The organism is Mesorhizobium sp. LNJC394B00 (assembly GCF_000502555.1).
Taxonomy (GTDB): Bacteria; Pseudomonadota; Alphaproteobacteria; order Rhizobiales; family Rhizobiaceae; genus Mesorhizobium.
Map to the genome: position 1 here is coordinate 110,597 of NZ_AYWH01000004.1, position 204,939 is coordinate 315,535.

Annotated in this window: 189 protein-coding genes, 1 tRNA gene and 8 pseudogenes (1 of these 198 running past the window's edge); 102 read left to right on the top strand and 96 right to left on the bottom strand. The window is 62.3% G+C overall.

The genetic code is table 11. From position 1 onward, the window contains the following. From X751_RS147515 to X751_RS147485, 8 genes and pseudogenes are all read right to left on the bottom strand, one after another. Positions 1–6, bottom strand: the 5' end (the start) of a protein-coding gene (locus X751_RS147515) for a BMP family ABC transporter substrate-binding protein (RefSeq protein ID WP_023668961.1). It extends 1,062 nt beyond the left edge of the window; the window shows 6 of its 1,068 coding nt (coding positions 1–6); it begins with the start codon at positions 4–6; the stop codon falls past the left edge of the window. 50 nt (positions 7–56) lie between these two features. Further along, positions 57–977 (bottom strand): ABC transporter permease, encoded by a 921-nt coding sequence (locus X751_RS147510; RefSeq protein WP_023668962.1) that lies wholly within the window; start codon positions 975–977, stop codon positions 57–59. Next, positions 977–2,101 carry an ABC transporter permease gene (locus tag X751_RS147505; RefSeq protein WP_031247120.1) on the bottom strand — a complete coding sequence of 375 codons (1,125 nt, stop codon included), beginning with the start codon at positions 2,099–2,101 and terminating at the stop codon, positions 977–979. The genes X751_RS147510 and X751_RS147505 overlap by 1 nt, the downstream gene beginning before the upstream one ends. Beyond that, positions 2,098–3,675, bottom strand: coding sequence for an ABC transporter ATP-binding protein (locus X751_RS147500; RefSeq protein ID WP_023745057.1), 1,578 nt, complete (start codon positions 3,673–3,675; stop codon positions 2,098–2,100). The genes X751_RS147505 and X751_RS147500 overlap by 4 nt, the downstream gene beginning before the upstream one ends. A 209-nt stretch (positions 3,676–3,884) precedes the next feature. Continuing rightward, on the bottom strand, positions 3,885–4,862 hold the full coding sequence (locus X751_RS147495) for a quinone oxidoreductase (RefSeq protein ID WP_023745058.1): 978 nt from the start codon (positions 4,860–4,862) through the stop codon (positions 3,885–3,887). A 17-nt stretch (positions 4,863–4,879) separates the two neighbouring features. After that, entirely contained in the window at positions 4,880–5,710 is an 831-nt protein-coding gene (gene pcsA, locus X751_RS147490; protein ID WP_023668966.1) for a phosphatidylcholine synthase, read from the bottom strand. Then, positions 5,707–6,320: pseudogene (locus X751_RS01000000163890) on the bottom strand (DUF1326 domain-containing protein). The gene pcsA and the pseudogene X751_RS01000000163890 overlap by 4 nt, the downstream one beginning before the upstream one ends. A gap of 14 nt (positions 6,321–6,334) precedes the next feature. Then, positions 6,335–7,222 (bottom strand): DUF2182 domain-containing protein, encoded by an 888-nt coding sequence (locus X751_RS147485; protein ID WP_023745059.1) that lies wholly within the window; start codon positions 7,220–7,222, stop codon positions 6,335–6,337. Between the two features lie 95 nt (positions 7,223–7,317). Here X751_RS147485 and X751_RS147480 point away from each other — a divergent pair, with 95 nt between their 5' ends. Beyond that, positions 7,318–8,529 carry a UbiH/UbiF family hydroxylase gene (locus X751_RS147480; protein WP_023745060.1) on the top strand — a complete coding sequence of 404 codons (1,212 nt, stop codon included), beginning with the start codon at positions 7,318–7,320 and terminating at the stop codon, positions 8,527–8,529. Here X751_RS147480 and X751_RS147475 read toward each other — a convergent pair. After that, complete coding sequence (locus tag X751_RS147475) at positions 8,506–9,468, bottom strand: AEC family transporter (RefSeq protein ID WP_023745061.1); 963 nt, start codon at positions 9,466–9,468, stop codon at positions 8,506–8,508. The two genes, X751_RS147480 and X751_RS147475, sit on opposite strands and share 24 nt — an antisense overlap. 224 nt (positions 9,469–9,692) lie before the next feature. Here X751_RS147475 and hspQ point away from each other — a divergent pair, with 224 nt between their 5' ends. Beyond that, positions 9,693–10,016 carry a heat shock protein HspQ gene (gene hspQ / locus X751_RS147470; RefSeq protein WP_023668971.1) on the top strand — a complete coding sequence of 108 codons (324 nt, stop codon included), beginning with the start codon at positions 9,693–9,695 and terminating at the stop codon, positions 10,014–10,016. Positions 10,017–10,098: 82 nt separating this feature from the next. On the opposite strand, the gene X751_RS147465 is transcribed toward hspQ, so the two are convergent. Next, positions 10,099–10,722: an invasion associated locus B family protein gene (locus X751_RS147465; RefSeq protein WP_023668972.1), complete on the bottom strand. Its 624-nt coding sequence runs from the start codon at positions 10,720–10,722 to the stop codon at positions 10,099–10,101. Between the two features lie 260 nt (positions 10,723–10,982). Between X751_RS147465 and X751_RS147460 the strand changes: the two genes are divergently transcribed. Next, complete coding sequence (locus X751_RS147460; RefSeq protein WP_023745062.1) at positions 10,983–12,803, top strand: extracellular solute-binding protein; 1,821 nt, start codon at positions 10,983–10,985, stop codon at positions 12,801–12,803. 49 nt (positions 12,804–12,852) lie between these two features. Continuing rightward, positions 12,853–13,533 (top strand): DsbA family protein, encoded by a 681-nt coding sequence (locus X751_RS147455; protein WP_023745063.1) that lies wholly within the window; start codon positions 12,853–12,855, stop codon positions 13,531–13,533. Between the two features lie 126 nt (positions 13,534–13,659). Here X751_RS147455 and X751_RS147450 read toward each other — a convergent pair whose 3' ends face one another. Then, positions 13,660–14,094 (bottom strand): hypothetical protein, encoded by a 435-nt coding sequence (locus X751_RS147450; protein WP_023745064.1) that lies wholly within the window; start codon positions 14,092–14,094, stop codon positions 13,660–13,662. A 601-nt stretch (positions 14,095–14,695) separates the two neighbouring features. Here X751_RS147450 and X751_RS147445 point away from each other — a divergent pair. Next, a complete protein-coding gene (locus tag X751_RS147445) occupies positions 14,696–16,582 on the top strand; it encodes an ABC transporter ATP-binding protein/permease (RefSeq protein WP_023682514.1) in 1,887 nt (628 codons plus the stop codon). A 290-nt stretch (positions 16,583–16,872) separates the two neighbouring features. Next, complete coding sequence (mgtE, locus tag X751_RS147440; protein ID WP_023738847.1) at positions 16,873–18,240, top strand: magnesium transporter; 1,368 nt, start codon at positions 16,873–16,875, stop codon at positions 18,238–18,240. Positions 18,241–18,314: 74 nt separating this feature from the next. Here the strand turns inward: mgtE and gor are convergent. From gor to rpiA, 3 genes and pseudogenes are all read right to left on the bottom strand, one after another. Further along, positions 18,315–19,702: pseudogene (gene gor / locus X751_RS01000000163895) on the bottom strand (glutathione-disulfide reductase). A gap of 124 nt (positions 19,703–19,826) precedes the next feature. Beyond that, positions 19,827–20,444 carry a DUF2059 domain-containing protein gene (locus tag X751_RS147435; RefSeq protein WP_023745065.1) on the bottom strand — a complete coding sequence of 206 codons (618 nt, stop codon included), beginning with the start codon at positions 20,442–20,444 and terminating at the stop codon, positions 19,827–19,829. Then, complete coding sequence (gene rpiA / locus X751_RS147430) at positions 20,431–21,162, bottom strand: ribose-5-phosphate isomerase RpiA (protein WP_023745066.1); 732 nt, start codon at positions 21,160–21,162, stop codon at positions 20,431–20,433. Before rpiA ends, X751_RS147435 begins: the two co-directional genes overlap by 14 nt. A 155-nt stretch (positions 21,163–21,317) precedes the next feature. Between rpiA and X751_RS147425 the strand changes: the two genes are divergently transcribed. Together X751_RS147425 and X751_RS147420 are read left to right on the top strand one after the other, a co-directional pair. Next, positions 21,318–22,001: a phosphoglycolate phosphatase gene (locus tag X751_RS147425; protein WP_023745067.1), complete on the top strand. Its 684-nt coding sequence runs from the start codon at positions 21,318–21,320 to the stop codon at positions 21,999–22,001. A 128-nt stretch (positions 22,002–22,129) separates the two neighbouring features. Next, positions 22,130–22,204, top strand: a tRNA-Val gene (locus X751_RS147420). Positions 22,205–22,243: 39 nt separating this feature from the next. Here X751_RS147420 and X751_RS0133535 read toward each other — a convergent pair. The 5 genes from X751_RS0133535 to X751_RS1000000164790 form a co-directional block, all read right to left on the bottom strand. Further along, positions 22,244–22,516, bottom strand: coding sequence for a hypothetical protein (locus X751_RS0133535; RefSeq protein WP_023696133.1), 273 nt, complete (start codon positions 22,514–22,516; stop codon positions 22,244–22,246). A gap of 111 nt (positions 22,517–22,627) precedes the next feature. Then, a complete protein-coding gene (locus X751_RS147415; protein ID WP_023745068.1) occupies positions 22,628–25,297 on the bottom strand; it encodes a DNA/RNA non-specific endonuclease in 2,670 nt (889 codons plus the stop codon). Beyond that, positions 25,294–26,424 carry a hypothetical protein gene (locus tag X751_RS147410; RefSeq protein WP_155921533.1) on the bottom strand — a complete coding sequence of 377 codons (1,131 nt, stop codon included), beginning with the start codon at positions 26,422–26,424 and terminating at the stop codon, positions 25,294–25,296. Before X751_RS147410 ends, X751_RS147415 begins: the two co-directional genes overlap by 4 nt. Positions 26,425–26,728: 304 nt before the next feature. Then, a complete protein-coding gene (locus X751_RS147405) occupies positions 26,729–27,712 on the bottom strand; it encodes a trypsin-like peptidase domain-containing protein (protein WP_023745069.1) in 984 nt (327 codons plus the stop codon). A 16-nt stretch (positions 27,713–27,728) separates the two neighbouring features. Next, positions 27,729–30,002: a DNA/RNA non-specific endonuclease gene (locus X751_RS1000000164790; RefSeq protein WP_023745070.1), complete on the bottom strand. Its 2,274-nt coding sequence runs from the start codon at positions 30,000–30,002 to the stop codon at positions 27,729–27,731. Positions 30,003–30,510: 508 nt separating this feature from the next. Here X751_RS1000000164790 and X751_RS147400 point away from each other — a divergent pair. Then, positions 30,511–31,197, top strand: a complete 687-nt coding sequence (locus X751_RS147400) for a Crp/Fnr family transcriptional regulator (protein ID WP_023668987.1) — start codon at positions 30,511–30,513, stop codon at positions 31,195–31,197. A gap of 7 nt (positions 31,198–31,204) precedes the next feature. Here the strand turns inward: X751_RS147400 and X751_RS147395 are convergent, their stop codons facing one another. Both X751_RS147395 and X751_RS147390 read right to left on the bottom strand, forming a co-directional pair. Beyond that, positions 31,205–35,527 (bottom strand): cytochrome P450, encoded by a 4,323-nt coding sequence (locus X751_RS147395; protein ID WP_023745071.1) that lies wholly within the window; start codon positions 35,525–35,527, stop codon positions 31,205–31,207. A 129-nt stretch (positions 35,528–35,656) separates the two neighbouring features. Beyond that, entirely contained in the window at positions 35,657–37,429 is a 1,773-nt protein-coding gene (locus X751_RS147390) for an adenylate/guanylate cyclase domain-containing protein (RefSeq protein ID WP_023690753.1), read from the bottom strand. 357 nt (positions 37,430–37,786) lie between these two features. Between X751_RS147390 and X751_RS147385 the strand changes: the two genes are divergently transcribed. The 3 genes from X751_RS147385 (at position 37,787) to X751_RS147375 (ending at position 39,432) form a co-directional block, all read left to right on the top strand. Continuing rightward, on the top strand, positions 37,787–38,044 hold the full coding sequence (locus tag X751_RS147385; protein ID WP_023690752.1) for a PepSY domain-containing protein: 258 nt from the start codon (positions 37,787–37,789) through the stop codon (positions 38,042–38,044). Positions 38,045–38,128: 84 nt separating this feature from the next. Continuing rightward, positions 38,129–38,869 (top strand): lysozyme inhibitor LprI family protein, encoded by a 741-nt coding sequence (locus X751_RS147380; RefSeq protein ID WP_050589935.1) that lies wholly within the window; start codon positions 38,129–38,131, stop codon positions 38,867–38,869. A gap of 92 nt (positions 38,870–38,961) precedes the next feature. After that, entirely contained in the window at positions 38,962–39,432 is a 471-nt protein-coding gene (locus X751_RS147375) for a hypothetical protein (protein WP_023668992.1), read from the top strand. Positions 39,433–39,529: 97 nt separating this feature from the next. Here X751_RS147375 and X751_RS147370 read toward each other — a convergent pair whose 3' ends face one another. Both X751_RS147370 and X751_RS147365 read right to left on the bottom strand, forming a co-directional pair. Further along, positions 39,530–41,410 (bottom strand): murein L,D-transpeptidase, encoded by a 1,881-nt coding sequence (locus X751_RS147370; protein WP_023745073.1) that lies wholly within the window; start codon positions 41,408–41,410, stop codon positions 39,530–39,532. 212 nt (positions 41,411–41,622) lie between these two features. Further along, positions 41,623–42,369, bottom strand: coding sequence for a 3-oxoacyl-ACP reductase family protein (locus X751_RS147365; protein WP_023745074.1), 747 nt, complete (start codon positions 42,367–42,369; stop codon positions 41,623–41,625). Positions 42,370–42,469: 100 nt separating this feature from the next. On the opposite strand from X751_RS147365, the gene X751_RS147360 reads away from it, so the two are divergent. Both X751_RS147360 and X751_RS147355 read left to right on the top strand, forming a co-directional pair. Continuing rightward, the gene (locus X751_RS147360) at positions 42,470–43,078 is read left to right on the top strand and encodes a TetR/AcrR family transcriptional regulator (protein ID WP_023710494.1); all 609 of its coding nucleotides are present in this window, start codon (positions 42,470–42,472) and stop codon (positions 43,076–43,078) included. Positions 43,079–43,140: 62 nt separating this feature from the next. Beyond that, entirely contained in the window at positions 43,141–43,539 is a 399-nt protein-coding gene (locus tag X751_RS147355; protein WP_023734706.1) for a rhodanese-like domain-containing protein, read from the top strand. Positions 43,540–43,585: 46 nt separating this feature from the next. Here X751_RS147355 and X751_RS147350 read toward each other — a convergent pair whose 3' ends face one another. Then, positions 43,586–44,494, bottom strand: coding sequence for an alpha/beta fold hydrolase (locus X751_RS147350; protein WP_023745075.1), 909 nt, complete (start codon positions 44,492–44,494; stop codon positions 43,586–43,588). Between the two features lie 48 nt (positions 44,495–44,542). Here X751_RS147350 and X751_RS147345 point away from each other — a divergent pair, with 48 nt between their 5' ends. Then, the gene (locus tag X751_RS147345; protein WP_023682500.1) at positions 44,543–44,995 is read left to right on the top strand and encodes a MarR family transcriptional regulator; all 453 of its coding nucleotides are present in this window, start codon (positions 44,543–44,545) and stop codon (positions 44,993–44,995) included. 26 nt (positions 44,996–45,021) lie between these two features. Here X751_RS147345 and X751_RS147340 read toward each other — a convergent pair whose 3' ends face one another. Together X751_RS147340 and X751_RS147335 are read right to left on the bottom strand one after the other, a co-directional pair. Then, a complete protein-coding gene (locus X751_RS147340) occupies positions 45,022–45,633 on the bottom strand; it encodes a pyridoxamine 5'-phosphate oxidase family protein (protein WP_023745076.1) in 612 nt (203 codons plus the stop codon). 65 nt (positions 45,634–45,698) lie between these two features. After that, positions 45,699–46,052 carry a DUF971 domain-containing protein gene (locus X751_RS147335; RefSeq protein ID WP_023668999.1) on the bottom strand — a complete coding sequence of 118 codons (354 nt, stop codon included), beginning with the start codon at positions 46,050–46,052 and terminating at the stop codon, positions 45,699–45,701. A 200-nt stretch (positions 46,053–46,252) separates the two neighbouring features. Between X751_RS147335 and moaA the strand changes: the two genes are divergently transcribed. The 4 genes from moaA to X751_RS1000000165725 all read left to right on the top strand — a co-directional run bounded on the left by moaA (position 46,253) and on the right by X751_RS1000000165725 (position 49,115). Further along, positions 46,253–47,248, top strand: coding sequence for a GTP 3',8-cyclase MoaA (gene moaA / locus X751_RS147330; RefSeq protein WP_031205709.1), 996 nt, complete (start codon positions 46,253–46,255; stop codon positions 47,246–47,248). A gap of 115 nt (positions 47,249–47,363) precedes the next feature. After that, positions 47,364–47,801 carry a hypothetical protein gene (locus X751_RS147325; RefSeq protein WP_245261933.1) on the top strand — a complete coding sequence of 146 codons (438 nt, stop codon included), beginning with the start codon at positions 47,364–47,366 and terminating at the stop codon, positions 47,799–47,801. A 96-nt stretch (positions 47,802–47,897) separates the two neighbouring features. Continuing rightward, entirely contained in the window at positions 47,898–48,254 is a 357-nt protein-coding gene (locus X751_RS147320; protein ID WP_023745078.1) for a hypothetical protein, read from the top strand. Between the two features lie 106 nt (positions 48,255–48,360). Beyond that, positions 48,361–49,115, top strand: a protein-coding gene (locus tag X751_RS1000000165725; protein ID WP_156936388.1) for an IS5 family transposase whose coding sequence is annotated in 2 segments (ribosomal slippage) — positions 48,361–48,691 and positions 48,691–49,115 — 756 coding nt in all. Because the reading frame shifts where the segments join, the coding sequence is not laid out codon by codon here. Positions 49,116–49,156: 41 nt separating this feature from the next. Here X751_RS1000000165725 and X751_RS147305 read toward each other — a convergent pair. Then, a complete protein-coding gene (locus tag X751_RS147305; RefSeq protein WP_023745081.1) occupies positions 49,157–49,441 on the bottom strand; it encodes a hypothetical protein in 285 nt (94 codons plus the stop codon). A gap of 291 nt (positions 49,442–49,732) precedes the next feature. Between X751_RS147305 and X751_RS147300 the strand changes: the two genes are divergently transcribed. The 10 genes from X751_RS147300 (at position 49,733) to X751_RS147255 (ending at position 57,363) form a co-directional block, all read left to right on the top strand. Then, positions 49,733–50,653 (top strand): DMT family transporter, encoded by a 921-nt coding sequence (locus X751_RS147300; protein ID WP_023745082.1) that lies wholly within the window; start codon positions 49,733–49,735, stop codon positions 50,651–50,653. A gap of 7 nt (positions 50,654–50,660) precedes the next feature. Further along, positions 50,661–51,293, top strand: coding sequence for a molybdenum cofactor guanylyltransferase MobA (gene mobA, locus X751_RS147295; RefSeq protein ID WP_023745083.1), 633 nt, complete (start codon positions 50,661–50,663; stop codon positions 51,291–51,293). After that, entirely contained in the window at positions 51,290–51,793 is a 504-nt protein-coding gene (mobB, locus tag X751_RS147290) for a molybdopterin-guanine dinucleotide biosynthesis protein B (protein ID WP_023690740.1), read from the top strand. The genes mobA and mobB overlap by 4 nt, the downstream gene beginning before the upstream one ends. A gap of 317 nt (positions 51,794–52,110) precedes the next feature. Continuing rightward, the gene (locus X751_RS147285) at positions 52,111–52,896 is read left to right on the top strand and encodes an ABC transporter substrate-binding protein (RefSeq protein ID WP_023688509.1); all 786 of its coding nucleotides are present in this window, start codon (positions 52,111–52,113) and stop codon (positions 52,894–52,896) included. A 75-nt stretch (positions 52,897–52,971) separates the two neighbouring features. After that, complete coding sequence (locus tag X751_RS147280; protein ID WP_023745084.1) at positions 52,972–53,688, top strand: ABC transporter permease; 717 nt, start codon at positions 52,972–52,974, stop codon at positions 53,686–53,688. After that, the gene (locus tag X751_RS147275) at positions 53,685–54,515 is read left to right on the top strand and encodes an ABC transporter permease (protein WP_023688511.1); all 831 of its coding nucleotides are present in this window, start codon (positions 53,685–53,687) and stop codon (positions 54,513–54,515) included. The genes X751_RS147280 and X751_RS147275 overlap by 4 nt, the downstream gene beginning before the upstream one ends. A 104-nt stretch (positions 54,516–54,619) precedes the next feature. Next, complete coding sequence (locus tag X751_RS147270) at positions 54,620–55,489, top strand: NAD(P)-dependent oxidoreductase (protein WP_023745085.1); 870 nt, start codon at positions 54,620–54,622, stop codon at positions 55,487–55,489. A 9-nt stretch (positions 55,490–55,498) separates the two neighbouring features. After that, on the top strand, positions 55,499–56,203 hold the full coding sequence (locus tag X751_RS147265; protein ID WP_023745086.1) for a DNA alkylation repair protein: 705 nt from the start codon (positions 55,499–55,501) through the stop codon (positions 56,201–56,203). After that, complete coding sequence (locus X751_RS147260) at positions 56,163–56,747, top strand: GNAT family N-acetyltransferase (RefSeq protein ID WP_023745087.1); 585 nt, start codon at positions 56,163–56,165, stop codon at positions 56,745–56,747. The genes X751_RS147265 and X751_RS147260 overlap by 41 nt, the downstream gene beginning before the upstream one ends. A gap of 46 nt (positions 56,748–56,793) precedes the next feature. Next, positions 56,794–57,363, top strand: coding sequence for a DUF3299 domain-containing protein (locus X751_RS147255; RefSeq protein WP_023745088.1), 570 nt, complete (start codon positions 56,794–56,796; stop codon positions 57,361–57,363). A gap of 48 nt (positions 57,364–57,411) precedes the next feature. On the opposite strand, the gene X751_RS147250 is transcribed toward X751_RS147255, so the two are convergent. The 4 genes from X751_RS147250 to X751_RS147235 form a co-directional block, all read right to left on the bottom strand. After that, on the bottom strand, positions 57,412–57,903 hold the full coding sequence (locus X751_RS147250; protein WP_023669013.1) for an Lrp/AsnC family transcriptional regulator: 492 nt from the start codon (positions 57,901–57,903) through the stop codon (positions 57,412–57,414). A gap of 143 nt (positions 57,904–58,046) precedes the next feature. Next, positions 58,047–58,664, bottom strand: a complete 618-nt coding sequence (locus X751_RS147245) for a uracil-DNA glycosylase family protein (protein ID WP_023688514.1) — start codon at positions 58,662–58,664, stop codon at positions 58,047–58,049. Continuing rightward, positions 58,664–59,275 (bottom strand): glutathione S-transferase, encoded by a 612-nt coding sequence (locus tag X751_RS147240; RefSeq protein ID WP_023708349.1) that lies wholly within the window; start codon positions 59,273–59,275, stop codon positions 58,664–58,666. The genes X751_RS147245 and X751_RS147240 overlap by 1 nt, the downstream gene beginning before the upstream one ends. Positions 59,276–59,313: 38 nt before the next feature. Continuing rightward, positions 59,314–59,937, bottom strand: coding sequence for a thermonuclease family protein (locus tag X751_RS147235; RefSeq protein WP_023745089.1), 624 nt, complete (start codon positions 59,935–59,937; stop codon positions 59,314–59,316). 75 nt (positions 59,938–60,012) lie between these two features. Between X751_RS147235 and X751_RS147230 the strand changes: the two genes are divergently transcribed. Continuing rightward, positions 60,013–61,536, top strand: a complete 1,524-nt coding sequence (locus X751_RS147230) for a HAMP domain-containing sensor histidine kinase (RefSeq protein WP_023745090.1) — start codon at positions 60,013–60,015, stop codon at positions 61,534–61,536. Between the two features lie 9 nt (positions 61,537–61,545). Here the strand turns inward: X751_RS147230 and X751_RS147225 are convergent, their stop codons facing one another. Then, a complete protein-coding gene (locus tag X751_RS147225) occupies positions 61,546–62,544 on the bottom strand; it encodes a nicotinate-nucleotide--dimethylbenzimidazole phosphoribosyltransferase (RefSeq protein ID WP_023710483.1) in 999 nt (332 codons plus the stop codon). 187 nt (positions 62,545–62,731) lie between these two features. Here X751_RS147225 and X751_RS0133545 point away from each other — a divergent pair, with 187 nt between their 5' ends. After that, positions 62,732–62,965 carry a DUF1289 domain-containing protein gene (locus X751_RS0133545; RefSeq protein ID WP_023824914.1) on the top strand — a complete coding sequence of 78 codons (234 nt, stop codon included), beginning with the start codon at positions 62,732–62,734 and terminating at the stop codon, positions 62,963–62,965. 13 nt (positions 62,966–62,978) lie between these two features. Beyond that, on the top strand, positions 62,979–63,683 hold the full coding sequence (locus tag X751_RS147220; RefSeq protein ID WP_023726599.1) for a TIGR02281 family clan AA aspartic protease: 705 nt from the start codon (positions 62,979–62,981) through the stop codon (positions 63,681–63,683). Positions 63,684–63,688: 5 nt separating this feature from the next. Here X751_RS147220 and dusA read toward each other — a convergent pair whose 3' ends face one another. Further along, positions 63,689–64,684 (bottom strand): tRNA dihydrouridine(20/20a) synthase DusA, encoded by a 996-nt coding sequence (gene dusA, locus X751_RS147215; protein ID WP_023745091.1) that lies wholly within the window; start codon positions 64,682–64,684, stop codon positions 63,689–63,691. Positions 64,685–65,294: 610 nt separating this feature from the next. Here dusA and X751_RS1000000164795 point away from each other — a divergent pair. The 6 genes and pseudogenes from X751_RS1000000164795 (at position 65,295) to X751_RS147190 (ending at position 69,300) form a co-directional block, all read left to right on the top strand. Continuing rightward, positions 65,295–65,647: pseudogene (locus tag X751_RS1000000164795) on the top strand (hypothetical protein). Positions 65,648–65,888: 241 nt separating this feature from the next. After that, a complete protein-coding gene (locus tag X751_RS147210) occupies positions 65,889–66,365 on the top strand; it encodes an Hsp20 family protein (RefSeq protein ID WP_023730091.1) in 477 nt (158 codons plus the stop codon). 74 nt (positions 66,366–66,439) lie between these two features. Further along, a complete protein-coding gene (locus X751_RS147205) occupies positions 66,440–66,949 on the top strand; it encodes an Hsp20/alpha crystallin family protein (RefSeq protein WP_023682476.1) in 510 nt (169 codons plus the stop codon). Between the two features lie 172 nt (positions 66,950–67,121). Then, positions 67,122–67,790, top strand: a complete 669-nt coding sequence (locus X751_RS147200; protein ID WP_348524526.1) for an NADH dehydrogenase ubiquinone Fe-S protein 4 — start codon at positions 67,122–67,124, stop codon at positions 67,788–67,790. A 204-nt stretch (positions 67,791–67,994) separates the two neighbouring features. Beyond that, positions 67,995–68,492, top strand: coding sequence for a 2,4'-dihydroxyacetophenone dioxygenase family protein (locus tag X751_RS147195; RefSeq protein ID WP_155923557.1), 498 nt, complete (start codon positions 67,995–67,997; stop codon positions 68,490–68,492). Positions 68,493–68,562: 70 nt separating this feature from the next. Continuing rightward, positions 68,563–69,300, top strand: coding sequence for an SDR family oxidoreductase (locus X751_RS147190; RefSeq protein ID WP_245265786.1), 738 nt, complete (start codon positions 68,563–68,565; stop codon positions 69,298–69,300). Between the two features lie 457 nt (positions 69,301–69,757). Here X751_RS147190 and X751_RS1000000165735 read toward each other — a convergent pair whose 3' ends face one another. Next, positions 69,758–70,330: a hypothetical protein gene (locus tag X751_RS1000000165735; RefSeq protein ID WP_196814988.1), complete on the bottom strand. Its 573-nt coding sequence runs from the start codon at positions 70,328–70,330 to the stop codon at positions 69,758–69,760. Positions 70,331–70,622: 292 nt separating this feature from the next. After that, complete coding sequence (locus X751_RS147175) at positions 70,623–71,717, bottom strand: mandelate racemase/muconate lactonizing enzyme family protein (protein ID WP_023745094.1); 1,095 nt, start codon at positions 71,715–71,717, stop codon at positions 70,623–70,625. A gap of 187 nt (positions 71,718–71,904) precedes the next feature. Here X751_RS147175 and X751_RS147170 point away from each other — a divergent pair, with 187 nt between their 5' ends. The 6 genes and pseudogenes from X751_RS147170 to X751_RS147150 all read left to right on the top strand — a co-directional run bounded on the left by X751_RS147170 (position 71,905) and on the right by X751_RS147150 (position 78,939). Further along, positions 71,905–72,654 (top strand): FCD domain-containing protein, encoded by a 750-nt coding sequence (locus X751_RS147170; RefSeq protein ID WP_023707502.1) that lies wholly within the window; start codon positions 71,905–71,907, stop codon positions 72,652–72,654. After that, positions 72,651–74,270 (top strand): GMC family oxidoreductase, encoded by a 1,620-nt coding sequence (locus tag X751_RS147165; RefSeq protein ID WP_023714229.1) that lies wholly within the window; start codon positions 72,651–72,653, stop codon positions 74,268–74,270. Before X751_RS147170 ends, X751_RS147165 begins: the two co-directional genes overlap by 4 nt. 103 nt (positions 74,271–74,373) lie before the next feature. Further along, positions 74,374–75,354 carry an ABC transporter substrate-binding protein gene (locus tag X751_RS147160; RefSeq protein ID WP_023745095.1) on the top strand — a complete coding sequence of 327 codons (981 nt, stop codon included), beginning with the start codon at positions 74,374–74,376 and terminating at the stop codon, positions 75,352–75,354. A gap of 60 nt (positions 75,355–75,414) precedes the next feature. After that, positions 75,415–76,969: pseudogene (locus X751_RS01000000163905) on the top strand (sugar ABC transporter ATP-binding protein). A gap of 53 nt (positions 76,970–77,022) precedes the next feature. After that, positions 77,023–77,970: an ABC transporter permease gene (locus X751_RS147155; protein ID WP_245262660.1), complete on the top strand. Its 948-nt coding sequence runs from the start codon at positions 77,023–77,025 to the stop codon at positions 77,968–77,970. Positions 77,971–77,973: 3 nt separating this feature from the next. Next, positions 77,974–78,939 (top strand): ABC transporter permease, encoded by a 966-nt coding sequence (locus tag X751_RS147150; RefSeq protein ID WP_023672667.1) that lies wholly within the window; start codon positions 77,974–77,976, stop codon positions 78,937–78,939. Between the two features lie 200 nt (positions 78,940–79,139). On the opposite strand, the gene X751_RS147145 is transcribed toward X751_RS147150, so the two are convergent. Further along, positions 79,140–80,504 (bottom strand): Do family serine endopeptidase, encoded by a 1,365-nt coding sequence (locus tag X751_RS147145; protein WP_245265787.1) that lies wholly within the window; start codon positions 80,502–80,504, stop codon positions 79,140–79,142. A 480-nt stretch (positions 80,505–80,984) separates the two neighbouring features. Between X751_RS147145 and X751_RS147140 the strand changes: the two genes are divergently transcribed. From X751_RS147140 to X751_RS147130, 3 genes are all read left to right on the top strand, one after another. Continuing rightward, positions 80,985–81,596, top strand: a complete 612-nt coding sequence (locus X751_RS147140; RefSeq protein WP_023672669.1) for an ATP-dependent Clp protease proteolytic subunit — start codon at positions 80,985–80,987, stop codon at positions 81,594–81,596. A 69-nt stretch (positions 81,597–81,665) separates the two neighbouring features. After that, the gene (locus X751_RS147135) at positions 81,666–82,094 is read left to right on the top strand and encodes a GFA family protein (protein WP_050588073.1); all 429 of its coding nucleotides are present in this window, start codon (positions 81,666–81,668) and stop codon (positions 82,092–82,094) included. A gap of 47 nt (positions 82,095–82,141) precedes the next feature. Next, a complete protein-coding gene (locus tag X751_RS147130; RefSeq protein ID WP_023672671.1) occupies positions 82,142–83,209 on the top strand; it encodes a M20/M25/M40 family metallo-hydrolase in 1,068 nt (355 codons plus the stop codon). Between the two features lie 129 nt (positions 83,210–83,338). Here X751_RS147130 and X751_RS147125 read toward each other — a convergent pair whose 3' ends face one another. Further along, positions 83,339–84,163, bottom strand: a complete 825-nt coding sequence (locus tag X751_RS147125) for an SIR2 family protein (protein ID WP_023745098.1) — start codon at positions 84,161–84,163, stop codon at positions 83,339–83,341. 914 nt (positions 84,164–85,077) lie between these two features. Between X751_RS147125 and X751_RS1000000165740 the strand changes: the two genes are divergently transcribed. Both X751_RS1000000165740 and X751_RS147120 read left to right on the top strand, forming a co-directional pair. Further along, a complete protein-coding gene (locus X751_RS1000000165740; protein ID WP_023688540.1) occupies positions 85,078–85,248 on the top strand; it encodes a hypothetical protein in 171 nt (56 codons plus the stop codon). 39 nt (positions 85,249–85,287) lie between these two features. Next, positions 85,288–85,785: a hydrolase gene (locus X751_RS147120; RefSeq protein ID WP_023730104.1), complete on the top strand. Its 498-nt coding sequence runs from the start codon at positions 85,288–85,290 to the stop codon at positions 85,783–85,785. 196 nt (positions 85,786–85,981) lie between these two features. Here the strand turns inward: X751_RS147120 and X751_RS147115 are convergent, their stop codons facing one another. From X751_RS147115 to cphA, 3 genes are read right to left on the bottom strand one after another with little or no spacing between them, the layout of a single operon-like run. Then, positions 85,982–86,806 (bottom strand): cyanophycinase, encoded by an 825-nt coding sequence (locus X751_RS147115; protein WP_023688542.1) that lies wholly within the window; start codon positions 86,804–86,806, stop codon positions 85,982–85,984. Continuing rightward, a complete protein-coding gene (locus tag X751_RS147110) occupies positions 86,803–87,702 on the bottom strand; it encodes an isoaspartyl peptidase/L-asparaginase family protein (protein WP_023682456.1) in 900 nt (299 codons plus the stop codon). Before X751_RS147110 ends, X751_RS147115 begins: the two co-directional genes overlap by 4 nt. Beyond that, positions 87,702–90,479, bottom strand: a complete 2,778-nt coding sequence (gene cphA, locus X751_RS147105; RefSeq protein WP_050586853.1) for a cyanophycin synthetase — start codon at positions 90,477–90,479, stop codon at positions 87,702–87,704. The genes X751_RS147110 and cphA overlap by 1 nt, the downstream gene beginning before the upstream one ends. Before the next feature lie 658 nt (positions 90,480–91,137). Here cphA and sdhD point away from each other — a divergent pair. Further along, positions 91,138–91,527 (top strand): succinate dehydrogenase, hydrophobic membrane anchor protein, encoded by a 390-nt coding sequence (gene sdhD / locus X751_RS147100; RefSeq protein ID WP_027050929.1) that lies wholly within the window; start codon positions 91,138–91,140, stop codon positions 91,525–91,527. Positions 91,528–91,630: 103 nt separating this feature from the next. On the opposite strand, the gene ctaD is transcribed toward sdhD, so the two are convergent. Beyond that, positions 91,631–93,289, bottom strand: coding sequence for a cytochrome c oxidase subunit I (ctaD, locus tag X751_RS147095; RefSeq protein ID WP_023734368.1), 1,659 nt, complete (start codon positions 93,287–93,289; stop codon positions 91,631–91,633). A gap of 311 nt (positions 93,290–93,600) precedes the next feature. Between ctaD and X751_RS147090 the strand changes: the two genes are divergently transcribed. From X751_RS147090 to X751_RS1000000167990, 5 genes are all read left to right on the top strand, one after another. Continuing rightward, positions 93,601–94,428, top strand: a complete 828-nt coding sequence (locus X751_RS147090; RefSeq protein ID WP_023734367.1) for a DUF2243 domain-containing protein — start codon at positions 93,601–93,603, stop codon at positions 94,426–94,428. A 30-nt stretch (positions 94,429–94,458) separates the two neighbouring features. Beyond that, positions 94,459–95,835 carry an NAD(P)/FAD-dependent oxidoreductase gene (locus tag X751_RS147085; RefSeq protein WP_023734366.1) on the top strand — a complete coding sequence of 459 codons (1,377 nt, stop codon included), beginning with the start codon at positions 94,459–94,461 and terminating at the stop codon, positions 95,833–95,835. A 243-nt stretch (positions 95,836–96,078) separates the two neighbouring features. After that, positions 96,079–97,593: a protein adenylyltransferase SelO gene (locus X751_RS147080; protein WP_023745099.1), complete on the top strand. Its 1,515-nt coding sequence runs from the start codon at positions 96,079–96,081 to the stop codon at positions 97,591–97,593. A 654-nt stretch (positions 97,594–98,247) separates the two neighbouring features. Next, positions 98,248–98,433 carry a hypothetical protein gene (locus X751_RS147075; RefSeq protein ID WP_023682450.1) on the top strand — a complete coding sequence of 62 codons (186 nt, stop codon included), beginning with the start codon at positions 98,248–98,250 and terminating at the stop codon, positions 98,431–98,433. 2 nt (positions 98,434–98,435) lie between these two features. Continuing rightward, positions 98,436–98,636: a hypothetical protein gene (locus tag X751_RS1000000167990; protein ID WP_081725396.1), complete on the top strand. Its 201-nt coding sequence runs from the start codon at positions 98,436–98,438 to the stop codon at positions 98,634–98,636. A 601-nt stretch (positions 98,637–99,237) separates the two neighbouring features. On the opposite strand, the gene X751_RS1000000167010 is transcribed toward X751_RS1000000167990, so the two are convergent. Both X751_RS1000000167010 and X751_RS147070 read right to left on the bottom strand, forming a co-directional pair. Next, positions 99,238–99,396: a hypothetical protein gene (locus X751_RS1000000167010; RefSeq protein ID WP_023696179.1), complete on the bottom strand. Its 159-nt coding sequence runs from the start codon at positions 99,394–99,396 to the stop codon at positions 99,238–99,240. 185 nt (positions 99,397–99,581) lie between these two features. After that, positions 99,582–99,884 carry a DUF982 domain-containing protein gene (locus X751_RS147070; protein WP_023688551.1) on the bottom strand — a complete coding sequence of 101 codons (303 nt, stop codon included), beginning with the start codon at positions 99,882–99,884 and terminating at the stop codon, positions 99,582–99,584. A 189-nt stretch (positions 99,885–100,073) separates the two neighbouring features. Here X751_RS147070 and X751_RS147065 point away from each other — a divergent pair, with 189 nt between their 5' ends. The 5 genes from X751_RS147065 (at position 100,074) to X751_RS147045 (ending at position 107,711) form a co-directional block, all read left to right on the top strand. Then, on the top strand, positions 100,074–101,135 hold the full coding sequence (locus X751_RS147065) for a glycosyltransferase family 4 protein (protein WP_023745100.1): 1,062 nt from the start codon (positions 100,074–100,076) through the stop codon (positions 101,133–101,135). Positions 101,136–101,178: 43 nt separating this feature from the next. After that, positions 101,179–103,341, top strand: a complete 2,163-nt coding sequence (locus X751_RS147060) for an amylo-alpha-1,6-glucosidase (RefSeq protein WP_023693460.1) — start codon at positions 101,179–101,181, stop codon at positions 103,339–103,341. Between the two features lie 144 nt (positions 103,342–103,485). Then, positions 103,486–105,267, top strand: coding sequence for a trehalose-6-phosphate synthase (locus X751_RS147055; RefSeq protein ID WP_023745101.1), 1,782 nt, complete (start codon positions 103,486–103,488; stop codon positions 105,265–105,267). Beyond that, positions 105,264–106,052 (top strand): trehalose-phosphatase, encoded by a 789-nt coding sequence (gene otsB, locus X751_RS147050; protein WP_031247124.1) that lies wholly within the window; start codon positions 105,264–105,266, stop codon positions 106,050–106,052. Before X751_RS147055 ends, otsB begins: the two co-directional genes overlap by 4 nt. A gap of 201 nt (positions 106,053–106,253) precedes the next feature. After that, entirely contained in the window at positions 106,254–107,711 is a 1,458-nt protein-coding gene (locus X751_RS147045; protein WP_023688556.1) for an NCS1 family nucleobase:cation symporter-1, read from the top strand. Positions 107,712–107,811: 100 nt separating this feature from the next. Here the strand turns inward: X751_RS147045 and X751_RS0133565 are convergent, their stop codons facing one another. The 5 genes from X751_RS0133565 to tpiA form a co-directional block, all read right to left on the bottom strand. Next, on the bottom strand, positions 107,812–108,348 hold the full coding sequence (locus X751_RS0133565; RefSeq protein ID WP_023709418.1) for a DUF1697 domain-containing protein: 537 nt from the start codon (positions 108,346–108,348) through the stop codon (positions 107,812–107,814). 15 nt (positions 108,349–108,363) lie between these two features. Further along, positions 108,364–110,001 carry a CTP synthase gene (locus X751_RS147040; protein ID WP_084558291.1) on the bottom strand — a complete coding sequence of 546 codons (1,638 nt, stop codon included), beginning with the start codon at positions 109,999–110,001 and terminating at the stop codon, positions 108,364–108,366. A 154-nt stretch (positions 110,002–110,155) separates the two neighbouring features. Next, entirely contained in the window at positions 110,156–111,274 is a 1,119-nt protein-coding gene (locus X751_RS147035) for a L,D-transpeptidase (protein WP_023688557.1), read from the bottom strand. Positions 111,275–111,475: 201 nt separating this feature from the next. Further along, positions 111,476–111,976, bottom strand: coding sequence for a preprotein translocase subunit SecG (secG, locus tag X751_RS147030; RefSeq protein WP_023688558.1), 501 nt, complete (start codon positions 111,974–111,976; stop codon positions 111,476–111,478). Between the two features lie 196 nt (positions 111,977–112,172). Then, positions 112,173–112,943 carry a triose-phosphate isomerase gene (tpiA, locus tag X751_RS147025; RefSeq protein WP_023671052.1) on the bottom strand — a complete coding sequence of 257 codons (771 nt, stop codon included), beginning with the start codon at positions 112,941–112,943 and terminating at the stop codon, positions 112,173–112,175. 147 nt (positions 112,944–113,090) lie between these two features. Here tpiA and X751_RS147020 point away from each other — a divergent pair, with 147 nt between their 5' ends. From X751_RS147020 to glp, 5 genes are read left to right on the top strand one after another with little or no spacing between them, the layout of a single operon-like run. Next, complete coding sequence (locus X751_RS147020; protein WP_023712345.1) at positions 113,091–114,986, top strand: peptidyl-prolyl cis-trans isomerase; 1,896 nt, start codon at positions 113,091–113,093, stop codon at positions 114,984–114,986. 31 nt (positions 114,987–115,017) lie between these two features. Then, entirely contained in the window at positions 115,018–116,028 is a 1,011-nt protein-coding gene (gene trpD, locus X751_RS147015; RefSeq protein WP_023712346.1) for an anthranilate phosphoribosyltransferase, read from the top strand. 3 nt (positions 116,029–116,031) lie between these two features. Beyond that, positions 116,032–116,844 (top strand): indole-3-glycerol phosphate synthase TrpC, encoded by an 813-nt coding sequence (gene trpC / locus X751_RS147010; protein WP_023671049.1) that lies wholly within the window; start codon positions 116,032–116,034, stop codon positions 116,842–116,844. 2 nt (positions 116,845–116,846) lie between these two features. Beyond that, positions 116,847–117,329 carry a cyclic pyranopterin monophosphate synthase MoaC gene (moaC, locus tag X751_RS147005; protein ID WP_023671048.1) on the top strand — a complete coding sequence of 161 codons (483 nt, stop codon included), beginning with the start codon at positions 116,847–116,849 and terminating at the stop codon, positions 117,327–117,329. After that, positions 117,330–118,535, top strand: a complete 1,206-nt coding sequence (gene glp, locus X751_RS147000) for a gephyrin-like molybdotransferase Glp (RefSeq protein WP_023671047.1) — start codon at positions 117,330–117,332, stop codon at positions 118,533–118,535. A 45-nt stretch (positions 118,536–118,580) separates the two neighbouring features. Here glp and X751_RS146995 read toward each other — a convergent pair whose 3' ends face one another. Next, entirely contained in the window at positions 118,581–119,411 is an 831-nt protein-coding gene (locus X751_RS146995) for an alpha/beta hydrolase (RefSeq protein WP_023671046.1), read from the bottom strand. Positions 119,412–119,577: 166 nt separating this feature from the next. On the opposite strand from X751_RS146995, the gene X751_RS146990 reads away from it, so the two are divergent. Further along, positions 119,578–121,203: an AMP-binding protein gene (locus X751_RS146990; RefSeq protein ID WP_023745104.1), complete on the top strand. Its 1,626-nt coding sequence runs from the start codon at positions 119,578–119,580 to the stop codon at positions 121,201–121,203. Then, positions 121,200–122,036, top strand: a complete 837-nt coding sequence (gene kynA, locus X751_RS146985; RefSeq protein ID WP_031194025.1) for a tryptophan 2,3-dioxygenase — start codon at positions 121,200–121,202, stop codon at positions 122,034–122,036. The genes X751_RS146990 and kynA overlap by 4 nt, the downstream gene beginning before the upstream one ends. A 105-nt stretch (positions 122,037–122,141) precedes the next feature. On the opposite strand, the gene kynU is transcribed toward kynA, so the two are convergent. Further along, the gene (gene kynU, locus X751_RS146980; RefSeq protein ID WP_023745105.1) at positions 122,142–123,389 is read right to left on the bottom strand and encodes a kynureninase; all 1,248 of its coding nucleotides are present in this window, start codon (positions 123,387–123,389) and stop codon (positions 122,142–122,144) included. Between the two features lie 167 nt (positions 123,390–123,556). On the opposite strand from kynU, the gene X751_RS146975 reads away from it, so the two are divergent. Further along, complete coding sequence (locus X751_RS146975; RefSeq protein WP_023745106.1) at positions 123,557–124,321, top strand: GntR family transcriptional regulator; 765 nt, start codon at positions 123,557–123,559, stop codon at positions 124,319–124,321. A 203-nt stretch (positions 124,322–124,524) separates the two neighbouring features. Then, positions 124,525–125,307: a transcriptional repressor LexA gene (lexA, locus tag X751_RS146970; RefSeq protein ID WP_023724387.1), complete on the top strand. Its 783-nt coding sequence runs from the start codon at positions 124,525–124,527 to the stop codon at positions 125,305–125,307. Here lexA and X751_RS01000000163910 read toward each other — a convergent pair. Next, positions 125,301–127,758: pseudogene (locus tag X751_RS01000000163910) on the bottom strand (ComEC/Rec2 family competence protein). The gene lexA and the pseudogene X751_RS01000000163910 sit on opposite strands and share 7 nt — an antisense overlap. Before the next feature lie 111 nt (positions 127,759–127,869). After that, entirely contained in the window at positions 127,870–128,286 is a 417-nt protein-coding gene (arr, locus tag X751_RS146965; RefSeq protein ID WP_023745107.1) for an NAD(+)--rifampin ADP-ribosyltransferase, read from the bottom strand. A 461-nt stretch (positions 128,287–128,747) separates the two neighbouring features. Here arr and gltX point away from each other — a divergent pair, with 461 nt between their 5' ends. Both gltX and gltA read left to right on the top strand, forming a co-directional pair. Next, entirely contained in the window at positions 128,748–130,172 is a 1,425-nt protein-coding gene (gene gltX, locus X751_RS146960) for a glutamate--tRNA ligase (protein WP_023745108.1), read from the top strand. 181 nt (positions 130,173–130,353) lie between these two features. Further along, a complete protein-coding gene (gene gltA / locus X751_RS146955; protein WP_023671037.1) occupies positions 130,354–131,685 on the top strand; it encodes a citrate synthase in 1,332 nt (443 codons plus the stop codon). 140 nt (positions 131,686–131,825) lie between these two features. Here gltA and X751_RS01000000163915 read toward each other — a convergent pair. The 13 genes and pseudogenes from X751_RS01000000163915 to X751_RS146900 form a co-directional block, all read right to left on the bottom strand. Then, positions 131,826–133,074: pseudogene (locus X751_RS01000000163915) on the bottom strand (lipid-A-disaccharide synthase). Further along, positions 133,064–133,966 (bottom strand): UDP-2,3-diacylglucosamine diphosphatase LpxI, encoded by a 903-nt coding sequence (gene lpxI / locus X751_RS146950; protein WP_023745109.1) that lies wholly within the window; start codon positions 133,964–133,966, stop codon positions 133,064–133,066. Before lpxI ends, X751_RS01000000163915 begins: the two are co-directional and overlap by 11 nt. Further along, positions 133,953–134,786, bottom strand: coding sequence for an acyl-ACP--UDP-N-acetylglucosamine O-acyltransferase (gene lpxA / locus X751_RS146945; protein WP_023745110.1), 834 nt, complete (start codon positions 134,784–134,786; stop codon positions 133,953–133,955). The genes lpxI and lpxA overlap by 14 nt, the downstream gene beginning before the upstream one ends. Positions 134,787–134,801: 15 nt before the next feature. Next, positions 134,802–135,254 (bottom strand): 3-hydroxyacyl-ACP dehydratase FabZ, encoded by a 453-nt coding sequence (fabZ, locus tag X751_RS146940; protein WP_023684696.1) that lies wholly within the window; start codon positions 135,252–135,254, stop codon positions 134,802–134,804. A gap of 1 nt (position 135,255) precedes the next feature. Next, positions 135,256–136,314, bottom strand: coding sequence for a UDP-3-O-(3-hydroxymyristoyl)glucosamine N-acyltransferase (gene lpxD / locus X751_RS146935; RefSeq protein WP_023745111.1), 1,059 nt, complete (start codon positions 136,312–136,314; stop codon positions 135,256–135,258). A gap of 77 nt (positions 136,315–136,391) precedes the next feature. Then, entirely contained in the window at positions 136,392–138,758 is a 2,367-nt protein-coding gene (bamA, locus tag X751_RS146930; protein ID WP_023745112.1) for an outer membrane protein assembly factor BamA, read from the bottom strand. A 217-nt stretch (positions 138,759–138,975) separates the two neighbouring features. Next, the gene (gene rseP, locus X751_RS146925; protein ID WP_023693444.1) at positions 138,976–140,118 is read right to left on the bottom strand and encodes an RIP metalloprotease RseP; all 1,143 of its coding nucleotides are present in this window, start codon (positions 140,116–140,118) and stop codon (positions 138,976–138,978) included. A 103-nt stretch (positions 140,119–140,221) separates the two neighbouring features. Further along, a complete protein-coding gene (locus X751_RS146920) occupies positions 140,222–141,037 on the bottom strand; it encodes a phosphatidate cytidylyltransferase (RefSeq protein ID WP_023696555.1) in 816 nt (271 codons plus the stop codon). Between the two features lie 11 nt (positions 141,038–141,048). Then, positions 141,049–141,847, bottom strand: a pseudogene (gene uppS, locus X751_RS01000000163920) (polyprenyl diphosphate synthase). 31 nt (positions 141,848–141,878) lie between these two features. Beyond that, the gene (frr, locus tag X751_RS146915) at positions 141,879–142,433 is read right to left on the bottom strand and encodes a ribosome recycling factor (RefSeq protein WP_023671027.1); all 555 of its coding nucleotides are present in this window, start codon (positions 142,431–142,433) and stop codon (positions 141,879–141,881) included. A gap of 101 nt (positions 142,434–142,534) precedes the next feature. Then, positions 142,535–143,257: a UMP kinase gene (gene pyrH / locus X751_RS146910; protein WP_023671026.1), complete on the bottom strand. Its 723-nt coding sequence runs from the start codon at positions 143,255–143,257 to the stop codon at positions 142,535–142,537. A 149-nt stretch (positions 143,258–143,406) separates the two neighbouring features. Then, positions 143,407–144,516, bottom strand: a complete 1,110-nt coding sequence (locus X751_RS146905; protein WP_023745113.1) for an aldo/keto reductase — start codon at positions 144,514–144,516, stop codon at positions 143,407–143,409. A gap of 34 nt (positions 144,517–144,550) precedes the next feature. Further along, a complete protein-coding gene (locus tag X751_RS146900; protein WP_023745114.1) occupies positions 144,551–145,078 on the bottom strand; it encodes a nuclear transport factor 2 family protein in 528 nt (175 codons plus the stop codon). 99 nt (positions 145,079–145,177) lie between these two features. Here X751_RS146900 and X751_RS146895 point away from each other — a divergent pair, with 99 nt between their 5' ends. Then, positions 145,178–146,104, top strand: coding sequence for a LysR family transcriptional regulator (locus X751_RS146895; protein ID WP_023671024.1), 927 nt, complete (start codon positions 145,178–145,180; stop codon positions 146,102–146,104). A 33-nt stretch (positions 146,105–146,137) separates the two neighbouring features. On the opposite strand, the gene tsf is transcribed toward X751_RS146895, so the two are convergent. The 5 genes from tsf to X751_RS146870 all read right to left on the bottom strand — a co-directional run bounded on the left by tsf (position 146,138) and on the right by X751_RS146870 (position 149,894). After that, entirely contained in the window at positions 146,138–147,058 is a 921-nt protein-coding gene (tsf, locus tag X751_RS146890; protein WP_023684688.1) for a translation elongation factor Ts, read from the bottom strand. A gap of 108 nt (positions 147,059–147,166) precedes the next feature. Next, entirely contained in the window at positions 147,167–147,955 is a 789-nt protein-coding gene (gene rpsB, locus X751_RS146885; RefSeq protein WP_023671022.1) for a 30S ribosomal protein S2, read from the bottom strand. Positions 147,956–148,132: 177 nt separating this feature from the next. Continuing rightward, entirely contained in the window at positions 148,133–148,744 is a 612-nt protein-coding gene (locus tag X751_RS146880) for a LysE family translocator (protein ID WP_023688582.1), read from the bottom strand. Continuing rightward, the gene (locus X751_RS146875; protein ID WP_023671020.1) at positions 148,741–149,019 is read right to left on the bottom strand and encodes a DUF4031 domain-containing protein; all 279 of its coding nucleotides are present in this window, start codon (positions 149,017–149,019) and stop codon (positions 148,741–148,743) included. The genes X751_RS146880 and X751_RS146875 overlap by 4 nt, the downstream gene beginning before the upstream one ends. 44 nt (positions 149,020–149,063) lie before the next feature. After that, complete coding sequence (locus X751_RS146870; RefSeq protein ID WP_023745115.1) at positions 149,064–149,894, bottom strand: cell envelope integrity EipB family protein; 831 nt, start codon at positions 149,892–149,894, stop codon at positions 149,064–149,066. A 138-nt stretch (positions 149,895–150,032) separates the two neighbouring features. Here X751_RS146870 and X751_RS146865 point away from each other — a divergent pair, with 138 nt between their 5' ends. The 5 genes from X751_RS146865 (at position 150,033) to X751_RS12055 (ending at position 154,251) form a co-directional block, all read left to right on the top strand. Next, positions 150,033–150,497: a RidA family protein gene (locus X751_RS146865; RefSeq protein WP_023693441.1), complete on the top strand. Its 465-nt coding sequence runs from the start codon at positions 150,033–150,035 to the stop codon at positions 150,495–150,497. Positions 150,498–150,511: 14 nt separating this feature from the next. Continuing rightward, on the top strand, positions 150,512–151,240 hold the full coding sequence (locus tag X751_RS146860; RefSeq protein WP_023745116.1) for a glycerophosphodiester phosphodiesterase: 729 nt from the start codon (positions 150,512–150,514) through the stop codon (positions 151,238–151,240). A 55-nt stretch (positions 151,241–151,295) separates the two neighbouring features. Then, a complete protein-coding gene (locus X751_RS146855) occupies positions 151,296–152,510 on the top strand; it encodes a GNAT family N-acetyltransferase (protein ID WP_023745117.1) in 1,215 nt (404 codons plus the stop codon). Positions 152,511–152,606: 96 nt separating this feature from the next. Then, positions 152,607–153,035: an HIT family protein gene (locus tag X751_RS146850; RefSeq protein ID WP_023745118.1), complete on the top strand. Its 429-nt coding sequence runs from the start codon at positions 152,607–152,609 to the stop codon at positions 153,033–153,035. Positions 153,036–153,108: 73 nt separating this feature from the next. After that, entirely contained in the window at positions 153,109–154,251 is a 1,143-nt protein-coding gene (locus X751_RS12055; RefSeq protein ID WP_245265788.1) for a phosphatase PAP2 family protein, read from the top strand. A 99-nt stretch (positions 154,252–154,350) separates the two neighbouring features. Here the strand turns inward: X751_RS12055 and clpA are convergent, their stop codons facing one another. The 4 genes from clpA to X751_RS1000000167015 all read right to left on the bottom strand — a co-directional run bounded on the left by clpA (position 154,351) and on the right by X751_RS1000000167015 (position 158,051). After that, entirely contained in the window at positions 154,351–156,840 is a 2,490-nt protein-coding gene (gene clpA / locus X751_RS146845) for an ATP-dependent Clp protease ATP-binding subunit ClpA (RefSeq protein WP_023684681.1), read from the bottom strand. 6 nt (positions 156,841–156,846) lie between these two features. Then, on the bottom strand, positions 156,847–157,173 hold the full coding sequence (gene clpS, locus X751_RS146840; protein WP_023671012.1) for an ATP-dependent Clp protease adapter ClpS: 327 nt from the start codon (positions 157,171–157,173) through the stop codon (positions 156,847–156,849). Between the two features lie 276 nt (positions 157,174–157,449). Further along, entirely contained in the window at positions 157,450–157,779 is a 330-nt protein-coding gene (locus tag X751_RS146835) for a phasin family protein (RefSeq protein WP_023745119.1), read from the bottom strand. Further along, positions 157,776–158,051 carry a hypothetical protein gene (locus X751_RS1000000167015; protein WP_023726657.1) on the bottom strand — a complete coding sequence of 92 codons (276 nt, stop codon included), beginning with the start codon at positions 158,049–158,051 and terminating at the stop codon, positions 157,776–157,778. The genes X751_RS146835 and X751_RS1000000167015 overlap by 4 nt, the downstream gene beginning before the upstream one ends. Before the next feature lie 11 nt (positions 158,052–158,062). Here X751_RS1000000167015 and X751_RS146830 point away from each other — a divergent pair, with 11 nt between their 5' ends. Then, positions 158,063–159,514 carry a D-alanyl-D-alanine carboxypeptidase gene (locus X751_RS146830; protein ID WP_023745120.1) on the top strand — a complete coding sequence of 484 codons (1,452 nt, stop codon included), beginning with the start codon at positions 158,063–158,065 and terminating at the stop codon, positions 159,512–159,514. Between the two features lie 46 nt (positions 159,515–159,560). Here the strand turns inward: X751_RS146830 and X751_RS146825 are convergent, their stop codons facing one another. From X751_RS146825 to X751_RS146810, 4 genes are all read right to left on the bottom strand, one after another. Beyond that, positions 159,561–160,259 carry a DnaJ domain-containing protein gene (locus tag X751_RS146825; protein WP_023700739.1) on the bottom strand — a complete coding sequence of 233 codons (699 nt, stop codon included), beginning with the start codon at positions 160,257–160,259 and terminating at the stop codon, positions 159,561–159,563. Continuing rightward, positions 160,259–160,990, bottom strand: a complete 732-nt coding sequence (locus X751_RS146820) for a hypothetical protein (protein WP_023745121.1) — start codon at positions 160,988–160,990, stop codon at positions 160,259–160,261. The genes X751_RS146825 and X751_RS146820 overlap by 1 nt, the downstream gene beginning before the upstream one ends. A gap of 103 nt (positions 160,991–161,093) precedes the next feature. Next, the gene (locus X751_RS146815; protein ID WP_023745122.1) at positions 161,094–161,531 is read right to left on the bottom strand and encodes a DUF1489 family protein; all 438 of its coding nucleotides are present in this window, start codon (positions 161,529–161,531) and stop codon (positions 161,094–161,096) included. 78 nt (positions 161,532–161,609) lie between these two features. Further along, a complete protein-coding gene (locus tag X751_RS146810) occupies positions 161,610–163,013 on the bottom strand; it encodes an L-serine ammonia-lyase (protein WP_023696541.1) in 1,404 nt (467 codons plus the stop codon). A 272-nt stretch (positions 163,014–163,285) separates the two neighbouring features. On the opposite strand from X751_RS146810, the gene X751_RS146805 reads away from it, so the two are divergent. After that, complete coding sequence (locus tag X751_RS146805; protein ID WP_023671004.1) at positions 163,286–164,029, top strand: DUF599 domain-containing protein; 744 nt, start codon at positions 163,286–163,288, stop codon at positions 164,027–164,029. On the opposite strand, the gene X751_RS146800 is transcribed toward X751_RS146805, so the two are convergent. The 7 genes from X751_RS146800 to X751_RS146770 form a co-directional block, all read right to left on the bottom strand. Continuing rightward, the gene (locus tag X751_RS146800; RefSeq protein WP_023684677.1) at positions 163,978–164,775 is read right to left on the bottom strand and encodes a YdcF family protein; all 798 of its coding nucleotides are present in this window, start codon (positions 164,773–164,775) and stop codon (positions 163,978–163,980) included. The genes X751_RS146805 and X751_RS146800 overlap by 52 nt on opposite strands. Before the next feature lie 7 nt (positions 164,776–164,782). Beyond that, entirely contained in the window at positions 164,783–165,295 is a 513-nt protein-coding gene (locus tag X751_RS146795; protein WP_023745123.1) for a hypothetical protein, read from the bottom strand. A 1-nt stretch (position 165,296) separates the two neighbouring features. Next, positions 165,297–166,862 (bottom strand): amidase family protein, encoded by a 1,566-nt coding sequence (locus X751_RS146790; protein ID WP_023726660.1) that lies wholly within the window; start codon positions 166,860–166,862, stop codon positions 165,297–165,299. Next, the gene (locus X751_RS146785; protein ID WP_023736575.1) at positions 166,862–167,317 is read right to left on the bottom strand and encodes a GNAT family N-acetyltransferase; all 456 of its coding nucleotides are present in this window, start codon (positions 167,315–167,317) and stop codon (positions 166,862–166,864) included. The genes X751_RS146790 and X751_RS146785 overlap by 1 nt, the downstream gene beginning before the upstream one ends. A 7-nt stretch (positions 167,318–167,324) precedes the next feature. Next, complete coding sequence (gene gatC, locus X751_RS146780) at positions 167,325–167,612, bottom strand: Asp-tRNA(Asn)/Glu-tRNA(Gln) amidotransferase subunit GatC (RefSeq protein ID WP_023670999.1); 288 nt, start codon at positions 167,610–167,612, stop codon at positions 167,325–167,327. 110 nt (positions 167,613–167,722) lie between these two features. Continuing rightward, positions 167,723–168,139 (bottom strand): hypothetical protein, encoded by a 417-nt coding sequence (locus X751_RS146775; protein WP_023670998.1) that lies wholly within the window; start codon positions 168,137–168,139, stop codon positions 167,723–167,725. Positions 168,140–168,183: 44 nt separating this feature from the next. Beyond that, complete coding sequence (locus X751_RS146770) at positions 168,184–168,891, bottom strand: metal-dependent hydrolase (RefSeq protein ID WP_023670997.1); 708 nt, start codon at positions 168,889–168,891, stop codon at positions 168,184–168,186. A 165-nt stretch (positions 168,892–169,056) separates the two neighbouring features. Here X751_RS146770 and ruvX point away from each other — a divergent pair, with 165 nt between their 5' ends. Then, positions 169,057–169,563 (top strand): Holliday junction resolvase RuvX, encoded by a 507-nt coding sequence (ruvX, locus tag X751_RS146765; RefSeq protein ID WP_023688595.1) that lies wholly within the window; start codon positions 169,057–169,059, stop codon positions 169,561–169,563. Here the strand turns inward: ruvX and X751_RS1000000165750 are convergent. The 3 genes from X751_RS1000000165750 to X751_RS146755 all read right to left on the bottom strand — a co-directional run bounded on the left by X751_RS1000000165750 (position 169,481) and on the right by X751_RS146755 (position 172,162). Further along, a complete protein-coding gene (locus X751_RS1000000165750; protein ID WP_023670995.1) occupies positions 169,481–169,822 on the bottom strand; it encodes a DUF6105 family protein in 342 nt (113 codons plus the stop codon). The two genes, ruvX and X751_RS1000000165750, sit on opposite strands and share 83 nt — an antisense overlap. Then, on the bottom strand, positions 169,822–170,409 hold the full coding sequence (locus X751_RS146760; RefSeq protein WP_023726664.1) for a hypothetical protein: 588 nt from the start codon (positions 170,407–170,409) through the stop codon (positions 169,822–169,824). The genes X751_RS1000000165750 and X751_RS146760 overlap by 1 nt, the downstream gene beginning before the upstream one ends. A 124-nt stretch (positions 170,410–170,533) precedes the next feature. Continuing rightward, a complete protein-coding gene (locus tag X751_RS146755) occupies positions 170,534–172,162 on the bottom strand; it encodes a DNA alkylation response protein (RefSeq protein ID WP_023670993.1) in 1,629 nt (542 codons plus the stop codon). Positions 172,163–172,358: 196 nt separating this feature from the next. Here X751_RS146755 and X751_RS146750 point away from each other — a divergent pair, with 196 nt between their 5' ends. The 4 genes from X751_RS146750 to dprA are packed head-to-tail and all read left to right on the top strand — an operon-like array spanning position 172,359 to position 176,390. Then, a complete protein-coding gene (locus X751_RS146750) occupies positions 172,359–173,321 on the top strand; it encodes an aspartate carbamoyltransferase catalytic subunit (RefSeq protein ID WP_023684668.1) in 963 nt (320 codons plus the stop codon). Continuing rightward, a complete protein-coding gene (locus tag X751_RS146745) occupies positions 173,318–174,604 on the top strand; it encodes a dihydroorotase (protein WP_023684667.1) in 1,287 nt (428 codons plus the stop codon). The genes X751_RS146750 and X751_RS146745 overlap by 4 nt, the downstream gene beginning before the upstream one ends. A 56-nt stretch (positions 174,605–174,660) precedes the next feature. Then, the gene (gene plsY / locus X751_RS146740) at positions 174,661–175,266 is read left to right on the top strand and encodes a glycerol-3-phosphate 1-O-acyltransferase PlsY (RefSeq protein WP_023696534.1); all 606 of its coding nucleotides are present in this window, start codon (positions 174,661–174,663) and stop codon (positions 175,264–175,266) included. Continuing rightward, positions 175,263–176,390: a DNA-processing protein DprA gene (dprA, locus tag X751_RS146735; RefSeq protein ID WP_023745124.1), complete on the top strand. Its 1,128-nt coding sequence runs from the start codon at positions 175,263–175,265 to the stop codon at positions 176,388–176,390. Before plsY ends, dprA begins: the two co-directional genes overlap by 4 nt. A gap of 218 nt (positions 176,391–176,608) precedes the next feature. On the opposite strand, the gene X751_RS146730 is transcribed toward dprA, so the two are convergent. After that, a complete protein-coding gene (locus X751_RS146730; RefSeq protein ID WP_023745125.1) occupies positions 176,609–177,751 on the bottom strand; it encodes a hypothetical protein in 1,143 nt (380 codons plus the stop codon). A gap of 258 nt (positions 177,752–178,009) precedes the next feature. On the opposite strand from X751_RS146730, the gene X751_RS146725 reads away from it, so the two are divergent. The 17 genes from X751_RS146725 (at position 178,010) to X751_RS146655 (ending at position 193,201) form a co-directional block, all read left to right on the top strand. Next, entirely contained in the window at positions 178,010–178,894 is an 885-nt protein-coding gene (locus tag X751_RS146725; protein WP_023745126.1) for a dihydrodipicolinate synthase family protein, read from the top strand. Positions 178,895–178,917: 23 nt separating this feature from the next. After that, entirely contained in the window at positions 178,918–179,577 is a 660-nt protein-coding gene (locus X751_RS146720; RefSeq protein WP_023706209.1) for a GntR family transcriptional regulator, read from the top strand. 63 nt (positions 179,578–179,640) lie between these two features. Next, positions 179,641–180,978, top strand: coding sequence for a sugar ABC transporter substrate-binding protein (locus tag X751_RS146715; RefSeq protein ID WP_023745127.1), 1,338 nt, complete (start codon positions 179,641–179,643; stop codon positions 180,976–180,978). Further along, complete coding sequence (locus tag X751_RS146710; protein WP_023745128.1) at positions 180,978–181,916, top strand: sugar ABC transporter permease; 939 nt, start codon at positions 180,978–180,980, stop codon at positions 181,914–181,916. Before X751_RS146715 ends, X751_RS146710 begins: the two co-directional genes overlap by 1 nt. Then, complete coding sequence (locus X751_RS146705; protein ID WP_023745129.1) at positions 181,917–182,738, top strand: carbohydrate ABC transporter permease; 822 nt, start codon at positions 181,917–181,919, stop codon at positions 182,736–182,738. Between the two features lie 39 nt (positions 182,739–182,777). Beyond that, positions 182,778–183,839, top strand: a complete 1,062-nt coding sequence (gene ugpC / locus X751_RS146700; RefSeq protein ID WP_023745130.1) for a sn-glycerol-3-phosphate ABC transporter ATP-binding protein UgpC — start codon at positions 182,778–182,780, stop codon at positions 183,837–183,839. Positions 183,840–184,106: 267 nt separating this feature from the next. Beyond that, positions 184,107–185,384 carry a site-specific integrase gene (locus X751_RS146695; protein ID WP_050592381.1) on the top strand — a complete coding sequence of 426 codons (1,278 nt, stop codon included), beginning with the start codon at positions 184,107–184,109 and terminating at the stop codon, positions 185,382–185,384. Positions 185,385–185,386: 2 nt separating this feature from the next. Then, complete coding sequence (locus X751_RS1000000167020) at positions 185,387–185,563, top strand: hypothetical protein (protein WP_023745132.1); 177 nt, start codon at positions 185,387–185,389, stop codon at positions 185,561–185,563. Further along, complete coding sequence (locus tag X751_RS146690; RefSeq protein ID WP_023745133.1) at positions 185,563–185,823, top strand: hypothetical protein; 261 nt, start codon at positions 185,563–185,565, stop codon at positions 185,821–185,823. Before X751_RS1000000167020 ends, X751_RS146690 begins: the two co-directional genes overlap by 1 nt. 10 nt (positions 185,824–185,833) lie before the next feature. Continuing rightward, positions 185,834–186,412, top strand: a complete 579-nt coding sequence (locus X751_RS146685) for a hypothetical protein (RefSeq protein ID WP_023745134.1) — start codon at positions 185,834–185,836, stop codon at positions 186,410–186,412. 84 nt (positions 186,413–186,496) lie between these two features. Continuing rightward, on the top strand, positions 186,497–186,715 hold the full coding sequence (locus tag X751_RS1000000167025; protein ID WP_156936390.1) for a transcriptional regulator: 219 nt from the start codon (positions 186,497–186,499) through the stop codon (positions 186,713–186,715). A gap of 180 nt (positions 186,716–186,895) precedes the next feature. Then, positions 186,896–189,532, top strand: a complete 2,637-nt coding sequence (locus X751_RS1000000164800; RefSeq protein ID WP_050592382.1) for a PriCT-2 domain-containing protein — start codon at positions 186,896–186,898, stop codon at positions 189,530–189,532. A gap of 248 nt (positions 189,533–189,780) precedes the next feature. Beyond that, complete coding sequence (locus X751_RS146675; RefSeq protein ID WP_023745137.1) at positions 189,781–189,975, top strand: hypothetical protein; 195 nt, start codon at positions 189,781–189,783, stop codon at positions 189,973–189,975. 823 nt (positions 189,976–190,798) lie between these two features. Further along, positions 190,799–191,215 (top strand): hypothetical protein, encoded by a 417-nt coding sequence (locus X751_RS11870; protein ID WP_023745139.1) that lies wholly within the window; start codon positions 190,799–190,801, stop codon positions 191,213–191,215. 9 nt (positions 191,216–191,224) lie between these two features. Next, positions 191,225–191,416, top strand: coding sequence for a hypothetical protein (locus tag X751_RS146665; RefSeq protein ID WP_023745140.1), 192 nt, complete (start codon positions 191,225–191,227; stop codon positions 191,414–191,416). Positions 191,417–191,418: 2 nt separating this feature from the next. After that, entirely contained in the window at positions 191,419–192,750 is a 1,332-nt protein-coding gene (locus tag X751_RS146660) for a hypothetical protein (protein ID WP_156936391.1), read from the top strand. 160 nt (positions 192,751–192,910) lie between these two features. Beyond that, entirely contained in the window at positions 192,911–193,201 is a 291-nt protein-coding gene (locus tag X751_RS146655) for a hypothetical protein (protein WP_023745142.1), read from the top strand. A gap of 177 nt (positions 193,202–193,378) precedes the next feature. Here the strand turns inward: X751_RS146655 and X751_RS146650 are convergent, their stop codons facing one another. The 5 genes from X751_RS146650 to X751_RS146630 form a co-directional block, all read right to left on the bottom strand. Next, positions 193,379–193,765: a hypothetical protein gene (locus tag X751_RS146650; protein ID WP_023745143.1), complete on the bottom strand. Its 387-nt coding sequence runs from the start codon at positions 193,763–193,765 to the stop codon at positions 193,379–193,381. 1,012 nt (positions 193,766–194,777) lie between these two features. Then, positions 194,778–198,041 (bottom strand): DEAD/DEAH box helicase family protein, encoded by a 3,264-nt coding sequence (locus X751_RS146640; RefSeq protein WP_348524583.1) that lies wholly within the window; start codon positions 198,039–198,041, stop codon positions 194,778–194,780. Positions 198,042–198,202: 161 nt separating this feature from the next. Further along, positions 198,203–199,336 carry a restriction endonuclease subunit S gene (locus X751_RS11835; protein WP_084558293.1) on the bottom strand — a complete coding sequence of 378 codons (1,134 nt, stop codon included), beginning with the start codon at positions 199,334–199,336 and terminating at the stop codon, positions 198,203–198,205. After that, positions 199,336–200,910, bottom strand: a complete 1,575-nt coding sequence (locus X751_RS146635; RefSeq protein ID WP_023745147.1) for a class I SAM-dependent DNA methyltransferase — start codon at positions 200,908–200,910, stop codon at positions 199,336–199,338. The genes X751_RS11835 and X751_RS146635 overlap by 1 nt, the downstream gene beginning before the upstream one ends. A 219-nt stretch (positions 200,911–201,129) precedes the next feature. Continuing rightward, the gene (locus X751_RS146630; RefSeq protein ID WP_156936392.1) at positions 201,130–201,390 is read right to left on the bottom strand and encodes a hypothetical protein; all 261 of its coding nucleotides are present in this window, start codon (positions 201,388–201,390) and stop codon (positions 201,130–201,132) included. 360 nt (positions 201,391–201,750) lie between these two features. Here X751_RS146630 and X751_RS146620 point away from each other — a divergent pair, with 360 nt between their 5' ends. Further along, positions 201,751–202,953, top strand: a complete 1,203-nt coding sequence (locus tag X751_RS146620) for an integrase family protein (RefSeq protein WP_023745149.1) — start codon at positions 201,751–201,753, stop codon at positions 202,951–202,953. A 561-nt stretch (positions 202,954–203,514) separates the two neighbouring features. Here X751_RS146620 and X751_RS1000000165755 read toward each other — a convergent pair. Both X751_RS1000000165755 and X751_RS0133610 read right to left on the bottom strand, forming a co-directional pair. After that, the gene (locus X751_RS1000000165755) at positions 203,515–203,886 is read right to left on the bottom strand and encodes a transposase (RefSeq protein ID WP_084558294.1); all 372 of its coding nucleotides are present in this window, start codon (positions 203,884–203,886) and stop codon (positions 203,515–203,517) included. After that, positions 203,873–204,871: pseudogene (locus X751_RS0133610) on the bottom strand (IS256 family transposase); the annotation flags it as partial. The pseudogene X751_RS0133610 and the gene X751_RS1000000165755, both read right to left, overlap by 14 nt. Positions 204,872–204,939: the final 68 nt, after the last annotated feature.

Here is a 204,939-nt window from a genome sequence, read left to right on the forward strand (position 1 = left end):
TTTCATTGTGTTACCTCTCTGAGTTTAGCCTTGGAGCTTCCCGTTTGTTTTTGTTGTCAACGATCCGGAACGAATGGCTGCCCCAAGGAAGCCGGCGTGTTCATCATCGTCAGACGCTTGTTGCGCGAGATTAGAACGAGAACCACGACGGTTGCCAGATAGGGCAGAGAAGAAAGCAGCTGCGAAGGCACCGGAATGCCAAATGCCTGTGCATGAAGTTGGCCGATCCAGACCGCGCCGAAGATGTAGGCGCCGGCCAGCACGCGCCACGGACGCCACGAGGCGAAGACGACCAGCGCCAGCGCGATCCAGCCGCGGCCCGCGCTCATGTTCTCCACCCATTGCGGCGTGTAGACCAGCGACAGGTGGCCGCCGGCAAGGCCGGCGCAGGCGCCGCCGAAGATGACCGCGAGATAGCGGTAGCGGATGACCTTGATGCCGAGCGCATGCGCCGATGTGTGGCTGTCGCCGATCGAGCGCAGAGTGAGGCCGGTGCGGGTCTTGAACAGGAACCACATGACGGCCGCCGTCAGCGCTATCGAGATGTAGAAGATCGGGTCCTGGCCGAACAACAGCCTGCCGACCACGGGAATGTCGGTGAGCACCGGAACGTAGAGGTTTGGCAGCCGCTCGCCGGGCTGGCCGACGAAGCTGGTCCCCATCATGCCGGACAGGCCGAGGCCAAGCAGCGTCAATGACAGGCCGGTCGCCACCTGGTTGGTGGCGAGCGACAGCGTCATCACCGCAAACAGCAGCGAGAACACCGCGCCCATGGCAATTGCCGCCAACAGGCCGATCCAGGGCGATCCCGTGAGATAGCCGGCTCCGAAGCCGCCGACGGCGCCCATGATCATCATGCCTTCGACGCCGAGGTTGAGCACGCCGGAGCGCTCGACCACCAGTTCGCCGATGGCCGCTATTAAAAGCGGCGTCGCCGCCGTGGCGATGGTCAAAAGGATGTTGACGGCGATGTCCATCAGCGGGCTTCCCTCAACTTCGGCGCGGCTTCAAGTTTCGCCGCGCTTTTCGTCAGCGCCATGCCGACCAGGCGAATGCGGTAATGGATGAGCGTGTCGCAACCGAGCACGAAGAACAAAAGCATGCCCTGGAACACACGCGCCACCTTGTCGGAGATGCCGAGCGCGCTTTGCACCGCCTCGCCGCCGAGATAGGTCAGCGCCAGCACCAGGCCGGCGGCGACGATGCCGAGCGGATTGAGCCGGCCGAGGAACGCCACAATGATGGCGGTGAAGCCGTAGCCGGGCGAGATCACCGGCTGTAGCTGGCCGATGGCGCCGGAGACTTCCGAAATGCCGGCAAGCCCAGCCAGCGCGCCTGACAGCAGGAAGGCGAAGAACACCATGCGGTTGAGGCCGAAACCGGCGAAGCGCCCTGCCCTCGGGCTGGAGCCGAGCACGCGGACCTCAAAACCCTTGAGCAGGCGGCTCATCAGCACCCAGATCAGCACGGCTGCAACAAGCGCGAAGACAAAACCCCAATTGGCGCGGCCGGCATCCGGCATCAGTTCCGGCAGGACCGCCGAGTCATTGAACTGGATCGTCTGCGGGAAACCGTGGCCCTGTGGATCGCGCCAGGGGCCGCGCACCAACCAGTCGAGGAAAAGCTGGGCGACATAGACCAGCATCAGGCTGGTCAGGATTTCGTTGGTGCCGAAGCGCGTCTTCAAGAGAGCCGGGATTGCTGCATAGGCGGCACCGCCGACCATACCGAACAACAGCATCAGCGGCAGCACCAGTGGGCCTTCGAACCCGGGAAACAGCACCGGAATGGCCGAGCCGAAAATGCCGCCGAGGATGAACTGTCCCTCAGCGCCGATGTTCCAGATGTTGGCCTTGTAACAGACCGACAGGCCGACCGCGATCAGGATCAACGGCGCGGCCTTGATCGCCAGCTCATGCAGCTGCCAGACCTGGCTGATCGGCTCGATGAAATAGATCTTAAATGCGCTCAGCGGGTTGACGCCGAGCAGCGCGAACAGAACCGCGCCGGCGATGATCGTCAGAGCGAAGGCGATGAAAGGCGACAGCGCCGAAAAGAGCATAGAGCGCTGCGGGCGTTTGACGAGTTCGAGGCGCATCATGCCGTCTCCAGAACATGTTCGGCGTGGCCGGGCTCGGCGCCGCCCATCAACAGGCCGATCTTTTCGAAAGTTGCCTCGGCGATCGGCAGCGGTTTCGACAATTCGCCATTGTGCATGACCGCGATCGCATCCGAAATCTCGAACAGCTCATCGAGGTCCTGGCTGATGACCAGAACTGCCGAGCCGCTGCGCGCCAGTTCGATCAGCGCCTGGCGGATGTGGGCGGCGGCACCGGCGTCGACGCCCCAGGTCGGCTGGTTGACGACCATGACGGCAGGGCTGCGGTCGAGTTCGCGACCGACGATGAATTTCTGCAGATTGCCGCCCGAAAGGGCCGCGGCTTCCGGATCGGGCGCGCTCTTGCGCACATCCATGGCCACGATGATGCGCTGGGCGGCGGCATAGACCGCACCGCTTTTGACCGCGCCGCCGGCTCCGACAAAAACCTTGCCGTCGGTGGCGTGCCGCGACAGAAGCAGATTTTCCGAAAGCTTCATGCGTGGCGCCGCGCCATGGCCGAGGCGTTCTTCCGGCACGAAGGCAGCGCCCATCAGCCGCCGGCCTGTGATCGAGAGCGAGCCGGCATCCTTGCCACGGATGCGCACGGATGCGGCGTCCTGCTGCAGCACCTCGCCGGAGACGGATTCGAAGAACTCGCCCTGGCCGTTGCCGGCGACACCGGCAATGCCGATCACCTCGCCGGCGTGCACAGTGAGGTTTATGTTCTTCAGCGGGATCGAAAACGGCGTTGCCGGCTTGCGGCTGAGGGCGCGGATTTCGAGCAATGGCTGGGCGGTCTCGATGCCTTCGGCCGGCGCACGCACCACGGCCTTCACCTCGTTGCCGACCATCATGCGGGCCAGCGACGAAGCCGTTTCCTCGCGCGGATTGCAATGGCCGACGACCTTGCCGTGACGCAGCACGGTGGCGCGGTCGCAGATGCGTTTGACCTCTTCCAGCCGGTGCGAAATGTAGAGGATGGATTTCCCCTCCGAGCGCAGGCGCTCCAGCGTTTCGAACAGCTTGTCGGCTTCCTGCGGCGTCAGCACCGAGGTCGGCTCGTCGAGGATGATGAGTTGCGGCGTCTGCAACAGGCAGCGGATGATCTCGATGCGCTGGCGTTCGCCGACCGAGAGATCGCCGACCAGCGAGTCCGGATCGAGCGGCAGGCCATAGCTGAAGGAAAGCGCCCTCGCCTTGGCCGCGATCGAGCTGATCGGTGAGCCGTCATCCAGAGACAGAGCGATATTCTCGGCCGCGGTCAGCGCCTCGAACAGCGAAAAGTGCTGAAACACCATGCCGATGCCGAGCTTCTTCGCCATGCCCGGACTGGTGATCCGCACCGCTTCGCCGTTCCAGAATATCTCGCCGGAATTGGGCTCCAGCGAGCCGAACAGCATCTTGACCAGCGTCGACTTGCCGGCGCCGTTTTCGCCAAGCAGCGCGTGGATCTCGCCCTTGGCGATGTTGAGGTCGATATGATCGCACGCCGTCAGCGTGCCGAATATCTTGGTCAGGCCACGAACCTCAAGCAGGTTCGCTCCATCATGATCTGCACTCACAGTGCCTCCCATCCGGTTCCCGGACATGTTCTGTGTTCCCGCCAGCATGGTATGCGCTGGCCGCTCTCGTGCGAAAGCAGCACCCACCTTGAAAGAGCTTCAAGAATTTCAGCGGAAACTCAAGGGGTAAAGACCGACCTGCTTCGTACAACAGACCGATCGCCCGGTTTTTCGTGCAAACAGTGCCTGGCGTCGCGGCAAAACGCTGAAAGCAAGGCAGATCAGGGGATCAGTATGGTCGTGCCCGTGGTCTTGCGCCCTTCGAGATCGGCTTGCGCCTTGCCGGCGTCCTTCAGAGCATAACGCTGGTTGATCTTGATCTCGACCGCACCGCTCAACACCACGTCGAACAATGCCGCGGCGGAGACTTCGAGGTCTTCACGCTTGGCGTTGTAGACGAACAAAGTCGGCCTGGTAGCGAACAGCGAGCCCTTCTGCGCCAGCAGCGACATCGAAAATGGCGGGATCGGTCCAGAGGACTGACCGAAAGAGACGAACATGCCGAGCGGCTTCAGACAGTCGAGCGAGGCCGGGAATGTGTCGTTGCCGACCGAATCGTAGACGACGTCACATTTCTTGCCGTCGGTTATGGCGGCGACGCCGGCGACGAAATCCTGCTCCTTGTAGTTGATGACATGGCCGAAGCCATGCGCCTTGGCGAGCTCGATCTTATCGGTTGAGCTTGCCGTGCCGATCACGGTGGCGCCGAGATGTTTTGCCCATTGTCCCAGGATCAGCCCGACGCCGCCGGCGGCGGCATGGAACAGGATGGTGTCGCCTGCCTTCACCTTGAAGGTCCGGCGCAACAGATACTCCGCCGTCATGCCTTTAAGCATCATGCCGGCGGCCTGTTCGTCGCTGATGCGGTCCGGCACCTTGACGACGCGGTCGGCGGCGACGACGCGCTGTTCGGCATAGGCGCCGACGTTGACGGCATAGGCGATGCGGTCGCCCGGCTTCAGCCAGTCGATGCCTGCACCGACCTCGAGAACCACACCTGCCGCCTCGCCGCCGGGGATCAGCGGGAAGCCGCCGGGCGGCGGATAGAGGCCGATGCGGTGATAGACATCGATGAAATTGAGGCCGATCGCGGTGTGCCTGACCAGGATCTGCCCGGCGCCGGGTTGTCCCGGATCGGCGTCTTCATAGGTCAGGACTTCCGGACCGCCATGGGCGTGGATACGGACTGCTTTGGACATTGTGGGCTTTCCTGCGGTCAGGCTTTCTTAGTGTCCGGCTTGGCGCCGAGTTTGGGGAAGAACTGCATGATACCGCCGATGCAGGCGAGGTAAAGTCCGGTGATGGTGATGCCGACCTTGGTAAAGACGCTGACCTGTTCGCCCAAAACGCCGATCTGGTCGTAGAAGGCGGCAAGGGCCGCCTGCGCCAGCGCCAGCGCACCGAAAGCACACCAGAGCAGCGTCATGCCAAGATTGATTGGCCGCAGCCGCACCACCCGCACGGGGTGAATGAAGTTGATCGGCACGAAGGTGAGGATGCCGGCCGCCACGACGACGCCGAAGGACACCCACTGTCCCGGCTCGATGACGAACAGCGTGAACACGACCATGTTCCAGACGACCGGAAAGCCTTTGAAGAAGTTCTCCTTCGTCTTCATTCCGGTGTCGGCATAATAGATGGCGCTGGACACCACGATGATGGCCGCCGACAGGAACGACAGCCCTTCGCCCATGAAGCCGCGCTGGTAGAGTGCGAAGGCCGGGATCAGCACGTAGGTGACATAGTCGATGATGTTGTCGAGGAGTTCGCCCGACCAGGTCGGCAGGATCTCCTTGACCTCGAGCTTGCGGGCGATCGGCCCGTCTATGCCGTCGACGAACAGCGCCAGCCCCAGCCACCAGAACATCGCCGTCCAGCGTTGCTCGCTTGCCGCCACCAGCGACAGGAAGGCCAGGAACGAGCCAGACGCGGTCAACAGATGCACCGAGAATGCCCGCGCCTGCGGCCAGGTGACCTTTTTCTTCGGCCTCGGAATCCGGTCGGTGATCTTTTTGGCGGCGTTTCTGGCCGTTGTGTTCTTGCTCACGGGCCCCGCCAATCCAGTTTGCAGATTTCGGCCGAGCGGCCGGCAAAGTTCCAGTTGCGGCCGAAAGCCCGCATCTTGCTCTTGTCGGACCTGGCCACGATGATCTCCGGCGCGATCCAGTATTCCGAGTTGCCGATCACGGTATCCTTCTCGCGATCCTTGCCGGGAATCGGTGTGACCGCCCCGTCGATGATCTTCGGTATCTGGAAAATACGGGTCTTGTCACGCGTCTCGTAGGTGATCGGCACCTGCTCGACGCCGAGGAACTTGCCGACAAGGATGGACAACAGCGTGGTGGTTCCGCCGGCCTTCCGGTGAAGATCCTGGTCAGCGCTTTCACCGCATAGACGGAGGCGCGCTTGTCGATGAACAGGCCTGCGGTCCAGTTGCCGCGGCTCATATAACCGGGGATTTCCATGACCAGTCCGAGATTGAGGCCGGACAGGTCGACCTCGCCGAAATGGCCTGCGTCGATGCGGAAACCCGCCCAGGTCTGACAATAACCCTCCGTCGGCGGATGGCTGCCAAGCGACAGCACGCAAGGACAAAAAACCGTGCAATTGCAGGAGAGTACGAGCTCTCCTTTCATTGCCCAGCCTTGCTCTGCCATGGAATTATCCCCCGTCATGCCGAGACTACTAGCAGGGCGACTACCCAGACAAGCAGTATCGCACCGGCCACTCGGGTTGGAAGGCTGCCGGTGGTCTGTTTTTCGATCAAGGTGAACAGGCCGATCAGCGCCATCCAGAACACGTTCATCGCGCCGACGGCAAACATCACCAGCATCAGCGCCCAGCAGCAGCCGAGGCACCACAGGCCCTGCTTCAGCCCTAGCCGGAAGATGCCACCCGGCTCCGCGCTCCAGTTGGAAAACAGTGTCGAGAACGGGTTCCGGCATTTTGTCAGGCAGGCCTGCTTGAGGCTGCTGAACTGGTAGAGGCCGGCAACCAGCAGCGCGGCCGCCGCGGCAAGGCCGCTCACCGGATCGAGCAATCGAGCGGAGGACGCAAATGCGTGGACGAGCAACGTCAGCACCGCGAAGCCGATAGAGGCGACAAGCCATGTCGAGAGGTAGCCGGCAACCAGGACCAGCGGATGGGCCACCGGCTCGCCCTTGATGCGGGCGGTGTGGGCGATTTCACAATAGGTACGGATCATCGGCGCCGCCGACGGCAGCATCGTCGCCACGGCCATCAAAAACCACATCACGATCAGCGCCAGAACCGGTGCACCGCCGGCATCAAGTGGTGCGGGCGTCAGGCACATGCCGAAGAAGCGGTCGAGGACATCCGGCAGCGGCAGTTGCGGCAGATATCGCAGGACCACATCGCCTGGTACGCCGGGGAGCCGGCCTTCGGCGCCGCGGATCGCCATGGCGCCGAGAATGAACCAGGCGAGCAGAATGCCGCCGGCGATGGCGATGTTGACCGTCAGGCGGGGGCTGCGGGCCAGGCTTGCCGTGGCGCGGCCGGCGCGGTCGAGATGGCTGAAATCGTCCTGCTGGCCGGTCATGACAACCGAATGAGCCTAATCGCCGCGTTGATCAAGCCGCATGGTCTGACCTATATCCATGGGTAGACACCTGCATCGCAAACTGGAAGTCCAATTTGGATCATCGCGAGACAGCACGGATACTGGTAGCCGGCAGCGGCCCTGCCGGACTGATCGCGGCGCTCGGTTTCGCCGAGGCGGGCTTTCCGGTAACCCTGGTCGGACCCGAAGCAGGCGGGCCCGATGGCCGGACCACGGCGCTGATGAACCCTGCTCTCAAGGTTCTCGATCGGCTGGGCGTGCTGGCCGAACTTGCGCCGAAGGCCGCGCCGCTGAAGGTCATGCGCATCGTCGATGCGACCAGCCGGCTGATCCGCAGCCCGGTGGTGACTTTTCGCGCCATAGAGATCGGCGAGGAGCAGTTCGGGCTCAACCTGCCCAATAGTGCGCTGAACCCGACGCTGGCCAAGTCCGTCGCGGCGCATCCCGGCATCGAATGGCTGACGTCGATGGTCGAGAGTTGGCGTCTGGACGCCGATCAGGCGCATGCCGTCTTGACTGATGGTCGCGAAGTCTCGGCCGCGCTTGCGGTCGCTGCCGATGGGCGCCTGTCGCCGGCGCGCGAGGCGGCAGGCATAGTGGCCTCGGTGCGATCCTACCGCCAAGCGGCGCTGGTGCTGAATTTCGGCCATCGCAGCGAACACGGCTTCACCTCGACCGAGTTCCACACAGAGACCGGGCCGTTCACCCAGGTGCCGTTGCCCTGCAACCGCTCCAGCCTCGTCTGGGTGGTGAAACCGGAGACGGCGAAGGACCTCGCCGCACTTGATGACGCGACGCTTTCCGAGCGTGTCGAGCAGCAGATGCAGTCGATGCTGGGCCGGGTGTCGGTCGAGCCCGGCCGACAAATTTACCCGCTTTCTGCGGCATCACCGGGGCGCTTCGCGCAAAACCGGGTGGCGCTGGTCGGCGAGGCTGCACATGTATTCCCGCCGATCGGAGCCCAAGGTCTCAACCTCGGCATCAGGGACATCGAGGATCTGATTGGAATCGCTGGTGAAAATCGCGGCGACCCCGGCGCCGCGAAGGCCCTGGCCGCCTATGATTCCAGGCGCCGTCCCGACATTCTGGCGCGTTCCGGCGCGGTCAATCTGCTCAACATGTCGCTGCTTTCGGACATGTTGCCGGCGCAGATGGCACGCAGCGCCGGCCTCAATGTGCTTGGCAGTTTCGCGCCGCTGCGCGCCTTTTTCATGCGCGAAGGCTTGAGGCCGGGCAGCGGCTTTGCGGCGCTTACCGGCGGTTCAGGGAAACAGGTCCGGCGGTAAGATGCCGTGGCGGATCATGTAGAGCAGCCCGGTCACTGTCAGCACCGAGAGACAGGTGGTGATCATGACGCTGGCCGAGGCGCGTTGCACCCAGACGCCATATTGCTGGGCGATGACGAAGACGTTGGTTGCGGTCGGTAATGCCGCCAAAAGCACGGCTGAAAAAACCCAGATTTCGGAAAAGTTCCCGATCCAGCTCAGCACGACGTAGCAGAGCAATGGATGCAGGATCAGCTTCAGCGCCGCGATCGACGCCAGTTCATGCGGCACGCGGTTGAGCGGCCGGAGCGCAAGCGTCACGCCCATGGCAAACAGGGCACAAGGGGCGGCCGCCCGAGACAGATATTCGAGCAGGCGATCGACCGGCTGCGGTGGGTGAAAGCGGAGATAGGCGGCGCCGACGCCAAGCGCGGTCGCGATGATGAACGGGTGCAGGACGATTTTCCTGACTACGCCGAGGATGAGCCGCCACGGCGATGTCTTGTCGTCGCCCGACAGCGCCATCATCATGGGCGCGATGGCGAAATGCATGATATTTTCGAAGCAGAAGATCAGCGCGACGGGAACCGCCGCCTGTTCGCCGAAGGCGAGCAGCGCCAGTCCCGGCCCCATATAGCCGATATTGCCATAGGCCGCGGCCAGCGCCTTGATCGTCGATTGGGCGATCTCGCCGCGAGACGCCGTCACCGACCATACGAACATGATCGAGAAGGTCGTGTAGGTGGAAAACACCGAGCCGAAGATGAAGCGCCATTCCGTCAACTGCTCGAACGGCGTCCGGGCAAGCAGTTGGAAGAACAGGGCTGGAAGCGCGACATAGACGATGAAGGTGTTCATCCAACCAAGCGCCTCCAGCGGCTGCCAGGTGATGCGTGCGACCAGAAAGCCGATGAAAATCAGCCCGAAAAACGGAAGAACAAGACCGACGACGTCAGACATTTTTGCCTTCGCCCGAAACCCCTGAGCCCGGCTAACCCGTAGCTTCTCCGGGCGTCAAGCGCTTCGGCATTGAATTGATACACGGCCTGCGTCAATAGAACCTGAAACCAGCCCTAAAGTCGGGCTCGATTTTTGATCGCAGCGCGTGTAAATTCAAAGCCTTAGAGGGTCTGCCGCGCATTCCGAGGGACGCCGGGCGCTTTTAAGGCTTAGTGGTGAGTACGATGAAAACAGCCAAATTCTCGATCGGACAAGTGGTTCGCCACCGGCTGTTTCCATTCCGCGGCATCATTTTCGATGTCGATCCGCAATTTGCCAACACCGATGAATGGTACGAGGCGATCCCGGCCGACGTGCGGCCGCGCAAGGACCAGCCGTTCTACCATCTGCTCGCTGAAAACTCGGAAACCGAATACATTGCCTATGTCTCCGAGCAGAACCTGCTCGAGGACCAGTCAGGTGAGCCGGTCCGGCATCCACAGATCGGCGAGATGTTCGACAAGCGGCCGGATGGACGCTACGAGCCGAAACGCCAGTCGAGACACTGACATCACCTTGCATCGACGTGACGACAACAAAAAAGCGGGGCATGACCCCGCTTTTTTGTCGCTCCGGTATCTGTCCCGGCGATTAGTTGGCGGCTTTGGCCTTGGCCTGCTCGTCCTTGAGCTTCTTGGCGAAGTCCTGGTTGTTCTTGACGACGAAATCCTGAAGTTTTTTCTGCCGATCCTCGATGTCCGACTGCTGCAGCGGCGCGCCGTCAAAGGCGCCGCTGAAGCCGGTCAAGGCAACCTTGATTGGATTTGGCTGGCTCTGGAAGTTGATCGAGGTCAGCGTGATCGCCTGTCCCTTCTTGAAGGACGCGACGAGCGCGTCGGTCAGCGGCACTTCGGCAACGCAACGGTCGGCGAAGCAAATGACATAATCCAGCTTCGTCGCCTTGCCGGCGTCTATCTGCAGGGCGATGCCGGGGGGCACCAGGCGACCTGGGGGAACCGTGACCTGGAAGACCTTGCGGTTTACCTTGCCCTTCAACTCGATCAGGCTGACGCCGGTGACGAACTGGCCGTTGCCGGCAGTGATGATGTTCTGGACATTGCAGATGTCGACATCTTCCTGCTTGGTGCAGGCCTTGAACCAACCCTGCGGAATCTGTTGCTGTGCCGAAGCGGTGGGAAGTCCGGCGCCCAGAAAGCCGACCACGCCCGCGGCCAGGACCGAAAGGCGGTATGCGTTGCTGTTCAGGCTCGTCATGTCGTGCATTTCCTCTCAAATGATCCCGGGACCGGCTTCTTCGCGCCGTGTGGTCCTGCTACCTGTTGCCGAATTGAGGCAACAGAATGACTTCGGAGCGCGTGTTACACTGCATGAGCAGCCGAATCCAGCCCGCCGCCTGCAATTCTTGGCCTCGCAATTTGGGTCGTGCGATTTGGATTGATGTATCTGGCCGGAGCGCCGCGGCGCCATGTTAGGGTGCACTCCGAATCATCAAGCCGCCCAGTAAGGAGACGGTCATGGGCCGCATTCTTGTTTGGCTGATCGCCGCAATCTCGTTCTTCGCCTTTGCACCCGGCGTGGCGATGTCGGAACCGAAACATGCCATCGCCATGCAGGGCGAGCCGGCGCTGCCAGCCGACTACCAGCAGTTCGACTACGTCAATCCCGATGCGCCCAAGGGCGGCAACGTCACTTACTGCGTCGTCGGCAGCTTCGACAATCTGAACCCGTTCATCCTGAAGAGCCTGCGCACCACGGCGCGCGGCATGCAGGACCTCATTTTCGGCAATCTCGTCTTCGAGCCGTTGATGATGCGCAACTACGACGAGGCCTTCACCCTCTATGGCCTGCTCGCAGACAGCGCCGATATGGACCTGGAGCGCAAATCGATCGAATTCCACCTTAATCCAAATGCGAAGTGGTCGGACGGTGAGCCGGTGACGCCGGATGACGTGCTGTTCACCTACGATGTCTTCACCGACAAGGGCCGCCCGCCCTACAGGGATCGCATGAGCCTGATCGCCAAGCTCGAAAAGACCGGCGATCACAGCGTGCGCTTCACCTTCAACGACAAGGCCAATCGCGAGACCCCCTTGATCATCGCGCTGACGCCGATCATCCCAAAGCACGCCTTCAACAAGGATACCTTCGACAAGACGACGTTGAAGCCGGTGATCGGCAGCGGTCCCTACATCATCGACAAGGTGCAGCCGGGACAGCGCATCGTGTTCAAGCGCAACCCGAATTACTGGGGCAAGGACATCCCTTCCAAGCGCGGCTTCGACAATTACGACCAGATCACCATCGAGTACTTCCTCAACGCCAATGCCAAGACGGAAGCGTTCAAGAAAGGCATCTGCGCCATTTACGATGAGGGCGATCCGGTCAAGCGCGAGCGCGATATCGATTTTCCCGCCTTTCATCGCGGCGAGGTGATCGCCGAGACCTTCGACACCGGCATACCGCCCGTGGTGACCGGGTTCCTGTTCAACACGCGACTGGAGAAGTTTTCCAATCCGGAGGTGCGGCGCGCCCTCGGCATGCTCTACGACTTCGAATGGGCCAACAAGAACCTGTTCGGCGGCAAGTACACGCGCACGATGAGCTACTGGCAGAATTCCGAACTTTCCGCGCTCGGCCATCCCGCCAGCGACAGGGAAAAGGCGCTGCTGGCGCCCTACCCCGGCCGCGTGCCGGCCGATGTCATGGACGGCAGCTGGCGACCGCCGGTGAATGACGGCACCGGCCAGGACCGCAAGGTGCTGAAGGTGGCGTTCGACCTGCTGAAGAGTCAGGGCTACGCCGTTTGGGATGGGGTCCTGCTGGACCCAAAGGGAACTCCCTTCGGTTTCGAGATCCTGACGGCCTCGCAGGACGAGGAACGCTTTGCCGCCATCTATCAGCGCTCGCTGGAAAAGATCGGCATCGCGGTGACCATCCGCAGCCTCGAAGCCGACCAGATCCAGTCGCGCAAGCAGCGTTTCGACTTTGAGGTTCTTGTCGGGTCGAGCGGGTTCAGCAACTCGCTGTCGCCCGGTATGGAGCAGAACCTTCGCTGGGGTTCTTCAGAGGCCAAAAGAGAAGGTTCATTCAATCTAGCCGGCGTCGCCGATCCAGCGGTCGACGCGGCGATCGACGCGATGCTTAGAGCACGGGCCAAGGAAGACTATGTCGCCGCCGTGCGCGTGCTCGACCGATTGCTGATCTCCGGCAACTACATGGTGCCGATGCAGTACAACGCGCAGCAATGGCTCGCCTACTGGAATTATCTGGACCATCCCAAAAAGACTCCCATATTCGGTTATCAATGGCCGACATGGTGGCGCAAGCCGAACTGAGCGTAGCCGAGATCATGCTCGGTAAAACGCTCGGCTCCAGGAGATCAAGATGAGCGATGACAATTCCATTACGGTCGACGTGGTTTCCGACGTCGTCTGCCCCTGGTGCTTCGTCGGCCAGAAGCGGCTGGATAAAGCGATCGCCGCTGCTGGCGACGTCCAGGTTCATGTGCGCTGGCGGCCGTTCCAGCTCGACCCGACCATCCCATCCGAGGGCAAGGACCGGCGCGAATACATGCTGGCCAAATTCGGCAGCGACGAGCGCATCCGTCAGATGCATGCCCGCATAGAGCCGCTCGGCGAAGCCGAAGGCATCGATTTCGCTTTCGACGCCATCAAGGTGGCCGCCAACACGCTGGACGCGCATCGTGTCATCCGCTGGGCCGGTGCCGCCGGTGAAGCCGTGCAGAACCGGCTCGTGCGCCGGCTGTTCCAGCTGTATTTCGAGGAAGGCGGCAATATTGGCGACCACGCCGTGCTGGTCGATGCCGCCCGCGAGGCAGGCATGGACGCTGCCGTGGTCGAAACGCTGTTGCCGACCGATGCCGACGTCGAGGAGGTGCGCACAGAAATCGCCACGGCATCGCGGATGGGGATCACTGGCGTGCCGTGCTTCCTGCTGGAAGGCAAATACGCCGTCATGGGCGCGCAGGACGCCGACACGCTGGCTGATGCCATCCGCCAGGTCGCGGCCGCCAAGGCCAAGGGCGAACTTGAAAAGGCCGGCTAGAGCCTGTTCCATCCCGATGGAAATCGGGATGGGGCTCTATCTCCTTGTTTGAGCATGATCTCTGGACAAAACGGTTTCCCGTTTGTCCGAGAAAACCGGCAACCACTTTTCGGGATCATGCTCGGGTTATTTCACCGTCACCTTGGCTTTGCTGAGGAAGAATCCGTGGCCGTTGCTGCCCGTGCAGGTCAGTCCCTTGGTTGACGACTGGCAGGTAAACGGCCCTTTGCTCCAGCTGCTTCCGTAAGCCAGCTTCGCCACATCGCCGCAGCAGCCCTGCTCGCCCGGATTCTTGATCAATGTCGCCGGGCCGTTCGGCCCAAGGATCACGGTGACGTAGCTGGGCTCGACGCGCGAACAGCTCAGTTCCGGACCGCCATCCTGTGGCTCGTAGGTGCTGGTGCCACCCTTGGGCGTGTAGATGCAGCCGATGTTGCCGGACGGGGCATTGAACTCGATCTGCCTTTCGGCGCTTGCCGCAATGGTCTGGCTGCCGGCATGCGCCAGAGGCAGCCAGGCAAGGAACGACAGGATTGCGGGAGCGGCGGCGCGTGCAAGCATGGGAGCTTCCTTGTTCAAGAACCGGATATGCATGGGTGCCGACAGTGCCCGGCAAGGTTCATTCCAGCGCGCACGATTGTCAAACGGCGTTAAGCTGCAGCTAAAAAGCGCGTGCGGACTCATGAACAGTCGCTGTGCAGGGCGATCTTGCGTGCCCGACATGATGGCCTGTGAGATGATTCGCGCAGCCTTGGAGCGATCACCGATGGCTGTTTTTCGACCGATCCGGTTAGCGCGCACCAGGAAAACCGGCTGACGGGCAAGGCTTTTTGGTCACAAAGCCGTGTATGAGCCTTCCCTCAGGGAATATTTCCGCACATCTGAGCGTTCTCGCAAAGCATTGAAACGAAGGGGATATTTGGCCTAGAAACGGCGGCATCCCAGCACCGACTGTTGCCTCATGGCAACGGCGGGTGGGCTGCCTCACATTCGCCGGGATAAAATTCATAGGAAATGATCAATTGGTGTTACTATCCGTAACAAAACTAAAAAAGGTTTGGGCGGGATTGTGATTCGGGTCGACAGACCGCGACGTTCAATATCGGCACTTTGGAACCGCGACGCCCCCGCCGGGCCGCCGCCCCTGACGCCAGTATCGTCGATGCGGACCTTCTGGGGACTGATGCGGGCCTACTGGTTCTCGGACCGGTGGAGAGAGGCCTGGGCTCTCACCGTCGTCCTCGCACTCATCATAGCCCTGTCGAGCAAGGCCGACGTCTGGTTTACCGTGTTGGCGGGCGAACTGGCAGCCTCAATCGCTTTTTTTCACGACGCCGCGAATACCACGCCCCTTGAATCGGTGCTTACCAATGCCGGCCTGCTTGTGCTGCTGGTCGTGTTCAAGGACATGGGAATCATAGGCGCCTGCAAATTTGTATCGGCGACATTGCATCGCAAATGGCGCGCCTGGTTGAACGCGCGTTTCAATGCGGCGCTGCTCGATACCAACCATACTCACTACCACGCTCAGAATGGCTCGCCAGATGCGCCAGCGCCCGACAACATCGATCAGCGCGTGCAGGAATCCATCAAAGACATGGCGGGTGGCGCCATCGGGCTTGCCCAAGGTGTCTTCGGCGTCTTCACCTCACTTTATTTTGTCGGCGGCGCTTTGCTGGCGAATTCCGTGGAGGTAAAAGGCCTGGATGCCCTCGGCAGCTATGGCAGCGCCGTCCTCGCTCTGCTGGCGGTTGCCATCTATGTGCCCGTCAATACCTGGATCGCGATCAAACTCGGCGGAATGCTGGAGTGGCTCAATGTCAGGATGCAGAAGGCCGAAGGCACCTATCGCAGCGAGCTGATCACCTTGTTGCGCCGCAGTTTCCATGTGTCGGCGTCGCAAGGCGAAGACGTGCAAAAGACGATACATGGACGGCTCTATCTGGATATCGATACCACCTGGTCGAAGCTCAACATCGTCAACACCCTCTATGCGGGATTCGAATCGGTCTATAATTTCGTCGGGGCCAAAGTTGTCGCCTACGGACCTGGTCTGGTGCCGTTCATCCACAACGGCGTCGACCTCAAGGGCTACATAACCGGTTCCGAGCAGGTCAACGCGCTGATCAGCAAATGTTCCTGGTTCATCCATGTCATGCCGAGTCTCGCCACCTTGCGGGCCAACAGCCAGCGCGTCATCGAGTTGGCGCACGCCATTGAAAACGTCCAACAGCCGCAGGAATTCTACAGCCAAACCGGCCGTTCCGATTTCCACTATGCCAGCCAGAACCCGGTCTTCGGCCTGACCATCCAGAAGCTTGAACTGGCGCATCAGGGTGAAGACGCCACGCCGTTCCTGAGCGCAGCCAATCTGCGCTTTCGGCGCGGCGAGTGGGCATTCCTCAAGGGCGAATCCGGCTGCGGCAAGACTTCGCTGATCAAGGCGATCAACGGCTTGTGGCCTTATGGCCGCGGCACCATCGTCTTCCCTGACGGTGTGAGGAGCTTCTATGCCGCCCAGGAGGTCAAGCTGCAGCAGGTGTCGCTGAAGCAGCTGGTGTGCCTGCCCGGCTCCGAGGACGACTATGGCGATGCGCAGGTCGCGGCAGCCCTGCACAAGGCCGGCCTTGGCGATTTCATCGAACACATGGCCGATGAAAGCCGCGAGGGAAAGATCTGGGACCAGCTGCTGTCCGGCGGCCAGAAGCAGAAGCTGGTTGTGGCCCGCATCGTGCTGCAGCAACCGGGACTGCTGTTCCTCGACGAAGCGACCGGCGCGCTCGATCCCGATGGCAAGATCGCCTTCCATCAGGCGATCAAGGACAATTGCCCCGATGTCACGGTGATCAGCATCATGCACGAGGCGGTGGCGCCACGCTCGGCCTCGGGCGAGGAATTCTACCACAGCGTGGTCGCGATCGCCGACGGCGTCGCCACCAAGAGGCCGCTTGTTCCGAACCTTCCGCGCGAGCTCACCACCATCCTTACGCAGCCGCGGCCGGTCGAGGACAAATGGATGCGTTTTTCACGCCGGCTGAAGCAGAAATAGCAGCCACGCCGAAGCGCGTTCTGCCACTGGCGGCGGGGCACTCGCTCCCTCCCCCTTCAATAATCATCACAGTCTCGCGATTGGGCCGGCTCCCGGCTGTTTTCCGCCACCCCCGCGATTGACTCGCCAAGATGCGCTCCTATGTTGCGCCCGCTCGCTGAATTCCAACTCGAACCCGCGAGCAGAAAGGTCACCGCGCCATGCCTGGCGACAGTAGTCGAACGCAACCGCCGTCCGCCTCGATGTGACCTCTAACGGCTCACGTCCCGCCGGACGGCAAGGAGTGAGCCATGAACGAATTTACCCCCGTCGTCGCGGGCGACGATGCCGTCGCTATCGCGCGTATCCTTGCCAATGATCACGTCGCCGATGTCGTCGAGGCCCTGAACCGGGAATCTCGCGATACCGCGATAGAACTGCTTTGCGAAATGCCGTTCGAGCGGCTGGTCGAGATCTTCGACCAGCCTGAACTCGACGGCGCCTCCGATCTGGCCGAGGCGCTGCCGCGCGCCAAGGCGTGCAAGCTCCTGACCGCCATGTCGGTCGACCGCGCCGCCGATATCCTGCGCGAACTGGACGAACCGGCGCGCTCCGAGCTGCTCGGCGGGTTGGTCCCGCCGCTGCGGGCAACGCTGCTTTCCATTCTCGGCTATCCCGAAGGCAGCGCCGCCTCGATCATGACGACCGAATTCGTCAGCGTGCCGTCGGACTGGACCGTCGGGCGCACGCTCGACTACATCCGCAAGGTGGAGCGGACGCGGGAGACCGTCTACGCCATCTACATCGTCGATCCAGACACGCATGTGCTGGTGCGCTCGACCGGCCTGCGCCGGCTGATCACCGGCGAGCCGGACGATCCGATCCTGTCGGTGGCGCCGGATCGCGCCCCGGTGACGGTGACGCCGCTGACCGATCGCGAGACACTGGCGCAGACGATCTCCAAATATGACCTGCTCGCGGTTCCCGTCGTCGACCACGGCAAGATCCTCGGCATCGTCACCATCGACGACATCATCGACACCATGATCGAGGAGACGACCGAGGACGCGCATCGTTTCGGCGGCATGGAGGCGCTCGACGAGCCCTACATGAAGATGAGCTTTCTCGCGATGATCAAGAAGCGCGGCGGCTGGCTGTGCGCGCTGTTCATCTCGGAGATGCTGACCGCCAACGCCATGCAAAGCTATGAAGGCGAACTGGAGAAGGCGATCGTGCTCACTCTGTTCATTCCGCTGATCATGAGCTCGGGCGGCAATTCCGGTTCGCAGGCGACCTCGCTCGTCATTCGCGCGCTGGCGCTGCGCGAGATCGGCCTTCGCGACTGGTGGCGGGTGGCGTTGCGCGAATTGCCAACCGGCCTGGTACTCGGCGCCATGCTTGGCGTGGTCGGCATCTGCCGCATCGCGCTCTGGCAGTATATGGGCTTCTACGATTATGGGCCGCATTGGCCGCTGATCGCGGCGACCGTGGGGGCAGCCCTTGTCGGTATCGTCACCTTCGGCTCGCTGTCGGGGTCGATGCTGCCGTTCGCGCTGAAACGGATCGGCTTCGATCCGGCGAGCGCCTCGGCGCCGTTCGTCGCCACGCTGGTCGATGTCACCGGCCTGGTGATCTATTTTTCGGTGGCGCTGGTCATCCTGCGCGGCACTTTGTTGTAATAAGCTTCAGGCCTCCCATCGCGGTGGCAACAGCGGCTGCCATGGGGGGTTCTTCAAGATCGAGCGCGCGGGCGTCAATCGACCCGCACGCCGTTCTTCACGCGGTAGGTGGGCTTGTACATGGTGACCAGTTCCTCCGCTGCCGTCGGGTGGACGGCCATGGTGCGGTCGAAATCATCCTTGGTGACGCCGGCCTTCAGCGGAATGCCGAGCAACTGCGCCATCTCGCCGGCGTCCGGCCCGAGGATGTGCGCGCCGAGCACTTTTCGCGTGGCGCCATCGACCACCAGCTTCGTCAGCATCTTTTCGTCGCGGCCCGACAGCGTGTGCCGCATCGGCCGGAATGTGGCGCGGTAGATTTCGATATCGGAGTAGCGCTTGACGGCATCGTCCTCGGACAGCCCGACGGTGCCGATCTCCGGCTGTGAGAAGACGGCGGTCGGAATGGTGTCGTGGTCGGGCGCGGTCGGATTGCCCGTGAATGCGGTCTCGATGAAGCACATGGCTTCGTGGATCGCCACAGGCGTCAACTGCACGCGGTTGGTGACGTCGCCGATCGCCCAGATGTTGTCGATGTTGGTGCGGGAATACTGGTCGACAACGATGGCGCCGGTTATGCCGAGCTCGATACCGACGCCTTCCAGNTATTCTCGGTGTTTGGGAGGCGGCCGATGGCGAGCATGACCTGGTCGATCGTCAGCACCTTGCCGCCGGTGACCAACGCATCCAGCCTGCCGTCCGGCCGTTTGCGGACCCATTCCGACACGGCGTGGCAGAGGATCTTGATCCCCTTCTTTTCCATGGTTTCGTGCAGCATGTGCCGCAGGTCCATGTCGAAGCGCGACAGTATCTCCTTGCCGCGATAGACCAGCGTGGTGTCGACGCCCAAGCCATGGAAGATATTGGCGAATTCGACGGCGATGTAGCCGCCGCCCTCGATCATGATCGCCTTCGGCAGTTGCTTGAGGTCGAAAACCTCATTGGAAAAGATGCAATGCTCGTGACCGGGCAGCGCCGGGTGCGGCGCCGGCCGGCCGCCGGTGGCGATCAGGATCTGGTCGGCGGTGACGGTGCGGTCATCGCCCAGGAGATGCACGACATGCGGGTCGACCAGCATGGCGCGCGAGTGGAACGTCTCGCCGCCGGCGCCTTTCACGTTCTTTTCGTAGATCGCTTCCAGACGGGCAATCTCGCGGTCCTTGTTGGCGACCAGCGTCGGCCAGTCGAAGCTCGCCTCGGGCACCGTCCAGCCATAGCCGGCGGCGTCGGCAAAATGCTCGGGAAATTGCGAGGCATAGACGTAGAGTTTTTTCGGCACGCAGCCACGGATGACGCAGGTGCCGCCATAGCGGTATTCCTCGGCGATGCCGACACGCTTGCCGAGCGCTGCCGCCACGCGCGCCGCCCTCACCCCGCCGGAGCCGCCGCCGATGACGAAGAGATCGTAGTCGTAGCCGGCCATGCTGCTGTTCCTTGCCCCAAGAAATGTTTGAGACAGGTAGGCTGCATGAAGCCAAAAGAAAAGCCCGGTTTCCACCGGGCTTTCTGGTCCAGCGGCAAGGATGCCGGTGGCGAAATCAGACGTCTTAGTTCTTCGGCGCTTCCGGCTGGTCACCGTCTGCGGGCGCATCGCCGTCGGCAGGTGCAGCGCCATCGGCGGGGGCAGTTGCGTTCTCCGGCGCAGGCGCGGCCGGAGCAGCGGCCTTCGCGGCGGCTGCCAGCGTTTCGCCGACCTGCTGGGCGAGATCGCGCGCCAGGCCGTTCTGCCAGATGTCGGCGGCCTTGACCAGTTCGCGCGTTACGTTGGGGCCGTTGTCGAGCAGCTTCTTGCCGGCATCGGAGTTGTAGAAGGCGGCGATGTCGGTGAGATCCTTCTCGGAGAACACCTTGGCATAGGCGAGCGCTGCTTCCTTCTCCAGATCGGCACGGCGCGAGGCCAGCGCCAGTGCCTTCTCGCTGACGGTCTTGCCGATCAGCTCCTGCATATCAGGGTTCTTCTGGATGAGCTGCTGCTCGAGCGAGGCCGCTGCTTGCGGCAGGATGTTGTCGAACGAGTCGGTCGCGTGGATTGCCGTGACCGCCGCCCGTGCCGCCTTCAGATGCGATTCCGTGATCTCCTGCGAGAACGCCGGGGAAGAGAAGGCGAAAACGGCCGAAGCCGCCAGAACGGCGCAAAGATTGCGAACCCGGTTATGCAACATCATGATCGGTAGAACTCCCTGGTTTTCGGGCGGCATGGACGGTTTGGATGCCGTCGCCGCCGGCGATGATGGCCGCTGACGCCAGCCCGATGAAAAGACCATGCTCGACCACACCAGGAATGGCATGGAGAGCATTCGAAAGCGCTCTTGTATCCGGAATGCGGCCAAAAGATGCATCGAGGATAAAATGGCCGCCGTCTGTAACAAAAGGCTGGCCCCCCGTCATCCTCAATGTAACCGGGCCGGAAAGGCCGAGACTTTTGGCCGCTGCCGCGACCGCGATTTCGGTGGCGCGCAGGCCAAATTGGTTGACTTCGATCGGCAACGGAAACCGGCCAAGGGTGTCGACCATCTTCGAGCGATCGGCAATGACGATCATGCGCTGAGATGCCGCCGCGACGATCTTCTCGCGCAGCAGCGCGCCGCCGCCGCCCTTGATCAGCGTCAGCGCCGCGTCGATCTCGTCGGCGCCGTCGACGGTGAGGTCGAGCTCGGGCGTTTCCTCAAGCGTCGACAGCGGCACGCCGAGTTCGCGGCAAAGGGCTGCGGTGCGCTCCGACGTCGGCACGCCGATGACGTGCAAGCCCGCGGCGATCTTTTCGGCCAGCAGCCGCACGAATTCGTCGGCCGTCGTCCCGGTGCCGATGCCGATGCGCATGCCGTCGCTGACATGGGCAAGGGCAGCCCGCGCGGCCTCGACTTTCAACTGCCTCGCATCCATGCTCGCCCCGGGGGTTTGGCTTGGTTCTGATTTTTCTGGATGCGCGCTCCTAGCACTTTTGCCCGCAGGGTCAAAGACTTTGGCTCGCACCGGCTTGCCTGAAAGAAGCGCAGCCGCTATCGCCTGCCTGCAATGCATCAGCCACAGGACAGGCCATGACCCAACCGATCATCGTGTTCGACCTCGACGGGACGCTGATCGACACGGCGCCGGATCTGCTCGACAGCCTCAATCACAGCCTTGCCGCCAGCGAGCTTGCCGCTGTCGACGAGGCCGGCTTCCGGCGTTTTGTCGGCCAGGGCGGACGGGTGATGATCGAGCGCGCGCATACCGCGCAGCAGAAATCGCTGGCGGTGGAGGAGCACGACCGGCTGCTCAAGCTGTTCCTCGACCACTACACGCTCAACATCCCCGGCAAGTCGCGCCCCTACCCCGGCGTCGTCGAGGCGATCGCCCGCTTCGAGAAGGCCGGCTATTTGCTTGCCATCTGCACCAACAAATATGAGGCGAATTCGAAAGCGCTGATTGGGGCGCTCGGCCTGACAAAGCATTTCGCCGCGATCGCCGGCCAGGACACGTTCGCCTTCCGCAAGCCCGACCCGCGCCATCTCACCGAAACCATCCGGCTCGCCGGCGGCGAGCCGCACCAGGCGCTGATGGTCGGTGATTCGCAGACCGACATCGACACGGCCAAGGCCGCCGGCATTCCGGTGGTCGCCGTCGATTTCGGCTACACCGACCGCCATGTCAGAGAATTCGAGCCGTCGGCGGTGATTTCGCATTTCGACGCGCTGACGCTCGACCTGGCGGAACGGCTGATTGCTGCGGCGGCCGGCTGAGCGAAACGGGCGATTGCGCGGCAGCGTCCGCCCTCGGCTATTTCAGGCGTAGAAGGCAGGCGCATCGCCTTGACTTCAACGGCATGCCTCTCTTATATCGCGGCTCGCTTGGCCTTCGGGCAACGAGCGGGCGATTAGCTCAGCGGGAGAGCACACCCTTCACACGGGTGGGGTCGCAGGTTCAATCCCTGCATCGCCCACCATCTTTCTTTCCCTGAACAGCGCACTCCAAGCCAGCACTCCTAGCAGCTGCAACTCGCCCCTTCCCCACCAAAATTCTTCTGCGCGAAGTTCAAGGCGCTTGAGTAGCTCGTGTAGCTCTGGAACTGGCAGACATCGGAGCCGTTGCGCACCTTCATCTGCTCGAGATCCCAGAACGAAACCTCGATGTGATCGTTGGCGCAATAGACCGTGTATTTTTCAGGCTCCAGCGCGTTGGCTTTCTGCAGCGGCATGGAGACGGCTGGAATGCAAAGCGCGGAAAGTGCAAGCATGACGGCGTGACGCGTGCGCATGTAAAAACCTCTGGAGTGAGAACAGCCCGTATTTGTCGCGACGATAGTGAGCGGCGCATCGCGGCTTTTTTACGCGCCCTTGTCTTCGCCCCGCTCGGGCCTTCAGTGTTTCTATATGCTGGTCCATATCTCCAATGTGTTGGCCTTGATGATCGGCACCGCACGGGCTGTCACCAGTCGGCCAGCGGCAACCGTGAGGTCGGCGGCCAGCAGTTCGGCGGCGCCACGGTCGGCGTCGTTGTAGGGGTTGTAGCGAACTTCGTTCTTGCCGGCGGCAGCGGCGACACGTTCTTCGCCAGGGTTTGGAATGCCCCAGCCCAAGGCCCGCATTTTTGCGGAAAGCGCCCCGGCCTCCTCGCGCGCCATGCCGGCGAACTGGACGTAAACCGTCTGTGGGCTCTGCTGGATACGCAGCCGGTCCTTCAGCGTGTTGAGTGCGTTGCGATCCTGCTCACCGATAACAGTCTGGCCGTCGGCTGCCGAAAGGGCGAGATCGGCAACCGCCCGGCGCGCGCCGGCAAACACAGCCAGCCAGTCCGGGCGTTCCCACAATTCAGGCGGTACCCCAAGCAGGGTCTCAAGCACGTTGCGGCGCCCCGCCGGTGTCAGCCCGCTTATGCTTTGCAGGCCGGCCATCTCGACGAGAGCCGCGACGATCTTCTGCCGTTCGACCACCGGAAGGTCTGCGTCTTCGAGGACGGCAATCAGGTCACCGCGCAGTGCATCATTTGCGCCGTCGAGCAGCTTGACGCGAGCCGCCAGTTCGTCGGCCGCGGTTCCATTGGGGCCGCGGTTCTTCAGTGAATCCGTCCATTCGATGAGAGGGTCGAAATTGAGGCTCGTGAGCCTTTCAAGCTCGGCAACCGGGAGCCGATACTGCTCGACGTTGAACGCCCCCGTAGCGTCGGCTGGAATGAAGAACGCATCGACCTCAAATTCCGGCTCCCTCACCTCTCCCTTCACGGCCGCCGACACCGAGGACACCGCGAGCTTCCAATAGGCATAAGGGACCGGCACGCCGTCGACCGGCTGGTCCGCGGGCCGGAAGACAGGACCACTGAAGATGGTCACCCGATTGGCGAGCGGATTGTGCTGCGAGCGAACCCAGTTTTCGAGCGGCACCCATCGGCTGCCGTAGAAAGTACGCGGCTGCGGCATCGTGTTTGGCAGGAAAGAGGCATACTGCGCCAGCTTGAGCGCCGCCGTTGCCGGATCGCCGGCGAACTCCGGACCCCAGGCGATGTCGCTGGCACTTGCAAATCGCGCCGCCAGCCAGGGCCGGTCCGCGCGAAAGTACCAGTTGGGACGAGGCTGGTAGTCGACCGACAATCGGCTGTCGGGTTTCAGTCTGCTGGCGGTGAATTGCAGCGGCAACCTCTGCGACCGATCCAGGTTGACGGCCGAATAGATGGCCATGCGATGAGTTCGGCCCATGACCAGCGAGTAGTTGATGTAATCAAGCGGCGGCGCCACGGCGTCGTTGGCCAGGTCGTCGGTTATCCTGGGCAAGCCGATCGTGGCCCCTATGAAATCGACCTTGTATCCCGAAAGAACGTTAGGCTGTTTGTCTATGTCTTTGCCAAGCAGCGGTTCAAGCGCGGCGCGCAGCGGCGCCGGCAATTGGTCGAGCGCGACCTCGCCGCTTTTGACCTGCCCGGCCAGCTCGACCAGCACCCCCTGTCGCAAATCGGGCGCCAACTTGTCCAGGGACACGCTGCCGAGTTTGAGCTGTTCGACCACAAGCAAGATCGCGGATCGCAAAGTGGCCTGCGTGGCTTGCTGCTCGGCCAGCGTCTTGGCGGCGTCTTCCGCCTTCTTCTCGGCAACGGCAAGTGCAGCCTCGGCTCGCTGGCGTGCGTCTTCCGTCTTTTCAAGGGCGGTGGAAAGCTTTCCATTGAGCTTTGCGACCTCACTCGCCGTCGTCTCGGCATCCTTGCGCGCGTCAACAGCGTCATTTCTCTGGACGTAGGCGAAATAGGTGGTTGCCCCAAGGATCGCGGCCAGGATGGCAAACAGCGCGATCAATATATTCTTGCTGCGATCGCGCTGCTTCTGGCTGTCGGTCTCCGCCTTGGCGCTCGCCTCGACGAACTCGGCGATGTCTGGCCCCTGCGGAAGCTCCGCCGCCTCCTTCAGCGCTTCGCCGCGCAGGAGATAGCCGGGATAGCCGGTGTTCTTCCATTGCCGCGCCTGGGCGGCCACGCGAATGCGAAAGCGCTCGGTCAGTTCGTCCGAACTCAGTTCGTCGTCGGATGCGAAGCCGTCGCCGGATACGGCACCGTCTTTGGTCGTCACGACTACAGGTTCAGGGACAGCGATGGCGATCGCCCCGGAATCGGTGATTTCACGCGATGCGGATTCGTCGTCGGCCGCAACGGCAACTGGCTCGGCTGTTTCGAGCCCACCACCGCCGGCGAAAGACGCGAGCCGCGCCGGGCTGACGTCGGCTGAGGTGATGCCCGGCCGCGTGACCAGTTCGGCGGACCAATAATCGAGTATGCGCTGCGCCGCGCGCCGGTCGGATTCCCGCGCGATGGTGCTGCCGGCGCGCCGTGCCTTGGCCAGGAAGTCGCGGATGGCCTGCGCATCGGGGGCCGTGTTGTCGATGCTGGCTTCCGTCGTCTCGGCGCCGGCCTTGTCGCTGCGGCTCATCGATGGGTCGACGGCTTCATTGCTGCTGGCGATGCGCATCAGCTCGAGATGTGCGATCCGGATGTCGCTCAGCGAAATAAAATCGGCCGGAGTTTCGGTCTCCGTGCCTGTCGCAAGTTCATCGCTCATGGCCCCAGGTCCTCAATGATCTTGTGCAAAGGCGTGCTGACGCGGACGATCGAGGCGCATTCCGTTTTCAGCGCCAGATCGACCTGGACGAAGCGTTGCTGGGCCTCGTCCCGATAGGCTTCGAAGGCAAGGATGAAGGCGGTATCGACGGTCTCGCGCGATAGCTGGTCGTTGACGTCGGTGGAGTAGTCGACGAGCGTCGCCCGCCACGCTCCAGTGGGGTCGAGGTCGGCAAGAACCTTGACCTTCACTTCCAGGTTTCGCCACAGCGGCGAAAACTGGAACGGCAGCGACTTGTCCGCCGCAGCGCCCCCTTCTATCGGCTCGATCATGTCGGTAAGGCTGGCCAGCTTGTTGTCGATGTCCTGCCATAGCTTGTGCTCGACGACGCGCGCATAGATGGTCGAGGACAGCACCATGATCGCGTCATGCGCGGCCTTGATCAAGGGCACGGACGGCTCTTCTGCAGGAAGTTTGCCGGCTATCGTATCTAGACCGGTGGCCAAAAGTCCGAAGGGCAGGTTCTTTGCCGTGACGAAAATCTGCTGGTTGAGCCGCGACGGCACGACGCGCAGCACGGTGCGCACGTCAAACAGCGCGTCGTAGGCGTCCGGAGACTTGTTATCGATGGCAGCCTGCAACTTGATCGCAGCCGCCTTGAGGTCGTCGAGCCAGGCCTGCTCGATATCGTGAAGCGCCGGCCCCGCCGGCAGCTCCATGACCGACTCTCCGATAGAGACACAGAAGAGCTTCAATATTTTGAGGAAATTGCGCATGACGCGGACCTGCTCCAGGTCGGCCCCCATGTCGCGGGCGGCGACCAGCAGGTTCTGGAAGCTGCCGATGCCGTATTGAAAACTCTGCAGATGGTCATGCAGGTCCTTGTAGGTCTTGAGGACATCGATCTGGCTGGTGACATTGGTGAGGCCGTTGTCGGCGGCAAGCGTGGCCTGAATGTCCTTGGACTGCTGGTTGACGGCGTTGAAGCCTGCGAGCGCGGTGTTGACCCGATCGTCGGTCGTCATGCCGGGCAACTCGGCCGTCGGTTTCTGGCCCGCGGCGAGTTCGTCCAGATAGGCCTTGAACCGGGCCGCGCACTGCGGATTTTGCGCCACGACGGCAGTCATAAGCGCCTGCGACAGTTTATTGGTCAACGCATAGTCAAGGATGTTGAACCAGACTGTAAGCGCCGCCCCCTGGAGGTTGATGGCGCCAGCGACGATTCCAGCGTCCTTGGTTACCTGCAACCAATCGGGAGGCAATGGGTAGAGATCAGCCAGTTGAAGCCTGAGGTCGAAATAGGCGCTGATCTCTGAACTCCCTGGTGTTTGGTGTCTGGCGTTATAAACCGTCACATCCGAAAAATTTTACATGCCGTAGTCCCAAATCGCCGCGCATCGAGCTGCGCCATCGGTCTGCATAGCTCACCATCTACACGGGCTTGGCCGCGAGGTCCTGGATGATGGTGTCGATCGCGATGCCTTCGTTGCGATAATATGTGCTTTTGGTAGGCGCGTTGGGCTCGGTGAGCCAGCCTCCGCTGTGATGCAGCGCAATCAGGTTCCAGTCGGTGTCGAAGACCGGCGAGCCCGAGGAACCCGGCAGCGTGTCGGTCAGATACTGGACGCGGCCGCCGCCGACGAAGGCCACGACATTGGCGACGAATGAAATCTGCTTTTGCGCGCCGCCGGGATGCTGGATGATGTTGACATGGTCGCCGGCCTTGACGGCCATGGGCTTCAATTCCAACTCGCCCCATTTGGAGGCATCGCCCTTGATGCGGACAGCTGACCAATCATTGTCCTTGGAGGTACGAAGCGGCACGGCGGTGTCGATGTCGAACTGGTCGAGCGGCGCGTCGAGCCCGGCAACGGTGCGCTGATAGTTGAACTGGACCACCGTGCCCGCCAATGAAGCGTCGTCAGGCAAGACATGGTTGTTGGTGATCAGTATCCCGCCGGTGGTCATGAAGCCGGTGCCGGAGCTGCCATCCGCACGCTTGATGCGCACCACCGATCTTGCCCTGACAAGGCCGAGTTCGAGATAGCTGATCGGCACCAGCGTGCTCTTGTCACCAAGGATTTTTTCGAGCTGGGCCGGCGCCGTCGCGCCGCTCCAATTGGCGGTCGCGGGGCCTTCGACCGGCGGCGGCGGGGCGTGCTGCTTTGCCTGCAGCAGTGCCTGGTCGCCGGGATTCTCATCGAGCGCAAAGGCGACGAGGTCGTCGGCCCTGGTCTCCTGCTTTGCGCGCTGGACAATCGCAAACCAGTTGTTGATCGCCTTGTTGTCAAAGGCGATCTGGGCCGTCGAAAGACCGACACCTTTGGCAACACGCACGCCGTCGCCGATCATCGGGTAGAGGTTAGCGAGGATGCGGTTGAGACTGTTCAGTTCGGATTGCGTCCATTCGGTCATGGGATTCCCTCCGACCCTAAGCCTTCTTCTTCCGCTTGCGCGACCCCGCCCGCATCGCAATTTCGGTGCCGCGCACCGTTTCGTACTGGTCGGCGTCGATCAGCGACTGATCGAAGCTGACGCCGGTCATTTCGGAGATTTCGGTCAGCGGGTACATGGCGCCGATGAACTCGTCGGAGACGGCAAACTCCAGCTGCGTGTCCGACAGATCCTGTTCGAGCACGAAGCCATAACTGGCGATGCCGTCACTGACGCGGGCGACTACCACCTTCCAGAAGCGGCGCGGCACCGGCGCGCGGAGACTGGTGCCTTTGGGACCCTTGCCGGCAAAGGTCCGGTCGTCTTCGGCGAGGACCGGGCCGGCGAAGACGCAAAGCCGCTCGCTGGCCGCCTCCGACAGGACGTGATTCTCAAGATCGCCCCAGTTCTTCTCGCCGCTGTCGGAGCGGTTGTAGCCTTCGACCTGGGGCGAGCAGTTGGTGACATGGAAGGAGCAGACATTGCCCCTGAGCAGCAGCTCGAAGGTGCTGCCCCAGGCCACGTCATCGCGCCTGACGATATGGCCCTTGTCGAAGGCGCCCTGATCCTGGGTGTAGAAGACATCGGGGATCTGATACTTGTCGTCGAGCCGCAGATCCGGGAACCAGCGCTCGCTGAACAGGCCGCCACGCGAATAGTTGCGGCCCTTTTCCGGCTCGCGCAGATTGCTCTCCTCGGTGACGTTGGAGGCGGTGAACAGCGCCAGCCGCCGCTTGGCGTGCATCTTGAGTGAAAAATTCTGGTAGTCCAGCCGCGTGCCCCCGTCCCTAAGTGGCGCCAGCACGGAGAGGTCGGTGGCCTCAGGCATGGGCACAATGACCGGTGCGAGTTTAGTGCCGCCAGAGAGAAATTTCTCGTCGTAGCCCTTATAGCCGGCATAGTCCGCGACCGTTTTGGGAACGAATGCGCCGCCTGGAGGGGTCGGCTTGGCCGCTTCCAGTTCGACCGATTCCGTGACCGCTTCATGGCCAGGCGTTGCGCCGAGCGAGACGGTGATGCGCAACGGCACTTCGAAGGTGACGCTGCCGCCCGGCGAAACGACGACGCCTCCGGATGGAGGCGTCTGGGTGGCGACGCCCGGGATCTGCTGGGCGCCGCCGACTTCAACCAGGTTTACGCCCTCGGCCGGCGACCCACTGTCCGCCTTGTTCCACCATGCGCCCCAATCGTTGGGGCCGCCGCTGGCGGCGCCGGCGAAATTGAGGCCGAGGTCGACGACACGCTGGTCCTTGGCGAGCGCGCCGGTGGGCACGGCGTAGTTGCGCTCGAGATAGCGGCCGGCAAAATGCAGCGCCACGACCTCGCCGGTGGCGAGGTTGATCATGGCGGTGCCGGAGTTGCCGCCAGTGGTCGAGCAATCATGTGTCGCCGCGCTGACGATCTTACCGAAACTCTCCGTATCGAAGCCGCCCTGCAGCATGCCCGGTTGCAGGCGCTTGACCTGGAAACGATTGCGCATGAGCTCGTTCTGGACATCGACCGCGTTGCGATTGTCGAACGCGGGATAGCCGATGGCGACGACTTCCTGGCGCAGCATATCGCGCGCGTCGGCGACCGCGAGCGACAGCGGCGTGATGTTGTCGGGCAGGCCTTCGACTTCGAGGATCGCCATGTCCCAATAGGGATGGATCATCCGGACATTGCGGATCTTGAAGACGTTTCCCGCCGCCGAATCGCGCTTGAAGTCGATGCCGGCGGCGCGGCCGTTGATGAATTGCACATTGCGGTCGCCAAGGCCGTCCGCAAATATCTGCGCCACATGACGGTTGGTCATCAGCAGGTTGCGGCCGACGACGAAGCCCGTGCCGCCGTAAGGGATATTGGTGTTCCACAACAGTTCGATACGCCCGATCGCCGGCAGGGCGGCTTCGATGCGCTGCTTCAATGCGGCCTCGCTGGTAAGCTTCGTCCACAGCGAATGGCCAGGTGTCGGAGCGCCGTCGAAAGTCAGCGTCGTAAAGGTGCCATCCTTGATGTCATAGACCGGCCGCAACTCCGGGATGATTATGGCTTCCAGATCGGAAAGCTGCTCGGGCGCGACTTCGGCGCCCCGCGCGAGGCTCTCCATGCCAGCGCGCGCCGATTCAAACGCCGCCTCCGTCTTGCCGGCTTCCGCAGGCGCAAGGGATTCCAGTCCGCCGCCTGCCATCGTCTCCATGTTGCCGAGGACCGATTCAGTCCCCTCGCCCCCGGTGACGAGATCGAGATANTCGAGATATCGACGGATTCGCTGCTCTCTGCTGACCGGCATAGTAGCCCTCTAACGTTCTGTCGAAGTAAAGAACTGTATTGCCCCATTTTAGACTGGTGCAATTCTGACTGGCAGGCAAGGAAACAAATCAACTCGCGTCGAAGATGACCGCAGCGCAACGTCGGCATGTCTCTTTGCGGCAGTCGCTCGCGCGATGTATGACGCTCGCATTATTTCAGCGATTCCGTATGTGATCTCCGTCACAGACGCTCACGCTGTTTGCCCCCACCTATCGCAACGGGTGGAAGGGCCATTGCGGCCGCTCGGTTTTACAGAAATTTTATCACCTATCCATTTTTATCAGTTGGCGCCTGCACGCGCGGCTCCTCCCGCCGCGCGTGCAGGCGGCTTTCCGCCCGGCACGAGCCAGGCACTGGGCGCGACCACTGCGCCACGCCTTTACAAGGCGTAATCGCAAGGGATGAACGCCGGCCTTTGACGCGGTGCACTCTTGCCTTAGACTTCGGCCCTTAAACTTCGCCGATTGCGGCAATTGGGAATTTGGAACATGGCTTTTGGCGGCCCTAACGACAGAAACGATCTGCCGCGCCTGGCACGCATCGATCCAAAGCTGTTCGATATCCTGTTCAGCGGCTGCAAGGTCGAGCGCTACGCCGCCGGCCAGCATCTGTTCGTCCAGGAAGATGCCGCCGACCGGATCTACGGGGTGATGAGCGGCACGGTGGAAATCTCGATCTATTCGCCTGGCGGGCAGAAGCTGGTGGCCAATATCGAGCTGTCGCGCAGCCTCGTCGGCGAGATCGGCGCGCTTGACGGGCGGCCACGCACCGCCACCGCCATCTGCCTGACCGCTTGCGAGCTGGTTTCGCTCAGCAGGACACAACTCTTTGATCGCATTGAGAGAAATCCACCGCTGGCACGCGCGATGATCGAACTTCTGTGCGCCCGGCTGCGCTGGGTCAGCGGCGAACTCGGCGACCAGGCCTTCTTCGGCATCGAGGCGAGGCTCGCCAAACGCCTGGTCTTCCTGGCCAAGGTGATGGCCGACAGCGCCGGCTGGATCCCGATCTCGCAATCGGAACTCGGAGAGTTCCTCGGCGCCACGCGCGAGTCCGTCAACAAGACGCTCAACGACTGGCGCAACCGCTCGTTCATTGCCATCAAACGCGGCGGCCTGCGCATCACCGACACCGGGGCACTGCGCCACATCGCCGAGTCGCAGGACGACGACTGACGCCGAATCAGAGCCGCGAAATCAGGTAGCGCAGCGCCGAGCGGCTGGGCATGAAGAAATATCCACCCCCCTTGGTGGTGACGAATTGCGGCATGTCACGGAGCGTCGTGACCTTTTCCCATGACGGAATGGTGAACCTGCCATCGCCGCCGCGCGAACCAATCGTCGGGTCCTTTTCAGCGACGAGGCCCTGGAACGTGGCCGACGAAACCCAGGTCTGCTGAATGAATTCGTACTGGCGCTCTATGTCGGCGTTGAGGCACATGAACAGCAGCCCCTTTTCGACCTTGCCATTCTTGCCGTCCTGCTTCTGATAGGTGCGGCCGACCCGCAGGATACGATGGCGCTTGCCGATATTGATCTGCGTATCGCGGTCCTCACCCAGCGAGTCGCGTGGGTTGGAACGGCGAATGTGGGCACCAAGCGGGCAGCGATGGCCTTGCGGATCCTCGGCGCCAGCGGCGAAGTTGTTGTCGATGACGCGTCCCGGATGATCGGGGTTGCGCACCAGCGAGCTACCGTTCTGCCAGCGGCCGAGCATCTTGGCGGCAATCCAGTCTTGCGTGATGGCTTGGTTGCCGAGTTGGCTCGCGACCAAGGCTGCAGCCTTTTTGCAGTAGTTGTTGAAGACGTCGACGTGCTGCTCGAACTGGCGAATAACCAGGAATGAACCGTTGCGCCCGAAATCGCGCGGCGGTGGCGGCAGGCCCGGAATCAGCCGGCTACGGCGCACCTGCGAAAGGATTCCAGTCCGATCGCGTGATGCGCTTACCGAGGGCGAGGCTGGATAGAACCCATGCTCATCACGATAGCCGAACAGGAACTCGCCGGGCGCGACCAGATGCATGGGCGCGGCGCCCCTGCTGGCGCGGGTCGTGCCCCGGACAATCGGCTGCGAAATCCCGTCCGCGAAACCGAAATGCTCGTAGGCTGGCCCACGTTCCGACCGATCGTCACGCTTTGCCCCGTCGGACGATTTCGTCTTCGTGTCGGTCGGACCCCGGTTTACGGCGAGCGGCAGTTCGGCAACGACCTTCATGCCTGCACCGGTCGTCTTTCGTCTCACGGTGGCAATCTCGGTCTTCAACCGTCCCGGGTCTTCAGCATAGCAGACGATGACCAGGTCCACAGGGTTCTCCAGCGACCCCCACTCCCATTCGTCCGGGCCGTCGCGGCCTCGGTCGTCCAGTATGCGCCCACGCTCGGGGTTGCCCATGCCATGGCGAAAGGCGATCGGAAATGTTTCCAGTGGATCGCCCTCCACACCCTCGTCGAGCCCAAACTGCCGCAGGCCACCGGGACCAAAGGCGACTATCATAGCGCGCCCGGCGGGCCTGCCTTCGCCGAAACTCGTCTGCTCGACAACGAAATCGAGCCAGGCTCTGCGCTTGGGCGCCGGCAACTTGTCCGGCACCCGGATCGCAAGCATATGCGAATAAGCGAGCGGGCCGAGCGGGCCGAAGAAGATGGACTGGATCTCGCCGGTTTCCAGCTGCTGTTCGAGAGGCGCCGGAAAGGCAGAGCTGATATTGGCCAGCAGCGAAGTGGTCTTTTGAACGGTGGTTGTTTCGCTCGCCGGGCGCCGTAGCGAACCGAACAAGCTCAGCCAGTCGCGCGCCTCGTTGCCGACGGCGGAAGCAATGCCGCGCCTGACCCGGGAATTGATCCGGATGCGCTCTGTGTTGATTTGGGGATAGGCGGAGTACCAGAACAGGGTCGGCACCTGCTGGCGCCGCGCCCAGCGCTTGAAACGATCGCCGTCGCGCGCGCCGTCCAGGAACAGCCATCGTGTGCGTGGATAGCCCACGGTGTTGCTCCACACGCCGGTCAGGCCAGCGGACGCCTTGGCGATGAAGTCCTCAAGATAGCTTTCCCAGCTGCCGCCGTAGTTGGAGAAGAACATCAATCGGTTGGAGCCGGGCAGCAGTATCCAGCGGGCGAAATGGATGGTGTTGATGGTGTTGAGGAAGCCTGGCTTGAATACCTTCTGGGCAGCTATCGAGATCAGGTAGAAAGAAAACCTGAGCGCCAGCCGCCGCAGAATGCCGGCCTTCATCGTCGAAATCGCAGTCAGATGGTTTTGTGCCGCGTGGCCCTCCTTGACGAGTATCGCGTTCAATTCAGATATGCCGATCGATGTGCTTTCCGGCCGATCCCTGTCCTCGCGGCGTCGCAGCGCCAGCAAGCACGAAAACGCCAGCAGCGCCGCTGCCACCAACACTCCAAGTCCCGACAACAGAAGTGAGGTGATTGCTACCGCTATGGCGGTGAAGGAGATTTCCTGGGAACTGATGTCGATAGATCTGCCGAACACCACACTGTAGGTCATGTACCAGCAAGCAGCCCAGATGATCGCCACCGTGACGAAGACCGGTGGTACCAGCAACGTCGTCATCAGGGCACGGCCCCAATGACCCGGCGGCTTTTCGAGCAGGCTTTCGGCCGGCTCGAACGCCCAGGCAAACGTCCCTAATGACTGGACACGCTGGCGAACTTCAGCGAGCACGGCAGGAGCGTTGCCGGCCCCTTTGCGTGGCCGCTCGACGATGTCGCGCACGGCTTCGAAAAGCTGCTGCTCGGCCTTGATACGCTGGACCGAGTGCCCCGGCGTGCCCGAAAACACCAGTCCGGCATTGCTGCCGAAGGACGGCGATATGTCGACATTGTGCTTGCGCAGGAAATCGTTCAATGCGCCGCCATCGCGCAGATCGCAGACATCCTTGAAGATCGGCCGCAGCCGGTGCCCGATGGCGTGCGTGACCGCATCGATGACATCGTCGATGCTGCCGTCACCGGAAATCTCGAGAACCAGAGCTCCTTTTTCCTGACCGGAATCAGCGCCGATCTCGCCGGTGCCGACCACGGTCAGGCTGGTGAAGTGGACGGTGCCGGCAATGTCGAGCGCGGTGCGGATCTCTTCGACGGCCGGGTTGCCGAGGCTGGCAACCTTGTCGCGGACAGCATCCAGCGACGCGGACCGGGTGACCGGGCAGACCACCGTCACCATAGACTGCGTTACGGTGCGGCAGAGTTCTGCCCGTTCGAAATCGACCTTGAGGGTTTCGGGATAGGCGCCGATGCGGGTCATGCGCCCGGCCTTGCCGGGCATGCGGCGCACGCCCTGCTTCTGGAACAGGGCGCGCAGGCTTTCGCCGATCTGGATCCTGGCGATCTCGGCGCCGATGCACTGATGAATGCCGTGGCCGAACACCATGTAGTCGCGATGCGGGCGCGATGTGTCGAACTGGTCCGGGTTCTGCACGGCGTCGGCATCGAACATCGCCGACAGCGTCGCCGGCATCACCACCGTGCCGGCCTTCACCAGGCGCTCGCGGCGCGTACCCTTGCCGATGATCGCGTCGCAGGCCGTGTAGCGCCAGGGGCCGACCCAGATCGGCTTGAAGCGCATGGCTTCAAGGACGGCCCTGTCGAGCTTGGCGGTATCGTTTTCGGCCAATGCGGCATCGATAGCCTGCCTTGCGTCGGGCCGCGACAGGATCACGTCGAGGCAATTGCCGGCGGCCAGCACATTGGTCGGGACGAAGCCGGCGATCATGCCCAGCATGATCGAATTGAGGTCGTCCCGCGACAGGCGGCCCTGATCCATCTGGACAACCAGCCTCGCCAGCGGTTGCTCGGCCTTCAAGCCCCGGTCCCTAGCCGACTGGATGGAGCGATCGATGACTTTGAGAAGACGGTCGCCCGCCACCACTGCGAGTTCGCGCATGACGGGGCTCGCCGTCGGGTCCGAAAAGAACAGCGCACTCAGCGCGATCGCCCAGTCGGCGAATTCGGATTCATCGTCGATCTCGACGCCGAAATAATCTCGACAGATATGCACCGGGACGATCTTCATCAACCTGGAGATCGCATCGAAGCCGGGGCTGGCGCGCGTCATGATCTCTTGCGAATGACGCGCCGCGATCGGCCTGACGGCGGCTTCGACCTCGGCCGGCGGGAATGCACTCAGCACCGACGATTTCATGCGCCGGTAGTCGGCGCCGTCCTGCATGCCGAGGATGAAGTTGGATCCCCGGGCAAGCTCGGTCATTTCCGGGCCGTATGGGGTCTGGAATTCGTCGCCGCGCTCCAATATGTCGCGGACATCGGCGTTCTTGGTGACCACGAGAACACCGAAGAGCTTGCCGGTCGGCCGGAAACGCCGCAACAAGGAAAGCGCCCAGCGGGGGTCTTCGGCCAGAGACCCGACGATGCGCGCAATCAGCCCTGTCTTCCGGATCCGGCCGAGATCGAAGGGCGGCATTTCCGACAGCGGGCGCTGGTTTTTCTGGGCCGCGCGAATAGCGTCGAAATACTTCAGTTTGGTCATGCGCGTTCAAGCCCCCCGGCTATCCACGTTATTGCGATGCCGGCCGTTCAAGGCCTAGGTTTGCATCGGTTGCACGTATGTGAATCTTTTCACAGTTGGTCCATGTTCCAGCCAGCACTGACGCCATGTTCATTTGGCCAGTTGGAAATTGGCGACGAGGAACTCGTTCGCGGCCTTGTCGGTGAACGGTATCCAGCGCACACGCTGTTCTGAAAAATCGGGATGCCGGGTTGTGAAAATGGTCATCTCGCGCCGCGCCTGTTCCGGCCGGCCGCTTCGCATCAGCGCGCCGATCTTCAGGAACCTGGAATAGAAATAGCCGGGAGACAGGTTGAGCGAGCGGTCAGCGGCAGCGATCGCCGCCGGCCAGTTCTCGACCAAACAATAGGCCGCCGTCAGTTCCCCCAGATTGTGGAAGCGGTAGAGGTCGAACGGGCTCAATCGCTCGGTATCGAGAAAGAACGGTATCGCGGTCGCGGCATTGCCGAGCAGCAGCTGGGCGCTGCCCATGGCCGAGCGCGCGAAGGCAAAGCTCGGATTGATGTGGATCGCTTCCTCGAGATGGTCGACGGCCGACCGCGGTTCGCCGCGCATGATGTCGACGGCGCCGAGATGGGCGTGCGGGCGCGCATCCAGGCTGTCCACCAGCAACGCCTTGCGGGCAAACTGCTCGACCTTGTTCAAATCGTCGCTGTCGCCGAAACGCAGCCATGCCCGCCAGAAATACCACCACGCCAGTTCGTTGAGCACGGCGCTCGAGTTGGCGTCCTCGCGGTAGGCCTTCTGGAAGAACTCGAGTGCGGTTTCGGTGTCGCCGCGGGTGCGCCGGTTCATGTGCCAGCGGCCCCGTCGCACCAGTTGCCAGGTCTCCAGGCTTTCCCAGGGAACCTGGAAGGTGCGTGCCTGTTCCGCCCGGTCGACCTCCTTGTCGAGGATCGAAACGATCTCAGCGCCGATCTGGTCGCGCAGGTTGAAGATGTCGACCAGATCGCGATCGAAGCGCTGCGACCACACCAGCCGCCCGTTGGACGCGTCGGCCAGCGAGGTGTTGAGGCGGATCTGGCCACCATTGCGCATCAGCGTGCCGCTGACGATGTAGCGCGCGCCGAGCGCGTTGCCGATCACCCGCGTGCCCAGCGTGTCGTCGCGGAACTGGAAGCTGGAGCCCTTGGCGATGACCGAGAGCCATCTGGTGTTGGAAAGACCATAGATGATGTCCTCGGCGATGCCGTCGGCCATGTAGCCGATGTCATGCTCGCCGCCATCGGCGTGGAAGGGCAGGACGGCGATCGCCGGCGGCCCCTTGGACGACAGCTTCTGCTGCGCATTGGCCTGGGGAATGGCGGCGAACGACGCCGCCGGCGAGGATCCGTTGCCACTGCGGCCGGCGATCAGAACGCGCACCGGCAAGGCGATGTTCTTCAGCATGAATTCGCCGAGATCGGTGAATTCGGCCGCCGTCTTGTCCTTCACATGGTGCCAGGTCGTCTCCGAAACGGCGAGACCGTCGCCCGGCGCGAATTCCTGGATTCTCGCGGCGATGTTGACGTCGTCGCCGTAGAGGCGTCCACCACGCACGATGACGTCGCCGGTGTTGATGCCGGCCCGAAACGGCATGCGCATGTCGTCGGCAACCTCGGCGTTGAGGGCGACGATGCGGCCCTGGAAATCAAAGGCCGCGCGCAACGCCTCGATCGGATTGCCGAACTCGGCCATGATGCTGTCGCCGGCGTCGCCGAACGTGCGGCCGCCAAATGTGCCACAGCTGTCGGCGATGATGTCGCGCCGTTCCTCGAATGCCGCGACAGCAGACTCGTCGTCGATGCCCATCAGCCGGGAGAACCCGACGGCATCGATAGAAATGATTGTCGCCAGCTGACGGGTGTAGTTCCGTACAGCCATGTTCGAGCCCCCGCTCCCTTTCTGGTTCTGGTCCAGCACAGGCGACGACCCGTTCCTGAAACACTTCGCCGCGCGCTGAGAGATGAAGATTCCGGCGGGGTTGGCGCGCCATGCCACCCCGCCAGGACCAGAAGTCTAGCAGGGTCTTGGGCAAAGCTCTACCACCATCGGGTTGTCCAGCGCGGGCCGTGGCAGCACTCATGGTTGGCCGGCGGTTGGCGCAAATATTGGCGTGCCGTCGCTCTGAGCGCGGCGATCCAGGGCTTCACGGAAGCTGCGCGATGTCAGCTCTCGGAACAAACTGTGCTGCCTGCGAGTTTCCGGTGCGGTTCATGCCAACGTGAAATGAGGGTAATCATGCGAAATCTTGTTCTGGCGACCGGTGTCGTCGTTCTTCTAGCCGGCTCGACGGCCTTTGCCGCGGATGACAGCCCACTGCCGCCGACGAATGCCCAGAAACTGTCGGCAATCATCGCCAAGGTCGAGCAGCGCGACGGCTTTCGCTATGTGAAGGAGGTCGACTGGGACAAGGAAGGGTACACCGTCACCTATTACACCGCCGACAAGGCGAAAGTCGAAATCACCTTCGATCCCGTGACCGCCGAACCGAAATAGCGCCGATACCGACACCGCTTCGGCAATTCCGTCCGCTGCGTTTTTTGCCTAGAATGGTGGCAGTTGTCGGACAACGGGGCGACCATGCTTTCTTCCAATCGAATTGCCAACTCGTTTGCGCTTGTCGTCGCACTTGCTGGCGGGGCGGTCTGCCTTGGTCCAGCGCGTGCCGACGGGCCGTCCTTCGACTGCCGCAAAGCCAGCCTGCCGGTGGAAAAGGCGATCTGTGCCGACCCGCAACTGTCGGCAATTGATGCCTTGGTCGCCAAGGCATTTACGGGTTTCGAGCCAGCCTTTGGCCGCGACAAGCGCAAGATCGCCCGTGCGCTCATCACTGACAGGAACGCCTGCGGGCAGGATGCCGCCTGCATCGTCAGCGCCCAGAACAATGCGCTGCAGACCTACGGCAATGCGCCGTCCTGGGTGCAGGATTACAACATCGCCCTGATCGGCAAGAAGGCGCTCGACACCGCGGCCCGCCATCCGGGCAGCCCCGACCAGCCCCTGCCCTCGTCGATCGGCCAATGCGCCTTGACCCACATCACCGCGCTGACGACGCGGCTCGGCGACGACCCGCTGGAAACCGCCGGCCCTGAAGCCGGCAGCCTGGCGCGGTTCAGCAATGGCGGCGCCGGGGTTTCCTACGAGCGGGAGCCTGGCCTTGCCAGTTCGAAAGCCGGCGATCCTGTCGTCATGTGCCTGATATCGATCCCGAGGGATTGTCCGCAGGGCGACGAGCGCGGGCGGGTCTATTACGGCGTCGACCTCACGATAAAAGGCACATGGGTTTTGCCGGATTCACAACATCTATGCGGCGGCGCCTGAAGATTTGCCGCAAAGCACTGCTGGATGCACTCTTGCGCCGATCCGCCTTTGATGGCTGAGTGCGCGTAACAGTTGCAGGGCACGGGGGGTGCATGGCCATGGTTAAGCATGTTTTGAAGCGCATCCTGATGATGCTTGCCGGCTATTTCGTTTCGGTGCTGATCGGATTGTTCGCGGTGGTGGCGATATATTGCGCACTCGCCGTATTGCCCAACGCGCCGGACTATTTCGGCGCCATGCAATTTTCGCCCATTGTCGTGCTGCTGTGGCCGCCGCTCGGCATGGTCGTCTATTTCCTGACGATCGTGCTGACCGGCCTGCAGACGCTGATCTTCGCGCTGCTCGCCGAATTCTTTGCCCTGCGCAATTTCCTGGTGCACATGCTGTTTGGCGCCGCTGCCGCTGCAGCCGGCTTCTTCCTGGTCTGGCCGGCCGCGGAAGAGGATGCCGGACGCTGGGCCGATATCGGCATCATCGCCGCCGCCGGCCTCGTAGCCGGCCTGGTCTATTGGCTGATCGCGGGCCGCGACGCCGGCTTCCGGCGTCCGCTCATCCAGCGCTGATCGCAGGAAACGGGCGACCGTCTATCGGCCAAAAATCTAATAAAACCAGAGAGACAAAGTGAGTTCCTCGTTTCGTTGAACGAGGAACTCCGCTGGTTCAGCTCGTCGGCGAACGCACCGCTTCGGTCGCGTCCAGCGCCTGCATCAGCCGCGTGTCGCGGTCGTAGACGTCGTTGAAATATTCGACTTTGCCGGACAGGTCCGGCCAGGCAGTGAAGTAGGAGACATAGACTGGAATCGTGCGTGTCACGTCTTCGCTGGCATGGCCGTGCTTGAGCTTTTCGGCGATGTCGTCGACCGAGACGCCGAGCACCGCCGCCGCCATCCCACGTGGATCCTGAAGGCGAATACAGCCATGGCTGAGCGCCCGCATATCGCGCTGGAAGAAGGATTTTTGCGGCGTGTCGTGCATGTAGATGGCGTGCTTGTTGGGGAACAGGATCTTCAGTTCGCCCAGCGCATTGGCTTCGCTCGGCTGCTGGCGCACGCTGTAGGGAATGTTGGCGCCGTAGGCGCCCCAATTGACCGAGGAAGAGGGAACCCGCCTGCCGCGCGAATCGGTCACCTCGTAGCCGGCACGGTCGAGATAGCCCGGATCGCTACGCAGCCTTGGCAGCATCTCGTTGACGATGATCGACTGCGGCACGCCCCAATAGGGATGGAAATCGACCTGCTTGATCTCCTTGAAGAAGAAGGCGGTCTGGTTGGTGGTCCGGCCTATGACGACGCGGGTCTTCAGCTTCTCCTCGCCATTGTCGATATAGCTGGCGGTGAAGGCGGGCTGGTTGATGAAGACCCGCGGGCTACCAAGATCGGACGGCAGCCAGCGCAACTCTTCCAGCGCAACCTGCACCTTCTGCAGCCTGTCTGCCTTGGATGCGCCGGCGAGCGAGGCGACGGTGCGCGGGCCGATGACCCCATCGCCCTTCATGCCGGCCTTCACCTGCACGGCCTTGATGATCGGAACCAGTTCGGGAACATAGACATCGCTGGTGCCGAGACGAGACAGGATCTCGCCATAGGCGCCGCCCATCTCGTCGTCGAGATTGCGCGCGATCAGCGTCAGCAGCTTCGGCAGTTCGGCGCTGGTCTCGCCGGGCTTCAGCAACAGCTTGGGATCGACGACTATTTCGTTTTCGGCGCTCGCCTGCAGCGATTCAAGTTCGACGCGCAGCGCCTGATATTCCGCGTTCTGCGGGTGCCGCGATTCGAGGTAGGTGCGCACTTCCTGGGTGTGGGCCAGCGTCTTGAGCGCGCCTTCCATGTCGACCGGCTTCGGCGGAAATTCATAGTAGCCGGTGATGCGATTGGGATCGACGCGCCCGCTCTGGGCGTCACGGGCATAGCGCAGTACGCGCGCCGACAGCGCCATCTCGAAGCGCACGAGTTCCTTCAGATGGGCGTCGGCATCGACTGCCGATGCGTTGGCTGCCGGCACCTCGAGCGTGTAGTCGGCCGACGTGAGACCATAGCTTGCGGCTTCGCCGAGCACCCGCACCGCATCCTGGGCGCGGGCATTGGGATTGCCCTCGTTCACCCAGATGAAATCAGGATTGGCAGAGTAATAGGCAATCAGTGCCTTGGCGATATCGGGCTCGGCATAGAGTTCATAGTCACTAAGGCCTGCAACGGCTTCGCGGAAGGCAGTGCTGGTCGCCGACGGCACAAAGGCGGCGTCTTCAGCTGTTGCCACCTGGGGAGGTGCTGCCACCAACGCGGCAAAGTCGACGCGCACCAGCCGGTCGGCCTTGTAGGTGTAGTAGGACGGGCTGCTGATCCTGGTGCCGCCGCCGCCCGATACGGCGGGCTTCGGCTTGCGCTTTGGCGGCGGCGGGAATTCGCCTTGCGGCCTGTGCTTGACGCCACCGCCGAACAGCATGTCGAACAGGCCCTGCGCGCTTGCCTGCGGCACACCGAAGGCCAGTGCTGCCGCCACTGCAAGCGGCATCACGGTGGCTTTATTTCCGAGGAATTTCATTAATCACCCGCTCCGGCTGCAAGCCGGCTCCCGTTCCGCGCCGCTCGACGATCTTGCCAACCGCATGGCGGATGTAAGGCGCTACTATACCGATTCATACCGATTTCGTTAAGCTTCCATAAATTTCCGCAGGCCTGTTGCAGAACGGTTTCACAACATCGTGACGTCTGGAGCGGCGTTGCCGCTCCAGACCGGTCAAAGCGGCTGCTGCTTCAGGCGTTGGCGCCACCGTCGATGGTGAGCGCGGCGCCGGTGACGAAGTGCCCTTCTGGACCGGCGAGCCAGGCAACCATGCCGGCGATCTCGTCAGCCTTGCCGAAGCGGGGCGTCGCCATCTTCCGCCGCTGGTGTTCGGCATGCGGGCCTTCGGCCGGGTTCATGTCGGTGTCGGTCGAACCGGGATGAACGACGTTGGCGGTGATGCCGCGCGGACCGAGGTCTCGCGCCAGCGCCTTGGTCAGGCCGACCAGCGCAGCCTTGCTGGTCGAATAGGCGCTGAGGCTGGTGTCGGTGACGCGCTCGGCCAGATTGCTGCCGATCGAAATGATGCGGCCGCCCTCGCCCATGTGAGCCGCTGCCGCCTTCGAGGCCACGAACGGCGCTCTCAGATTGACCTCAATGGTCTCGTCAAAGTCGGCCAGCGACATCTGTTCGATCGGCGCCGCGCGCCAGATGCCGGCGCTGTTGACCAGGATGTCGAGCCGGCCGAAGGCATTCACCGCCTCGGTGACCGAGCCTTCGATGGCGGCGGCGTCGCGATTGTCGGCTTGGATGGCGATCGCGCGACCACCTGCCGCTATAATCTCGGCGACGACAGCTTGGGCCGGCGCCGAGCTGTTGACGTAGGTGATGGCAACGTCGGCGCCATCGGCCGCAAGCCGTTTTGCTATCGCAGCACCTATGCCGCGGCTGCCGCCGGTGACCAGTGCTGCCTTGCCGTTCAATCCGTTCGCTGACATGTCATTTCTCCGTTATGTAACGATCGATACATAAACATCTGGCAACCTTGCCTGGCGACGTCAAGTGAATTATGTATCGATCAACACAGAAAAGATCGTCATGCCGGAAAGAGGCCGTCCCCGCACCTTCGATCGAACCGCCGCCTTGCGGCAGGCGATGGAGCTGTTCTGGGCCAAAGGCTATGAGGGCACCTCGATCGCCGACCTGACCGCGGCGATGGGGATCAGCTCGCCCAGCCTCTATGCCGCCTTCGGCAGCAAGGAGGCGCTGTTTCTGGAAGCGACCGAGTATTACACCCGCAACGAAGGCACCGAGATCTGGAGCGCGCTGGACGAAGCGCCGACGGCATGCCAGGCGATCGAGAATTTCCTGCGCCAGACGGCAAAAGCGTACTCTCAGGACGACCGCCCGCAGGGCTGTCTCATCGCGCTGGGCGCACTGCACCAGGATTCAAGCAGCGGCGCGATCTGCGATGATTTGCGCCGCCGCCGCGCCGAAAACCACACCCTCTTGCTGAGACGGCTGGAACGCGGTGTGGCGGAAGGCGAATTGCCGGCGGGCTTCGACAGCAACGCGGCGGCGACCTTCTATGCGACGGTCCAGCACGGCATGTCGATCCAGGCCCGCGACGGCGCCTCGTGCGAAGCGCTGATGGCCACAGTGGCCGGAGCGATGGCGGCGTGGCAGGGGCTGGTCGGAACAGCGTGACAAAGCGCGGAGCTTGTGCTGGAAATCCAGTCGGCGGCGAAATGCGCCGGGAGGGATCATCCGTGAAAAAAGGGTATCGCGAGTTGCTCGACGAGGCCAATGCCGAGATCGAGGTGGTCTCGCCCGAGGAAGCGGCCGGGCTGCTCGACGACGAGGACACCATCTTCGTCGACCTGCGCGATCCACGCGAGATCGAGCGGGACGGCCAGATCCCCGGCGCCAAACATGTCACTCGCGGCATGCTGGAATTCTGGATCGATCCCGAAAGCCCCTACCACAAGCCGTTCTTCGCCTCGGGCAAGAGCTTTGTCTTCTTTTGCGCGGGCGGCTGGCGCTCGGCGCTGGCCACCAAGACGGCGCAGGATATGGGGCTGTCGCCGGTCAAGCACATCCTTGGCGGCTATACCGCCTGGAAGGCGGCCGGATTGCCCGTCCAGCCGGGCGGCAAGAAGAAGGGCTAGCTCACCGCTCCGGCGTTGTCGGTGTCGCACAATACACCCATTGGAATCAATGCAGTATCGGCTCGCGCTCGTTTTTGACAAAGGTCACAGCGCGTTCGATGACACCTTTGTCGGCGAGAATGCGACGGTGGCCGAGCCCATCGGCCCAGTGCAGCCGCACATGGCTGCCGGCGCCGGCGTAGCGCCTGGCATGGTCGGCCGGAACTTCGCGGTCGTCCGGCGCGTGGATGACCAGAGTCGGCACCGGCGCTTCGGCCAGCTGGCGATCGCCGGTGAATTCGTGCAGCGGCCGGCCCGACAACTTTTTCACCTGATCGGCCATGGAAACCTGCGAACGCGGGCCGACGTTGAGCATGCGGCTGAAGTCGGCTAAGATCGCCGGCAGGGAACTTGGCGCGGCCACCAGCACCAGCCGCTCGGCCGCCACTGGGTGGATACCCTTGATCGAACCGGCAATGGCATTGGCGGCGACGGCGCCACCGAAGGAATGGCCGACGATCGCCTTGAACGGACCGAACCATTCGCCGGCGACCCTGACCGCCTCGACCGCATTGACCATATTGAGATGACGGCCCAGCGACTGGCCATGGCCCGGCAGGTCGAGCGAGGCGACCCGGTAGCTCGCATCGCGAAAGCCTTCGATCAGCGCCCGCATATATTCCGTGCGCGAACGCCAGCCATGGACCACCAGCACCGTGCCGGCGGACGCCCTGCCCGGCTCGGGCCGGAATTCGTGCACCATGACGCAGCCGGCCTTGGTCGTCAGCCGATGATGGCGCGCCTCGGCCATGAAGCCGGCGGCGCGGTCGACCGCACGCCGCTCGCCGTCGCTGAGCGCCTTCACGCTCGGCGTGCGGCAGAACAGTTCGAAGGCGGCGCGCCCGCTCAGGCGGGGCGCCACATGCTCGGCGGCGCGGAACACGCCCCGGATGACCTTCAGTCCAAATGATGCCATAGTGGCGATCCATCCATTCCGTTCAAGCATGAACATAATAGTTCAAACATGAACATTAAACAAGAGCTGCCCTGGGACAACCCGCGCTTTCGCAACTGGGTCGCGGTGGCGCGCGCCTGCCATGTGCTGGAGCGTACGCTGGCGGTAAAGCTGGCGCCGCTGGATCTCAAGCCGGCGCAGCTCGACGTGCTGATGAACCTCTATCGCCATCCCGGCATGTCGCAGCACGATCTCGCCCGCAAACTGCTGGTCGGCCGCTCCAACATCACCATGCTGTTGCCGCAGCTCGAGGCGCGCGGCCTGCTGCGCCGCGAAGGCGATGAGAAGGACAAGCGCGTGCTGCGGCTGACGCTTACCGAGGCCGGCACGGAGCTCCTGATGAAAGCGCTGAAGGTGCATATGGCGCTGATCGAAAAGGCGATGAGCCAGTCGACAGCGGAACAGTGCGACATGATCGGCGAACAGATGCGCAAGATCTATGACGTGCTGAAGGATACCTGAGCCGTTCGATCCACGCGCCTCCCACCTCACCACATCGTCTTCTTCGCCCGCTCCGGCCATTCCTTGTCGTAAGTACCGGCATCGATATTCTTGCGGCTGGTGACTTCCAGGATTGTTCCGGGTGTCGGCAGCGATTCCGGGTCGACGTGCTTTGCCGGGTTCCACAGCTCCGAGCGAACGATGGCGCGGGCACACTGGAAATAGACCGAATCGACATCGACCACGGTGACCGAGCGCGCCGGCTTGCCTTCGACGGCTAAGGAGGCGCAAAGCGCGGCGTCGGTGGTGATGCGGGCGCGGCCGTTGACGCGCAGCGTCGTGCCCGAACCCGGCACAAGAAACAGCAGCCCGACGCGAGGATCGCGGATGATGTTCTTAAGCGAATCGGCGCGGTTGTTGCCGCGTCGGTCCGGCATCATCAGCGTTCTCGGGTCATGCATGCGCACAAAGCCGGCGAGATCGCCGCGCGGCGAACAGTCCAGCCCTTCCGGCCCGCTCGTCGCCAGAGCGACAAAAGGCGAGGCTTCGATGAAGGCGGCATATTCGGGAATGACGTGGTCGAGTTCCTTGACCGTTGACGCTTCGCCGGGCAAGCCGTAGAGCGCTTCAAGTTGTTCAACCGATGTGATCTCAGACATTTCCCGTCTCCGAACCGTTGCCAGCGTTTACCCCCAGTCAATGACGTTTTGCCGACAGTGCCGAACTAGCGGTCGCGGCTCAGTCCCTTCTCCTGGAGCTCGGCGAGATAGGCATTCCAGCGCGCGTCCTTTTCGTGGCCAAGCGTGTGCAGGTAATTCCAGGTGAAGATGCCGGTGTCGTGAAAATCGTCGAAGGTGATGCGCACGGCGTAGTTGCCGACCGGCTCGATCTTCAGGATAGCAACGTTACGCTTGCCGGGAACCGTCACCCGCTGGTCCGGCGAATGGCCCTGCACCTCGGCCGAGGGTGAAGCGACGCGCAGCAGTTCGGCCGGCAGCTCGAACGGCCGATGATCGGGAAAGGTGACGGACAGCAGTTTTCTGTCCTTCGAGACCCTGAGTTCCTTCGGCGCCGTCATTGTTCTGCATCCCGCATCGATCCGCCCTTCCCTACGCTGCTTCGCGCGAGCGGAAAAGGCCATTTGGACCCGGCCGACATCGGATGTCGGCCGGGGAATGTCACCAAAGATCGAGAGCGGCTATCTTGAATGGCGGGTTGGATCGTATCACATAGCCGTATATAACGGCACCACTCGCAGCATTGGAAACGCTTGAACGCATGGACATGATCGATCCCTTCGGTCGCACGATCAGCTACTTGCGCGTGTCGGTCACCGACCGCTGCGATTTCCGCTGCACCTATTGCATGGCCGAGGACATGGCGTTCCTGCCCAAGAAGGACCTGCTGTCGCTCGAGGAACTCGACCGGCTCTGCACCGTCTTCATCGAAAAGGGCGTGCGCAAACTGCGCCTCACCGGCGGCGAGCCGCTGGTGCGCAAGAACATCATGCATCTGGTGCGGCAGCTGTCGCGGCACTTGAAGAGCGGCGCGCTGGAAGAGTTGACGCTGACTACCAATGGCTCGCAGCTGTCGCGCTTTGCCGCCGAGCTTGCCGATTGCGGTGTCGAGCGCATCAATGTCTCGCTCGACACGCTCGATGCCGACAAGTTCCACGCCATCACCCGCTGGGGCCATCTAGACAAGGTCATGCAAGGCATCGATGCCGCGCAGGCGGCGGGGCTGAAGGTGAAGCTCAACGCCGTTGCGCTGAAGGACTTCAACGACGTCGAGCTGCCGGAGATGATGCGCTGGGCGCATGGCCGCGGCATGGACTTGACCGTCATCGAGACCATGCCGATGGGCGAGATCGACGCCGACCGGACCGACCAGTATCTGCCGCTATCGCTGCTGCGCGCTTCGCTCGAGCGCCAGTTCACGCTGAGCGACATCCCCTACAAGACCGGCGGTCCGGCCCGCTACGTCCATGTCGCAGAGACCGGCGGCAGGCTGGGCTTCATCACGCCGATGACGCATAATTTCTGCGAAAGCTGCAACCGCGTGCGGCTGACCTGCACCGGCACGCTCTATATGTGCCTGGGCCAGGAGGATGCCGCCGACCTGCGCGCCCCGCTGCGTGCGTCCGAAGGCAACGAACTGGTCGCTGCTGCCATCGACGAAGCGATCGGCCGCAAGCCGAAAGGCCATGATTTCATCATCGACCGCCGCACCAGCCGCCCGTCGGTGTCGAGACATATGAGCGTCACCGGCGGCTGATTTTCTCCGCGATTGGTGCAGAATGCTTCCGTTGGAAGCGAGGGGGATTTCTATGCAGCGTGTTTGCCAAACCGGGCTGTCAGCGCTGGTCGTGGCCCTATCATTGGCGACCACAGTGGCGCTCGCAAAGCCGTTCACCTACATCAATGCGCGCTATGGCACGGTGTGCACGTTCCCGAGCCAGATTTTCAGCAAACCGATGCCTGAGTCCCTCAATGGCGACGGTCGAAAATGGCTTAGCCCCGATGGTGCGAGCTTGTCCTGTTACGGCGGATACAAGCTGACGGAAGATACGCCCGACAGTCTGGTTGAAAAGGAAAAAGCCGACCCTGACTCTGGGGAAAAGGTCACTTACAGCAAAACCGGTAAGAACTGGGCAGTGGTCTCAAGCACCAAAGGCGACAAGATCTTCTATACCCGAATCGTCTTCGAAAAAGAGGATGCAATCCATACAGTCTGGATCGAATATCCCGCCTCGCTCAAGGCCAAGTACGACCCACTGGTCGGCGCTATCGGCGACAGCCTGCATGGGGCTGAGCAACACTGGGAATAAATCGCTCTCGACGCTGCAAACCCGATTTACCGCCATCGCGTTCCGCCCTAAATTTCGGCCTATAGCGGCTCGTCGCTCGGTTTGGGGGAATACGACATGCGCACATTCTTACTTTCTCTTGCAATGCTTGGGTTTGCCGCCGCGCCGGCAGCAGCACAGTCCATCGGTGGCAGCTACACCGTTGCGGGCACCAATTTCGACGGCTCGAAATATGGCGGCGAAGCCACCATCACGCTGACCAGCGAGACCACCTGCACCATGCATTGGGAGACGGGCGGATCATCGTCGGACGGCATCTGCATGCGCAACGACGATGCCTTCTCCGCCGGCTATGTCATGGGCAAGGAAATCGGTCTCGTCGTCTACAAGGTAGAGGATGACGGCTCGCTGCACGGCCTGTGGACCATCGCCGGCAAGAACGGCAGCGGCACCGAGGTGCTGACCCCGAAATGAGCCTGCTGGTCATCCGGCCAGCCCTCTTAGGGTCAAAACCTAATCAGCCTGTTGAGTTAGTTTAGCAAATCAGGTTCCTTGTCTCGAAATTGCGATGGAGGCGAGGATGAAGCAGATGTTCTGGTTGAATGACGACGCCTGGGCGGCAATCGAGCCGCAGCTGCCGAAGAACCTGCCTGGCGCGCGCAGGGTCGATGATCGGCGCGTCATCAGTGGCATCCTGCATGTGCTGAAAACTGGCTGCCGCTGGAAGGATTGCCCGGCCGAATACGGCCCTCCCACGACGATCTACAACCGCTTCAACCGGTGGTCCCGCCGACAGCTCTGGACCAGAATCCTTGATGCGCTGGTGGCTAAGGGTGTCCTTGCCCTGTCGGCATCTATCGACTCCACCTATATAAAGGCGCATCGCTCCGCTCACGGTGGTAAAGGGGGGCGAAAGCACAGGCCATCGGGCCATCGCGCGGCGGCCAAACCACCAAGATTCATGCGGTGACAGACCTGCTGGGACGGCCCGCCGTCCTGCGGCTCACCGCGGGCAATGTCGCAGACATCACGATGGCCAAGCCGCTGCTGGATGCCGCCGGACCCGTGCGATGCCTGATCGCCGACAAAGGCTACGATGCCAACGCCTTGCGCAAGCACCTGAAGTCTGAAGGGGCGCAGGCAGTAATCCCGGGACGATCAAACCGCAAGGCGACGATCAGCTACGATGAGACCCGATACAAGGGCCGATGGCGTATCGAAGCTGCCTTCTGCAGGCTCAAGGATTTCCGCCGCATCGCAACCCGCTACGACAAGCTCGCAAGGAATTTTCTCTCCGCCGTCGCACTCGCAACGCTCATCGCATTCTGGGTCTGACCGATCACGCTCTTCTCGTCGTACAAGCAGAGTTCGAAGCGTCAACCGTTGGAAGTTTCAGAGCCAGTCTCAAAACCATTGTCGGACAAAAACCGCTCAATATTACCCAGTCGTTCGATAACATCGAGCAAAACGCTCACACTCTCCAGGCTCGCGACACCTTCGGATCGGCGAATTTCACTGATGACCTCGGAGAGACGGTTGCGCACGCTTTTGCCACCCGCCCAGAGCCCCAACTCCATTTCGATCAAGTCGATCAGACCAATCAGGTCGCTTACCGGGTCAGCGGCGCCAACTGGCACTCTCTGAACTATTTTCTTGAACATTGATCCTCACGAGACCGCCCGATACGCAGAGAATGTGCCTTCTCGGAACTGAAGGCAAGATCAGCCCTATAGGTTGATTGAGTCTGAACCCTAGCGATTTTGTGGGCCACGGGTGAAAATCCGTGGCCTATTTCTTTGACGTTGCTGTCTTGCCGCCGGCTGCTACAGGCTTGGGCGGTTCACCGTTTCGCCGAAACGTCGAACCGCTTTATTCTTTGTTTTCACGCAATTCCGGACGGAAAACCGTTTCACACTTTTCCTGGAATTGCTCTTGCAAAACCGGTAACGCCCTTGCCTCTTTCCCCAAACATTCGCGGCGCGCTGTGCATGATGGTGGCCATGATCGGCTTCACCCTCAACGACGCCATCACCAAGTTCTCGTCGGAATCGATGAACATGGCGCAGGTCATGCTGGTGCGCGGCGCCTTTGCGTCGCTGCTCGTCGGCCTGCTCGCCTGGCAGCAAGGCGCGCTCGCACGGCCGGGCTCGATGCTGCAGCCGCTGGTGGCGCTTCGCGTGGTCGCCGAGGCCGGCGCCACCGTCGCCTTCCTTGTCGCATTGGCGAATCTGCCGATCGCCAATGTCTCGGCGGTGCTGCAGGCGCTGCCGCTGGCGGTGACGATGGGGGCGGCACTCGTATTCAGCGAAGCGGTCGGCTGGCGGCGCTGGCTGGCGATCGCGGTCGGCTTTGGCGGCGTGCTGATCATCGTGCGGCCAGGCTTCGAAGGCTTCAGCATCTATTCGCTGTACGCACTCGTCAGCGTCGCCTGTTGCGCAGTACGTGACCTCGCCACCAAGCGCATCCCGAGGGCTATCCCGACCTTGCTGGTGTCGACGGCAACGGCAATCGCCATGACCATCGTTGGCGCCGTGCTGCTGTCGCCGATGGGTGGCTGGACGCCGATGTCCGGCAAAGGCACGGCACTGTTGGCATTGGCGGCGGTGCTGGTGCTGATCGGCTACCAGTTCATCATCATGGCAATGCGGGCTGGCGACATCTCCTTCATTGCGCCATTCCGCTACACCGCCCTCTTTTGGTCGATGCTGCTTGGCCTCATCATCTTCGGCGATGTTCCCGACCTGCCGATGATCTTCGGCTCCGCCATCATCATCGGCTCCGGCCTCTACGCGCTCTATCGCGAGCGGGTCGCGGGCCGGCAAAAACCCGCAGCCGAAAGCGCTGGACCCGACATGGCGCCGGACGGCATATAGTTTGGCCATGAGCCAAGACATTGCAGGAATTATCCTCGCCGGAGGCCTGTCACGGCGCATGGGCGGCGGCGACAAGACTTTGCTGGGGCTTGGCGGGCGTCCGCTTCTCGACCATGTCGTTGCCCGCCTGGCGCCGCAGGTCGGATCGCTGGCGGTCAGCGCCAATGGTGACCCGGCGCGCTTCGCCGCGGCCGGTCTTCCGGTTCTCGCCGATACGGTCGAAGGCTATGCCGGACCGCTTGCCGGAATCCTCACCGGCCTCGAATGGGCGGCAGCGAATACCGCTTTCAAGGCATTGGCGACGGCCGCCGGCGACACGCCGTTCCTGCCGGTGGACCTGGTCGAGAGGCTGGCTGCGGCTGTTGACGAGCGACCAGGCTCCATCGCTGTTGCCAGTTCCGCCGGCCGGCAGCATCCGACCTTCGCGCTGTGGCCGCTCGGGCTGCGTGAGGCCTTGCGTCATTTCCTGATCGACGAGGACAACAGGCGCGTCTCCGCCTTCATCGAGCGGCACGACTGTGTCGAAGTGGAATTTCCGTTGCTGACCCACGGCAGTGACGAGATCGACCCGTTCTTCAACATCAACACACCGCACGACCTTGCGGTGGCCGAGCGTCTGTTGCAGAGCATCGGCCCATGAACATCTTCGGCATCACCGGCTGGAAGAATTCCGGCAAGACCACACTGACCGAGAAGCTGGTCACAGAGCTCGTCCGGCGCGGCTGGACAGTGTCGACGGTCAAACACGCCCATCATGAGTTCGACATCGACAAGCCTGGCGCCGACAGCTTTCGTCACCGCCAGGCGGGCGCCACCGAAGTCGCGGTGGTGTCGGGCAAACGCTGGGCGCTGATGCATGAATTGCGCGGTGAGGACGAGCCGACGCTGGAGACGGTCCTGTCGCGGTTGGCCCCGTGCGACATCGTGCTGGTCGAAGGCTACAAGCGCGAGGCGCACAAAAAGATCGAGACCCGGCGGCGGGAGGCCAAGGACCGCTCGCCGCTGTCGGCGAACGACGGACATATCGTGGCGATTGCCGCCGACTTCGCGGTTACCGGCGAAAGCCTGCCTGTGTTCGATCTCGACGACACGGGAGGGATAGCCGACTTCATCGAGCGCATGACCGGCCTCAAACCTTGAGGTCCCTGCCCTCGCCCGGTTCAGCCGCCCTCTTCAGCCGTTGCATTGTCTAAGCGCGTCGCGCCTGAACGGCCATGCGACGCGCTTCAGGTTGTTTTATTTATGCATGTCGTCGTCCCAAAACCGCTGCGCACTTTTGGGCGACATGCATTAACCCGGCGTCGGCATTGGCTGGACCCGCAAATCCCGCAAGCAACGGTTTTACAGTTGCTTTTCTCCCGAAAACAGTGGGAGTATCGCGCCAGCGGGCGGTCAAAAGCACCGCCCCACAGAGCCGTTCCGGAACGACGGCCGGGAGCCATAAAGAGAGGACTATCATGCGTATTGCACTGCGTATCGCGCTCGCCGCATCGGCTGCGCTGCTGACGCTCGGCGTCGCCCAGGCTCAGGAAACGACCCTGAGAATCGGCACCGAAGGCGCCTACCCCCCATTCAACAACCTGACCTCCGACGGCCAGCTCGTCGGCTTCGACATCGACATCGCCAAGGCGCTCTGCGACGAGATGAAGGTCAAGTGCACCTTCGTCGCCCAGGATTGGGACGGCATCATTCCCGCCCTGCAGGCCGGCAAGTTCGACGCCATCGTCGCCTCGATGTCGATCACGCCGGAGCGCGCCGAGAAGGTCGACTTCACCCACAAATACTACAACACGCCGTCGGCGATCGCGGTACCCAAGGATTCGACCCTCAAGGGCGTGACCAAGGAAGACCTGGCCGGCAAGACCATCGGCGTCGCAACCACCACGACGCATTTCAATTATGCCTCGAAAACCTATACGGACAGCACGGTCAAGGGCTATCCGAGCAGCCCCGAAGAGCAGGCCGATCTCGCCAATGGCCGTCTCGACGCGATCGAGGACGATATCGTCGTGTTGCAACAGTTCCTGGATTCGCCTGATGGCGCCTGCTGCAAGATTCTCGGCCAGCCTTCGCCGCAGCCGGTCGATATCTTTGGACCGGGCGCCGGCATCGCCGTGCGCAAGGGCGAGACGGATCTGGTCAACAAGTTGAACAGCGCCATCGACGCAATCCGCGCTAACGGAAAGTACAAGGAAATCAACGACAAGTACTTCAAGTTCGACGTCTTCGGCGCCGAGTCCTGAACGTCTGAAACAAGGCGGCAGGGGAAGTTTCCTGCTGCCGCCTTGGCCTGACAGAAGTGGAGACAAGACCCGTCAATGCCAAGCCAGAACATATGGATACTTCTCACTTGGGGACCCGATGGCTGGATTGACGATATTGCCTATGGCGCACTGGTCACCATTGCGCTCGCGCTGGCGACACTGCCGATCGGCCTGACGATCGGTTTTTTCGTCGCCTGGGCGAAACAATCCGAAGAGCCGTCGCTTCGCGTGGCTGCCAACATCTACACCACGGTGTTTCGCGGACTGCCGGAACTGGTGACGCTTTTCCTGTTCTTCTTCGGCATGCCGATCCTCTTGCAGTATGTCATCCGTCTGTTCAGGCCGGAAGCGACGGTCTATGTCGACAGCTTCTTCGCCGGCATGATCGTGCTGTCGCTGATCTTTTCGTCGTATTCCAGCGAAGTCTTCCTGTCGGCCTTTCGCGCCATTCCGAAGGGCCAGTATGAGGGCGGCTATGCGATCGGGCTGTCGAAATGGCAGACGATGCGCAAGGTGATCCTGCCGCAGCTGCTGCGCATCGCCTTCCCCGGCCTTGAGAATTGCTGGCTGAGCCTGCTCAAGGACACGGCCCTGGTGTCGGTCGTCAACCTGGCTGAAACCTTGCGCAACGCCGGCGTGGCGGCCCGTGTCACCAAACATTCCTTCCTGTTCTACAGCGTCGCGGCGATGGTGTTCCTTATCCTTGCCATCCTGTCGTCGATCGCCACCGGCTTCATCCTGCGTTCGCTCGGGAGGAGGGAGGCACGATGAGCGTCGTGACGCGCGCCGCCGTCGACATCGAGAAGCCACCACCACGGGCGCGAGGCTGGCCGCGGGCCCGTATCGTCGGCTACGCGCTGGTCGGCTTCTGGATCCTGTTCGGCATCGGCATCGCCGTCTATCTGGTTTACGCTTGGAATGGCGAATTCTTCGCCAGATACGCGCCGGCCTATCTGCAGGGCTTGGGAACCACGCTTGCGCTGGTGGCTATCTCGATGGTGCTCGGTGCGCTGTTTTCGCTGCCCGTCACCTATGCCCGCATGTCGAAGAACCGCTATTTGTCCGTCCTGGCTTATTGCTATGTTTATTTCTTCCGCGGCACGCCGCTGCTGGTCCAGGTCTATCTCGTCTATTACGGCCTGGGCTCATTCCGGGTGCAGCTCGAATCCGTCGGGCTGTGGTGGTTCTTCCGCGACGCCTTCAATTGCGGTGTGTTCGCCTTCGCGCTCAACACCGCCGCCTACCAGGCCGAAATCCTGCGCGGCGCCATCGAGAGTGTTCCGCGGGGCCAATGGGAGGGCGCTGCTTCGCTCGGCCTGCACAAGCTGCAGACGCTGCGCAAGGTCATCCTGCCGCAAGCGTTTATCGTGGCGCTCCGACCCTACGGCAACGAGCTCGTCTTGATGATCAAGGCCTCTGCCATCGTTGCCATCATCACCGTCTATGATTTGATGGGCAACGCGAAGCTCGCCTACGCCAAGTCCTTCGACTTCCAGGCCTATGTCTGGGTCGCCATCGTCTATCTGGTGATGGTCGAGATCCTGCGCCACGGCGTCGAATGGATCGAGCGACGGATCACCATTCATCTGATCCGCTGAGCGGTCGGCTGTACCAGTCGATCGGCTCATGCGCGTCTTGACGAATTGTGTGCAGTGCCTAGAGCTTGCGCTGACAATTTCGCTTTCATCTGAAGGGCAAACCCATGGCATCTGTGGCATTTCTCGGTCTTGGCGTGATGGGCTATCCCATGGCCGGGCACCTCAGGAACAAAGGTGGCCATGAGGTCACCGTCTATAACCGCACCGCAGCGAAAGCCGAGCGATGGGTTGCCCAGCATGGCGGCAAGCTTGCTTTGACGCCGGCAGAGGCCGCAGAGGGCCAGGATTTCGTCTTCTCCTGCGTCGGCAATGACGACGATCTGCGCTCGGTGACGACCGGGGCCGATGGCGCCTTCGCCGCGATAAAAAAAGGCTCCGTTTTCATCGACAACACCACCGCCTCGGCCGAAGTCGCGCGCGAACTGGCCGACGCCGCTGAAAAGGCCGGCTTTTCCTTCCTCGACGCGCCGGTTTCCGGCGGGCAGGCGGGCGCCGAGAACGGCGTGCTGACGGTGATGGTCGGCGGCGAGCAGGCTGCCTTCGACAAGGCCAGGCCGGTCATCGACGCCTTTGCCCGGATGGTCGGGCTGATGGGTCCGTCGGGCGCCGGCCAGCTCACGAAAATGATCAATCAGATCACCATTGCCGGGCTGGTTCAGGGACTGGCCGAAGGCATCCATTTCGGCAAGAAGGCCGGGCTCGACATCGAGAAGGTCATCGAGGTGATTTCCAAGGGCGCTGCCGGGTCCTGGCAGATGGAGAACCGCCACAAGACGATGAATGCCGGTAAATATGATTTCGGCTTTGCCGTCGACTGGATGCGCAAGGATCTCGGCATCTGCCTCGATGAAGCCGACCGCAATGGCGCGAGACTGCCGGTGACCGCCCTTGTCGACCAGTTCTACAAGGATGTGCAGGCGATGGGCGGCAAGCGCTGGGACACCTCGTCCTTGCTGGCACGCCTGGAAAAATAGGCGTTCGCAATGGCCGAGCTTTCGCCCCAATCGAGCGCCGATGAGATCGTCGCCCATTTGCGCTCGATCGGCTCGGAGGACAATCGCCGCGGTATGCTGCGCTACGGCATCAAGATCGAGCGCGCGCTCGGCATCTCGCATGGCATGCAGCGGCAGATCGCCAAAAAGATCAAGCGCAACCACGAGCGTGCTTTCGAGCTTTGGCAGACCGGCATCATGGAGGCGCAGTTCATCGCTTCCGTCACGGCCGACCCGAAGCGCTTCTCAGCCGCGGATGCACGACTATGGGCCGCGTCCTTCGATTCCTGGGATATCGTCGACGGCGTCTCCGATCTCTTCGTCGACACGGACGCCTGGAAGGAGCTGATCGAAGAGTTCGCGGCGGACGAGCGCGAGTTTGTTCGACGCACGGCCTTTGCAATGATGGCGTGGTCCGTCGTGCACCGGAAGCAGGAGCCGGTGGCGACTTTCCTCGGCTTCCTGCCGATCATCGAAGCGCATGCCACCGACAGCCGCAATTTCGTGAAGAAGGCGGTAAACTGGGCGCTTCGTTCGATCGGAAAGCGATCGTTGGAGATGCACGGCGCTGCCCTTGCCGTCGCCGAACGACTGGCCCAGTCGGCCGACAAGACGGCGCGCTGGATTGGCAAGGACGCCGTACGGGAACTCACCAATGCCAAGATCATCGAGCGGATCGCCGCCAGAAAAGGCTGACCTAGCCAACGTCCGGTTCACCGAGGTGACGCGGCAGACGCGCGCCGATTTCGAAGGCCTCTTCGAAGCGCAAGGCGGTCCGAAGTATTGCTGGTGCATGGCCTGGCGGCCCCTGCCCGGCCGCCGCGAGCATGTCCAGCACGCCGAGTTGAAACGGGCCATGATGGCGCTTGTCGAGGCCGGTACGCCGGTCGGAATCTTGGCCCAGATTGACGGCAAGACCGTCGGCTGGTGCTCGGTCGCGCCGCGCCAGACATATCGGAAGCTGACGTCGCAACAGGACGATGACGAGACCGGCATCTGGTCGATCGTCTGCTTCTATGTGCCAAGGGCGCTGCGCGGCGGCGGGCTGGCGGCAGCGCTGCTTGACGCTGCCATAGATCACGCCTTTGCCAAGGGCGCCGGCGTGATCGAGGCCTACCCGGTCGACGAGGCATCGCCGAGCTACCGTTTCATGGGGTTTCGCGACATGTTCATCGCTCGCGGGTTCCATGAGGTCGGCATGGCCGGCTGTCGCAGACATGTGATGCGGCTCGAGCGTTGACGCGATCGGCCGCGGCGTCTTTACTCCTGCACAAAGGAAGCGGCCGATGAGCAGTCCTCTCAAATCGACCTTAGCGCTTGCAGCCGCGTTGTTGGTGTTCACCGCTACCAACGCCTCAGGCCAAACCGCGCACATCTTCTGGAAAGATCTGCGTCCTGCGACGCAGGCGGTGGCCGAAGATGCCGGCCTGCCGATGATTGCGGCAAAACTGCCCGATCGTGGCGAGACATTGTCGCTCAACCTGCAGGACAAGACGGTACAATTAGCCGGCTATGCATTGCCGGTCGACCGTGATGGCGATCTCGTCTACCAGTTCCTGCTGGTGCCGTGGACAGGCGCTTGCAGCCACATGCCGACGCCGCCGCCCAACCAGATCGTGCTGGTGACGCCGGCCCGTCCCTACAAGATGTCGCAGGCCTATGAGTCGGTTGCCGTGACCGGCGCCTTGCGGCCCGGCTTGGAGAAGAGCCAGTTGTTCATTCTCGACGGCGTCAGCATCATCCAGTCCGGCTACACCCTACGCAAAGCCGATGTGGTGGCAGTCGACACGGTGCCGGACACGATCACGCTGCCGGTCAACTCGCCCTGGAGTTTCCTCAACAAAAATAAAAACTAAGCGCCGCCTGCTTGTGCAGCGTCAACGCCCAGTCATGGACAACCGCGCTCAGGCCGCGTTGGCGCCGGATTCCTTGTCCAGCAGCATGTAGTCGAGCGGCATTTCGGTGGTGTACTTGATCTGCTCCATGGCGAAGGACGACGACACGTCGCGGATCTCGATCTTGGCGATCAGCCGCTTGTAGAAGGCGTCATAGGCGGCGATGTCGGGCACCACGACGCGCAGGAGATAGTCGACGTCGCCGCTCATGCGGTAGAATTCGACCACTTCGGGAAATTCCTGGATGACTTCCGAGAAACGCCGCAGCCATTCATGGCTGTGCGAATTGGTGCGGATCGACACGAAGACGGTGACGCGCACATTGACCTTTTCGTGGTCGAGGATGGCGACGCGCCGCTTGATGACGCCCTCTTCCTCCAGCTTCTGGATGCGGCGCCAGCACGGCGTCGTCGACAGGCCGACTTTCTTGGCGACATCGGCAACCGCGAGCGTCGCGTCCTCCTGCAGGAGGCGGAGAATTTTTCTGTCGAGGCGATCCATTAAGGTGCTCCTGGTGCAGGCCGCGTTCCCTCGGGCGCGACGCGCTTTGGGAATAGATTGGCTATACTCCCTCTTATTTCGACCTTTCACAAGAAAGAAATTCTGCCGGATGGCACAAAAGCGAGTGATATCTTGCTTAAAGTCTAATCTATGCGATAGCGGATTTCCGATCTCAGAAACGGCAGCAAATCCATTTCAAACCATGGATTCTGCTTCAGCCATCCTGAGTTGCGCCACGACGGGTGTGGCAGCGGCAGCACTTTCAGGCTGGCCGGCGCATCCCAGATGGTGCGCCAGTCCTTCACGGTTTCGGTCAGCGACGGCCGGCGCGTGGCGCCCATATGCCAGGATTGCGCGTAGGAGCCGATTGTCAAAACGAGGTCGATCTGCGGCATCAGCGCCATCAGCGGCGCGCGCCAGGCCAGCGCGCATTCTCGGCGCGGCGGCAGGTCGCCGCCCTTTGCGTCCTGGCCGGGGAAGCAGAACCCCATCGGCACGATGGCGAATTTATCCGTGTCGTAGAATTCCTCGCTGGTTACGCCCAGCCAGCTTCGCAGCCGGTCGCCGGACGGGTCGGTGAACGGCATGCCGGACGAATGCACCTTTGTGCCTGGCGCCTGGCCGGCGAGCAGGATGCGGGCGCTGGATGATGGCAGCAGCACCGGGCGCGGCTCGTGCGGCAGTGGCCTGCCGACCGGAGTGTCGACGCAGATGCGGCAGGCGCGGACCTTTGCCGTCAAGCGTTCGAGTTCCGCCTCCATCAGGCGGAAGCGCTCGGACGGCTGGAGACGGCGCTGTACCAGCGCAGCACGTTTGTGCACTCGTCCGGCACTTTGATGCGCGCTGGTTTCATGAAATCCATGGCGATCATGCCGGTGATATCGGCGATCGAATAGGCGTCACCGGCGGCGAATTCGCGGTTTGCCAGTTCGGGGTCGAGCAGTTTCAGGAATTCGACCGCTTTCGCCTTGTTGGCCTCGCCCCATTCGGGGATCTGCGGAATTTCCCATTCCTTCATCGCCGGATGGATGTGGCGAAAAGCCTGGGCGACGCAGCTGAGCAGATTGAACTCCATGCGCCTTTGCCACATCTCGACCTTGGCCTTGCCGAGCGCGCCTTGCCCGAACAGCGCCGGTTCGGGATGCAGTTCCTCGAAATAGCGGCAGATGGCGACGGATTCGGTGAGGATGGTGCCGTCGTCGAGCTCCAGCACCGGCAGCCGCTGCAGCGGGTTGCGCGACCTGACCGGCTCCTGCTTGTGCCCCATCGCACCCATATCGACCGGCACCAGTGGCACTGCGATGCCCTTCTCGGCCAGGAAAACCCGCACGCGCCGCGGATTGGGGGCGCGGCCGCCATCGAACAGTTTCATGCTTTCCTCCCGATATGGTCCTTCAACTATAGTGCTCGTCACCAGACGCGAAACATCTCTCGCAAGGCGTCACCGACCGAAGCCAGCGTGCCGTGCTTTCTTTCGAGCGGGCCGCCGTGGTGGCTTTCGCGCCAGTCTTGCGGCTCATCGAACGTGCCGGCCCAGATGCCAACCTTGCCGGCGCGGGCAATGGCCTGCTCGGTGTCGAAATCGCCATAGGCAATTGCCCAGCCGGCCTCAACCTGGGCCCGGTTGAGATCCTTTCCACCGGCCTTGCAATCGCCGAGCAGGCGGCCGTAGCGCTCGCGCTGCCAGCCGCTGCAGGTCACCGGATTTCCTGATATCAGCCGCACCAGCGCCTGGCGCGCCAGCCTGCCGCAGGCGTAGTCTGCGCCATCCCTACGGCAGATCTGCTGGTATTCCGGAGCGTCGATGCCGCGCATGCGGATACGTTCGGTGCCAAGAGTGAGTGAATCGCCATCGTTGACGATCGCCACCCCTTCCGCCTTGCGCGTCTCGAAACGGTCAAGGCGTGCGGCGAGCAGGATCAGCAGGCCGAGCAGAATGACCGTCAGCGCGTAATCCAGCAGCTTGCGCCACAGGCTTCGCGGCGGCGGCGGATAGTATCGCCGGCGCGGCCTTGGCGACCACGAACGGCTCATATGGCAAACAGTCTCTTAATCATTCGAACGTAGCTTAACGAATTGAGATCGCTGCGCGCATAAATCGAAGTTTCCATGCCTCTGCTACGCTCGAACACAGCGGATAAATTCATTGTGGACCGCCGGAAACCGCACCGCAACAGCGATGTGGCGCGCGCGGTGCGCAAGACGCGCGACCGTCTTTCGCAGCAGGTCGGCAATCTCGACTTCGACCGCGAGCTGCTGAAGCTGCATGCCGGGACCATGGTGCGCGGCGCAGCCGTCATCCCACTGCTGGTGTTGGCGGTCGCGGCGGCCGGGCTGCTGGCCGGTGTGGACAAACAGATCAGCGTCTGGGCGCTGTTCACCCTGATCTGCTATTCGATCGTCGCCTTCATGGCGCGGCGCGTCGGCCGCACCGAAGCTGCCGAGCTCAACCCTGTTCGCACCCGCAGGGAATTCCTGATCGGCCATTCGCTGTGCGGCCTCGGCTGGGCGTGGTTCGCCTGGCTCGGCTGCGCCACCTGCCAGATCGACCAGTTCCAGGTGGCCAAGGCGGTGGTGCTGCTGCTGGTCATGGCGGCGACCGCTATCATGGCGTCGTCCTTGCGCGGCTCGCTGATTGCCACCTTCGTCGTTCCGGTGGCGGTCTATGCCTATGCCGAAACGAAATTTTGGGTGCCGGTCGGGACGATCATGGTCGCCCTGCTGGTCGCGGCATTGCCGTTCTTTGCCTATATCGCGCGCCATCTCAACCGCTCGTCGCTGATACTTCTGTCCTTCCGCTCCGAAAAGGATGCGCTGCTCGCCGAGGTGGAGACCGCGAAATCGATGTCGGACGAAGCTCGTCGGCGGGCCGAAGACGCCAATCTGGCGAAGTCGCGCTTCCTTGCTTCTATGAGCCATGAGCTCAGGACGCCCCTCAACGCCATTCTCGGTTTTTCCGAGGTGATGGCCAATGAGGTGCTCGGGCCGATGAGCAACCCGACCTATCGCGACTACGCCCGCGACGTGCACGATTCCGGCCAGCATCTGCTCGACCTGATCAACGAAATCCTCGATCTGTCGCGCATCGAGGCCGGCCGCTATCAGCTCAACGAAGAGCCGGTGATGCTGCTCAACATCGCCGAAGATTGCTGCCACATGATGGAATTGAAGGCGCGCAACAAGGACATCCGCATCGTCCAGGATTTCGAAAGTGCCCTGCCGCGGCTGTTCGCCGACGAGCGCGCGGTGCGGCAGATAACGCTCAACCTCCTGTCCAACGCCATCAAATTCACCGCCACCGGCGGCGAAGTTCGCGTGCGCGTCGGCTGGACGGCGGGCGGCGGCCAGTACATTTCGGTCAAGGATAACGGGCCGGGCATACCGGAAGACGAAATCCCGATCGTGCTGTCCGCCTTCGGCCAGGGCTCGATCGCCATCAAGAGCGCCGAACAGGGCACCGGGCTCGGACTGCCGATCGTGCAGGGCCTGCTTGCCATGCATGGCGGCGAATTCGAACTTCAGTCGAAATTGCGCGAAGGCACCGAGGCAATCGCCATTTTCCCGCTCGCCCGAGTGATGGAGGAACTGCCGGCGCTGCCAACCAAGACCGTGGCGGCGGCCCGCCGACGTTGACAGCTTGTTCTAGGCTTTGACCGCCGCCGCCATGCCCGAACTGGTAAGCGCCGCCGCCTTGACCAGACCGGCGGCAAGGGCGGCCCCTACCCCTTCGCCGTGGCTGATGCCGAGATCGAACAGCGGCCTGAGGCCGAGCCGCTCGGCGGCAAGCCTTTGGCCGGGTTCGGGCGACTGGCTGGCCAGCAGGCAATGGTCGAGCGCACCCGGGTTGGCGGCATGCAGCACGGCAGCGGCAGCGGTCGCGGCGAAGCCGTCGAGCAGCACCGGGATTTTTTGCATCCGGGCGGCGAGGATGGCGCCGGCAATGGCCGCAAATTCGCGGCCACCGACCCGGCGCAGTGCTTCCAACGGGTCCTTCAGAGCCGCACCATGGAAGGCGACGGCTTTATCGACTACATCAGCCTTGCGCGCCTGCATGGCCGCGTCCGCGCCCGAGGCGGGGCCGACCCAGTCGGCGCCGCTGCCACCGAACAGGACGGCGCACAAGGCCGCCGCAACGGTGGAGTTGCCGACGCCGAGATCGCCAAGGCAAATCAGATCGGCGCCACCGGCGATGGCTTCCATGCCGAAGGCCATGGTGGCGGCGCAGCCGCGTTCGTCGAGGGCGGCGTCCTCGGTGATGTCGGCGGTCGCAATGTGCAGCGCCAGATCGAACACCTTGAGGCCAAGATTGTTGGCGACGCAAATCTGGTTGATTGCCGCACCGCCGGCGGCGCACAGCTCAACGGCGTTTGCGGTCGCAGCGACAGGGCGCGGCGAGATGCCGTGGCGGGTCACGCCATGGTTGCCGGCGAAGATCGCCACCAGGGGCCGGTTCACCGCCGGCGGGGCGCGCCCGCTCCAGGCAGCAAGCCAGGCGGCGATGTCCTCGATGCGGCCAAGCGAGGCTTTCGGCTTGTCGGCCTTGGAAAATAGGGTGCGCACCCTGTTTTCCGCGACTGTATCGGCAGGCGGCAGGCTCGCCAGCAGATTGCGAAAGTCGTCGAAGGGCAGCGCGCTGGTCATGTCGGTCCTGATCATTCCCTGTGGTTGATCAGCGGCATAACCGCCTTGCCCGGCCGGCACAACTCCCCTCGACATTGGCGCGAAAGCGGTTGCCCGCGCCGCATTCCGAAGGGCTTGCATTGGCTTTGCCGTTGCACCATGTGGAGATGGAGCGAGGGATTCCGGACGGAACCTTCAAGAGAAAGTCATGACGGCCATCGAATCCCCGTGCATCCTGGTCTGTTCGATCGACATGAAAACCGGCTTCTGCTTCGGCTGTGGCCGCACGCGCGATGAAATCGGCGCCTGGATGGGGATGACGCCGGAGGTACGCCGCAGCGTCATGGCCGAGTTGCCGGCCCGATTGGAAACGGTCGAGCGCCGGCCGCGCCGGGAAACACGCCGCAGCCGCATGGCGCGCGAGCGCGACGTCCTCTCTTGAAACGGCAGGTCCAATGAACCGACTGTTCTGGATCGTGATGGCGGCAATCGGCCTCGGGCTGGTGCTGCTGATGATCAACAACGACGCCGGCAGCACGTTCGGCATCGAGAATTACGATTTCAGCCGTCTGGTCTGGCTGGGGGCGATCGGCTTGCTGGTCAGCGCCGGCCTTGTCCGGTCCGGCAGGCCGCTCGGCGTCATGGCCCGCAATCTCGGCACGTGGGCCCTGATCGTGCTGGCGCTCGTCGCCGGCTACCAGTACCGCTACGAGTTGCAGGATTTCGCCAGCCGGGTGACGGCGGGCCTCGTTCCCGGCAGCCCGCTGGCGCTCGGCGTCGAGGACGGCCATGCCACCGTGACCCTGGACAAGGCCGACAGCGGCCATTTCGAGGCCCGCATCACGATCAACGGCGCGCCGATCCGCACCGTCGTCGATACCGGCGCGACCAGTACAGTGCTCACCGCCGAAGACGCGCAGGCGGCCGGCTTCAATCCGGCCGCGCTGAGCTTCACCGTCCCGGTCTCGACCGCCAATGGCATGGCGCGCGCCGCTTCGGTGCGCACCGACGAACTGGCGATCGGCGGCATCGTGCGCAAGAACATGCAGGTGATGGTCGCCGCGCCCGGCGCGCTCAGCCAGAGCCTGCTCGGCATGAACTTCATCGGTTCCCTGTCGGGTTTCGACGTGCGCGGCGACCGGATGATTCTGCGCGACTGAACTGCTTAAGCGGCCTTTTCAACACGGTCGAAATTGACGGCAGCGAACGCTGCCTTCAGCACATCCGGTCCGGCGCCGGGTTTCGTCGCGTCGGTGGACAGTATCTGCCGGAAGCGGCGCGCGCCCGGCAGGCCGTGGAACAGCCCGACCATGTGGCGGGTGACGTGGCCGAGCCGCCCGCCCTGCTCGATATGCCGCGCGGCGTAGTCGGCCATCGTGTCGATCAGCGCGGCAAAATCGTAGGCGCCGGCCTTGTCGCCGTAGAATGCCGCGTCGACGCCGGCCAGGATGCCTGGCGTGTGGTAGGCGGCGCGGCCAAGCATGGCGCCATCGACATGATCGAGGTGGCGAGCCGCCTCTTCGAGCGATTGAACGCCTCCATTGATGCCAATGAATTTGTTCGATTTTCTAGCCTTGAGGCGATAGACCCTGTCATAGTCGAGCGGCGGGATGTCGCGATTTTCCTTCGGGCTCAGACCCTCCAGCCAAGCCTTGCGCGCATGCACCCACAGCGCGTCGGCGCCGGCCGCGAAAACGCCGTCGGCCAGCGCGTCGAGCGCGGGCTCCGGATCCTGCTCGTCGACGCCGATGCGGCATTTGACCGTCACCGGGATTTTCACCGCCGCCTTCATCGCCGCCACACAATCGGCGACGAGGTCAGGCACTTTCATCAGGCAGGCGCCGAACGTGCCGGACTGGACGCGGTCGGACGGACAGCCGACATTGAGATTGATCTCGTCGTAACCGAAGCCCTCGCCGATGCGCGCCGCCTCGGCCAGCTTTTGCGGATCGGAGCCGCCGAGCTGCAGTGCCACCGGATGTTCGGTCTCGTCAAAACCAAGCAGCCGCTCGCGCGCACCATGGATGACAGCGTCCGCCACCACCATTTCGGTGTAGAGCAGCGCACGCTGCGTCAACTGGCGGTGGAAGAACCGGCAATGCCGGTCGGTCCAGTCCATCATGGGTGCAATAGCCAGTCTATGATCTTGATTTTTCAGCATTTTTTCTTTAACATCAAATCGTTAGAGCAGCCCGAGTGCACGCGAATTTACGCCAGAATACGACCCTTTTCGCCACGTTTCGATCTCTCAGTGCACACGGAGCGCACACGAGAAAATGGCCACCTACACAAAACTCTCGTCCGGTTCATGGCGTGTCCAAGTCCGTCGCAAGGGTCGCTACGTTAGCGAGACCTTTCTGCGCCGAGACGACGCCAGGCGCTGGGCAACCTAAACCGAGCGCCAAGTCGATCGCGGTGAGACGCCGACCAAGTCCGTATAGCGCGCCTGAAAACTTTCGGCGAACCCATCGACCTTCATATCGACGACATGTGCGATGTAGGCAAGTCCCCTCGCCGCTCCAAGGCCGCAGCCCTCGATATGCTCCAAACATCTGGGGAAGTGCAGCATCGCCACCCTCGATCGCGAACGGCTCGTTCGCTTCGGTCGTGATCGAGCCGCCCAGGGTGCCGGACGATGAGTCTCGGTATCGACATCACCTAGGGAAAGTCGTTGAGCGTCGTTCCTGGATGATCTGCCTGGTCGTGATCGCGACAGCCGCTGGCGAGAGCCGCCAAACTCGCATGAGATTGTCTGAAGCGGAGGACCATCCATGGAAGGACCCATTTCGACCTATTTTGCATCGATTGAACCCGTGGCCCCCGACGTTTTCTGGACCGCTTGCTGCATCCGGCGCGGCATTTCAAACATCCCCACGACGTTTTGGCCGACGTTGCCCTGGACGCTCAGGAGAAGCGCGCCATTCTTTCGTCATGGGCATCGGATGCCTGCGCCGTAGAATCCGTGCCAGCGCTTCGCATGCTGCCGGGAGCGGGTGAACCGGTCAGCTTCGACACGATCATGGATGCGTTGCAACAGTTGGATCAATCGGATGAGCGTGCCGGTCCTGACTGCAGTGACAGCGCGGCAGTGGCCGCGTTCGTACCATTCGTCGATCGGATTTAAGGGCGACGTAGTTGTCTTGCACCATGGACCCGTCGGCGAGTGACCCCGCCGGCGGGATGGGTGTGGCATCGGTGCGTTCCCCCAGATTGCCGATGAAAATTTTCCTATTCTTGCTCTTGAAGGTGCAAGTCGCGATTCTAAATTGATGGTCGCCGGCAGCCTAATGGGGCCGGCAATACCAGGAGGCGGCAAGGCTCTTGGCGCCTTCTGTTGTCCATGTTGCTCAAAGGAGAATGTGGCTATGAAGACAAACCTCGATTTTACCCCTCTATACCGGTCCAGCATCGGCTTCGACCGCATGGTCGACATGCTTGAAAGTGCGAGCCGTGTGGCCTCGTTCGACAACTGGCCGCCCTACGATATCGCCAAGGTTGATGATGATCAGTATCGCATCACGATGGCGGTCGCCGGTTTCCCGCAGGACCAGCTGACCGTCACCCACCAGCCCAACATGCTGGTTGTGAGCGGGTCGCAATCCGGCGATGAGAACGGCCGGTATCTGTACCGCGGCATCAACGGGCGCGCTTTCGAGCGTCGGTTCGAACTGGCCGATCATGTCAAAGTCGAGGGCGCCAGCCTTGAGAACGGGCTGCTGAGCATCGATCTCAAGCGCGAGGTTCCCGAGGAGATGAAACCGCGCAAGATCGAAATCTCCAGCGGGGCTCCCATGCCGAAGATCGAGGCGCCCAAGGTCGAGACCGACAAGCTGGCCGCCTGAGCAATCCACCATGAAGGCTTTCGCTTGAGCCGGGCGTCCCGCCCGACTCAGAGACCTACAAAAGGAGAAAGACAATGAGCGTACGTGACTTGATCCCATGGGGCCGGGGCAACGGAAACTCGGCGCCCAGTCTCTTCCCCGACGGAGATCGAGACCCCTTCGTCTCCCTCCACCGGGAGGTAAACCGGCTGTTCGATGACGCCTTCCGCAGCTTTGGCGCCAGACTGCCGGCCTTCGGTCCCTCTTTCGCCGCCAGTTGGCCGAGTGTCGAAATCTCCGACACGGACAAGGAAGTCCGCGTCACGGCGGAAATACCTGGCCTGGACGAGAGCGACATAGAAGTCCTGCTGGAAAATGGGGCGCTCAAGCTTAAAGGCGAGAAGCGTTCCGAGACCGAGGACAAGGACCGGCAGTTCTCCGAGCGCTTCTACGGTCGCTTCGAGCGCCTCATTCCGCTCGGCTACGAGGTCGAAGAAGACAAGGTCAACGCCACCTTCAAGAACGGGGTGCTGACCGTGACGTTGCCCAAGACCGAGCGGGCGCAGGCGAAGGCCAAGCGGATCGCAATCAACGGGAAGAACTGACGGATGCAGTATGGGTGGCGGCCCTTACGGCCGCTGCCCGTGCGACCCTTCATAACGGGAGGGACAGGCAATGGAGACAGTTCAAAGCAGCGACAACATCAGGAACCCAACCAAGACGTCCGTCCGGCCGGACAATGACAATCGGCCTCGTCTAGACGGGCCGGCTTTGTCAATGGGACGGTCAGTGTTTCCGGAGGGCGCAGTGGCGCGGATCTACCAGCCCTGCCGCTCGGCCATGACCTCGGCAAAGCCCCACAGGGACTGGCGATTGGTCTTCGAACGCCGCACAGCCCCGTTCATCGAGCCGCTGATGGGCTATACCGGTGGCCGGGACACCCTGACCCAGGTTGAACTGAACTTTCCGACGCTGGAAGCGGCGATCCGTTATGCCGAGCGTCAAGGCCTCAATTACGTGGTGCAGGCGGCACCTCCTGCTTCCCCGGCCAAGATCAGGAGACAACATGTATCGGAGGAAAAACAGGCCTTTTCCGACCTGGTTTGGCAGCGGCTGCAGTTGGCTTGGCTCCAGGCAAGTCACGGCTATGGCGCCGGTGCACAGACAGCGCACATACAGACGGCGCTTTCGGAGCCCGAGACATTCTACGCCTCTCCGATGGAGGTCGTGGACGACCCGGTGCTCGCACCCGACGAGAAACGCGCCGTGCTCAAGAACTGGGCCTGGAACGAGTATCTGATCGACCTGGCCACAGCCGAAGGCATGCCGGAAAATGCACGCCCGTCGCGATTGGACGAGGTCGAACTCGCCTTGCTGGCCTTGGAAGTCCGAAACCGGGGCTTCCAGACCAGGACCAGCCCGGTGCACTCCCGGATAGCCGCATGATAAGGCAAGAAGGAACCCACGGATCGTCTTCGACGCCCAACGGACCATCCTGAACCTCTTCCCGCTTGCGGTCGCGGCAGCGGGCGGGCGAGCGCCGACAACTTTCCCAATGCGTGGGCGCCCGATTGCGCCTCGGCAGAACTCGGCCGAGTTGTTAGGATCGCGCTGATATGGACGCTCCAATGAATGGCGACAGAGGTTCCTATGTATCAATCCTTCAACGGCTCCGCCCATCCCCTGGCACCGAAAGAGATCGCGATCGCTGCCGTCCCCGAAGACGAGCGGGTCTGGGTCCCACAGGCGGAGGGCGTGTGGTTCCGACCACTTATGCTCAACACAATGCAGGGGCAGTGGTGCAATCTGCTCCGCGTACGCCGGGCCGGGATATTAAGCCGTCATCTGCATCCGGCCCCCGTGCATGGATATGTGATCAAGGGGCGTTGGCACTATCTTGAACACGACTGGGTGGCAGAGACCGGATCTTACGTTTTCGAGCCGCCCGGTGAAATCCACACGCTCACGGTTCCAAGCGACGTGCCCGAGATGATCACCTTCTTCAACATTTCCGGCTGCATGGTTTACCTGGACAAGGATAACAAGCAGATTGGTTTCGAGGACGTTTTCACCAAGATCGACATGTGCAGAAATCATTATGCGAGCGTGGGTCTCGGTAAGGATTTCGTCGATCAGTTCGTGCGGTAGACATCCGCCCGTTTGTCTTCCGCGCCGATGAGTTCGCGCTCCGCCACAGAGGCGAAACGAGGAGATCTTGGTGACCGATTCCATATGGGCCATGCCCTTCTTCGCGGGCAAGACCGTCGTCATTACCGGAGGCACGACAGGCATCGGAAACGGCATCGCCATGGCGTTCGCCGGGGCCGGGGCAATCGTCCACGCGACGGGGGCCACGGCCGCCGAGGTAGCGGCCGCTCGTGCATACGGCACCCCCGTCTCGTATTCAGTACTCGACGTCCGGGACATGACTGCGGTCGAAGGATATTCCAGTCAGTTCACATCCGTTGCAGCGCTCGTAAATTGCGCAGGGGTAAACCTGCGCGCCGCCGAATTCACTGTCCAGGGTTTCGAAACGGTGGTCGATATCAATCTCACCGGCTCCATGCGGAGTGCGAGCGCGTTCCGAGGGGCACTCTCGAACGGGGGCGCCATCGTCAACATCGCCTCGATGTTCGCGTTTTTCGGCGCGGCTCATGCGCCGGCTTACGCCGCATCCAAGGGCGCGGTCGTGCAACTTACCAAGTCACTTGCGATCGCCTATGCCGGGGATGGCATTCGCGTAAACGCATTGGCGCCTGGCTGGATCGAGACCGCCATGACCGCCGCGCCACGGGCCGATCCAGCTCGCAACGCGGAATTGATGAAACGCACTCCGATGGGTCGCTGGGGTACGCCGGGCGACCTGACTGGCCCCGCCTTGTTCTTGTGTTCGCCGCTCGCGGGGTTCATCACTGGGGCAATTCTGCCGGTTGACGGTGGCTATCTCATTGCGTGAGGCGTTGGCTATGCTGCGCGACCGATCTCCAAGCCTGTGTCGTCGAGATCAAGATCGAACGCGACCAATCGACCATGCCTGACCGCAATTGCCGCCACCAACTCCGCAAGCTCGCCATCCGTATGCTCGCAAAAAGCTGCCTGTTTCCTGACAATCGTGACCGCATCCCGGGTCGATACGACAGAGAACGGCCTCCGGGATCTCACGAATGATTCCGCAACCTCCGCGACGGATGAAGCTCGGTCAAAATTATCTTGCATAGTTGCACCTCTGTACGACGCTAGCCCAAGCTCGGCCCGCGCAAATTGTTCCCATTGGCCTAATGCAGCCTGGTTGGCATCCGGCTTGGGCTCCTTTGTGAGCGAAGGCCGGGAGCAACGCGACATGGCCGTCGCCGTCTGCCTTAGACAGTCGGCTGGACGCATTCGTCTCCGAATGCGGACACGGGGCCGGACGCCTAAAAACGAGGAGGATCAGATGTGTCCAAGCCGCTCGCCAAAGTTTCCGATCCTGGGACCACCGCAGTTCGGCGCAACAAGTCGCCGGGAGATCTGCTTGCTCGCGTTGATTGCGGTCGACTGACTCCTGGCTCATTCGCCGCCTCGCCGGCTGGCTCCGGTCGGCCGGCCTCGTCCGTCTTCGTCATCGCTGGCCGGCGGACGATCCAATCCACCAAACCGGCTTCGGTCTCCTCGCAGGCCACGAATTCGCGCACCAGACTTCGCGCCAGCTCGCGCCATTGACACTCGGGCACGTTCATCTCCGCGATCAGATCTCGGCATGCAGCGCGTATGATGTCGGCATCGAAGGCTGACACGGCGACAGGACCACGGTCTGCATTCTTTGCTCGAGCAGTGTCGTCGCCCTGACGTTCGCGAAAGCGCCTCAGCACCTCGCGCGATGCGGCGATCGCTTGTCGGGTTTGACTCATAGCCTCGTAAAATCCAACTTCGCGGACCAGTGAGCGGTGCCGCGATAGAATGAAGTCCTCCATAACCGCATGCGCAGTGTCCGTACGCGTTGCAACCATCGCCGCCTCCCTGCAGGCGCACCCAATGCTTGCAGCTTCTGCCGGTGTTCGGGCGGCCGCCTGCATTTGTCGTGTCGCTGCTATGATCGCGTGAGTTAAAGCCGGTGAAGCGTCGCTGCAATTACAAATGTAAGTGTGGCATCCGATAAGCGGTATGCCCGCTGGCTGCGGCGGCGGCGAATTCGTTCTTCAGACGGTCGAAGTCTTCCTGTCGAAGGGCTCTCCGCGTTGCCGGAACGAGGAATCAGGATCCGGACAAAATGCATGCGGCCGTGCCGCCGTTCAGGGGGCGCTATTGGCGAAAATCCGCCAATTTGCGCCAGTCGAAGACAACGCCCACTCCAGGCTCGTCGGGTGCTATCGCCAAACCATCCTGAAGCCTAAGCGGCTCGGTGGTGTAAAGGTCAATATCGAAACTATGCGCCTCCACCCAGCCGGCATTTGTCTGACCTGCAACGAGACTGACATGAAGTTCCTGCATCCCGTGACTGCAGACCGGAATGCCAGCCTTGCGTGAGAGCGCTGCCACGCGCAGCCAGCCTGTGACCCCGCCGCAGTTGGAGGCGTCGGGTTGGATGTAGCTGAGATTCGACCAAGCGAAGGCATGCTCGAACTCCTCGATGACATGCAGGTTTTCTCCCATTGCCAGGGGCATTCCGGTCGCCTTGGCAATGCTGGCGTAACCCTCATAGTCGTCGGGTATGATGGGCTCCTCGAACCACAGCAGATCGTAGGCGGCGAATGCTCTCGCTGCCTCGATCGCTCGCGGGACGTCGAGCGCGTAGTTAGCGTCAACCATAAAGGTGACATGAGGTCCTATGCGCTCGCGAACTGCCTTCACCCGGGCCACATCCTCGGCCAGGTCGTCCTTGCCGACCTTGATCTTCACCCCGGTGAAGCCGCCATTGAGGTAGGAATCGATGCTGGCCAAAAGCTGATCGAGGGTAAAGTTTAGGTCGATGCCGCCGCGATAGGCCTTGGCGCTCTTCCCGGCCCCGCCCGCCATCTGCCAAAGCGGCAGGCCGCTACGCCGGCCCTTGAGGTCCCACAACGCGATGTCGATCGCCGAAATCGCGAAAGAAGCGATGCCGCCGCGCCCGACATAGTGGATGTGCCAGAGCATGCCGTCGTAAATCGTGTCGATCTGCGTCGTGTCGCGAGCCTTGAGGAACGGCGCGAGGTCGTGATCGATCATTGCCTTGATCGCATAGCCGCCCCTGCCGCCGGTGTAGGTGTAGCCTGTGCCCTCGGTGCCGTCGGCAAGCCTCAGCGTGACGGTGACCAGCTCGAAATGCGTGTGCGCGCCGTGCTTGGCATCGGTCATCACCTCACGCAGTGGGACCCGGAACAGCCGGGTCTCGACTTCCTTGATTTCGGTGCGGCTCATGCTGCGCTCCATTCAGGTTTTTTCATCGGACCATAATTGCACCGGCAGCGCTGACTGGCAACAATGTGGCTGATCTTTCAGCGGTTCTGAAGCCAGTCTGTCATTTTTGGTCCTACAAAAGCACCAATCCGCTTGTGCTTTGGTCCGATTTACCTTCTAATAACAGAACCATCTGGGAGGAAAAGGCTTGCTGGATACGGAAGAGCGTCCTGAGATGCCCGCGGCTATTCTCGCCGCCCGCGCGGCCGACGCGATGGTGGCCGGCATAGAGGCCGACATCACGTCCGGAAGGCTTGGCGACGGCAGCTACCTGCCGGCCGAGCGCGAACTGATGATCGAGTATGGTGTGGGCCGGGGCGTTGTGCGTGAGGCGATTGCGCGCCTGGCCAGCCGCGGCCTAGTGGAAGCGCGTCCGCGGTTCCGGCCCGTGGCGCGCCGGCCTGGCCTGGATGCCGCGCTCGGCGCCCTCGACGGCATTGTAGGACATCTGCTGAGCGACCAGGCGGGCGTGAAGAACCTCTACGACATGCGCGTCTTCCTCGAGGCGTCGCTGGCGCGCAACGCCGCCATCCATGCCCGCAAGGATGACGTCACAGCCCTGAGGGCGGCGCTGGCGATGAACGAGGCGGCCATCCCGGATTCTGAGAAATTCTATGCGACGGACGTGGCGTTCCACGCAGCGCTCTATGACATCGCGCGCAACCCGGTGCTGCCTGTCGTGCACAAGGCATTTACCGCATGGCTGTCGCCGCATTGGATGCGCATGCCACGGTCGCCCGAGCGCAACCGCGTGAATTTCCTCAGCCATCGTGAAATCTGCACGGCCATCCTTGAGCGAGATCCTGACGGCGCCGAGCGGGCGCTGCTCAACCACCTCTCGGCGGCCTGGGAGTATGTCCGCGGAACATTCGAAAGCCGTGAGGCGCCGGAAGCATGACGCAGTCCTACGACCATATCGTGGTGGGCGGCGGAGCAGCCGGCTGCGTCGCGGCGGCAAGGCTTGTCAAAGCGGGACGGCGAACCCTGCTGCTGGAGGCCGGCCATTCCCATCATCACCCCTTGCTCGACATGCCGCCCGGCATCTTCAAGATGATCAACGGCTCGAAATTCATGCGCTATCACCGCACCGAGCCGCAGGCCCATCTCGACGGGCGCGTCCATGAAATCTCGCAAGGCAACGTGCTGGGCGGCGGCACCTCGGTCAACGCCCAGGTCTACATGCGAGGCCGCTCGGCCGATTATGAGGAGTGGGACGAGCTGCTGCGCGGCAACAATGCCGGCGTACGCTGGAACTGGCAGGCGGTGCTGCCGCATTTCACCGGCATGGAGGGAAACAACCGCCTCGGCGGCGAACTGCATGGAAGCGAAGGTCCGCTGCTGGTCTCGGATCCAGGCCACATCGATGATGTTTCCCGTTGGTTCGTCCAGGCCGTCCAAGGCCTTGGATTGCCGTACAACCATGACTTCAACGGACCGTCGCAGCGCGGGGTCGGCTTCTACCAGTTCATGAACCGGCGGGGAAAGCGAAGCAGCGCCGCCTATGCCTTCATCGAGCCGCTGACGAATGATCCCAAGCTGACGCTGAAACTCAATTGCACAGTCAGCCGGCTGCTGATCGAAAACGGTCGGGTCACCGGCGTCGTCTATTCGGATGCGTCGGGCGCCGAGCATACCGTCCATGCAGATGCCGACGTGATCGTCTCGTCCGGTGCCCTCGTCTCGCCGAAACTGCTCATGCTGTCCGGCATCGGCCCCGCCGAGGCGCTTGCCGGGCACGGTATTTCCTGCGTCGCCGACCTGCCCGGGGTCGGCGAAAACCTGATCGACCATCCGGAGGTGCCGATCATCGCCACCGCAAACGGCCCATACGGCTATTTCAGGCAGGGCCAAGGCTGGAGGATGATCAGGAACGGCCTGCATTTCAAGCTCTTCGGCACCGGCACGATCCTGTCAGCGGGGGTGGAGGCCGGAGCCTTCGTCAATCCGGCCGATCCCGAGGGCGAACCGACGATCCAGGCCTTCTGCGTGCCGCACGTCTATCTGGACCGCGATATCCTGACCTTGGTCGAGAACACCTATGGGCTTACCGTGACGACAGTGGTGGTGAAGCCAAAGTCGCGCGGTTTCGTAAGGCTGCGTTCGGCGGATCCGAAGGACATGCCGATCGTTTCGCCGAACCTCCTTAAACATCCCGACGACATGAGGGAAATGATCTGCGGCCAGCGTTATTTCCTGCAGGCTTTTCAGACCAAGCCGCTCGCCGATCGGGTCAAGGCCATTGCCGTGCCAAGCCAGGATGATCTCAGCGACGAAGCCATGACAAAGCATTGCAAGCGCTTTGTGAAGACCAACTACCATCCGGCCGGGACATGCCGGATGGGCTCGGACAGCGACCGGATGGCGGTGCTGGACGCGGCGCTGCGCGTGCGCGGAATAGACAATCTGCGGGTTGCCGACATGTCGGCCTGCCCCAACATCAATGCCGGCAATACGGCGGCGCCCGCCATGATGCTGGGCGACCGCTGCGCCGACTTTATTTTGGAGGCGGCATAGCGCCTGATCCAGCTTCCCGACGGCGTCATCGCCGAAGCCGTCTGGGCCGATATCGTGAGGAAATTACACAGTCGCTGAAAGCGACGATAAAGGAGGAAAGAGCATGATCATTACCCGTCGAAAACTACTGGTTGGCTCCGCCGTCGGCGCGGTCGCGCTGACACTCGGCTCACGCGCCTTCGCGGCGCTCCCGCCGCTCGCCAAGAAGGACAAGTACAAGGTCGGTTTCGCCCAGACGGAAAGCAACAATCCGTGGCGTCTTGCCGAGACCAAGAGCATGCAGGACGAAGCCGCCAAGCTTGGCCATCAGCTGGTCTACACGGATGCCGCCGGTTCGTCGGCCAAGCAGGCCTCCGACGTGAACTCGATGATCGCGCAGGGCGTCGACGCAATCTTCCTGCCGCCCCGCGAAGACAAGCCCCTGGTGCCGGTCATCCTTGCCGCGCGCGATGCCGGCATACCGGTGTTTCTGGTCGACCGCGACGTTGATCACACCATGGCAAAGCCGGGCGAGGATTATGTCTGCTTCATCGGTTCGGATTTCATCGAGGAGGCGACCCGCGTCGGCGAATGGCTGGTCAAGAACGCCAATGGCAAGTCGAAAATCATCGAGCTGGAAGGCACGACCGGAGCCTCGGCCGCTACCGACCGCAAGAAAGGCTTCGACGATTTCATCGCCAAGCACTCGCAGTTCACCATCCTGGCGTCGCAGTCCGGCGACTTCGCCCGCGACAAGGGCCGGCAGGTCGCCGAGACGCTGCTTCAGGCGCACCCTGATGCGGATATCATCTACGCGCATAATGATGAGATGGCGCTGGGCGCCATCGCCGCTTTGGAAGCAGCCGGCAAGACCCCGGGCAAGGATGTGCTGATCTTGTCGATCGACGGCGAGAAGGAAGGCGTCCAGGCGATCATTGACGGCAAGATCGGCGCTATCTGCGCTTGCAGCCCGCTGTTCGGGCCGAAGGCCTTCGCTACGATGGCCGACTATGCGGCCGGCAAGAAGATCCCGCCGTTCATCAAGAACGAGGATGCCTTCTTCGACGCCACGAACGCGAAGAAAGACTTCGATATTGCGTTCTGATATCCACTTTCTTTCCAGTTGCCCTACCCGCTTCGGCGGGTAGGGTTTGGGAGTTTGACGATGACCGCTCAGCCGGACCAAGCCGCGCTGCTCCTGGACATGCGTGACATCCAGAAGCGTTTTGCCGGCATCCCTGCCCTGGCCGATGCCTCGCTCCAGGTTCTTCCGGGCGAGATCCACGCACTCATCGGCCAGAACGGTGCGGGCAAATCGACACTTATCAAGGTGCTCACCGGCTATTACCGCCGGGATGCGGGGCAGGTGCTGTTCGAACGGAAGCCGTTCGAAGTTGGGTCTCCGCATCAGGCGCAGGTCAGCGGCATCAGCACCATCTACCAGGAGATCAATCTCGTACCGCTGCGCTCGGTGACCGAGAACATCTGCCTTGGACGCGAGAAGCGCCGCCGCGGCCTGCTCGACTGGAGCGCGATGCATGCGGAAGCCGAGCGCCTGCTCAGCCGCTTCTCGATCGGCATCGACGTGCGCCGNCGTGCGCCGCCCGCTCAGCGATTTCAACACCGCCACGCAGCAGATGGTGGCGATCGCCCGCGCCATCGGCTTTTCCGCCCGCCTCGTGATCATGGATGAGCCGACCTCCTCGCTGGACGAGCGTGAAGTCTCGGTCTTGTTCAGCGTTATCCGTCAGCTCAAGGCCGACGGCGTCTCCGTTCTGTTCGTCAGCCACAAGCTCGACGAGTTGTACGAGGTCTGCGACCGGGTCACGATCATGCGTGACGGCCGCACGGTGCGAAGCGCGGCGATGAGCGACATCGGCAAGCTGGAGCTGGTCGCGGCCATGCTCGGCCGCGACGTCGCAGCCGTCGAAAGCCACGCGACCGCGTTCGGCGAACGCGATCGGTCGAGGATCGGGGATGTGCTGTTTACCGCGCAAAGGCTGGCAGCCGGCCAGTTGGTCCGTGACGTGAGCTTCGACCTGCGCCGCGGCGAGATCGCCGGCTTTGCCGGCTTGCTCGGCGCCGGCCGCACCGAAACAGCCCGCCTCGTATTCGGCGCCGACCGCCGGAGCGCAGGCGAGATGACGATGGAGGGCGCGTCCTACCATCCCGCACGTGCCGCCGATGCCATCGCCGCAGGGATGGGCTTCTGCACTGAGGACCGCAAGGCCGAGGGCATCGTGCCGGAAATGACCGTCGCGGAGAACATAACACTGGCACTGCTGCCGAAAATCAGCCGCAATGGCATCCTGAACGAGGCCCGGCAGAAGGAGATCGTCGAGCGCTTCATTCGTGAACTCGACATCAAATGCTCGGGGCCTAACCAGAAGGTCCGCGAGTTGTCGGGCGGCAACCAGCAAAAGGTGCTGCTTGCCCGCTGGCTGGCAATGAACCCGAAGCTGCTCATTCTCGATGAGCCGACCCGCGGCATCGATGTCGGGGCCAAGGCCGAGATCCAGCGCCTCATCCGCAAGCTTGCCGATGACGGGCTCGGCGTGCTGATGATCTCCTCGGAACTCGAGGAAGTGATGGAAGGAGCCGACCGCATATTCGTGCTGCGCGAAGGAGTGAGGGTGGCCGAACTGGAAGGCCAGGCAGCCGACGAGGAGGACGTGCTCGCGGCGATGGCGCATGGCGGCGCGGCGAAGGAGGCAGCGTGAGCGATCTGGCCACACCATCCGCAGCCAACGACGCTGGAAACCGCCGCTTTGATGTGTTCGGTTTCCTGGCGCGCTACGGCACGGTGATCGCGCTTGTGCTGCTGGTGGTCTTCAACCTTGCCTATACGCGCAATTTCGCGACGCTGCAGACACTCAACGTCAACCTAACCCAGGTCTGCACAATTGTGATCGTCGCGGTGGGGATGACCCTGGTGATCGCCACCGGCGGCATCGACCTGTCGGTTGGTTCGCTGATGGCGATCTCCGGCGCATTGGCGCCGATGATCTTCATGGGCACGATCTTCCCGGTCGGAAACATCTATCTGGCGGTAGCCGTCGCGATGATTGCCTCGATCCTCGTCGCCGGCCTGTTCGGGCTGTTCAACGGCTGGTTGGTCTCGCGTTTCCGCATCCAACCGATCGTCGCAACGCTCGTGCTGTTCATCGCCGGGCGCGGGATCGCGCAGGTCATGACCAACGGCAATCTGCAGACCTTCCGCGTGCCGCAATTCCAGTGGATCGGACTTGCCCGCCCGCTCGGCATTCCCGCGCAGGTCATCATCATGGCCGTGCTGGTTGCGGCGGCCGCTTGGGCCCTTCACCGCACGGTGTTCGGGCGAAGCATCCTGGCGGTCGGCGGCAATGAAAAGGCCTCTGAACTCGCCGGCATCGCCGTATCGAGGATCAAGCTCGCTGTCTATGCGATCAGCGGCCTGTGCGCGGGGCTAGCCGGGCTCGTCGTCATTGCGATCAACTCCTCCAGCGACGCCAATCTCGTGGGGCTGGGCATGGAACTCGACGCCATCGCGGCGGTCGCGGTGGGCGGCACGCTGTTGAGTGGCGGAAAGGCCACAATCATCGGCACCCTGCTGGGCGCACTGACCATCCAGTTGGTGCGCTACACGCTGCTCGCCAATGGCGTGCCCGACGCCGCTGCGCTCGTCGTCAAGGCCGGCATCATCGCATTCGCCGTCTGGCTGCAGCAGCAACACCGGGTGTAATCCATGAACAGCGCCAGACTGGTTCGCATCATCGGCACTTACGGTGTCGTCATCGCGCTTGCAGCCCTCGTCCTGTTCGGATTCCTGCGCTACGACCGCTTCCTCGGCCTCTTCAACGTGATGAGCGTTCTGCGCTACAACTCGATGTTCGCGCTCGTCGCGCTCGGCATGTGCTTCGTGATCATGACCGGCGGCATAGACCTGTCCGTCGGCTCCGTCGCCGCCTTGGGCAGCGTCGCGTCGGCCCTGGCGAGCCCGCACGGCATCGTGGCAGGCCTTGCAGCGGGCGTTGGCGCCGGCCTGGCAGCCGGGCTGATCAACGCGCTCCTGGTTACGCGCGGAAACCTGATGCCATTCATCGCCACGCTTGCCACCATGCTGGCCGCAAGCGGCTCGGCGCTGCTTCTGGCCGGCAACCAGACCGTTTCGGTGTCTTATGATTCGGGCTTCACCGCCATCGGCCAAGGGAATTTCTGGATTTTCCCGATTCCGGCAGTCATCGCCCTGGTTGCCTATGCCGTCGGCTCAGTGGTCCTGAACTACACCAGCACGGGACGGACGGTGCTGGCCATCGGCGGTGGCGAGGATGCCTCGCGGCTGATGGGGCTGCGCACTGACCGCGTCAAATTTCTCGTCTATGTCGCAAGCGGGTGCCTGGCCGGGCTCGCCGGCGTCGTCCTCGCTTCTCAGTTCGGCGCAGGCCAGCCGATCGAGGGCGTCGGCTGGGAGCTGTTTGCCATCGCAGCCGTGGTCGTGGGCGGGACGCTGCTGACCGGCGGCTCGGGCTCGGTGTTGACCACGCTGGCCGGCGTGCTGTTGCTCGGGATCCTTTTCAACGTCCTGAACTTCGAAAACGGCATGGGTTGGATTTCGCTGTCAGCGTACTGGCAGTCGGTGATCCGCGGGCTGTTTTTGCTCGTCGTCGTCCTTCTCCAGGCACGGCTTACGGCAAGGCGCGAAACTGCCTGAGGATGGCGAGCACACTCGAGCACGACGAGCTCAAAAGAGCTCTGACGCTGCAGAATAAGTGCGCGTTGCGCGCCCGGCCAATGAGCGCATCCCGCAGACTTTCTGCGGCGATGCTTCCCCGGTGCACCTGGGGTCCGACACCCTTGGAGCGGGATCCGCAAGCGGATCCTGGTGCAGTCACATGGCCGTCCTGGAGACGGTCATTTCCCGGCGACCGCCACGAACACGGACTGCCCCTGCCTTTCCAGCCGAAACAGGATGGGCTTGCTCTGCCGGCGAGAGTTCGCCCACTCCTCGACGATATCCGAAGGCTCCGTCACGCGCCGATCGTTGGCCGATATGATGACATCGCCGGGCTGCAATCCGCTCCGGGCGGCAAGGCCATCGGGAGCCACTTCCACGACGAAGACGCCGGTTGTTCCTGATTTGATGCCTAGCTGCTGACGCGCCTGATCCGGAATCGGGCTGAGGGATAGGCCGAGGCCTTCGGCCGCCGACTTCTTGTCGGGAACAGCGCCGGTCTTCACCTCCGCATCCTTGCGCTCACCGATGACAAGCGCGATCTCCTGGTCCTTGCCGCCGTTACTCCGTGTCAGAGTGGCCTTGCTGCCAGGCTTCTGACTAGCCGTCGCAAGCGTGAGGTCATGGACACCCTCAATGCCCTTGCCGTTGAATCGGGTGATCACGTCACCCGGCTTCAAGCCGGCTTTCTCCGCCGGGCTGCCGGGCTCGACCGAAGCAACCAGCGCGCCCTTGTCATCCTTCATCCCGAGGGCCTCAGCCAGCGACGGCGTGATGTCCTGCAGGCGGACCCCGATGAAGCCGCGCTCGATCCGGCCGGTTCGGATCAACTGGTCGGCGATGCTCTGGGCGGTGCGCGATGGCACCGCAAACCCGATTCCGATGCTGCCGCCCGACGGCGAGACAATGGCGGTGTTGACGCCGATCACCTCGCCACGTGCGTTGAACAGCGGACCGCCCGAGTTGCCTCGATTGATCGACGCGTCCGTCTGGAGAAAATCGTCGTACGGCCCGGCTTGAATGTCTCGCGAGCGGGCCGAAAGGACGCCGACAGTGACTGTCCCCCCGAGCCCGAAGGGACTGCCGATCGCGATTGTCCATGCGCCCGGCTGCATTGCATCCGAGTCGCCCCATTTGGTCGTGGTCATGTTGGGCCGCGGGTCGACCTTCAGCACCGCTATATCGGTGGCGGGGTCACGGCCGACCAATTGCGCCGGCGCCGTTTCCTTGTCGGAAAATACGACATGGATCTCTGTCGCATCGGCAACGACATGGTTGTTGGTGACGATGTAGCCGTCGGCACTGATCACAAATCCGGAGCCAAGCGCCTCCCTCACCTGCGGCTGAACGGGTCCGAGGCCCTGGCCATCGAACGGACTTGTAAAGTCGCCCGCCGTCGTCTGGTCCTGGACAACCTCCCGGGTCGTGATCGCGACCACGGCCGGCAATTTCTGCTGGATGATCGCTGTGAAGTCGGTCGGGGTATCCTGGGCCAGGACAGGCGCCACGCCACTGGCCGAGAGCATCAGCGCAATCGCGATCAAGCGCGTTGCAAATCGTCTTTGCATATCGTGAGACATTGCTGGACCTCCTGCCGGACAGCCCCGGCCGCTCGGCCGCGCCGCGCGGAGCCGGTGCTCCGGACGCTAGAACTGCCAACAAAGCTGTTTGTTTCAGCCCCCCGGAAAAATGGCACGGCCAGGAAAAATAGCCCGACCGCGAGGGTCCGGAAGGCAGCAGCCGGGAATCATTGAGGCCGTCGAGTTGAACCGTCCACAGGACTGGTCCCGGACGTGGCAGAAATCAGCAAAGCGACTTCGTCAGCTCCGGCAAATGCCCGATATGCCCATGGAGCCAACCTAGCGGCTGAGGTGCCTCTACCGGGCCTGGTGCGAAAAGGATCTGCAATGAAAGAGGGAGCTCCACAGCCGCTGAGAGACGCGGCTGTGATCACCACCGCTCGAACTCCCTCAAGGGAACAAAAGGGTACCAACTAAGTTCGGCCCCATAATGAGGATGCCTATATGGACCTGTTGCCCCAGTCAGCCGAACACACCGTCTCCCCGCCGCCCGCTCCAGACCTTCACCGGCTTTTGTTCGATCCAAACTTGCGTATACACGGCTTGATTGATGACACTGTCGTCACCAAAGCCTTGGACGATTTGAAAGCCGTGCGTTCCGGGGAAGACGATCTCTACGTTGAAATCGACACGCCCGGAGGCGACGCCGACGGCGCGCGACGTCTAGCTCTAGAGTTCAAACTTTTTCTGAAACACTCGGGCCGCAACGGCTACATCATTGGCAAGAATACGGTTTACTCTGCCGGGGTAACGGTCCTTGCCGCTTTCCCGAAAGCCTGCAGGTTCCTTTGCCCGCAAGCAGTCCTGCTGATTCATGAAAGAAGGCTTGAGAAAGACTTGGTTCTGAATGGACCAATTCGAAGCTGTCTTCAGATCGTTCGCGAACAACTTGCGCTGTTGGAAACGGCAGAGCGACTCGAGAATGAAGGGTTCGCCGATCTCGTCCAAGGTTCTCGAACATCGCTGGAAGAGCTGCGCGACCATGCCCTGAACAGCTGCTACCTGATGGCAGCAAGAGCTTTGGAGCTAGGCCTTGTTGAAGACATTGCCCATTAACTTGATGCCTCGATGGAAACGGCAGAGCGGAGTCCAACACGTTTCCCCTCACTCATGTCGGCGGCGACCATGAACGACGAGGTTGACAAGATAGAGCGGACCGGCGGCTGTCTTTGCGGGTCTGTGAGGTATGTTGTTGCCGGCGCGCCGTTGCGCGTTGGCTTGTGTCATTGCCAGGATTGCAAGCGAACCAGCGGCAGCACCTACAGTGCCTTTGCCGTGTGGCCACGGTCGGCTTACCAGTGCAAGGGCGAGCTTGCGGCGTTCAACGGCAGAGGTTTTTGTCCGGCATGCGGGTCGCGCGTGGTGAATCTCCGCGACGACGAAGCCGAGATCATGATCGGCACTCTCGACGATGCGCCAAACGACCTTCTCCCGACATACGAGCTTTGGACCCCCCGGCGCGAAGCCTGGCTCCACAACCTGCCTTGGGCTGACCAATTCGCGGGCGATCGCACCGAAGAAGGCCAAAATTGGCGCGAAGCCCGACGAGTATGACCATGCTCGAATGGCCCTCCACCCCTTGAACCGTGAAAGTCAGCTTGATGCGCGATGAATCACTCAAGTTCTTGAAGGAAATTGTGGCGACCCCGTCGCCGAGCGGCTTTGAGCAACCCGTAGCGGAGCTTTTCCGCGAGTATGTTCGTCCGTATGCCCACAGGTTGACGACGGACGTCATGGGCAATGTCACGGCGATCATCAATCCTGAGGCGTCTATGCGCTTCATGTATGCCGGGCACATGGATGAGGTCGGCTTCATCGTCCATTACATCGACGATGACGGCTTTCTTTTCTTCAGCACCATAGGTGGAACGGACGTTGCCACTGAAATCGGCCAGCGTGTCTGGGTGCACGGCAAGGAGCCGATCCTGGGCGTCGTAGGTCGCAAAGCAATCCAGACCTTCAAAGCCTCTGACACGTCTCAAACTCCCTCGCTGATGGAACTATGGATCGATATCGGCGCGAGTTCGCGAGAGGAAGCGTTGAAGGTCGTAGAGGTCGGCAGCGCGGTCACTATCCACGGCGAGTTTGCGGCGCTACAGGGCAACCTTGCTGTCGGACGAGCGTTCGACAACAAGGTTGGCCTCCTCATCGGCGCCGAGGTCCTGCGCTGCCTCTCCGAGGAGGGAGGCGTTCACCCCGGCGTGGGCCTCTATATCCTGGGTACGGTTCAAGAGGAAATTGGGTCCCGAGGCGCGATGACCTCAGCGTTCAACATCGCACCTCGAACCGGCCTCGCAATCGATATGGGCGTGGCGATGGACTATCCGCGCGCTCGCGCCGAGGATCAGGGCAAACTGGACCTTGGGAAAGGGCCGGCAATCACTCAAGGCGCGAACACCAACCCGGTGGTGTTCAATCTGCTGAAGTCGGTGGCCGAGAAAGAGGGCCTACCTTATCAGCTTCAGGCGGTGGGCAGCTCAAGCCCTACCGACGCGCGTGTCATGCAGCAGAACCGAGGCGGCGTCGCAAGTGGAGTGCTCTCCGTGCCTTTGCGTTACATGCATACCCCGTCCGAAGTTGTTTGCCTGGATGATGTGCAAACGACGATTGACCTTGTTTGTGCATATTGCCGGCAATTGACGCCGGAGATCGACTTCACGCCAAGATGATCGCGGCGGGATTGATTGTGGAAGTCCTAGCTCCAACAGTCGCTGATCTGGTGCCTGTCGGCCACCGCCTGGTGCGTCGGTCACCGCGCACCTGAGAAAACCCAACTGCAGTCCACTGGGGAGCGCGCCTCAGGTCACCCCCACCGCTTCCACCAAACGCCTGAGGAAGTCCGTCAGACCGGCTTCAGGATCATCACCTGCGCCAACGAGCACCGAAATACCCCAGCGCCCAAGCACGGCCTCCTCCACAGGGTTGCGGCTGGGCATGAAGATGAACGAAGGGGGACGATCTTTCTCATATCCAGACCGGTGCCAGGTCTGCCAAAGCCGGTGCAACAGCAGCCGGATGTTTGGATCGGAGAGGCTATAGCCAATGAACAGGATCGTGCTGCCGAGAGCATCGGAGCGAAAGCGGACATCAAGGGGAGAATTGAAGGACAGGCGGTCAAGATAGTCGGTTTCGGTGAGGACAAGGGAAGAGTCCTCGTCAAAGTCGCCGTGAAATTTCACGATGTGCGTTACGCCTCGACGGGCCTGCGCAACGTGCCGTGCGTTGGCCACTTTCACGTACTCTAGACCGTGGATTTCAAAAGCGAGTTCCAGGTTCCGGTCATAGTTCGTCGTATAGATGACGGGAAAATCGAGCGTCACGATGAGTCGGTGCAATTCCGATTTCTCAATCCGTTCCTTGGCGACAGACCAGTTTCTGTCCATCCAACTGCGAAGTGGTCCGATACTGCCATGCTTGATCCGATAGTATTCGGCCAAGGTCTGAAAACGATCGCGTCGCGTGGAAAATTCATCGTCGACGCCGAGCTCCTTTGCCATTCGCTCGATGAGTTTCTCCCAAGACGGAAGTCCGACGCTGATCGATACCCCCGCCCCCACAAACAAAATTGCGCTGCGATGACGAATTGCATTGGCGAGCGAATCTATAGGATCATCATCGTTCATGGATAGGTCCTCCGAAGCCACTCGCGTGGGCCGGACCTAAGGTGCGTGCCCCGGTGCGGGGATCGTGGACGCGGCTCCCCAATTCGAGCCAGCGTGCTCCGCCCTCATCGACGAAATCGGGTCGACCACGCACCAGCCAGCCCAGAGGGGGCGGCCCTTGCAGTCCTGCCGAGCCGCTTGCCACCCGAACCGAGGTAGCGGCCGCGAGGACACTGGCTGTGAACTGGAACCGGCGGTGTTGCGGTTTACTGCCCACGTTGATTCAGTTCTGCGCCAGCCATATTGCGCAAAACTCTGTCGAGTTTCGCATTCACCAAGAGGTTGCGCCGCTTCGCGCCGATAAAGATGGCGAGAGAGTAAATCATTGTAAGAACAGAGATCATCGTCATTCCGGCCTAAACATCAGCGGCCGGAGATGTTCCATGCGCCCGGAAATATTCCAGTGCAGGTGTTTTTAAATCGCCGAAGCTACGCGCTCAATGCGCGGTTGGTTTCGTGTCCAGGGCGGACGAATTAGCGCAAGGCGGTATTCATCCTCCCACATCGGCGGCGGACTGAAGCGAAATGCTGGTTGTGTCCCCCAGAATTGCAATGAAACGCCGATGCTTTGCATGCGGCCCGGAACAAATGCTCGCTTGCACAGTTCGAGCCATGCAGCGGTCGACCCCCGCGCTGCAAGATCGGTAGCCCGATCGCCCGCGCCGGCCCCTCCCACGGCGCGGGCTTTCGTTTGAATTCACGCTGTCGGGGTTGGAGTCGCTCCGCCGTTGTCGCGAGCCGGCTGATATACGCGCTGTCCGGGGCTCGCGGGATGCCGGCGACATCGGCATTCGCGCAGTCCGGCAGGTCAGCCGATGCACGGGAACAACGCGGCACTGTGATGGTTTGGTGGCCTCGGAAGGTGGCAGAGAACGATGGGCAAAAAGCCCAAACAGCACGCAAAATCCACGGCGGATCGCGAAAAGGCGATCGAGGCGCTCTACTTCGCGCGCAAGTGCGGCCTTACGAAGGAAGAGGCACTCAAGATGCTCAGGGAAGCCCCGATCGGGATCGATGATGAAGCCGAAGAGCGCTCCGGCATTTAGACGCGATCGCCGGTCGCGCGTCGCAGCCGGCCGCGGCGCATGATCTTCTTCACTTCCGATACGCATTTCAACGATCCGCGCATTCTGCGCCTCGACCGGCGTCCCTTCGCCTCGTTGGTCGAGCATGACCAGGCGCTGGTTGCGTTTTGGAACGAAACGGTTGGCCCGAACGACGAGGTCTGGCACCTCGGCGATTTCGCCAAGGGTCCAGCCGAGACCGTGTCTTCACTGCTGTCGTCTCTTAACGGGTCCAAGCACCTGATAATTGGCAACAATGATGGCGCTGCCACCATTGGCGACCCGGCCTGGGCGAGCGTGCACCACTATATGGAGCTTCTTGTCGAGGGCAGCTTGCTGGTTCTGTGTCACTATCCTTTTCGCACCTGGAACCAGATCGGCAAGAGATCGGTAAACCTGCACGGTCATTCGCACGGTCGTCTGAAGCCGATGACGCGCCAGCATGATGTCGGCGTCGACGCATGGGGGTATCGTCCGGTAACCTTTGCTGCCATTCAGGCCAGTCGCCGGCGGGGTTAGCCCGGCAGAACGCCGGGCGAGCGAAGGTCTCAGCTTTGCGGGATTCGAGCCGACGAGAGGCCGTCTGTAATCCTGCCGGGCCTGCAACAACGCGACAATCCTGGTTGGGCGACTTCAAATAGGAGAACTGCTTCATATATGCGGTTTTCGCGGTACGCGGACCGCGCCACACCACCAGCTTGAGTGCGGCGAAGTCTTAAGGAATCCCCACCGGCCGTCGCAGCGCGAGATCGAACCCGTCGCCTGAGCTCAGCACGTGAACCCTAAGATCATGGATGGAAAGGGCGGCATCAGGCTCACCTTCCGCGATGTTGGAATGGGTCACGCCGGCTGCATCGACCAGATAGACAGCGCCGCTGCCGATGACCTTGAACATCTCGCCCTTCACCACGATCGCGGTGTCTTCATCGATGCCGATGCCGAGGACGCGCGGGTTCTGCGACACCGCCCCGATGAGCCGCCCAATGCGGCCCCGTTCCGCAAAGTGCTGGTCGATGATGACATTCGGCAGCAGGCCCAGTCCCGGCGCCATCCGAATGTGGCCGATCCGAAAGGACGCTGCGTTCGGCCCCTTCACCATCATTGTGTCGCTCATGACCGACGCGCCCGCGGAGGTGCCGGCAATGACGCCTCCGGCTTCATAGATTTCGTGCACCCGCTCGTCGATGGGCGTGTCGCCTATCTGGCTGGTGATGCGGAGCTGGTCGCCGCCGGAGAAGAACACCGCGCTCACGTCTGCAAGCGCACTTATTTTCTTTTCATGAGCTGCCTCGAGGCGGTCGTTGACGTAGAGCTCGATGACATCCTTGATGCCCAGCTCACCGAAGGACCTCTGATACTTCTCGAGATAGCCATCCGGCTCATGAGACGCGATGGTGGCAAGCACCAGGCGGCCGTTCGGAACCAGGCTCGCTACCTCCTTCAAGATGACACGATCGCCATCATGGTCCTCGTGGCCGCCGATGATGACGAGCGTTCCAGCTTTACCGTTCGAGGATCGTTTTTTCTTCTTGTCGGTCATTTGCCCACGTCTTTCTTGCGCAGGAAAACGTGCGGGTGGTTGTCCTCGCTGGTCATGAAAGCGACTGCGAACTCCCTGCTGTTATGCGCCCATCCAGACACGCCGGTCGCGGTAAGCACGATGGCTCCGGCTTCGCCGCCGATCGCCTCGACTTCCTTGAGCGCGGGATTCAGCACCTGCTCCAGGCCGCCTTCAGCCTGTCCCGAGGACAATGCCTGCCGCGCCGAGAGTGACTGCATGACACGGGCCGCGAGAGCCTTTCGCGCAATATGCTCACCGTCTCCCGAGAAGGCGACGGCTCCCAACCGGTTGTCGGCATAGTAGCCGCAACCGGGTTGCGGAGAATCCCCCACACGACCCGGAGCACTGCCGTCCAGTCCGCCGGTCGAAGTGCCCACGGCGATGTCCCCGTACTGATCCAGGGCAACCACACCGATCGTATCCTTCGCCTCCGACTTGCTGGAGGCGTCGCGCTGCTGCGGCGTGATCAAATCCGCCGGATCGCAAAGCTCCAGCTGCTTGTCGGCGGCGAAACGCCGGGCCCCCTCCGACGCCAGCAGGATCGGCTCCTCATGCAGCATTGCCTTCGCGACACTGATTGGATGGCGCACGCCCTTGATCACTGCGACGGCACCCACATTGAAGTCCCTGCCCTCCATCAGGCCAGCGCACATCTCGACCTCGCCGTCCGAATTGAGGGCACTTCCATATCCCGCATTGAACGTCGGGTCCGCCTCGAGGATGCGACCGGCCGCTTCCACGGCATCGACCGCCGTTCCGCCGCCGGCCAGGACGGCCCGACCTGCCTCGAGTGCCTCGATGCATCCGTTGCGATGCGCCTCCTCCTCTTGCGGATCGATCTCCTTGGCGCCGCCGTGCAGGATCAGCGACCACATCAGCCAGCCCTCAGATGGCGAATATGGGTCTGATCGGGCCCTCCCCTCGAAGGCGTCGCGCCTCCGAAGCCGGTTACCTGCCGCCACACGGCTTCAACGTCGTCGACGGTCAGCACGACAAGGTCGTTTTCCCGTGCAAGCCTGAGACACACGTCGACGGCCTCCTTCTCGGGACAGACGGCGTGAATGCGGCCTGGGGCGCAGCCGGCGTTCAAGGCACCTTCCCGCAGCAAGCCGGCGATCGCTCCGGGGGCTCGGCCGCGCAGCTCCTGCTCATCCTCCTTGAAGACGATGACGTCGAATATCCGCGAAGCGATCGCGCCCATCTCGCGTATGTCGCAATCGCGGCGGTCGCCCGGTATGGCGACCAGGCCGATCGTGCGCTGATAGCCGCGCCTCATGTGGGAAACGAGCTTTCCGAGCGCCTTCAGCCCCTCCGGATTGTGCGCATAGTCGACGATGGTGCGGAAACCATGTCCGTCGAAGACGTTGAGGCGACCGGGAGATTGCTCGAACGAGGTGCCAAACTCGGCCAGCGCCGCCCGGATCGTTGCCGCCGGAACGTCGTGGCAATGCGCCATGGCGACGGCTGCCAGGCTGTTGGCAACGTTGAATTCGGCCGAACCCTCGAAGGTCGCGGGAATTTCGTCGACGCTCATCAAGAACATCGATTCCCCATCCTCGTGGATGAAAATGTCCCAGCCGTCGCTGCTGGGCTCCCGCGTCACGGCGCGGCCGCCTTCCGCCAGGTGGCTGCGCAAGAAACCGGGCCACTCGCTCCTGCTCGCCAGCGAGAAGTAGCAGATCCTGCCGCCGGCATCGCGCGACATTGCGGACGTATGGACGTCGTCGGCATTGAGAATGCTCCATCCGCCGCGGCGGACGGACTCGACCACGACCGATTTCACCTCCGCCAGGTCCTCGATTGTGTCGATGCCCCTCAGCCCGAGATGATCGCCGTGGACGTTCAGCACCGCGCCAACATCGCATGCATCGAAGGCAAGCCCTTCGCGCAGGATGCCGCCGCGTGCACATTCCAGCACCGCGACATCGACACCCGGCTCGCGCAGCACGATCCTGGCGCTCTGCGGGCCTGAGCAATCGCCTGTGATGATTCGTTCGCCGTTCAGGTACACGCCGGTGGTCGAGGTGAGCCCGACGGTTGCGCCATTCGCCTGCAGGATGTGCGCCAGCATTCTGGCAGTGGTCGACTTGCCGTTGGTCCCGGTGATCGCGAAGATCGGAATCCGGCCGTCCTTGCCGCCTTTGAAGAGAAGATCGAGCACGGGCCGTGCGACGTTGCGGGCGCGCCCCGACGAGGGTTCGAGATGCATGCGAAAGCCAGGACCGGCATTCACCTCTATGATGCCGCCGCCGGTTTCGCTCACCGGCCGTGAGATGTCGGGACAGACGAAGTCGATCCCGGCAATGTCGAGGCCGACGATCTGTGCCGCCCGCCTGGCGATCAGCGCGTTTTCGGGATGGATTTCTTCCGTTCGGTCGATCGCGGTCCCACCGGTGGAGAGATTGGCGGTGGGCCGCAAGAGCACCATTTGACCCGGCGCTGGAACGCTCGCCAGGGTGAGCTGCGATTTTGACAGGAAATGCTCGACACATTCGTCGATCTCGATGCGGGTCAATACCGAGGAATGGCCCTCTCCCCTTCGTGGGTCGCGGTTCGTCTCCTCGACGAGCTCGGCGACAGAACTCCGGCCATCGCCGACCACATGGGCCGGAACCCTCTCGGCGAGCGCCACCACCTTTCCGCCGATCACCAGGATCCTGTGGTCCGAGCCGACGAAATGCTGCTCGACTATAACGCTACGGCTGTGTTCTCGCGCCTGTTCGAAGCCCCAGCGGACCTCGTCTTCTGTTGCCAGACCGATGTTGACGCCGCTTCCATGATTGCCATCGAGTGGTTTGGTGACCACGGGGTAGCCCAGCCGTGCTGCCGCCGCGACTGCGTCCTGCGCCGATCGCACCAGCTCCCCGCGTGGCACCGGCAGGCCGGCCTGTTGCAGCAGGAATTTGGTCAGGTCCTTGTCCGAGGCGATCTCGGTCGCAATCTCGGAAGTGAGGTCGCTGCAACTGGCGCGGATCCGCTTCTGATGCTTTCCGTGACCAAACAGCACGAGGCTGCTGTCGTCGATCCGCGCGGCGGGTATGCCCCGCCTCTCGGCCTCGCGCACCAAGGAAGCAGTCGTAGGCCCCAAGGCACGCTCGGCGGCCAGACGCTTGAGCTGCTGCAGCCTGGCTGCGAACTCGAATGGCCCCTGCGTTTCCGCAATGTCGCCGAGCCCCTCGACACCATGCAGATTGGCCGGCAGCAGGCTGTCCACCAGTTCGAGCGCGACGCGTCCGGCGAGCAGCCCGACAAGCTCATCCTTGTAGGCGAACATGACGTTATAAGTGCCGGGACTGCCTTTGACCGACCGTGTCTTTCCTCGTGTCACCCGGTGACCGAGCATGCTCTGCAGTTCCAGGGCGACATGCTCGACGACGTGGCCGAGCCAGGTTCCTTCCTGCATGCGGCGGACGAAGCCGCCGGCGGCGCCATAGCTGCAGCCATGGCCCGCAAGGCCGGGCAACAGTCGGACGATTTGTTCGGAAAACCCGGGCAGTTTGTCTGTCGGGAACGCCTCAAGGGCTCCGAGGTCGATCCGAATCTGGACCATTGGCGTCATACTATAGAGGTGCGGCCCGCGAAACACGCGGGCGTCCACGACGCGGATAGGGCGAAAACGCGAGGCGCCCCGATGAATTTCTTTGTCCGACATAGTCCGTTTCTCCTGACTAACTCCGCAACATCCGGAGGATCGGTTAGTTCCCGGCTCTTTCAGCCCAAATATTTTTGCAGGAGAGAGAAACAAAAGTGGCCGTTAACATATGTTGGCCCAAGAACACCCTCTGGTCATCTCGGCCACGTGCGGTCGCTGTTCTGAGGGCTACTTATCTCTCGGGACGAGGCGGGCCAGGCATTCGCTCGTTTTCACAAGCATTCGCCGGGCACATCGCGCCCGTTGAGCTAGTGCCCGGCTTTAGCTCATGGCGACCCATTGTGCGGGTCCAGCACTGAGGCATTAATCTTCAGCACGCCTTCGGCACCCGGGAACATTTCCAGACGCGTCAGGTTTGGAACCATCCTTGCACCGGAACTACAGCCATGCAGAGTCGAAAATCGGTGAAGGCCGCGCTCGTCAAGGAGATCGACGCGGTCCGCCTTCGTATCTCGCTGCTTGAAAGCGAGCTATGCAGAGATGGCAGACCCAGGCAAATTGGATGGCGTTCAGGATACGAACTGAACGCCCACAAAGCCCGCCTTGTTCGACTGGAGACCGTGCTTGCCCACTATCCGTCGGCACCGACGGCCCGGGCATCGAAACAGCAACAGCTTGAGTTGCGCGCAAGGCAACCAAGTAGTTTTGGGGAAACGCCATGGCTGACAGACCCTCAATCAGAACTCCGCTAGCTCGAGTGCGGGGCCTTGGATCGGCGAAACACGGAACCGAAACGTTCATGCTGGAGCGGCTGACATCTGCTGCCCTGTTGATCCTTGTCATTTACATCGTCGCGGTCGTTATAATGCTGGTCGGTGAGCCTCGAGACGCCGTCCTCAGCGTCGTAGGATCGATCTATGTCGCGCCAGCCCTTATTGGCTTCATTCTCGTAAGCTGCGTTCACATGCGGCTTGGAATGCAATCGATCATCGAAGATTACTGCCATGCCACCGTGCTCAAATCGCTTCTTCTGATCGCCAATTGGTTATTCTGCTGGGCAGTCGCGCTCGCAAGCTTGTTCGCTGTGCTGTTAATCAGCTTCAGATAGCGATCCGGTTCTCAGCTGCAGCCAACGTCTGCCACCAGCAGGCTGAAGTTCGCCTCAGCGGCGAACCGGGCTGGCTTGCGCAAAGGAGTTCGACAACCCGGCCTCATCTGATTTGCGGCAGCCTGTCCCATTGATGGAAAGGGGGTGGAGAGGTCAGCTCCCACTCCAATGTGGTAGCTCCTGGCCCCCATGGGTTCATGCCGGCGGCTCTTTGCCGGTAGAAAGCTTCCAAGATGCCGAAGAGGAAAATCACGACACTCGCGGCCGACAGGTACGATCCATACGAGGACACCATGTTCCAGCCGGCGAATGCGTCGGGATAGTCGACATAACGACGCGGCATGCCAGCCAATCCAAGGAAGTGATGGGGGAAGAAGACGAGGTTCACGCCGACGAAGGTCGTCCAGAAATGGACCCCAGCCAGAAGCGGGTTGTAGAGATATCCCGTCATTTTCGGAAACCAGTAATACCAGCCCGCGAAGATGCCGAAGATCGCTCCCAGTGAAAGTATGTAGTGGAAATGCGCGACGACGAAGTATGTGTCGTGCAGTTCACGGTCGAGGCCGGCATTTGCGAGTTGAACGCCCGTCACCCCGCCTACGGTGAACAGGAATATGAAGCCGAGGGCCCAGAGCATCGGCGTCCGCAGGCTGACCGAACCGCCCCACATGGTTGCAATCCAGGAGAACACTTTTATCCCGGTCGGCACTGCGATCACCATCGTGGCGAAGGTGAAGTAGCGCTGCGTGTCGAGGCCTATCCCGCTGGTGTACATATGGTGGGCCCAGACGACGAAGCCGATCACCCCGATCGCCACGATTGCGTAGACCATCCCGAGATACCCGAAGATCGGCTTTCGCGAGAAGGTCGAGATCACCTGGCTGACGATGCCGAACGCCGGCAGGATCATGATGTAGACTTCCGGGTGGCCGAAGAACCAGAAGAGATGCTGGTACAGCAGCGGGTCGCCTCCGCCGTCCGGCGCGAAGAACGTGGTTCCGAAATTGCGGTCGGTCAGGAGCATGGTGATGGCGCCGGCCAGCACCGGCAGAGCCAGCAGCAGCAGGAAGGCGGTGATGAGGATCGACCACACAAACAGGGGCATCTTGTGCAGGGTCATCCCCGGCGCGCGCATGTTGAAGATGGTGGTGATGAAATTGATGGCTCCCAGGATCGAAGAGGCGCCCGCGATGTGCAGAGACAGGATGACCAGATCCACGGCGGGACCGGGATGGCCGGAGGTCGACAGCGGCGGGTACAGGAACCAGCCGGTCCCAGGGCCATAGCCGCCGGGGACGCTGGGCATGAAGATCGACAATAAAAGCAGCATCAATGCCGGCGGCAGCAGCCAGAACGAGATGTTGTTCATGCGCGGGAAGGCCATGTCGGGGGCGCCGATCATGATCGGAACCATCCAGTTGGCGAAGCCGCCGATCAGGGCGGGCATCACAGTGTAGAAGATCATGATCAGCGCGTGGGCCGTGGTGAAGACGTTGTAAAGCTGCTTGCCGGCGTCGATCGCCGCGTCGCCCTGGTAACCGTAGATCATCGACGCCAGTCCGGGGAAAAACTGGATCCCGGGTTGCTGCAGCTCGATTCGCATGCTCACCGACAAGAGCATGCCGATCACCCCCGCGATGAAAGCGAAGACCAGATAGAGTGAGCCGATGTCCTTGTGGTTGGTCGAAAACAGCCATCGGGTGATGCCGGTCGGCTGGTGGCTGTCGAGACCGTCCGGATCTGCCGCCGTATATTCGTTCATGACCTTCTCCGCTTGAGCCGTCCGTCGCCAGCATCGAACCGTGCTGGAACTTGATTGTTCCCTCCACCGAACCGGCGGTAGGAACATTCCACGGAAGTCGCTGTTAGGTTCCGCGCGGCCGACCCTGCGCGGCTGAGGATCGACGTCCATGCTGGCGATAATTGCTGCGACCCTGGTTCTGACGACGGTGGTTGGTGGGCTGATATCCGCCTTCTGGCTCGAGGCGCGTCATGGTCTCCATGACCCCACGCCGCCGGACATGTCGGTGCCCAGGCAACTGAACGCCCCGGCCTGGAGCCGGTGGTCCTGACATGGACGCGATCACCGCGACACTCGACCCGAGGACGCGAGCCGGCTGGCTGCTGCTCGGCTTCGCGCTCGGCGGTTTCTTCGACGGCATCGTCCTGCATCAGATCCTGCAATGGCATCATCTTCTCTCGGGCGTCGCCGATCCGGCGGGTTCCGACCTGCGCTTCCAGATCATGGCCGACGGCCTCTTCCATCTTTTCATGTATGTGCTCGCCGTCGCCGGCACGGTGCTGCTGGTGGCCGCGAGGGCGGCCGGCGCGCGGCCCGGGACCACCACGGAGATCCTGCGGCTCGCCTTCGCCGGGTTCGGCGTCTGGCATGTCGTTGATGCCGTCGTGTTTCACTGGCTGCTGGGTCTGCACCGGATCAAGATGAACAGCGACTTGCCGCTCGCCTGGGATATTGCGTGGCTGGTCATCTTCGGCATCGTGCCGCTTGTGTTGGTGCTGGTGCTGCCCAACCGCGGCGGACCGGCACGCGGTGCTTCGGCAGCGCTTACCAGCATCGTCCTGCTCGCGGGATTGGCAGCCGGCGCCGGCCCGTTCTTCAACGGCGCCGCCAATTCCATCATCGTCTTTCGTGTCGGGATGGAACCGGCGGCGATGATGCGGGCCGTTGAAGTCGCCGACGCCCATCTCAAATGGGTCGACGCCAGCGGCACCATCTGGGCGGTCGACCGCGTCTCATGGCGCGGGTTGGTAGCCCTTCACGCGCGCGGCGCCTTGGTGGTCAGCACGACGCCTGTCATTGCCGGATGCCTTGCCTGGACCGATGCCGCCGGAGTGAGCAGTAGCTCCAGCCAGCAGCGTGGCACTCCTGCCAGGCTATGACTTCCGGACAGGGATAGGGGAGTATCAAGCATGCAATTCGCCACCGAGAGCAGCCACGGCCGGAGCCTGACACCGCGCATCGTCGTGGTCGGCGGAGGCTTTGCCGGTCTGGAGGTTGCCAAGGCGCTCGGCAAGGCGGAAATCGGGGTGACGATCATCGACCGCCACAATCACCACCTGTTCCAGCCCTTGCTCTATCAGGTTGCAACCGCCGCCTTGTCGGCGCCTGACATCGCCGAGCCAATCCGCAAGATCCTGGGCCGCTATCCCTCGGTTCAGGTCCTCTTCGGCGATGTCACCGAGATCGTCACCGAGGCCAGGATACTGGTGCTGGCCGATGGGACCACGGTCCCCTACGACATCCTGGTCTTGGCCACCGGTTCGCAGCCATTCTATTTCGGCCAGGAGAGCTGGGCTCGGGTTTGTCCCGGCTTGAAGACCATCGAGGACGCGCGCACGATCCGGTCACGGCTGCTGCTATCGTTCGAGCACGCGGAACGGACCACCAATCCAGTCGAGCAATCCCGGCTGATGACGATCGCCATTATCGGCGGCGGCCCGACGGGTGTCGAACTGGCGGGCTCGATCGCCGAACTCAGCCGGCACACACTGGCGCGCGACTTCCGCAACATCCGGCCCGAGAAGACAAGGATCATACTGGTAGAAGCCGGCGAGCGTCTGCTTGCCGGATTCGCCCCGGAGCTTTCCAGATATGCACGTATGCGCCTTGAAAGCCTGGGCGTCGAGGTCGCGCTCGGCAACCGGGTCGAGGCGATCGAAGCGCATCAGATCACCGTCGGCGGCCAGGTGATCCCGGTGGCCTTGACGCTCTGGGCCGCTGGGGTGGCGGCTTCTCCGCTGGTCGCCCAGCTCGGTGTCGGGCTCGACCGCGGCGGTCGGGTGAAGGTCGAATCCGACCTGCAGGTCGTCGGCCACCCCGATGTCTTCGCGCTTGGCGACGTCGCACTGGTCCTCGATGGGAACGGCCAGCCATTGCCAGGTCTTGCCCAGGTCGCCAAGCAGCAGGGCGAGCACCTCGGCATGGCACTGGCACGCCGGATAGATACTGGCGACACGCTGCCGGCTTTTGCCTTCAGCAATCGAGGCAACACGGCCATTGTCGGCCGCCACGCTGCCGTGTTCGAATCGGGCAGGCTGAAACTGAAAGGCTGGATCGCCTGGTCTGCCTGGGCGCTCATCCATGTCTACCTGCTCGTCGGTTTTCAGCACCGCGTTCAGGTCTCGATCCAGTGGCTCTGGCGCTACCTGACCTATGAGCGTGGCGCCCGGCTTATCGCCGAGGAACGAGTCGAACCGGGTTCAACATCGTCGCCGGGAGCGGTCCCGAGAGAGCCGCTGCCACCCAAGGCAGACCCTGCCCCGGCATTGCCCGCCCGCACTGACTAGATTGCCGGGTGCTCAGTTCGGAGACAGTGGCGATGCGGGCGTCAGCTCTGGATTCCGCCACGGCCCGTCGTCCCACGGCAGCCCGAACCTCGATAGTTGAGGCGGGTGGTTCCCAGCTTGTATCCGGTGCCGGCCTGATGGATCCGGATGGCACCAACGACGTTGCGTCCCTATATGAACAAATGAACACAGGCTCCTCGAAACGGGATCTGTTGAACCCCTCCTCTTCAGAGACAGCTCGTCATGACGTCACCTGCGACTGCTGAACAACCCCCGGTCATTCAGACGGGGCTTCCCGCCCTGAGCAACAGCTATGCGCAATTGCCGGAGCGCTTCTTCGCGCAAACAGATCCGAAGCCGGTGTCCGAACCGCGGCTGATCCGGTTCAACCGGCACCTCGCGGAGGAACTCGGGCTCGATGCCGACCAGCTTACCAGCCCGGATGGAGTGGCGATGCTTGCCGGCAACAGATTTCCGGAAGGGTTGCAAGCAATCGCCCTGGCCTATGCGGGCCACCAGTTCGGAAACTTCGTGCCTCAGCTTGGCGACGGGCGCGCCCTGCTGCTTGGCGAAGTGGTGGACGTCAACGGCGTTCGCCGTGACATCCAGCTGAAAGGATCGGGACCAACGCGGTTCTCGCGCAACGGCGACGGCCGCGCCGCACTCGGCCCTGTCCTGCGCGAATATGTCGTCAGCGAAGCGATGGGGGCGCTCGGCATTCCGACGACGCGAAGCCTTGCGGCGGTGCTCACCGGCGACCCGGTCTATCGCGAGGTCCGGCTGCCCGGCGCCGTCCTGACACGGGTGGCGGCAAGCCATATCAGGATCGGCACGTTCCAATATTTCGCCGCGCGCCACGACACCGAGGCGCTCAAGATACTGGCCGACTATGCCATTCAGCGTCACTTCCCACAGCTGGCGGGGGAAGCACGGCCGTACCGGGCTTTGCTGGAGGCCGTTGTCGCCGCACAGGCGGACCTGGTGGCGCGCTGGATGCTGGTCGGCTTCATCCATGGCGTCATGAACACCGACAACATGTCGATCTCGGGCGAGACGATCGACTATGGCCCATGCGCCTTCATGGACGCTTACGACCCCAGCGCGGTGTTCAGTTCGATAGACCGCGCCGGTCGCTATGCCTATGCCAACCAGCCTCGTGTCGCCACATGGAACCTTGCGCGCTTTGCCGAGACCCTGCTGCCGCTCATGAGCACGGACGAGAATGAAGCAGTGTCTGAAGCGGAAGAGGTGCTGAGGTCGTTCCAGGCCTCCTATGAGGCTGTGTTGCAGCGCGGCTTCCGCAGAAAACTCGGACTGCTGACCGAAGCGGAAGGCGACTTGCAGCTCGCTGCCGACTTTCTGGATGTGCTGGCTCGCGGCGAAGCGGATTTTACGCTCGGCTTCCGGCGCCTGGGCGATGACCTCGACGCTGCGGACGGCCAAGGCACGGCGCGGCAGTTGTTTAAGGATCCAGGCTCATTCGATGCCTGGTCGGCGCGGTGGCGCCAGCGCATTGCAAGCGAAGCAGCCGACACGGCCACGCGCCGGGCAGCCATGCAATCCGTCAATCCCAAATTCATCCCCCGCAATCATCGCATCGAGGCGATGATCCAGGCGGCGTTGGGCGGCGACTTCACACCGTTCGAGGAGATTCTGGCGGTCGTCAGCCGTCCCTTCGATGAGCAGCCGGGAATGGAACGCTTTGCTGAGCCGCCACGCCCGGATGAGCGCGTCCTGCAGACATTCTGCGGTACATGAGACATTCGTGATGGTCGCTTAACATGTGCAAATGCGGAAGACCCATTTGCAAGCTATCGTCACGGGCACTCTCGTAGGGGCTGAGCTATGACGATCATAGAATTGGCATTCGAATTGCTGGCACGGAAGCTCGTAGACCGTACCGGAATATCAGACGAAGATGCTCGAGACCTTGTCGCAGCCATGGGAGCTGACTGGTCATCGCTCGTGCGAGCAGCGAGGGCGATCAAAGAGACTTAGGTCTTTTGACGTCGTTTTAGCTGCCACCAGCTGCGGGCAGATCGGACCAGAGGCTGCTGCCGCGATCCAGGCGCGACACCGCGCTCGTCACCGATCATGTCAGCAACGTGGTCAAGCACTGTATTTCGGTCGCTCCAATCGACCGGATACAACACGCTGCTCTCCTGAAAGCCACTGTGGCCCGCTACGCAAGTCGCCGGAAGCTCGCAATAAACTAGCTTAGGATTTATATTGCAGGCCCGCACCACTGGCGGGCGACGCGGCCCGCCCAGAGATTGCCTGTCCTCGACCAGCAACGCGGGCCGCTGTTGGGAGTCACCGTCGGCACCGAAAAGCACAGGTGCTGATGAAGCAGACGGAACTTCCCCCCACGATCACGGTTTGGAGTCACGAGACCAACCCAAGGAGATGCAGATGTCGAGCAAAATGCCGCCCGTGCCGCCTGAGAACCAGAGCCAGAAGGGTCGAGGAGAAGGGCGACAGATTAGCCACGATGATGCCCAGCACGGCACTCACGGAGCGCCGGATCCGGAGCGCCAAGGGCAGCAAGCCAACACCAAGGTCAACACCACTCATCAGGGCCGTCAGCAGGATCGGTGATCATGTCCACATCGAAGAAACACCCGAACACGATCCGGCAGGGCGGGCCAGGCGCATCGCACGAGAACGCCAGAAAACCCCTGCAGGTCAACAAACCCCCGGCGGATGAAGACCGTCGATCCAAAAGCCGAGTTTCAGGGGGTGGTGGTGAAAAGGACAGTCATCATTCGCACAATCCAGCCAAGAAGGGTAGCAACAGTTGAACCCACGGCTTTGTGAATGATTGTGCTAAAGCGCGCCGCGTGTGCATGTCGTTGTCTCACAACCGAGCCATTTTTTGAGTGACATGCATTAGCCGGACCAGGGTAAGGATCGGCGAGTCCAGACGCCCGGAAAAACCGGAGGCCGTGGGCCCGCACCACTGGCGGAGCGATGCGGGCCCGGCCAAGGGTTACGGCCCTCGACCAGCAGCGAGGGGCTCGCTGCCGCATCCAGAACAAGCCCCGTAATTTCAGGTTCCGCTAATATACAAAAAAGCCGGCCACCTTTCGGCAGCCGGCCAGTTCCAACAGAACAAGGGAACGTGCACTGATGGGGCAGTGCAACGCCCGAAGTGTTTCAAGGCGACGATGTTCCACCGGAAATCCACAGATTCGCCGTTTCGATCTACATTGGCCGGATTGAAATATCTTTGACGATCTCTCCCAAGTTCTCGCGGAGCCCGGTCCGACGTGTGGCGCCCTGTCTGCGCCTTGGCTCTCTATGCGGCCAGCAAGCTCATCTTTGAAGAATGCCCGCCGCGGCTGCCGCGCGCGTCAAACACCGGCGTGCAATTGGTCGAGCGCGCGGCAGACCGGGGACGCGTCAAGTCGAGCGTCGGTCGACGTAGGTGTAGACGCCGGCCCCAATGGCGACCGCGCCGACCGTGATCACGATCGATGGCGCGCCCATCAAACTGGCAAAGACCGCCCAGATGAGGGCGATGACGATAGCGCCGAGTGTTCCCAGGATCAGTTTCGGCATTGTCTACCCCTCCGCGTTCGGACCGCCCGTCGATGGTCGTCACCCACCGGTCATGCGAAACGCCGCATGAAAGCACAGTGTGGCCCATGAGGTGAAGGGCCGCGCCGGAATACTCCGGTGCGAAAAAGATGATGCCCGCGCCGCCAAAGCCCGGGTGTTCAATAGCCAAATGGCTGGACCGGCGCCTAGCGCCTCAGCGCGTGGACTTCCGCCATGCTTTCGCCGCCCATCGGCAGGGCCATGTCATCATCGAGCAGCCGGGTGATGCGGGCAAAGCCCGTAAACGCCTTCCTGGCTGCTTCGGCCGACATTCTGCCCGACAGGGCCGCGGAGCAGCAATTCACGGCGCACTGATACACAGGCCCACGCCGTCCCAATGGCCATTTCTGCAAAAAGACCATCGCTTCGGCAACGCTATCGACTTCCTCGACGGGGTGTCCCTGCCCGCGCGCAATGCGCACGGGCGTAAAGAAATGCAAGCGGTCCATTTTGTTCTCTCCCTGGTCGGCCGCAGCGCGAACCAACCCTACTAAATTCGCGGATGGCGCGTTTGTTCCGCTTATTGCAAAAAAATCTGAGCTGGTGGGCTTGGGTTGCCGACGCCCGCTTTTGTCCGGAACGTTAGGCCGGCTGATGCATTTCGCTCTCGTGATTGCCTTGAGGGACACGTTCAAACCATGCGCATAGCCCATGTCGCCCCTTTGCACGAATCGGTGCCACCCCTTCTCTATGGCGGCACCGAGCGCATCGTTTCCTATCTGACCGAAGGGCTGGTCGAACTCGGCCATGAGGTGACGCTGTTCGCCAGCGGCGACAGCCGGACGTCGGCCAGACTGATACCAGGTCGCGAACGCGCGCTACGCCTCGATCCGCGCCCGCTGAAATCGGACACGGCGGCGCATCTTGCGATGCTTGCCGATGTGAGGAACCGAGCCCACGACTTTGATATCATTCATTTTCATCTCAGCCATTTCCTGCATTTCTCGTTCTTCGAGACCATGCCGGACAAGACGGTGACGACGCCTCATGGCCGGCTCGATTATGTCGATCTGGCGCCAGCCTATGAGCGTTTTCCGCGCTTTCCGCTGATCTCGATCTCGCATAGCCAGAAGACCGGGCTTGCGAATGCCAATTGGCTGGCCACCATCCATCACGGGCTGCCGACGGGTCTCTATCAGCCGACCTTCGAGACGGCGGCGGGCGAACCATACATTGCCTTTCTCGGCCGGCTTTCGCGCGACAAGCGGCCGGACCGGGCCATCGACATCGCCTTGCGCTCGGGCATGAAGCTCAAGCTGGCGGCCAAGATCGGCGACGATGATCGCGCCTATTTCCATGAGACGATCGAGCCGTTGATCGATGGCGACCGCATCGACTATGTCGGCGAGATCGCCGAGAGTGAGAAGACTGAATTCCTCGGCAATGCCGCTGGTCTGCTGTTTCCGATAGACTGGCCCGAGCCGTTCGGCCTTGCCGCGATCGAGGCGATGGCGTGCGGTACGCCAACCATCGGCTGGAACTGCGGTGCGTTGCCGGAAGTCATCGACCATGGCGTTACCGGATTTGTCGTCGATTCTCTCGATGGCGCGGTCGCCGCGGTGCCGGCCTTGCTGCAACTCGACCGGCGAAAGGTGCGCGCCGTCTTCGAAAGTCGGTTCTCCGCCAACAGGATGGCGCGCGACTATCTCACTGCCTATGCGCGTCTCATCGGCGCCCCGGCTGAATCGAAAGCGTCGTGAACGACGGCGGACGTTCCGAGCCCGAAACAGAGATTTGTGACTGATGACCGAACTTGACGAGCGCAAGCTCGACCCTGCCGTGGCCCTTGCCTCCCTGGACGAAACCGCGCCGCGCGAGCCGCACCGGCTGTTTGCCCTGAAGCAAGGCGACTGTTTTGCCGTGGCCGATGCCTACGGCGATATCAGGGGTGCGGGCGACGGTTTCTTCCGTGACGACACCCGGGTGCTGTCGGAGTTCAGGCTCACCGTCGGCGGCCGGCAGACATCGCTGCTCGGCGCCTCGCTCAGCCAGGACAATGTGCTGTTCACCAGCAATATGACCAATTTGCCGATGCAAAGCGTCGGTGGCCGCGACATCCCCCAGGGCGCCATCCATATCGAGCGCGTCAGGCTGTTGTGGCAGGACCGGCTGTTCGAGCGCATCACCCTTTCCAACTACAGCCAGGAGCATTCGGCAATCCGCGTCTCGCTGCATTTTGCCGCCGATTTCCGCGACATGTTCGAGGTGCGCGGTTCGACCCGGCCGAAGCGCGGAATGGCGCATGCAGCGGAGATCGAGCCTGCCTCGGTGCTGCTGCGCTATGACGGACTGGACGGGCTGGCGCGGGTGTCTGCGATCACGTTCTCGCAGCCGCCGGACCAGCTGAGCGCCGAGCGCGCGGATTTCCTCATCGCAGTGACCAAGCGCAGCAGCAAGATGCTTTACGTCGAGGTCGGCGCGGAACTGACCGAAACGCCCGACCGCGACCGCTTCCGGGCGGCCGCGGCGCGCGCCCGTTTCGGCATGCGGGCCAAGCGCCGCCATGGAGCGACGGTGCACAGTTCGGGCCGCGTCTTCAACGATTGGGTCGAACGCGCTCGCGCCGATGTCGCCTTGCTGACCACCGAGCTGTCGACCGGCCCTTACCCCTATGCCGGCATCCCCTGGTTTTCGACGGCCTTCGGCCGTGACGGCGTCATCTCGGCGCTGCAGATGCTATGGCTCAACCCCGGCCTGGCGCGCGGCGTGCTTGCCTTCCTCGCCCAGCACCAGGCGACCGAGACATCGCCTTTCAGCGACTCGCAGCCCGGCAAGATCATGCACGAGACGCGCAAGGGCGAGATGGTGGCGCTGCAGGAGCTACCCTTCGGCCGCTACTATGGCGGCGTCGATACCACGCCGCTCTACATCCACCTCGCTTGCGCCTATGCCGAGCGCACCGGCGACATGGACTTCATCGCCAGCCTGTGGCCATCTCTCTGCGCCGCCGCCAAGTGGACGGAAGAGGCGAGCCGCGCAACCGGCTTCGTCACCTATCAGCGCGCCGCCGAATCCGGCCTTGCGAACCAAGGCTGGAAGGACAGCTTCGACTCCGTCTTCCACGCCGACGGGCGCATTCCCAAGGGGCCGATCGCGCTGGTCGAAGTGCAGGGTTATGTCTTCGCAGCCTTCAGGGGCCTTGCCGCTCTCGCCCGCCGCCGGGGCGAGTTCGCGCAGGCCGAGCACTGGGAAAATCGCGCCGAAGAGATGCGGATCGCCGTCGAGCGTGATTTCTGGCTGGACGATCTCGGCTTCTATGCGCTGGCGATCGACGGCGCCGGAGAGCCGTGCAAGGTGCGCACGTCGAATGCCGGACACCTGCTCTATGTCGGCCTGCCCGAACCGGCGCGGGCTAAGATGGTCGCCGACCAGTTGCTTTCGGCTTCCTTCCACTCCGGCTGGGGGGTGCGAACGCTTTCCGACGATGCTGTGCTGTTCAACCCGATGTCGTACCACAATGGTTCCATCTGGCCGCATGACACGGCGATGTGCGGCGCTGGCCTGGCGCGGTTCGGCGAGCGTGACAGCGTGGTGCGGCTGATGAGCGGCACGTTCGAATCCGCCGTGCATTTCAACATGCGGCTGCCGGAACTGTTCTGCGGCTTCACCCGCTCGCCGGGTGAAGCACCGATCGCCTACCCCGTCGCCTGCCTGCCGCAAGCCTGGTCGGCAGGCTCGGCCTTCATGCTGATGCAGGCGTGCCTCGGTCTGGAAATCGACGGCTGGAACGGCGAAATCCACGTCACTCGACCCCGTTTGCCGATCGGCATCGATACGCTGACGCTCAGGCATCTGGGTGTCGGCGAAAAGAGGGTCGATCTTACCTTCCAGCGTGTCGGCGACCGCGTCGTCGCCTTTCTCGCCGACCGCCATGAAGGGCTGGTTCCGCTGATCGTGCGGACATGATCTGAACGGCCTTCAACGGGAACCGAACCCAGGGTTTGTGCGTTGCGAAAAACACAGGTTCTCACGGGCGATCGTCGGCTGCGAACACTCAAATCGAACCATGAAGAAAAAGGCCCTGACGGCCAAAATTGAGTTGGAATTGGAATGACTGATTATGGCATGGCCCTGCTCTGGGTCTTGATCCTTGCAAGCCTTGGCCTTTCGATTCTAGCCGTTATGTTATCGATCTCCAGGCAACGTCGTAGCCATAGCTTGACGGTTGCACCGACTGCCGGCGAGGACGTCGCATCGGAAGCGACGCGCAAGGTCTTGCGGGAGTTCGAGAAGAACGGACAATCTCCCGACGCGGCGCTGGTGAACTGGTCGCCCGACACCTTGCGCAAGATACTTGCCGACGACCTGCCGGACGCGCAGGTCATCGTCGTCTCGAACCGAGAACCCTATATCCACAACATCAAGGACAACGGCGTCGAGCTTCTGGTGCCGGCCAGCGGCCTGGTGTCGGCGCTTGAGCCTATCACCCGCGCCTGCAGCGGCACCTGGATCGCCTATGGCGGCGGAACTGCGGATCGTCTGACGGTCGACAGCAACGATCGGGTTCAGGTGCCGCCGGACAATCCGTCCTATACGCTGCGCCGCGTGTGGCTGAGCGACGACGAATATCAGGGCTATTATCTCGGCTTTGCCAATGAAGGGCTTTGGCCGCTCTGCCATATCGCCTTCACACGGCCGGTCTTCCGTGCCTCGGACTGGGAGGCCTATGAGGCCGTCAACCGCAAATTCGCCGATATGGTGGTTGCCGAGGCGCGCAATGAGCGGCCGATCGTGCTGGTTCAGGATTACCATTTCGCGCTCCTGCCGCGCATGATCCGCGAGCGCCTGCCGGAGGCGATCATCATCACCTTCTGGCACATCCCGTGGCCGAACTCCGAAGTGTTCAGCATCTGCCCATGGCGCGAACGCGTTCTTGATGGACTGCTCGGGAGCTCGATCATCGGCTTTCACACCCAGTTTCATGCCAATAATTTCACTGAAAGCGTAGACAGGTTCCTGGAAAGCCGGATCGAGCGCGCCGACGCCGCGATCTCGTATGGCGGGCGGACGACACTGGTGCACGCCTATCCCATCTCCATCGAATGGCCGGCCGAACTCCTGGCCAAACTGCCACCGGTCGAGGAAAGCCGCGCCCGCCTGCGTGAGCGGTTCGGCCTGTCGGCGGACGTCAAGCTGTGCGTCGGCGTCGAGCGCCTGGACTACACCAAGGGCATCCTCGACCGCTTCCATGCGCTGGACGAATTGTTTACGCGCCACCCCGAGTGGATCGGCAAGGTAGTGTTCCTGCAGATTGCTGCCCCAAGCCGCGGCACGCTGCCGGCGTACCAGCAATTGCACGATGAATGCCTGCGTTATGCCAACGAGCTCAACCAGCGCTACGGTCATGACGGCTACAAGCCCGTGGTCATGGTGGCTGAGCACCATTCGCAGCAACAGGTCTATGAGATCTATCGCGCCGCCGACATCTGCATGGTCACCAGCCTGCATGACGGCATGAACCTCGTAGCCAAGGAATTCGTCGCCGCGCGTGACGACGAACAGGGCGTGCTGTTGCTCAGCACGTTTGCCGGCGCGTCGCGCGAACTGCTGGAAGCACTGATCGTCAATCCTTACGACGCGGCGATGATGAGCCAGGTGCTGCTGCAGGCGCTGACCATGTCACCGGACGAACAACGCGAGCGCATGCGCCCGATGCGCGAAATAGTGCGCGACAACAATGTCTTTCGCTGGGCCGGCAGCATGCTGCTCGATGCGGCGCGCCTGCGCAAACGCGGCGACCTCGAAAGAGCGACAAGTGTCGCCGAGCGGCCCGCAAACACCGGCAGCAACATCGTCTCACTGTTCGACCGCATGCGGAAGGTGGCGTCATGAATAGCCTGTCGAAAGCACCGGGCCTGCCAACCGCACCCGACCTGCCGGAAGGACAATGGGCGCTTTTCCTCGATATCGACGGCACGTTGCTGGAGCACGCGGCGCACCCCGACGCCGTGTCCGTAAGCGACGAACTGCGCAACCTCCTCGGCGTCGTCGATGAACGGCTGGACGGCGCTGTCGCCTTTATCACCGGCCGCTCGGTCGAAGGCGCCGACCGCCTGTTTCATCCGTTGAAGCTGCGTGTTGCCGGTCTCTATGGGCTGGAACACCGGCTGACGCCGGACGGCCCGGTCGTTGCCGCCGATGCTCCCGCCGATATCGCTGCCCTTGCCGACGCCATCGAGGCCGAACTGGATGACGGCCTTGTTCATATCGAGCGCAAGGGTCCGATCCTCGCCATCCATACGCGTGCGGCGCCGCATCTGCTGGCCAGGGCAACGCATCTTGCCGAACAGGCATTGACCGAGCTTCCCAAGGGCTATCGGGTTATCCCGGGCAACGCCGGCGTCGAACTCATGCCGCTCGAAGCGGCCAAGGGCGCTGCCGTGCGGCGTTTCATGGCAATCCCGCCCTTTGCCGGACGGCGGCCGGTCTTTCTCGGCGACGACACCGCCGACGAAAACGGTTTCGAGGCGATCAACGAGGCCGGCGGCATCTCGATCCGGGTCAAGCCGCGTGGGCCGACCGTGGCCCAATACAGGCTCGATGATGTCACCTGCGCGATAGCTTGGCTTGCCGCCAATTTCGATGCATCACCGGCTCTCAACCGCAAAGCGTCCTGATCGCTGCCGCCTGCGGATCGAATCAAGATACGCCGCGTTTGCGCCGACCTTCGCCAAAAGCCGATCGATAAGCGCTGTTCTCATTGAATATCTTTAAGGCCAAAGCCGGCAAATGGATTGCTTGCCGGTTCCCCTGCGTCAGGCATAACCTGCGCAGTCGACGCGTGAGGGCGCGTGCGGCATCAAGGGGAGGACATCGCAGTGACCATACAAGGCGCATCACCTGATCTATACAATGAGGATCTGGCTCCGGCCAAAGTCCGAAACTGGGGGCCGTTCTCGATCTTCAACGTCTGGACGTCGGACGTCCACAGCCTCTGGGGCTATTATCTCGCCGCAAGCCTGTTCCTGTTTTGCGGCGGCTTCGTCAATTTCATCATCGCCATCGGCATCGGTTCGCTGATCATCTACGCGCTGATGAACATGGTCGGCTATGCCGGCGTGAAGACCGGCGTGCCCTACCCCGTGCTGGCGCGCGCCTCCTTCGGCATCTGGGGCGCCAACATTCCGGCCCTGGTGCGCGCCATCGTCGCCTGCTTCTGGTACGGCGCGCAGACGGCGGCGGCATCGGGCGCGATCGTGGCGTTGCTGATCCGCTCGCAATGGTTCGCCGATTTCAACGCCAACACGCATTTCCTCGGCCACACGGGTCTGGAAGTGATCTGTTTTGTGGTCATCTGGGCACTGCAATTGCTGATCATCCAGAACGGCATGGAAACGGTGCGCCGCTTCCAGGATTGGGCCGGACCGGCGGTGTGGGTGATGATGTTGATCCTGGCGATCTATCTCTGTGTAAAATCCGGGAGATTTGCCTTCACCAGCGACATCCCGATGGATGTGCTGCTCGACAAGACAAAGGATGCCGGCGTACCCGGAACCCCTGGCTCCTGGACGTCGCTGTTTGCGGTGGCGGCGATCTGGGTCACCTATTTCTCAGCGCTCTATCTCAATTTCTGCGATTTCGCCCGCTATGCCCCAGACAAGGCATCGCTGCGCAAGGGCAACATCTGGGGCCTGCCGATCAATCTCATCCTGTTCTCGCTGGTCGCCGGCGTGACCACCATCGCTGCCTTCGACGTGTATGGCGAAGTGCTTCTGCATCCCGACCAGATCTCGGCGAAATTCGACAGCTGGTTCCTGGCAGCGCTTGCAGCCCTGACTTTTGCCGTGGCGACGCTCGGCATCAATGTGGTGGCAAACTTCGTCTCGCCGGCCTTCGACTTCTCCAATGTCTTTCCCCGGCAGATCGACTTCAAGAAGGGCGGCTATATCGCGGCTGTTATCGCGCTGGTGCTCTATCCCTTCGCGCCGTGGGAAGGCAGTGCCGCATCTTTCGTCAACGTCATCGGCGCGACGATGGGGCCGATCTTCGGGGTGATGATGGTCGACTACTATCTGATCCGGAAGGGCGAGGTCGACGTCGAGGCACTGTACCGCGAAGATGGCGAGTTCCGCTTCCAGGGCGGCTGGCACGTCAACGCCTTCATAGCCGCCGGCATCGGCGCCATCTTCTCCTCGGTCCTGCCGAACTTCACCAATTTGCTGCCGGCATGGTGGGGCGTTTATGGCTGGTTTTTCGGCGTCGGCATTGCAGGGGTCATCTACTACGTCCTTCGCACCGCCGCCCTTGGCGCAGGGGCCAGGACGGCGAAGGCGTGAAATTGAGGGATAGGGAGTAGTCAGTACAGTAGTCAGTAGTCAGTAGTCAGTAGGGAATAATACCCCTACTCCCTACTCCCTACTCCCTACTCCCTACTCCCTACTCCACCATCTCAGCCAACCTCCGCACCGTGTTCCAGTTGCGTGCGGTGCCGATGCCCATGCGCTTGTGGTTCATGGCAGCGAGCAGCCGCGAGCTTGGCCGCTGGCGCGAAAAGACGACCCAGATGTCGCCGTCGACCGAAGCCACCCTCTCGTCCTCGGCGGCATAGGCCTGGAGCGCGGCCACACCATCCGCTGGCGCTGGCTCGCGCATCACCCGCACGGCCACCTGATCGCCTGCCTCGGCAGAGTCGGCCGGGAATGGGTTGCCGGCGGCAAGTTTCAGCCAATCCTCGGCAGTGCGCACGATGATGACGACATTGCGGCCGAAGGTTTTTTCGAAGGCCGTTTCCAACTGCTGTTCCAGCTTGGCGATACCAGTCGCCCGTGTCTCGAAGACCAGATTGCCGGTCGCCACCAGGGTGCGCGGGTTCTTCAGCCCAAGCTGTTCAGCCATCGCCTTGAGGTCGGCCATGACGACCCGGCGGCCTTCGCCGAGGATAATGCTGTAGAGCAGCGCAACATAGGTTTGCATGGCAACGCGGCCTGCTTATACCAGCCGCGACTGGTCCACCGCGGCCGAGATGAAGCTGGCGAACAGGGGATGCGGCTCCAGCGGCCGGCTCTTCAGCTCCGGGTGATACTGGACGCCGATAAACCAGGGATGGTCGGGATATTCGACGGTTTCCGGCAGCACACCGTCGGGCGACATGCCGGCAAACACCAGGCCGCAATCTTCTAGCCGCTCCTTGTAGTCGATATTGACCTCGTAGCGGTGGCGATGGCGCTCGGAAATCTGGGTGTCGCCATAGATGTCGGCGATCTTCGAACCCTTGGCGAGTTCAGCCTGATAGGCGCCAAGCCGCATGGTGCCGCCGAGATCGCCCGTTTCGCGGCGCTTCTCCAGCATGGTGCCTTTCAGCCATTCGGTCATCAGGCCGACGACCGGCTCGTCGGTCGGACCGAATTCGGTCGACGAGGCGTGTTCGACGCCGGCCAGCGAGCGCGCTGCCTCGATGCAGGCCATCTGCATGCCGAAGCAGATGCCGAAATACGGCACCTTGCGCTCGCGGGCGAATTTCGCCGCCAGGATCTTGCCTTCCGAGCCGCGCTCGCCGAAGCCGCCGGGCACCAGGATGCCATGCACCTTTTCCAGCCACGGCGTCGGGTCTTCCTTCTCGAAAATCTCGCTCTCGATCCAGTCGAGCTTGACCTTGACGCGGTTGGCCATGCCGCCATGCGACAAAGCCTCGATCAGCGATTTGTAGGCATCCTTGAGGCCGGTGTATTTGCCGACAATGGCGATCGTTACCTCGCCTTCCGGATTGTGGATGCGGTTGGACACGGCCTGCCAGGGCTCCATGCGCGGCTTCGGCGCCGGATCGATACCGAAGGCGGCCAGCACTTCCGAATCGAGCCCTTCCTTGTGGTAAGCCATCGGCACGTCATAGATGTGGGGCACGTCGAGCGCCTGGATGACGGCGCTCTCGCGCACATTGCAGAACAGCGACAGTTTTCTGCGCTCTTCCTTGGGGATGGCGCGGTCGGCGCGGACCAGCAGGATATCGGGCGCGATGCCGATGCCGCGCAGTTCCTTGACCGAATGCTGGGTCGGCTTGGTCTTCAACTCGCCGGCCGTGGGGATGTAAGGCATCAAGGTCAGGTGGACATAGACGGCGTTGTTGCGCGGCAGATCGTTGCCGAGCTGGCGGATAGCCTCGAGAAACGGCATCGCCTCGATATCGCCAACCGTACCGCCGATCTCGCACAGCACGAAATCATAGTCGTCATTGCCGTCGAGCACGAAATTCTTGATCTCATCGGTGACATGCGGAATGACCTGCACGGTGGCGCCGAGATAGTCGCCGCGCCGTTCGCGCTCGATGATGTTCTTGTAGATGCGGCCGGTGGTGATGTTGTCTTGCTGGTTGGCCGAGCGGCCGGTGAAGCGCTCGTAATGGCCAAGATCGAGATCGGTCTCGGCGCCGTCATCGGTGACGAAAACCTCGCCATGCTGGTAAGGCGACATCGTTCCGGGATCGACATTGAGATAGGGATCGAGCTTTTTGATGCGTGCGCGATAGCCTCGCGCCTGCAAGAGAGCCCCAAGGGCCGCTGCAGCGATGCCTTTTCCAAGTGAGGAAACCACGCCGCCTGTGATGAATACATATCGCGCCATGGGAGTCATCGCTTAACGCGGCCGAATTGATTCCGCCAGAGAAAAAACCGCCGCTGAGGCTTTTTCCAGAGAAGGCGCGATAGTCCCGCGGTTCGAGACTGGTGTTTTGGTCAAAACAAAAGGGCCGGCAAAAGCCGGCCCTTTCGGCAGGTTTGTGAAAGCGTCAGATGATGACGACCTTGGTGCCGACCCTGACGCGGCTGTAGAGGTCCATGACGTGCTCGTTGATCATGCGGAAGCAGCCATTGGAAGCGCTGGTTCCGATCGACTGCGGCGCGATGGTGCCGTGGATGCGCAGATGCGTGTCCTTCTTGCCGTCGTAGAGATAGATGGCGCGGGCGCCGAGCGGGTTCTGGCCGCCGCCGGGCATGCCGTCCTTGTACTGGCCGTAATGCTTGGGTTCGCGCTTCTGCATGTCGAGCGTCGGGATCCAGCGCGGCCATTCCTGCTTGTCGCCAACGGCAACCTTGCCCTTGAACTGCAGGCCTTCGCGGCCGACCGCGATCGCATAGCGGCGGGCGGTGAAAGCCGATTCGACGAGGTAGAGGCGGCGCGCGCTGGTATCGATGACGATCGTACCCGGCTCATAGCCGCTGAATTCGACGTCCTGCGGCACGAATTCCGGCTTCACCTTGAACTGCTTCTTGGCTTGCCGCTTGGCGAGAGCCTGGTCGAGCGCGCGCGTTTCGGGGAGATAGGCAATCGACGAGGCAGAGGACGTGCCGCCGAACAGGCCGGCGAACAGTCCGCCACTCGTCGGCTTCTGGCCCGGGGCCTCGCTGCGCAATTCGCCATTGTTGCCGGTCAGCGCGATATTCATCGCTTCGGCCGGAAGCGGTTCGGCCGATTCGATCGGCTCGACCGGCGCGATCGGGTCAACCGGAGCGATGATCTTGGTGATCTTCTTGCCTGGCTTGGCGTCAGCGATCACCACCGGCTTGCCCTTGCTGGCCAGGAACGCCTGGCGCTGGGCGTCGGCCCTGGCTTTCGCCGCATCGCGCATCGCCACCTTGCGGGCCTCGAGCGCCTTGACGCGGGCGAGATCCCTGTCGGCGGCGATCTTGTCTTCGAGCTTGCTGATCTGAGCCAGATCATCCGGGCTCGGGTTTTTCTTCTTCTTGAGAAGCTTCAGCTGCGTCGCATCGCTCTTGGCGGCGACGTTGATGACAGCGGTTTTGCCAACCGCCTGCGGTGAGGTCATTGCCGGAGTGCCGGCGAAGGCCGCGGAGCTCATGCCGAATACGGCACAAAACCCCATGAAAATGAAGCTGCGAAGCTGCATGGCGAAGATCCGATCGTTCAATGCTTGTTGCCCACGGCGTCGCCCGGCGCCCCCCAAGGGCGCAGAAAGTGCCGCCGGCAATCTATAATCGAAGTGGCGTACGGGCCTCAAGCACGGGGTGCCGTCGAATCTTCGTGATCGTGTGCCATTTGCCGCGACTGTGTTGAAACAACAACAGATCGCGGCATCTGACCGTACCGACTACTGGTTCGGAACCTGCGGCGTGACCGGCAAGGTAACGCCATTGGTAGCCGGCGGCGCAGCCGAATCGGTTGCAGGTGGCGTCGCCGGAGATGGAGCCGTCGCCGGGGCTGTGGTGGCGGGAGCCGTCGCGGGCGGCGTCGTGGCGGCGCCGTTGGCCGCGGGCGCGGCCGGTGCGGTGTTGCCCGAAGGCGGCGTCGGCGCCGTCGTGCCGGGCAACTGATTGAGCACGCCGTTGCCGCTGTCGGCCGGCACGCGGTCGAGAATGTCGATCGGTTTTTCGCCATAGCGGGCAACGATCGAGAGTGTCAGCGACGTCACGAAGAAGGCCGCGGCCAGGATCGCCGTCGCCCGCGTCAGCGCATTGGCGGCGCCACGCGCGGTCATGAAACCGGAACCGCCGCCAATGCCGAGACCACCGCCTTCGGAGCGTTGCAGCAGCACCACGCCGACAAGGGCGAGCACGACCATGAGGTGGATGACGATCAGTACGGTTTCCATATTTTATCCTGGCAAGCCCTGCCGCTCCCTGGCGATCAGGGCCGGTGATTTGGAGGCGGCTCCATACAATGCTTTAACGGCATTTCCAAGCCCGTGGCCGGAATATGGGAAGCAATGCGCCCTTTGCAACGATTTCCGCCGAACTGCTGCGTTCATAAGTCGATGACGGAACTGGTCGGCAACGAAATTCCGGGGCCTACGCGATATTCTGGTATGCCTCGGCGATGGCGAGAAAGTCGGACGCCTTCAAGCTGGCGCCGCCAACCAGCGCGCCGTCGACGTTTTTGACGCCCAGCAGTTCGACCGCGTTGGACGCCTTGACCGAGCCGCCATAGAGGATGCGCATCTTGCCGGCCACGGCTGCGCCGAGCGCTTCCGCCAGTTTTTGGCGGATATGCGCGTGCGCCTCCGCCACGTCTTCGGCGGTCGGCGTCAGGCCGGTGCCGATAGCCCATACCGGCTCGTAGGCGATAACGGTGTTGGCGGGCGTTGCGCTCGGTGGCACCGAGCCGGCGACCTGCCGCGATAATACGTCGAGTGCTGTGCCCGCTTCGCGCTCGGCCTTGGTCTCGCCGATGCAGATGATGGCGACGAGCCCTGCCCGCCACGCCGCCGAGGCCTTGGCGAGGACGATGGCATCGTCCTCGCTGCGCTGTTCGCGGCACTCGGAATGGCCGACAATGACGTGGCTGGCGCCCGCATCCTTCAGCATCTCGGCTGAGACGCAGCCGGTGAAGGCGCCGCTTTCCTTGATGTGGCAGTCCTCGCCACCGGCCCGCACCGGCGTGCGCGACAGGATTTCGACGGCGCGCGACAGCAAGGTCGCCGGCACGCAGACCAATGCTTCGGTCTCTGCGTCGAGCCCGCTCATGAAGCCGTTGCCGATCATCCTGAGCTCGTTCAGCGAAGCGCTGGTGCCGTTCATTTTCCAGTTGCCGGCAACGAGCGGTCGAATTCCTGGCGTCATGGGGATCTGGTTCTCCGGGCGACATTGGGGTCTCGCCCTCCCTATCAAAATCAGGCCACAAAGCAATCGACAGTGAGCCGGAAGGGCGCTATTGCGCTTGTTTCAGACTCGGGCGCACGCAAAACTGCGCAAAAATCGGAAGTAACAATGCTTGGTATATTGAGAAGCGCGGCAGGGACCTGGGTCGCGAAAGCCCTGCTGTCGCTGCTGGTGTTGAGTTTCCTTGCCTGGGGCGTCACCACGCGGATGACGGGCGGCTTCCTGGCTGGCCATCATGCGGTGATCACCGCCGGCAGCACCACCGTGTCGATCACCGAGTACCGCCTCGCCTATGATCGCCAGATCGCCATGCTGCAGCAGCAGATCGGCCAGCGCATCAGCCGCGACCAGGCCAAGGCCTATGGCATCGACAACCAGGTGCTGGCTCAGTTGGTGTCCGGCGCCGTCCTTGACGAACAGGCGCGCAAGCTCGGGCTTGGCTTCTCCAAGGACAGGTTGGCCGAACTGACGCGGCAGGAACCCGCCTTCCAGGGCCCGAATGGCCAGTTCGACCGCCGGCTGTTCGAATCCCGGCTGCGCGAACTGGGAATGCGGCCGGAGGATTATCTGAAGAACCGGGCTCAGGTGGCGGTGCGCCAGCAGATCGTCGAAGCGGTTTCGGACGGCCTCAAGGCTCCGGACACCTTCTTCAAGGCAGTTGCGCTCTATCGGGGCGAAGACCGCACCATCGACTATCTGATCTTGCCAAAGGCGTTGGTCGAACCGATCGAGGCCCCCTCCGACAGCGTGCTTCAGGCTTATTTCGAGTCCAACAAGAAAACCTACGCGGCGCCAGAATACCGCAAATTCTCCTATGTCCGGCTCGAGCCCGAAGACATCATGGATGTCAGCGCCGTGACCGACCAGCAGGTCAGCGACGACTACAACAAGAACAAGGGCCGCTACACCACGCCGGAAATGCGCACCATCGAACAGCTGGTGTTTCCTTCCGCGGACGCCGCCAAGGCGGCATCCGATTCGCTGAAGACGGGCGCCACTTTCGACAAGATCGTCACCGCGCAGGGCAAGACCCCGGCCGACACGCTGCTCGGCACGCTCTCCAAGGACAAGATCACCGACAAGGCGGTCGCCGATGCCGCATTCGCGCTAGCCGTCAACGAAGTCAGCCCGGTCGTCCAGGGCGCGTTCGGTCCGGTGCTTTTGCGCGTCACCGAGATCAAACCGGAAACGGTGAAGCCGCTGGCGGAAGTGTCAGACCAGATCCGCAAGGATCTGGCGCTTGGCGAAGCAAGCCGCATCCTGCTCGACGTGCACGACAATTACGAAGACACCCGCGCCGCCGGCAGCACGCTGGCCGAAGCCGCCGCCAAACTGAAGCTCAAGGACGTCACCGTCGAGGCCATCGACCGCACCGGCCTCAGGCCGGACGGGACCATCATCAAGGACCTGCCGGCATCGCCGGACCTCATCAAGGCGGTGTTCGAGGCCGAGCCCAACACCGAGAATCAAGCCCTGACCACGCCTAACAACGGCTTCGTGTTCTATGAACTGACATCGATCACGCCGGCTCGCGACCGCACGCTGGACGAAGTCCGCCAGCGCGTGGTGGCGGACTGGACGACAGAGGAAACGACCAAGCGGCTGACCGCGAAAGCAGACGAACTCGACAAGCGCCTCAAGGCTGGCACCACACTCGACGTCATCGCCGGCGAACTGAAGCTTGAAAAGCAGACCAAGCGCGGCGTGAAGCGCGAGGCCGACGATGTCGATTTCGGCAAGGAGGGTGCTGCTGCGATGTTCGGCGTCGGCGAAGGCGGCACCGGGCTGATCCCCTCGCCCACCGGCGACGGCCAGATCCTGTTCAAGGTCGCCGAAGTGTTCGAGCCGGCCGGAGCCGACGCCAGCTCGGTACCCGACGATGCGCAAAAATCCTTCACGCAAGGCATGTCCGACGATCTGCTCGACCAGCTGGTGGCGCAGTTGCAGACGCAGTACGCCGTCAGCGTCGACCAGGCCGCCGTTGCCCAAGCCCTCGCCCAATGAATGGCCTTAGCCCAATGAACGTCTTGGCCCAATGAGCGCCCTGAAGACCCATATCGCCAAGGTCGCCACGGGAACCGGGCTTACCTTCGAGGAAGCGCGCGAAGCTTTCGACATCATCATGTCTGGCGACGCGACGCCGGGCCAGATCGGCGGCTTCCTGATGGCGTTGCGCGTGCGCGGGGAGACCGTGAGCGAGATTTCCGGCGCCGTCGCCACCATGCGTGCCAAGATGCTGCGCGTCGAAGCTCCTGAGGGCGCCATCGACATTGTCGGCACGGGCGGCGACAATTCGCATTCAGTCAACATCTCGACCGCTTCGGCCTTCGTCATTGCCGGCTGCGGCGTGCCGGTCGCCAAGCACGGCAATCGCGGCCTGTCGTCGCTGACGGGCGCCGCCGATGTGCTGGTCGCGCTCGGCGTCAAGATCGATATCCCGCCAGAGGTGATCGGCCGCTGCATCCAGGAGGCCGGCGTCGGCTTCATGTTCGCGCCGGCGCACCACCCGGCGATGAAGCATGTCGGCCCGACCCGCGTCGAGCTCGGCACGCGCACCATCTTCAACCTGCTCGGACCGCTGTCCAATCCGGCCGGCGTCAGCAGGCAGATGGTCGGCGTGTTCCTGCCGGAATGGATCGTGCCGGTGGCCGAGACATTGAAGGCGTTGGGCACCGAGCATGCCTGGGTGGTCCATGGGGATGGCTATGACGAAATCACCACCACCGGCGAAACGCAGGTGGCGGAATTGGCCGGCGGCGAGATCCGCCATTTCACGCTCACCCCGGAAGCCGTCGGCCTGCAGCGCCACACCAAGGACGAGTTGCGCGGCGGCGACGCCGCCTACAATGCCACGGCGTTGCGCGACATGCTGAGAGGTGCTGCCGGGGCCTATCGCGATACGGTGCTGATGAACGCCGGCGCCGGCATGGTGGTGGCCGGCAAGGCGACGACGCTTGCCGACGGCATGGCCGCGGCCACACAGGCCATTGACAGCGGCCGGGCGCTGGGCGTGCTCGACAGGCTGGTCGAGATTTCGAACGGATGAGCCGTGGCTGACATTCTGCGCAAGATCGAGGCCTACAAGCGGGACGAGATCGCGGCGGCGAAGGCGCGTATACCGTTGGCCGAGATCAAGGCGCGAGCCAAGGATGCCGACGCACCGCGTGGCTTTCTGAGGGCGCTTGAGGCGAAGCGCAGATCGGGCAGCTTCGGCCTGATCGCCGAGATCAAAAAGGCAAGCCCATCCAAAGGCTTGATCCGCGCCGATTTCGACCCGCCCGCACTGGCGCAGGCCTATGAGAAAGGCGGTGCCGCCTGTCTTTCGGTGCTGACCGATGCGCCATCCTTCCAGGGCGCGCCGGAATTTCTCATCAGTGCACGGAAGGCAGTGTCCCTGCCCGCGCTGCGCAAGGATTTCCTGTTCGACCCTTATCAAGTCTACGAGGCTCGCGCATGGGGCGCCGATGCCATCCTGATCATCATGGCCAGCGTCGATGATGCCTTGGCGAGCGAATTGGAAGCGACCGCGTTCGAACTCGGCATGGACGCGCTGATCGAGGTGCATGACGAGGCCGAGACGCAGCGCGCGGTAAAACTCTCGTCGCAGCTGATCGGCATCAACAACCGCAATCTCAGAACATTCGAGACCAGCCTCGAGACCTCGGAACGGCTGGCATCGATGGTGCCGGGCGGCCGATTGCTGGTCAGCGAGAGCGGAATTTTCACCCACGACGATTGCTTCAGGATGCAAAAGACCGGCATCAGCACCTTCCTCGTCGGCGAGAGCCTGATGCGGCAAGAGGATGTCGCTGCGGCAACGCGGCTGCTTTTGACAGGCAAGGCGAAAGCAGAGGCCATCTGAGGATGGCAGCCGCCCTCACCCATCTCGGCGCCAAGGGCGAGGCCAACATGGTCGATGTCGGCGAGAAGGCGGAGACGACGCGCACGGCGGTCGCCGAGGGCTTTGTCTCGATGCGGGCCGAAACCCTGAAGATGATCCTCGACGGCGACGCCAAGAAGGGCGATGTGCTGGGTACCGCGCGCATTGCCGGCATCATGGCGGCCAAGAAGACGCATGAGCTGATTCCGCTCTGCCATCCGCTGCTTTTGACCAAGGTGTCGGTCGACATCGAACCGGACACCACGCTGCCCGGCCTTAGGGTCACCGCGCTCGCCCGCGTCACCGGCAAGACCGGGGTCGAGATGGAGGCGCTGACCGCGGCATCTGTCGCGTGCCTGACCATTTACGACATGGCCAAGGCGGTCGACCGCGCCATGGTGATTTCCGGTATACAGCTGGTGGAAAAGACCGGCGGCAAGTCCGGCGACTACAAGGCGGGTTCGTAAATGGCGCTGGTTCCGGTCGCCGAGGCGCTTCAACGCCTACTCGACGGCGCTGTGGCGTTGCCCGGTGAAAGGGTCGCGCTGGCGGATGCGGCCGGCCGGGTGCTGGCGGAGCCGGTCGTGGCGCTGCGTACCCAGCCGCCTTTCAATGCATCTGCCATGGACGGCTATGCCGCACGGGCGCAGGATGTGGCGTCGGCCCCGGCGCGGCTTTCGGTGATCGGAATGGCGCCCGCAGGGCGAGGCTTTGACGGCACAGTGGGTAAATCCGAGGCCGTGCGCGTCTTCACCGGCGCGCCGCTGCCTGAAGGCGCAGACACGATCGTCATCCAGGAAAATGTTCGCGATCTCGGCGGTGGCCGGATCGAGGTCACCGAACCGACGGCGAAGAACCGCAACATCCGCCGCCTTGGACTGGATTTTGCCCAAGGCGACGTGCTGCTGGAGAAAGGCCGCGTGCTCGATCCGGCTGCATTGTCGCTGGCGGCGTCGGCCAATCATCCCCGGTTGAACGTGGTGCAACGGCCGCTGGTCGCCATCATCGCCACCGGCGACGAATTGCTGCCACCGGGCAGCGAACCTGGCCCCGCCCAGATCATCTCGTCCAACGCCTATGGCGTCGCTGCTGTGGCGCAGTCGGTCGGCGCTCGCGCGCTCGATCTCGGTATAGCGGCCGATCGCAAGGAAGCGATCGCGGCGCTGGTGAAAAAGGCGGTCGATGCGAAAGCCGACGTCATCGTCACGCTCGGCGGCGCCTCGGTCGGCGACCATGATCTCGTTCATGACGTGCTGACCGGCGAAGGCATGAACCTCGACTTCTGGAAGCTCGCCATGCGCCCGGGCAAGCCGCTGATGTTCGGGCGGCTGGGCGATATCAGGTGCATCGGCCTGCCCGGCAATCCGGTGGCGAGCCTGGTCTGCTCGCAATTGTTCCTGAAGCCGCTATTGGCGCAGCTCGGCGGCCGTCCCCACCGGCAGGACATCCGCCAGGCTCAGCTTGGCGCCGCGATGCCGGCCAATGATCTAAGGCAAGACTATGTGCGCGCCGTGGTCCGGGAAGAAGCCGGCGCATTGGTGGCGACACCATTCGGCATCCAGGATTCCTCGATGCTGAGAATGCTGGCCGACGCCAACGGCCTGATCGTGCGCGAGCCCTTCGCTCCGGCGGCAGAAGCAGGCGCTGCTTGCAGCGTTCTGATGTTGCGCTGAAGGTCGCGGATCCAAGCCGTTAATTCCAAGAGATAAGACTGGTTGTTACTCCGCCAGCAATGTCCGCGTCAGCGGATGTGTCGGATCGGCAAGCCCGTCGACGATGCTGAAATGATGCCGGTCCGGCTCGACCACTGTGCTGGTCGTGGCGCCGAGGCCGATCCAGATGTTGGCAAGCAGCGCATTCTGGCGCAGGAACTCCGCCCGCTCGCCGCCGCCGGCCCAGCAGGTGATGCGCGCGCCCTGCATGGGGCGCAGCAGAACCGGGCTTTCGGCCAGTGCTTCCGCTTCATCGATGGCCAGTGTCGCGTTCATCCCAGTCCGCATGATTGGCCGCAGGTCATGGACGCCGGAGATCGAGACGACATTGCGCACGCGGCCCGCCACATCGGCGGCCAGGGGTGTCGTTGTCGTCACCATCCTGGAGGCGAGATGGCCGCCGGCGGAATGCCCGGTCAGGATCACCGGCCCGCCGACCATCGTCGCCGCCTTGCCGATCGCCGCCGCGATTTCCCTAACGATGCCGGAAATGCGTATGTCGGGACAAAGCGTGTAAGTCGGCATTGCCACGGCAAAGCCATTGGCAACCGCGCCGTTGGCCAGATGCGACCATGGCTTGTTGTCGAACGCCTTCCAGTAACCGCCATGGATGAAGACGACGAGCCCTTTGGGCATGACATCGGGAAGGAACAGATCGAGCCTGTTGCGCGGGCTGTCGCCATAGGCGATGTCGAGCTTGGCCCGACCGGACGCCGACATTGTGTCGCGAAAAGCCTGTGCCGGTGTGTCCCACGCGGCCGGCCAGCGATTGCTGCCGGCAATGTTGTCGCCGTTGGCGTAGGCATTGTCCCAATCGGCAACACGATGTTGGAGCATCTGCATCCCTCCCGGATGGCTTCAGTTCAGTCGACAGGAATGGCCGCCGAACAGGGCGGCGTCAATGCTGCGACCTAAAAACATTTTAGGCTTGAAACAAATTTCGACTGGTGCGATCCTGCGCCTTGTTCAGCCATGGGCGCGAGGCAGACAGGGGCAGCCGAAAATGCTTGGGCCATCAGTGCATATCGACACATTCACGCGCGACAACCTGCCGCCGCCGGAGCAATGGCCGGAGTTTTTGCTCGACGGCTTCGACTATCCCGACCACATAAATGCCGGCGTCGAATTGACCGACAGGCTGGTCGAAAAAGGGTTCGGCGACCACACCGCGCTGATCGGCAATGGCCGCCGCCGCACCTACAAGGAACTGTCCGACTGGACCAACAGGCTCGCCCATGCCCTGGTCGAGAATTATGGCGTCAAGCCGGGCAACCGGGTGCTGATCCGCTCGGCCAACAACCCGGCCATGGTCGCCTGTTGGCTGGCCGCCACCAAGGTTGGCGCGGTGGTCGTCAACACCATGCCGATGCTGCGCGCCGGCGAACTCGCCAAGATCGTCGACAAGGCGGAAATCACGGTTGCGCTTTGCGATACAAGGCTGATGGACGAGATGACCGCCTGCGCCAAGGGCAGTGCGTATCTCAAGCAGGTCATTGGCTTCGACGGCACGGCCAACCATGACGCGGAACTCGACCGCGCCGCCCTCGACAAGCCGGTCACCTTCACTGCCGTCAACACCGGCCGCGACGATGTCGCCCTGCTCGGCTTCACCTCCGGCACCACCGGCGTGCCGAAGGCGACGATGCATTTCCACCGCGACCTGCTGATCGTCGCCGACGCCTATGCCCGCGAAATCCTGGAGGTGACGCCCGACGACATCTTCGTCGGCTCCCCGCCCCTTGCCTTTACCTTCGGTCTTGGCGGGCTCGCCATCTTCCCGCTGCGTTTCGGCGCCGCGGCGACGCTGCTGGAACAGGCGACGCCACCCAACATGATCCACATCATCGAGACCTACAAAGCGACCATTTCCTTCACCGCTCCAACCGCCTATCGGGCCATGCTCAAGGCCATGGATCAAGGCGCTGACCTGTCCTCGCTGCGCGTCGCGGTTTCGGCGGGCGAGACGCTGCCGGCGCCTGTCTTCGAGGAATGGACTGAGAAGACCGGCAAGCCGATCCTCGATGGGATCGGCGCCACCGAGATGCTGCATATCTTCATCTCCAACCGCTTCGACGACATGAAGCCGGCCTCCACCGGCAAACCCGTCGGCGGCTATCAGGCACGCATCGTCGATGACGAGATGCGGGAGCTGCCGCGCGGCTCTACTGGCCGGCTGGCGGTGCGCGGCCCGACCGGCTGCCGCTACATGGCCGATGCCAGGCAAAAGGACTATGTCCGCGATGGCTGGAATCTCACCGGCGATACGTTCACGCAGGACGAGGATGGCTTCTTCCACTTCGCCGCGCGTTCCGACGACATGATCGTCAGCGCCGGCTACAACATCGCCGGCCCCGAGGTCGAAGCGGCGCTGCTCTCGCATCCCGACGTCGCCGAATGCGCGGTGACCGGCGCCGAGGACGGTGAACGCGGCCAGATCGTCGAGGCGCATATCGTGCTTGTGCAAGGTGTTTCGCCGGACGCATTGACCGTCAAACGCCTGCAGGACCACGTCAAGGCAACGATCGCGCCCTACAAATATCCGCGTTCGGTGAAGTTCATCGACGCCTTGCCCAAAACCCAGACCGGCAAGATCCAGCGCTTCCGGTTGCGCGCGGAGAAGAGCAATTGAGCCAGCCGCACGATCCGGCGTCCGATGGCGCGCAGATGTCTTTCAAGGAGCGGATGTCCTACAGCGACTATCTGCAGCTGGACAAGGTGCTCGATGCGCAGGCGCCGCTGTCTTCTGCCCATGACGAGATGCTGTTCATCATCCAGCATCAGACATCCGAATTGTGGATGAAACTGGCCCTCCACGAGATCGGCGCCGCGATCCGCTCGATCCGCGCCGACCGCCTCGAACCGAGCTTCAAGATGCTGTCGCGTGTCGCGCGCATCTTCGAGCAGCTCAACAATGCCTGGGACGTGCTGCGCACGATGACGCCCAGCGAATACACCGAGTTTCGCGACGCGCTCGGCCAATCCTCGGGCTTCCAGTCCTGGCAGTACCGCGCCATCGAGTTCATGGCCGGCAACCGCAACCTAGCCATGCTCGGGCCGCACAAGCACCGGCGCGATCTTACGGACAGGCTGGAAGCGATCCTGGCCACGCCGTCGCTGTACGACGAGGCGCTTCTGCTTTTGGCGCGCAATGGCTTCGACATCGGCGCCGATGCCGGGCGCACGGACTGGCGCGAGACGCGCGGTGAGAACGAAGACGTGCTGGCTGCCTGGCAAACCGTCTACCGCGACCCGCAGCGCTACTGGATGCTCTACGAACTGGCCGAGAAGCTGGTCGACTTCGAGGATTACTTCCGCCGCTGGCGCTTCAACCACGTCACAACGGTCGAGCGCATCATCGGCTTGAAGCGCGGCACCGGCGGCACCTCAGGCGCCTCCTATCTGAAGAAGATGCTGGAGGTCGTGCTGTTTCCGGAGCTCTGGACGGTCCGCACCCGGCTCTAGAGCATTTCACCGTTTAACGGAAACGGCGAAATGCTCTAGCTCTTTGATTGACGCAATGTCGGACGGAAAACCGCTTCACACTTTTCCTGAAATTGCTCTAGTTTCTCACGTAACCGCGGTCTTCACCGCGAAGCGGGCGTCCTGCCAGGCGCCGGTGCGCAAAATATCCTCCAGCGCTTCGACCGCCTGCCAGACATCGCCATAACCGACATAGAGCGGCGTGAAGCCGAAACGGATGGTCGACGGCGCCCGAAAATCGCCGATCACGCCGCGCTCGATCAGCGCCCGCATCACCTGATAGCCATGCGGGTGGAGGAACGACACCTGGCTGCCGCGCTGGCTGCCGTCGCGAGGACTTTCCAGTTCAAGCCGGTAGGCGCCGCATCTGGCTTCGACGAGCTGGATAAACAGGTCGGTCAGTGCGATGCTTTTTCTGCGCACCGCCGCCATGTCGACGTCGTTCCAGATATCGAGCGCGCCCTTGAGCGCCCGCATCGACAGCACCGGCTGCGTTCCGCACAGGAAGCGGCGGATGCCGCTGCCGACGGCAAAGCCCTGCTCGAAGGCAAACGGCCGCGCATGCCCCCACCAGCCGCTGAGCGGCTGGCTGATATCACCATGGTGGCGCTCAGCCGCGTAGATGAAGGCCGGCGAGCCCGGGCCGCCATTGAGGTATTTGTAGGTGCAGCCGACGGCGAAATCGGCATTGGCACGGTCAAGTTCGACCGGCAAGGCGCCGGCCGTGTGGCAGAGATCCCAGATGATCAGCGCGCCGGCGTCATGTGCCTTGCGCGTCAGCGCCGTCATGTCGCGCAACTGGCCGGATTTGTAGTTGACGTGGTTGACCAGGATGACGGCAACGCTGTCGTCGATCAGCTCCTCGATTGCCGCCGCGTCGACGCCCTCCAGCCGCAGCCGCGTTCCCGGCCGGGTCGAGGCGACGCCTTCGGCCATGTAGAGGTCGGTCGGGAAACTGTCGCCCTCGGCAACGATGACCGACCGATCCGGCCGCATGCCGAGCGCTGCGTGCAGCAGCTTGTAGACGTTGATCGAGGTTGTGTCGCAGACCACCGTCTGCCCATCAGCCGCGCCGATCAGTCGCCCGAGCTGATCTCCGAGTTCCACCGGCATGTTGAACCAGCCGGCGGTGTTCCAGGCGCGAATGAGGTCGTGCGCCCATTCCTGCGTGGCGGCCTGCTGCAGTTCGCTGAAGACGACCGCTGACGCGGCGCCCAGGGAATTGCCGTCGAGATAAATCACGCCTTGCGGCAAGACAAAGCGTTCGCGCATGGAGCGCAGCGGATCGGCGGCATCCATTGCTTCGATTGTAGCGAGATCGGGTGTCGTGCTCATGATCCGGCGCCCCTCCATGGACAAACGCGCGCGGCGGAGCCTGCCGCCCAAACATGCCGGCGATCTTGAGTGGTCGCCCTTGAACTGTCAAACATTATATATAATTCACCCATTGAAAGGCTTTGATATATAATGATCCGCCGAGCGTTTATGTCTGATGGATCACGATGCTGGGTGACGAGCAGACCTCGAAGACGGAAGCGGCCTATCGCCTGCTCAGGCGCGATATTCTTGCGACCCGGCTGGCGCCTGCCGCGCCGTTGAAGCTGAGCACGCTGCGCAACACCTACGGCATCGGCTGGACGCCGTTGCGCGAGGCGCTGTCGCGGCTGGAGGCGGAACGGCTTGTGACCGCCATCAGCAACCGCGGGTTTGCGGTCGCTCCCGTCTCTCGGGCGGAGCTCGAGGATTTGGCGCGTGCGCGGCTGGTGGTCGAACTGCCCCTGCTGGTGGAATCGATCGAGGAGGGCGACCGTGAGTGGGAAGACGCGGTCGTTGCCGCCCACTATCGTCTCTCACGGTGCGGGTCTGTTCTCGACGATCCATCGGATGATGCGGTCGACGCGTGGTACGAAAAACACGATGCCTTCCATGCGGCGCTGCTCAGTGCCGCGACATCCAGCTGGCTGCTGCGCTTCAATGCGACGATTTCCGACCAATTGCATCGCCATCACCGCTTTCTGGGTCTGGCCCCGACGCTGCGCGCCGCCGCCGGCCGCACGGATGGACACCGGAAGGCCGTGGCGGCCCTGCGCGACGCCGTGGCGATCGAACACCATACCGCCCTGATGGAAGCGGCCCTCGATCGCGACGTCGAACGTGCGAAAACTCTGATGACCGCTCACATCGGCTACACGCTGCAGGTCTATGCCCAGAGCGAACCCGGCGCGGATGCTGCGCAGCCCCGTCCGAAAAGGAAGCGGCGGTCGTAGCCGACGCGCAGGGCACTTTGGCTTCGTTTCACCCGTTGCCGGCAAATGGGCGCAGGCGGCGCCCGCAGCGCCGAACGTTACGCTGAACAAAACGTCAACACATTCATTAAACTTTAAAAGGTTGCGGAACACAACTGGAACAGATAGTGTTTGTTCTGGGTTTGTTTTTTCTGATTCTGATTTCAGAACCCTTGGGGGCCGCGATGCTGACGCGCAAACAACATGAGCTTCTGATGTTCATCCATGAACGCCTGAAGGAGAGCGGAATCCCGCCGTCCTTCGACGAGATGAAGGAAGCGCTCGACCTCGCCTCCAAGTCCGGCATCCACCGCCTGATCACGGCGCTTGAGGAGCGCGGTTTCATTCGCCGGCTGCCGAACCGGGCGCGCGCGCTGGAAGTGCTGCGGCTGCCCGACTCGATCGCACCAGGCCTCAATGCGGCGAGGAAGTTTTCGCCGAGCGTGATTCAGGGCAGTCTTGGTCAAACCGGCCAAGGGCAAGGCGGCCAAGGACAAGGCGCGATGGGCCAAGGCGGTCTCGGCCGCCAGATCAAGCCGGGCTCGCCGTCGCGTTCGATGTCGGCCGGCAATGACGATGCCGTTTCCGCGATTTCAATCCCGGTTATGGGACGCATCGCCGCCGGCGTGCCGATCGACGCCATCCAGCATCAGACCCATTCGATCTCGGTGCCGCCCGATATGATCATGGGCGGCGAACACTACGCGCTCGAGGTCAAGGGCGATTCGATGATCGAGGCCGGCATTTTCGATGGCGACACGGTCATCATCCGCAATGCCGACACAGCCAGCCCCGGCGAGATCGTGGTGGCGTTGGTCGACGATGAGGAAGCGACCCTGAAACGCTTCCGCCGCAAGGGCGCCTCGATCGCCCTGGAAGCCGCCAACCCGGCCTACGAGACCCGCATTTTTGGACCGGACAGGGTGAAGGTGCAGGGCAAGCTTGTCGGATTGATCCGGCGCTACTGAGCCGGCTTGGGTTTGTACTTTTCACGCTGGTTGTAAGGCGGCAGGCCGCGCGCTTCGCGGGAGAAGCGGCGTTGCTCGTGCCAGGGGCGATACGGCTTGTCGACGGCGAAGCGGATGGTTGGCGCTGCAGCTGCCGATTGCGGATCGAAGAAGACGGCGGCGCTGCCGTCGCGGGCCAGCTGTTTCTTCGTCACGACCAGCACCAGCGGGTCGCGGCACGGATTGTAGGCGGTGGCGTCATCGATGACGATCAGGCTCGCGAAGGCACAGGCCGGCCGCGCCGTCTTGCGGTCTTTCGCAAGCGCCACAATGGCTCCGGAAGGGTGCCGGGCGATACAGAGATCGCCGGTGCAATAGAAGGGCGAGCCGGGCGGCAGATCGAGCGGATCGAGATCGAACCGCGTATCTGTTGCCTCGAAAATCTCAGGTGGGATAATGGTTTCGGCCCGCAGCGCCCGTTTCCAATTGTCCGTGGTGAATTCGTTGGAGCGTTCGCGGTTGAGGGCGAGTTCGCCGCCACCGATCGGCATGGCCACCAGATGCGCATCCTCGGATATGAGCACGTCGGGCGTAAGCACCTGCGGCTACCGTCAACAGGCCGGCCAGCGCGAAAGGCACGGCCGCCAACCTGAGCCAGGTGGTGGCCATGGTGGCGATGACGAGGGCGACCGCCACCAACAGCACCGAGCGGATGGAGATCAGCCCGACGGCGTCGACCGGCGAGCGCTCGGAAATCCAGGCCGATATAGCGATCATCGCCATCAGACCCTTGCCCATCACATAGAGGAACGGCCCGTCGGCGCCGAACGGCATCGCCAGTGCGCTGAGCACGGCAAAAGGCATGACGATCAACGAAACAATCGGCATCACGGCCAGATTGGCGATCAGGCTGAGCGGCGACACACGCTGAAAATGCCAGATGGCGAACAGCAAGGTTGCACTGCCGGCGATGATCGAGGTCATGGCGAGGCTGCCCATGGCCAGCGCGAATTTTCGCGACAGGAAGCCGACGAAGGAGCGCTTTGCCGGCGGCGTTCTCACCTTGTCGGCGCGGTAATCGGCCCAGCCGGCATAGGCGCCGACAAGGGCGGCGGTGGCAGCAAACGACATCTGGAAGCTGGGACCGACCACCTCGTGCGGCGACACCAGGATGACGGCAATGGCGGAGATCGCCAGATTGCGCATGGTGAGTGCGGCGCGATCAAACAGCACGGCGACAAGCATGACCGCCAGCATGATGAAGCTGCGCTCGGCGGCAACCACGACGCCTGAAATGACGAGATAGGCGGCGATGGAGACGAGTGCTGCCACTGCTGCATATTTCTTGACTGGGCGGCGCGAAGAGAAATCGGGAAACAGCGCAAAGGCGCCACGCAGCAACACCATGATGGTGCCGGCAACCAGCGCCATGTGCAGGCCGGAGATGGAGATGATGTGGTAGATGCCGGTGCGCCGCATCGCTTCGTTGACCTCGTCCGGGATGCCGGCGCGCACCCCGACAATCAACGCCGCGGCAATCTCGCCTTCGGCGCCGCCGATTTTGCCCCTGATATGGTCGGCAATGTTTTCGCGCGCGTTCTCGATTGCCGAGGAGAGCCGCGCGGTCAGCGGCGGCGGTCCCTGCGTAGCAATGGTTTTCGGATTGCCGAGAAAGAAGCCGCTGCCGCCGAAACCGGTGAAATAGCTGTCGAAGGAGAAATCGTAGCTCTCCGGCCGCACCGGACCGGTCGGCGGCAACAGCCTGGCATAGCCGGTGATCAGGGAGCCGGCGGTCATATCGGCGGGAACGGTCCGCGCCGAGAGCCTGACCCGCTCCGGGGCGTAGCGCAGCTCGGGGTAAGCGGTCGAAACCACATCGAGCGTCAGCCTGATGCGGCCGCTTTCCATCTGTTCGAGACTGACGACGCGGCCGGTCAGCCGTGTCTGAATCTCGGAGCCGAGCATCTGCGTTCCGGCGCGCCAAGTCTCGACTTTGGCGGCGACGACGCCGAGCGCGCACAGCATCGCGGCCATGCAGAACAGATGCGTCCTCGGCCGCGATCGCGTGGCGAGGGCGCAACATGTCGCCAGCACCACAATGGCGATTGGCTGCGCAAAGCCGGGCTCGCCGGCCAGCGAGAAATAAATGATGACGCCGGCCGCCAGGAAAACCGGCACCAGCAGGAAGGCGACGCCCCGGTCGAGCTCCGTGTTGGCGGCCACGGCAAGGCTGCGGCGGAGCGCGGGCCATGACGGACGGCGAAGCCGTCTGCGCAGACGGGCGATAGATCCGGGCGCTGTGACTTGCGCCGGCAACGCGTGACCGGGCAGCGCAGGCGCGACGCCGGGATGCGGCTCAGGCAGCGCGAGGGGCAGCGGCTCGGCATAGGGACTATCGGCAAACAGCGAGCGTTCGCTGACGCTTGCCTCGGCGCCTTCGCCTTCCTTCGTGCCCCGGCCACGTCCAGCCATCGGGTCTGCCCCTTGCGCCCCAGACCCCTATGCTACATGAACGCGCAAAGCGCGAAAGTCCGCGTGATCACGTCCACCGCGCCGGAATCGACCATCACCTGGCAAGGACGCTCAATCCTCAATCATATCCTGGCCCTCCGCTCTCACGCGAGCAAGCCCATCGTGCATTGCCTTCAATTGTTCCGGTGTATGACCCTGCCATTCACCGAGTTCACCCTGGATGAGCAACGGATCACGGGAGCGGTAGGATTTCGTCGGATTACCGGGAAATTTTTTGTCGGTCAGGTTAGGGTCATCCATAAAAAACCCCGTCGGCTTTACGATGTAAATCCTTTGACGACCGTCACCCGTTGCAAGCTCTGCTCCCCAGATGGCGGCTTCCAGTGTCTGGGTGAAATAGATCCATGACAGTGGTTTACCTCTGAAATTGGAAGGGTGGCCGACGCTCAGCAGATCCCCGGGTTTCAAATCCGCCCGGGTACCATGGTAGAACGGATCACCCTCCGTATGGTCGGCGTTTTCGGTCATCGGTAGTCCTTCTTTCAATCATGCCTCCTTCGTGGCGAGACCGACCTGCACACAGTTGCGGTGTTCACGATAATGATTGCAGAAAGGTCAATATGCGTGACCAAGCCAACGCTGTCACGGCGGCGTTGTAGTCGGGCAGTGCCGCATCCGTGAAGAAATGTCCGCTCGTCAGAGGGGGCTACCACCGTCGCAGCGATGTTCCAGGCACTGTGACGGACGCTGCAGCCGAATGAAACCCAGACATTGACGCTGCTGCCAAACGAGGTTGCGCGGAGGGCGCGAACAGATTTTGTGCTACAAGGCTCCAGCGCCAGTTGACGCAACCGATAATTGCCGACGTGCCCCGGCCACGTCCAGCCATCGGGTCTGCCCCTTGCGCCCCAGACCCCCTATGCTACATGAACGCGCAAAGCGCGAAAGTCCGCGCGATCACGCTCGCTTTCCAAGGTTCCGAGAGTTCCATGTCCGACACGGTCGTCACCCGTTTTGCCCCCTCGCCCACCGGCTATCTGCATATCGGCGGCGCGCGCACGGCGCTGTTCAACTGGCTGTACGCCAAGCACACCGGCGGCACGATGGTGCTGCGCATCGAGGACACCGACCGCGAACGCTTCAACGAGGCGGCGACACAGGCCATTCTGGATGGGCTGACCTGGCTCGGCCTTTCCTGGGACGGTGAGGCCATATCGCAGTTCGAGCGCGCGCCGCGCCACCGTGAGGTGGCCGAGGAGCTGGTGCGCCTGGGCAAGGCCTATTACAGCTACGAGACGCCTGCCGAGCTCGAGGCGATGCGCGAGGCCGCACGCGCCAAGGATCTGCCGCCGCGCTACAACGGCCAGTGGCGCGATCGTGCCCCCTCGGAGGCGCCTCCCGGCGTCAAGGGCGCCATCCGCATCAAGGCGCCGACCGAGGGCGAAACCGTGGTGCACGACCGTGTGCAGGGCGAGGTGCGCTTCCCCAACAAGGACCTCGACGATTTCATCATTCTGCGCTCGGACGGCAATCCGACCTACATGCATGCCGTCGTCGTCGACGACCATGACATGGGCGTCACCCACATCATCCGTGGCGACGACCATCTGACCAACGCCGCGCGCCAGACGGTGATCTACAACGCCATGGGCTGGGACGTCCCGTCGATGTCGCATATCCCGCTGATCCACGGCGCCGACGGCGCCAAGCTGTCGAAGCGGCACGGCGCACTGGGTGTCGAGGCTTATCGCGCCATGGGCTATCTGCCCGAGGCACTGCTCAACTATCTGGCAAGGCTCGGCTGGAGCCATGGCGACGACGAGATCATGTCGATCAAGGACATGATTTCGTGGTTCGACATCGGCGATGTCAACAAGGGTGCGGCGCGCTTCGACTTCGCCAAGCTCGAGTCGATCAACGGCGCGCATATGCGCAAGATGGCCGATGCCGAGCTGTTCGACATTTTCGTCGCCACTCTGCCATACCTCGAAGGCGGATCTGCTATCGCCGCCCGTCTCGACGACACCAGGAAGGCGCAGTTGCTGGCCGCCTTGCCGGGCCTGAAAGAGCGCGCCAAGACGCTGGTGGAACTGGCCAATGGCGCGGCCTTCCTGTTCGTCGAGCGGCCGCTGCCGATCGACGAGAAGGCGGCAGCACTGCTCAGTGCCGACGCGCGCGCGATCCTGCGCGGCGCACATGCCGCTTTGCAGACTGTTTCGGGCGATTGGTCGGCTGCCGCGGCTGAAGCCGCGGTGCGCGAGTTCGCAGCGGCCGGCGGCCACAAGCTCGGCGCCGTGGCCCAACCGCTCCGGGCGGCCCTTACCGGCCGTAGCACCTCGCCCGGCGTGTTCGACGTGCTTGCCGTGCTTGGCCGCGAGGAAAGCCTGGCGCGGATTGCGGATCAAATCGATTAGGAGCGAGCTGGCCCAAAAAGATTGGCATTGAAAGGCGGGTTTCGCAGTGCAACATTAGGCCTTGGCCCAATCTGGCACGCACCTCCTAAAATGCGGTGGCGAGTTCGCGCATTCCGGTGATTTCGACGTGTCGTTTGCAGGAATTGCCTTGCCGGCATGAGGAACATGAAGGAGTTTGAGAATGAGCGAAGCTGCGACAAGACTGGAAACCGGCAGCAAGACGACGCACCCGTCGACTGCCACGCTCGAACTGGCCGGCAAGACGCATGAATTCAAGGTGCGAAGCGGCTCGGTCGGGCCCGACGTCATCGACATCGGTGCGCTCTACAACACCACCGGCGCCTTCACCTACGATCCCGGCTTCACCTCGACGGCGAGCTGCGAGTCGGCGATAACCTTCATCGACGGCGATGCCGGCATCCTGCTTCACCGCGGCTACCCCATCGACCAGCTGGCCGAGCATGGCGACTTCCTCGAAGTCTGCTACCTCCTGCTCTACGGCGAACTGCCGACCAAGGCGCAGAAGGACGATTTCGACTACCGGGTAACGCGCCACACCATGGTGCACGAGCAGATGTCGCGCTTCTTCACCGGCTTTCGCCGCGACGCGCATCCGATGGCTGTGATGTGCGGCGTGGTCGGCGCGCTGTCGGCCTTCTATCACGACTCCACCGACATTTCGGACCCGTATCAGCGCATGGTCGCCTCGATGCGGCTGATTGCCAAGATGCCGACGATTGCGGCCATGGCCTACAAATACCATATCGGCCAGCCCTTCATTTACCCGAAGAACGAGCTGAACTTCGCCGCCAACTTCCTGCATATGTGCTTTGCGGTGCCGTGCGAGGAATACAAGATCAATCCGGTGCTGGCGCGCGCCATGGAGCGCATCTTCATCCTGCATGCCGACCACGAGCAGAACGCCTCGACCTCGACCGTGCGGCTTGCAGGCTCGTCGGGCGCCAATCCGTTCGCCTGCATCGCCGCCGGCATCGCTTGCCTGTGGGGCCCGGCGCATGGCGGCGCCAACGAGGCCGCGCTCAACATGCTGGGAGAAATCGGCCATGTCGACCACATCCCGGAATTCATCGCCCGCGCCAAGGACAAGAACGATCCGTTCCGGCTGATGGGCTTCGGCCATCGCGTCTACAAGAACTACGATCCTCGTGCGAAAATCATGCAGAAGACGGCGCATGAGGTGCTCGGCGAACTCGGCATCAAGGACGATCCGCTGCTCGACATCGCCATGGAGCTGGAAAAGATCGCGCTGACCGATTCCTACTTCATCGAAAAGAAGCTCTATCCGAACGTCGATTTCTATTCCGGCATCACGCTGAAGGCGCTGGGCTTCCCCACCACCATGTTCACCGTGCTGTTCGCGGTCGCGCGCACCGTCGGCTGGATCGCGCAGTGGAAGGAAATGATCGAGGACCCGCACCAGAAGATCGGCCGCCCGCGCCAGCTCTATACCGGCGCCCCGGAACGCGACTACGTGCCGATTGCGAAAAGGTGAAAGAGAGTGAATGGTGAATGGTAAGTAGTGAATAGCAAGTAGTAAGTAGCAGGTAGTAAGTAGCAGGTAGTAAGTAGCAGCTTGATTATAGTCGAGAGTGCGTTAATCCTATTCACTATTCACTATTCACTATTCACTCGCTAAGCCCTATTCGCTCTCCCGATGTGGCGAAGAACGACATCGGCGGCGATGTCGCTGGAGGGCCTGTCGGTGGCCATGCGTCTGGCAACCTCGCCAAAGCCGTCCTTTTGCCAGGCGCGGTAGGCGGTGTCTGAGAACAGTGCCTCGAGCTGCCGCGCCAGATAGTGCGGCCGCACATACTGGTTGTAGCTTTCCGGCACGACCGGCCGGTCGGCAATAAGGTTGGGCAAGGCAGCGCTCCACACCGTGATCAGGCTCTGCGCCATCAGCATGATCGGATCGAACTTGTAGCAAGAGATCATCGGGACACCCGACATCGCCAGTTCCAGTGACACCGTTCCAGACGCGATCAGCGCCGCATCGGCCTTGCCGAAGGCCTGCCACTTGCGCTCGGGATCGAGGATGACTTCCGGCTCCTGATCCCAGCGCGCCACCGATGTTTTGACCAGTTCGGCGACATGCGGCACCGTCGGCAGCAACAGCCGCAGCCGGTGGCCACGCGCGCGCAGCGCCGACACCGTCTCGCCGAACGGACCGATAAGCCGGCTCACCTCGCCGCGCCGCGACCCTGGCAGGACGAGCAGCGTCTTGATGTGATCGGCAGAGAGATCGCGCGGCTGGGCTTGCGCCCTGGCCGCGCCCAGCACGCCTGGATCATGCGTGAGGCGATGTCCGACGTAAGTGCCGGGCGGGCCGCCGAGACGGCTGAGCTCCTTTACCTCGAAAGGCAGGATGCACAGTATGTGGTCGACATAGGGCTTCATCGCGGCCGCCCTACCCGGCCGCCACGCCCAGACGCTCGGGCAGACATAATGGACGGTCGGGATTGACGGATCGGCGGCGCGGACCTTTTTGGCGACGCGCAGCGAGAAATCAGGGCTGTCGATGGTGATCAGACAGTCGGGTTTTTCGGCGGCGACAGCACTTGCCGTCTGGCTGATCCGCCGCATCAGGCGCGGCAAGTCACGCAGGATGGCGCTGAGCCCCATCAGCGCGATCTCGGCGCCATCGAACAGCGGCGCCAGTCCGAGCGCCTGCAGATGNGGCGCTGAGCCCCATCAGCGCGATCTCGGCGCCATCGAACAGCGGCGCCAGTCCGAGCGCCTGCAGATGCCGCCCGCCAATGCCGACGAGTTGCACCTCGCGCCCGGTCATGCGCTTCAGCGCCTGCACGATGTCGGCGCCCAGCAGGTCGCCGGATTCTTCGCCGGCGACGATGGCAATCTTCAGCGGCTTCTCAGCTGCCATGGACAGCCCCCGCAGCCGGCAGGCCGAACACGAACAGGCCGAGCGCATTGGCGTGCGCGACAACGGCGGGGCCTTCGAGGATGAGCGAACGGCCGGCTTCGACGGCAATGCCGGCGAGCCCCGCGGCATGCGCCGCCTCGACGGTCTGGGGGCCAATAGATGGCAGATCGGCACGCAATTCCTGGCCAGGCTTGGCGCATTTGACCAGGACACCGCGCGTCTTGCCGGCCAGCCTGCCATGGCCGCGCAACTGCTGCGTCCGCTCGAGCAGTCCGTGGGTGCCCTCGACGCCTTCCAGGGCAACAGTGCGGCCACCGATGGCAATTGCCGCCTGGCCAATGTCGAGCGCGCCGATGGCCTTTGCCGCCGCGTGTGCCGCCTCGATATCGCGCCAGTCGGACTTTCGCGGCACTGCTTTGGTCAGCGGCCCTTCGGCCGCGACGAGCCGGGGCACGACTTCATGCGCACCGACGACCTTGACGCCCCGTGCCTCCAGGCCGCGGGTCAATATCTTCAACAGCCCGTCATCGCCGCGGGCAAGCGCCATGGCGAGCGAGGGTATAAGTGCCAGTAGCCCAAGGTTCGGACGCATGTCGACCAACCGCGGCCTGCGCCTGATCTCGCCGGCAAGCACAAGATGGGTGATCCGCCGGCGCCTCAGCAACGCAACCAGCGAGCCGATGTCTTCCAGCGCAAGGCTTTCACGCTCATAGATTGTGAGGTCGGACTGACGGTCGGCCTGACCTTCGACCAGGATGATGACAGGCCGATGTCCGGCCTCCGCCAGGCCGGCGGCAACTTCGACCGGCAAGCTACCGCCGCCGGCAATGATGCCGACCCTGGCGTCCGGCGCAAGTTCGAGGCCCGTTGAAGTGGCCTCAGCCTTCGTCATCGGCATCGTCGCCGTCGCCACCCTTAAGCGACGGGACGGCAAAATGCCGCTTGCCGCGACTGGTGATGAAATCGATGATTTTCATGGCCGTCGGCGACGACGCAAACTCGGCCTTGGCGAATTCGATGTTCTCGCCGACAGTGCGGGAGCGGTCGAAGATGGTCTTGTAAGCCTTGCGCAGCAGGTAGATTTCTGCGCGCGGCAACCCGGCGCGCTTCAGGCCAATGATGTTGAGTCCACGCAGGCTGGCGCGATTGCCCACCGCAATGGCGTAGGGAATGACATCGCCGACAAAAGCCGAGCAGCCGCCGAGAAAGGCGTTGTCACCAACACGCACGAACTGATGAACGGCGCTGAGGCCGCCGATATAAACGCTGTCACCGACCTCGCAATGGCCGCCCAGGGTCGCGCCATTGGCGAAGGTGGCGTTTTTACCGACGACGCAATCATGGGCAATGTGGGCATAGGCAAGGAAATTGCCGTTGTCGCCGACGGTCGTCTCGCCGCGGCTGGAATCGGTGCCGAGATGCATGGTCACGCCTTCGCGGATCGTGCAGTTCTGGCCGATGACCAAAGTGGTGCGGCGGCCCTTGTGCTTGGTGTTCTGCGGCGGTCCGCCCAGTGTCGCCATTGGATAGACCTTGGTCCCGGCGCCAATGGTTGTCGCGCCCAGCACCGAGACATGGCTGACCAGTTCGACGCGGTCACCGATCACGGCGTCAGCGCCGACATAGCAGAAAGGTCCTATTGCGGCGCCTTCGCCGATCTGCGCGCCGGCCTCGATGACGGCCGAGGGGTGGATTGAAGTCTGTATTTTCATGAGCATTTCGAACCGTCAGCCGGTAACCATCATTGCCGAGATCTCGGCTTCGGCGGCCTTTGTGCCCTCCACCATGGCCTCGCAGGCGAATTTGAGCAGGTTGCCGCGCATCTTGATTTTCTTGACGTGGATTTTCAACTGGTCGCCCGGGACGACCGGTTTGCGGAATTTCGCATTATCGATGGTCAGGAAATAGACCAGCGACGGCTTTTCCGTGTTGAGGTTACGGATGCAGATCGCGCCGGCGGTCTGCGCCATGGCCTCGACGATGAGCACGCCCGGCATCACCGGCTGATCCGGGAAATGGCCCTGGAAATGCGGCTCATTGATGGTCACGTTCTTGATGCCGATGGCAGAATCATTGCCGTCGATTTCGATGATGCGATCGATCATCAGGAAGGGATAGCGATGCGGTAAAAGCTTCATCAACCCCAATATATCGACCGCTTCGAGCGTCGCCGGCACCATCTCAGCTACTTCCCCCTTCGCCCTGCTTGCGCGTCCTGGCGAGCTTCCTCAGCATGGCGATCTCGCGCATGGCTTCCGCCATCGGCTGCGCCGGATAGCCTCCCCAGATCTCGCCCGCCGGCACGTTGCTCATGAACCCGCTTCTTGCAGCAAGCTTGGCCCCTGATCCGATGGTCAAATGATCGGCAAGGCCAACGCCGCCGCCCATGGTGACACCATCACCGACGGTGACGGAGCCGGAAATACCAGAGAGCCCGGCAATAATGCAATTGCGGCCGATGCGAACGTTATGGGCGATCTGCACCAGATTGTCGATCTTGGTGCCCTGACCGATGACCGTATCCGACATGGCGCCGCGATCGACGGTCGTGTTCGAGCCGATTTCGACATCGTCCTGGATGATGACGCGGCCGACCTGCGGCACACGCTCAGGGCCTTTGGCGCCGCCGACAAAGCCGAAGCCGTCCTGGCCTATCCTGGCGCCGCCATGAATGATGACGCGGTTGCCGATCAGCGCATACTGAACACTGACACCCGGCCCAATGTAGCCGTCACGGCCGATCTGGCAGGAGGGACCGATTACGGCGTGGGGGGCAATGACTGTTCCGCTGCCTATGGAAGCACGGGGGCCGATGACCGCTCCGGCTTCGATGATCGCGCCTGCCTCGATACGCGCCGTGGCATCGACATGAGCTTGCGGCGAGACCCCGGTTTCGCTGGTCATCGGCCCCGGCGTAGCCGCTGTCGGGAACAGCAGCCGGCCGATCATGGCGAAGGCCTGCTGCGGGCGCGGATGCACCAGAACCGCGATGCCGGCCGGCGCCTTGCCCGCGAACTCGGCGGGACAAAACACGGCCGCCGCCTTCAGCGACTGCATCAGCGCGAAATTGCGCTTGCCGTCGACGAAGACGAGCGCACCCTCGCCGCCTTCGTTGGCTGGCGCCAACGCATCGATCGATATGTGGGCAAGATCGGAATCGACAAGCGATGCGCCGGTCAGATTCGCGACTTCGCCGGCCGTATACCGGCGTGATGGCGCGAAGAACACCGGATCGGTCATTCCAGAAGCAATATCCAGCTAGGTCGGATCAATTCTCTTCCGGACCCCAACGGCCCGGAAGCATCGTTACCGCAAGATCAGAAGCGGCTCGACATGCCGAAGTTGAATTCCTGCACGTCGTCGGTCTTTTCCTTCTTGACGGGCATCGCGTAGTCAATGCGGATCGGGCCGAAAGGCGATGACCACAACAAGCCGACACCAACCGAGGCGCGCAGTTCCAAGTCGACTGACCCCTGATTGACCAAAGGAGTGTTAATCTTGCTGCCATACAGCGTTGCGGCATCGGCAAACACGGCGCCGCGCACACCAAAGCTTTCCGGAATGACCGGTATCGGGAACTGAGCTTCCGCCGACGCATTGAAATAGGTGGTTCCGCCGAGGTGGTCACCTGTGTTGAGGTCCACAGGGCCAATGCCACCATACTCGAAGCCGCGGATCATGCGGTCGCTGCTCTGGAACTGATCGAAGATTCGCAAGCCGTCATTGCCGTAGCTCGCAATATGACCAGCACCGCCCGAAATCAGGCCGACCAGATCCAGCTGTTCTGACAGCGTCTGGTAGACAGTGCCACGACCGGTAACCTTGACGAACTTGGCATCGCCACCAAGGCCCGCCACTTCCACAGTCGTGGTGGCGTAGATGCCTTCATGCGGGCTCTTCATATCGTCGATGGTGTTGTAGACCAGTCCCAAGCTGACCGAAGACTTGATCCACGGGCTATCCTCAATCCCCTCCAGGATCGCATTGGAGACGTCACATTTTGCCGGGTCATAAACGCCGGCAGTCAAGCAACCGTCGTCGAGCTTGTACTTCTCCTGGGCGATATTGTACGCCAACTGCGTCGAGATGTTGTCGGTGATCGGCAGGCCGAAGCGCACCGTCGCACCCAGCGTCTCGCTGTCATAGTGGTCGTAGTTGCGGGTCTGCTGGAAGATATCGAAGCCGGCGGCGATACGGCGCCCCAGGAAATAGGGTTCGGTGAAGGACAGGCTGTAGTCCCGCGAATTCTTGCCGCCACCCGCCGAAACCTTGATGTACTGGCCGCGACCGAGGAAGTTGCGCTCCGCGACCGAACCTTCGACAGACGGACCGGCAGTGTCGCCACCTGTCGAATAACCTGCGCCAACCGAGAACTCGCCGGTCGATTTCTCGACCACGTCGACCACGAGCACGACCTGGTCTGGCTCAGAACCCGGGACAGTCGAAACGTCGACTTTCTCAAAGTAATCTAGCTTTTCCAGCCGCTTCTTCGCGCGCTGGATGAGTACCTGGTTGAAGGCGTCGCCTTCGCTGACATCGAACTCACGACGAATGACATAGTCGCGTGTGCGGTCGTTGCCGCGGATTTCGATGCGCTCGATATACGCCTTGGTGCCCTGGTCGATCGTATACACGACCGAAATGGTGTGGTTCTCGAAGTTGCGATCGCCGCGCGGCGTCACCTGGGCGAAGGCATAGCCCGAACCCGCGACCTTTTCGGTCAGCGCGATGATGGTGTCCTCGACATTCTTGGCGTTGTAGACGTCGCCCTTGTGGGTCTGAACCACCGATTCCAGCGCCTTCGAGTCGACTTCGGGAATGGTGCTCTCGACGCTGACGTCGCCGAACGTATAGCGGTCGCCTTCCTGGACGGTGATGGTAACGGTGTACTGGTTGGTCGTGTCGTCGAGCTCGCCGACGGCTGAGACCACCTGGAAGTCGGCATAGCCGTGATTGTAATAGAAGCGGCGCAGCGATTCCTGGTCGGCGCGGAGCTTGTCCTCGTCATAGACGTCGTCACGCAGCACGAAGGACAAGAAGCTCGAGCGCTTGGTTGCGATGACGTCGGACAGGCGGCGGCTCGAATAGGCGCTGTTGCCGACGAAATTGACAGCGGCGATCTTGGTGCGGCCGCCTTCGTTGATGTTGAAGACCACGTTCACGCGGTTGTCGCCGAGATCCATGATCTGCGTCGTGACAGCGGCGTCATCCCGGCCAATTCGCCTGTAGGCAGCCTTTACCGCCTCGACATCGGAGTCCAGCGTTGCCTGCGAGAACGTCCCGCGCGGCTTCAACTGCACGGCGACTGCCAGCGCGTTGTCCTTGAGCTTCTTGTTGCCCTGGAACAGAACCTGGTTGACGACCTGGTATTCGGCAACCTTGACTACCAGCGTCGAACCGACCTGATTGATCTGCACGTCCGAGAACAGCCCGGTGCCGAACAGCGCCTTGACCGCATCGTCGATATCGGCGCTGGAAAACGCCTTGCCCGGCTTGATCGTGATGTAGTTGCGGATGGTGTCGGCGTCGACACGCTGGTTGCCGCTGACCTCGACTCTCGAGACAACGGCTGCCTGCGCCGCAGATGTGGCAACGAACTGCACGGCGAGCGCACCTGGTACAACCAGAGCGGCGGACATAGCCACCGCGGACGCGGCGCTCAAAAATTTGGATGCTGCCTTCATCGGGCTTTTGTACCTTTTCTCGAAGTCCCCACGGCGAGAAAACCGGACGTGCGGTAATTTCTCCTACCGTATTAACCGGATTTTCCCTACACGCAAGGCTTCTGGTTAATTTGTAATTACTTAACCCTGATGCGTGGCTTTCGCGTCACGCATACCCCCGTGCATGGTAAACGGCGTCTCAACATTGCCGGTGCTGAAGCCAAATTTCTTCATGATTTCAGCACCCAAACAGATCGTTCCAGAAGACGAAGCCCATAAATCCCAGCACCAGAAAGAGGCCGGCCCGGTATCCCATTTCCATCATCCGCTCCGATACCGGACGCCGGAAAACGGCTTCGAGTGCGTAGAACAGGAGATGGCCGCCGTCGAGGGGGGGAATCGGCAAAAGGTTCAGAATTCCGATCCCGACCGACAGGCCGGCGACGAGTTGCACCAGCCATAGGAAGCCCAGCTTTGCCGCCTGCCCCGACATCTTGGCGATCTTGATCGGGCCGCCCAGCTGGCATTTGTCTTCGCGGCCGACAACGAATCGCTGCAGGAACTGGCCGGTGCGCTGAATGACGTGCCCCGTCTCCTCGACCGCGGCGCCGACTGCTCCGACAGGGCTGTAGGTGATCAGCCTGGGCTGGCCGACATCCTTGTTGTTGACGACGCCGATGACGGCCACCTTGACCTTGTTGCCCAGTGCGTCCAGCTGCTCCATTGGCTCCGGCGTCGCGACGACCGTGACCTCCTTGCCGTCGCGCAACATGGTGAAGGTGATGGCGTCGCCGCCGCGGCCCGAAACTAGGCGCTGGACGTCGGCGAAGGTCTCAACCTTGCTGCCGTCGACGGCGACGAATCGGTCGCCTGGCAAAATGCCGGCCCTTGCGGCTGGACTGCCGGCGGTGACCGCCGCCACCATCGGCTCAAACACAGGGCGGCCATAGAGGGAAAACAGCACGGCAAAGACGGCAATGGTCAAAAGGAAGTTGAACAGCGGTCCGGCCACCACCGTGGCGGCGCGTTTCCAGATGGGTTGCGTGTGGAAGGCGACCTTGCGTTCAGCGTCAGTCAGCGTTTCCAGATCTTCCGAACTCGGCTGGCTCGACGTGGCGCTCATGTCGCCGACGAATTTGACATAACCGCCGAGCGGTATGGCGCAGAGCTTCCAGCGCGTGCCGTGGCTGTCGTTGAAGCCGAGAAGTTCGGGGCCGAAGCCGATCGAAAAGGCCTTCACGCCAATGCCGCACCAGCGGCCGACCAGGTAATGGCCCATTTCGTGAATGAAGACGACCACGGTCAGCACGAACAGAAACGGCACCAGCGTGCCGAGGACAAAGCCTTCCGTGCTGAAAAACGCGTGAAGAATTTCGTTCAAGTCATGCCCTCAAATTCACCCGCGGCGAAAGGTGTCGCCGCGACTGTGACATCAATCCAGGCGAATCCGTGGCGTGCGCCATTTCTTCGCCGTGAAATATCACTCAAGCCGGAAACAGCCCCTGCGCCGGATGATCGGCGCCCGCCGAAATCCAGCCGATCACGTATAGGGCAAAAGCCGCCGCGACAAGCCCGTCCACCCTGTCCATGACACCGCCATGCCCGGGTATCAACGCGCTTGAATCCTTGCGGCCGTGGCGGCGCTTGACCCAGGATTCGAAGAGATCGCCAGCCTGGGCAACAATCGACAGCACCAGCGCAACCAAGGCGAGGACGCCAAGATTGCCGGCCCCGGCGGCGGCAGCCAGAAGCACGCCGGCGGCCACGCCGCCGACAGCGCCGCCAAGCGCGCCGCTCTGCGTCTTGCCGGGGGATATAGATGGCGCGAGCTTGGGCCCACCGACGGAGCGGCCGACGAAATAGGCGAAGATGTCGGTCGCCCAGACCACGGCGAACAGAAACAGGATTGCGACCAGGCCGGGATGGTCGCCGCCGCGCAGCAGCGCCAGCGATAAGCCGGACAAAGCCGCGTAGGCAAGACCGGCTGCATCCCATTGCGCCGCTCCACGCATACGGGCGCCGACAGCAGCGACCACAACCATGGCCAGGACAAGAGACAGAAGCCACGATGCCGGCACGCCTGCAACCAGGGCGACGACGAAAACCAGAAGCAGCGCTTCGGGAATGAAGCCGAGGGTCGCACCGGCCAAGGGGCGCGACATGCGCGCCCATTCATAGAAGATGACCGCCGATATCCCGGCGCAAAGCAGGCGGAACCACAGCCCTCCCAACCAGGTCAGGCCAAGCGCTATTGCGGCCAGCACCAGCGCCGAGACGATGCGAAGCTGAAGATTGTTCATCCCGCCGCCGATCACGAGGCAGCGACATCTTGAGCGGCAAGCCCGCCAAAACGGCGCTCGCGGCCAGCAAAATCGCGCAATGCGTCGGCCAGGTGTTCGCGGCTGAAGTCAGGCCAGTAGCAAGGCAGAAAAACCAGTTCGCTGTAGGCTGCCTGCCACAGAAGGAAGTTCGACAGCCGAAGCTCGCCACTGGTGCGGATGACCAGCTCCGGATCGGGAATGCCTGCGGTGTCGAGGGCGCCGGCAAAAGTGTCTGCCGTGATCGCCTCTGCGTCGATCTCGCCGCGCGCCACTGCGGCTGCGAGCTTGCGTGCCGTGCGCACGATCTCGTCGCGCCCGCCATAGTTGAAGGCGATGACCAAGGTCAGCGATTCATTGCGCGCAGTCAGCGATTCGGCCTCTTCGAGCAGGCCCCTGATGTCCGGCTGCAGCCCCGCCCTGTCACCGATGATCCTGACGCGCACGCCGTTCTGGTGCAGTTCGGCCAGATCGCGGCGGATGAACAGCTTCAAAAGCCCCATCAGGTCGCTGACTTCGGCCTTGGGCCGCGACCAGTTTTCCGACGAAAAGGCGTAGACGGTCAGGAAGGAAATGCCGAGACCGGGCGCGGCGCGCNTTGGGCCGCGACCAGTTTTCCGACGAAAAGGCGTAGACGGTCAGGAAGGAAATGCCGAGACCGGGCGCGGCGCGCACCGTCTTGCGCAGCGCTTCGACGCCGGCGCGATGGCCGGCAAGCCGCGGCATGCCGCGCGCCTTGGCCCAGCGTCCGTTTCCATCCATGATGATCGCGACATGCGCGGGCGTTGCCATTGTCTCGCTTTCGGGCCGGTGTGGGCCGACCCTAGACCTGCATGATTTCAGCTTCCTTATCGGAAAGCAGGTGATCGATGGTGCTGATCGTTTCGTCGGTCAGCTTCTGGACCTGATCGGAGCGCTTGCGCTGATCGTCCTCGCTGATGTCGCCGTCCTTTTCCGCCTTCTTCAAGAAGTCCATGCCGTCGCGACGGACATGGCGCACCGCAACGCGGGCGTTCTCGGCGTAGCCATGCGAAATCTTGACCAGTTCCTTGCGGCGCTGCTCGTTGAGCTCGGGCAGCGGAATTCTGAGATTGGTGCCGTCGACGATCGGATTGAAGCCGAGATTGGATTCTCTGATGGCACGGTCGACCGCGCCGACCATCGACTTGTCCCATACCGAAACCGAGATCATGCGCGGCTCCGGCACCGACACGTTCGCCACCTGGTTGATGGGCATGGTGGTGCCGTAGGCCTGGACCTGGATGGCGTCGAGCAGATTGCTGGAGGCACGGCCGGTGCGCAGCGAAGCCAGATCGTGCTTGAAGGCGGCGATCGCGCCATCCATGCGCCGCTTGAGGTCGTCGAACTCACCACTCATCTTAGTCTCCTCGACCCGTTTGATCCGGGTTCACTGCTTAGGGCCTATATTCGGACCCGCTTTCGAAAACTGATCCCCTTTTTAGGAGAGTATACTCCGGGTCACTCGTCGGCGACGATCGTGCAACGGCCGCCGCCCCGCAGAATATCGCCGAAACCACCTTTTTCGTGGATCGAATAGACGATTATCGGGATGTTGTTTTCGCGCGCAAGTGCAATTGCGGCGGTATCCATGATCGAAAGGCCCTTGTTGATGACTTCGGCATGGCTGATGCGCTCGAAGCGGGTCGCATTCGGATCCTTCTTGGGATCGGCCGAATAGACGCCGTCGACCTGGGTGCCCTTGAACAACGCGTCGGCGCCGATCTCGGCGGCGCGCAAGGCCGCGGCCGAATCGGTGGTGAAGAACGGATTGCCGGTGCCGCCGGCGAAAATGACGACCTTGCCCTGGTTCATATAGGCGGTGGCCTGGCGCTGGGAAAAACTCTCGCAAAGTTCGGGCATGGCGATGGCCGACAGCACGACGGCATCGACGCCGATTTTGTTCAGCGAGGTGCGCAGCGCCAGCGAGTTGATGACGGTGGCCAGCATGCCCATGTGGTCGCCGGTGACGCGGTCGCCGCCCTTGGATGCCACCGCCACGCCGCGAAAGATATTGCCGCCGCCAATGACGACGCCGACCTCGATGCCAAGTGCGCGGGCTTCGGCGATGTCGGCGGCGATTCGGTCGACCACCGAGACATCGATGCCGAAATGCTGCTCGCCCATCAACGCTTCGCCCGACGCTTTCAGCAGGACACGTCGATAGAGGGGCTTTGCCGTCATCTGGACCTCGTCATTGTTGCGTGTGGCAGCCTGGGCAGGCCGCCCTCGCGCGGGCGCCGCCGCTGGCGCGATGCCGAGTTCCGATACACGAAGGGCGCCGCGATGTCACGCGGCGCCCCTCGCCCAATTCCGCCTTCCGTCGCGGCCCGTCAGTTGCTGGTGATGCTGACGGCGTCGCCCTCGACCAGCAGCGGCGGCGCATAACCCAACGGCTTGTCGCCGGTCACGGCGCCGCCGGTAACCCGGGCTTGTATGTCGGAACCGAAATAGGCGTACGGGAATGGCGGCGGTGTCTTGCTGACCGTATCCAGCCGCGCGCGAAGCTCGGCGGGTAAAGTGAAATCCAACGCCGCCAGATTGTCCTGCAATTGCGCCAGCTTGGTGGCGCCAAGAATCACGGTGGCGATGCCCGGTTGCGTTGCCACCCAGTTGAGCGCGACCTGCGCCATGCTGCGTCCGAGTTCGGCGGCAACTTTTTCGAGCTCCGCCACGATCGCCCAGTTGCGCTCGGTGAACTTCTGGAACCCCGGATGAGTGGTGTTGCGAAAGCCGTCGAGCCGGCCGGCATGGCCTTCCTGCGTCGGCCGGTACTTGCCGCTGAGCAGCCCGCTGGCCAGCGGGCTCCACACCATGATTCCTGCGCCATGGCGGGTGCCGAAGGGCACGAACTCATTTTCGATCGAACGCTCCGCCAGCGAATATTCAAGCTGCAGGGCCGACACCGGCTCGTAGCCGCGCCACTCGGCGATCGTCTGCGCGCGGGCAGCATACCAGGCCGGCACATCGGACAGGCCGACATGGCGAATTTTGCCCGCACGCACGAGATCATCCATCGTGCGCATGACCTCCTCGGCCGGCGTCAGCCCGTCCCAGACATGGAGGAGGTAGAGGTCGATATAGTCAGTGCCCAACCGCTTCAGCGAGGCATCCACGGCGCGCAAGATGTTCTTGCGGCCATTGCCACCGGCGTTCGGATTGCCGGGCTCCGCGTTGAAGGTGAATTTCGTGGCGATCACCGCTCTGTCGCGCAAGCCTCGCTCGGCGATGAATTCGCCGAGCCAGGTTTCGGCTGTGCCGCCGGTGTAGAGGTCGGCGGTGTCGAAGAAATTGCCGCCGGCCTCGACATAGGCGTCGGCCATGGCGCGCGCGGTTTCCCTGTCCGCGCCCCAGCCCCATTCGGTGCCAAAGGTCATGGTGCCCAGTGCCAGCCGGCTGACGCGCAGGCCGCTGTTGCCCAGTGTGTAATAGCTCATGGTCATGGTGTTTTTCCTATCCTGATTTCTTGACGCCGGCTCACTGGCCAGGCGTCATCTTGACCCAGGGATTGCCGCGCTCATGCGTGGCGCGGAAAACGAAGCCGTCGACTTTCCAGCCGGTCCCGGAGCGAACCAGATGGTGCTCGTAGGTGCCCCAGACTTCCCACAGCGGGTCGCCATTGCCTTCCATCCGGTTCCAGGCATAGCCGTTCGAAGAGACGGTCGCCGCGTCCGCCTCAAAGATCACCTGGTGATTGGTGCGCAGATGCAGGCTGGTCTTGCTGCCCCTGAGGTTGCCGGCCCAGGTACCGATCAGATTGTCGGAGGGGATGGTGGCGGCAGGCTGTACTGACAGGCTGCTGAAGTCGACGGTGACACGGTCGGCGAAATAGGAGCGGGCAAGCTTCCAGTCCTGCGCATCGACGGCACGGTCGATGGCATCGGCGATGCGGATGACGGCGCGTTCGTCGGCGAGCGCGCGCCAACCGGACGGCTCGGCGCCGCCGGCATCGACCGGCGCTAGGGCAAGGCCTGCGGCGAAGGTAGCGTGTTTCAAGGCATCCATCTCTCTTCTCCTTTGTGCATCGGTGATGGCAATATGGGTCAGCCTGTCGGCATCGAGAAGATTGAAGTGTTCGCAAGGACTATGCGATATCATGCATGAATGGATCGGGATCTGCTCAGTCATTTGCCTGTCATCGTCGCCGTTGCCCGACGCGGCGGCTTTGCGCTAGCTGCGGCAGAACTGGGCATGTCCCCATCCGCCGTCAGCCATGCGGTGCGCCTCGTGGAGGAGCGGATCGGCCAGCCGCTGTTTGCGCGCACCACGCGCAGCGTCTCGCTGACGGAAGCCGGCAAGGCGCTGGTGGACACGGCAGCCCCTGCCCTCCAGGATATCGCCGACCGGATGGACCGCATCCGAGCCATCAAGGGCCGGCCCTCCGGCTTGCTCAGGTTGAACGTTCCCAACATCGCCGTTCCACTTGCCGTCACTCCCGTGGCCGCCGCGATGGCTGAACGCTATCCTGATGTGACCATCGAATTGCTCACCGACCAGGGGCTGGTGGACATTGTCGGCGAGGGTTTTGATGCCGGCATCCGGCTGGGCGAGATGATCGCACAGGACATGGTCACGGTCCGGCTGACGCCGCCATTCAACGCCGTGATCGTCGCCTCCCCCGCCTATGTCGGCCGGCATGGCCGTCCGCGCGGTGTGGCGGATCTTTCGGACCACAATTGCATCGGCTACCGGCTTGTGCGCTCCGGCGCACTCTATCGCTGGGACCTGACTGAGGACGGCAAGGATGTCGTGGCCGAGACGAAGGGTACGGTCATCGTCACCGATTCGCTGGCCGCGATCGACCTTGCGCTTGCCGGCGTCGGGCTGACCTATGTGTTCGAGCCGCTGGTGCGCGCGGAATTGGCCGCCGGCCGCCTCGTTCAGATCCTGCCGCAAACGGCGATCGAGGAGCCCGGCCTCTTCCTCTACTTCCCGCGCAGGGCGTCGATGGCGCCAAAGCTCAGGGCCTTCATCGACACCGCACAAGAAATTGGCCGAGCATCCTTGCGGACACCCGGCCGAGTTGCCTGAGCTGAGAAGCCCTTTTCGGGGCTATTTTTAAAACTACTTCTTCACCGCCGCCGCGACTTCCGCCGCGAAATCGGTCTCTTCCTTTTCGATGCCTTCGCCCAGCGCAAAGCGCAGATAGGCGGAGATCTTGGCCGGAGCGCCGATGTCCTTCTCGGCATCCTTCAGCGCCTGCTCGACAGTGATGTCGGGATTGAGCACGAAGGCCTGCTTGAGGAGCACGACTTCCTCGTAGAACTTGCGCAGGCGGCCTTCGACCATCTTTTCGATGATCGCTTCCGGCTTGCCGGACTGGCGCGCCTGGTCGGCGAAGATCGCCTTCTCGCGCTCGACCGCTGCCGGATCGATCTGCTCGGCGGTCAACGCCAGCGGGTTGGTGGCGGCGACATGCATGGCGACCTGGCGGCCAAAGGCGTTGGCGGCATGCTCATTGCCCGTGGTCTCGATCGCGACCAGAACGCCGAGCTTGCCAAGACCATCGGCAACCGCATTGTGGACGTAGGTTGCGACAGCACCGTGCGGGACGGTGAGCTTGGCCGAACGGCGGAAGCTCATGTTCTCGCCAATGGTGCCAACGGCGTCCTTGATGGTGTCAGTGACCGACTTGTCCGAACCCGGATACTTTGCGGCAGAGACAGCCTCCGTCGTGCCATAAGCAAGCGCGACCTTGGCGACATTGCGAACGATCTCCTGGAACTGCTCGTTGCGGGCCACGAAATCGGTCTCGGAGTTAACCTCGACGATGGCGGCCTCGCGGACGCCGGAGTCGACGCCGATCAGGCCTTCGGCGGCAGTACGGCCAGCCTTCTTGTCGGCCTTGGAAATGCCCTTCTTGCGCAGCCAGTCGACGGCCTCTTCGATGTTGCCGTTGGTCTCCGTCAACGCCGCCTTGCAGTCCATCATGCCCGCGCCGGTCAAGTCGCGGAGTTCTTTGACCTGTGCAGCCGAAATGCTCATTGTCGCCTCTTTGTTTTAAATGCACCGACGCACCACCGGTACTCGATGATGCGTCCGTCTAGCGTGCCAAATATGAGAATGATGAAGGCCGCAACCGGCCTTCGATTGTCAAGCTTCCGGAGCGTCCGCAGCCGGGGCCGGAGCCGGATCAAGCGCCGGTTCGACCGGAGCTTCGACCGAGGCGCCGATGTCGACGCCGAGCGCGCCCTGCTGGCGGGCGATGCCGTCGATGGCAGCCTTGGCGATCAGGTCGCAATAGAGCTGGATGGCGCGCGCCGCGTCGTCATTACCGGGGATCGGGAAGTCGATCTTGTCCGGATCGCAGTTCGAATCGATGATGGCAACGACCGGAATGCCGAGGCGCTTGGCCTCGAGAATGGCGATCGCTTCCTTGTTGGTGTCGATGACGAACATCAGGTCGGGGGTCGAGCCCATGTCCTTGATACCGCCGAGCGCCTTGTCGAGCTTCTCGCGCTCGCGGTCGAGGTTCAGGCGTTCCTTCTTGGTCAGGCCCTGGGCCTCACCGGCCAGCATCTCGTCGAGCTTGCGCAGGCGCTGGATCGAATTCGAGATCGTCTTCCAGTTGGTCAGCATGCCGCCGAGCCAACGCGAGTTGACATAGTATTGGGCCGAACGCTGTGCGGCGTCGGCGACGATGTCGGACGCCTGGCGCTTGGTGCCGACGAACAGCACGCGGCCGCCCTTGGCAACGGTGTCGGAAACCTGCTTCAGAGCCTGGTGCAGCAAAGGCACCGTCTGCGACAGGTCGATGATGTGGATGTTGTTGCGGGCGCCGTAGATGTAAGGCGCCATCTTCGGGTTCCAGCGGTGGGTCTGGTGGCCGAAGTGAATGCCAGCTTCCAAAAGCTGGCGCATGCTGAAATCAGGCAGTGCCATTCTTAGTTCCTTTTCCGGTTAGCCTCCACGGACACAGGCATTTTTGGACTTTGTCCTCGAACGCCACCGGAGGTTTCAGCCGGATTTCTCCCGGGCAGACACCAAAGTCCGTGTGTGGAATGAGCGCGCATATAGAGGGGAAGCGCTGCAAACGCAAGCGGTGAGGTGCTTCATCGCTCAGCGTGCGGCAATCAGCGCTCCGGTGCCGATCATGGCGCTGCCGGCGAACCGGTTAATCAGCCGCATGCGTTCGGGCGTCCTGAACCAGCCGGATGCCCTGCCCGCCAGCGCGGCGTAGATGCCCATGGTGAGAATATTGGCGCCGACGACGACTGCCACCACCAGCAGGCCGTCGGCAAACGTCATGGTGTCGAGGTTGAGGATCAGCGGCATGATCGAGGCGTGGAACAGGATCGCCTTCGGGTTGCCGAGCGCCACGGAGGCGCCAAGCAGGAACGAACGCGACAATCCGGTTTGGGGGATTCCTTGCGCGGCCGATTGCGCGGCCGCGGCCCGCCACATCTTGATGCCGAGGAAAATCAGGTAGGCCGCACCGGCGTATTTCAACAGGAGAAACACCCATTCGAAGGTCTGGGCCAGCGCCACCAGCCCGAGCAGTGCCAGGGTGACCAGCACGGCATCGCCGGCGGCAATGCCCATTCCGGCGACGAACGCACGCAGGAAGCCGCGTGCCACGCCGTTGGTGATCACCGTGAACATCGCCGGTCCCGGCGTGGCGGCGGCAAGTGTGATGGCAAGGCAATAAGCCAGGAATGCCGTTAGCGTCACGATCGGCCCTTTCCGTTGGGTACCCGTACGCGCCTGAAGATCGCAACGATCTCCTCGCGGCTGCATTCGATGGCGCCGAGCCGCACCGCCCGGTCGCGCTCGAAGCCGGTTATGTCATAGTGCGGCGCCGATGTCCTGGGCGGCCCCTGGTAGGACGAACGCTTGACGCCAAGCTCGGCGGCGAAACGATGCAGTTCGTCCGTATCGTCGGCCATCAGGTGGCACCAGCGATGGCCGGCCCATTTCCAGATCGCCGCATCGACATAGACCGCCATCGGGAACTGCCATCAAGCCTGCCGTGGCCAGCGCCGCATTGTTGCTATCTCGAGACCGGGCAAGGCTTGGTCTGATCGAACAGCGACAGGTTGACCAGCTTTCCGGTCATCGAGAACTCGCCATAGTCCATTGTGAGGTCGCGGGTGATGCCGTTCTCGTGCAGCTTGAAGCTGATGCGGTATTCCGGCACCTCTTCGCCCGATTTGTCGGTCTCGTCGAAATAGGCGATGTCGACCGGCCAGTATTTGTCGCCGGCAAGTCTGGCCAGCGCCGGCGCTTCGGGGTCGGCCTTGTCGCCCTCGGCCTTCTTGCCGACGATGACGGTGGTGGTCATCACCTTGTTGGCATCCTCCGAACCGTCGAACAGGCTGGTTTCGTAGAAATTCTCGCCCTTCTCGGCCTTGCCGATCAGTTCGACCAGATGCTGGGTCGGGAACTGGGTGGCGGCGAGTTCGAGGCTGTTCTTCTCGGGCTTGTCGATATCGACCTTGAGGCCCTTGGTCTCTTTTGTGGCGGTGCCTTTGACCTCCTTGTCTAGGTTCTGGTCGACGAAGGATTTGGTCACGAACGAGAAGGTCTTGCCTTCGGCGTCCTCGAACGTGGTCGTCTGCTGGTCGGTCAGCCTGGTGTTGTCGCCGGTGGCGATCTGGGTGACGAAACGGAATTTTACCGTATAGCCCTCGCAGGGCGAGCCGTTGAACTCATAGACCATGCGGCCGGAAATCCCGGTGATGCCCGAGCGGTCCGACGCCTTGTCGAGGGTAAGATCGTAGACGGCGCGATGCGCCTGCAGCGCCGGCACGGCAAAGGCTGGAGCCATCGAGAACAGCACCGGAAAGAGAACGGCGTGGAAGGCAAGGCGCGTTGCGCGCATAAGGGGCTCCGATCGTCGCAGCTGATGGCAGGCAGCAGGTAAAGATGGTCCAGCTTAAAAAAAGTCGTGGCGGAAGCGAGGCAAAAATAGCAATTTCGGCCCGGCCAGCGCGGCGTCTCCAAGCAATAGGGAAATACGATGAGTGAAACAATCGAAAAGCGGCTAAGCGATCTCGGCGTGACGATACCTGCCGCCGCAGCGCCCGCCGCGAACTATGTGCCCTATTGCAGGTCCGGCAATCTTTTGTTCACCGCCGGGCAGTTGCCGCTCAAGGACGGCAAGCTGCAGGCAAGCGGCCTGCTCGGCCGCGACGTCGACACGGCAACCGGCAAGGAAGGCGCAAAGTACTGTGCAATCAACATCTTGGCCCAGGCAAAAGCAGCACTTGGCGATCTCGAAAAAATCCAGCGTTTGGTCAAGATTACCGTGTTTGTTGCATCAGTGCCGGATTTCGTCGAGCAGCATCTGGTCGCCAATGGCGCCTCCGATTTCCTGGTCGCGGCCCTTGGCGAGCGCGGCAAGCATGCCCGCTCCGCCGTCGGCACCGCCTGTCTGCCGCTTAATGCCGCAGTGGAAATCGAAGCCGTCTTCGAGGTCGCATGAGCAGGACCAAGACAATGACCGACCTTTCCTGGCTGACCGCCCGCCCGGTGGCGCATCGCGGCTTTCACGACATGAACAAGACGCGCTGGGAAAACACGCTGTCGGCCTTCGCTGCTGCCGCCGAGCGCGGCTATGCGATCGAATGCGACGTGCATTTGTCGTCCGACCGCGTCCCCGTCATCATTCATGACGGCGATCTCAGGCGGTTGACCGGCCAGGACGGCTTCGTCTGGCAGCGCACGGCAGCGGAACTGGCGGCGCTCAGCATCGGCGGCACCAAGGACCATGTGCCGACACTTCAGGAGGTGCTCGACCTGGTCGACGGCCGCGTGCCTCTGGTGGTCGAATTGAAGGGCGTGCCCGGCTACGACGAGGGCCTGGTGGCGAGCGTCGGCAAGATGCTGGAGCGCTACAAGGGCAAGGCGGCGATCATGTCGTTCGACCACTGGCTGGTCCGCGATTTCCCCAGGGATGCGCCAGGAATTCCGGGCGGGCTCACGGCCTATGGCAAGGACAACCAGTTGATCGAGGCGCATTTCGCCATGCTGGCGCATGACCTCGCCTTCACCTCCTATGCCGCGGGCGATCTGCCGAACCCGTTCGTCAGCTTCGTGCGCGAAAGGCTTAAAATGCCTGTCATCACCTGGACGGTGCATGACCAGCCGGCGGTGGATCTCACCTTCAAATACGCCGACCAGATGACGTTCGAAGGGTTCGAACCCGATCTGGTCAAAGTCGCCTGATGGGAGTGCCTGAAACGTGACTTGTAGCGGCCCCGACAGAGCTTAAATAAGCCTCATGGATCAGGGTGACGAAGGCGATGGGCAAACGGCGAATGCGGAGTTCTCCATCCGCGTCGCCGCCGGCATCAATGCCTTCACATGCGACGAGTGGAACGGCTTTACCGGCACAACCCGCAGCGACACAGAAAACGGCTATAACCCTCTCGTTTCATATGCTTTTCTGAGCGCGCTTGAAGATTCCGGCTGCGCCGTGCGGCGCACCGGCTGGCAAGGTCATCATCTCAGACTGGAAAATGCCCAAGGCAGATTGCTGGGCGCCGTGCCCTGCTATCTCAAATCGCACAGCCAGGGCGAATATGTCTTCGACCACGGCTGGTCCGATGCGTTCGAACGCGCCGGCGGCAACTACTATCCGAAACTGCAATGCGCCGTGCCGTTCTCTCCGGTCACCGGCCCTCGCCTGCTGGTCAGCAAGGGCGAGGACAGCGCCATTGTGAAGGCCGGTCTCGCAGCGGGCCTGAAGGCGGTGACGGAAAAGCTCGGCGTGTCCTCCGCGCATGTCACCTTCGCCAATGAAAGCGACGTTGCAACGCTGGAAGCAGCCGGCTTCCTGCACCGCACCGACCAGCAGTTCCATTTCTTCAACGAAGGCTTTTCGACCTATGACGACTTTCTCGCCACGCTGGCATCGCGCAAGCGCAAGGCGATGAAGAAGGAGCGCCGCGAGGCGCTCGCCAACGGTATCTCGATCGACCGGCTGACCGGCAAGGACCTGACCGAAAAGGCGTGGGACGATTTCTTCGCCTTCTATATGGATACCGGCAGCCGCAAATGGGGCCGGCCCTATCTCAACCGCAAGTTCTTCTCGCTGATCGGCGAGCGCATGTCCCAGGACATCCTGTTGATCATGGCCAAGCGCAATGGCCGCTATGTCGCCGGCGCCATCAACTTCATCGGCTCCGATGCGCTCTACGGCCGCAATTGGGGCTGCATCGAGGACCACCCGTTCCTGCATTTCGAAGTCTGCTACCATCAGGCCATCGACTTCGCCATCGAGCGCAAGCTGAAGGTGATCGAGGCCGGCGCGCAGGGTGAGCACAAACTGGCGCGCGGCTATCGTCCCGTGACCATGCATTCGGCGCACTACATCGCACATCCCGGCCTGCGCAATGCTGTGGCCGATTATCTCCGGCGTGAGCGGCGCGAGGTCGAGCGGATGGGCGAAATTCTGGAAGAGCATACGCCGTTCCGCAAGGATCTTGAGGAATAGCGATCCGCGCCTGCCCTCGCCTGACCATCTTACCTGACCATCTTGCCGGTCCGGGACAGCTTCGCTACACCGGGAGCATACTCCCGGAGCGCCGCCATGACCGAGGCCTACGACCCCAGCAATATCTTCGCAAAGATCCTGCGCGGCGAAATCCCCTCGCACCGCATCTACGAGGATGATGCCGTGGTCGCCTTCATGGATGTGATGCCGCAAGGCCCCGGTCACACGCTGGTGGTGCCCAAAGCACCGTCGCGCAATCTGCTCGATGCCGATCCCGCGACGCTCGGCCGGCTGTTCACCACGGTCCAAACGGTCGCGCTGGCGGTCAAAAAGGCTTTCGGCGCTGACGGGGTCACCATCCTGCAGTTCAACGAACCGGCGTCCGGCCAGACCGTCTACCACCTACATGTCCATGTCATCCCGCGGTTCGAAGGCATCGCGCTCAAGCCGCATACGGGGCAGATGGAGAAGCCCGAAGTGCTGACGGAGAACGCGGCCAGGATCCGAGCAGCGCTGAACGGTTGAGGTGGCGCGCGCCTCAGGGAGATGCGCTCAGCCACAATCCACCACGTCGGTTAGGAAAATATCAAACCACGCTGTGATAACGTGCTCCGTACCGGGATGCGTTTGGGTTTTCAAAATCGTGGAACATTCGGTTGCGACATCAGAGCCGTTGGTAAAAGCAGCTGCCGGGCGGGCCTTTCTGCGCACCTTGGCGGACGCGTACCGGCGACACCGCCTGCTGCACGCGATGGCCATCGCTGCCCTGCTTTTGGCAGCCGCGGTCGGCCTGCGCACCGGAAACATGCCGGATTTCGGCGTGCTGGAAGACTATTCCCAATACCTTCTTTTCGCTTTCTGGATCGGTGGCTGCGCCTTCGCACTCGGCAGCTTTTTTCACCTTGCACTCATCAAGCGGGATCCTGAGCCGCTCGGCACTTTTCTGCGATCGATCGGCGGCGTCTTCGGCGACGCCGAGCGCAACGCCAACAGCCTGAATGGTCTGGCCGCGTGCATTGCGCTCATATCCGCTTTCGGTGTGTTGAAAGGCGCGGTCGCGATCCTTTCGCCATTCGCATGGGATCACGCATTGGCTCAGGCCGACCGGGTGCTGCATTTCGGCCGAGCGCCCCATGAATGGCTATGGTTTATCGTCCAGTCGCCGCTCGCCGTAAGATCGTTCAACCTGGCTTACAATTCCTGGTTCGTCGTCCTTATCGCCTCGGTCTTCATCGCTTGCATCACGCGCAGGGACACGAAGCTGCGTCACCAGTTCCTGATGAGCTTCATGCTCGTGTGGATACTGGCGGGTTTTTTCCTGGCGATGGGCCTGTCTTCGGCAGGGCCGTGCTTTTACGAGCGACTGGGGCTGGGCAGCGACTATCATTCCCTGATGCAAGCACTCGCCGCCGCCGATCGCATCTATCCGATCTGGGCGCTCAGCACGCAGGACATTGTGTGGAGCGGCTATATCGGGGCGACGCCAGGCAGTCTCGGCATATCCGCCTTCCCGTCCATGCATGTAGCGATGGCGGTGCTTTTCGCGCTTTATGCAACACGCCGCTCACGGTTGGCCGGCCTTTTGATGTGGGCATTCGCCGCAATCATCATGGTCGGCTCGGTCGTCCTTGGCTGGCATTATGCCGTGGATGGCTATGCGAGCGTTCTGATTTCGATCGCCATCTGGAAGGCGTGCGGGTACTTCCTGGGCAAGTTTGCACCCGAGGGCGTCGCCGCCTGACCTAACAACATCTGCCCTGAAAAGCAGGGGCGCTGTGTCGGCAAACCGGCCAGCCAATGAAAAAAGGGCCCGTGACCGGGCCCTTCATAGGCGAACCTTTCAGCTCTTGCGCGGCAGTTGCGGCACCAGGCTGCGCTTGCCGCCATCCTTGCCCTTGGGCTCAGGCTCGTCCTTGCCCTTGGGCTGAGGCTTCTGCGCCACCGCCTTCTTGGCGACGGGCTTCTTGGCCACCGCCTTGCGGGCTTTCGGCGTCTCTTCCGGCTCCTGCTTCGGCTGCACCGGGGCTTCGTCGGCCAGCGATTCGAGCTTCAGGCCGGTTTCGCCGGTTTCCTTCTTCTCGACGGTGACGCGCACCGTGCCGCCCTTCTTGAGCTTGCCGAACAGCACCTCGTCGGCCAACGGCTTCTTGATGTGCTCCTGGATGACCCGGCCGAGCGGCCGCGCACCCATGCGCTCATCATAGCCCTTGTCGGCCAGCCAGGCGATCGCGTCGGACGACAGGTCGAAGGTGACGCCCCGCTCGGAGAGCTGGGCCTCGAGCTGCATGACGAACTTCTGCACCACCTGATGGATGACCGGCACCGGCAGCGAGCCGAACGGGATGATCGCATCGAGACGGTTGCGGAACTCCGGCGTGAACAACCGGTTGATGGCCTCGACATCGTCGCCTTCGCGCTTGGTCGATCCGAAACCGATCGCCGCGCGCTGCGCATCGGATGCGCCCGCATTGGTGGTCATGATAAGGATGACATTGCGGAAGTCGATCTGCTTGCCGTTGTGGTCGGTCAGCTTGCCGTGGTCCATGACCTGCAACAGGATGTTGAACAGGTCCGGATGCGCCTTCTCGACTTCATCCAGCAAGAGCACGCAGTGCGGATGCTGGTCGACCCCGTCGGTCAACAAGCCGCCCTGGTCGAAGCCGACATAGCCGGGAGGCGCGCCGATCAACCGCGAGACGGTGTGGCGTTCCATATATTCCGACATGTCGAAGCGGATCAGCTCGACGCCGAGCGAGGCAGCCAACTGCTTGGCGACTTCGGTCTTGCCGACGCCGGTCGGGCCTGAGAACAGGTAGGAGCCGATCGGCTTTTCCGGTTCGCGCAGGCCGGCACGCGCCAGCTTGATCGCCGAGGTCAGCGCGGTGATGGCGGTGTCCTGGCCATAGACGACGCGCTTCAGCTCGATGTCGAGGCCTTGCAGCACCTTCTCGTCGTCTGCCGAAACCGTCTTCGGCGGGATGCGGGCCATCGTGGCGATCGTGGCTTCGATCTCCTTGATGCCGATCGTCTTCTTGCGCTTGGCTTCCGGCACCAGCATCTGCGAGGCGCCCGTCTCGTCGATCACGTCGATCGCCTTGTCCGGCAGCTTGCGGTCGTTGATGTAGCGGGCCGACAGTTCCACCGAAGCCTTGATCGCCTCGTTGGTGAACTTCACCTTGTGGAATTCCTCATAATAGGGTTTGAGGCCCTTCATGATCTCGATGGCGTCCTCGATGGTCGGCTCGTTGACGTCGATCTTCTGGAAGCGCCGCACCAGAGCGCGGTCCTTCTCGAAGAACTGGCGGAACTCCTTGTAAGTGGTCGAGCCGATGCAGCGGATGGCACCCGAAGACAGCGCCGGCTTCAACAGGTTCGACGCATCCATCGCGCCGCCGGACGTCGCACCGGCGCCGATGACGGTGTGGATCTCGTCGATGAACAGCACGGCGCCGGGATAATCCTCTAGCTCCTTGACGACCTGCTTCAGCCGCTCTTCGAAATCGCCACGGTAGCGGGTGCCGGCCAGAAGCGTGCCCATGTCGAGCGCGAAAATGGTGGCGTCCTGCAGCACTTCGGGCACGTCGCCTTCGACGATGCGCTTGGCCAGGCCTTCGGCAATCGCCGTCTTGCCGACGCCGGGATCGCCGACATAGAGCGGGTTGTTCTTGGAGCGGCGGCACAGCACCTGGATGGTGCGGTTGATTTCGCTCTCGCGGCCGATCAGCGGATCGATCTTGCCGGCCTTGGCCTTGTTGTTGAGGTTGACGCAATAAGCCGTCAGCGCATCCTGCTGCTGCTTCTTCTTGCCGCCTTCCTCCTGCGGCTCGGCGCCGTTCTGGCCGCCCTGCTCGTCATCGGCGCCGCGCGGCGAGCGCGTCTCCGATGCGCCGGGGCGCTTGGCGATGCCGTGCGAGATGTAGTTGACCGCGTCGTAGCGGGTCATCTGCTGTTCCTGCAGGAAATAAGCGGCATGGCTCTCGCGCTCGGCAAAGATGGCGACGAGCACGTTGGCGCCGGATACTTCCTCGCGGCCCGACGACTGCACATGGATCACCGCGCGCTGGATGACGCGCTGGAAGCCGGCGGTCGGCTTGGAATCCTCATCGTAGCCGGTGACGAGATTATCGAGCTCGGTGTCGATATAGGTCAGAACGGTGTGCTTCAGCTCGTCGAGATCGACGTTGCAGGCGCGCATGACGGCGGCCGCCTCCGTGTCGTCGATGAGGGCGAGCAGCAGATGTTCTAGGGTTGCATATTCATGGTGCCGCTCATTGGCGAGCGTCAGCGCCTGGTGAAGCGCCTTTTCCAGGCCTTGGGAGAAAGCCGGCATGTTACCTCACTTCTTCTCCATCACGCATTGCAGCGGATGCTGATTCTGTCGGGCGAAATCCATGACCTGAGACACTTTGGTCTCGGCCACCTCGAATGTATAGACCCCGCACTCTCCCACCCCATGATTGTGAACATGAAGCATGATGCGTGTGGCGGCTTCGCGGTCCTTTTGAAAAAAACGCTCCAGGACGTGAACCACGAACTCCATGGGCGTGTAGTCGTCGTTGAGGATGAGGACCCTGTAAAGGCTGGGCTTCTTGGTCTTGGTCTTCGTGCGCGTAATGACGGCTGTGCCGCGACCGGCCTCATTGCCGTCGCCGTCACTTTGCATCCGCACCACGCTTGTCGTGGCAGTCAAACCTGAAGTCACGTAGTCCTGCCTCTTTCGAATCCCCATGCGAGTTCGATATGTAGGTGTTCGATGGACGATTTTAAGCCCTTCTTGTTAGCTGACAATATGGCTAGGTGGGCAAACCGAGGGGATTTTCAAAATCGTGAACTGCCAAAGCCCCGGAATTGAAACCGGCATGAAAAAACCCGGCCGCGCATCCGCGACCGGGTCTGTTTTGCAAGCCCGAAAGGCCGTGCCTGGTATTCTCGAGCGAAATTACTTCGCCTTGGCGACAATCGATTCGAAGGGCTTGTAAGCCTCCTTGGCGAGATCGGCATAGAGATCGCCGAACTTGGTCGCCTCGGCAACGAAGCTCTCATAGCTCTGCTTGGCGAAGTCGGACTGGATCTCGACCGCATTTTCCAGCGACTTGGCGGAGAACAGCTTTTCGACCGCGGCGCTGCCGGCTTCGAAGCTCTTCTTGGTGTATTCGCCAGCTTCAGCGGCGATCGCCTGCGCCCCCTTGGAGAGCGAGGTGAAGCTCTTCAATCCGGTATCGGCAAACTCCTTGCCGTATTTCGAGAAGTCCTCGTAGGTCTGGGTCATTTGACGTTTCCCTTGGCGTTTTGAAGCGCCCTTGCCTGAGCGCGATTGTGCAATGCACGAGAATATATTGTGCGCTGCACAAAAGTCAAGATTTCAGCGGCATCAGGCCGCGCTGCGCCGGCAACAGCTAAAATTCGAATAAAGAAAGGCTCAAGCCCGAGGAAAATGGTGAACGCGCCGGTTACCATAAACGGATTGGTAACGCTGGCCGCGATAGTTTGACGACAAGTGAGGTCGGATCCCTTTGCCGCCTCCAGGGCAATGAGTTTCAAAGGAACTATCAGTGCGTCAGGCGTTGTCGGTCTTCGGTTCAAAATCCGCATCTTCCCTCAAAACGATCATGATCCTCGCTTTGGCGATGTCATTTGTCGTTGCGGATGCCGCGTCCTCGATGGCCGCCAGGTCTTCGGCGATCGTCGTCGACGCCAAGACCGGCAAGGTGCTTTATTCGTCCGATGCCAACGGCCGGCGCTACCCGGCCTCGCTGACCAAGATGATGACGCTCTATCTGACCTTCGAGGCCATGGCGAAGGGCCGGATCAGCAGGAACACGCCCGTGCCGTTCTCGGCCAAAGCGGCGGCCGAACCGCCGACCAAGCTCGGCGTCAAGGCGGGCGGAGCGGTTTCGGTCGAGACCGCCATCCTGTCGATGGTGACCAAGTCGGCCAATGATTCGGCGACCGCGCTCGGCGAACTGCTCGGCGGCAGCGAAAGCAATTTCGCCCGCATGATGACCGCCAAGGCGCGCGCGCTCGGCATGGACGGCACCGTGTTTCGCAATGCCAACGGCCTGCCCGATCCCGGCCAGTTCACAACCGCCCACGACATGGCGATGCTCGGCATAGCGCTCAGGGAACATTATCCGCAGTATTACGGCTATTTCTCGCAGCGCTCCTTCCTTTACGGCCGCCAGCGCATCAATGGCCACAACCGTCTGCTCGGCCGCATCAAGGGCGTCGACGGCATCAAGACCGGCTATACCCGCGCCTCCGGCTTCAACCTCGTCTCGTCGGTTTCGGATGGCAACCGCCGCCTCGTCGCCGTCGTCATGGGCGGCACTTCGGGGCGCAGCCGCGACAACCAGATGGCCGGCCTGATCAACGCCTACATGCCGCGCGCATCGACCCGCGGCGGCGGCGCCCTGGTCGCCAAGGCCGGCGGCGACAATCCGGTCAAGGCGCTGGCCAAGGTCTTCCTGCCCAAGCATGACGCGCCGACGCCGGATGGCAAGCCGATCGTTGAAGACGATGCCGTAGCGTCCAATGACGATCCGACATCCGCTGACGAGCAGTCTGCTGAAGGCCAGTCTGCCGACGAACAGACGGTGGCCGCGGTCGAAGAGCCCGCCCCCGTCGTCAAGACCAGGAAGGTCAAGACCGTCATCGTGACGGCGCCGAAGGTCGAAACTGCGCAGATTGTGGCTGCCTATGCCGAACCCACGCCTGTATCCCCACAGGCGGTCGACCCGGTCAACACGGCCTCGGTGCCGGCTGGTTGGGCGGTGCAGGTAGCGTCGTCGCCCAAGCAGTCCGAAGCCCAGGCTTTCCTCGACAAGACCGCCAAGCAGGCGCCCAAGGTTCTTGGGGCTGCTTCCGGTTTCACCGTCGCCTTCGAAAAGGATGGCGAGACCTATTACCGCGCCCGGTTCGGCGGCTTCCGCTCGAAGGACGCGGCCTGGAATGCCTGCAATGCCCTGAAGAAAAAGAAAATCGCCTGCTACGCCGTCCAACAGTAGGGCGGCGTCGGAACCATCTCCCGGAAATTTACTGCGTCGAAGGAGACTAGTTGTGATTGGAGAGCAAGACGTCCTTGGCTTCGTTGATCCGCGCCGCCAGGAAAGACGTGCCGCCGATGTCGGGGTGCAGGCGCTGCATCAGGCGGCGGTGCGCCTTGCGGACATCCGCCGCGGCGGCCCCCGCTTCAAGACCAAGGATCTTGTAGGCCTCCTCCTTAGTCATGGCGCCCGCACCTGGCGCAACACCCAGCCCTTCGCCACCGTTCGCCTCAGCGTCTTTGCGCCAGACGGGAAAACGGCCGTCAAGATACGTCTCTAGGAGCTGGCGGCTCTCCGGGTCGCCGGGGAGTTCGCGGTAAAGCTGCTGCAGCTCGGCCAGGCCCATCGCGCCCAGCATCTTGCCTTCATGGCGGCCGGCCAGAACCAGGCCTTCAAGCCCGCCCGTATCGTGATCAAGCTCCATTTCCAGTGCGGCGGTCCGCACCGTCGAGCGCTTGCCGGGCGCCGGCCCGACCGACGGCCGCTTCATTCGCATCGAACCGTACCAGGCAAGGGCCGCGGCCAAGATGAGGCCGGCAATGCCTTCGCGCCCGACCACCAGCACGGCAAGGCCAACCAGCGCCAGAAGCACCGGCCCGAGCGTGCGCATGCCGCTTGCCAGTTTTTGCGCATCGGCACGGACAAAGATCGTCGCCGCGCCGAGCAGCACCAGAAACAGTGCAACAAGTGCAATGATAGCGCCCATCAATTCCCGCCGCCCCTGAGATGCTCGATCAGCAGCCGATCTCCCGGCCTGTCCCTTGCCTCGAGCGCCTTCAATCCACCCGTCGCATAGACGGCAACCGCCGAAAGCAGCCCGGCCAAGGTCGCGGCAGCCCGCCGATCAAATCGGAACCAAGCCCCTTTGGACAGCCGCGCAATCTCCTTGAACGCCTTTTCTGCGCCGGGATCATGGCCTTCCTGGAAGACGAAGACGGGAACGCCGTGCAGACCGAGGCCCCCGGCCTTCTGCGCCAGGTCGTCGATATCCTCTTCCATGGCGTCGCCGATATAGACCAGAGCATTGACCTTGGCCGCCGCCGTTTCCTTCAGCGCATGCGCCAGCACCTTGCCGATCTGGGTGTGGCCGGCACGGCAGTCGATCCGCGTCATCAGCTGCTTCAGGGCATCAGTATCGGCGACAAAAGCCGACGAGCGGCACTCGCCCAACCCGCGAAAATAGGCCAGTTGGACGCTGAGAGTTCCGGCCTTGCCGACGGCGTCGAACATTTCGCCCTGCAGCTTGGTGGCGAGATCCCAGGTCGGCTGGCGGCTCATCGTGGCGTCGAGCGCAAGGATCAGCCGCCCGGAGCCGGTCGCGGACGCGGCAAGCGTCCGGGCCTGACGGATGAAGGCGTCGATCTCGCCGGCATTGGATTGAGGCTTGACCGGCGCAGGACTGGCCCTTGCGGGCACGCGCTGCTTCTTGTCGCTCATAAGAAGCAAGATGTGGCGTTGTCGGGCCCCTTGCAAGTCCAGCCTTGGACAAGATGAAGGGCCAGCGCTCGACGATCTGGGAGAAGCGGCCGCGCCCTTGGCTCTACAGCAAGCCCAGATCGGCGAGCTCGCGCTTCAGTTTCGGCGGCATCTCGACCATTCCGGCCTTGCCCTTGCCGATATCGGCGGGCGCATCCGAAGGTCTGAGATAACGCCAGCCCTGGAAGGCGCGGCGCGGCTGCCAGTCGGTGCGCACGACGTCGAGGTCGAGCATCAGGCGGCAACGGCCGATGCCTTCGTCGTCGGTGAAGGGCCTGATATCAGTGATCAGCTGGCGGCATTGCACGCTGCCCTTGATCACCCAATAAAGCGAACCCCCATCGGTCACCTCGGCGCCGCGCGCCGGCACCATGCGGGTGGTGTGCCAGTGCTCGGCGGGTTCGCCGGCGCGGCGGCGCTCATCGACGCGAAAGGTGATCCATTCTTCGAGGTCCTCGACGCTGTCGCAACCGACGCACAGTTTTAGGAGATTGAGTGCCATCGCTTAAGGTTTAGTCCGGCGCGCGATTGCGTCAACGGCCCTGCCCGACTTCTCCACAGTGCCAGTGGCGTTGCACGGTCAGCATTCCACGACATTGACGGCGAGCCCACCAAGGCTGGTTTCCTTGTACTTCTCGTTCATGTCGAGGCCCGTCTGGCGCATTGTTTCGATCGCGGCGTCGAGCGGCACGAAATGGACGCCGTCGCCTTTGATCGCCAGAGAGGCGGCGGTGACCGCCTTGACGGCGCCGAGCGCATTGCGCTCGATGCAAGGCACCTGGACCAGGCCGCCGACCGGATCGCAGGTCATGCCGAGATGATGTTCGAGCGCGATTTCGGCGGCGTTCTCGACCTGCTCGGGCGTGCCGCCCATGACGGCGCAGAGACCGGCGGCAGCCATCGCCGAGGCCGAACCGACCTCGCCCTGGCAGCCGACCTCGGCGCCGGAGATCGAGGCATTGGTCTTGATGATGCCGCCGACGGCGGCGGCCGTGAGCAGGAAGTCGCGGATGCTCGGCTGGTCGGCCTCGGGGTGGAAATGCAGCCAGTAACGCAGCACCGCCGGCAATGTGCCGGCCGCGCCATTGGTCGGCGCGGTGACGACGCGTCCACCGGCGGCGTTCTCTTCGTTCACCGCCATGGCGTAGATCGACAGCCAGTCATTGGCCAGCAAAGGGTTGGGCTTGTTCTGCTGCCATTGCTCCTGCAGCTTGTCGTGCAGCATGCGGGCACGACGGCGCACTTTCAGCCCGCCCGGCATGATGCCATCCTGCGACAGGCCGCGGTCGATGCAGCCCTTCATGGCGCCCCAGATCGCATCAAGGCCACTGTCGAGCTCCTCGCGCGACATATGCGTCTCTTCATTGATGCGCTTCATGTCGGCGATAGACAGGCCGCTTTTGCCTGCCATCTTCAGCATCTCGACGGCATTCTTGAAGGGATAGGGCACCTTCTTGCCTTCTGTGGTCACCGAGCCCTTCACCTTCATCCGCTGCAGCTCTTCCTCGGACACCACGAAGCCGCCGCCGATGGAATAGTAGATGCGCTTGAGCAGCAGCCGGTCGCCGGCATCGTAAGCGTAGAAGGCCATGCCGTTGGCGTGGCCGGTGAGCGGCGTCTTGCGGTCGAGCACCAGATCCGTCGCCGGGTCGAAGCGATAGGAGGGATGGCCGCGGGGCGATATCTGCTTCTCGGCTGCGACGCGCGTGGCGATGCCCTCGGCCTGATCGGGATCGACCGTCTGCGGTGTCAGGCCGGCAAGGCCGAGGACAACGGCGCGATCCGAGCCATGGCCGATACCGGTATAGGCGAGCGAGCCGTGCAGGCTGGCGCCAATGCGATCGACCTTGACGCCGGCCGGGCGCGGCCAGTCATCGCCGGCGATCTCGTCGAGAAACCGCTGCGCCGCCGTCATCGGTCCCATCGTGTGCGAACTCGACGGTCCGATGCCGATCTTGAACAAGTCGAAAACCGAAAGAAACACGCTGCGCCGTCTCCGGGAATGGGATCAAGACCTACATATAGGACTTTCCATGATGTTTGTGCTGTTTTGCGGATTGCGGCGCTGCACCTGCCGACCTTGTTTGCTCCGGCAGCGACATCCCCGGCTGAAAGCGCGTCGCGCTGAAACGGGTTCATGCGACGCGCTTTAAGTTCTTGTTTTAATGCATGTGGTTGTCCCAGAACCGCAGCTCACTTCTGGGCGACATGCTTTGGAGCATCGAACTGACCGCTTTGCCTGTGGTAAAAGGGGGCATGGGCGATTCCTTCCATCTGTCGACGGCTGATCTGGCGGCGCTGGCTTTTTTCCTGCTTGCATGGTTGCTGCATACGCTGGCGTCCGACGGCAGACTGGTCAGCCGGGTGTCGTTGACGATGGCCATGAACGTGCAGCGCGAGGCCTGGATGCGCACCATGGCCGAGCGCGAAATCCGCATCGTCGACACCGCCATCATGAGCGGCCTGCAGCAAGGCACCGCCTTTTTCGCCTCCAGTTCGCTGATTGCGCTCGGTGGCTGTTTCGCGCTGCTTGGCGCCTCGGATCAGGTCCTTGCCGTGCTGAACGACCTGCCGTTGAACGCGACCTCATCGCGCTCCGCCTTTCAGATCAAGGTCTTTGGCCTGGTCCTGATCCTGGCCTTCGCCTTCTTCAAGTTCGGCTGGGCCTACCGTCTCTTCAACTACTGCACGATCCTGATCGGCGCGGTGCCGATCCCCTATGGCGAGGCGTCACGCAACCCGGTCAGCGAAACGGCGGTGTGGCGCGCGGCGCGCATGAACATGCTGGCCGGCAAGCATTTCAATTCAGGCCTGCGCGCGGTGTTCTTCTCGATCGGCTATCTCGGCTGGTTCGTCGACCCGATCGTGTTCGTGCTGTCGACGCTGCTGCTACTGGCAGTGCTGGTGCGGCGTCAGTTCTTTTCCGCCGCAAGGCAAGCCGTGATCGGTCAGCCGCCCGGGCCGGGGAAAAGCTGGTCGATCCGGCCCGACAGCCAATAGGCGGCGAGCCCGATCCACTCGCGGATCGCCATGGTCGTGGTCTGCAGCGAATCGGGTGCGTTGTCGCGAAACAGGCCAAAGCCTTCCTTGCCCGAGGTGCGATAGTCGACCGGCCACGGGACCGTGTGAAAGCCGGCCTTGTCGAACAGCGCCTTGGCGCGCGGCATGTGGAAGGCGGAGGTCACCAGCAGCCAGGTTTCGCCCGATTTCGGCGTTACCAGTTCCTTGGTGAAGACGGCATTCTCATAGGTGTTGCGGGATTTGCTCTCGAGCATCAGGCGATCGGCGTCGACGCCAAGCGCACCGAGCAGCCGCGGCGCGGTGGCCGCATCCCCCTCGCCATCGATGAACAGTTCACCGGTGCCGCCCGAGATAACCACTTTCGCCTCGGGAAAGCGCCGGGCAAGGATCGCCGCCTCGACCATGCGGTCGCCGCCGGAATTCAGCTCATAGCCGCCGCGCGCCAAGTTGATGGCGCCCTCGAAGCCGCCGCCGAGCACGACAATGCCGTCGACCTTCCGCGGCAGCGGCGGCTTTGGGAAGCGCTCTTCGAGCGGATTGAGCATCATGGCGCCAAGCGACGTCCAGGCCGACAGCGCCAGAATCAGGAAGGCGAACACACTGCCCGTCGCCGCCAATCGCCGGCGGCCGATCAGCGCCGCGAGCAAGCCGGCAAGCAGCAGGAAGATCGCCAGGTTGAGTGGTTGGACGAAGAACCAGAAGATCTTGGAGAGATAGAAGAACATTGCCTGCCTATCTCCAGCTCAAATTGTGACGGCCGGTGAAGTGCTCGACCGCACTCGCTACCGCTTCCGCTTCGAGGCGGCTTAACTCCCTGCCGAAAACAAGGACGCCGTTCGCGTTGGTCAAGCTGATGACTTCCGACAGTTCCACTTCGTCCGTGGGATAGGTGTGGTCGAGGATTTCGACCCTAAGATGCCCTTTCAAAGGCAGTGACCACCGATTTCGCAAAGAACCCCTCACCGAGCGCACGGCTGCGGTGTCGGTCAGCCGCAGGGTTTCCCTGCCGAACACCCGCCAGATGAAATCCTTGCCCAGGAAATAGGTGAAGAGGGCAATGACCGCCACGAAGGACAGCAGGCCGAGCGTGCCGCTGGTGAGCGTCAATCCCATGTAGCCGGTGTAGGCGACGATCGCGGCCCCGATCAGGACAAAGACTGTCCTGAAATCCGAGGTGCGTGGCGGGTTCGTGATCAGCAGTTCGTTTCCCGTCTCGACGATGGAAATGCGAGACGGAGGCGGCATGCTACCACCACTTCTCCGGCTGGAAGGTTCCCGCCGCCTGCTCGATGACGGCGGCTGTCTGGAACAGGGTTTCCTCGTCGAAGGGGCGGCCAATCAGCTGCAGGCCGAGCGGCAGGCCCTTGGCATCGAGGCCGGCAGGCACGGCAATGCCCGGCAGTCCGGCCATGTTCACGGTCACCGTGAAAATGTCGTTGAGGTACATTTTGACCGGATCGGCGGCCATGTCCTCGTCAGCGATGCCGAAGGCGGCCGACGGCGTCGCCGGCGTCAGGATGACGTCGACGCCGTCGGCAAAAACCGTCTCGAAGTCGCGCTTGATCAAATTGCGCACCTTCTGCGCCTGCAGATAGTAGGCATCGTAATAGCCTGCCGACAGCACATAGGTGCCGATCATGATGCGACGCTTGACCTCCCGACCGAACCCGGCGGCTCGGGTCTTTTCGTACATGTCGACAATGTCCTGGCCCGGCACGCGCAGGCCGTAGCGGACGCCGTCATAGCGCGCCAGATTGGATGACGCTTCGGCGGGCGCAACGATATAATAAGCCGGCAAAGCGTATTTGGTGTGCGGCAGCGAGATGTCGACGATCTCGGCGCCGGCATCCCTGAGCCAGGCAATGCCCTTCTGCCACAGCGCCTCGATCTCTTCCGGCATGCCGTCGACGCGGTATTCCCGGGGAATGCCGACCTTCATGCCCCTGATCGGTTTGCCGATCGCCGCCTCGTAATCCGGCACCGGCCGGTCGACGGAAGTGGTGTCCTTGGCGTCGACCGAGGCCATGGACTTCAGCATGATCGCGGCATCGCGCACGTCCCGGGCGATCGGGCCGGCCTGATCGAGCGACGAAGCGAAGGCGACGATGCCCCAGCGCGAGCAGCGGCCATAGGTCGGCTTGATGCCGACGGTGCCGGTGAAGGCGGCTGGCTGGCGGATCGAGCCGCCGGTGTCGGTGGCGGTGGCGCCGGCGCACAGGAAAGCCGAGACGGCGGAAGCCGAGCCCCCCGACGAGCCCCCCGGCACCAGTTGGGCATTGTCCAGCGTGCGCGCGGTCTTCGTGCCGCCGGCCGAAACGAAACCGCCATCGCCCTGATGCGTGGTCGGCATCACCACCGTGTCGAGGCGCGAACGCCGCCACGGATTGACGACAGGGCCGTAATAGGAGGTCTCGTTGGACGAGCCCATGGCGAACTCGTCCATGTTAAGCTTGCCCAGCATGACGGCGCCGTCTGCCCACAGATTGGCGGTGACGGTCGATTCGTAGCGCGGCTTGAAGCCGTCCAGCACATGGCTGCAGGCCTGGGTGTGGATACCTTCGGTGCCGAACAGGTCCTTGATGCCGAGCGGGATGCCTTCCAGCGCACCGCCCTCGCCCTTGGCCAGTCTGGCATCCGACGCCTTGGCCATGTCGCGCGCCTTGTCGCCCGTGACGACGATATATGCGTTGAGGACCGGATTGGCGCGCTCGATGGCACCGAGATAGGCCTCGGTGATTTCGACGGCCGAAATCTCCTTGGCGCGCAGCTTGGCGCGCGCCTGCGAAATTGTCAGATGGGTCAGTTCGCTCATCAAAGGCTCTTTTCGTAAAACACCGACCACTCGGAATCGGGATAATCCAGCACCGGCCCGCAGCGCGAGAAGCCGGCGCGTTCGTAGACGGTCCAGGCGGCGGGATGGCGGTCGCCGGTTTCAAGCACCAGGCGCTTCAGCCCTTCGCTGCGCGCCAGCGTTTCGACATGTTCGACGATCTTGGCGCCGATCTTCCTGCCTCGATGCGAAGGCCGCGTGTACATACGCTTGACCTCACCGACGCGGGCATCATGGCGCTTCAGCGCGCCGCAGCCGATGGCTTGCCCGTCGTCGCGGGCGATAAAGACGGTGGTGTCGTCGCCAGCCATCTGCTCGACCGTCAGATGGTAGCAATGCTCCGGCGGCGTCAGTTCGAACAGAGCCGCGTTGAGCTCCTCGACCAAAGCGCGGACATCGTCCTGCAGCGGCGTTTCGACGGCGATCTCGATTGCCATCGGCCAGCTACTCCACGACCTTCGGCACGAGGAAGAAATTCTCGTCAGTGGCCGGCGCGTTGGCGACGATATCGGCAGCCTTGTTGCCGTCGGTGACGATGTCTTGGCGCTTCTTCATCTCCATCGGGGTCACCGATGTCATCGGTTCGACGCCGGAGACATCGACCTCGTTCAGCTGCTCGACAAAGCCCAGAATGGCGTTCAGCTCGCCGGTCATGCGCTCGGCATCCTCCTCGCTCACCGCAATGCGGGCGAGACGCGCGACGCGCTTCACAGTTTGCAGATCAACGGACATGTCTTTAGCCTTTGGGAAAACCAGATGGCGCTATAGCGGCGTGGCGCGTGCCGCGCAACATCGATCGTGCTTGGGGATAGAGCCCGTTCATGCCAGGGCGGCATTTCAGCCTAGGGCAGCGATACACCCTCGCACAGATAATAGCTGCCGCCATTGCCGGCCTGCTCGCCTTCGTCGGCGGTCGGGCGCACCGAGACGATGTCGATTTGGGTCGCGTTCATCTGCGTGATCGACAGTATATCGGGAAAGAGAAAGCCCGGCTCCTGGCAGATGGCAGTGACCGCCCAGCTCGGCGAGCGCGTCGCCTTGGTGACCTGGACGAACTCGCAATTATACTCGACGCTTTGCAGGCCGTCCGCCGACAAGATGACATTGCCGGTGTCGATCAGCGTCTGCAGCGTGTCCTTTTTGGCTTGCGCGCAAAGCTCCTGGGTCTGGAGGTAAACGCCCTTGATGAAGTCCTCGGCGGCGGATGCGGGCGACGCAGCGACCAGCATCGAAACGCAAAGAGTCTCTCTCAAACCCATGGTTTAATTCCCCTTTGCGACAAGGGATCGTTTCAACGATCGCTCTATAGTGTGATCGTTTGGCCGATGGCTGGCAAGGCTACGTCGACACCTGATCCTTCGAGGCCGGCCACGAACTTCTCCGCCGTCGCGTCGATGATCGGGAAGGTGCCGAAGTGGCATGGCACGACGGTGTCGAAGTGGAAGAAGCGCCGGCAGGCCAGGGCCGCCACCGCGCCGCCCATGGTGAAGCGGTCGCCGACCGGCACGAGGCCGATCTTCGGCTCATGCAATTCCTCGATCAGCGCCATATCGGAGAAGATGTCGGTGTCGCCCATATGGTAGAGCGTCTTGTCCTCCGGGAAATGCAGGACCAGCCCGTTGGGATTGCCGAGGTAGACGTTCTGGCCGCCATCGAGCCCAAACGACGAGGAATGCAGTGCCTGCACGAATGTGGTGGTGAAGGCACCGCAATCGACGGTGCCGCCATGATTGCCGGGATTGATCTTCTTGCCGTCGACGCCCTTGCCGACCAGGTACATGCAGATCTCGTAATTGGCGACCAGCTGGGCGCCGCTCTTCTTCAGCACCTCCACCGCGCCGCTGACATGATCACTGTGGCCGTGGGTCAGAAGCACATGGGTGACGCCTTCCGCCGGCCCCTCCCAGCCGCTCGTCCATGATGGGTTGCCGACGAGATAGGGGTCGATCAGGATGTTCGCGCCTGATGTCTCGACGCGGAAGGCGGAATGTCCGTACCAGGTCAATTTCATCGATCGTGTTCCTCGATTTTGGTTGCGCCGGAAGATAGAACGCCGGCAGCAAAATTAAAGTGACATAGTGTGCTCGCGGTTCAAAAGAACGTGTCGCGCTCTTTGTGACGGCAAGTCTGGGTCACGGTTAGACTGGGTCACGGTAAAACTGGTTGGGGAAAGCCGTTGGGCATCATAGCAATCGAGGATCTGCCGGCACGGCTGGAGGGCGGCAGGACGCTGGCCGGGCTCGACCTCGGCGACAAGACGATCGGTGTCGCCGTTTCCGACCGCGGCCTGTCCTTCGCCCATCCGCGCGCGGTCATCCTGCGCAAAAAGTTTTCGCTGGATGCGGCAGCGCTGCTCGCCCAGCTGCAGAAGGACAATGTCGGCGCGTTTGTACTCGGTCTCCCCATCAACATGGACGGTTCGGAAGGTCCCCGCGCCCAGAAGTCGCGCGCCTTCGTGCGCAACATGGCAGGTATAACCGACCTGCCCTTTGTGCTGTGGGACGAGCGGCTGTCGACGGTGGCGGCGGAGCGGACGCTGATCGAGATGGATTTCTCGCGCCGAAAGCGCGCCGGCAAGATCGATTCGGCGGCTGCGGCCTTTATTCTGCAGGGAGTTCTGGACCGGCTCCAGTCGCTTGACCCACGCGATCGGACGGAACCGGATTCCCCGCCTGCCGCCTGACCCAGGCCATGATGTTGCGGCGGCGGCGAAACGCCCACAATGCCATCAGCAGGAAGCCGTCGAAGATGCAGGCCCTTGCCACCATGCCCGGAATGATCGCCGGATCGATGCCCAGCATCTGCCCGTAGAGCTGAAACACGAAATCATGCAGCTGCCGGCTGAGCATGACGTAGCCGAAATTGATGTCGTTGAGCGACAGGAAGAACCAGCCCCAGAACAGAGCGAGTGGCGCGGCCCACAATGCGAACAGCGTGCGCATCAGTGACCGTCCCTGCGGCTGGAGCCGCCTCTGCGACCGCTGGGACCAATGTCCGGACGGCCGGAAATGCGCGATAGCAAGGAGCCGTGCGCGGCACCCTTGGCCATGGCATGGGCGGTGGCGCGGCTCTCTGCCTCCCGAGAAACCATGACAGCGAAGACCGACCTCCGCTCGGCCAGCATGGCGACATAGGAGGCCAGAAGTGCCGCCAATTGCACGGCGACAACCAAAAACAGGCCGTTGATGCCTCGCGCTGCGCCGCCGATCAGGATGAGCGACAACACCGCGGATGCCGAAATGAAGGCGGTCCGCGCCACACTGTCGGCTTCGTCCGGGCTCGCTGCGGCGTTAACCAGGCTCTCGACGAAGACCCAGCAAAACAGCACCGCCACGACCAGCAAGGCGATGGCCAGCGGCGCCACGACGGCAGCATTGTCGAGATCGGCCAGACGAGTGTTTTCCACGACGACGCCGAGCACGCCCAGAGCGCCCGCAACGCCGCGGTTTCCATCGACACAGATGAACGCCAGCAGGGCGAAAACCAGCGCCCAGTGCAAGGCCAGAAAGGACGTCAAAATGTGCCGCATGGCATTCCTGCTTTGGTGACAAAGACAGTGGGGTCTGCGGCCTGCGGCTGCAACGGAAACCATTCGTTAAGGTTAACGGCTGTCCACAGGCAGGCAAATTCGTTCACGGCCTGGCGGAAGGCCCTCAATTCACCGGCGGATAGAGCGTGTCGATGATCATGCGCGCATCGTGGCGCGAATCGAGCATGCCATAGGTGTTGCGCCACTGGCCGGCGAGCCGCGTCTCGACGAAGGCGTCCGCAATCCGCCCTGCCCCCAGCCGGCGCAATTCCGCAGCTGCCGCCGACAGCGCCAGCTGTTCGGTCAGCAGGCGGGCCGACCCCTCATCGGTGCCGGCGACCTGCATGGCCGCCTTGAGCACGCCAATGGTTCCGCGTCCGCCGGCGCCGAGATCGCGGTCGATGCCGGCCAGCACCTCCTCGAACAGGCCGGGCGCGCGGCCGAGCACGCGCAGCACGTCGAGCGCCATGACATTGCCTGAGCCCTCCCAGATCGCATTGACCGGGGCTTCGCGGTAGTAGCGGGCGAGCGGCGCTTCCTCGACATAGCCATTGCCGCCGAGGCACTCCATCGCCTCATAGAGCAGTGGCGGCGCGATCTTGCAGACCCAGTATTTGACCACCGGGGTCATGGCGCGGGCAAAAGCAGCCTCGCCGCGGTCGCCGGCAGCCTCGTCGAAGGAGCGCGCCAGTCGGAACGAGAGTGCCGTGGCGGCGGCGACATCGAGCGCCATGTCCGCCAGCACGCGCTGCATAAGCGGCTGTTCGATCAGCGTCGAGCCGGCCACCTGGCGGTGACGGGCGTGATGCACGGCCTCAGCCAGCCCCGCTCGCATGATTGCCGACGAGGCGACGGCGCAGTCGAGCCGGGTCAGCGTGACCATGTCCATGATCGTCTTTATACCGGCGCCGGGCTCGCCGACCATCTCGCCGATGGCGTTGACGAACTCTACCTCCGATGAGGCGTTGGAGCGGTTGCCGAGCTTGTCCTTCAGCCGCTGAAAGCGGAAGCCGTTGCCGGAACCGTCGCCGAGGATGCGCGGGACGAGAAAACAGGAAAGCCCTTCCGGCGCCTGTCCAAGCACGAGAAAAGCGTCCGACATCGGCGCCGACATGAACCATTTGTGGCCGGTGAGGCGATAAAAGCCGCTGCCGGCGCGTTCGGCCCGTGTGGTGTTGGCGCGCACGTCGGTGCCGCCCTGCTTTTCGGTCATGCCCATGCCGAGCGTCAGCCCGGCCTTGTCGACCGGCGGCTTCTGGCTCTGGTCGTATTTGCGCGTCGTCACGCGCGGCGCCCATTCGCGAAACAGCTTTGGGCTGGCCATCAGGGCGGCCAGCGAAGCGCTGGTCATGGTGATGGGGCAGAGATGCCCGGTCTCGAGTTCGGCGGTCAGGTAGAAACGCGCGGCGCGCACCTGATGGCGACGGCCGATCTCGCTATCGCCGTTTTCCCAGATCGAGGAATGCAGGCCGCCGGCAACCGAGCGGCGCATCAGCGCATGATAGGCCGGATGGAATTCGACGAGGTCGATGCGCCGGCCCTGACGGTCATGCGTGCGGAGCTTCGGCGTCTCGACATTGGCGAGGCGCGCCAGCTCCTGCGCCTCCTGCGTCAGGACGAACCGGCCAAGCCCGTCGAGGTCCTTGCGCACCGGATCGGAAAAACGCTCGGCAAGCTGGATCAGCAACGGATCGCCCCGCCAGGCGTTGCCGCCCGTCAGCGGCGGCGGCTGGTTGGTCACGTCGTCGGTCACGCCCAATCCTTCTGAAAGTAGAAGGGCCTTCTAACGGTAGAAAGGCCTTATCATCACAAGGCTTCGAATCCGAAGCAATCGGCTAGATATAGCCCAAGCCAGGCGGCGCGCGCGACGAAAATACCGGGGAGAAAGGCCGCAATCCCAAGCTGGCGCTTGCGGCAAGGAATTCTCCCCCCTATAGCAGCGCCTTGAGATGACCGACGCTTCGTCCCTGCCGCTTTATCCTCACCGCCATCTTCTGGGCATCCGCGATCTTTCCCCCGGTGATATCGAGCTCCTGCTCGACCGGGCCGATCGCGCCGTCGCCATTTCGCGGCAGTCCGAAAAGAAGACCTCGACGCTGCGCGGCCGCACCCAGATCAACCTCTTCTACGAAGCCTCGACGCGCACGCAGTCGTCGTTCGAACTGGCCGGGAAACGGCTCGGCGCCGACGTCATGAACATGTCGGTGGCGAGCTCTTCGGTGAAGAAGGGCGAGACGCTGATCGACACGGCGATGACGCTGAACGCCATGCGGCCCGACATCCTGATCATCCGCCACCAGTCTGCGGGCGCCGCCGCCCTTTTGGCGCAGAAGGTCGGCTGCTCGGTGGTCAATGCCGGCGACGGCGCGCATGAACACCCGACGCAGGCGCTGCTCGACGCGCTGACCATCCGCCGCGCCAAGGGGCCGCTGTCGAAACTGATCGTAGCGATCTGCGGCGACATCCTGCATTCGCGCGTCGCGCGTTCCAACATCATGCTGTTGAACGCGCTTGGCGCGCAGGTGCGGGTCGTGGCGCCGTCGACGCTGCTGCCCACCGGCATCGAGAAAATGGGCGTCATCGTCTCGCGCTCGATGGCCGAGGGCCTCAAGGGCGCCGACGTGGTGATGATGCTGCGCCTGCAGCGTGAGCGGATGGAAGGCGCCTTCGTGCCTTCGGTACGCGAATATTTCCGCTATTTCGGCCTCGATGCCGAAAAGCTGAAGGCCGCCAAGGACGGCGCGCTGGTGATGCATCCCGGTCCGATGAACCGCGGCGTCGAGATTGCGTCCGAAATCGCCGACGGTCCCCAAAGCGTCATCCAGGAACAGGTCGAGATGGGTGTCGCCGTGCGCATGGCGGTGATGGAAGCGCTGCTCGACCCGCGCCGCAACGAGGGCCGGGTGGCATGAGCACGACGGTCTTTGAGCGCGCCCGCATCGTCGACCCGTCACGCGGCATCGACGAGGTCGGCACCGTGATCGTCGAGGGGAAAAAGATCGTTGCCGCCGGCAAGGCTGCCCTGAACCAGGGCCTGCCGGCGGGAGCCACCGTGGTCGACTGCGCCGGCAAGGCAATCATTCCCGGCCTGATCGACGCGCGCGTCTTCATCGGCGAACCGGGCGGCGAACATCGCGAGACCATCGCTTCGGCCAGCGTTGCGGCGGCGGCCGGCGGCGTTACCTCCGTCGTTATGATGCCCGACACGGACCCGGTGATCGACAATGTCGCGCTGGTCGAATTCGTGCTGCGCACCGCCCGGGACACGGCAAGCGTCAACATCTTTCCGGCGGCGGCGATCACCAAAGGCCTCGCCGGTCGCGAGATGACCGAATTCGGCCTGTTGCGCGAGGCCGGTGCGGTCGCCTTCACCGATGGGCGGCACACAATATCCAGCGCACTGGTGATGCGCCGGGCTCTCACCTATGCCCGCGATTTCGGTGGCGTCATCGCACATGAGACACAGGATGGCGACCTCGCTTCGGCAGGCGTGATGAATGAAGGCCTGTATGCCAGCTGGCTCGGCCTTGCCGGCATTCCGCGCGAGGCCGAGTCCATCCCGCTGGAGCGCGACCTGGCGCTGGCGCGGCTGACGCGCGGCGCCTACCACGCGGCCAAGATCTCGACGGCGACGGCAGCGCAAGCGGTGACGCGGGCGAAAGCCGACCAGGCCAATGTCACGGCGGGCGTGGCGATCCACAATCTGTCGCTGAACGAAAACGATGTCGGGGAATACCGCACCTTCTTCCGGCTGACGCCGCCTTTGCGCGCCGAGGAAGACCGGCTGGCCATGATCGAGGCGGTCAAGGACGGCACCATCGACATCATCGTCTCCTCGCACGACCCTCAGGATGTCGACACCAAGCGCCTTCCCTTCGCCGATGCAGCTGCCGGCGCGATCGGGTTGGAGACGCTGCTTGGAGCAGCGCTTCGGCTCTACCACAATGGCGACGTGCCGCTACTTCGGCTGGTCGAAACACTGTCCACCGCACCAGCAAGGCTGTTCGGCCTGCCGGGCGGCACGCTGAAGCCGGGAGCGCCGGCCGATCTTGCGCTGATCGACCTTGAAGAACCCTGGATCGTGAGTGAAAGCGGCATCCGCTCGCGCTCGAAAAACACCTGCTTCGAAGGTGCGCGGCTGCAAGGCATGGTCTTGCAAACGCTGGTGGCGGGCCGCACAGTGTTTTCGAGCTAGAGCGATCGCGCCACGTCGCAGACCGATATGTTGCTGGGGAAATGCGGGGGCAAACAATGAGTTATAACGTTATCCTGGCATTGCTGTTCGGCTATCTCCTCGGCTCGATTCCCTTCGGCCTCTTGATCACCCGCGCGGCCGGCCTCGGCGATGTGCGCAAAATCGGCTCCGGCAATATCGGCGCCACCAACGTTCTGCGCACCGGCAACAAGGGCCTCGCCGCCGCGACGCTGGTGCTCGACGCGTTGAAGGGTACGGCGGCGGTGATGATCGCGCGCCATTTTGGACACGACTACGGACTGTGGGCCGGCCTTGGACTCTGGGCGGGCCTTGGCGCCTTCCTTGGCCATCTGTTTCCGGTCTGGCTCGGTTTCAAGGGCGGCAAGGGCGTGGCGACCTATCTCGGCGTGCTGATCGCGCTCGGCTGGCATGTGGCGCTGATTTTTATCGTCGTCTGGCTGGCGATGGCTTTTCTGTTTCGCTATTCCTCGCTGGCAGCGCTGACGGCGGCGGTCATCGTGCCGATCGCGCTTTATTTCTGGAGCACACCTGAGACCGCCGGGCTGTTCCTGGTGATGAGCCTGATCGTCATCTTCAAACATCGCGCCAACATTTCGCGCCTTCTTGCCGGCACCGAAGGCAAGATCGGAGCCAAGGGTTGAGCAAGCCCGCCGCCGGGCCGCGCCTCAGCGACTGGCAGCGGCTGAGCTGGCTGCGGCTGATCCGCACACAAAATGTCGGCCCGGCCTCGTTTCGCGAATTGATCAACCGCTTTGGTTCGGCGGAGGCGGCGTTGGAGATGCTGCCCGAGCTGATGATTTCGGGCGGAGCCAAAAGGATCATGCGCATTCCTTCCGTGGAGGAAGCCGAAGCGGAACTCGACGCAGCCAGTGAAAACGGCGCCCGCTTCGTCGGCATCGGCGAGGCCGACTACCCGCCGATGCTGAAAAACATGGACAATCCGCCGCCACTGATTGCCGTGAAGGGCGAGGCAGCCGTCTTTCGCCTGCCGGCGGTGGCCATCGTCGGCGCCCGCAACGCGTCGCTCGCCGGCATCAAGATGGCGCGCATGCTGGCGGCGGATCTTGGCCGCGACGGCTACGTCATCGTTTCCGGCCTGGCGCGCGGCATCGACACGGCAGCACACCAGGGCAGTCTCTCGACTGGTACAGTGGGTGTGCTGGCCGGTGGGCTCGATGTCCCCTACCCGCCCGAAAATATCGGCTTGTGCGAAGACATTGCCGAGCGTGGCGGCGCCGTTATTTCGGAAATGCCGTTCGGCTGGCAGCCGCGGGCGCAGGATTTTCCGCGCCGCAACCGGCTTGTCGCGGGCGCCGCCCTCGGACTGGTGGTCATCGAAGCTGCGCAACGCTCCGGCTCGCTGATCAGCGCGCGCCTGGCCGGCGAGATGGGCCGGCTGGTCTTTGCCGTACCGGGTTCGCCGCTCGATCCGCGCTGCGCCGGCTCCAACGGCCTGCTCAAGGACGGCGCCACCCTGGTCACCGAGGCGGCCGATGTTTCCGGTGCGATCGCACCCTTGGCGGGCACGCGAACGCGAAGCATTGCGCCGCCAGAAAAGGCACCCGATTTTTCGGCAACTCCCCCGCCCGGTGAGGACGAACGCAGCGGCGTGCTCGAAGTGCTAGGCCCAACGCCGGTGGGCGTGGACGAGATCATCCGCCACACCGGCCTCAACGCCGCGCAAGTCTCCATGGTGCTGCTGGAACTCGACCTTGCCGGCCGCATCGAGCGCCATGCCGGCGGCAATGTCTCACTGGTTTCGTGACGTTCCAGCCGATCCCGCCGCACGTCGGCCGCAACTCACGCGTCGAGGGTCACGCCGGCGGCGCCAACGCCGGTACAGATGCCACCGCAGGGTATTTTTCCAGGCGGCTCTCGGAAAAGCACTCCGCCATTCCAGGGCTCTCCGTTGCACTGACGATCACGCTCGCAATGGCATACTCGACAGCTGACGAAAACCGGGCTCGACAGTCTGCGCATCAGTCAGCGGAACAGATACTTCGATACCTCCGGATTGCCTCGGCGCCACATCACATTGTCCAGAAAATAATGATGCACATTGATGAAGATCAGCACGATGAAGAAGAACAGCGATGACCCCAGCACTTGCCTGTCATAGGGAATCAAGGCCGTCAGCGCGGATGGGATCAGCCAGAAGCCGAGATAGCCAAGGGCCGTGCCGCCGACGATAAAGCCGACGAGCCGAAACCTGTAGAGGGGGCCGAGAAAGGACAGGATTTTCGGCTGCGGATCGCTTTCGGCATCGGAACTGTCGCGCTCGACGTTCGTCTGGTAGCGCCAGACCACGGCGAGATACTGCAGCGAGTGGAGCGCGGGCACGATCAGCAGCCAAAGCGGGTTTACGCGCGCAATCAAGATCCAGAGATAGAGCGACGCCACATAGGCCACCAAACCGTTATAGGGCAGGCCGCCGCCGTTCTTCCGCCAACGATTGACCAGCATCAAGAGCGTGGCCGTCGTCGACGCAACGGCCGCCAGCACGCCGATGTCGGTAATCCAGGAAGGGGCCGCGAATGTGTAATAGTCCAGGCCATAATATTTGCCCTGGGTGACCGCCGTATTCGTCTGCAGCCATGCCAGGATCCACACGGCATAGGAGTTGACCAGCAGCACCTTCTTGTCGCGGTCGTTGAAGAATTTGCGCTTCAGCACCGCATCCACCATCAGCATGCCGTAGCCCTGCTTGACGTAGTGCCAACCGACAAAAAAGAACATGGCGTTGGTGGCATAGCCGAGCAGGCGCGTGTTCGCCGCCGCCGCGCCATAGGCGAAGAACCCGGCCATGGCGAGGGGCACGACAATGCCCGCGAAGATGTAGCGAAGCTGCAGGCTCCTGTCGTAGCCGTCGCCCGTCACCTTGCGCCCGAAATTGCGGTAGAAAAGCTGGTAGGAGTGGGCGAAGTGGGGATAGTTCACGAGATAGGCAACGATCACCATCGTTGCGGCCACCGGACCCTCATATTCGAGCGGAACGAGAAACAGCACCGGCAGGATGAGAAACGCGCTGCCGCCCAGCATGAGGAAATCGGCGACCGGGCCGAAGAGGTACTTTTGAGGCGCCGCCGCCTTAGGAGCGACAGCATCCGCCGAAAGCTGAAGTGTCATGTCAGAACCTCCCCTGGGAAAGGCTGAGTTTAGCCATCGACTGGGATGGGGACAAGGTTGGAGCTGCCGCTCCGCGCCCGAACACTGGGCCATCCTGCTGTTTCGCCAATGGTCTCGATCCGCCATGGCTTGAACCCGTGAACCTCTCGATAAAAAAGGTGGGGGGCCTCCGCTGTTAAAAAAAGCGCACCACCCCAATTTACGACTAACATGTTAGTGTGCTAGCACAGCATACATACCTGCTTCGGAGACCTTCCGGTGACATCACGCTTTGGCCTTTCGGCCGCTCTCGCCACGCCTTTCGATGCCCGCGGGCAGATCGCCACCGCCCCCATGATCGCTCAGGCCGAAAGTTGCCTGGCGCAGGGTTGCGGCAGCGTGACGCTTTTCGGCACCACAGGGGAAGGCGCATCGGTGGGCACGACGGAGCGGCGGTCGGTGACCGAGGCCATGCTGGCTGCTGGAATCCTGCCGCATCAACTCGTTGCCGGCGTGCTGGTCGACGCCGCCGAAGACGCCGCCGAACAGGCACAGCATGCCTTGCAGCGAGGCGCCCGAAACATTCTGCTGGCCCCGCCGAGCTACTTCAAGAATGTCGGCGAGGACGGCCTTTTCGGCTGGTTCTCCGCCGTCTTTGCCGCGCTCGGCCCCCTCGCCCGTGACGTGCTGCTCTACAACATCCCTTCGGTTACCATGGTGCAGCTTTCGCTTGGCCTGATCGGCCGGTTGCGCACTGCTTTTCCCGACGTGGTCGCCGGGGTCAAGGATTCCGGTGGAAATTGGAGCTACAGCGAGGCGCTGCTTGCCGCCCATGGCGATCTGGTGATCCTGATCGGCGATGAAAGGCATCTGGCGCGTGCGGTGCGACTGGGTGCTCAAGGCGCAATCTCGGGCATGGCCAATTTCGTCCCGGGCGAAATCCGCGCCATGGCCGAGGACGGGCGCGACGATCCTCGCGTCGAGAGTTTTGTGCTCGAATTGCTCAAATATCCGGTCACCCCGGCGGTAAAGGTGATGGTGGCGCGTAAGACCGGCGACGAGCGCTGGCTGGCGGTCCGTCCGCCGCTGGAGCCGATCGCGTTGCAAGGGCAGCAGCAGCTTGCCTCAGCCTATGACAGCTTGTTTGCCAGGGAACCGGCCTGACCGGCAAAAGGAAGCGCGCCGAAATGGAAGACGGCAACGAACCGACCACCCTCAGGGAGAAGGCCTATGCCAGCTTCACGCGGCATTTGCTGGCGCGCGACTTCAAGCCAGGCCAGTTCGTGTCGCAACGTGAGCTGGTTGCCTTCACCGGACTGCCGCTCGGCGCCATTCGCGAGATCGTGCCGCGTCTCGAGGCGGAAGGACTGCTGACGACCATTCCGCAGCGCGGCATGCAGATCGCCCATATAGATATCAGCCTGATCCGCGAGGCCTTTCAGTTCCGCCTGTTCATGGAGCGTGAAGCGGTGGCGCTGTTTACGGTCAGCGCCTCCGATGCCGAGCTTGCCCGCTTGCGGCGCGAGCATGAGGACATGCATGCCCAGGCGCTTGCGCAGACCCCGACGCCGGAGATGGAGGCCAAGGCGCAGACCATCGACTGGGCCATGCACGACACGTTCATCGATGCGCTGGGCAACGAGATCATCGCCAAGGCCTATCTGGTCAATTCGGTGAAGATCCGCCTGATCCACCAGGAGCGGTTCCGTATCGACGGGCGCGTCGTGCCGGTGATGCGCGAGCACCTGGCGGTGATCGAAGCCATGGAGAGCCGCGATCCAGGGAAGGCGGTCGAGGCGATCAGTCTGCATATCGACAAGGCGCGCCGGCTGGCGCTGCAGATCTGAGGAAACCTGAGCCGCACCGCGGTCCGCGATGCAATCGATAACGACAACAACCGGGAGGAAGAAATGTCGTGCAATCTGTTCAACCCAACCAGGAGGCAACTGCTTCAGGGAACCGCGGCGCTTGCCGCCGCCGGCTTTGCGGGCGTTCGCCCAAGCTTTGCCGCCGGCGTCGACTGGAAGCGCTTTGCGGGAACGACGCTTGACGTCAATCTGGTGAAAAGCCCGCGCAGCGACACGCTGATAAAATACATCGCCGAGTTCGAGGAACTGACCGGGATCAAGGTCAATGCCGAAGCGACGCCGGAACAGCAGCAGCGCCAGAAGACGGTGATCGAACTGAGCTCCGGCAAACCGAGCTTCGACGTCGTGCATCTGAGCTACCACGTGCAGAAGCGCCAGTTCGAAAAGGGCGACTGGCTGGCCGACATATCAGGCTATCTCGCTGACCCGACCCTGACCGATCCTGCGCTGGTGGAAACCGATTTCGCCGATGCCGGCATGCTGTTTGCCAAGGACGGCCAGGGCGTGCTGCGCTCGCTGCCGTTCTCGGTGGATTACTGGATCGTCTACTGGAACAAGGAATTGTTCGAGGCCAAGGGCCTCAAATACCCTGAAACCTTCGAGCAACTGGTGGCGGCCGCCGAAGCGCTGACCGACCCGTCGACCAACACCTACGGCTTTGTCGCCCGCGGCCTGAAAAACGCCAACACGCCGGTATGGACGTCGCTGATGCTCGGCTACGACATGACGCCGCTCGATGACAAGGGCAAGCTGCGCACGACCTCGCCCGAGGCGATCGAGGCCGCCAGCCTCTACCAGCGGCTGATGACCAAGTCGGCGCCTCCAGGCGTCACCGGATTCAACTGGGCCGAAGCCCAGTCCGCCTTCCTGCAAGGCAAGATCGGCATGTGGTTCGATGGCGTCGGCTTTGCCCCGCCGATGGAAAATCCGGAAAAGTCGCGTGTGGTCGGCAAGGTCGGCTACGGCGTCATGCCCAAGGGCCCCAAGGCGCATGCCGCGGGCACCTTTGGTGACGGCCTCGGCGTGACGGCCACCAGCGAGAAGAAGGAAGCTGCCTATCTGTTCTGCCAGTGGGCGATTTCGCCTGCGATGGGTGCGCGCCTGCTGCAGGCTGGCGCCGGCGTGCCGTTCCGCAAGTCGGTGCTGGAAGACCCCAAGGTGCGCGAAGGCGTCACCATGCCGGCGAGTTGGCTCGATGCCGTGGTCGGCTCGGGCAATGTCAGCCGGCTGTCGCTGCCGGTCATCATTCCGGTCACCGAGTTCCGCGACATCTATGGCGTGGCGCTGACCAATCTGATCGCCGGCGCCGATCCGGCAGAGGAACTGAAGAAGGCCACCGAGCAGTTCCAGCCGGTGCTCGACCGGAGCGAGCAAGGCTGATGTCCGCCATCACCCCAGAACGCACCGGGGTGACGACGCAAGCCATCGAAGGGGGCCAGACCATCCGTCTGGCTCCCAACTACTGGCCTTTCGTCGTCCCGGCGCTCGTCGTCGTCGGCGCCGTGATCGTCTTTCCCTGGGCCTTCACGCTGTGGATGAGCGTCAACCGCTGGACCCTCGGACAGGCGCGAAGCTTTGCCGGGATGGAAAATTACCTGCGGCTGGCAGTCGACCAACGCTTCTGGGAATCGCTTTTCCATACGCTGACCTACACGGCGCTTTCGGTCGCGGCGCCGATGTTCCTTGGCACTGTCGCGGCGCTGATCTTCGACGCCAAATTTCCGCTGCGCGGCCTGTTGCGCGGCGTCTTCGTCATGCCGATGATGGCAACGCCAGTCGCCGTGGCGCTGGTCTGGACGATGATGTTCCATCCCCAGCTTGGCGTGCTCAACTATCTGTTGTCGCTGGTCGGCATTCCGGCGCAGGAATGGATCTTTAACGCAAGGACGGTCATCCCGTCCCTGGTTGCGGTCGAGACCTGGCAGTGGACGCCGCTGGTGATGCTGATCGTGCTGGGCGGCTTGGCCTCCGTGCCGCGCGAGCCCTTCGAGAGCGCCGAGATCGACGGCGCCAACGCCTGGCAGCAGTTCCGCTATCTCACCTTGCCGATGATCGCGCCGTTCCTGATGATCGCCATGATCATCCGCACCATCGATGCGCTGAAGAGTTTTGACATCATCTACGCGATGACCCAGGGCGGACCGGGCACGGCCTCGGAAACCATCAACATCTATCTCTACAACACCGCCTTCTCCTACTACGACATCGGCTATGGCTCGGCCATGGCCGTGGTGTTCTTCATCGTCATCGTCGCGCTGTCCTTCATCCTGCTGATGCTCCGCCAGCGCTCCCAATGGATCAGGGTGGAGGGCAAATAGATGAGTTCACGGCTGCTCAACCGGATCGGGCTGTTTTTCGCGGCTCTGGTCTTCGTCTCGCCGGCGATCCTGTTCTTCCTCTGGATGATCTCGCTGTCGCTGAAGTTCGAGATCGACAACGGTGCCTACCCGCCGATCCTGATCCCGGAACATCTCGCCTGGTCGAACTATGTGAAGGTATTCGAGGAGCACAATTTCCTGCTCTATTTCTGGAATTCGGTTCTGGTGACGGGCACGGCAACGTTGCTGGCGCTGCTGATCGGCGTGCCGGCGGGCTATGGCATCGCGCGGCTCAAGGCCGAACGCTCGGCGGTGGTCATCATGATCGCCCGCATGACGCCGGGGCTTTCCTATCTCATTCCGCTGTTCCTGCTGTTCCAGTGGGTCGGCATTCTCGGCACGCTGTGGCCGCAGATCATCATCCATCTGGTGGTGACGGTGCCGATCGTGGTCTGGGTGATGATCGGCTATTTCGAGACCACGCCGATGGAGCTGGAAGAAGCGGCCAACATCGATGGCGCCAGTTCCTGGCAGGTGTTCCGGCTGGTCGCCTTGCCCATCGCCAAGCCGGGCATTGTCGTCGCCTTCATCCTGTCGATCATCTTCTCATGGAACAATTTCGTCTTCGGCATTGTGCTCGCCAGCCGCGAGACCCGCACGCTGCCGGTCGCCGTCTACAACATGCTTTCCTACGAGCAGGTGAGCTGGGGTCCGCTCGCCGCCGCAGCACTTGTGGTCACGCTGCCGGTGCTGGTGCTGACCCTGTTCGCGCAAAGGCAGATCGTCGCCGGGCTGACCGCAGGCGCCGTCAAGGGCGGCTGAGGCACGGCCCCGACATGACTCATTTCCGGGAGAAATCCAATGGCATCGGTAACAATCAACAACGTTCAGAAGGCTTTCGGAGCCGCCAAGATCATCCACGATGTCAGCGTCGACATCGCCGATGGCGAATTCGTCATCCTGGTCGGGCCGTCGGGCTGCGGAAAGTCTACGCTGCTGCGCATGATTGCCGGACTGGAAACGATCACGGGCGGCAGGATCGCCATTGGCGATCGCGTCGTCAACAATCTCAGGGCGCGCGACCGAAACATCGCCATGGTGTTCCAGAACTACGCGCTCTATCCGCATATGACGGTGGCCGACAATATGGGCTTTGCCCTGAAGATCAAGAAAGCCGATCCGGCCGACACCGCCGGCCGCGTCGGGAGGGCCGCCAGCATTCTCGGCCTGGACAAGCTGCTCGACCGCTATCCGCGTCAGCTTTCCGGCGGCCAGCGCCAGCGCGTCGCCATGGGCCGCGCCATCGTGCGCGACCCGCAGGTGTTCCTGTTCGACGAGCCGCTGTCCAATCTCGACGCCAAATTGCGCGTGCAGATGCGCGGCGAGATCAAGGCGCTGCACCAGCGGCTGGGAACCACCACCATCTACGTCACCCACGACCAGATCGAGGCCATGACCATGGCCGACAAGATCGTCGTGCTGCATGACGGCCTTGTCGAGCAGATCGGCGCGCCGCTCGATCTCTACGATCGCCCGGCCAACCTCTTCGTTGCCGGCTTCATCGGCTCGCCGGCGATGAATTTCATTCGCGGCCATGTCGAGGAAGGCGTTTTCCGCAGCGCCGGTGGACTGATCTTGCCGCTGCCGGAAGGCATCGACCTGGCAAACATACCCGGCCGCGACCTCATCTACGGCATCCGGCCCGAACACATCCGAGCGACGACCGCCAAAGGAATCCCCGGCACGATCGTGCTTCTGGAAGCAACGGGTTCGGAAATCTTTGCCAGGGTCGACTGCGCCGGAGAAGAAATCTCCTGCCTTTTCCGCGAGCGGCTGGCACTGAAACAGGGCGAGCAGATGCGGATCGAGATCGACCGCGCCTGTGCTCATCTGTTCGACGTCAAGACCGGGCGGCGATTGTAGGCGGCGACGGGGGCTGCTGACAGGGAGCAACTTCCGCACGAAATATTTCTGGTGAGCGCGTCGGGGTTCGAACCCGAGACCTACTGATTAAAAGTTCTTTTTTGGCCTTTTGGGCAAGCTGTTGCTTTCATTTGATTTTATCCGTGTCTGCACATAAGCCATTGATTTCTATAGGACACCTTTTGACAAATCAGGACACTGTGAGACAATAACCGCACACTGCTAGCCGTCGGGCCGACGGACACAGTGCGGACACAGGAGCCTAACGTGAAGCTTTCAGATGTCGTGATCAAGAACCTACCGGCACCCGCCAGCGGAAACAAGATTACCTATGACGACGACGTGAAGGGCTTTGGCGTTCGCGTTACCAAGGCTGGCGCGCGGGCCTTCATCTTGAATTACCGCACTCGCTCCGGCCTGGAGCGCCGATATACGATCGGCTCCTTCCCAGACTGGAAAAGCGGTCCCGCACGCGAGGAAGCGAAACGCCTCAAGCAGCAGGTTGATGTGGGCGCTGATCCAATGGGTGACGTTGCCGCGGCGCGCGACGCAAAGACCGTGGCCGACCTGTGCGACCGTTTCGAAGAAGAACATCTGACCAAGAAGCGAGCTTCAACCTCTCGCGACTACAAGGCTTTGATCAAGAACCACATCCTGCCCGCCCTGAAAAACAAGAAGGTTGCTGAGGTCGAGTTTTCCGACATCGATGAGCTGCACCGAAAGATTTCGAAAGGCGCGCCCTATCTAGCAAACAGGACGGTGGCCGTTCTGTCGAAGATGTTTGGGCTCGCCATCAAGTGGAGGTGGCGCGCAGACAACCCCGCCAAGGGCGTCGAGCGCAATGATGAGCAGAAGCGCCATCGGTATTTGTCTATCGCCGAGTTGGCGACCCTGACCAAGGCGCTTGCCGAGCATGAGGACCAACAAGCCGCGAACATTGTGCGGCTGTTGCTGCTGACCGGCGCGCGCCGTGGCGAGGTCCAGGCCGCAAAGTGGGATCAGTTCGACATCAAGGATGGCGTGTGGACGAAACCAGGCTCGACCACGAAGCAGAAGACACTGCACCGCGTCCCCCTCTCCGCCCCTGCCCGGCAACTCCTCGTCGCCATCCATGCCGCCGCAGAGAAGGCAGCCGCGAAGCGTGGCGAAGACCTGTCGCCCTTCGTGTTCCCCGGCCGCGGCAGCCAGCACCGGATCGAGATCAAAAGAGCATGGCGTGAGCTTTGTGTCGCTGCCGGGATCGTGCAGGCGACATCTGCAAAGGACAGCAAAGGCAAGGAGCGGATCACGCTGACGCCAACGGCACGCCTCCACGACCTGCGGCACACCTACGCCTCCGTCCTGGCGTCGGCTGGCCTGTCGCTACCGATCATCGGTGCCTTGCTCGGGCACTCGCAGCCGGCCACCACGGCCCGCTATGCGCACCTGATGGACGACCCGCTCCGGCAGGCAACTGAGCGAGCCGGCGCGATTGTGATGCCAACGGGCGAGAGCGCGAGTGGCGCGACGTCAGCGGAGACTTTTCCCATCAGGCAAGGAGCTTGACGATGAAGACGCTACAGCAGGCGGCGGACGACCTTATGGAAGCGATGCAGGACGAGGCAGACCTCGCCCGGCTTAAAGATCAGGCCTTGCTCGATGCGCTAACAAAGCGCGCCCCGCAACAGCCGCAGGAAGGTGCGGCCAAGTCGCCGGACGTCGCCACTCGCAAGGGATCGCAGTGATGGCCGTACAACTTCTTGGCGCGGCACCGATCCGAGCTGGCTGGGAAAAGGCCTACGATGCTGCGGTCCTTTTCGAGGCGAGGTATCCGCGAGCCGCTCCACCAACGCAGAAGGCGGTCGCCAAGCACCTCCTCGACGAGGGCGTGCTTCCGACCGGAAGCACCTCCCAGGAGACAGCCGAGGCCATGGTGCAAGAATGGCGGTGGGTTTGGCACTACGTGGCCGGCGTCGATCTGTACCGGGGTTGGATGACGGAATAAGAGGTGCACTATGGACCATCTTAGGGCTGGGATTGCCAATATTATCAGCGGAGCTGAGCAACAGCGCCGCGACGAGCTGATGGACGCTCTGAGGGCGGCCGCGGGCGCTTATGCCATTGACCGCGAGAAGAGCGCCAACATGGCATTGGCCGCCGTATCGGACTTTCTCCACGACGAACAGCTGGAAGCGCCGTTCCGGTTCTTGGTCGACATCCTGGACGAACGTCGGAAAAAAGGACGGCGGGCAAAGCCACTCCAGCGGGCGGTGGACGAGGCCTTGACGGTAGCAGCGGTCGACGCCCTGGTGGCGGAGAAACATATCTCGCTTGAGCAGGCTTGCAGGGACGTGGCGAAGGCAACTGGCGGCCGTATGAAACTTGGCGACGGAGAGTTGCAGCCTTGGGAGCAGCTAAAGAACCTGCGAGACAACATTCGCCACCGCAAAGCTAGCCCCGAGGCTACCGAAGTTTACGAGTACCACTGCCGTGGTGGGTGGCAGGCTCAACCTTACGGACCGCCTGCGCCATTGACGCTCGATTGCGTAACGGAAATCTGGGCAAAACACCTCGAAGACAAATCCTGTAAATAGACCCTACTTTTACTACAGGCTGGCTTCAACGATCTTGTCATCCATTGTCAACGCACGGTGTTGTGCAGACCCTTGGAGAGCAAGATGAACAACACTGACGTCCTTCTTAACGGCTACCTTGACCGGGCATCGCTCGCAGATGCGCTGAAGTGCTCTGAGCGCACGGTTGCCAGATACGAAAATCAGCCGGACGGCATACCGAGCCTCATGGTGGGCGGGCGTAAATTGTATCGCCTTGTCGCAGTGCGCGAATGGCTCGACCGACGCGAGCGCAGGCCAAATCAACGGCGCGCGGCATATTAAGCGAAACCGCCGTCGCGAATGACTGCAAGGGTGGAGCACTGCCGGCAGCGCGCACAAAACCCCAAGGAAGGCAACACAGAAACACCCCGAAGTGGCGCCGCCGAGCCCGCCGACGGGCTCGCTGCGATTGCCGAGCCGCCAGAGCGACCCGTGAACGGCATTGAAATGGAACCAAGAACAATGAACATTCTCGACACCGCGACGGCCGAAAACGCTACAAAACTGAGCGACCTGACGGCGTGGCGGCTTGCGGCACTGGCGAACGGCTACCTCGTCATGCTCACCCGCGACAAGGCGACCCCGCTGCATGACGCATGGCAGACCCTCGAACCGACACCGGAGATGATTATCAAGTGGGGCCGGTCGCGTAAGGGCGGCTCCAGCGGAGTGATTATCACCCCGCCGCTGATCGCGTTCGACGGCGACATCTACCAAAAGGAAATGTCCGACCTAGCATTCGAAGAGATCATGAACGGCGCGCCGGACCTGAACGACGAGCGCAACCCCCTGCTCATTCGCAACAGTGTCGGCCACAAGTTCACAATACTGGCCCGCATCGAAGGCGACTTTGACAGTATGTCTTCGCGTGCCTGGCTGCCGCCGGGCACGGACCTTGAGAAGGTCGCAGCGATGCCCCCTACAGAGCGAAAGGCGTTCATGAAGCAGAACAAGTGCCAGCTCGAAATTTTCGGCGGCACGCGCAAGCGGTACATAGGCGTGATCGGCACCCATTCGTTTGAAGCCGACGGCAATACGGTGGCCGCTAAATACTCATGGGTCGACGCGTCACCTGCCAACACGCCGATCGACAAACTGCCGTTGGTGACGAGACAGCAACTTTACGCGATCTGCGATGCCGTCGACCGGCTGTTCGAAAAGCGTGGTTGGGTGAAGCTGACCCACGCATCGCAGCGTGGGGATACCGGCAACCACAAGCCCGGCAACGACCCACATGCCGGCATCGAACTGTTATCGGCGGCCATGGCCGTCATCCCAAACGACAACGTCTCCTGGGACGAGTGGAACAAGGTTGGAATGGCACTGTGGCGGGCGTCGGAAGGCAGCGGCGAAGGTTTTCAGCTGTTCGATGAATGGTCGAAAAAGGCGGTGGGTAAGTACGACTACGCATGTTGCGCGGAGAGGTGGGAAGGCTTTGCAAACTCACCGCCCAGCGAGATCGGCGCCGGTACGATCTTCTATATGGCGAGCGAGGCAAATCCGAACTGGCGCGAAGGCCTCGACCGCGGCGACGGTGACCGCCCCCTCATCACAGTAAGGGCCGGTATCCTGCACACACTAGCGACGCAGGCGGAAACGGCGCTGATCGACGCCGGCGCACCGCTCTACGTTCACGGTGAAAGGATCAAGCGGCCTGTCGTCGACCAAGTCGACGCGTCTAAGGGGCGAAAAACCAAGGTGGCGAGGTTTGCGGAAGCCACGACCGACACGCTCAAAGACCATATGTCCCGTGTCGCTAATTTTCAAAAATGGGATGCCCGCAAAAAGACTTACGTGCCGACCGACCCATCCCACGACCTCGCTGCAACAATCCTTTCGCGTGATGGCGAATGGCGGCTGCCGCGCGTTGCGGGCGTCATCACCACGCCGACGCTGAGACCCGACGGAACCATCTTGAGTGAACCGGGCTATGATCCAGCAACACGGCTGATCCTCATCGACCCGCCGACGCTGCCGGCGATACCTGAAAGGCCAAGTCGTAGCGACGCGCTGCGAGCGCTCAGCACTCTCGACGGGCTCCTCACGGAGTTTCCATTTGCAGATGATGCAAGCCGCTCGGTGGCGCTGTCCGGGCTGATCACGCCGGTGGTGCGTGGTGCGCTAGTCGTCGCACCACTGCACGTGGTCAATGCCCCGGAAGCCGGTTCGGGCAAGAGCTACATCGTCGACCTCGCGTCCGCTATTGCCACAGGGCAGCGATGCCCGGTTATAGCGGCCGGCAGGACAGAGGAAGAGACGGAGAAGCGGCTCGGCTCAGCGCTCATGAAAGGGCAGGCGTTGATCTCGATCGATAATTTGAACGGCGAACTCTACGGCGACGCGCTGTGCCAGTTCATTGAAAGGCCAGTGAATGAAGTCCGCGTTCTGGGTCAATCGAAGAACGTCCGGATTGAGAGCCGGTCCACCATGTTCGCGACCGGCAACAATATCAAGATCGTGGGCGATATCGTTCGGCGATCGATCACCTGTTCTCTCGACCCCAATATGGAGCGGCCAGAGCTGCGGCAGTTCAAAGCCGACCCGTTCGAAATGGTGCTGGCCGACCGCGGCCACTACGTCGCCGCAGCTCTTACCATCGTTCGCGCATACAGCGTGGCCGGTTGTCCCGCTACGCTGCCGGCGCTGGCTTCGTTCGGTGACTGGTCACGGCTGGTTCGCTCAGCGATCGTATGGCTCGGTCGCACCGACCCTGTCGATACGATGGAAGCCGCGAGGGTCGACGACCCGAAAAAGACCCAGGTTCGGCAAGTCGTCGCGGCATGGCGCGACGCCTTGCAGGGTGAGGCAGCACGGCCTGACCCTACGGCCTTAGGCAAGCCGCTGGCCACAGCCGGGCTGAAAGAGCTCGCGGAAAAGAAGGGGACTATCGGCGGCTTCAAGCTCGACAATCCCGGCCTGCACGCGGCGCTGCTCGAAGTGGCCGGAGTGCCCGGCCGAGGTGAAATCGACACGCGAGAGTTAGGCAAATGGCTGGGGAAACAGAGCGGACGCGTCGTCGACGGCTTAAAAATCACATCCGTAAGAGACACGCACGCTAAGCAGAACCTGTGGTGCCTGGCAGAAGTGGGCGGCGGATAATGCAGCTGCGACGGCAGCAGCGGCGATGCTCGGGCACTTTGCGGGTATCAGCGGGTATCAGCGGGTATGCTTTCGATCAAACGAATAAAACTGTCGGAGTAATTACAATACCACACCTGACATCTGTGAATTTATGGCCAAAAACATACCCGCTGATACCCGCTGATACCCGCACAAACCTAAACTCGGCTGAAAAATCTCTGCAGAGCGACCACCGCTACCTCGCGCAGCTTAGAAACGAGATTGCCATGACAGACGATGACCACCTGCAACTGCGATCGGCTCTCGCCGAGGTCCAGCGCCTGATCCTTTCTGCGCCACACGCCAAGGCGATTGCAGTCCCTGACGACGGTCGAGCAAGGGAGCAACTTCGAAAATGGATCAAAGACGCGGAGCTGGCGCTGCGCGGCGGGCCGCAGGTTACACAGCACGGCGACGCGTGATAGGTTGAGCGAAGCGGATGGCGCGTCCTAGTCTCTTCAAACCTGAGATGGCGCAAACACTGCAGGACCTCGTGGCGCAGGGACATTCGCTCGGCGAGGTGGCGGCTGAGCTAGGCGTCAGTCGGATGACTTTGCACCGATGGATGCAACGTTACGTTACAACTTTGCGACAACCCCTAAAGGACGGGCTGACGCAACGCGCCGCGAACCGGGCGGCCGAAGCGGAACGCCTTTACGGGATTAGACACGCCAGGAACCGGCAATGGCTGCGGCTGCCGCCAAGGCCGAGCCGCGTCGACGCAACAGCTGCCCGCGCCACGCTGGGTTTGCTGCTAACGGAAGCGGCTACCGTGGCACCGGACGCCCTCTTGGAGGCGGGCGAGCCGCTTATGAGCGCTATAGGACCCGCTCACGATCAGGAGGCCGTGGGCCGCCACTCCGAGGCACCTAGTCGGCCTAAAGATCGCCTAAGCGACCGCCGGCGAGCTCGCCAGAGGTCTTCCCTCGATCGCTCCGAGTTTGACGACGTATCTAGCTGGCATCGAAACCAACAGAGCCGCGGCGCACGGGGTCAGCCTATCGAACCCCAAGAGCCTCATGATTGGCAGAACGAGACAGACGACGGCGAAGCGCTGCCTATGGAAGATCCGCTAGCGGATTGGTGACTTTTGTCCTCGCCCCCATCCGCCTCACGCGCCAGGACAGCGGCTGCCACTGATGTTTTATCAGTAGACGATTTCGGACATGTACGTTGATTTTGCTTGACTTTATTGACCCCAAGCTATCGCGTGTCCGCATGATGTCCGCGATCGGAACCTAAATCATGCCCGCGCCAAGCGCCCTAGCAGCCCCACACAAGCCAGTAAGAAAAGCAAAGATCGAAGGTCAAAGCCGCCTGACCACGGGCGGCCAGCTGTTTCTCGATCGCGTCGACGGTCGCTCGACTTTGGCTAGGCGCTATCGGGATGTGCTGGCTCTGCTCAGTGACGCCATCGGCGGCGAGCCTTCGAATGCTCAAGCCCTGCTGTTGCGCCGCGCTGCCACCCTGTCGGTGATTTGCGAGCAGGCTGAAAGCGATCTGGCCGGCGGCAAGCCGATCAACGCTGCTGCCTACAGCACCTCCACCAACACCCTTCGTCGGGTACTCGCTGATCTCGGTCTAGGAAAATCTCGTCGCGCGCCGCCGGCGGCGGCGTCCAAGCGGCTTGCCGGCACGATTGCCGGTTACCTCGCGGGGTAACAACAGACCATGCTGATCACGAAACGCACCCTGCCCGTGAACATTCCCCTCGCCCGGCTCCGCGGAGCCTTTGACAGCACGCCACATCAAGTTGTCCGAAACGGCATCGGTACACCGGCCGCGCTGGCGTTTGCCGCCCAGTGGTTCCCGGAAGATTTCGCGCGCATCAACGCTTTTCTCGCAACCCGAAAAAGGACATGACCATGACCAGCATCACCCGAGAGTGGACCGCGAATGCCGACGAACAACCAATGTCCGACCGGCTGCTGAAAGCCCGGCTGGTCGACAGCGACGAGCTTGGCGAGAAAGACGAGATCGACGAGGCCCTGAGCGCCGGCATGCCAGCCCACCGCCGTGCCGACCAACTGAGCGAGCTTGATCTCGCGCGGACTACTCCGAAGCCGAGCCTTGAGTTTAAGACCTACGGACCGGGCGAAGTGACACCGCTCGATGAACTCCTGGATGCCCAGCCCGAAGCGCCGGCCGCCGATGCTGCCGCGCTGGACGCTGAGGTAGCGCGGCTGCAGGCCTGCCTCGATCGCCTTGAAACCGACATCGCGCGATGTCTGGCTCGGCACGCCGAGCTCGATGATAGCCGCGCCGACGTCGTGTTGAACGGCGGCGATATTGGGGCACTGCACGAAGGGTTGCGAGACTTAGAGCAGATGGCCAAGACGCTCACCGCCGCCGTCGCGCCGACGAAGTCCATGCTCGCGAAGGCCAAGACGGCGTCGCGCAACGCTACAGTCGGAAGGCAAGCCGTCGCTGCCAAGGCCGAGCACTACGGCCCCGCAGCGGAAGCTTACCAGACTATGTTCAAGCTGCTGGCCGGCATCTGTCACACCGCGAACTTACTCGACGAGCATGCGATCGCTATCGAAGGCGCCAACCAGAAGGCGCAGTCGGCAGGCCGAGCGGACCTTGTCATCGACATGAAGAAGCTTCGCCGGGCTGTCGTCGATACGATCGGCACGATGCGGGCGAGCGTAGTTGTCCCGGACCGAATAGGTGAGACCGACGAGGCGTTCGAAGCTCGGCTGTGGTCCGTGGTCGAAGCGAACGCGCGGAAGGACCCGCGCAGCAAAAGCAACAAGATCGTTAGCCCGGCGATCCTCGGGGATTGCCGCGCGATGCATATCGAACAGCACCAAACCGAAGACGATAGTGCCTACAGGGCTCGCCAATGGGCCGCGGCCGCTGTCACCCTACATTCGCAGCGCGCCGACGGCGAAAGCGATGCGGATCACCGCCAGCGGTTGCGCGACGCGCTGGCAAGACGGCTGCAAGTAGACCGCACGGGTGAGACCGACGAAGCCCATCTGCTTAGGGTCGGGAACGCGCACGCCCTTTCGTTCTCTGCGTACGAACAATCCGATCCCCTGAAAGACGTCGCAGAGAAGGCCCTGACAGCCATCCAGACCCACGCTCTCGGGCTCGAAAAGACGGCATTGCACCGCCAGCATATGAACGTGCGCGAACTCAAGCCAATTCCGGGCGACACCGACGTCATGCGTCGGATCGCCCGCCGCGAGTAGGCCCCAGGGTCATAGACAATATCTTGCGGAAAAGTTGGTGTGGGCCTGTCGATCTTGGTCCGTCGAGTATATTAAAGATTGACTAAGGCACATTGTCAAAGACAGGTCGGGGCAGACAGAATTTTCTCCACCGGGTAAAATCTTCTGGATAGGAACCATTATGCTGAGAGTACTCACACTCGTGACCGTTGTTATTCTGTCCGGCTGCGCGAACTGGGATGCACATCAAAGCGCCGAAGCGGCACGATATGTCGGCAAACCAATCGACGCGCTGTACGACGAGTACGGAGTGCCCGTGGGCATCGCTCCTACCAGCGACGGTGGCAAATTCTTGGAATTTGAAGGGCGGAGGCAGGGCTTTCTCTGTACGGCCAAAGTAACAACCGACAGCCGGGGCATCATCACAAAGATCAAGACCGGTGGGCAAAACGGTTGCATCACGCCTTTCTAGTCGACGGAGGGCAGCGATGAGCGCTGCCGTTATCGCCAGACGCCGGCCCCGATCACGGCTCAAAGCATCAGGATTTGATCGCCCTCTTTGGCTGCTCAAAGTGCAAGGCCGAGGGTCGCTTGGGTTTGCACCGGGGCTTCTGAGCACGAACGACCTACACCAGCATCTCCGCACTCTCTAAGTCGGCCAACCATTCGTATCGATCCGCATCAAGAATTCGAAGTTGTTGAGCGTGTCCTCGCAGTCCATCCTATAGACTGTATCCTGTTCGACCCGAACAATCAGGGGCTCGAAATCTTCACAATGGATCGCCCACCAATATCCGTCGGGGACCGTCGCTGGATCGACAGCATAGTTCTCGTCAAGCAGCTCCTTTTCCGTCAGCTTGCCCTTTTGGGGCCATCTGTCGGTATCAACACGGTGGAGTAAGTCGAATTCACCGACATGATGGGGAAAGTCGTCGCCCAAACGTGACGCTTCAGGACCGTGAACATAGATGATTTCTGGCTCGCCGTCGTCTAATGGGTGAAAGCTGCTTGCCCACCAGTAGCCGTTCTGCTGCATGATTTTCCTCCAACTGGATTTTAGGCCGCAACGCCCATCGCCGGCGGCAAGCCAGGTTGTCATTCAGGGAGCTATGTCGGCAGCGCGGCAAGGCTGCTTCTTGCTTCTCTTCGACGTAAGGCGATGGTCGCCATCGTCGGTTATCGCGCGGCTTAGTCAAAATGCCTCTGGGCCGCTTCTCTCAGGAGACACTCTAAAACGTATCGAAGCTATTCGGCCAGTCAAGTGGCTCGCATGTTGGGGTGCTTGGTTATTCGATGGCATCCGGGTGCTTGGCGGCGTGCCCATCGAAATTATATGTGAGCCGGCAACCCTTGTGAGCGCTTATATGCTCGACGTTCATTTTACCGCTCTTGAGAGGGTAGATATAGATCGGACCCCAACACCCCAAACAGCGTCTGGGCAGGTCAGGATGACCATGGGCCGCTGCAGCACTCATGGTTTTCCACCTATCGTCGATCTTGACTTCGCACGAAGGGATCATGCGCTACCAGAGCGACCAGGGTCCGCTTTGTCAAGCCGCACGGATTTCAAACCTGAACACCGGTTGTCACCAACACAGCCGGGTCAACCTGGTGGCGCTCGGCCACCGTCCGCGAGGATGTTTTCCGATGGAATGCTGTCTATTCGCGCGCGCAACAGGTTGTTTTGATGCCTGTCGGGTGGGTTAAGACCGGCGGGCAAAACGGTTGCATCACGCCCTTCTAGTTTGAAGACGGAGGTCAGTGACCAGCGCTGACGGTATCGCCAGTCTCCGGCCGCGATCCGGAGCGCGACAACGGCGCCGATGTAGAGCGAAACCCGCCACGCTACCTATATCGGTAGCTCAGGTCATCGTGATACTCGCGGTATGCCTCGTCGGCGTCGTCGTCGGAAATCGAGCCACTAGACGAAGGGGACCGATTGTCCGGAGCGTGCGCCGGCTTATGATCAACTACGGCCTGCACGACAACGTAGGCTAACCCGACCATTGCCAGCAGCCGCCAAAGCATCAGCGGGATACGCAACATCGCTAAGCAACAGCGCTGTCGTTGATGGCCTGGATCTTCCTCGTAATGTGCACGACACTGTTCTCGTCGAATATTTGCTCTGGCCCCGTCGCGGCGATGTCGGTGAAAGGTCGTTCATAGAGCGACTGCGGATCCATCGAACCGTTTGCTGTCAGATGCTCCACAATCATGTCGATGAACCTGATTTGCGCCACTGTGGTAGTTCCCGCGGCAACGAACTCGCCAAACGCCTCGCTGACGGCTGTGCGGTCTAGCCCGACGAGCGAGCGCACGAAGCGACCAAAGCCTTCGCTCGTCTGCCGCGCGCGTTGGATATCGCCTGCTTGTCCCACGCCTGCGTCAACCAGCATTCTTTCGAGTTCAGCCAGGTCGCTGGCCGTGAGTGGCTTGCCATGTCGCAACTTGAAGAGGACGATATGCTCCTCATGCGCCTTTAGGAAGTGCCTGGCCTTCTGCTTGAAGCGGGCAAAATCGGCCTCTCCTATCTGGGGTAGCTCGACTTCCTCGCCGTTGCCTATCTCGTCGGCGAAGTTGGAATATACAATTGCCTTGCGGCGCTTTTCGATGTGCTGGACGAGGTCGCGAAGCCGAAGCCGCACGAGTTCCAGGAGAGGAACCGTGACACCCTCCCACCAATGATCGGCTTGTACCTCCTCGATCAAAGCTGAGCGCTCGGCGATTGCCGGAATGCCAGTTTGATCTTCAAGTGCCGACACTATCTCCCGCAGCCGGGCCTTAAGCGCATCGAAATTCTTTGACCCTTTCAGCAGGGCGAGTTCGAGGGAGAACATCAAAAGGTCGAAACGCTTGGCATCTTCCGACCCCTGGCTTCTTGCACTCGGCAGCGGTGCAATGTCCTCAACCAGCTCGTTGCGGGCGTCGTCGTCGATTGCGATCCAGGCTTCCGGCTTCTGGTACTTTTCGACTAGGCGCCGCTGCTGGCGGACAATGAAATTGTCGAAGTTCAGGGCGGCTACGGTGTCGCGCAGCACGTTCATGGCATCTGCACGAACTGCCTCCTCACTCGGCGGATCGCCCGGATCGGCGGGCGGCTGATGAGGTGAAGGGGGTTCCTCTGGGAGAGCGGCTGTCCGGCCACGTTTCTTGTCGAGAGCCCGCACTAGATCGAGCCGAGCCGCGAACAGGCGCGCGGACAGCGACTTGGCGGTGCTCGCCTCCTTCAGTTCAGGGTTCGAGCCGAAAAATTCGAGGTTCTGGCAATAGTCGAAGACGCGGAAGAACTCCTTGTCCTGGCCTGGCCCGAACAGATCCGGGCAAAGCCGCGTGCCGCGTCCCATCATCTGCCAGAATTTGGTCTTTGAGCGCACCTGCTTAAAGAAGACCAGGTTCACGACCTCCGGCACATCAATGCCAGTGTCCAGCATGTCGACGGAGATGGCTATGTGCGGCGTTTTGTTCTTCATGGAAAATGCGTCAATCAGGGTTTGCGCATAGGGACCACTTTCGTAGGTAATCACGCGCGCCAAATCACCGACCAATTTCGGATAGGCAATGTTGAAACGCTGTTCGATGAACCGAGCGTGGGCCTGGTTCTTGGCGAAGATTATAGTCTTGCCAATCCGGTCGCCGCCCTCGACCTTAAGTCCGTGGGTCATCAGGTGCGCGATCACCAGGTCTACCGTGTCGGTGTTGAAAAGTCGCTTGTTCACCTCGGCGGCATCGACGCTGTCGGGGATTTCTTCCTCTCCCCACTCCAACAAATCCCACTGGTCCTTTTCCTCGTCAGTGAGTTCGTCGTAGCGCAGACCGGAGCGCACGATCTTCAGCGGCACCGAGATTGCCTTCGGCGGAACGAGATGGCCGTCCGCCACCGCCTGATCGAGCGAATAGGCGTCGGTCGGAACGCCGTCCTCAAGGTCGAACAGGGAATAGGTGTTGTGGTCGATCTCGTCCTTCGGCGTCGCCGTCAGCCCCACCAGGAAGCTATCGAAATATTCGAAGATGGCTCGGTAACGCTGGTAGACAGAGCGGTGAGCCTCATCGATGACGACGAGATCGAAATGGCCAGGGCCAAATGCGCGCTGTGCGTCGGCCTTGCCGTCGATGAGGTTCATCATCGTCGGATAGGTGGAGAGAAACACCCGGCCTTGGCTGGTCCGTTCCGTGACGAGATTGACAGGCGCGCTGTCCGGCAGATGCGCCTTGAAGGCGCCGGCCGCCTGGTTGACGAGCGCGACCCGGTCGGCAAGGAACAGAACGCGCTTCACCCATCCGGCCCGCATCAGCAGGTCGACCAGGGCGATCACCGTGCGGGTCTTGCCGGACCCGGTCGCCATGACCAGCAGTGCCTTGCGCTCGCCATCGTGTTCGAAGGCCTGTGCAATCGCCCGGATTGCACGGTGCTGATAGGGGCGCTCGACGATTTTCGTATTGAGTTTTATCTCGGGCAGGTTCTTGCGACTGGTCCGCCGCTGGATCAAAAGCTCCAACTCGTCACGCTTGTAGAAGCCACCGATCTGGCGGGGCGGGTATCTCTTGTCGTCCCAGATCCAGTGTTCATATCCGTTCGAATAAAAGATCACTGGGCGCTGCCCGAAGATTTCCTCCAGACGGTCGGCGTAGAGCTTTGCCTGCTGCTGGCCCTGCCGCGCATCCTTGCGCGTGCGTTTGGCTTCGACCAGGCCGAGCGGCTTGCCGTCGGCGCCCCACAGCACGTAATCGACGAAGCCGACGCGCTCGTTGTTGGGCATGCCTTCGACGCGGAACTCGATGTCTTCCGGCCTGTCGAGCACCCAGCCGGCCTCTCGCAGAAGGAGGTCGATATAGCGGTCGCGGGTTTCCGCCTCATTGTAATCGTGGCTGCTCGGAACGGCCTCGTTGGCCTTACGCGCGGCAGCGACTTCGGCACGCAGCCTCTTTAGCTCATCGTCGAGGTTTTGCTTGTCGGCGAGGAGCTTCGTCAGCTCGCCATTTCTGGCGTCGAGTTCGGCCTGCTGCGCCTGCAGATGCGCGAAGGTGCGCTTCAGCGTGTCGTCGCGGCGGGTGAGCACCGAAGCATCGAACGCCAGCCCGTCCGTCGGGCGAACTTTTCGCGCATAGGTGCGTGCCAACCAGAAACAGACGTGGAACAGCTCCTTCACGGCGCCGGCAGCGTCGATCGGGCGAATTGCTCGCTCTTCATGGACCGCCCGATTGCGGAGCGTGTTGATGTATCTCGCCTTGGCGAAAACCGCCTCGCCGGACACGCGGCGGAAGCTCACCTCATGCAGCAGGGCGGCGATGTTATCCTGATAGGGGAGCGTCAACGCGGGATCGTTGCGAAACGCCCATTTGACGGCAACCTCAACCGCCTTACCGGCGAAGAAGGCGGCAGCCGTGGGAGACGTCGCTGCCTGTTTCTCGGCTTCCGCCGCCGCCTCGTGGACGGTTGGGAATTCGGCTGCGAGGAAAGCGAAGTTGGACATAGTTAGAGTTGTCCGGAGAAAGCGCGATGCTGGAAAGAATAGAAAAGTGCTTCCGCTGAGTGAAAGGCTTGGCGCGCTGCAAGCATCGGCGCATTTATCGCCTCGACTTTGTTCACGAAAGCACGCTGCCGGTTGCCGGGAGGGATCGGAACGCTCAAGCGCCTAACTTGATCCGTGGTCAAATTGATCCAGATTGCGCCGGTTCCTAGGGCTCTATTTTTGTCACGTTCGAGAACGAGGAATTCGTATAGAAAATCCGGCAGAACTTTTGGCGACAAATCCCTGAAACCTACAAATCCGTCATGGATACATGCGTCCGTTGCCAGGATGGCTGGCAGCCCTACTGCACCGCTCACAGCCATGACGACACTCCCCTTCGGCATCGGTCGACTTTTAGCCGCGCCTTCTTGGGTAAGGCTATCGATCGCAGGGGTGACACTTTTCCCATCCCGGGTGATGTCCCCGATCATCAGGCGCGGCACGTCACCGCCGAAATAGCGCGGGTCGCCTTGGGGTCGTGGAGAGCTTCCGCGCACGAGCTTGCAAAGGTCGCCCAACGCAGTCGTCGGCCAATTGGCATTCCCAAACATCTCCAGAAAGATCGACTGCGTGAGGCTCTCGAGTAGTTCGATGGCGCGCTTGCGATTGCGGCGCAGCGCATCCGCCTTATCCATGATCGCCGCGATCCGCCGCTGTTCGTCGAGTGGGGGAAGCGGGATAGTTAGCTTAGAGAACTTCGACTTGTTGACGATAGGTAGGGTTGTTGACGCCGAACTCGCCTCGAGTTTCTGTTCGAGACGATTGCAGGCATAGTATCCGTAGCGCGGGAAGACTAAAGACCGGTCGAATTCAATCCAATTTATCTGCTGATTTGGCACTACCGCACGACCAGCTATGCCAGTCTTTCCAAGCGATCCAATGCAGCAAACCAAAACCGCATCGGCTGGCGCGACACGGCTGACTTCAGCTCCTCCATCGGTCAAATATCTCTTTGCCGCAACAATCGGCTTGGACAGGCCAAGTTCCCCTGGGGTGACAAATGGAACGTCACCATCCCAAAAATCCGAATTTGATGTCTCAGGTGTTGAACCTGTATTTATCTGTCCCAAATCCGCCAGCGCCAATTCCGGCCACATCACAACATCGCTTCCAGTTCCCCGAGCCCCTCGGCTATTACCTTCTCCAGCGCCTTCAGTTCGGCGATGATCACCTTCGGCGGTCGATTTTCGGCGGCCTCGTGCACCACTTCCTTGTATCGGTTGATCGAAAGATCGTAGCCGGCGGCCGCGATGTCGGCCTTCGGCACACAAAAACTCTGCGCAGTGCGAGGGCGCTCTCGCTCGGCGCCGTTCCGCTCAGTCCAGCGCGAGGCGATGTCGGGCAGATTGTTCTTCGCAAGTTCCTCCTCGGTGAGCGTCAAGTTGACGAAGTGACCGGCGTGGCGGTGTCCCGGCGTCGGCCCGATCTTTTCGCCAGGCAGCAGGGCGTTCCGCTTGTCGTCGAGCGAAAACCCATCGGCTTGGCAATTATAGAACCAGACGTCGTCCGTCCCGCCGGAGTTGGTCTTGGTGAAGAACACGATCGCCGTCGAGACGCCGGCGTAGGGCCGGAACACGCCCGATGGCAGTTTTACGATGCCGTCGAGCTTGTGATCTTCGACCAGCATGCGTCGGATTTCCTTGTGCGCCGTCGACGAGCCGAACAGTACGCCGTCCGGCACGATGACCGCAGCCCGCCCGCCTGGTTTCAACAGCTTCAGGAAAAGAGCCATGAAGAGAAGCTCGGTCTTCTTGGTCTTCACGATCGCTTGCAGATCTTTGGCCGTGGCGTCATAGTCGAGGGTGCCGGCGAATGGTGGGTTGGCGAGCACCAGGCTGTATTTGTCAATGTCGCCGGCATGCTCCTGCGCCAAGCTGTCTTTGTAGCGGATGTCGGGGTCGTCGATACCGTGCAGCGTCATGTTCATCGAGCCGATGCGCAACATGGTGCCGTCGAAGTCGAAGCCATGGAACATCTCCTGGTGATAGTGGTCGCGGCTCTCGGTTTCGTGGAAGAGCTTCGAATGGTTGTCGCGCAGGTACTCGCCTGCCGCGACGAGAAACCCACAGGTGCCGCACGCGGGATCGCAGATCACATCCTTTGGTGTCGGCGCCGTCATCTCCACCATCAGCGCAATGATATGGCGTGGCGTGCGGAACTGGCCGTTCTGGCCGGCGCTGGCAATTTTGCCCAGCATGTATTCGTAGAGGTCGCCCTTGGTGTCACGATCCTCCATCGGGATATCGGCAAGGAGGTCGACGACCTTGGCGAGCAAGGCCGGCGTCGGGATGGTGAAGCGCGCGCCCTTCATGTGGGTGGCATGCGCAGTGCCTTCCTCAGCCATCGTGCGCAGGAAAGGAAAGACATGCTCGGAAACGACCTTGAACATTTCGCCGGGCGACTTGTTCTTTAGCCGCGACCAGCGCATCTCCTCATAGGCGATGCCGCCGTTGGCACCGATACCGTCCATGCCTTTGGGAAAAACACGCCGCTCCATCGGCCGGCTGAGGCGGTTCGCCTTGTTCTCTTCGCGCGTATGCGCCTCGTCCAGGCCGCGCATGAAGAGCAGATAGGTGATCTGCTCTATAACCTCGAGAGGATTGGCGATGCCACCCGCCCAGAAGGCGTTCCATACGGCATCGATCTTCGAGCGCAATTCACCGGTGATCATAATTTTCCCCTGAAGGTCTGTAAGCTCACTCAGCAGCCGGCGCTTGTCAAACCTGCCGCACGTCCAAAATAATTCTGTTGATGGCCGGCATAATGAGAACAAAGGGTGCTCTCGCATCCCAAGAAAGCCGCTAAAGGATCTATGGCCGTCGTGTTGTCACTCGGCAGCAAAAATGGAAAAGCATTTGGCCAGGATAGTTTACGTAACGCTGCGGCGCGCTCAACGAGCTTCTGACCAGAACAGCATTTCCGCCCGATAGTGTTCTCGATACATAAGCGCTTCTTCGAACGGCTGGTGCACCTTTTCCAAACGGGCAACTTCGCGGTTCCATCGAATGAACAAGCGCTGCGCCTCCTCACGCCATGGATTTCTACCCCGCCGGGACCGGCCCGCTCCAGGGCTTGAGGCGTACTCCTTCTCCATCGCATAGTGATATGCGAAGTCCCGCGCCTTATAGGTGATGAAGTCAAAGTCGGACACACCAGCCTCCTCGCCTAGAATATAGGAGTGGGTACTCGTTACGACAGGCGCCGCGTGGTTGTCCAATCCCATTACAATATGCGGACATAGCGCGGACACCAAATTAGAGCCGACATAAAAACCGAGATGACCGCCCACAAACCGTTGATTTTAAGATGTTTTTGGTGAGCGCGTCGGGGTTCGAACCCGAGACCTACTGATTAAAAGTCAGGGGACAATCGATAAGCCCGACTAAACCGGGCTAACGGAACCGTTGCATAACATACTGAAAACCATAGAACTTCTATCCAGCTTAGCCGACATTAGCGCCCATTACAGGCACCGATTGTTAGCCAGCCGTTAGCCGGAGGAAGTTTTCCAATGACCCGCAGGCGCAAGTTTTCCGATACCGGCGTTGAGGCGCTGAAGCCAAAGGCGGCGCGGTATACCTCCCCCGATCCCGAATTGCGCGGGCATTACGTCCGCGTCATGCCGTCCGGGGCGAAATCCTTCGTTGCCGTGGCGCGCGATCCCGACGGCAAACAGGTTTGGGCAACCATCGGCGCCGCGGACAAGATGGGGATCGAGAAGGCGCGCGGGCTGGCAAGGGAGGCCATAGAACGCATCCGGCAAGGCTTGCCTCCCGTCGAGCGCAAGACAGCGCCAGAGACGTTCCAGGACGTGTCGGACGGCTACCTGAAGCGCCATGTCGATGCCAAGGGCCTTCTGTCCGAAAAGGAAATCCGGCGCTGCATTGATGTCTATGTCATCCCGCAGTGGGGCAAGCGGGAATTCGTCTCGATCCGACGCGGCGACGTTGCCGCCCTGCTCGACAAGATCGAGGACGAAAACGGCGCAAGGCAAGCCGACTCCGTGCTGGCAATCGTGCGCGGCATTTCCAACTGGTTCGCAGCTCGCAACGATGACTATGTCTCGCCGATCGTTCGCGGCATGCGTCGCACTACTCCGAAGGACAGGGCGCGCGAGCGCATTTTGACAGACGACGAAATCCGGGCGCTCTGGAAACATGCTGACGGCACCTTCGGCGCCATGATGCAATTCGCCCTGGCTACAGCGCAGCGCCGCGAAAAGGTCATGACGATCAAGTGGGACGATGTTTCGGTCGATGGCGTCTGGCACGTGCCGAGCGACGACCGGGAGAAGGGTACTGGCGGCGACCTTAAGCTGTCTCCCCTCGCCCTAGAAATCATCGGCAGGCAGAGCCGAATAGGCGAAAATCCATATATTTTTGCCGGGCGCGGTGAAGGCCATTTCAACGGCATGTCTCGCGCGAAGATCAATCTCGACAATCGAGCCAAGGAAGCACAGGCCGCGATAGCGCCGTGGGTGATCCACGATCTAAGGCGCACGGCGCGGTCTCTGATGTCCCGCGCTGGCGTCCGACCGGACATCGCCGAGCGCGTCATGGGCCACGTCATTGCCGGTGTTGAAGGGATCTATGACCGTCACGTCTACCGCGACGAGAAGGGCGATGCCCTGGCGCGGCTTGGCGCCCTGCTCCGCTCCATAATCAATGAGCCGACGCCTAACGTGGTGCCGATGCGCAAGGCAGCCACGAAATGACCTCCGATGCGTTGGAAGAATTTCTGCAACGCCAACTTGCCTCGCTGGAACGCGCATGGCTGGATGGTACCAGCCCGATCACGCTTGCCGAGGTTGTGAGGCTTTGCAACATCAACAACCGACCTCTTCCGACGTGGGCCAGCCAAGCCCTGCGTTACATATTGTTGAACGCTAAGATTAGGAAAGGCAGGGGCGCGACTGGCAATTCACAGGCAGCAGACCGGGAGAACAACAAACAGTATGCCCGGTGGGACGCGGTGACCGAAGTCAAAGACCGATGGGATGAGATCGCCGAGCCTGGCGACGGAAAGTTTTCGTTGGAAAAGGCTTACGCAAAAGCGGGTTGTGTGCGTCAAGTTCTGCAAAAAGGGGCGGCCATGATGCTGGTCATGCGGCTTGGCGCAGAGCGAGCTTCNTCCCTACACGACGCTCTTCCGATCTGCAACCATCGTCTCATCCCCAGAAAGACACTCCACAACAAACCGTAGCCGCTCGTCCATGATGCCAGTCTCTCGGGTTGTGTGCGTCAAGTTCTGCAAAAAGGGGCGGCCATGATGCTGGTCATGCGGCTTGGCGCAGAGCGAGCTTCTTGTGCTCGCGCAGGTCGTCCATGTTGATGTATCGGTTGGCCTCCATCCAGTTTTCATTGGTCTCGACGGCCAACGCCCTGACCAGGCGCAGGCAGCTTTCGGTATTGGGGAAGATGCGCACGACATAGGTGCGCCGGCGGATTTCCTCGTTGAGCCGCTCCAGCATGTTGGTGGATTTGAGATGCTTGTGGTGCTGTCTCGGCAGCCTGAAGAAGGTCAGGGTTTGTTCGATGGCATCCTCGGCCCAGCCTGTCAGGCGCGGATAGCGGGCCGACCATTTGGCAAGCCATGCGGCAAGATCAGCCCTGGCCTCTGCGAGATCGCGCNTTGGTGGATTTGAGATGCTTGTGGTGCTGTCTCGGCAGCCTGAAGAAGGTCAGGGTTTGTTCGATGGCATCCTCGGCCCAGCCTGTCAGGCGCGGATAGCGTGCCGACCATTTGGCAAGCCATGCGGCAAGATCAGCCCTGGCCTCTGCGAGATCGCGCCGGTCGTAGAGCCAGCGCAATTCCTGCAGGCAGTCGTCGCCGTGCTTCCTCGGCAGATGATCGAGCGCGTTCCTGAGGAAGTGCACGTAGCAGCGTTGCCAGGCGGCTTCGGGGATCACCTCGCCGATCGCTGCCACCAGGCCGGCGTGATCGTCGGACACAACCAACTCGACGCCCTTGAGGCCGCGCGCCTTGAGGCCGACGAGGAAGTCCCTCCAGGCCGAGCGGCTCTCGCGATTGGCCATCTCCACGGCCAGGATCTGGCGCCTTCCGTCCCAGTCGATACCGACCGCGATCAGCACCGCCTGGCTCATGACAACACCGGCTTCACGCACCTTCTCGTAGCGCGCATCGAGGATGAGGTAAGGAAACGGCTCTTGAAGGGAGCGCCTGGCAAAGGCAGCGAGGCTCTCGTCCAGCCGCTTGTTGATGGCCGAGATCGACGAGGCCGAGAAGGCATGGCCGCACAGTTCTTCCGTGATCGCCTTCACCTTGCGGGTCGACACGCCCTGCACATACATCTCCGCCAGTGTCGCCACCAAGGCCCGCTCGGAACGCTGGTAGCGCTCGAACAGCTCGGTGGAGAAGCGCCCGGCCCGGTCCTGCGGAACCCGCAGCTCGAGCTTGCCGACCCGCGTCACAAGGGTACGGCCGTAATAGCCCGAGCGATAGCCAAGCCGTTCGGGCGTGCGCTCGCTCTTCGAGGCACCCAGCGCCTCGTCCATCTCGGCCTCAAGCACCTCCTGCATCACCGCACGGAGCACTTCGTGCAATCCATCCGGGTTCGAAAGCAAAATGTCTTTGACGGCAGCGCTGGCGGTCTTAACTTCAGTCTTTGTCATGGTGGCGTTCCTTCGCGGGAATCAGGTGACGTGAACAATCACCAGCCTGCCATGACCGCCCCCTCTCA

Bases quoted from the DNA above. Each gene is read 5' to 3' on its own strand.
- X751_RS147510 (WP_023668962.1), bottom strand. From the start codon at position 977: ATGGACATCGCCGTCAACATCCTTTTGACCATCGCCACGGCGGCGACG.
- X751_RS147505 (WP_031247120.1), bottom strand. From the start codon at position 2,101: ATGATGCGCCTCGAACTCGTCAAACGCCCGCAGCGCTCTATGCTCTTT.
- X751_RS147500 (WP_023745057.1), bottom strand. From the start codon at position 3,675: ATGGGAGGCACTGTGAGTGCAGATCATGATGGAGCGAACCTGCTTGAG.
- X751_RS147495 (WP_023745058.1), bottom strand. From the start codon at position 4,862: ATGTCCAAAGCAGTCCGTATCCACGCCCATGGCGGTCCGGAAGTCCTG.
- X751_RS147485 (WP_023745059.1), bottom strand. From the start codon at position 7,222: ATGACCGGCCAGCAGGACGATTTCAGCCATCTCGACCGCGCCGGCCGC.
- X751_RS147475 (WP_023745061.1), bottom strand. From the start codon at position 9,468: ATGTCTGACGTCGTCGGTCTTGTTCTTCCGTTTTTCGGGCTGATTTTC.
- hspQ (WP_023668971.1), top strand. From the start codon at position 9,693: ATGAAAACAGCCAAATTCTCGATCGGACAAGTGGTTCGCCACCGGCTG.
- X751_RS147465 (WP_023668972.1), bottom strand. From the start codon at position 10,722: ATGACGAGCCTGAACAGCAACGCATACCGCCTTTCGGTCCTGGCCGCG.
- X751_RS147460 (WP_023745062.1), top strand. From the start codon at position 10,983: ATGGGCCGCATTCTTGTTTGGCTGATCGCCGCAATCTCGTTCTTCGCC.
- X751_RS147455 (WP_023745063.1), top strand. From the start codon at position 12,853: ATGAGCGATGACAATTCCATTACGGTCGACGTGGTTTCCGACGTCGTC.
- X751_RS147450 (WP_023745064.1), bottom strand. From the start codon at position 14,094: ATGCTTGCACGCGCCGCCGCTCCCGCAATCCTGTCGTTCCTTGCCTGG.
- X751_RS147445 (WP_023682514.1), top strand. From the start codon at position 14,696: ATGCGGACCTTCTGGGGACTGATGCGGGCCTACTGGTTCTCGGACCGG.
- mgtE (WP_023738847.1), top strand. From the start codon at position 16,873: ATGAACGAATTTACCCCCGTCGTCGCGGGCGACGATGCCGTCGCTATC.
- X751_RS147435 (WP_023745065.1), bottom strand. From the start codon at position 20,444: ATGATGTTGCATAACCGGGTTCGCAATCTTTGCGCCGTTCTGGCGGCT.
- rpiA (WP_023745066.1), bottom strand. From the start codon at position 21,162: ATGGATGCGAGGCAGTTGAAAGTCGAGGCCGCGCGGGCTGCCCTTGCC.
- X751_RS147425 (WP_023745067.1), top strand. From the start codon at position 21,318: ATGACCCAACCGATCATCGTGTTCGACCTCGACGGGACGCTGATCGAC.
- X751_RS0133535 (WP_023696133.1), bottom strand. From the start codon at position 22,516: ATGCGCACGCGTCACGCCGTCATGCTTGCACTTTCCGCGCTTTGCATT.
- X751_RS147415 (WP_023745068.1), bottom strand. From the start codon at position 25,297: ATGAGCGATGAACTTGCGACAGGCACGGAGACCGAAACTCCGGCCGAT.
- X751_RS147410 (WP_155921533.1), bottom strand. From the start codon at position 26,424: ATGACTGCCGTCGTGGCGCAAAATCCGCAGTGCGCGGCCCGGTTCAAG.
- X751_RS147405 (WP_023745069.1), bottom strand. From the start codon at position 27,712: ATGACCGAATGGACGCAATCCGAACTGAACAGTCTCAACCGCATCCTC.
- X751_RS147400 (WP_023668987.1), top strand. From the start codon at position 30,511: ATGGCTTTTGGCGGCCCTAACGACAGAAACGATCTGCCGCGCCTGGCA.
- X751_RS147395 (WP_023745071.1), bottom strand. From the start codon at position 35,527: ATGACCAAACTGAAGTATTTCGACGCTATTCGCGCGGCCCAGAAAAAC.
- X751_RS147390 (WP_023690753.1), bottom strand. From the start codon at position 37,429: ATGGCTGTACGGAACTACACCCGTCAGCTGGCGACAATCATTTCTATC.
- X751_RS147385 (WP_023690752.1), top strand. From the start codon at position 37,787: ATGCGAAATCTTGTTCTGGCGACCGGTGTCGTCGTTCTTCTAGCCGGC.
- X751_RS147380 (WP_050589935.1), top strand. From the start codon at position 38,129: ATGCTTTCTTCCAATCGAATTGCCAACTCGTTTGCGCTTGTCGTCGCA.
- X751_RS147375 (WP_023668992.1), top strand. From the start codon at position 38,962: ATGGCCATGGTTAAGCATGTTTTGAAGCGCATCCTGATGATGCTTGCC.
- X751_RS147370 (WP_023745073.1), bottom strand. From the start codon at position 41,410: ATGAAATTCCTCGGAAATAAAGCCACCGTGATGCCGCTTGCAGTGGCG.
- X751_RS147365 (WP_023745074.1), bottom strand. From the start codon at position 42,369: ATGTCAGCGAACGGATTGAACGGCAAGGCAGCACTGGTCACCGGCGGC.
- X751_RS147360 (WP_023710494.1), top strand. From the start codon at position 42,470: ATGCCGGAAAGAGGCCGTCCCCGCACCTTCGATCGAACCGCCGCCTTG.
- X751_RS147350 (WP_023745075.1), bottom strand. From the start codon at position 44,494: ATGGCATCATTTGGACTGAAGGTCATCCGGGGCGTGTTCCGCGCCGCC.
- X751_RS147345 (WP_023682500.1), top strand. From the start codon at position 44,543: ATGAACATTAAACAAGAGCTGCCCTGGGACAACCCGCGCTTTCGCAAC.
- X751_RS147340 (WP_023745076.1), bottom strand. From the start codon at position 45,633: ATGTCTGAGATCACATCGGTTGAACAACTTGAAGCGCTCTACGGCTTG.
- X751_RS147335 (WP_023668999.1), bottom strand. From the start codon at position 46,052: ATGACGGCGCCGAAGGAACTCAGGGTCTCGAAGGACAGAAAACTGCTG.
- moaA (WP_031205709.1), top strand. From the start codon at position 46,253: ATGGACATGATCGATCCCTTCGGTCGCACGATCAGCTACTTGCGCGTG.
- X751_RS147320 (WP_023745078.1), top strand. From the start codon at position 47,898: ATGCGCACATTCTTACTTTCTCTTGCAATGCTTGGGTTTGCCGCCGCG.
- X751_RS147305 (WP_023745081.1), bottom strand. From the start codon at position 49,441: ATGTTCAAGAAAATAGTTCAGAGAGTGCCAGTTGGCGCCGCTGACCCG.
- mobA (WP_023745083.1), top strand. From the start codon at position 50,661: ATGAGCCAAGACATTGCAGGAATTATCCTCGCCGGAGGCCTGTCACGG.
- mobB (WP_023690740.1), top strand. From the start codon at position 51,290: ATGAACATCTTCGGCATCACCGGCTGGAAGAATTCCGGCAAGACCACA.
- X751_RS147285 (WP_023688509.1), top strand. From the start codon at position 52,111: ATGCGTATTGCACTGCGTATCGCGCTCGCCGCATCGGCTGCGCTGCTG.
- X751_RS147280 (WP_023745084.1), top strand. From the start codon at position 52,972: ATGCCAAGCCAGAACATATGGATACTTCTCACTTGGGGACCCGATGGC.
- X751_RS147275 (WP_023688511.1), top strand. From the start codon at position 53,685: ATGAGCGTCGTGACGCGCGCCGCCGTCGACATCGAGAAGCCACCACCA.
- X751_RS147270 (WP_023745085.1), top strand. From the start codon at position 54,620: ATGGCATCTGTGGCATTTCTCGGTCTTGGCGTGATGGGCTATCCCATG.
- X751_RS147265 (WP_023745086.1), top strand. From the start codon at position 55,499: ATGGCCGAGCTTTCGCCCCAATCGAGCGCCGATGAGATCGTCGCCCAT.
- X751_RS147260 (WP_023745087.1), top strand. From the start codon at position 56,163: ATGCCAAGATCATCGAGCGGATCGCCGCCAGAAAAGGCTGACCTAGCC.
- X751_RS147255 (WP_023745088.1), top strand. From the start codon at position 56,794: ATGAGCAGTCCTCTCAAATCGACCTTAGCGCTTGCAGCCGCGTTGTTG.
- X751_RS147250 (WP_023669013.1), bottom strand. From the start codon at position 57,903: ATGGATCGCCTCGACAGAAAAATTCTCCGCCTCCTGCAGGAGGACGCG.
- X751_RS147245 (WP_023688514.1), bottom strand. From the start codon at position 58,664: ATGGAGGCGGAACTCGAACGCTTGACGGCAAAGGTCCGCGCCTGCCGC.
- X751_RS147240 (WP_023708349.1), bottom strand. From the start codon at position 59,275: ATGAAACTGTTCGATGGCGGCCGCGCCCCCAATCCGCGGCGCGTGCGG.
- X751_RS147235 (WP_023745089.1), bottom strand. From the start codon at position 59,937: ATGAGCCGTTCGTGGTCGCCAAGGCCGCGCCGGCGATACTATCCGCCG.
- X751_RS147230 (WP_023745090.1), top strand. From the start codon at position 60,013: ATGCCTCTGCTACGCTCGAACACAGCGGATAAATTCATTGTGGACCGC.
- X751_RS147225 (WP_023710483.1), bottom strand. From the start codon at position 62,544: ATGACCAGCGCGCTGCCCTTCGACGACTTTCGCAATCTGCTGGCGAGC.
- X751_RS0133545 (WP_023824914.1), top strand. From the start codon at position 62,732: ATGACGGCCATCGAATCCCCGTGCATCCTGGTCTGTTCGATCGACATG.
- X751_RS147220 (WP_023726599.1), top strand. From the start codon at position 62,979: ATGAACCGACTGTTCTGGATCGTGATGGCGGCAATCGGCCTCGGGCTG.
- dusA (WP_023745091.1), bottom strand. From the start codon at position 64,684: ATGCTGAAAAATCAAGATCATAGACTGGCTATTGCACCCATGATGGAC.
- X751_RS147210 (WP_023730091.1), top strand. From the start codon at position 65,889: ATGAAGACAAACCTCGATTTTACCCCTCTATACCGGTCCAGCATCGGC.
- X751_RS147205 (WP_023682476.1), top strand. From the start codon at position 66,440: ATGAGCGTACGTGACTTGATCCCATGGGGCCGGGGCAACGGAAACTCG.
- X751_RS147200 (WP_348524526.1), top strand. From the start codon at position 67,122: ATGGGACGGTCAGTGTTTCCGGAGGGCGCAGTGGCGCGGATCTACCAG.
- X751_RS147195 (WP_155923557.1), top strand. From the start codon at position 67,995: ATGTATCAATCCTTCAACGGCTCCGCCCATCCCCTGGCACCGAAAGAG.
- X751_RS1000000165735 (WP_196814988.1), bottom strand. From the start codon at position 70,330: ATGGTTGCAACGCGTACGGACACTGCGCATGCGGTTATGGAGGACTTC.
- X751_RS147175 (WP_023745094.1), bottom strand. From the start codon at position 71,717: ATGAGCCGCACCGAAATCAAGGAAGTCGAGACCCGGCTGTTCCGGGTC.
- X751_RS147165 (WP_023714229.1), top strand. From the start codon at position 72,651: ATGACGCAGTCCTACGACCATATCGTGGTGGGCGGCGGAGCAGCCGGC.
- X751_RS147160 (WP_023745095.1), top strand. From the start codon at position 74,374: ATGATCATTACCCGTCGAAAACTACTGGTTGGCTCCGCCGTCGGCGCG.
- X751_RS147150 (WP_023672667.1), top strand. From the start codon at position 77,974: ATGAACAGCGCCAGACTGGTTCGCATCATCGGCACTTACGGTGTCGTC.
- X751_RS147140 (WP_023672669.1), top strand. From the start codon at position 80,985: ATGGACCTGTTGCCCCAGTCAGCCGAACACACCGTCTCCCCGCCGCCC.
- X751_RS147135 (WP_050588073.1), top strand. From the start codon at position 81,666: ATGAACGACGAGGTTGACAAGATAGAGCGGACCGGCGGCTGTCTTTGC.
- X751_RS147130 (WP_023672671.1), top strand. From the start codon at position 82,142: ATGCGCGATGAATCACTCAAGTTCTTGAAGGAAATTGTGGCGACCCCG.
- X751_RS147125 (WP_023745098.1), bottom strand. From the start codon at position 84,163: ATGAACGATGATGATCCTATAGATTCGCTCGCCAATGCAATTCGTCAT.
- X751_RS1000000165740 (WP_023688540.1), top strand. From the start codon at position 85,078: ATGGGCAAAAAGCCCAAACAGCACGCAAAATCCACGGCGGATCGCGAA.
- X751_RS147120 (WP_023730104.1), top strand. From the start codon at position 85,288: ATGATCTTCTTCACTTCCGATACGCATTTCAACGATCCGCGCATTCTG.
- X751_RS147115 (WP_023688542.1), bottom strand. From the start codon at position 86,806: ATGACCGACAAGAAGAAAAAACGATCCTCGAACGGTAAAGCTGGAACG.
- X751_RS147110 (WP_023682456.1), bottom strand. From the start codon at position 87,702: ATGTGGTCGCTGATCCTGCACGGCGGCGCCAAGGAGATCGATCCGCAA.
- cphA (WP_050586853.1), bottom strand. From the start codon at position 90,479: ATGTCGGACAAAGAAATTCATCGGGGCGCCTCGCGTTTTCGCCCTATC.
- sdhD (WP_027050929.1), top strand. From the start codon at position 91,138: ATGGCTGACAGACCCTCAATCAGAACTCCGCTAGCTCGAGTGCGGGGC.
- ctaD (WP_023734368.1), bottom strand. From the start codon at position 93,289: ATGAACGAATATACGGCGGCAGATCCGGACGGTCTCGACAGCCACCAG.
- X751_RS147090 (WP_023734367.1), top strand. From the start codon at position 93,601: ATGGACGCGATCACCGCGACACTCGACCCGAGGACGCGAGCCGGCTGG.
- X751_RS147085 (WP_023734366.1), top strand. From the start codon at position 94,459: ATGCAATTCGCCACCGAGAGCAGCCACGGCCGGAGCCTGACACCGCGC.
- X751_RS147080 (WP_023745099.1), top strand. From the start codon at position 96,079: ATGACGTCACCTGCGACTGCTGAACAACCCCCGGTCATTCAGACGGGG.
- X751_RS147075 (WP_023682450.1), top strand. From the start codon at position 98,248: ATGTCGAGCAAAATGCCGCCCGTGCCGCCTGAGAACCAGAGCCAGAAG.
- X751_RS1000000167990 (WP_081725396.1), top strand. From the start codon at position 98,436: ATGTCCACATCGAAGAAACACCCGAACACGATCCGGCAGGGCGGGCCA.
- X751_RS1000000167010 (WP_023696179.1), bottom strand. From the start codon at position 99,396: ATGCCGAAACTGATCCTGGGAACACTCGGCGCTATCGTCATCGCCCTC.
- X751_RS147070 (WP_023688551.1), bottom strand. From the start codon at position 99,884: ATGGACCGCTTGCATTTCTTTACGCCCGTGCGCATTGCGCGCGGGCAG.
- X751_RS147065 (WP_023745100.1), top strand. From the start codon at position 100,074: ATGCGCATAGCCCATGTCGCCCCTTTGCACGAATCGGTGCCACCCCTT.
- X751_RS147060 (WP_023693460.1), top strand. From the start codon at position 101,179: ATGACCGAACTTGACGAGCGCAAGCTCGACCCTGCCGTGGCCCTTGCC.
- X751_RS147055 (WP_023745101.1), top strand. From the start codon at position 103,486: ATGACTGATTATGGCATGGCCCTGCTCTGGGTCTTGATCCTTGCAAGC.
- otsB (WP_031247124.1), top strand. From the start codon at position 105,264: ATGAATAGCCTGTCGAAAGCACCGGGCCTGCCAACCGCACCCGACCTG.
- X751_RS0133565 (WP_023709418.1), bottom strand. From the start codon at position 108,348: ATGCAAACCTATGTTGCGCTGCTCTACAGCATTATCCTCGGCGAAGGC.
- X751_RS147040 (WP_084558291.1), bottom strand. From the start codon at position 110,001: ATGACTCCCATGGCGCGATATGTATTCATCACAGGCGGCGTGGTTTCC.
- X751_RS147035 (WP_023688557.1), bottom strand. From the start codon at position 111,274: ATGCAGCTTCGCAGCTTCATTTTCATGGGGTTTTGTGCCGTATTCGGC.
- secG (WP_023688558.1), bottom strand. From the start codon at position 111,976: ATGGAAACCGTACTGATCGTCATCCACCTCATGGTCGTGCTCGCCCTT.
- tpiA (WP_023671052.1), bottom strand. From the start codon at position 112,943: ATGACGCCAGGAATTCGACCGCTCGTTGCCGGCAACTGGAAAATGAAC.
- X751_RS147020 (WP_023712345.1), top strand. From the start codon at position 113,091: ATGCTTGGTATATTGAGAAGCGCGGCAGGGACCTGGGTCGCGAAAGCC.
- trpD (WP_023712346.1), top strand. From the start codon at position 115,018: ATGAGCGCCCTGAAGACCCATATCGCCAAGGTCGCCACGGGAACCGGG.
- moaC (WP_023671048.1), top strand. From the start codon at position 116,847: ATGGCAGCCGCCCTCACCCATCTCGGCGCCAAGGGCGAGGCCAACATG.
- glp (WP_023671047.1), top strand. From the start codon at position 117,330: ATGGCGCTGGTTCCGGTCGCCGAGGCGCTTCAACGCCTACTCGACGGC.
- X751_RS146995 (WP_023671046.1), bottom strand. From the start codon at position 119,411: ATGCTCCAACATCGTGTTGCCGATTGGGACAATGCCTACGCCAACGGC.
- X751_RS146990 (WP_023745104.1), top strand. From the start codon at position 119,578: ATGCTTGGGCCATCAGTGCATATCGACACATTCACGCGCGACAACCTG.
- kynU (WP_023745105.1), bottom strand. From the start codon at position 123,389: ATGAGCACGACACCCGATCTCGCTACAATCGAAGCAATGGATGCCGCC.
- X751_RS146975 (WP_023745106.1), top strand. From the start codon at position 123,557: ATGCTGGGTGACGAGCAGACCTCGAAGACGGAAGCGGCCTATCGCCTG.
- lexA (WP_023724387.1), top strand. From the start codon at position 124,525: ATGCTGACGCGCAAACAACATGAGCTTCTGATGTTCATCCATGAACGC.
- arr (WP_023745107.1), bottom strand. From the start codon at position 128,286: ATGACCGAAAACGCCGACCATACGGAGGGTGATCCGTTCTACCATGGT.
- gltX (WP_023745108.1), top strand. From the start codon at position 128,748: ATGTCCGACACGGTCGTCACCCGTTTTGCCCCCTCGCCCACCGGCTAT.
- gltA (WP_023671037.1), top strand. From the start codon at position 130,354: ATGAGCGAAGCTGCGACAAGACTGGAAACCGGCAGCAAGACGACGCAC.
- lpxI (WP_023745109.1), bottom strand. From the start codon at position 133,966: ATGACGAAGGCTGAGGCCACTTCAACGGGCCTCGAACTTGCGCCGGAC.
- lpxA (WP_023745110.1), bottom strand. From the start codon at position 134,786: ATGAAAATACAGACTTCAATCCACCCCTCGGCCGTCATCGAGGCCGGC.
- fabZ (WP_023684696.1), bottom strand. From the start codon at position 135,254: ATGGTGCCGGCGACGCTCGAAGCGGTCGATATATTGGGGTTGATGAAG.
- lpxD (WP_023745111.1), bottom strand. From the start codon at position 136,314: ATGACCGATCCGGTGTTCTTCGCGCCATCACGCCGGTATACGGCCGGC.
- bamA (WP_023745112.1), bottom strand. From the start codon at position 138,758: ATGAAGGCAGCATCCAAATTTTTGAGCGCCGCGTCCGCGGTGGCTATG.
- X751_RS146920 (WP_023696555.1), bottom strand. From the start codon at position 141,037: ATGAACAATCTTCAGCTTCGCATCGTCTCGGCGCTGGTGCTGGCCGCA.
- frr (WP_023671027.1), bottom strand. From the start codon at position 142,433: ATGAGTGGTGAGTTCGACGACCTCAAGCGGCGCATGGATGGCGCGATC.
- pyrH (WP_023671026.1), bottom strand. From the start codon at position 143,257: ATGACGGCAAAGCCCCTCTATCGACGTGTCCTGCTGAAAGCGTCGGGC.
- X751_RS146905 (WP_023745113.1), bottom strand. From the start codon at position 144,516: ATGACCATGAGCTATTACACACTGGGCAACAGCGGCCTGCGCGTCAGC.
- X751_RS146900 (WP_023745114.1), bottom strand. From the start codon at position 145,078: ATGGATGCCTTGAAACACGCTACCTTCGCCGCAGGCCTTGCCCTAGCG.
- X751_RS146895 (WP_023671024.1), top strand. From the start codon at position 145,178: ATGGATCGGGATCTGCTCAGTCATTTGCCTGTCATCGTCGCCGTTGCC.
- tsf (WP_023684688.1), bottom strand. From the start codon at position 147,058: ATGAGCATTTCGGCTGCACAGGTCAAAGAACTCCGCGACTTGACCGGC.
- rpsB (WP_023671022.1), bottom strand. From the start codon at position 147,955: ATGGCACTGCCTGATTTCAGCATGCGCCAGCTTTTGGAAGCTGGCATT.
- X751_RS146875 (WP_023671020.1), bottom strand. From the start codon at position 149,019: ATGGCGGTCTATGTCGATGCGGCGATCTGGAAATGGGCCGGCCATCGC.
- X751_RS146870 (WP_023745115.1), bottom strand. From the start codon at position 149,894: ATGCGCGCAACGCGCCTTGCCTTCCACGCCGTTCTCTTTCCGGTGCTG.
- X751_RS146865 (WP_023693441.1), top strand. From the start codon at position 150,033: ATGAGTGAAACAATCGAAAAGCGGCTAAGCGATCTCGGCGTGACGATA.
- X751_RS146860 (WP_023745116.1), top strand. From the start codon at position 150,512: ATGACCGACCTTTCCTGGCTGACCGCCCGCCCGGTGGCGCATCGCGGC.
- X751_RS146855 (WP_023745117.1), top strand. From the start codon at position 151,296: ATGGATCAGGGTGACGAAGGCGATGGGCAAACGGCGAATGCGGAGTTC.
- X751_RS146850 (WP_023745118.1), top strand. From the start codon at position 152,607: ATGACCGAGGCCTACGACCCCAGCAATATCTTCGCAAAGATCCTGCGC.
- clpA (WP_023684681.1), bottom strand. From the start codon at position 156,840: ATGCCGGCTTTCTCCCAAGGCCTGGAAAAGGCGCTTCACCAGGCGCTG.
- clpS (WP_023671012.1), bottom strand. From the start codon at position 157,173: ATGCAAAGTGACGGCGACGGCAATGAGGCCGGTCGCGGCACAGCCGTC.
- X751_RS146835 (WP_023745119.1), bottom strand. From the start codon at position 157,779: ATGACCCAGACCTACGAGGACTTCTCGAAATACGGCAAGGAGTTTGCC.
- X751_RS146825 (WP_023700739.1), bottom strand. From the start codon at position 160,259: ATGGGCGCTATCATTGCACTTGTTGCACTGTTTCTGGTGCTGCTCGGC.
- X751_RS146820 (WP_023745121.1), bottom strand. From the start codon at position 160,990: ATGAGCGACAAGAAGCAGCGCGTGCCCGCAAGGGCCAGTCCTGCGCCG.
- X751_RS146815 (WP_023745122.1), bottom strand. From the start codon at position 161,531: ATGGCACTCAATCTCCTAAAACTGTGCGTCGGTTGCGACAGCGTCGAG.
- X751_RS146805 (WP_023671004.1), top strand. From the start codon at position 163,286: ATGGGCGATTCCTTCCATCTGTCGACGGCTGATCTGGCGGCGCTGGCT.
- X751_RS146800 (WP_023684677.1), bottom strand. From the start codon at position 164,775: ATGTTCTTCTATCTCTCCAAGATCTTCTGGTTCTTCGTCCAACCACTC.
- X751_RS146795 (WP_023745123.1), bottom strand. From the start codon at position 165,295: ATGCCGCCTCCGTCTCGCATTTCCATCGTCGAGACGGGAAACGAACTG.
- X751_RS146790 (WP_023726660.1), bottom strand. From the start codon at position 166,862: ATGAGCGAACTGACCCATCTGACAATTTCGCAGGCGCGCGCCAAGCTG.
- X751_RS146785 (WP_023736575.1), bottom strand. From the start codon at position 167,317: ATGGCAATCGAGATCGCCGTCGAAACGCCGCTGCAGGACGATGTCCGC.
- gatC (WP_023670999.1), bottom strand. From the start codon at position 167,612: ATGTCCGTTGATCTGCAAACTGTGAAGCGCGTCGCGCGTCTCGCCCGC.
- X751_RS146775 (WP_023670998.1), bottom strand. From the start codon at position 168,139: ATGGGTTTGAGAGAGACTCTTTGCGTTTCGATGCTGGTCGCTGCGTCG.
- X751_RS146770 (WP_023670997.1), bottom strand. From the start codon at position 168,891: ATGAAATTGACCTGGTACGGACATTCCGCCTTCCGCGTCGAGACATCA.
- X751_RS1000000165750 (WP_023670995.1), bottom strand. From the start codon at position 169,822: ATGCGCACGCTGTTCGCATTGTGGGCCGCGCCACTCGCTCTGTTCTGG.
- X751_RS146760 (WP_023726664.1), bottom strand. From the start codon at position 170,409: ATGCGGCACATTTTGACGTCCTTTCTGGCCTTGCACTGGGCGCTGGTT.
- X751_RS146750 (WP_023684668.1), top strand. From the start codon at position 172,359: ATGACCGACGCTTCGTCCCTGCCGCTTTATCCTCACCGCCATCTTCTG.
- X751_RS146745 (WP_023684667.1), top strand. From the start codon at position 173,318: ATGAGCACGACGGTCTTTGAGCGCGCCCGCATCGTCGACCCGTCACGC.
- plsY (WP_023696534.1), top strand. From the start codon at position 174,661: ATGAGTTATAACGTTATCCTGGCATTGCTGTTCGGCTATCTCCTCGGC.
- X751_RS146730 (WP_023745125.1), bottom strand. From the start codon at position 177,751: ATGACACTTCAGCTTTCGGCGGATGCTGTCGCTCCTAAGGCGGCGGCG.
- X751_RS146720 (WP_023706209.1), top strand. From the start codon at position 178,918: ATGGAAGACGGCAACGAACCGACCACCCTCAGGGAGAAGGCCTATGCC.
- X751_RS146715 (WP_023745127.1), top strand. From the start codon at position 179,641: ATGTCGTGCAATCTGTTCAACCCAACCAGGAGGCAACTGCTTCAGGGA.
- X751_RS146710 (WP_023745128.1), top strand. From the start codon at position 180,978: ATGTCCGCCATCACCCCAGAACGCACCGGGGTGACGACGCAAGCCATC.
- X751_RS146705 (WP_023745129.1), top strand. From the start codon at position 181,917: ATGAGTTCACGGCTGCTCAACCGGATCGGGCTGTTTTTCGCGGCTCTG.
- ugpC (WP_023745130.1), top strand. From the start codon at position 182,778: ATGGCATCGGTAACAATCAACAACGTTCAGAAGGCTTTCGGAGCCGCC.
- X751_RS1000000167020 (WP_023745132.1), top strand. From the start codon at position 185,387: ATGAAGACGCTACAGCAGGCGGCGGACGACCTTATGGAAGCGATGCAG.
- X751_RS146690 (WP_023745133.1), top strand. From the start codon at position 185,563: ATGGCCGTACAACTTCTTGGCGCGGCACCGATCCGAGCTGGCTGGGAA.
- X751_RS146685 (WP_023745134.1), top strand. From the start codon at position 185,834: ATGGACCATCTTAGGGCTGGGATTGCCAATATTATCAGCGGAGCTGAG.
- X751_RS1000000167025 (WP_156936390.1), top strand. From the start codon at position 186,497: ATGAACAACACTGACGTCCTTCTTAACGGCTACCTTGACCGGGCATCG.
- X751_RS1000000164800 (WP_050592382.1), top strand. From the start codon at position 186,896: ATGAACATTCTCGACACCGCGACGGCCGAAAACGCTACAAAACTGAGC.
- X751_RS146675 (WP_023745137.1), top strand. From the start codon at position 189,781: ATGACAGACGATGACCACCTGCAACTGCGATCGGCTCTCGCCGAGGTC.
- X751_RS11870 (WP_023745139.1), top strand. From the start codon at position 190,799: ATGCCCGCGCCAAGCGCCCTAGCAGCCCCACACAAGCCAGTAAGAAAA.
- X751_RS146665 (WP_023745140.1), top strand. From the start codon at position 191,225: ATGCTGATCACGAAACGCACCCTGCCCGTGAACATTCCCCTCGCCCGG.
- X751_RS146660 (WP_156936391.1), top strand. From the start codon at position 191,419: ATGACCAGCATCACCCGAGAGTGGACCGCGAATGCCGACGAACAACCA.
- X751_RS146655 (WP_023745142.1), top strand. From the start codon at position 192,911: ATGCTGAGAGTACTCACACTCGTGACCGTTGTTATTCTGTCCGGCTGC.
- X751_RS146650 (WP_023745143.1), bottom strand. From the start codon at position 193,765: ATGCAGCAGAACGGCTACTGGTGGGCAAGCAGCTTTCACCCATTAGAC.
- X751_RS11835 (WP_084558293.1), bottom strand. From the start codon at position 199,336: ATGTGGCCGGAATTGGCGCTGGCGGATTTGGGACAGATAAATACAGGT.
- X751_RS146635 (WP_023745147.1), bottom strand. From the start codon at position 200,910: ATGATCACCGGTGAATTGCGCTCGAAGATCGATGCCGTATGGAACGCC.
- X751_RS146620 (WP_023745149.1), top strand. From the start codon at position 201,751: ATGACCCGCAGGCGCAAGTTTTCCGATACCGGCGTTGAGGCGCTGAAG.